We start from the raw sequence: 187,131 nt of genomic DNA on the forward strand, positions 1-187,131 counted from the left end.
GCTTGCGAATGGCTTCCGCGTGAGTCCTCCCCCTAACCCCCTCCATGAGGGGGACAAACAACATCTTGTGAATGGACTTTCTCTCCTTCTTACTTCTTGCTTTCTAACTCCTTTTGCTTCCGCGTGAGTCCTCCCCCTAACCCCCTCCATGAGCCTGCCTGCCGGCAAGGCAGGGGGGACAAACAACAGTTCACAAATGGAACGTTTCCCATCTGCCATCTGCCATCTTACATCTTACATTGGATATTACGCCTGCGCGGTAGGTCCGCCAAAGGAGAGAGGAATTGCACCCGGAGGCACTTCGGTATCCTTAATATTGCCATGAACCGCTTCATACTTTGAGATATTATCTTTCAGCGCTTTCATCAGGCGTTTTGCATGCTGCGGAGTAAGAATGATGCGCGCTTTCACTTTCGCCTTGGGCACGCCCGGCATCACCTTAATAAAATCAAGCGCAAACTCAGAGTGGGAGTGAGTGATGATGGCAAGGTTAGAATAAATTCCTTCCGCCACTTCTTCGCTCAGTTCAATGTTGAGTGCGTTGGGTTGATTGGTTGGGTTTTCTTTGTTGTCCATATTGAAAAATTTAGGATTAAGGATTTTGGATTAAGGATTTTAAATCCTAAATCGTAATTCCTTAATCCTTAATCTCTTTTTTATGCTTCCTGTTTCTCTGTTTCTGCGTTTTCTGTTTTCGATGCCATCAGCCGGTCGAATTCTTCTTTGGAGCCAACAATTATCTTTTCGTATTCGCGCAATCCGGTTCCTGCCGGAATCAAATGCCCGACAATGACGTTCTCTTTCAAACCGGAGAGGTCGTCCATTCTTCCTGCAATGGTTGCTTCGGAAAGAACTTTTGTTGTTTCCTGAAACGATGCCGCAGAAATGAAACTGTTTGTCTGCAGCGATGCGCGCGTGATACCTTGCAGTATCGGGCGTGCAGTTGCCAACACGCAGTCACGCGCTTCCACCACTTTCGCATCCTTGCGTTTGAGCGCTGAAATTTCATCGCGTAAATTGCGTGCTGAAACTATCATTCCTGCTTTCATGGTTTGTGAATCGCCTCCTTCGGTAATTATTTTTGCTCCGAACAAACGATCGTTTTCATCCATGAAGTCGGCTCGGTTTGCAAATTGCTTTGGAAGGAAGATGGTATCACCTGCATCATCAATTTCTACTTTGCGCATCATCTGCCTTACAATTACTTCAAAGTGCTTGTCATTTATTTTTACACCCTGAAGGCGGTAAACTTCCTGAACTTCGTTCACCAGATATTCCTGAACGGCAGTAGGTCCTTTAATGGCGAGAATATCAGCCGGAGCAGTGGAACCGTCTGTCAGTTGCTCGCCTGCTTTCACGAAATCATTTTCCTGAACAAGAATATGCTTTGAAAGCTGAACAAGATACTTTTTGATTTCCCCTGTTTTTGCTTCCACCTGCACTTCGCGGTTACCGCGTTTTATCTTTCCGAAGGTTACAATTCCGTCAATCTCAGCAACAACAGCAGGGCTGCTGGGGTTACGCGCCTCAAACAATTCTGTTACGCGCGGCAGACCACCGGTAATGTCGCCCGACTTTCCTGTAGTGCGCGGAATCTTAACAAGGATTTGTCCTGATTCAATTGCATCGCCTGCGTTCACCGAAATGTGAGCGCTTACGGGGATGTTGTATGATTTCAGTACTTCACCTTTTTTGTCAGTTACCTTGATGGTTGGGTTTTTTGTTTTGTCTTTGGTTTCTGTAATTACTTTTTCGCGGAAGCCCGTTTGTTCGTCAAACTCTTCACGGAAAGTAATTCCTTCTTCAATGTTTTCAAATTCAACTTTGCCCGGGAATTCAGAAATGATAACTGCATTGTATGGATCCCAGTCGCAGATAACGGTTCCTTTCTTCACCTTGTCGCCATTCTCAACATAGAGTTGAGCGCCATAAGGAATGTATCCGGTTGTGAGGGCTATTTTTGTGTGTGGATCAACAATTCTAAGTTCAGCTGAACGCACAATCACCACTTTCACTTTTTTACCGTCTGAATTTTTTCTGTCAACGGTTCTTAATTCATCAATCTCAACAAGACCATCGTATTTGGTTTCAATCTGTGAGGATGACATTACGCCCAGTCCGGCTACACCGCCCACGTGGAAGGTTCGGAGTGTTAACTGAGTGCCGGGTTCACCAATGGATTGTGCGGCAATAACGCCTACGGCTTCTCCCTTCTGAACCATTCTTCCGGAAGAAAGATTTCGTCCGTAACATTTTGCGCAAGCGCCTAATTTGGCTTCGCAGGTAAGCACGGAACGGATTTCAACAGATTCTATAGGGGAATTTTCAATTTCAGCAGCGTAATCTTCAGTGATTTCTTCACCGCCTTTGATAATGAGTTTTCCGGTGAGCGGATGAACTACATCTGCAAGTGTTACGCGCCCGAGTATGCGGTCATACAACGGCTCAACCACTTCTTCGTTCTTTTTCAAAGGAGTTGCCAAAAGACCGCGCAATGTTCCGCAATCTTCAACAGTGATTATAACATCCTGCGCAACGTCAACCAAACGCCTTGTGAGGTATCCTGCATCGGCTGTTTTCAGGGCAGTGTCGGCCAATCCTTTACGTGCACCGTGCGTTGAAATAAAGTATTCATGAATGGAAAGCCCTTCACGGAAGTTGGAGATAACGGGGTTCTCAATAATTTCTCCACCGCCACCGCTTGATTTGGAAGGACGCGCCATCAGTCCACGCATTCCGCTGAGCTGGCGAATCTGTTCTTTAGAACCTCTTGCGCCCGAATCCAGCATCATGTAAATGGAATTAAAGCCCTGCTTGTCGTTAGAGAGTTTATCCATTACTTTTTTAGTGAGCTTTGAATTGGTATGCGTCCAGATATCAATAACCTGATTGTAACGCTCGTTGTTGGTGATGAAACCCTGATTATAATTTTCCACCACTTCTGCCACTTCTTTATATGCTTCGGCAATTAGTTTTGGTTTGTCTTCAGAAACCATCACGTCATCCATGTTAAATGACAATCCGCCTTTGAATGCGTGCAGGTATCCGAGTTCTTTGATGTCATCAAGGAACTTGGCGGCTTTCGCTGTTCCGGCAACTTTCAAAACATCTCCGATAATATCACGCAGTATTTTTTTTGTCATGATGTCATTCAGGAAGCCCACTTCTTTCGGAGCCACCTGGTTAAACATCACTCTTCCAACAGTGGTTTCAATGATTTGCGTTACGAATTGTCCTTTTTCATTTTTCGCGTTGTCAACTTTTACTTTTATGTAAGCGTGCAAATCAACTTTGCCTTCGTTATAGGCAATGATTACTTCTTCAGGAGAGTAGAAAATGATTCCTTCTCCTTTCACTTTATGCTCTTTGCTGTTCTTTCTTCCTTTTGTCATGTAATACAATCCAAGCACCATGTCCTGTGAAGGAACGGCTACTGGAGCGCCATTGGCAGGGTTCAGAATGTTGTGAGAAGCGAGCATGAGAATTTGCGCTTCAAGAACAGCCGCATGGCTGAGCGGAACGTGCACTGCCATTTGGTCACCGTCAAAGTCGGCATTGAAGGCTGTACAAACCAGCGGATGCAATTGAATTGCTTTTCCTTCAATCAATTTTGGCTGGAATGCCTGAATGCCTAATCGGTGCAGGGTAGGAGCACGGTTGAGAAGAACGGGATGTCCTTTCATCATGTTTTCCAGAATATCCCATACAATTCCTTCTTTTCTATCTACAATTTTCTTTGCTGACTTAACTGTTTTCACCACTCCGCGCTCTAACAATTTGCGGATGATAAACGGTTTGAATAATTCCGCAGCCATATCTTTTGGAAGCCCGCACTCATGCAATTTTAATTCAGGTCCTACCACGATAACGGAACGACCGGAATAGTCAACGCGTTTTCCGAGTAAGTTCTGACGGAAGCGACCTTGTTTTCCTTTCAAAGAATCTGAAAGAGATTTCAGCGGGCGGTTTGCATCTGTTTTCACTGCGCTTGCCTTGCGTGAATTATCAAAGAGAGAGTCAACCGATTCCTGTAACATACGCTTCTCATTGCGCAGAATTACTTCAGGCGCTTTGATTTCCAAAAGGCGTTTCAAACGATTGTTGCGGATGATAACCCTGCGGTATAAATCATTCAAATCAGAAGTTGCAAAACGGCCGCCATCCAAAGGCACCAGCGGGCGAAGTTCCGGTGGAATAACAGGCAGCGTTTTAATCACTGTCCACTCCGGTTTATTTTCCACACGCTTGTTTGCCTGGCGGAATGCTTCCACTACCTGCAGTCGCTTGAGCGCTTCGTTTTTCTTCTGCTGCGAAAGTTCTGTGTTGGCGGTGTTGCGAAGTGTGTAGGATAGCGCATCAAGATCTAAACGGTTCATCAAATCAATAATCGCTTCTCCTCCCATCTTGGCAACAAATTTATTCGGGTCTTTGTCATCAAGGTGCTGATTGTCTTTCGGAAGCGAGTCAAGAACCTTGATGTATTCTTCTTCGCTGAGGAAGTCGAGGTATTTTACGGTATCGCTTGCTGCCGCGCCCGCATTTATCACCACATAACGCTCGTAATAAATAATCATCTCCAGTTTTTTAGTAGGAAGCCCAAGCAGCGCGCCAATTTTATTCGGAAGGGAGCGGAAATACCAGATATGAATGACAGGAACAACGAGGTTGATATGCCCCATGCGTTCTCTGCGAACTTTTTTTTCTGTTACCTCCACACCGCAGCGGTCGCAAACAATTCCTTTATAGCGGATGCGCTTGTATTTTCCGCAGTGGCATTCCCAATCCTTTACAGGACCAAAAATGCGTTCGCAAAACAGACCATCGCGCTCGGGCTTGTAAGTTCGGTAGTTGATTGTTTCCGGCTTTGTTACTTCACCGTGGCTCCACTCCAGAATCAGTTCCGGAGAAGCCAAAGAAATGGTAACCTTGGTGAAGTTGCTTTTGGGTTTGCTGCTTTTTTGCATATAGGTTATGTCAGTTGTTCGTTGTTAGTTGATAGTTGTTCGTCATTAATTGTTGAACAGATGCCTCATCTAAAGGAGAAGATGCCTTATCTAAAGGACAAGATGCCTCATCTAAAGGAGAAGATGCCTCATCTAAAGGACAAGATGTCACATCTTCTCCATCTATTGCCTGAATTTCATATAAAAATGCCATATCTTAATTTTTAATCCTTAATCATGCAGCGCAAGGTTCAACCCTAATCCGCGCAACTCATGCATCAATACGTTGAATGATTCAGGAATTCCGGGAATAGGGAGGTTATCTCCTTTCACAATTGCTTCGTATGTTTTTGTTCTTCCCGACACATCATCTGATTTCACAGTGAGGATTTCCTGCAGGATGTGCGCAGCGCCAAATGCTTCGAGCGCCCACACTTCCATCTCACCAAACCGTTGCCCGCCAAACTGCGCCTTACCTCCCAATGGTTGTTGTGTGATAAGTGAATAAGGTCCGATAGAACGCGCGTGCATTTTGTCATCCACCATGTGATGGAGTTTGAGAATATAAATCACGCCAACGGTTGCGGGCTGGTCAAAACGAATGCCTGATTGCCCGTCATGCAAATATGTTTTTCCATTGCGGGGCAATCCTGCCTGATCCGTGTAAGAATTTATTTCGTCAATAGAAGCTCCGTCAAAAATAGGCGTGGAGAACTTCATATCAAGTTTCTGCCCTGCCCATCCGAGCACGGTTTCGTAAATCTGCCCCAGATTCATACGCGAAGGCACGCCAAGCGGATTGAGCACCACATCAACAGGTGTTCCGTCTTCAAGGTAGGGCATATCTTCATCGCGCACAATTCTGGCAACAATGCCTTTATTACCGTGGCGCCCTGCCATTTTATCTCCTACTTTGAGTTTGCGCTTTTGTGTGATATAAACTTTTGCGAGCTGAATGATTCCGGCTGGTAATTCATCGCCCACCTGCACAGCAAATTTTCTGCGCTTGTGCTCGCCAAGGATTTCGTTGTACTTCACTCTGTAATTATGAAGAATCTCATATACCTGTTCATTCACTTCTTTGTTGGTTGTCCATTTATATGGATTAACTTCTGTGTAATCGTCAACCTTATTCAAAAGTTTTTCAGTGAACTTTGTTCCGCGGTCAATCAATTCTTCTTTCAGGTAATTGTAAACTCCCTGAGAAGATTTTCCTCCAACAAGTTTCATAAGTTTTCCTACCAGCATTAATTTCAACTCAGCAAACTTGTGGTTGAACTCCTTGTCAATCTTATCAAGCACATCTTTCTCGTCTGATTTCGCTTTTTTGTCTTTAACCAAACGGGAGAATAGTTTTGTTTCCATCACCATTCCGTAAGTGGACGAAGGCATTCTGAGTGAAGCGTCTTTCACATCTCCGGCTTTGTCGCCAAAGATGGCACGGAGAAGTTTTTCTTCGGGCGAAGGATCAGTTTCTCCCTTTGGAGTTATTTTTCCGATGAGGATATCGCCTTCTTTCACTTCGCAGCCCACGCGGATGATTCCGCGCTCGTCAAGATTTTTTGTGGCTTCTTCGCTCACGTTCGGAATATCAGAAGTGAGTTCTTCCATGCCGCGTTTTGTTTCGCGCACTTCCAGCGAATATTCATCCACATGAATGGAGGTGAAAATATCTTCGCGGACAATCCGTTCAGAAATTACAATGGCATCCTCAAAGTTATATCCTTTCCAGGGCATGAAAGCAACGGTGAGGTTTCTTCCGAGCGCAAGTTCTCCATCCTGGGTTCCGTAACCTTCGCTCAGTATTTGTCCTTTCTTCACCTTGTCTCCTAATCGGACAACAGGTCGGAGATTCACGCAAGTGCTTTGATTTGTTTTGCGGAACTTTATAATATTATATGTTCTGATATCGTCTTCGAAGCTCAACAGTTTTTCATCTTCATCACGTGTATAACGAATGGTGACTTCTTTCGCGTCAACATATTCTACCACGCCATCATATTCTGCGGTGAGGATTGAGCGCGAGTCCATTGCAACTTTTCTTTCGAGTCCTGTTCCGATAATCGGTGCCTCAGGGCGGAGAAGCGGAACTGCCTGGCGCATCATGTTAGAACCCATCAGCGCGCGGTTGGCGTCATCGTGCTCAAGAAACGGAATGAGTGAGGCAGCAATAGAAGCAATCTGGTTGGGCGCAACGTCCATCAGATTCACTTTGTCAGGATCAACAAGCGGATAGTTTCCTTCGAAACGGGTTTTTACTTTTCCTTCTTTGATTTTTCCTTTCTCGTCCATTTCGATCATGGACTGAGCAATTGCTTTTTCGTCTTCTTCTTCAGCAGTCAGATAAATAATCGGCTTGTTTAAATCAGCTCTTCCATCTGTAACTGTTCGGTATGGAGTTTCGATAAATCCAAGTTTGTTAATCTTCGCATAAACACAGAGAGAAGAAATCAAACCGATGTTCGGACCTTCTGGAGTTTCAATAGTGCAGAGGCGTCCATAGTGAGTATAGTGTACGTCACGAACCTCGAAGCCCGCGCGCTCTCTTGACAGACCTCCCGGACCAAGAGCCGATAATCTGCGCTTGTGTGTAATCTCAGCCAGCGGATTTGTCTGATCCATGAACTGAGAGAGCTGGTTTGTTCCGAAGAATGAATTGATAACTGACGAAAGTGTTTTCGCGTTAATCAAATCAATCGGTGTGAACACCTCGTTGTCGCGAACGTTCATCCGCTCGCGGATGGTACGCGCCATACGGGCAAGACCCACTCCAAACTGAGATGACAACTGCTCGCCAACTGTTCGTACTCGCCTGTTGCTCAGGTGGTCAATATCATCTACGTTTACTTTCAAATTGATAAGTTGAATCAAAAACTTGATGATTGCAACCATGTCTTCTTTTGTAAGCACGCGAACGGTTGGAGGAATTTCCAGATTCAATTTTTTGTTAAGGCGGTAACGACCTACTTCTCCTAAATCATAACGTTTGTCGGAGAAGAAGAGTCTTTCAATAACCGCTTTTGCTGTTTCTTCATCCGGTGGTTCTGCATTGCGGAGCAAGCGGTAAATATATTCTACCGCTTCTTTTTCAGAATTGGTCGGATCTTTCTGAAGCGTGTTGTAAATAATAGTGTAATCGCTGAACTCTTTGTCTTCTTTATGAAGAATAATTGTTTTCACATTGGCGTTGATAATCGTTTCAATGTGCTCTTCAGAAATAATAGTTTCGCGCTCAATTAATATTTCGTTACGCTCAATGGAAACAACTTCACCGGTATCTTCATCCACAAAATCTTCAACCCATGTTTTCAGAACACGTGCGGCTAATTTTCGTCCAACCGCTTTTTTGAGAGAAGGTTTGTTGACTGTGATTTCATCTGCGAGATTAAAGAGTTCAAGAATCTGCTTATCGTTTTCAAATCCTATCGCGCGAAGCATGGTGGTAACTGGGAGTTTTTTCTTTCTGTCAATGTACGCGTACATCACGTTATTAATGTCTGTGGCGAATTCAATCCACGCTCCTTTGAAAGGGATAACGCGGGCAGAGTAGAGGCGGCTTCCATTCGGGTGGCGGTTCTGTCCGAAGAAAACTCCGGGCGAACGATGAAGTTGTGATACAATAACACGCTCAGCACCGTTGACAATGAAACTTCCTTTCGGAGTCATGTACGGAATGGTTCCTAGATACACATCCTGAATAACTGTTTTGAAGTCTTCGTGTTCAGGATCGGTGCACGAAAGGCGGAGGCGCGCTTTCAGCGGAACATTATAGGTTAAACCTCTTTCAAGACATTCATCAATGGAATATCTTGTTGGGTCCACATAGTAATCAAGAAACTCTAACACGAAATTATTTCGTGCATCGGAGATTGGAAAGTTTTCGGAGAAAACTTTGAAGAGCCCTTCGTTTTTCCTGTTTTCAGGAGTGGTATCCACTTGCATGAATTCCTTGAAGGACTTTACCTGGATTTCGAGAAAGTCAGGATAATCAATCTGATGTTTTGAGCTGGCGAAATTTATGCGGGGGTTTTTCTTTGGTGCTGCCATAAAACGGATTTCAATTTACTGTTTACGGTTTTAAATTTGATTTTCTGAAGATAAAACCTCAGAAAAATAAATACAATATAAACACAAATGCCCCGTCCCGATTTATCGGGACGGGGTTTGCAAATATCTATAAGAACTTACTTAACTTCAACTTCTGCTCCTGCTTCGGTCAATTGTTTTTTCAATGACTCAGCATCTTCTTTCGAGATACCTTCTTTAAGAGGTTTTGGCGCAGCGTCAACAAGATCTTTTGCTTCTTTAAGTCCTAATCCTGTAAGTTCTTTTACAAGTTTTACAACTTGAAGTTTGGCTTGTCCTCCGCTTTTGAGAATAACATCAAAAGTTGTTTTTTCAGCAGCTACTGCTCCGGCAGCTACAGGTGCTGCAGCGGCAGCAGCAGGCTCAATACCATACTCGTCCTTAAGTATTTTCGCCAATTCATTTACGTCTTTTACAGTCAAGTTAACTAACTGTTCTGCAAGTTGCTTTAATTCGGCCATCGTGTGTGTGTATTATAGTTGATTTATTTATTGCTTTTCTTTCGTATTAATTTTGAGCAGGAGCAGTTTCTTCTCCTGATTTTTTATTGAGTAATCCGCCAATGATTGTTCTTATAGGAGACTGGAGCAATCCAATAATTTCTCCAATCATTTCATTCTTACTCTTGATGCCTGCAAGCGTTTCTAATTGGTTGTGTCCGATATAAACTGATTCTTCTACCCAAGCGGATTTAAGAGTTGGTTTATTTCCACCACCAATTCTAAACTCCTTCATAATCTTTGCAGGTGCATTTGCAACTGCAGAAAACATGATGGCAGTAGTTCCTTTCAATGTATCATGAAATGGTTCATAAATAGGATTGCCTGTTTTTTCCATGGCTTTGCTAAGAAGAGTATTCTTAACTACAAGAATCTTGACATCTTTTTCAAAACACATGCGTCTTAACTTGCTTGTCTTCTCCACAGTAAGTCCGGAAGTATCTGTGAGATAGAAGTGCGTGTTCTCTTTCAACATAGTGGAGAGAGAATCTATCATCTTATTTTTTTCTTGTTTGTTCATCTTTAAAATTATTAGCCGACAATTTTCGAATCAATCTTAACGCCAGGGCTCATCGTGCTGGACATTACGATACTCCTTATATATGTTCCTTTGGAAGCAGCCGGTTTTAATTTTGCAATTGTCTGAAGTAATTCGTTTGCGTTATCAGCAATTTTATCCGCATCAAACGAAACTTTTCCGATGGAAGCATGAACGATTCCCTGTTTGTCAGCTTTAAAATCAATCTTGCCTGCTTTCACTTCTTTTACCGCTTTTCCAACTTCCATGGTCACTGTTCCTGATTTTGGGTTAGGCATGAGTCCGCGGGGTCCGAGAACTTTTCCAAGCGCACCTACTTTTCCCATTACAGCGGGTGTGCAAACAATTACGTCAATGTCTGTCCATCCGTTTTTTATTTTTTCTACATATTCATCCAGTCCAACGTGATCAGCGCCTGCTGCTTTTGCTTCCGCATCTTTATCAGGAGTGCAAAGAACAAGCACGCGAACTGATTTTCCGATACCGTGAGGCATTGCCACTGTTCCGCGAACGATCTGCCCTTTTGCGGTGTCAATGCCTAAACGAACGCTGATGTCAACAGAAGCATCAAACTTGGTAGTGGTTACTTCTTTAACGATATTAGCCGCATCGCGAAGGTTATACACCTTTGTTGCATCAAACTTGTCGATAATCGCTTTTCTTTTTTTGGTCAACTTTGCCATTTTATTTTCAATTTTATTTCTTTCCTTCAACGTTGATTCCCATACTGCGCGCTTGTCCGGCTACCATGCTCATGGCAGATTCCAGCTTGAAACAATTCATGTCAACCATTTTATCTTCCGCAATTGCTTTGATCTGCGCTAAGGTAATGGTGCCCATCTTTTTTCTATTAGGTTCTCCGGAACCACTTTCAATTTTCATAGCCTCTTTTAACTGCGCTGCAACAGGAGGTCTTTTAAGGATGAACTCAAAAGTTTTATCTTTATAAACAGTAATAATCGCAGGGATCATTTTATTTCCCAGTTCTTTTGTGCGGGCATTGAACTGCTTACAGAACTCCATGATGTTAACACCCTTCGCACCGAGCGCAGGACCGATGGGAGGCGCAGGGTTTGCAGATCCTGCTTTAATTACCAGTTTTACTAATGCGCCAACTTCTTTTGCCATTGTTCAAAAAATAAATTATTGTTTTTCTACTTGCATGTAACTGAGTTCAAGTGGAGTTTTACGTCCGAAAATCTTAACAGTTACTTTTAGTTTTTTCTTTTCTTCTATTACTTCTTCAATTGTTCCGGTGAATGTGTTGAACGGGCCGTCAATTATTTTTACCGTATCACCCACATAAAACGGAATATTTATTTTTTCAGTTGTCTCAGCCAATTCATCCACTTTTCCGAGGATGCGGTTCACTTCCGAAAGGCGAAGCGGTGTGGCTTCCCCGTTTTTGCTTCCGAGAAAACCTAAAACACCAGGTACGTTTCTAATTGTATGCGGAACTTCTCCAGAAAGGGTTGCTTCTACCAGAATATATCCGGGAAAAAAATTTCTTTCTTTGCTTACCTTTTTTCCTGCGCGAATCTGAAATACTTTTTCTGTCGGAATCAAAACCTGAGAAACGAATTTGGTAAGTTTCATGCGCTTGATTTCCGCTTCAATGCTTTGCTTGATCTTTTTTTCCTTTCCGCTGATAGCGCGAACTACAAACCAACGCTTATCATCAGCAGGTTTAGGAGAATTTGTAATTTTCACTTCTTGATGTTCGGCAGTTGTTGTCATTGATTAACTAAAAAAATTATAAATCATTTCCATTATAAATTTAAAAGCAACATCCATCCCATATACAAGCAATGCAGTTATCAATGTTGCAATCATAACAATCACTGCACTGCCCTGAAGTTCTTTCCAAGCGGGCCAGGAAACTTTTGTAGCCAATTCGCTGTACGTATCATTTATATATGCTTTTACTTTATTCATCTTCCTTATTATATGCACAGGTGGAGAGGGTCGAACTCCCAGCCTGCGGTTTTGGAGACCGCTGCTCTACCAATTGAGCTACACCTGTTTCTCAGTTGGGAGTCAGTAGTCAGGAGTTTGGAGAGGTGAGATATGAAGTTTCTCCCAACTCCTAACTCCATACTCCAAACTATTTTATGATTTCAATTACTTGTCCGGCACCAACTGTTCTTCCGCCCTCGCGGATAGCAAAACGCAATCCTTTATCCATCGCAACGGGCTGAATCAATTCAACCTGAATAGTTACGTTGTCGCCAGGCATTACCATTTCGCGTCCTTCAGGAAGAGTACAGGTTCCTGTTACGTCAGTTGTTCGCATGTAAAACTGAGGACGGTAATTATTATGGAACGGAGTATGACGTCCGCCTTCTTCTTTTTTCAGAACATAAACTTCAGCTTTGAAAATAGTATGTGGAGTGATAGAGCCCGGCTTGGCAAGAACCATTCCTCTCCAAATATCTTTTTTATCTACACCGCGGAGAAGAAGTCCAGCGTTATCTCCGGCTTGTCCTGAATCAAGTTCTTTTCTGAACATTTCAACTCCGGTGATAACAGTTTTTACTTTTTCTGCACGCATTCCAACGATTTCGATTTCTTCGCCTACTTTGCAAACACCTTGTTCGATTCTGCCGGTAGCAACCGTTCCGCGACCAGTGATTGAAAAAATATCTTCAACAGGCATAAGGAATGGTTTGTCAATTATACGAACGGGCATAGGAATGTATGAGTCAACAGCATCCATGAGTTCCATAATTTTTGGAACCCATTTTGCATCTTTATTCATTGCTCCAAGAGCAGATCCCTTGATGATAGGTGTGTTTTTTCCATCGTAACCATAGAAAGTGAGCAGATCACGGATTTCGCCTTCAACAAGTTCGATAAGATCCGGATCGTCAACCATATCAACTTTATTCATGAACACAACAACTTGCGGAACACCCACCTGACGTGCAAGAAGAATATGTTCGCGGGTTTGTGGCATGGGTCCGTCAGTAGCTGCAACAACGAGAATCGCTCCGTCCATCTGCGCAGCTCCTGTAACCATGTTCTTAACATAGTCTGCGTGACCAGGGCAGTCAACGTGTGCATAGTGGCGTTTGTCAGTTGAGTATTCTACGTGCGCAGTGTTGATAGTGATACCGCGTTCTTTTTCTTCGGGAGCATTATCAATAGATGCAAAGTCGCGCACAGATGCAAGACCTTTATCTGCAAGCACCATAGTGATTGCGGCAGTGAGAGTAGTTTTTCCGTGGTCAACGTGACCGATTGTTCCGATGTTAACGTGTGGTTTGGAACGGTCGAATTTTTCTTTTGCCATAGTGAAAAGTGTTTAAAATATTAAACGGTTAATTCTGAATTAATAAATATTTTTTTAAGGGGTGCGAATATAGATATTATTTTCTCACACCCAATCAAAAAATACAATATTTTTTCCTGAAATTATCGGCTAAGGAAGGAAGCGTTCACGAGCCAAAATTCCGGAAGGATATAATCAACTTTACTGAGCCAATGACCAGGATCGAACTGGTGACCTCGTCCTTACCATGGACGTGCTCTACCAACTGAGCTACATTGGCAATTAACTCAGTTAATAGTTAATGGTTAATGGTTAATCGGGAGAACAATTAACTACTAACAGATAACAATTAACTTTTCAAAAGAACGAGAGCGGAAGACGGGACTCGAACCCGCAACATTCAGCTTGGAAGGCTGAAGCTCTACCAATTGAGCTACTTCCGCAGATTTTCTGTGGGGAGACAAGGATTTGAACCTTGGAACTCCGAAGAGGACAGATTTACAGTCTGTTGCCTTTGACCACTTGGCTATCTCCCCAACTTATGTTCCAAGTTGAAAGTTGAAAGTTTCAAGTTGACCAACATGGAACAACAAACAGAAAACAAAGAACAAAAAAGAGCCAGCGAAGGGAGTCGAACCCCCGACCTACTGATTACAAGTCAGTTGCTCTACCAACTGAGCTACGCTGGCGTATTTCATAGGGAAAACAATCATTTTTTCTCCCTACATTTTACGCATCAAAATTTTAATTTAACATACAATTTAACATACATTCAAATTTATATTATGTCAAGTATTTTATAACAAAGAACGTTTTTAAAAACAAGGGTGCGAAAGTAGAAAAATATTTTATATGTGCGTTTGCAATCAAAAGGTAATTAATTTCTTTTCCGTCTTCTCATAATCTCCAAGATATGTTCACTGTTAGCACCAATGCAAAAAGACAAACCTCATCCACAAACTGCAACTGCGGTTTCGCAGAAAGGTGGTGAAACAATTACTTGGGCATGAAATCGGCTAACCTTTTCATGCAGCATCCTGAATTACTTTTTCAATGCCAGAAAAAGTCACTTTATCTCCTTCAATCATAAAAGGTATGCGGATGCGGTCAATGTTTTCTGCAATCCAGACATCTTTCATTTTCCAATCTCTAAAATTGTCATTAGAGATGATGTAACATTTATCTGACTTAGCTTTTTTAATAAAAAACTCATCGGCTTCCGTGCGTGAAGGAGCTTCGTGAAAGATGATTTGCTTATCGGCTATCATCTTGCTTAAAATGGTTACATCGGCTGATTTTCTTTTCAGACCAGGGTCACCAATGATGATGATGTCTTTAAATTGCTGGCGATGCAATTCATCCACTACTAACTTAAGGTTGCTGCAATGGGGCTTATCATCTGCATTTTGGTTTTCTCTTTGTCTGTAATTTTCGTAAGCCACATTATTGCCGTCCACATAAATTTTCTGATTTGAAATCCTCCACACCTCAAAATATTCTCCGTCCGAATCAAAAATTCCGTATTGCTTGATTTCATTTCCTTGTGTTAAGAAAGAACGGATTTCATCTTCGGTGTTTAATTTTTTCGTGAACCAATCCGGGAAAGTGCGGGTACTGTCCTCTTTTGTGATAAACTTAAATTCTTCTTCCTTTTGATTCAGAAGTTCTTTCAATTTTTTAAGCGAAAGTTTTTTGCCGTTCTCCGCGCTCTTTAAAGCAATCATCATTACAACCTGGTCGGAACTGTACATTCCTTTTGCTGACTTTTTAAGACCGACATAATGGTCGTATTCGTATTTGCTATGTATTTTCAAATGCTTTGCTTCCTGATACTCTTTAATCTGCTCGAAGCCCATCTTAACAGCGTTGATGTAGTCCTCCGCGTAAGTAAATCCTTTGAGTTTCGCTTCGTCATAAGTTATCCTATCTGAAAATCCTAAGAAGAACGCTTTATCAAAGTCCCCGAAATCTTTAAACCCTTTTGCTGTGGCAAACTCGCATATCTTTATTGGCGTATCGTAGTCGCTCAAAATAAAATCCTGCGGTATCAACCCCTTGTTCTTTTCGCAACGCTCTTTGAACTTCTCATAAGAATCAAGGAATCCGAGTTTCTGCGCTTTGGCGTAAAGTGTTTTGTCCACAACTCCTGTCTTTTTACAATCCTGATATTCCTTGTAAGCGCTGATACCCGCTTTATGTGCGTCATAAAAACTTTCTGCATCGGGAAAGTCAGCTTTAACAGCATCCTCATAGTCCTCAAGCGATTTGAAATTATTGCTGTCAATGCGGTAAAGGACTTGGCTTTCGAGAAACAGAAATTCGGTTGGATGTTTTCCCTCTGAACTATTCTTTTCAGTTCGCAGAACAAATTTGACTTCATACTCCTGAAGCATCTTGATAAACCCTTTGATGTCTTTTACTCGTAAAGATTTGAAGTCAGGAGTATCTTCAATCTCCACATAGTTGTACCTGTTTGTGCGTGCCATAGTGATATTGTTTTTGGTTGATGTATTTTTAGTAACGGAATATTCTACGAATTATTTTCTGCTATTTTGCTTTCGTCTGTTTCTGGCAAGTTCATCTCAAAATAGAAAAACGGATATGTCATTTTCATATCAATGCGTCTTTTGAGTTGTTCTTTTATTTCGTTTGCAACATACGGAAAAATAATGTTAATTTTCTCATAATAGTTTACCAGATTTCCTGCCGATGTAATTCCCAGACATAGTTTTGTTCCTATGTTTTTTGGAAACTGATTTCTTGCCTGACTGATATACATGCTTTCCTCAATGGCTTTTTGGAGCTTGCGAATGTGCGGATTCAATTTATCAGCATATAATTTTTCAATGTGTGGGGAATTTTCAGCAGAGAAAGAAATCTTTGAAAGTTCATCTGAAAATTCCTTTATCTGCGCTTTGAATGGAAGAAGGACAGGTTTCAAATTATCCCTTGTGTATGTTTCATCTGGTTGTATGTCAAGTCAGCAAGCGGAGGAAAGTTCCAAAGAGGAATTTTGATGAAATCCGTTTCCATGTTTTCACGTGAATCAACTTGTCTGAACGAAAATATTTTTTCAACCTTCGTATCGAAAAGAAAAATGGTTGAGTTTGCAGCTACATAATCGGCAATCGAATTTATATACGGGTCTTCTCCTTTTGTTTCTTCGGAATAAAACCATCCTTCCTGCGCTTCAAAACCACCTTCCTCAATAAACGGCATCACCTCGTACATCTTTATTCCTTTCAGCGTATTTTCTGTGTATTCTTTTAGGTTACTTTTGAAAAGCCGGATAAGGTTTTTAAACTTCTGGATAGCCAAAAGGGTTCTTTTGTCTTTGCCTTTTATATGCTGGGCTTTTTTCATGACAGGAAAAAGTCCGTCTATTTGTTTGTGGAATTGAACTGCAAACTCATCATTTTTATAAGTTTCCTTGTGCGCTTAAATAATCAGTTCATCTGTCCACCCCTCAAGTCCTCTATAAGTTACAACGGTATGTGCAGTCATGGAAATATATTTTACCGCATCTGCAATCAGCACAAGCGGGCGAACATAGAGCGGCTCCGTGTAGTAATGGATTTTTGTATCGTTCCGATTGAAGAAAACAATTTTCATTGGGAGGAAACTTTAGGCGGGAGTTTGTGATAGATGAACGGCATGGAGGATTTGATGTCAATATTCTTGCCGAGTTTTTCAATTATCGCTTCTGCAACAAAGGGTAAAATCACTTCTTCCTTTTCCAGCAAACGTATTTGATTCTCTACACTTGTAATGCCCATCAAAATTTTTATGCGCTGCTCTGCTCCGTATCTGCTTTTTTGCTGCTGAACATAAATGTTTTCGTCAATCTTCTTTTGAATTTTTTCAAGATGCGGAGTAATGTTTAAATTCAAAATCGCCTGAACTTGAGTTAGTGAGTTCTCAAACGGAACGGCAGCAAGTTCTTTTTGAATTTTTTTATAATCCTGATGAAACGATTCAACAATTGGTTTCAGTTCATTCCGAACATTTTTCAGTTGGTCGTAATTAAGGTCGTGCAGGTGTGGAAACTCAAACAGTGGTGTTGAAAAGAAAAACGACTCTGCTGTGATTTCTCCTCCGTCTAATCTTGTGAAAGGGACTAACTGCTCAATCACGTCATCTAAAATCAAATTTTGGTCGTACTCAAAAAAACTATCTACTATTTCTTTTATCAGCGGATCTTCTCCAACTGTTTCTTCCTTGTATTCTTTATTATTCACCAGCATAAATGGAAATATTTCAAATTCATCCATCCCATCTCCTCGCGATACTTCTTCCTTTCTTGTCTTTACTGATTGCTCAAAGAACTGTAGAAGCGGGATGAGTTTATGTTGCTCCATAATATTTTCTAACCACTTTAGTACATCAGCCGCAACTTGTTTCATCAGCCGTTCCATTTTCTGATGAGCTACTATCTGTACTTTATTTTTATTCTTTGTATTTCTTACTTGCTTTAACTTATCGTGAAATTTCACCCATTCCCCATTCCGTTGCTTATTAATTGTCTCATACATAATGCAACAAAATATTTCGCCCAAGTCCTGTTTGCAATGCCACATAATCATATATTCTGATATAAAACTGCTAATGGATACTTGGTTGGTATACATCATTGCAATACGCAAATACACCGGCTCAGCAAAAGCATCGGCTTTTGTATTTGCTCGGTTGTAGATAACTAAATCCATTTGGCGGTTCTGATTTTTGCAGGTATTTGTCTCTATGGGAAAAGAAAAACAAAGCTCATCCAAAATACCTTTGCATCAAACTTTGAAACAAATTCTCCAACTCCCATTCACTTTCTTTGTGTTTGAGTTAAAGGGGTTATTCAGGTGCGTAATATTTTTTCAGCCACTTCGGATAGTTTGGAGCAGTGAAAATATTTTTTCCATTTCTCAGCTCTGCCATCGTTTCAAAATTCGTTGAGTTATCAATCAGGTAAGCGCTGGCTGATGCCTTTGCCGTTTTGGAAAAAAGTTTCAGCGATCTGAAATACCGCTGCTCAATCTTTTTATCATCCACATCGTGTCCGCCTTGCTTTACCCTCAGTTTAACCCGTTCAATGTTTAAATGCCAGTCGTTTGTAAATACAAAATAACAATAGGTTTTATATCCTTTCTTTCTTGCTTGTTCCAGTAATTTGAGTTTTGAAGGATGGGATAAAACCGTTTCATAGCAAAACGATTGTTTGCTTTCAATAAGTTTTTCCGAGAGATACGAAGCAATAAAAGAAGCGATGTATGAATTCAATTCACCTTTTCGGATGTTCATTTTCAAAACACCGCCTTGAATATTTATTTTTTTGAGAAAAGATTTATCCTGTATTTTTTTGAGAATACCCGATTGCCGGATGTGTTTTTTGAAGTCCTCATCCGAAACTTTTACCCGATAGGCATTAAAATGAAACCGAAGCGATTCAGAAAGTTTTTGTTCAATCTCATCCGCGTTCACATATATTTCGGTGTGAATGTAGGATTTGCTGCGTAGAAAATTAAAGAGATGGGTTTTTCCTGAGCCGTTAGGACCGGCAAACATTCTAAAACGCGGCTGCATGTTTTCAGGATGCTTTTTTGTACTGACGCGACCTGCGTAAAACTTTAACCTTCTTATTCGGATAAATCAATTTCACTTCTCCGTTTTCAGAAATGGCAATAGGAAGGTTTTTCCGTGATGCTTTCCGTCTTGCTGATTTTGCTGCGCCTTTCAGCAGCTTTTTGAATTTTTCGTTTTCGCTCATTGTAGTTATTTTTTACTAAGACAAATTTACAACAATATTTTCATCCAAAATACCTCTGCATCAAACTCTGAAACAAATTCTCCAACTCTCTTTCACTTTCTCTTTGCTTCTCACGCAGTTTTTCTACGCGCTCCACCAGCGAGGCGAATTTTTGTTGGAGTGAAAGAGGTGGAAGAATAATTTTTAAACTTCTTAAGGATTCTGTATTAATATTAAAATTACCAGCAGTAGTTTTTGCTCTTCGTAACATTTCCCCTCTGTATGAAGCGTATGAAAAATGGAATTGTAAAAAAACTGGAAGTACGATTGACAAACTTTGTAATCGCGCTCTTATTAAGTAAGACGCATAAATAAATTCTTCTTCTTTGCTAAATATTGCACATCTTCCAATATATTCTGGATTCCCATTTGACCTTACAAAGAGAATATCTCCATTTTTTAATTTTAATTTTTCAATTTCATTCGGTTCGGGTTTGCAATATTTCAAATCGTCTTCGTTAATACTTCCTCCGATAATGTTTGGAATTCGTAAAACTGGCAAGAACCCTTTTTGAAATTTTGTTGAGCACTGAAGCGAAGTTCCATATTTTAGTCCTTCCACTAATTCTCCAAATGTTTTTATGTCCCATTCTTTCTCATTCCTCACCGGGTCTCCAAACATTTCAAGAAAGGCAGATTGAAGAAATTGTTCTGTGAGTTGGTTTGCTTGTTTGCGCTTTTGCCGCGCTGCATCGGCTTGCTCAAGGATGCTGGCGATTTTTTGTTGGGTTTTTAAATCGGGAACAGGAATCTCAATTCGAGATAATCCATCTGTATTAATATTTTGTTGAACTCCGCCTTTCTTATTACTTAAAATTTGTTTCCAGTAAAAATTAGAATGGGTAAAAGCACCAAAATATTTCGGATAGATTTTCTTTGTATCAAATCTTAACCTGATAAGATATGAAGCGAAAACTTCTTTAGAATTTTTACCAAAATAAATATGGGCTTTCCCAACAGAACCACTTCTTGCAATAATACAATCTCCGTCTTGAAGCAAATATCGTGGAACTTCTTTTTCATTTATTAAAACTCCAGGGACTGTTGCATAATCAACTTTTCCATATTCATCAATATCAGTAACGCGAATAAACCCAACTCCGTTCCTTTCTGGAATTGCACTACCTGTAAATCCATAACGGATTTCGGATACTAATTCTCCTAATTTCATTTACAAACTTTTCTTTATTCCTTTCACATAATCTGCTATTTCTTCTTCCAGCATTAAAATCTTATCCATAATCTTTTCCGGCTTTTCGTATTCAACCACTTCATGCTTCACTTCCTTGTAGCGGGAAATGCTGAGGTCGTATTTATTTTTTCTGATTTCATCCTCTTTCACCAGCACCACATTCTTTCCTGTTTTGCGTTCAGGATATTTTTTCAGGATGTCAGAAATATCGTTTTCTGAAATCTTCTGGCGCTTATCGTCCAATGAAAAACCATCAGCACTCATATCGTAAAACCAAACTTTGTCGGTTATTCCGCCCTTGGTGAAAATCAAAACTGCGGTACTTACTCCTGCATACGGTTTGAAAACGCCCGATGGCATGGAAATAATTCCTTCTAATTTGCATTTATCCACAAGTATTTGCCTCACTCCCTGATGCGCGTTGCTTGTGCCGAACAAAACGCCATCGGGAACAATCACCACAGCGCGTCCGCCTGTTACCAGCAAGTCATAGATCAGTTCCACAAAAAGAAGTTCGGTCTTACTGGTTTTTGTGCTGAACCGTTCGTTCACATCGCTTTCATCAATGCTTCCCTTGAAAGGAGGGTTGGCGAGAATCACATCGTAACATTGTTTTTCTGAAAATTGTTTGGAGAGCGCATCGGCATATTTGAAATTTGGATTATCCACACCGTGAAGCATCAGGTTCATCGCACCCATACGCACCATCGTGGCATCAAAGTCAAATCCGGTAAGCGCACGGCTCTTTAGGAACTCATGCAATTTCGGGTTAGTGATCTTATCACCTATCAGATTATGCGCCTTGCCTTCTTCATCGTAAGTGAGAATATCGGGTGATGTGTTGCTCTCCAAAATATGTTCGTAAGCTGAGACCAGGAATCCGGCAGTACCCGCAGCAGGATCGCATATACGCTCGCCTATCTTCGGGTCAATGAGTTTGGTCATCATGCGGATGATGTGACGCGGGGTGCGGAACTGCCCGTTTTTTCCGGCAGTAGAAAGTTGTCCGAGCAGGTATTCGTAGAGGTCGCCCTGCACATCAATATTCTGCTCGCTGATGTGCATGTCGTCAATAATCTTGACAGCTTCCTGCAAGAGCGATGCTTTGGGTATGCTGAACATGGCATCTTCCATGTGCTGAGTGAAGGAACTGGTTTCACTTCCGAGATTGCGTAGGAACTCAAACACGGTGTCGCGCACATGCCGGAGCATTTCATCGCCCGGCAACTGGCTCCAGTAACTCCAACGGCATTTTTCTTTGTCAATTTTTCTTCCTCCAACATCCATTTTTCCGATGAACACGGATTTGAAATCGGTCTTCCTTCGCTTGGCAGCAGCAGCGCGCGCATTGTCCATATCTTCCAGCCGTTTAAGGAAAATCAAATAACTCATCTGCTCTATGGCAGTAAGCGGATTGCTGATACCTCCGCTCCAGAAACGGTTCCAGAGGGCATCTACTTGGGATTTGAGGGCGGGGTTGGTGAGCATATTATCTGGTCAATGGGATTTTCTTAAAATCACCTTCATCTAAAAAGGCGAATTTTCTTTCAAATAACCCTGCAAGTTTCTTGTTTGCCGTAGCAAAAATAATCTGACGATTCTCATTAATAACAATCTCTCTTAAATAATCCAAAAACGAAAGAATATTCATGTCATCCGTATAAGTTACCGGATCATCAAACAGTAGGATATTTGGAGCTTTGTTAATTTTTTTGTTCAGTGATAAAAATATTGAAAGGGCTAATGCAGATCTTTGACCAGAACTAATTTTTGTTATTGGTCTATCTGTTTCACCACTAAGCAAATTTAAATACACTTTACCGTCTCTAAAAACAACGTCTTTAAATTCATAAGGAGAATGAATATTTGAAAATACATCCTGAATCTCTGAAAGATTTTTAGCAATAAAATCAGTCAATACTTTTTCCTCCGAATCTTTTTCCAAGATTTCTCCGATTACATCTAATGCATTCTTTAATCTTATAGTTTTAGGAATTAATCCTTCATTGGCTTTTAACGCTACTGATTTTATTTGTTCAGCTAATTTATATTGAGTTAAAAGAGCTTGGTCATTTTTTATATTTAAAAGTAATGAAGAAATATTTTGAATTTTTAAACTAATTTCCATTATTTTTTCTTCAGGAGTCAATTCCAAATACTGCTTTATCTCGTTAAAACACTTTATAGCAAACTCAATAATTGACTTTCTTTCACTAAGGTGTAAATGGAATTCTGAATAATTAGGTCTGCTTTCAAGTGTGGTAACATAGCTCTTTAGTTTTTCATTCAGAGATTCAATCTTAGAAGTTAATATGGCAATCTCCTCATTTATTTTATTTGCATCATTTTCAAGTAGTATTTTATAATTGCTTTGCAGAGTAATATCTTCAGGAATAAATTTCATTTCTGGAAATATCTCCGTGATCCTATTTTTTAATTGCTTGAAACTATCTTCATTGACCCCGTCATTACTCATTACGGCTTTAAGATTAACTAAATTGTCATAATCATTTTTACATTTTTCAAGATTCTCTATATCGCTATTTATGTTTTTCATTATTATTTTTAATGAATCAGCCCCCCTGTTCGCTTTATATTGAAAGGCGGTAATTTTTTCAATCAGCAATACCTGATTTAATAAATATTCTGTCGATATTATTATCTGAGTAGTGTTAGTTAAACTTTGATTTAATTTTTCCAATTTCATTGAATCTGCAAGTTCTGAAACCGCTCTATTAATTCTTTGAAACAATTCATCATGTGAAGCAAAATGTGTCTCGCATAAAGGGCAATCTGTTAATTCATTATCATGATGAAGATAATCCCTACCTTTTGCTTTAATCTCAACAATAATATTCTGAATAAAATTCAATTTCTCCTTTGAAGAAATTATTTCCAATTCTATCTTAGCTTTATCCTCCTTGCACTTATTTAATTCGTTTAAATAATTCGCTTTATACTCTTGAAGTGTTCTCGCTTCATTTTCAAAAATGGATTTATCAATTTTTACTAATTGTTCAATTATCGCATTAAGAGTATTTATTTGTTTTGCGCGTTCATCTATCTTTACCCTAAGACCATCTACTTTAAAATATTCAGGATGAGCAAAATATTTTTCACTTTCAAGTAGTAACTGGTATTTTAAATCAATAGGCGCTTTTGTTTCAATTATTTTATTTTTCTCCTTAAGCATAATCTCAAAACTATTAAAAGCAGCGGAAAACTCTTGCTCTAAGAGCTCGATCCTTTCTTTTTCTACAATCCAATCCTTCAAACAAACCAATTTGTATGCTGGAAGGAGTTGTAGCAGGCTATTAAGTAAATTTTGCACTTCAACAATTTCCTTTTCAATTTCTGAAATATTTAATAGTGAAAATTTGGGAATCTCCTTATTCCATTTATAGTCTTTACAAACAGTAACAAATGTTTTGTAAGATTCTTCAATATTGAGATTTTGTTTTTCCTCGTTTATAGTTTTTTCTGCATTTTGTATTTGGAGTTTATTGTTTTCAATCTGAGCAAAATAATCCCTATGTATAGGATTAAGCCGATCTTTGAACCCATTTAATCTTCCCTTTATTCTGCCAAATTCAGAACCAAGAGCAATTCTTGAAAGATATTTTATTATGGCATTGCTGTCTGTATTATTTTGAAAATTAAATGCTGCATCAGAATAATAGAAATTGTATCTACCAAAAGACTCCTGAAGCTGGTTGCCTCTTGAATAGTCATTTTCATACCAAAGCAAATCCCTTTCCCGATATTTAGCATTATCGCTCGGAGAATACTCGTCTTCAACTCGTTCCAGATTGTAAAATCCTCTAATGCTTCCCGCAGTTTCATTATATGCAGGATTTCTAATGGATTTACCACACAACAACATTTCAATGGCTTCCAACAGCGAGGTCTTTCCAACACCATTTACACCATCTATCAAATTAACTTTTCCAAAAACATAGTTTCTTTCGCCAATTGGGTATTGCCGGTAGTTGTCGGTTAGCTTTATCTCATTTATATAGTTTAAATGTAATCCCTGTGAGTTTTGTTTTTCTGGCTGAACATATTCTTCCTCCTTTAAAACCTTTTCATTCACGAATCTATCGATGGCTTCTGTATACGGTTCGGCATTATATACTTCATTTAAATCTACTGAATTAAGTTTCTTTACCCAATCAACAACAATATTTTTCTGAACTTCCTTTTCTGTTTTTTTATACTCGAAAAATTTCTTGAATTCCTCCGGCTTAAATAAATACTTCCTTGTTAAAATATCATTTTGCTCGATTATTTTTTTAGAAACAGGGTCATATGCATCTCGTAAAAATATTAAATAGTAGTTCCATTGTAAATAACTTGGATTATTATAATAATCGGAAACTAAATATTTTTCTTGATACTCGTTTAAATCCTTAGGGAGTGTTTCATCGTAATCAAAATAGAAAACTGCTGCTGTTTTTTTGTCTGGCTGATATTCCGCCTTAAGTATCTTATGATGTGGCACTTCAATTATGTTTTTGAATTTATTGCCAATAATATTCTCAACTATATCTTTATTCATGATATTATCCTTCTTTATTAATTGAATTTGTCGAATAGGCTGATGTGTCCGAAATAGATGGGTAATGTGAGCTAACACACGAAAATGTGTTCTCGGTCATTGAAGTCTTTCGCCATACAACAATGCGAGAAAGTGATGGGTCTTGAAAAATATTTTTAATATCACTTAAAGCCTTATTTGCATACCCTTCACTTTTTTCACCTATATATGCTACGGTTGCTTTATCAATACCACAAATTAGATTATGTAAGTATGTAGGTGTGGCTTCAAACTTTACTTCATCAATGAGTTTGCCTTTGAATGTATTAAGAATGGGAGGAAAATCATCTCCCCTGTTGATAAGATGCGTATTTAAATACTCGATAGCCTTTAGCTGATTTAATCTTTCACTTTCGCCTTCTTCGTCTTCAATAAACGTTGCTCGTTTAATTATCCAGTTCTCGTCCTCTTCAAAAGAATATAAATTGATTATTAAGTGCCATTTGCTTCCGATTGAATCTATCTTTCCATTACATAAATTAATTAGCCTTTCCTTGTCCACAAAACAAACATTGCTGTCTCTCAAGTAGGCAGAAGTACAACTTTGTCTATTCAGTAATTCAGTAAATCCATCATTTACAGACTCAATGGGGATAATATCTAAATTATTCCAACCGAATAGTTTTCGTACCTCTGGTTCCGTTTTTCTTAATTGGGCATTTGGCAAGCCACTTAGTATTGGTTTTTGGCATTGAATCAAATAGATTAATTCTTTTGAGCTCAGATAGAGTGAGTGTTTTTCATTTTTATTATTTAAATAATACAGACCTTTTGCATGATTATTAATGAATTTAGCATCGGAGTTAAAATCTATATGGTGGGTTTTAATGTGAATTCCGCTTCTGCTGAATTTCGCTATCAAAGGAGATAGAGCCAAAGTCGTTCCTTTCGCCCAATTTAAACATATCAAATCCTTTAATGAATAGTCTAATATTTTTTCTCTAAATCGTTTGAATTCTGGGCTATTTGGTTTCGGATTAAGCTGTGGATTTAAGATAATATATGGATTATCTCTCCACTTATTCTCAAGTAAGCTATCTATATTTACATGGGTCGAAAAATTCATAGCTTCCGAGCATATTAGAGAGAAGAGATAAATAGAATTTTCATTATTTCTTAAAACATAAATTTCATTTCCTTTTATGTAATTATTTTTCTCCAAGTCATTTGTCCAAACACCCATGTGCTCAGTTTTAAATTGAATCAATACAAATAATTTATTATCGCATTTAAAAAGATAACATAAAGGGTCGAAGAAATTTCCATTTGCTGTTAGTAATGTTTCATCAAAATAGATGACAACTTCATCGCTTGTGTGTGTGCTTTTGAAACTCCTAAGCAAATCCTTGTTTATTGATTCGCATCCTATAGCGAATAATTTTCTGCTTGCAGGATGAAGCGTAGGTGTTGAAATAAGTTCAGATAGGACTGACCATGGGCAAGAATATTCTGGTGTCATAGCAACAGAAACATCATTATCCTTAGCTAATTTAAAAAAGGCTTTAAATTTATTTTGTACTTCTGTTTGATTTGAATTTTGGAAACATTGAGCAGTTGCCGTAAAATCTCCTTTATGTTGGTATAGTAGAATAGAATAGGGCGTTGTGCTATACTCTAATGCTTCTAAGTCTAAGTTATTAACTCCAATATTTAGTCTATCTATAAATTTGAAGATCATTAGGCTACCAATTTCCTTGTTAACTCAACAAGTTGTTTTATTTCTTCTTCTGTAAATAATTTTTCCACCGCATTCATTCCAAAATTTGTAAATGGTGCTTCATATAGATCAGCTTCTTCCAGTTTCCGTTTCTGATAAAACACAGTTTGCACAGTTCGCAAAAAGCGGGTTTGGTCGGCATTGTAATTATGTTCCAGTATAAACGCATCAAACGCCTTGCGTACAATCTGCTCGTAGCTCGGCAAGGTTTCTAATTTCAGCACATGCTTTAAAAAGTCAACCAAACTTCCAACGCGCACACCAAACGCTTTCAGCATGTTGTCTTCGTTCAAAGTAATTTCATCCGTTCCAAGTTCAATTTCCAGAGTGCTTTCCAAAGAAATTAAATCATCTAATGTAACGGCTTCACCTTTTTTCAGTTTTTGTATCGCAGTATTTTTGCTTGCCAAATGCTCAATCTTTTCTTCCACTTTCTTTTTGTATTCCTCCACCATCATTTTCTGTCCTTCCTTTCCTCCTTGTTTTACAATCACCCACTTGCGGGAATCAATCACATCATCCAAACCAAGTTCAACAATCAGAGAAGGTTTCTCACGCTTGTATTTCATCAGAGGGGAAAGGGCGGTCTTTGCTTCATCAATGTTTTTCAGTTGGGGCTGGGTCCAAAACTTTGTGGAGAGAACGGCTTCACGGTAAGTAATTTTTTCCTGCACTTGCGGTAAATTCGGTGGAAGCAAATCCACATCTTCACGAATGGAGTTGATGAGCGTGGCAGTATCTTTCTTTTGCAGCATGTAAAGCCCGCAGCGTTCCATCTTGCTGGTAAAAAATGCTTCCGCCATATTCACATCGGGGACAAAACGCAGGAGCGGAGCCGCTTTCATTCTCATCAGTTCAATTTTTTGAGGCGTAAGGAATTTCCAGAAATCATCTTCCCATGTTTCGCGCACATCTTTGATGTTTTTTTTCACAGTGAAAGAGTCAAGTGGAATCCGGGCAATGTAGGCACGGCACTCTTTCACGATGCGTTGAAAGTCCTCTCCGCTCTGGTCGCCAATTAAAATTTCCAACTTGCTCAGTCGCGTATTGAAAATGGAAACAAGAATCGGAATCTGCTTTATGCCGTTCTCATCTTTGGGCATCATGTTGAAATGCTCAAAGTTTTCCCAGAAGTCAACAATGAGAAAATTATCTTTTTTATTTTCAGGAAGCCATTCTAAATGCTTACACGCTTCCAAACTCCTTGTTCCGCGCCCGATCATCTGCCAGAATTTTATCTGCGAGCCAACAGGTTTCATAAATGCAAGGTTCATCACTTCGGGAACATCCACACCCGTATCGAGCATATCTACTGAGATCGCAATGCGGGGCATATCCTGTTTCTTGAATTTTGCCAGTAAATCACTTGCGCGCTCCACACCGGATGTAATCACACGCGCAAGCTGCCCTTTGTGTTCGGGATACATTTCATTGAAGGTTTCTTCCAAACGGATGGCGTGTTTCTGAGTAATAGCAAATATGATGGTCTTTGCAGGAAGCTGTCCTCCGGCATCCTTGTGGCAAACATCCATGAATTCTTCCCACTGCCGGACAAGGGTATCCTTATTCGTTACCTTTTTTTCCAAATCTGTCCCTTCAAAGTTGATGTCTTCGGGATTGATGCCTCGTTCTTTCAGCGATTCCTGATCTGCTTCGGATAAATCCACTCCTTTTATTCCCTTCCGCTGAAATTTTGTTTGAGCGGAATACACATTGTAATCGGCAAGGTATCCTTCCTTAACTGCATCATCATATTTATAAAGATAAGTTGGTGCAGTTCCATCACACTCAAAAAACCGGAAAGTATCTCGGTCAAGAAAATGCGCGGGGGTTGCCGTTAAGCCAATTTGAACCGCATCAAAGTAGGCAAGTACATCGGTGTATTTATTGTAAATGCTTCTATGGCACTCATCGGAAACAATCAAATCAAATTCGGCAGGATTAAATTTTTCATAGCATAACTCCAGCGTTTGCAATGTGCTTACATACACGCGGGTGGTTTTATCAATATTGAAAGTGCGGATGCGGGTCCTTGCTTCGTTTGGCAAATGAACTTTGAAACCATCGGTCAATGCCTGGTCAACCAAACTGTCTCTGTCAGCAAGAAATAAAACTTTTTGCGCCTGCCGTGCTTGCAGGAAAACATCTATCAGAGCCATTATTGTTCTTGTCTTTCCGGTTCCGGTTGCCATCACGAGCAATGCCTTTCGCTTTTTTCTTTTTTCAACGGCTTCGGAAATCCTTCTGATAGCTTCAATTTGGTAGGAACGATTAACAATATTGTCCTTGATCTTTATTTCGTTGAGCGGAAGTTTGTTTTGTTTGAGGTGAAGTAGTCGTTCAAGATTCTCTTTAGAAAAAAATCCGGCAACTAATCTTTCAGGATATTGTTCCGTGTCCCAGAAAAATATTTCTTCCCCATTCGCCATGAAAGCAAAAGGGCGGAAGGATTGTTTTTTGGCGATTTCGGTTACATAACGAAGCACTTGCTCTTTGCCTACTCTTGCATCGCGCCTTGTTTTCTTGGCTTCAATTACTGCCAATACTTCACCGTTGCTCCTGAATAAACAATAATCAGTAATCCCGCTTTGCGGAGAAGCATCGTAACCTTCAACCGGAATTTCAAAGCCAACCGATGTGCGGTCAGCCAGGTTCCATCCCGCCTTGACCAGATCAGGGTCAATGAGGTTGTAACGGGTTTGGGATTCGTTGAAGGTGGAAATACTCATCTTTAAAAAACATCTACATTTGTTACCATGAGGTGTTATTCAATAATCAAACAAAAACAAAAATAGCAATAATGATTTAAGAAAGTCAGTGTAAATAAAATATTGCGTTAGGATAATTCTCGCTTAGGAAACCACGAATTTTCAAGTTACACGAGGATAAATTCAAACGCTCACGTTAAGCGTGGGCTTTGGTTTGTCTGTGTAACGAGTGCTTCGTGGTACTCCTAAGCGGATGGGCTGAATGTCCCACGCTTTTAATTTTTATACAAATGAAAAACACGAACAACAAAACCAATGAACAAATTCTGGATGAACTTTATTCGTCCGGTCAAAAAGAAATTCGGCTGGATTGGCTGGAAGAAAAAGGATTTAACATATCGGTAATACAAAGTGAAACAACCTATGGAAGTTCCGTTTTACTTTCATCTACCAGATTTGAAAATCAAATCATCGGTGATTACGAATTAATTTTTTTGAATGAGAAAAGCACTCAATTAACAGTTTACTTCAGAATCGAAAAGATAAATTATTGGAGTGATTACAAAGAATTAGTTCAGCAGGCAAGAAAATTAATAAATAGAAAACTTGTAATAGTCAATACTCTTTGGGCATACAAGTTTGATAGTGATATTTCTGATCCAGAAGGCGCTGCTCATTATGAGGAAGAAAAAATAAAAGTAGAAAAAGAAATTAAAGAATTGATTTCAAAAATTGATGAGTTATCCAATGCTTTCAGTACTTCAATAGAATACATCAAACGAGAATTGCTCAAATGAAAACCGACAGAAAGAAGAAGAACAAAGTATTGCGGTTAATCAGACATTACTGGAAATGCTTTTGCTACATGGTTTTCATTCCTGATTATAGTAATCAGAAGAAAAGGTGAAATATTTTTTTTATACGTTTGTATTGACAATAGTTCGGTAGTTTTTTAGAAAATAAACTCATAGTTAGGATTTTTAACCAGTCGCAATCGTATCCCAACTACTATTTTACGTTATTTAACGAGTTCGCAACGATGCAATAACGATTTTTAGCGTTTCTTACAAGTGCGGATCGGCTTTGCAATGAACATGGAGCGTTGTATAAACGATGTTTTTGCGTTCTGCATTGGTGTTGTAGCGGTGTTGTGCTTGTTCAATCAGGATGTTTTATGTAAAAATTTAGAAAACTCCGCAAGATGTGTGTTCTGGAGAAATGACATAATTATTTTCTTAAACTTTCTCCAGTGAGTATTAGTTCATTGAACATCTCTTTAAATCTATCCTCAATGCGAGCTCCATATTCCTGTTCGATCAATTTCACATTAAAGTTGCTCGTAATGTAAGTCATCGAACCATTGTCCGTAAATTCTCTATATCGTCTTGTCATAATATCTTTCATTACATTTCTGGTTGTGCCGTAATGAAGTGCCTGCCTATTTTCATCTCCTATGTCATCAAAGAAAATATTTCCTTTGTAATAATTACTCAAACATTTCGCACCAGATGTTTCGTAATCTGCAACTATTTCATCGCAATTAAACATTCTGAATCCTTTGCCAGACAACAGTAAACGATTAGAAGCGAGGGCTCGGAATATTTTCAGAGCCAATGTTTTGCCTGTTCCCTTTCCCCCATGAATAAAAAGTCCCTTTCCTAAATCGCCTTTGAATTTATCATCATTGAAGAAATAATAAATGAGTTGTGTGTATAGATTTAACCTTTCTTCTTCTAATATAAATTTCTTTTCACCAGAACTGATCGGCATAAACTTTTGTCCTAAATACAAAATTGCTTCCATGACTTCATTAAAGTTGTAACGAACCTGCTTAATGGTTACGGGTTGATGGTTTATTATATTAAGCAGGTCTAAATTCATCGTGAAGTATGGTCAATTTTATCTATGTCTATTTTACAGGGTTTTTGTTTCACATTATTTTGAAAATTATTTTTTTCCCAAGTGCGAACTGAGGCGTGCCAGTCCTTCATTTTGTTTTTCCCTACCATCCAGCCGTTAGATTCATAATGATCCATCCATGCCTGAGCATCTACCTGATTATTTCGTTCTTTGCAATACGCCATAATTTCTTCTAAGGTTGGCTTTTGGAATGTTCCCCCTGCACCCTCTTTTAAATCTTTTATATTGTCTTTTTCAATTTCATGGTCATTGTCAATGTTTGCCTGAGCAAATTTTTTTTTAAAAGAAGATTTTTTTCCACCTTTAGAACCTGCTGCCGTTCTGACCTTTCGCAGATACTCGTCTCGAATCATCCGGCTGGAAAATATGTATCCGTCTGTATCAATTTTCACCACTTTTTTTTCTAAAAGTTCATTTAAAAGCGATGAGATTTCTTCCGGACCCCCACTCATCATGCGTGTCAGCGTCAAACAGATTTCAGATTTTGCTTGCACTTTTGGTTGAGCGGTTGCTTCAATTTTGCTCAAGCAAAATTTTCCGTAATCTTCCGAATCGTGCATCACGCAGAGTAAGTTAATCCACAACCCTTGTGCCGCCAGAGAACAACTACTGAGTTTTGTATCACTAAGCCAGTCGCCAGTATAGAATAAGATTGCCGGACGTTTCATTGGGCTGACGTTGGATTAAAGTATAAAGTGCTGCCAGTTTGCATTAATCTTCGTTCTCGTCCTCACTTTCTTCAATAAGGTCGTCAAGGAGGTCTTCCAGTGCATCCACATCACCGCTTTCGTTTTTGTCGTATTCGACCTCGATAATGACTTCTCCATCTTCGTTTGAGCCGATGATGGAATTGTTTAAGTTTCGGTTTACCAATTCTTCGGCAAACTCTACCATCACTTCGGATGGCACATTGAATTCTACTTTTCGCATGTTGATTTGTTTTAGTTGATGTTTATATTATTGATTTATTTATTTTTTTATTTGAGCTTCTTTCGCTTCCTCTTTAATTTGCTTACGAGTTTTTTGTTCGCCTTCGTTTAGCCAGGATAGCAGGGCAGCCCGACTGAAATAAATTTTTTTAACTCCTTTCCGCTTAATGTGAGGTATGGTCTTATCATGAATTTTGCCATATATGCCGTCTATACTAATGCCAAGCAAGTGGCTTGCACCTTTTATGTCGAGCAGGTCGGGGTCGTGGTGGTTGCTCGTTTCTTTTGGGGAATGCTTGAGGTCAAGAAGTAGATTCTCAATGCGGTTCAGCCGTCTATCTAAGACAGCGAAGGGATTGTCAATGATAGTATCCATAGTTTTGCTCTTTTATTTGAGCCAAAACTAAGGCAGGATGTTTTTGTTTTTTTTGCAAACCTTTTGCGTTTTTTGCAAACTTTTTGCTACAAAAATTTTTAATCAGAAGAATTCCCCGACTCTTTGGGTCGTGGCAGAATGTGTAAATTTATATGGTAAGTAAGCATAGGGCAACTGTATTTGTATTTCTGATACCTCGACCCTTGGGTCGAGGAGTTTCATTTGGAAGGGCTATTCAAAGGCAGAAGTAATGAAGTAATACGGAGTTTATCGGTTTTTATTTTTGCTTCATCTCCGCGCCTGTTTTTATTTTTTATAATATTTATTTGAGCATTTAATGATGCTCTTACTCCAATGTCGCCTAACTCATTTTTTAATGCTTCATATAATTCGGTTTGATTTATATTTTCAATTTTATCCGACAGTAAGGATTCACCATTAACACTCAATTCATTTAAAGCAAAAATTAAGTAAGCAAGGTTTTTGGGAGAGGCATTTGAATAATTTTTTATTATGAATGAAAATAAATTTCTATTTCTATTCAGAAAATCTAAAAGAGTTCTTTGTAATCCATCTCGCTTATTATCTATTCTTTCAGGTGATTCTTTTATTGCAGGTGCTTTTTTAAGTTTAGTTGACGAGGATTGTGTTTTATTTTTTACTTCAATCCATTCCATAACTGTTTCTGCTTTGTGAGAAGGAATTATTTTCCCCGCATGTTCTCGCACATTCACCCTAAGTGTATGCAGAAATTCTTTCTTGTTCGGATATGTGGAATATTGATGGGCAAGGATTTTTTTAACCGAATCATCACTGAAATTATTCAAGCAAATTGTTAGGAAAAGAAAATATGTTTGATGAGAATAGGGAATAATTTTTTTATTGTTATCGAAGAAGAAAATTCTATCTGTACGAGCATAACAAAAATCCATCTGGTTAATTAGTTGGTGCAGTTTTAAATTGCCAATTCCAGTTGAAAGGTCTATATTTTTTATCTCCTCGTCTGAAAGAATACGCCTTAAAGCATCTTTATCGTCTATACTTTTAAATATACCCTTTGCTTCCATTACATAAGTCAGAATATTGCGATAGTTTTGAAAAATACCTTCTCCAAATTTATCTTTTATTCTTAGTAAAGCGCAATAGCAGTGGTGGTAAGTAATATTTTCAATACTGTATGTTTTCTCCTTATGTGTTTTTTTGTCCTGCTTCATTTTGAAAATCGAAATTGCATAATATTTTTGTAAATTCTTTTTTATCTTAATTCCTAAACAAATGCTATTATTTTTCTCCTCCTCGAGTTGCTTGTTCCACTATTTCCGCCCACTTGCGTTTTTCTTTAATCTCAGGTGAACGTACGGACTTCAAAAAATATTGTTCGCTGAAGGGTCACGAAACTATAGTATAAAAAAATATTCAGAATCATTAAGAATGTATGATGAGGTCGGAACTGCCGATTTGCTTGCTTTGTTCAAAAATTTTACTCATAAAGTTCCGTATCGGCTCTGCAAGTTGCTCCTTGCTTTGCATAAACTTAATCCCGTTTTGAATAAATATTTTTCTAAGCAATTTAGTTTCCGAAACCGATATGCCCCTCATTGCAAAATGTCTTTCCGCGATGGCGATGGCTTGCTGTCCGACTGCTTTTTTGAATTCAGCACAATCGTTCTGGATTTCTTTATTGAATATCACGCCCAACGCCCTTGACAAAAGCACGCCCGAATATCTGCCCGTCCTGCCGAGAAGAATCAAATCTTCCTGAGTGAACCGAAATTCGGTTGATAAACTAACATCCTCTGTTTCTCTTATTCTCTCGATAAAAAATAATAATTCTTTTTCGTCTTCTGGAATCGGCTTTCGGTTTTTTGGCGGAACGATGGACAGGTATATGTGTGAAATTTTTTTAGGAAAGATAAACGAAAAGTCATTCAGAAAATTAGTTAGCCCTTCTTTGACTAAATCGCTGACCGTCCCCCAACTCAACTGCTCATTGCCATTCACAAAAGTTATGCCCGTAGTTCTGCTTAAAGAATCAATAAAAATATTTCCACTTTGATTATAGAAATGCAGTTTGGTTTTTCTTTCAAATATTCCGTTCAGGATGAAGCGGAATCTCTCCCGTTGAATTCCCCCTACATCTTCCGCCAGTTGTATTGTCGAATCCAGTTTTTTCAAGGTGAATTTCTCGTACCTTTTTGTGGGAGGTAAGCCGATTAGTTCTCCGCGCTTTTTAACAATAATGATATTTTGGTGAAATAAAATATAATCTGCATCATTAAAAAAATCTTGAGCAACTTCTCCCTCGAACAAAAAATACAGAACATTCAGTACATTTATGCACCCGATATTTGATAAATTTCCCCCAGTCATTATCTCATACAAAGGGTGGCTGTTCTTCGATGTTAATATATCCTGTCTTTCGCAGAATTCACATAACTCCTTGTTGGTTCTCAATAAATCTTTCCATTCTTCAGAATATTTATCCAACGCTTTTGCTTCTTCATCTACTTCTTTATTCAATTCTCTGAGACGAGATAAAATCAAATCTAATTTTGTTACATCAAGTTCTTCATAACTGATTTCATATTTTTTCCCTTCAGGAAAATATTCCATAGTTAGAAACTTTTCTCCCTTTTTGACTTTTATCAAGTCCTCATAGCCAACTGGAACAACAGTAACATTATCAGAATTTAATTTTATGATGATGTGCCTGATGATTTCCTTTCTCTTGCCCTCTATGTAGACAGTCGTCATTTTACTGGGATAAAACTTCGGGCTATACTGCTCAAGGATGTATTTAATTTCGGCAATCTTATTCTTCTTTTTTTCTTCTTTCCGACTTCCTGTAAACATTTGAACTTTGGGATAAAGAGATTTAAGCCACCTGTCAGATAATTGCTGATAAAATAATTTTTCATCGAAATCCTTTTCAATGATGTGCCAGTATTGGCTTTCTTTTAGGAATTTTACATATGAAGGGAGGATGTCGGCTAATCGTGGCTGTTCTATGTTTCGTGTCTTGAATTTTTCTAAATCTAAAATGCTAAGACATTCGCTGTATAGGAATGATGTCATATTTTTGAAAATCAGATTTCTCCTGATTCTATTTATGAGCAATACCAAATTGAAAAAACTATGTGTTTCTACACTTTTAATGCTAAAAGATTTATGTATTTCCAATTCATCATGAATTTTATTGATATTCAAGAGCCCTCTTTTTTTCACCGCGATGTTTACTTCTGCTTCTACTTTTATGTTCCTAAGTTTGAATTCGCGTTCCAGAAAATCGCAAATCTTCTGTGATGGGATATGGGAATAATTTCGGATGGTATCACCGTTGATTTCTTTCCCTTCCTTTATTAGTTTCCAAATTACATCTACAATTTTTTCTTGGGAGATTACTCCTTTTAACTGTCGCGTAAATGTTTGTCGGGTTTTTCTGACCGCATTCCTTATAGCACTTTTTTCCGCCTGTTCTTCCTGAAATTTTCTAAGTTCTTCAATTTCATATTTGCTTTGTATTTCGCATCCTCTCAGGAACTCGCAAACCTCCTCATGTATTTCATACGGAATAATTTTTCGGATGCTGTCATACTCAATTCCCTTTTCTTCTATCAATGCTATCGCAATTATTTCTTTGGTTTGTTCTTCCGAAAGCTTTGGGAAAATTGTATTCAGCACAATGGTTAATACCACCTCATTTTCATCCTTTTCGTTGCATTTTTTTTCTTCCCAATGCCTGACAAATTCTTTGCAAAATTCCGACTGAACTTCGTATGTTCTGAAGTTGGAAATTCTCTGATAATATTTTTTCTCTCTGTTGCAGAAGCAGGCGACCGCATCGTCTAAAATCAACTGGGGCTTCTTCGAGCTGATGAAATGTTTTATTCGTGTGTAAAAAGAATAATGAAAGGAGTGTATTTCTTTTCGGAAATCTTTTTCAAACTGTTTTATATTATTTACAATCCTTTTTGCGTAGATGGATGACTTTTCACTCTCTAATTTGATGTCTGGAAATAATTGTTGTTTTAGTAAATCGGTTATCTTCTCACGATATGCTATTTTTTTTACTCCTATTGCATTGTTAATCCGATTAGATGTCCTGATTAAAATCCCATCCAGTTCAAATTCTGGAACGAACCTAAAATCTGCATTTGGCGGTATCTCGTCAATCAAACTGAATGCAAAAAAGAATTCAGGTGAAACGGGCAAGTCTGAATTTGTATGCTTCCCGATAATCGCTTTTGCTTTTTCAATATTTATTTCCTGCTCAAGATGTTTTTCAAGATTTTCCCTGTTGAGCCGAACCGCTTCTTCAACCCCAGAAGACAGGTAATCAAAAAATTCCTGTTTTACCGATGCCTGCAATGCCGTTGTTGATTTCATCTGCTTAATATTTTTCGATAACGTCAAAAAAATTGCCGACTATATTTTTATGTCTGTCTAATCGCTTTAGTGTTTTTTGCCGTATGATAGGTCTGTCGGATTTTTCAAACGAAAAGTACTGGGTGAGATACTGTTTAAGGTTCGGCAGTGAAATGCCGTTTTTATATATGGGCATTATCGTTTTTTCCGATTCAAAATTAAAATAGATTGAGTTGATTATTTCGCAGGCGGTAACAACATAACTCTTGGATTGCAAATTATATCTTTTTGTAGTTATCGGAGAATCGTCAAAAGTGTGGTATATCTCCAGCATAGCGAGTTCGGTATTTTTTTCTGGTCTGTTCAACTCTTTTTCAAAAAAATTTCTTTCATCTGGACTCACAGCAAAAATCATTTCCAGCGACTTTGTGTATTCATCAATTATTCTTATCAGTAGCATCTGCTGTTTTATGCTTAACGGCTTGCCGCCTGAAATAAACTGATATAAAATGTTTTTTAATACCCTCAAATCATCTTTTATTTTATTAAACGTAGAGCCGAAAAAATCTTCCGCTCTGCGGTTTTCCATTTTGAGTTTGACCATCAGTTCCGCATGGCTCTGGATAAGAGATTCAAATTTTGCAGAAAAAGTGTCGGTTAATCTGCCTTTTCTTTTCGGATACATTTCTTTTTGCGCTTTCAACAGCATGAGCAGGAAATCTATCGGCTTGTCCTTGTAGTCGAACATCCTCGCCCTGAAATCAATGTTGAACCTGAACAGGTCTTTTTTTGCAAAAAGTATCTGCTGGCTTATATAACCGAGCCACTCCATTGTGGGCGCATAATTTTCTCCCTTGACATCAGCGTTCTGCATCCTCTTTTCAATTTCTTTCATCTTAGGAAATTTGTCAAACAGCGGAACTCTGAACACAAGGGAGAAATATGGCTTTATTATTTTCCAAATCTCATCTCTTGTCATTTTTTGCGCGACATCGGAATATTTTTGAAGTTCCCGAAGTTCTTGCTGCGTTATGTTTTCAAAATTTATTTTTGCTTTGTTTTCAGAGATATACCGCTCCGAAAGGTTTGAAATTATTTCTTCGTCTTCCTTTGTAAGCCCACCTTCAATCTTTATGTCGCTTATAGTCGGGAGTCGGGGCAGGTCAATCGGCTTGCGTATCGCCAAAAATTTTTCTTGTTGTTTAATAGCCAGAGTGAGTTCTTTGCCGTTTGTATCTGCGGAATATTGCACGCGATCTTCGGCTGTAATTATGAGGTCTATGTTTTCCATTTTAACTTTATGTCCAGAAACACGCTTTCATATTTTTTTCAGATTTTTATTTTTAACTCAACTTTGCATCATTGTATTTGGAAAATAAAAACGTACTATTAAGGGTTAGTTGTGTTGAAAAACCCGTTTTCCGTGTCTGTAATTTATTTACCTGCATATTTATTTTTTGATACTCGTTTTTGTAATTGAATGAGGTTTATTTTTATTTGACTTTGTAATTTCAAACTGCCAATAGAAGTTGAAGAAGTCATTGAAAGGAATAATATTAAAATCTGATTTAAATATTATTCCACATTCGCTTTACGAATAAATTTTGATTTTATTAATCCAACTGTCTTTGATTTATTTTCTCTTTTTTCATTATAAAAAACTGCATTAATATCTAAGCAATTTAGTTGTCGCCTCTTATCGCCTGTTCTACTACTGCTGCCCACTTGCGTTTTTCTTTAATTTCAAAATCGGCTAAATAACTTTCAGTGGTTTGTAAATTTGAATGTCCGAGCGATTCAGAAATAAACGCTGTACTTGCACCTCTGTATTTTAAGATAGTTGCAAACGAATGTCGCGCTGTGTAGGAAGTGATTCCGTTTTTTATTCCAACTGCTTTGCCGATTCTATCAGCGTATTTGTTTATCAGTTTTATTGTTTGGTGTGTCTTTTCAAGTTCCTGCTCCGCAGTCATTCCGCTTTTCAGAATGGGGAAAATATATTCTTCGGGCAATGCCGGTTTATCTCCCCATCGGTCAATAATTCGTCCCAATGCCTGTGAAATGACAACTTTCACGGCTCGCGGTTTCTTTCTTAATTTTCTTTTTGTTTTCTGTCTGTGGAAAACGATAACATCATCCTGTATGTTTTCGTATTTCAGTTTTGCAAAATCAGTAACATTTATTCCATTGCAAAGGAATAGGAATAACCAATAATCGCGGTAACGCTGTTCACTCGTTCCGTCTATGGTAGGATAAGAGGCAATTAAACCAATTTCATTTTCTGATATTGCTTTTTTAACATTGCTTCCGGCAGGTATTTCGTATTTATGGTCGTTCCTGTTTCGGCTGAAAGGGTACAATTCATTTTTTATCAGCCCCTCTCTTATTGCTTCATTAAAGCAGGTACGGATATTCCGCAAATAAACTCCGATGGTAGAGAGAGTATTTTTATTTTCTAACATCCATTTTTCATACTTATTCAGAAGATCTAAATTCACTTTTTCAAAAAATAAAATATTTTTTCCTGTGAATTTTTTAAATGAATTGAGGGAACACTCATATAGTTTTGCCGTTCCGATTCTGTTTTCACTTTTTAATCTGTCAGCAGAATTTTTCAGCGCGGTAAATAAATCTTGGTCGTCTCCGTGTCCACCGAAAAATCTTTTCTCAAAACCTTCAAAGGAAAAAACAGACAGCTCTTTTATTGTATCAATGGCAGCCGATTCAAGTTCGTTCAGGTAAACTGCTATTTCCTTATTTTCCCCTCGCGGTTTTTTTCCAGTTACGGATTCAAACTCGTCCTCAAGCATAGTAATTTTTTTTCCATGCTTATCGCGCAAAGAAAAATAACGCTGCACCCTACTATGAGTTACCCGGAGTTTCACTGGATACCTTCCGTCTTTTAACGGAAAGCGGGTTTCTAAAATTACTGCGGTGGTAGTGGTGGTGTTTTGCATAGTGATTTGTTTTGAGTAATGCTATCTGCCTAAAGTCAATTCCCAAATTTGACATACAATTTAGCATACATTAGACCCCTAAATTAGCATAAAATGACAAAACATAACAAAAATCTTTTCAACAGATTTTAGTAGGTTTCTCCTATGAAAAAGATATTAAAAAGGTAGTAAAACAAAAATGGAGGGAATTTTTTACAAGTCAGTTGCTCTACCAACTGAGCTACGCTGGCCGCTAAAATTCAAAAATCAAAAAAACGATTGCCCGACCGACCGAATAAACGGCCATTCGGGCGGGCAAAAGTAGAAAACATTTCTTACCTCAAGCAGGTTGAAAAAAATATTTAGAATAAAGTACTATGGTTTGTTTGCCAGATGAACTATGCAGATTCTCTCCTTCGAGCTAAACTTCTGCGGGATTTCTCCTTGCGTTTTTTTAATTGCTGCTTTAATGCATCGGTGCATTCATCGGTAGCTTCTTCAAATGTTACACACTGGCGTTTTACAAATAGGTCATTGCCCGGAACATGTAGTTTTATTTCCACCACTTTGTTTTCAGCATTATCGGATTTGTCAACTTTCAGGTACACCTCGCTTCCGATAATTGCATCGAAGAAGTGGCTGAGTTTTTCTACTTTTTTATTGATAAGAATAAGAAGTTTTGCGTCTGCATCAAAATGGATGGAGTGGATTTGAATATTCATAAGTATTAAGTTTAAATGATTATGCTTTAGGATGTGCTTTCGAATATACAGATTTTAGTTTCTCAATGGTGTTATGCGTGTAAATTTGTGTAGCGGCAAGGTTTGCATGACCAAGTAGTTCTTTGATTGCGTTCAGGTTTGCTCCGTTGTTTAACAGATGTGTTGCAAAGGTATGCCTTAGAACATGCGGACTTTTTTTTGATAGTGTTGTTACTTTGGTTAATGAATCCTTTACGGTTTTATATACGCACGAAGGGTTGATTTGGTTTCCTTTTTTTGTTACAAAAAGGAAATTATTTTTTGTCACAACGGTTTTATTCTTTTCAAGAAGATATTCTTTGATTAGTGCTTTTAATCCTGAAGTAACAGGAATCATACGCTCCTTATTTCTTTTTCCAAGCACCTTTAATGTACTATTATTGAAGTTGATGTCAATTTCTTTCAGGTTTATCAGTTCAGCGCGTCTCATGCCGGTGGAGTAGAGCATTTCTATTATTAAAAAGTTGCGTTTTCCTTCAAAGTTGTTTTTAAACATTATATCTTCAATAAAATTATTCATTTTGCTTTCTTCCACAAAAACGGGTAATCGTTTTGGGATTTTTGGCGACTGTATTTTATGCATCGGGTTTGTGTCCAAAATTTTTTCACGAAGAAGGAACCTGTAATACGATTTCAGTGTGCTTATCTTTCGATTGACCGAGCGGGCGGATATTTTATTTTCCATCAGCGATACCACCCATGAGCGGATGACGGAATGATTCACTTCCTTTATATCATCCAGTTGGTAAACATTTTTCAGATAGAGGTAAAACTGATCAAGGTCGGTGGAGTAGGAGAGAGCGGTGTGTGGAGACATCCGCTTTTCAAACTTCAGAAAATTGATGAACGATTTTTTATTCACTGGCTGATAATTATATGACAAACGTAGTCATAAAAAAAATATTGCGGACTGAACCTGAATTCAATCCGCAATCAATATAGGTAACGACAAGATTATTCTTCCGCTTCTATTAGGCGCTGCTTGTGTTTTGCGCGTTTGATAGTTTCTCTACGAGCGATTGACGGCTTGGTGAAAACCTGCCGTTTGCGGAGTTCACGGAGTGTACCTGTTTTTTCAAACTTCTTCTTGAGTTTCTTCAGCGCTTTTTCAACGCCTTCTCCTTCTTTCACCTGAACAATTAGCATTTTATTATTCTGTTTTATTAATTGGATCGCGAATATATGAATTTATTTAATTACAGCGGTTCATTCTTTTTTTATCAAATCCATACCGCACATTTTGCATTTGCCCGGCTCTTGACTAATACTTCCTTCGCATTTCATAGGGCATTCGTAGTAAGATTCACCGCTTTTTGGGATAACGCTTTTAGTAGTAAAAAATCTATAAGACAATCCAACTGTAAACTGTGTTTGGGCGGCAAGTTGTGTGCCATTTACATATTCATATAGTGGAATTTCAGTTAAGGCGAAAACAGTAAATGATTTATAACTAAAACTCACCTGCGGGCAAAAAATAATTTTCTTACTTCCTGTGAAAGATGTGTCAACATTGTAAGATGCAAGAAGGTCAACATTCTTTGCGGGTTTCAATTTTCCTATATGTTCTCCTTTTACCATCAATGTCACGCCAAGTTTTTTGAAAAAAGTTTTTCCTGCATATAATCCTAAGCTGGCATAGTCGCCAAATTTTTCTCCCAGGGAATTATATCCTTTTTTAATATATAGTGTGTTTGCAAAAAGCCGGAAATTATGCAGAGGAAATCCTCTGAAGAAAAAAGCGTAGAAAATAAAATCCTGAGACCCGTTTGTCGGTTGAACCAATGGAGGCATGGTAGTATAATGCGCAATCATTTTAGTGGAATCGAACCATGTTAATATGGAATCATTGTGTTTGCCGAGGGGAATTTTATATCCTAATCCTAGTGTAAGTTCTACACGTTTTCTTTCATCTGTCCGGTTAAGAACATCGTAGCGGGGAAATAGTATTAAGTCAGCAATTCCGGATGAGCGAATAGTGTCAAGAGTTGTATTAATAGTATCAAGCCCTATCTGTGTTTTGTTTAGAAAATATCCCGCCTCAACTGACAGAGTGAAATCTTTCGTAATTCCATAGGCGATTTTTGAATAAATATATTTACTGTTATAGTGATTGAACAATCTTGTTGTGTCCTTATCTCTCGTAAGAAATTTATTGCTGTTGATGTATTGAAAGTTAGAAGCGATTTCCATTTGTCTGTCGAGCAGAACTCCAGCGGATACGCCACCCGCAATAGGGCTTCCGCTTCCTCCGGAACAGCAACCCTGAGAAAAAACTTTAGTTGAGAAAAATAAAATAAAGAAAAGAAAAACTATCTGGCGCATAGAATTTAAAAAAGAACCTGCATTTTTTTATACAGGTTCTGTTTGAGGATGGATAAAAATAAATTAGTGTGAAACAGAAAGTGTAATGGTTTGTTCAGTTCTGTTTGCGATGAGTTTCACAAAATAAATTCCATTAGTAATATCGGTGCAATCTATAGTAATCTTATGCACGCCAGCGCTTTGGTTTCCGGAAGAAACAGATTTTAATTTTTCTCCCACAAGGTTGAAGAGTTCAGCTTTTACATCGGATGAAGATTGAAGCGAATAAGAAATTTCTGTGGAATTGCCTGTAGGATTTGGAAATACATTAAAAGAAGAAATATTTCCTGCTTCAGAAATTCCAGTTGATGCATTTAACGCATTGGTAATGGCAGTCTGTAAAGCAGAAGATGAAACAGTGCCATTCACATTATAAAAAATAGTATGGTTTGGTCCGCCAAGCACAACTGTTTTTGGCATTCCTGATGTGCCGTAATCGGTCATTTTAATTGGAGTGCCGCTATTTCCAAAAGCTGCATCCGTTGTTATGCCGTTTGTACTTGCCCAACCTGTAAGAGTGCTGCAAGAAGTATTTCCTACATCATCTACTAAATAAAATTTAACTCTTCCGGGATAAGATGATGCAAAACTTTGTACAGCTGCAGCATCGGCTGAGGCAGGAGGAATGCAGGTTGCACAGGGCATCACCCAGCACATGACAATTACTTTTCCCGCATCCAGCTCAGAAAAAAGAGTGTGAGAAACACTATTGCAGTCATTGCAGGTGAAATTAGTGGCGGTGGTTTGTGCGGCTAAAGTTGCTCCGATAAAAAGCGCGGAACAAAAGAGTAAAAGTTTTTTCATTGAAATTATTTTTATGAATGAAGTTTTAATACTGTTGCCAAATGTAGTGAAGAAATGTTGCTAGGCAAACATAATGCAGTAAATAATTTGCAACTTCCTAAAATCATACTTTTTTACAAAATTACTAATATCCAAACATATCTTTATCTGCTAATTTTTTTCGGGTGTACGACAAAAATCCGCTTTATAAAAATAAATCTTTCGTGGGCTTTCGTGTTTTAGTGTTTTTGTGGCAAAAAACCACTTGCCACTAAGACACAAAGGCACTAAAAATCACAAAACGGAAATTTGTCGTACGCCCATTTTTTTCTATAATGTCAGTTTTATCCCGCCATTCACAACAAATCCATCTACTGGCGCGTAGATGTCTCTAAAAACAGGATTTGTGATTGTTCCGGTATAAATGGTATCAAACTTTGTCTGCCGTGTGTCAATGAAATTTTCAAAGTTCACGAAGAGTGAAAAATGTTTCCATAATTTTTCTGCCATTAATCCGCAAATCCAATATTCATTTCCTGTTGCTCCGTCATTTAATTTTTGCGGACTGAAATAATATGCTTCCAAACCAATTTTTAATTTGCCTTCTATTTCATACATCAGAACATTATTCAACCGATGTTGCGCAACCAATGGAAATGTCGTTTCGTTTCCGTTGTAATGCTGCTTTACATCAGCTAATGTGTAGCCAATAAAAAGTTTGAAACCTCCATAAGCGAGTTTGATGTTTGTTTCAACTCCTTTTGTATCAATGAAGCCTTTGGGTTGCTGAAATTCATACGAGCCGGATGAATCACGAACAAGAACCAACGGATTTTTTACTTGTGTATAAAAGAACAATGTGTTAATCGTCAGAAATAATTTTTCTGAAAGTGTTGTTTTATAATTAATGTCAAAATTTCCTCCTATGGATTGTTCAGCTTTTGTTTTTGACACATCAATTGGTAATACATTTCTGAATTGTATGCGTTCCGCGTCTTCTGTGAAAACCGTTGGTGTTTTGTATCCCAAACCACCACCTAGCCGCGCAGTAAGTTTTTGATGGAATTTAACAAGCGCAGATATTCTCGGCAATGCAAAAAATCCATATTCGTTTTGATAATCTCCACGGAAACCGGTTTCAAGAGTTACTTTTTCTGTCGCGTCAAAGGAGTTTTGAATAAATGCGCCAAAGGTGGTATAGTCGTAGTCAACTGCTTTCGATGTGTCAAATTTGTTTTGTGAAAACTTGCCTGTCCATATATTTAATCCGGTTACCCATTCTGATTTTTCTTCTTTGTGATTATAATTTGCTTCGCTGAAGGAAGAAATCTGAATGCCGGAAAATTTGTAATTCGGAATCTCAATTCCTCTATCGTAATAACTCACGCTGTTCTTAAAAGAAAGTTTTGATCTGTCATTTGCTTTGTGATCAAGTCCTAATTGTGTGCTGAAGCGATTGGTTTTATTCTTTTCAAAATAAGAATGTATGCTGTCGCCTTTTCCTTCAATGAATTTTATGTCGCCACCAATGCGGTTTTCTGTTGTGCTGTTGAAGCCAATATTCATAGTTGTTTTATCATTGAAATAAAAAAATAATTTTGGATTTATTGTGTAGCGATTAAATTTGGGAATAGCAGTCAAGCCAATGTTCGCGGGATCGTAAGGTGTTCCCAAATTATAGGAAGCAAAAATTGTTGTGCCAATTTTTTTAAATTTCTGAGAATAAAATCCGCTTGCGTCTAAACCCAATGCAGATGTTCCGTTCAACATAAAATCTAATTCTCTTTTTTCCTTTGGTGTTTTAGAAATAAGATTTACCAAACCGGCAATGGCACCTTCTCCGTAAAGTGTGGATGATGCACCTTTAATTACTTCTACCTGTTTCAAATCAAGCGGAACAATTTGCAACAAACTTAATCCGCCCGAAAATCCTGAATACAATGGGAAACCATCTTTCAATATCTGCGTGTATTTTCCGTCAAGTCCTTGAATGCGGATGCTTGAGTTATAACTTGTCGCTGATGTTTGTTGGGTTTGAATGCCCGTGCTTTCATTTAACATCATTCGGATGTCGCCAGGTTTCATATTTCCTTTTTCGCCTAACTCTTCTCCGGAAATTGCTTCTACTCTTGTGGGAATATCAGCAATGGTTCTGCTGCTACGGGTTGTTGTAACAATTACTTCATCTATTTCTTCTGCTGATGAAACTAATAAAATTTCAAATGTTTCAGTTTGTTGCATAGGAAAATTAAAAGTGTCTGTCAGCTGTTGATAACCGACAAAACTGAAAACGATAATTTGTTTTCCGTCCAGAATATTTTTTATTTCAATTATTCCATTTACATCAGCACTTGCACTGTTGTGAGTTCCCTGGACAAGTGCAGTTGCTCCCGCTAATAATTCTTTTGTTTCAGCATTTTTTAGTATTGCCTTGAATGTGTTTTGACTATAAGAACCAGAAATAAGAAGAGATGATAGTGACAGTAAAAACAATTTCAACTTAACCATAGAGATTGCATTATTTGAATTAGAAAATATGTTCGCCAAAGGGGCAAACCTATCCTTTGGAGGATGCAATCTCAGCATAACCATGCATTATTTACCGTGCAATGATAAGTTTTTGAACTGAACTTGTTGAATGCTCAGCATTAATTTGTAGAAAATAAATTCCTTGCCCCAACTCTGAAGGGATAGTAATATTTATTTTCTTACTTTCTTTTTGGTGGGGACTTTCTTCATACACTTTTTCTCCCATGGTGTTGTAGATTTCAATGTTTGAAATCTGAAATCCGAAATCCGAAATCTGAAACTTTCCTGAATTTGGATTAGGATAAACTGTAAACAGTAAATCAGAAACCGTAGGCTCATTTACTCCAACCGCTTTTTCCCATTTTGCAATGTAGTTGACGATGTTTGTATCTGCTTGGGTGAAGAATCCTCCTGCATAAATTTCACCGTTGTAAGTTCCCAGTACACGCACAGTATTGTTCATTCCGCCAGCCATCGCAGACCAGTTGGTTCCATTCCAAACAGCAACATAATTAGCAGGATTTCCTCCTGCGTTTGTAAACCATCCGCCTGCATATAAATTTCCTGAAAAAGAAAGCAAAGCAATTACTGAATTGTTTGTTCCGCTTCCAACAGAAGTCCAATTGATTCCATCCCATACAGCAATATTGCTGACGGGGTTTGCGCCTGCCAGCGAGAATGTGCCGCCAGCATATAATTTCCCGTTATAAACTTCAAGTGAATATACGGAACCATTCGTTCCTCCGCCAACAGTTGACCAAGTGGTTCCATTCCACTTGGCAATATAACTTGCAGCCATTCCATCTGCTGTATCAAACTGCCCACCTACATAAAGTTCACTATTGTAAACTGCCATAGCATTTACCACATTATTTGTTCCGCTGAGAACAGAATCGAACAGCGTGCCATTGAATTGTGCGATGTTGTTCACTGTAATTCCTCCGGCAGTAGCGAAGCCACCGCCAATGTAAAGTTCTCCATTGTAAACAGTAAGGTTTTTTACATTGCAGTTACCGGTAGTAAATCCTATCGAATCCCAACTGGTGCCGTTCCATCTGGAAAAAAATTTTCTAATCTTGTTTCCTGCATTCGTAAATGAGCCGCCTGCGTAAAGTTGATTGTTATACATAGCAAGCGCACTCACATAACCGTTAGATAATCCTGTTCCTATTGTATCCCAAGTTGTTCCGTTCCATTGTGCGATACGGCTGCAAGGCGAGCCATTGGCTGTATCAAACTGCCCGCCTGCATATAAGCGATTATTTAATGGATCGCCTGCAAGAGAAAACACAGCAAAATCAAAACCATTGCCAACGGGCTGCCATGTTTGAGCGCACACATTAAAAGTTTCTACCACCTGTATAAATCCAAAAATTGCAATTAGAAAAGGTTTCATGTAAATATTTTTTACTATTGCTTAATGAATTTGCTCCCGAAATTTCCCTTGTCTGTCATGATTTGAATGAAATAGATTCCCGCGTTTAACTTTGATATTTCTATCTTATTGCTTTCTATTTTTCCGATACTGACTAAAAACCCCATGCTGTTAAATATCTTATATGAAACAGGAGTAAATAAGGATTTTTTCTCAATAAAAAGAAAATCAGTTGCCGGATTAGGATAAATTGAAAATGAGTTTTCGTATTTGATTTCATTTACAAAAGCAAAGACCGTTGTTTTCCATATACTGTCTGCCCATTGCGGATTATCAATATATGGATTTCTGTTATTTTGAAAAAGGTAATAAATGGAATCATTTCTGGCAATCTCTTTAGCGCTCACAGAATCCTGATGATGCCATTGCAATAAAACATTTACCTGCCAGGGCAATATATCAGATTTGTTGGTTGCGCCTGATGAAGACCATCCTGCATCTTCAGAATAGTAACGTGTGCTCATATAAAAATAAGTTCTTGCTAAATCTCCTTTATATTCGTCTATTGGTTCAAAAACGGTAAGACTGTATCCTGTGTCAGAGCAAGATCCTAATTTGCTGCCATTTAAACTTGTCCAACTTGCAATGCCAACATCGCCATAAGGATAATTGTTGCGTTGCCCGTTTACTTTTCCATCAGTAGGATAAACTTGAAACAAATCGGAGACAGGTCCGTTTACAGAATTAAACCAGCTTTGCGGCCAGCTATGCTCACGGTTATAACAATCGCCTTCATTGCTATAGCTTCCGCATTGATCAGTACCAAAAGTAAATTCGTAGGGTGGTGTGCCAGAAGGAACATCGCTGTATATATCCCATACTTTTCCATTTGGCATTTTATCTGTTTTCGTATAGACATTCCATAATGAATTATAAGAAATCACAGAATGATTCTTTATAATATTATGTAAAGCAATTTTTAAATTATTGCCTGTTAATCCCTGTGCTGAATTGTAATATCCCGGAGGAATCTGTGCGAAACAAAAACTACATGTAATAATACACAGAAGCGGAAGAAGTTTCATTATTTTTATTATTTTATTAAATTCCCCAACCATTTTCTAAAACGTAGTTAGGTCAGGCTGTTTGCCATTAACTCAGCCACATCCATTACTTTAACTTCCTGCTCTTTATTGAAATGCTTTACTCCATCCGTTATCATCGTCATACAAAACGGACAAGCAGTGGCAATTACATTTGGAGAATGTGAAAGCGCTTCTTCGGTGCGTTCAATATTCACATCCTTGTTTCCTTTCTCTGCATCCTTGAACATCTGTGCTCCGCCTGCTCCGCAGCAGAAACCGTTTTCTTTAGAGCGTTTCATTTCTTCAAGGTTCACTTCAAGATTTTTTATCACCGCACGGGGCGCTTCATACACATCGTTGGCTCTGCCAAGATAACAGGCATCGTGATAAATAATAGCCCCACCCCGACCCTCTCCATTGGGGAGGGAGGAAGAATCTTTCTTTATTTTCAATCTGCCGCTATCAATAAGTTGTTGAATGAGTTGCGTGTGATGAATCACTTCGTAATTTCCTCCCAGCGATGGATATTCATTCTTCAGCGTATTAAAACAATGCGGGCATCCCGTAACAATTTTTTTTACGGAATAATTATTCATCACTGTGATGTTATTCATTGCCTGCAGCTGGAAAAGAAATTCATTGCCGGCACGTTTTGCAGGATCGCCTGAGCAAGATTCTTCTGTTCCGAGCACAGCAAACTTCATCCCTACATGATTTAATATTTTTACAATGGCACGTGTTATTTTTTTTGCCCTGTCATCAAAAGAGCCAGCGCAGCCAACCCAAAAAAGAATTTCGGGCTGTTCGCCAAACGCTGTGTACTCTGCCATTGTTTTTACTTTCAGTTCGCTCATTCTTCAAAGACTTGTATTGTTGCATTTTTATTTTTCAACTCGGTAAACTTACCATTGTATTTTGTTGCGCGAACGATATGATTGTCTATCCAATGGTAATTTCCTCCTCTGGGCTTTCCCATCAGCAATCCGTGATATTTGAATCCGCATTTTTTCAGCCAGCGTTCAGTAACTTCTCTGTGTGTTTCTGTGCGTGAAGTGAAAAATGTAATGATGTGTCCTTCATTAAACCACTGATTAACTTTTATTAGTGCATCCGGATAAACTTCTGCATCTTCCATTCTTTCGGGTTCTTCATTAGGAATATCTTCTCCAACCGTTCCGTCTATATCAACCAGAAAGTTTTTTACGTGCGAAGGAAGAATAGGAGAAATCTTTTTTCCATTTTTTTCAGCTTGTATGAGTTTAAATTCTGTCATGTGATTATTTAATTTTCGTTCGCCCAGTTTAATCTGTCTGAAGGAGAATATTGCCATGGTGCACCGTTGTTTTCAATATTGGTGAATGTCATATTGAGCGCTTGAGGCGCTGCGCTTTGTTCCATCACTAAAAATCTGCGGATGTCAATAATAATGCTGAGCGGGTCAATGTTTACAGGACATTCCTGCACGCATGCATTGCAAGAAGTGCAAGCCCAGAGTTCTTCGGCTGAAATATAATTTCCGAAGAGAGATTTTCCGTCATCTGCAAATTTTTTATTTTTGTCAATATTTCTTCCCACTTCTTCCAATCTATCTCGTGTATCCATCATTATTTTTCTTGGCGATAAAAGTTTTCCTGTTTGATTTGCAGGGCAGGCAGATGTGCATCGTCCGCATTCAGTGCAGGTGTAAGCATCGAGCAATTGCTTCCATGATAAATCAAAAATATCTTTAGCGCCAAATCTCATCGGTTGATCAGAATTTACAGGAGGCGGAGTGAAGGAAGGATCAAGCATCGCTTTCACTTCATTGGTCACACTTTGAAGATTTGTGAGCTGACCTTTTGGATTAAGATTTGAATAAAATACATTCGGAAAAGAAAGTACGATGTGAAAATGTTTTGAGATGATGATGTAATTCAGAAATCCTAAAATGCCAAAGATGTGAAGCCACCAGCAGGAGCGTTCGATCAGTATTAAAGAGTTTTCTTGCATTCCGGATAATAGAGGAGCGATGAAACTGCTGATGGGAAAGTTTCCTGCAGAAAAATAATGTTCGCTGTACATCTGCTGAAGCGTTTGATCGGCAGCATTCATCAGGAATAAAGCGCTCATTAAAATAATTTCAGAACATAAAATCAGATTGGCATCTGTTCGGGGCCATCCATTCAGATCTTTCATGGCGAATCGTTTGAGCCGTAATATATTTCTGCGAATGAGAAAAACTGCACAGCCAAAAGTAACAAGAAATGCAAGCACTTCAAAAAATGCAATAAGGAAATCGTACAGATGGAATCCATTAAAGTTCAGGAAAGAAAGAAAACGGTGCGTTCCGAAACTGCCGTCAATAATCATTTCTACCACTTCAATATTTATCAGAACAAAACCAACATAGACCAGCAGATGAAGCAGTGCAGGAATCGGGCGCTGAAACATTTTTTTCTGACCGATTGCAACGAGCAACATGATTTTCCATCGCTCGTATTTTCTGTCGCTTCGGTCACTATCTTTCCCCAAAAAAATATTTCTTCGTATTTTTCTTGCGTTAAAAATAAATAAACTCACTCCTGCAATCAGCAACAGGAGAAATATGGTATTAGAAATTGCCAATGGGAAATTATTTTTTCTTTTTCTTTCCTTTATCCCTTCCGAAGACAGAGAAATATCTTTTCGGATGCTCATCCATATCCTTCAGCAAACTATCCAGACTGCCAGACGCGGAGGTTAAATTTTTGTATAGCTTATCATCATGCACCAGCATTCCTGCCGAACCCTCCCCTTTATTAATTTTTTCCATAACACCTGAAACCTGGCTCAGTGCCTTGTTGGCATTCTCGATGGTGCGTGAAATATTTGCTTTCGCAAGTGTGTCGCTGATGGCGGAAAAGTTTTTTATCGCTGTGGAAATATTGTCATTGTTCGCAGCAAGGTTGGAAGAAATGGATTCAACTTTCGAAAATATAATTGAAAGTTTATACCGCTCGGAAGCAATCATCGTATCCAGGCGCATGGCAGTTCGGTCAAATGTTTCGAGAGCGTGCTTGATGCTTTCAAAACTTTTGTTCAGATTTTCCCGTGTGCCTTTATCAAGAACTGCCTGAACAACAAGCATGATAGAATCAATAGAAGCAATTAATTTTTCCGCTTTGTCTTTTAAAGGTTTAATTGTTGCATTTACTGATTCCTGAAGCGATGGGTCAATTTCTGACAAGAGCGTATCTCCATCTTTTACATAGCCATTACTTTTTCCGAGAACCAGTTCAATTGCTTTTGCACCTAATAAATCTGAACTAACAATTTTTGCAACTGTTCCTTTTGTGATGTGAAGTTTCTGGTCGGAGATTGCCATCGTTACAAGAAGCCGCCCGGTTGTATCCAGCAGTTCAATCTTTTTTATTCTTCCCACTTTGAATCCGTTCACCTGAACGGGATTTGATTCAACAATTCCGCTCACCTGAGGATAAATTGCGTAGTAAATATCGCGACTGGAAAAAACATCTTTCCCTTTCAGAAAATTAAATCCGTAAACAAAAATGGCAAGGGAAATGACAACAAGGATACCTGTTTTTATTTCTTTGGAGATTTTCATACTACTGAAAACGCAATGCTTAGAATTTAGTTCACAAATATACAAAGAAAAAAATGAGCGGAATTCACTAATACGGATTTTGTAAACTGGCTGTTGAAATGGTAATTGACAGCAGTTCACCAATTATAAAAAGCATAACTTAGCATAGAAAATTATTGTTTAATGATTTCAGAAAAGAATCCTAAACTTCTTCAGAAAGAGCTAAGAAAAAAAATTCTCGATTTGCATTTTTCTGCAAATGCAGGACATATTGGTTGTTCTCTGAGTTGCATAGATATATTAATTGCCACATTGGTTCTTCAAAAGAAAGAAGATGATATTTTTATTTTGTCGAAAGGACACGCAGCTTCAGCCTTATATGTTTGTTTGAATCATCTTGGTGAAATTTCAAATGAACAATTAAAAACTTTTTATAAAAATGGCACTGCACTTCCTGCGCATCCTGCTCCGCAAAAATTTAAAAGCATTCCATTTGGTATTGGTTCGCTGGGACATGGATTTTCATTGGGAGCAGGTGTTGCAAAAGCAAAAAAAATATCTGAAGAAACTGGATTTGTATTTGTCGTAATGTCAGATGGGGAAACAAATGAAGGAACAACCTGGGAGGCAGGACATTTTGCGCGTCAACATAAGCTGGATAATCTTTTACTTTTTGTGGATAAAAATAAATTGCAGGGCTTTGGAGAAACTAAAGATGTTCTCGGAGATACATGCAAAGAAGAAAGCTGGACAGCTCTTGGTTTTGATGTTTATACTGTTGATGGACATAACATTGAAGAGATAATAAATAAGATGGAGATTATTAAACAATCAAAAAATGACAGTCCTAAAATCATCATTGCGGAAACTATAAAAGGGAAGGGAGTTTCATTTATGGAAAATAAATTAGATTGGCATTATTTGCCTATGTCAGCAGAATTATATCAAAGAGCATTAAAAGAGATTTTGGAAAAATATTCCTTATAATTTTTATAAATGTTGCTCTGTCGTGCAATGAAAAATGAGTGACATCTTGCACCTTTGCAGATTTTTATGTATAATTTTGTCCAAGCCAGATGTTCTAATTGATGCTTAAACACTCATTGGTATAAACCCTCATGAATATACTACAAAGAAATAAAAAAAATGTTATTATTTTTTTGCTCCTGCTTTTTATTTCCATCCTTGCTTATAGAAATGTTTTTGGCATATTAATTTCTACAGATTTTTATCCTATGCTATACTTTTTTGAAAAGTATGGGCTTGATGCAATATCAAATAATTTTTATGAACCAGGGATACAGCATTTTTTTGTACATCTTGTATTTTTTTTTCTATATCATATTTTTGGAATCAGCAACACAGGATGGATTGGGTTTTTTGTTCTAGTTCATTGCTTAAATGCATTCTTGCTCTATAAAATCACAAATGAATTATGCAATATTTTTTTGGTTGTTAAAAAAACGTTGTTGTCATTTTTCGCCTCCTTGATTTTTTTATTGTCTCCTTATCAAGTCGAAGCCGTGCTTTGGTCGTTTGCTTATCCCTTTGCTGTTTTCCTGATGTTGCTTGGATTGCTTTTAACCATTTATTATTTAAAAGAAAATAAAATTTATTTTCTAGTCGCAGTACAAATTTGTTTTGCTTTAGCGCTATTGTCGTTTGAATCTACAATAATACTTCCTGTTATCTGTTTCCTTTTTTATTTTCTTTTTAAAAATACACCTTACAGGATTAATTCCTTTTATAACTATATTTTCATAGTAATCTTCCCTCAGATAATAATTATTTTTCTTTATTTTTCCATGTCCAAATTATATACTGGAGATTGGATCGGGCACTATGGTGCGGCTGTTCATTTGAAATTTTCACCTATTCTTATCGCTACTAATCTGATAAAATATTTTGTAAAATTTTTTTTATTCTATCGTTTTTTGCCTTTAGAAAGGCAAAGTATTATCCACGATTACCTTCATATTAATATACATAATACTTTTACTGTTTTGATATTAATTATTTTTTGTGCATTTATTTTTTCAATATTTTTTTGGAGAATAATCAAACAAAGAGATTCACTGGGAAAACTTATAGTATTTACTTTTTTTACTTTCATCATCTCTTTGATTCCGGTAATAAATTTAGATACTACTTTTATAGGCGCAATTGCTTCGGATAGATATGGATATCTGCCTTCGGTATTTTTTTATTCTTTTTTCTCTTTCAGTATTTATTATTTGTTAAAAAGATTTTGGATTATCATTTTAACGGGTTTGTCAGCACTTTGTTTCACCCTGCTTTCAAATATATTGTGTGTTTGGATTGATGCCAGCAATTATTCTAAAAACCTGATTAAGAATTTTGAGCCGTGGTTGTCAAAAACAAATATTTATATGCTCAATATGCCTGATAATTATAATTGGGTATTTACTTTCAGTGGCGGTTTTAAGGAAGCAATCTATTTTAAGTATCACAAAGAAATCCCCCCGTTAAATATTATATCTGCCTATTGCATGACCAGCGTCAGTGACTCTATATTGATTGACAGAATTGATTCAAATACCCTTTTTGTTTCATCTCATAATGCTCAAAGAGCATTTTTGTTTGGCGGCAGATGGCTGCAGTCATTTAAAGCTAAAATGTATGATGTGGATATTAATGAAGCTTCTTCTTCTTTTACCATAAGGTTTAATAAATTACCTGACGATGCAACTATTTTGTATGTTGCCGGTGATAAGTGGAGGGAACTAAAACTCTAAATAATTATGAAATTAGACAAACAAATTAATAATGCTGGTGTTCAAAATACACTTGCATTTTTTCTATTTGCTGTCAGTGTTAGTTCCTCTGTTTCTTGTTTGCTATATTTATTGTTTTATCATTACTCATCCTATTTTTGGTCATTTAATGAAAAAATCCCTTACTCAGAAGCACTTCCATATATTCGATTACATTTCAAGGAGCATGATGGTATTGAAGGATACGTTCTTTATGTTATGATGTTTGTGAATATTATTATTTCGTTTTTATCAGTCAGCTTTTTTTTATACTTGAAAAATAAATTTGTTAAATCAATTCTGATTCTATTATTGATATTTATTTCTTCCTTTTTTTTTATTAAAATAGGTTTTTATCCACCCATGAGTGCTACATCAAACAGTGCATTTATTTTATTAATAGTTCCTATTCTTGTTTGCCTGCTTTTCTTCATTGCTTTGAAAATATTCGAACGGATGTCCACATTATTTAATTGCATCTTTATTGTTCTTCTTATTCCTATTTGTTTCATTGCAATTTCTCCTATAGTTGTTTATGATTATTCATTTCTGTTCTTTCCAGCTATTAGAATATTGAATGGATTTGGTATTTCTGAAATATATTTCAGGTATGATGTATTATTATCACTTATTGCTTTTCTCTGGATGAAATTACATATTAATATAAATTACTTTCAAATAGTTGGACAGGTTTCCTATTTCCTTTTTTTTATAGGACTTTTTTTCTTTTCGAAGTCTCTTTTTATAAATAAAAAATTATCTGTTTCCTTGCTTGTGTTGGTAGTGATTATTAAATATTTCGCTTTAGGAAGTGATCCAATATCAGTTTTTGAAATAACCCCATTAAGGTTAGACTTATGGATACTCATTCTTTTTTTTATTTATGAAAAAGGTGTTTATCATTGGACCGTTGGGTTTATAACAGGTCTCCTCGTGCTTCTTCATAAAAACTTTGGGATAATATATCTCGCTTCATACATTGAGTTATGCGGAATTCTTTTTTTAGCAGACATTTTAAAAAAACCATTTATGAGTACGAATTTTTATGCATTAATGAAAATAATAGTTAAAAAACATTTTATTTTAAATAGTAAAAACTTTTTAATATTAGTTGCATTTGCGCTTTTTTCAATTTATTTATTTAACGGATTAATTTTGGGGAGTGCCCTTGATTTTCAAAAAATTGGAATCGGATTTCTTCCTATTGCGCCAAATTCTTTCTATTGGTATTTTCCAATAATTTCAAGTATGACAGTTTTGTTTTTATATAAAAACAAACCTCTGCTATCGGAGAGGTATTTTTCTACATCTCTTTTTATTGTCTTGCTGGCAATAGGAAATTCAATGTATTTTTTTGGAAGAAGCCACGAGAATAATATAATAAACATATCTGGTATTTTACTTTTGAATTTATTTTTGCTGTTTGATCTTTTGAACATAAGTGCAAAACATTTTTTTATCGACTCCCTTGTGAGAAAAGAACGAGATAGTCAAAAAATATCTAACAATAGAATGCGTAGATTAATGATTCCTAATATATCAGTTTGCTTGCCTGTAATAATGATTCTTCTTTCTTCATTCTATTATTCCAATGCAATACTAACAGAGTTAAAAGACAAAGCACATTATTTAAAAGAGATGAAATTTATTCAACCCATAAATGGGATTCCTTCGTGTAATGATTTTGCTGTAATAAAAAAAATAACCAACAATAGTTTAAAGGTTTATTTTCTTGAATATGATAATTTTGTTTATTACTATTATGGAAACTATACGCCTATCGGGTATTATAATCCATCTGGTGCCTGGATTTTCAAAAAAGATTTTGTGGCTTTTCTCCAGAACCTTCTGAAAAATAATTATTACCTTGTAATTTCGAATCCGCTGGATGCTTCAGAACTACTACCATATTTAAAGTATACTAGAACAATCACTGAGAATAAATACACAGCGATAAAATTGTAGGGAATTAATATTCCAATACGGCTGCAAAATTAGATTTGTCTATTGCAGACGAAGAATATCAAAAAGTGCTAATTTCTTTCAGAAAAATATTCGTAATAACACATCTAAATTTTGATTGATTTCTCCAAGATATTGCCTCTGTTTTCAATCTTGATTCTATCAGGTTATTTTTTTTTAAAGAAGAAAAATTTTTCTGACCCTTTATCATTTCATGGATTTAATAGATTTTCCACAGCTGAACTAATAGTTATTTGCTCTTCAGTTACTGCTATCCTATACTTTCTGTTTAATAAATACTCTACTTTTTTTTGGTCATTCCATCAAAAAATCCCAAGTACAGATGTAATGCCTTTTTGGCGTGATTCAATTAATCAATATGACGGCATTGAAGGATATGTGTTATATATTCTGATGTTTTTGAATATCATCTTTGCGTTCGTTTTTATTCACATAATTTCATATTTGAAAAATAATTTTCAAAGAACTATTCTGTTTTCTGTATTAATTCTTATAACTTCTTTTTTATATCTGAGCGTGGGTTTTAATCCACCCCTAAATGAACCATCTGAAAAAATTAACATTGCAGTTGGTGTTCCCTTAGTTACTTCTTTGATATTATTTATTTCATTATGGATTTATGGAAAAAGCTCCCAAACATTTAATTTCATTTTTATTATTTGCCTAATACCAGTTTGTTTTGTTGCAATCAGTCCAATAAGTATTTGGGATTATTCACTTATACTTTCCCCATCTCTTCGGATGCTGAATGGAGCCCGCCTTTCTGACATATATTGTCCTTATGATTTATTTTTATCTTTTATTGGAGTTTTATGGATGAAATTAAAATTTGACATTAATTATCTTCAAATTCTGGCGCAGGCATCTTTTTTTATTTTTTTCATAAGCACATTTTTCTTCTTCAAAAAATTATTCATTAATAAAACACTTTCTGTTTTTCTTTTGCTTCTTTATGTAATTATCAAGTATTACGTAATTTGTCATGATCCATCAATTTTATTGGCAGTTACCCCATTGCGATTAGATTTATGGATAATTATTTTAGTGCTTCTTTTTTGGAAAGGAGTTTATCATTGGGCGGTTGGATGTGCCCTTGGTTTATTAATATTAATTCACAGAAATTTTGGAATTATTTATTTGTTCTCCTATATTGAACTTTGTGCAATTCTATTTTTTATAGATATATGGGGAATATTTTTGATAAAGAAAAATGTTTTATTAAGTATTAATGAAACAATAAAAAAACATTTTTTTTCTAATATCATTAATATTTTGATAATACTTGGATTTGCATCTTATACCGCTTATTTGCTAAATGGACTATCTCCGAAAAGTGCGCTCTTATTTCAAAAAACAGGAATAGGTATGCTGCCTATTTCAATTAATTCTTTTTATTGGTTTTTCCCAATTATTTCAAGTATGTCAGCTTGTTTGTTATTTAAACAAAAAAATAAATTGTCGAAACAATATTTTTCTTCATCACTTTTTATAATTCTGCTTGCAATAGGTAATTCACTTTATTTTTTTGGAAGAAGCCATGAAAATAACATTATCAATATTTCAGGAATTCTGCTTTTGAATTTATTTTTGCTTTTTGATTTGCCCGTACAAAATGAAAAAAAATATGCATTTATGTTTGGATGGGGTATAAAATTTAATTTGATTTTTGGAATCAAAACTTTTTTATTGCCATTTATCCTTCTTTTGCTTTCTTCTTCTTATTATTCAGACAGGATAATTTGGAGAATAAAAGATCAGGCGCATAATATTAAGCAGTGGACAATTATTCCGCATTTTAGCGGTGTTCCTGCTGAGAAGGACTTTTTTGCAATAAAAAAGATTTCCAATAATAGTTCACTGGTTTATTTCTTAGATTATCAAAATGATTTTGTTTATTATTATTACGGAAATTATGCTCCAGTTGGCTACTTCAATCCCTGCTCCTCTTGGCTTTTAAAAAAAGATTTTATAATTTTTATAAATAATCTTTTAGCAAATGGATATTATGTTGTTACAACTAATTCAGAAGACATTTCTGAATTATTGCCATATTTAGACTTTAATAAAAAACAAGAAGATGGCGTATACACTTCTTATAAGAAAGATAAAATTCCTGCTTTTGAGTTAATTCACTAACATGTGATAATGGCTGCATCAAATAATGTCATTGAAGAAAAGATTAATTTCCTGAAAGGACCCATTTTTATTTTTGGTTCCAGCGGATTTATTGGCGCTAATCTATTAGATGTGATCTTAAAATACCGAAAGGATTGCTATGCAATCACTCATGATGTGAGACACGCATGGCGTCTTAAGCTTCTGAATATTCCTCCTGAAAATATTTTATATTGTGATTTACTTATTAAAAATTCTGTTATTGAACTTTTAGAAAGAAATAAGCCGCAAACTATTTTTAATCTTGCAGCGTACGGTAGCTATTCAAAAGAGAACGAAGTCGGCTTGATTTATGAAACTAACCTGATTGGAACATTAAATATCTTACAGCATCTCGGGCAGATTGCTGCCTATGTTCATGCAGGAAGTAGTTCAGAATACGGATTGAATTCTGAAAGCCCTTTTGAGAATGATGAGATGATCCCCAACAGCCATTATGCAGTTTCAAAAGTTTCAACTGGATATTTATTAAAACATTACGGCAAAATTCATCAGTTGCCGGTTGTCAATTTGAGATTGTATTCTGTGTATGGACCATGGGAAGAACCAGATCGATTTATTCCACAACTCATAGAAAATGCAAAGCAAAAAAAACTGCCCGTTTTGGTTTCTCCTTACATAAGCCGGGATTTTTTATTCATTGATGATTGTATTGTTGCTTTTATAAATGCAGCTTACTATATGAATTCCTCTTTATATGGGGAGTCGATTAATATAGGTACGGGAAAAAAAAATACTATCAAAGAAACTGTAGATTATGTGATTGAATTATTTGGGCTGAACATTCAGGCGAATTGGGGAAGTATGCCTGATAGGAAATGGGATTTGAAAAACTGGTACGGCAATTATGAGAAAGCAAATCGCTTACTATTCTGGCATCCAACAGTTGAATTAAAAGAAGGATTGTTAAAAACGAGCCAGTGGCAGGATTCGCAAAATTATTCTTCAACAATACTTCCGGCATTTCAAGAACCGAAACAGGTTAATAAAATTTCCTGCGTGATTGCCTGCTATAAAGATGAACCGGCAATCACTATTATGTATGAGCGGCTTAAAAAGGTATTTTCAGAACTGAAAATCAGGTATGAAATAATTTTTGTCAACGATGCTTCTCCAGACAATTCCCAGCAAGTGTTATCGGAAATTTGTAATAACGATTCAGATGTTGTTGCAATTACTCATTCCAGAAATTTTGGTTCTCAATCAGCATTTTTAAGCGGAATGGAAATATCAACCGGTGATGCAGTAGTTCTTATGGATGGCGATTTGCAAGACCCGCCTGAAATTATTCCCCGCATGTATGAAAAATGGATTGCTGGCAATGAAGTAGTGTATGGAAGGCGTGTAAAAAGAGAAGCATCGGCATTCATGAACGCATCTTATAAATTATTTTATAAAATTTTCAGTCGCTTATCTTATGTAGATATTCCATCAGATGCCGGAGATTTTTCAATGATAGACAGGAAGGTAGTAAATGAGTTGCTGAAACTTCCGGAGAAAGATCAATTCCTGCGCGGGCTCAGAGCATGGGTTGGATTCTCGCAAACGGGAGTTGACTATGTTCGACCAGAAAGAATGTTTGGTAAAAGCACTAACAATTGGAGAAAAAATATTTGGTGGGCAAAAAAAGCAATGTTCTCTTTCAGTTTCATCCCGCTTGAAATTTTAAGTTATATGGGATTTATTTTAACAGGGATTTCTTTTTTGGCGCTTATTGCTCAGATAATAATTAGATTTCTTTATCCTGACATACCTCATGGAGTAACTACAATTATTGTTCTGATATTATTTTTTGGCGGAGTGCAGCTTTTAGCCATATCTATATTGGGAGAATATCTATCCAAGGTTTTTGAAGAAACGAAAGGACGCCCAAAGTTCATCAGAAGATCAGTCATTTACAAAGGGAAAAAATTGGAAACCCCTTCTGAAATTCAAAGTTTAGTTAATGTGGTGAAGTAAACAGCACAACCTGAAAAATTCATGACTACCTATATTGAAAAAATATGTTTGTTATGTGGGAATAATAAAAATGTAAAAATAAAATTTGAACAAAACTTTAAAACGGAAAATATAAACTCGAAAACATTTTCTGCACGAAGAGTTTCTGAGCATTACCATTACCGTATTCTTGAATGCAGTGTATGCGGTTTAGTATTTTCTTCCCCCATTCTTCCATTTGATGAAATAAGCAAGCTGTATAAAGAAAGCCGTCAAACCTACGATGAAGAAACAAATGATATTGCATATTCATATATGTTATATATAAATCAAAACAGCAATTTATTTAAACGTGGCAGAGTTTTGGAAGTAGGATGCGGCAATGGTTTTTTTCTGAATTCGTTAAAAAAAAATGGATTCAAAGAAGTGCATGGCGTTGAACCATCTGAGGAAGCGGTTGCAAAAGCTGGAGAATTTCGCTCATTGATTTTAAATAGTATGATAGAAACTGAAAATTACCCGGAAAACTATTTTGATTTAATTTGTTGTTTTCAAACTCTTGATCATTTAGCGAACCCATTTGAGATGCTGAAAAGATTTTATCGTTTGCTTTTGCCTGGAGGCATGGTTTATATCATTGTTCACAATCAAAAAGGAATGCAGGCAAAAGTTTTTGGAGAAAAATCTCCTATATATGATGTTGAGCACATTTATCTTTTCAATAAAAATACTTTATCGCATCTTTGTATGTTGGCTGGATTTCAGGTTGTGAAAATATTTAGTATTAAAAATATTTATTCATTATCTTATTGGATTAAAATGACTCCGCTTCCATTCAAAACGATTTTGTCTAAACTTGTTTCTTTAATCGGAATGGCAAATTTTAAAGTCGGAATTCATCCCGGAAACATTGGAATATTCATTCAAAAACCAGAACTGTAATAAATTTATTTAGTGAGAAAAGAGTTTTCAGCTGCAATCGAGAAAATTTCTGCTAAAGATGAATCTATCATTTTCATTACTGGCGATTTGGGTTATAATGCTTTTGAGTGTCTTCAACAATCATTAGGCAACCGCTTTATTAACGCTGGCGTTGCTGAACAGAACATGGTTAGCGTGGCTGCGGGAATGGCATCTCATGGCTATAAAGTTTTTTGCTACAGTATTGCTCCATTTATTGTTTACCGCTGCTTGGAACAGTTTCGAAATGATGTTTGCATGCACAATCTTCCTGTCTTTTTAGTTGGCAATGGCGGTGGATACGGTTATGGAATAATGGGTCCTACTCATCACGCACTTGAAGACATTGGATGTATGAGCAGTATGCAAAACGTGAAATGCTGGGTGCCTTCATTTAATGATGAAGTTGAAATTGTTCTAAAAAAAATAATAACAGAAAAAAAACCAACTTATTTAAGATTAAATAATAGCCAGAACGCACCTGCCGGTTTTTCTTCAGCGAACTGTATTAATTCTGTTATAAAATCATCTAACCCCAAAGCAACTATTATTTCTACGGGCCCGGTAATTAATAATGTGATTAAATCTTTAGCAAATAAAAATATATCAGGCAAGTGTAACCTGTTTTCTGCATCCTATTTTCCTCTTGAATTGTCAGATGAATTTATTCTGTCCGTAAACTCAACCAACAACTTACTTGTCGTGGAAGAGCATGTTTCTGCAGGAGGTTTAGCGCAACAGCTATCATTGAAACTGCTGGAGAACAGACTGAAGATTAATAAATTTGTTTCATTGCATGCAAGAGGATATCCGAATGGTTTATTTGGAGATCAGCATTATCATCAGGAACAGTCGGGGATAGATGCTGATAATATTTCGAAAGTGTTAACAGAAATGTTTTGAGAAAAATTATCGGACTAAAGAAACATTTCCTTTTTTCAAAAAAACCTTTCCTGAACTATATGCACCTTCAATGTAGTAAGTATAAACAGCTGAGATTTCTTTTTTCCCATTAAATGTTCCATCCCAGCTTTTTGAAACATCAATTGTTTCAAAAACTTTTTCTCCCCAGCGGTTGTAAATGATAAGCGAAAAGGTTTTCACACATTTTGTTCCCAATGGCAGAAGAATATCGTTTTCGTTATCTTCATTAGGAGAAAAAGCATTGGGAAGATACATTTCTTCTGTACAATCAACTGTCTTTACTGTAACTGTATCACATGAAGAATCTGAACAGCCATTTGAATCAATAACTGTTACGCAATAAACGGATGTGATAGGAGGCGAAACGATAATAGAGGATGTGGTTTCTCCATTGCTCCATGAATAAATTGTTCCCCCGCTTGCGCTTAGCGTGGTGGTGCTTCCTGCAGTGATGGTTACGTTTGTTCCGGCATTAGCTATTGGATTTGGATTAACAATTATTGAAGCCGAAGCACTGTCTGCACAACTGCCAATTGAAACTACTACTGAATAAGTGCCGGAATTATTTACGACAATAGAAGATGTAGTTGCTCCGGTACTCCAACTATAATTTCCCCCACCTGATGCGCAAAGTGTTGTCATTTGACCCTGACAAAAATTTGTAATGCCGGAAATACTTGTTGTGGGAGCAGGGAAAACTGAAACTGTATCTGAAGTTGAACTTGTGCATCCGTTGGCACTTGTAACAGTTACAGAATAACTGGTGGTTGAAGAAGGTGAAACGGTAATCATTGCTCCTGTTGTGCCGTTATTCCATTGATAAATTCCTCCACCCGATGCAGAGAGGGTTGTATTATCACCGATGCAAAGCGTATTGTTTCCGGAGATGGTTGTAGCCGGATTAGGATAAACGGTTACACTTACAGAATTTGTTCCCGTGCACCCCTTGGTATTTGAAACTAAAACGGAATAAGAAGAAGTTGACGAAGGATTTAAAACAACTGACGTGGCAGTGCTTCCATTGCTCCATAGATAAGTTGTTCCGCCAGAAACTGTAAGTGTTGTTGAATCGTCAGAACAAATAGAAGTGTTGCCTGATATGAAAACTAAAGGAGATGGATTAACCAATACGGTAATTTTTGCAGTATCAGTTCCACATGCATTTGTTTCAATCACAGTGTAGGAAGTTGTTGTAGTAGGAGAAACCGTTATTGCGCTTGAGGTAGAACCGGTGGTCCAAGAATAATTAGTTCCGCCACTTGCCAGTAAAGTCGAATTTTGTCCCATGCAAATAGTTGCATTACCTGAAACAGTTGCGATTGGTTGCTGAGTAATTGTAATGAGGATAGAAGCAGTATCGCTCCCGCATGAATTACTTGCAATTACTGAATAGGTAGAAGAAGTAGTTGGAGTAATAACAATTGGATTGGTGGTAGAACCATTGCTCCATGAATAATTTGTTCCTCCGCTTGCGGTGAGAGTTACTGACTGTCCGTTACAAATAGACACATTTGTACTGTTGATTATAATAACCGGAATGCCACCGCTTGGAGGAATAAATTCCCAGAAATCATTTTTTATCGTAGCGGGAATATCATTTGTCCAGCCAGTACCAATGTAACCATAGCAACCGATTGAAAAACCTACTGAAACTTCTCGTGCTCCTCCAGGAAAACTTGTCATCTGCGTCCAAATATTTGTAGATGGATCGTATTGCCAAAAATCAGTCAGGCATGGACCTGTTCCCACATTGATAGTTCCTGTTCCTACATATAAATAATTTCCTATGGAAAATCCTACACATTCTGCTCGTAGCGTACTTGTAAAATTTGCTTTTTGCGTCCAGGTATTAGTTGCCTGATCCCATTCCCAAAAATCATTATAGTGTTGTCCACTGTTCCACCCAGTGCCAATATATCCTTTGGTTCCAATTGAATATCCAAATGCAACACATCGTATAGCACCTGCAAAGTTGGATTTTTGTGTCCATGTATTCGTTGCCTGATCCCATTCCCAGAAATCATTTGTATTTCCGCCATCGAATCCCGTACCAACATATCCTTTTGTTCCGATAGAAAAACCAATAGCAAACGATCTGGCTGTTCCGGTAAAATTTGCTTTCTGAGTCCATACGTTTGTGGAAGGATCATATTCCCAAAAATCAACATAACATGCGCAGGATGGATTTAATTGTGTTGAACCGGTACCAATGTATCCTTTATTGCCTATGGAAAATCCGATGGCAGCTCCCTTTGCAATTCCACCATAGTTTGCTTTCTGAGTCCATACATTCGTTGCCTGATCCCATTCCCAGAAATCATTATAGAACGGACCCAGCCAATGAGCAGCCCCTGTTCCTATATAACCTTTTGTGCCGATTGAAAATCCTGCAGCGGCATATCTTGGTGCACCGCCAAAGTTTGCTTTTTGAGTCCAGATTCCCTGAGAAAATACACAATAGCATTCTCCTAACACTGACACCATGAAAAAAATAATTCGCAAAAACATGTTACTATGTGTGAGAGCAAATGTATAAAATCTATTGCCAATGTGAAAATATATTAAGATATTGGAATTTAAAGTACTTTCGGATTCGCTTTTTGCGATTAAAAATGTATAAAGAAATTATAAAATGCAGAATCTGCGGAAACAAAAATTTGGTTCCGCTTATAAATCTTGGGGTGCAAGCACTAACAGGTGTATTTCCTAAAAGCAAGTCTGATAAAATTACTTCTGGTCCTTTGGAATTAGTGAAGTGCCATCCTGAAAATGCAAATGATGATGTTTGCCATTTGGTGCAGCTTCGCCATTCCTATAGCAGCAGCGAGATGTATGGAATGAATTACGGCTATCGTTCGGGATTGAATCAATCTATGGTAAAACATTTGACATCTATTGTTAATGAGATTATTTCTACAGTTGATTTGAGAAAAAATGATTTAATAGTTGACATTGGAAGCAATGATAGTACATTGTTGCAGCAATATCCAAACGATAAAGGATTACTGCTGGCAGGCATTGATCCAACAGGAACAAAGTTTCAAAAATATTATCCTTCTCATATTGATTTGATTCCCGACTTTTTTTCTTTTGATAATATTAATAATAAATTTCCTGGAAAAAAAGCAAAAGTTATAACTTCCATAGCCATGTTTTATGATTTGGAAGATCCCATTTCTTTCGTGAAACAGATCCGCGATACACTTGCGGATGACGGTATCTGGGTTTTTGAACAAAGTTATTTGCCCGCCATGCTTGAAACAAATTCATATGATACTATTTGTCATGAACATGTTGAATATTATTCGTTGAGGCAAATAAAATACATGCTGGACAAAGTTGGTTTTAAGATAATTGATGTGGTGCTTAACGATGTGAATGGCGGAAGTTTCAGAATCACTGCCGCAAAAAATAATTCTTCGCATAATCCCAAGCAAAGCGTAGCGAAATATGAATCGGCAGAAAATGAATTAATGCTTGATACATTAAACCCTTATGAAATTTTCAAACAAAATATTGAACAGCATAGGCAGGAACTAATTGCTTTGATTCGCAGAATTCAAATGGAAGGAAAAAAAATATTTGGTTACGGAGCATCTACAAAAGGAAATGTGATTTTACAATATTGCGGGCTTACTCTAAATGATGTTCCTTTTATTGCGGAAGTGAACGAGGATAAATTCGGCTCTTATGCACCGTTTACACTTATTCCGATTATCTCTGAAAAAGAAGCATGGCAGATGAAACCGGATTATTTTCTGGTTCTTCCTTGGCATTTCAGAAAAGGAATCCTTGAAAAAGAAAATGAATTTTTAAAATCGGGAGGGAAGTTTATTTTCCCGCTTCCAAAAATTGAAATTGTTGATAAATGAAGAAAGCCATTGTTGTCGGACATACTGGCCAGGATGGCACCTATCTTTCTTCTCTGCTTCGTGAAAAAAAGTATGAGGTAGTAGGTATTGATATCAAAGAGGTATCAGAAAATAAATTTGGAATCAAGCATGTGGATGTGCTGCAAATGCCTCATGTGGAGAATCTTCTTCAGAAAACTCAACCGGATGAAATTTACTTTCTGGCTGCAGTTCATCAGTCTTCTTCAGAGAAGCCGGTAGAAGACGGTGAGCTTTTTCAGATGAGTTTGAATTTGAATGTAAAGGCACTGATAAATTTTCTGGAAGGCATCAGAAAGCATTCCAAGCATAGTAGAATATTTTATGCCGGTTCATCACATGTTTTTGGAAGCCCGGTTCTATCTCCTCAGGATGAACGAACCCCATTTCAACCCGATTGTATTTATGGCATAACAAAAACTGCTGGGATAAGAGCCTGTCATTTTTACAGGGAAAATCATGAGATATTCGCAAGTGTCGGGATATTTTATAATCATGAATCATCCTTGCGCGAATCAAAATATGTTTCAAAAAAAATTGTTGAAACTGCTGTGTCAATAAAGTACGGGAAGAAAAACGAACTTATCCTTGGAAATCTTGAATCTCAGATTGACTGGGGATATGCACCTGATTACATGCGGGCTGTTCACTCGATGATGCAGTTATCCTGTGCCGATGACTTTGTTATTTCAAGCGGAACCATTCATACAATAAATGATTTTGTTACGGTGGTATTTGTTTATTTAGGACTTGATTGGACTAAATTTGTAAAAGTAAACCCCTCACTTATTACAAAGAAGCAAAAACTAAATCTTTTTGGAAACAACCAAAAAATAAGAAAAGCGACAGGATGGTCTCCAAGTATTGATTTTAATGAACTCACAAAAATTCTGGTTGACGAAGAATTAAAAAAGCATGGCTCAAAGTAATACACTCATATTTATTCCCACTTATAACGAAGTGGAAAACGTTGAACGGATTTTTCGCGAGATAAAATCTTTTAATCTTGGTGCAGATATTTTATTTTTGGATGATAATTCCCCGGATGGAACCGGAAAGCTGATTGATGAGTTGGTTGAAAAAAACAAAGATACATTTGTAATTCACCGTGCAGGAAAATTTGGAATCGGAAGCGCGCATCAGGAAGGGATAAAATTGGCGTATGATAAAAATTATGAAATATTAATTACGATGGATTGTGACTTTACCCATTCGCCATCTTATATTATTAATTTTATCAGGCATAGCGATAGTGCGGATATTGTCGTAGGTTCAAGATATATGAAGAAACACAGTCTGGCAACATGGAATGTTTTTAGAAAATTTCTTACCAATCTAGGTCATTTCCTGACTGTTAATTTATTGGACATGCCCTATGATGCAAGCGGTGCTTTCCGATTGTATTGCTTAAAAAGAATCGACAGAAAACTTTTTTCTCTTATTCAGTCAAACGGTTATTCTTTCTTTTTTGAAAGTCTTTTCATATTGCATTTTAACAGGAAAAAGGTAGCTGAAATTCCTATCGAACTTCCTGCGAGAACATACGGAACATCCAAAATGAACTATAAGGATGTTTGGAAGAGTTTTGTGTTTCTTTCGCAGTTATTTTTTAGAAAATCATTTGATAAAAAATCTCTATACACTCCATGACAACACACGCAGGAAAAGAAAAAGAAATAGAGCAAGACTGGGATATTTACTGGGCGGATAAAGACAAGCCGGGAAATGCTGTTTATGATTTTCTTGCTGGAATATACCGCAGACTCATTGTCAAAAATATTTTAAATCATTTTATTAAAAAATATTTTTCAAAAGGAATTAATGTTCTGCATGCTGGCTGCGGAAGCGGGCAGGTGGATGCTGATATTGCCGGGTATATTAACATTACTGCTTTGGATATTTCCGCAAACGCGTTGAAAATTTATAAGAGCATTCATGGAACTGATTGTAAAACAGTGCAGGGCAATATTTTCTCTTTGCCATTTGAAAATGATTCTTTTGACGGCTTGTATAATTTAGGTGTGCTTGAGCATTTTACGCAAGAAGAGATAAAACAGATTTTAATAGAATGCAAGCGCGTGATAAAACCCGGAGGTAAAATAATTATTCTATGGCCTCCCACATTTGGCTTTACCGTATTTATACTGGACAGTGCGCATTTTATTCTGAATAAGATTTTCAGAATGAATATTAAACTCCATCCTGACGAAATTACACGTGTGAGATCGCGCAAGCATGCAATACAAACTTTTGAAAGCGCTGGTTTTAAAATGCTTGAATATTATTTTGGAATAAGAGATATTTTCACGCAGGCAGTTGTTGTAGCTAAAAAATAGTTTTTACTTTCGATATATGATACTCGTAACAGGCGCAACCGGATTTATCGGAAGGGAATTTATTCGGCAACTGTCAGAAAAAACAAATAAGAAAAATATTCTATGTCTTGTATATGATATTTGTGACAGTGAACTTGAGCGCGCAGGTAGAAAAAATCTAGATGATTTAGGAATTACTTATTTGCCGATTGATCTGGTGTCTGGAAGAGGAATGGAAAAAATACCGAAATCGCCCGACACGATATTTCATCTGGCATCCGTCACCATCACTGCGTCAAGAGATCACAGGGTAAATGATGTGGGCACTAAAAATCTGATTGATGCGATTCAGCCTATAAAACCCGCTATGAATTTTATTTATACGAGCACGATTTGTGTAAATGACATGCGAAAAGATTTTTCTGCTCCTGTTACAGAGTCAATGGAAACGCCTGTTCATCCGGCAAATCTTTATGGTAGAAAAAAACTGATAGCGGAAAATTTTCTCAGGAAGTCTGCTTCTGAAAACAAATTTTCATTATCCATTATCCGTGTAACCGGAGTTTATGGTGTTGGTGCAAGAAAGAACGGATTGTTTGATAGTGTGGAACAGTTGGTTAAAAAAAAATCTTTGCTTATGAGGGTAAATTGGCCTGGTAAAATCAGTATCATTCATGTAAATGACATGGCTGCATTTATTTATGGTGTATCTGAAAAGCAGCCGACACCTTCCTCCTGCGAAGTATACATTCCTTCCATAGAAGCAATAACTTTGCAAGAAATGAGCAAAATAGTGCATAGTGTTTTGTGTATTGATTACAAAGAATTTCGTTTACCGAATTTTTTCTGGAGCATCTGCCGTTTCTTTGCCCGAAATAAAAATGTAATTGAATACATTATGCCGCATAAATTGTATGATCGCTTCTGGCAAGCATGTTTGCTTGTAAATAATGAATTCTGGAATCAATCCGAAAAAATATATTCCGTTATTGATGGTTGGAAGCCGATGAAATATGCTGAATACTTTAATCAAAAGAATAAAAAATAATGTTCAAGGAACTTTTTGCATTTATAAGGAGGAACGGAATGAAAAGCATCTTCGTACATTTTTTTGAATTATACATAGGAGGTTTTTTGAGACTGATGCCAGGTGTTGGCGGATTGTTTTTCCGCGGATTGTTTTACAAGATGCTTTTTTCTGCTTCCGGAAAAAAACTCATCATCTATCCGAATGTCTATATTATTTTTTCTCATAAAATTTCTGTGGGAGACAGAGTGGCGATTAATGTGGGAACATATCTTGAGGGCAGAGGAGGAATCAAAATGGGAAATAATATATTGATAGGACCGAATGTGGTTTTTGCAACGGCTGGTCACGGGAATTCCCGAACAGATATTCCGATGTTTCAGCAGCCGGTAACGCTTGGTGAGATTGTGATTGAAGACGATGTTTGGATAGGTGCCAATGTGGTAATCAACATGGGAGTGACCATTCATAAAGGATGTATCATTGCAGCAGGTTCGGTGGTTACGAAAGATGTTCCTCCTTATTCTGTATATGGCGGTGTGCCGGCAAAATTTATTTCTAACAGAAAGGATAACCCGGAATTAAAAAATGAAAGCGAAGGAAAACTCTCCTGAACTGCACAAAACTTCTTCTGCTTCCCCCGCGCTTAATTTTATTTTAGGTGCGCTGATAATTCTTTTCTGTTTCAGTCTGTTTAAAAATATTTCCTATCCTCTTGTCTGGAACGATGAATCGGAAGGCATAATGGCGGGTCAACGCATTCTTGAATACGGTTACCCGAAAGTGCATGACGGAAAAAATACAGTTATCTCATCGCTTGCGCCAGGTATTAATGTTGGCTACAAAGAAAAATACGATGCTAACATCATTATCACCTGGGGAAATTATTACTGGTGTGCGATTGGAGTTTTTCTGGCGAAGTTTACAAACGATATTTATACGAAAACCGCTATGCTTCGGCTTCCGTTCACTGTCATGGGGCTGTTCGGATTATTGATTTTTGTTTTCTCTGCCCGGAAACTCTTTTCAAGCAAAGAGCATTTTAAGATTTTTGCTGCGCTGTTTGTTTTTGTAGAGCTGTTTTCAATTGCGCTTATCCTTCACATGCGCGAAGCAAGATATTTCTCCCTTGTGATTTTCCTGAGTGCTTGTTTTTTTTACATCTATTCTAATTATTTTTTCTTTCGGAAGATGAATAACCTCAAGTACTGGATTGGAATGACGCTTCTCCTCTTCTTTACTTTTCATGTGAACTTCATTGCCTTTGCAATACTTGCAGCAACGCTGACGTTTAACAGGGGAATTATTTTTCTTTTTTCTTTTTTCAAAAATTCAAAGAACTTCAAGCAGGATTTTATTTCTGTTCTCCGGGAATCAGTTCCTCTTTTTGTTTCTGTTGTACTGATTTATCCTTTCGTGATTTTCTTTGAAATGTCAAAAACTTCTGCAGCCATGTCTGAGTTTGTGAAATTTACTTTTGATAGTTATAAAACAAATATCCAAATGATTTATAATTATCTCACCAACCTTGAGTTTGCATATACTTTTATTATTGTGAAAGCTATCTGGCTGTTTCTTAGATGGTATTTACCATCTGGTTCAAAAAGCAATAAGAATAAAAAAACTGACCCGATTGAGTTGTTTCAAAAGCTTTCTCTTTTTGCTACATCATTTTTTATTATTTACGCTCTGATTATTGCCCGTACTCCATGGCTTTTCGTACGCCATTACATTGTCATGCAGCCTGTAATGGTTTTAATAATGATTACTGATATTTTTATTGTTTTTTATCAAATAAGTTCTTTGCAAAAAAAATCTATTCCTATAGCGAAATTTTCCTGTGCGGCATTATTACTTATTTCTTTTTCTTTGAACGCAAAAAATAAAATTGAATATATAAAAGGGCATATTTATGAGATGACTCATCAATACAAAGGTGATCTGGATTATATCATTCCTTACATTCAGCAGAACTTTAAGAATACAGATAGCCTTATTATTGCAACCAATTATGAAGAATTTTCCTATATGTATTATCTTCATAGCAAAGTAACTATTGGTTATGTGTATAATAATATTGAGGACGATTTAAAATATATTCCCGATATTATTCTATACAGAAAATCATGGGGAACTGATCCGAAATATTTTAATGAATTTATGCAAAAAGCAAAATATCAAAAAGTTACCTTGCCGGTAGCGGATTATTTTGTGAATAATATTCCTGAATTCGGTTCTAATTTTGTAACACAGCACCAGTTTAAAACAAAACTTGCCAAAAATGAAAAGGAAATGATTGATATCTTTGTGCGCGTGAAAGAGTAGTTGTTTTTCTACAGCAATCACGGCTACATACTTCTTTTCTTTTCTTTTTTTGCTTTCCGTTTCTTTTTTCCTACATTTGTCGAACATATTCAACCCGTTGGACGAATGTCCAACGGGTTAAACCAAACAAATTTGCATGAATAAATTTTTTACCTCCGCATTTATGCTGGTTTCATTTTGCTTTTTTGCAAATGCACAGCAGTACCTCAATCAACCCATTCTTCAGAATCGTCCTGCGGAAAAGAAAGTTACTTTCTGGGATGTGGAAAAAGCATTCAATGAATACTGGAAAGACAAACAGCGCGGAGAAACCGAAGGAGAAAACGCTTCGGAAGGCGGTTATGAGCAATTCAAGCGGTGGGAAGCATTTATGAAGCAGCGAACTTTCCCCAGCGGAAATTTTCCAAGCCCTGAAATTCTTTTCAACGAACATTTGAAATTCAAAAACTCAGACGGATATAGAAAAGGAATTAATACCGCTGCGGCAAACTGGTCATTTCTGGGTCCGCATGTGATTCCGGGAAGCGGTGGCGGTTCGGGAAGAATTAACTGCATTGCATTTGACCCGAACAATTCAAACATCATTTGGATTGGAGCCGCTTGCGGTGGATTATGGAAATCAACCGATGGCGGAGTGACCTGGGCAACATCCAATACTGATTTGCTTCCTTCCATCAGCATCTCTGATATTGCCATTGACCCTTCCAATCCGCAAATAATGTATCTCGCCACAGGAGATAAATACGGAGTGTATTATCAGTATGAAGTTTGGGGGCATTACAGCGCGGGCGTTTTGAAATCTACCGATGGTGGCGCAACATGGAACAGCACCGGAATGAATTATACTATTTCAAACGGAGCCCTCATTCAGCGGCTGATTCTTGATTCGCTCAACACAACTATTTTATATGCCGCAACCAATACCGGAATTTTCAAAACCACTAACAGCGGCACATCATGGGTCAACGTGAAGGCAGGAAAATTTTATGACATTGAAATGCATCCTACCAACAACCAGATTCTTTATGCAGGCGACAGCGCTCTCGTATATCGTTCCACCAATGGCGGCACATCATGGACATCCATGGGACTCACTTCCAACGGAAGAAATTCAATTGCTGTAACAAGAGCAGTTCCGAATGCGGTGTATGTTTGGTCATCTGCCGGCTTGTCCTATTCAAGCAATTCTGGTGTCTCATTCACCAATCGCACCGATCCCACATCCTACTGCACTCCCTACGGGTATTACGATATGGTTATAGATGTTTCTCCCGTGAATCAAAATGTGCTGGTGGCCGGAGGTTTGTTAGTGGCTCTTTCCACTAATGGAGGAACCACATGGACAACCGTTTCCGACTGGAACAGTTTTCCTGCACCCGATTATGTGCATGCCGACCATCACGCGCTTTCATTCGTGCCCGGAAGCAGCACAAAGATTCTTGCCTGCAACGATGGAGGAATTTTTCAAACCCTTGACCAGTGTTCCACCTGGACTGACCTCAGCAATGGCATTGACATCAAACAGTATTACAGATTTACCAACTCATTTCTTACTCCCACCTTAATGTTTGCAGGGGCGCAGGATAACGGAACGGATAAAATTACCGGACTCAATACCGCCACACGGGTTTATGGAGCCGATGGCGAAGACTGCCTTGTTGATTTTACAAATGATAATATTGTTTTTGTTTCATCACAGGGAGGAAATTTTCAGCGTTCAACTGACGGAGGACTTTCATTTTCCGGTATGGGTGCGAGCGGCTGCGACTGGACTTCCCCTATTGCCATGGATCTATCCAATCATAACACCATGTATGTGGGCGGGTCTTCCATATCCAAATCACTCGATAACGGAGTTACATGGAATACTCTTCCGGGAGCTTTTGACGGAAGCTGCATGTACTCGCTTGAAGTTTCTCCATCCAATGGAAATTACGTGTATGCCGCAACCTTCGGAAATATTTACCGCACCACCAACGGTGGAACAATCTGGAACAGCATTACCGGAACTCTTCCTGTAGGAAGCGCGGCTATTTCCGGGATTGCGATAAATGGTTCAAACCCCGATGCGGTATGGGTTACGCTTTCAGGATTCTCTGCCGGCAATAAAGTTTACTACACCGGTAATGGCGGTGCCTCATGGTCAAATATTTCAGGCACGCTGCCAAACATTCCGGTTAACTGCGTGGAGTATCAGAACGGAAGCAACGACATTGTTTACATCGGAACCGACCTGGGAGTTTTTTATACCGATGCAACGCTCAACAACTGGTTTTCTTACAATACCGGTTTGCCCAACGTGATTATTGACGAACTCGAAGTGTATTATCCGTCAAGCAAATTGCGTGCGGCAACTTTCGGGCGCGGAATATGGGAAAGCGATTTGCAGATTTCAACGCTGCAAAATGTGGATGCAAGCGCCATGACCATGGCGTATCCTCCCACACAAACCTGCGATACATCCATAGCGCCTGTGGTAACCATTCGCAATGCAGGAGTCAACACCCTTACATCGGTTGATTTGAAATATAAAATGGATGCGCAGCCCCTGCAAACCTATAGCTGGTCGGGCTCGCTTGCTTCATTGGCAACTGCAAGCATCACACTGCCTGTTTATGTGCTCCTTAGCGGAACGCATACGCTCACTGCGTATACTACCAATCCGAATGCTACCACTGACCAGAATAATCTGAACGATACCATCGTGCGAACGTTCACTATTCTCGCAAACCCTGTGGCGTTGCAGGCGCCTGTGCAGGAAGGATTTGTATCCGCAGCTTTTCCTCCAACAAACTGGACGATTGAAAACTCAAGCTCGCTTTTGTCGCGTTCAACGGCTGCTGGCGGTTTTGGTAATTCTGCTGAATCCATGATATCGAATTTTTACAGCATCTCTTCAGGAACGGATATGCTCATTTCTTCATTCCTCGATTTTCAGAACATTAATCCGCCCATCCGTTTATATTTTGATGTAGCTTATGCCACTTACAGCCCATCGTATAACGATACGCTTGCGGTAGATTTATTTGACGATTGCCTCGCATCCTCAAACATCGTTTATAAGAAAGGAACAACAACGCTGGCAACAGCGCCTCCCACCACCAGCGTATTCGTTCCCTTACCCACTCAGTGGAGAACCGATACGGTGAATCTTGATACCATGGCAGGAAAACCCGCTATGCGTGTGCGCTTTCTGGCGATAAGCGGTTACGGCAACCAGCTTTACATTGATAACATCAACCTGTCGGGAACTCCGGTGGGAGTTGCTCCAATCTCCAATCTCACTTCCCAAATCTCTGTTTATCCAAACCCATCAAGCGGAAAGGCAAATGTGATAATTAGCCAATTTGAAAATTTGAAAATGAAAGGCATTGAAATTTATAATGTGTATGGAGAAAAAATTTATTCGGCTGTTAATTTTCAAATCAACTCATCTTCAAATTTTCAAATTGATTTGTCCTCCCAGCCGGAAGGTGTTTATTTCCTCAAAGTTATTTCTGAGCAGAATACGGTTGTCAAAAAAATTGTCATTAGCCGATAATGCAGTTGCGTGTTTTTTTTAACATACTCTCGCTGGCGCTCTTTTTCTTTATCGGAATAATAGGGCACTCGCAGGAAGAAGACGAACCCGCAGTAAATAAAAAAAGCGGAAAAGGTTTTCATGCCGGGGTTTATCTCGGCTCTTTCTTCGCCAACAAATACACCACAGCGCTTTATGACGGCTATGGTTATGATGTGGATGGAAAGAAAAATGATTTCCCCAACAGTTTTATGTACCGCAGAATTGTGATTGATTACGGTGGCGGCAACGGGCAAACCGATGTGGTGATGCAGGCGCTCAACGTAAGTCATAACGACTGGGCTTTTGATGCCACCGATATGCCCTCCAACCTCAAATACAATCCTGCCGTGATGGTGGGAATGAATTTTTTTTACGGCTTCACAAAAAAAGATGCGCTCCTGCTCAACGCCACCAGTTCAAAACTCACGCTCAACGGAAATTTCACCATCGTAATCACCGATCCTCTTATCGGTCCGCAGCAGCCGGGTTACCAGAACATAAAAACATTTTCCATCACAGGCGCTGAACAGCGTTATATGTTTCAGTTGGGCTACCGGAAAATTCTGGGCGATAACGATGTGTTTAATTTTTTTGTTGAAGCGGGTCCATCGCTTAACATTGCCAAATACGCCCGCAATCAGATTGCCATAAATAATCTTCAGATAGATTTGACTGCCTATTACAGCCAGCCCTACTATGCCACTTACCGCGCAAGGTATCTTAACGGAGCCGGCTTGGGCGCTTTTGCCGGGTTAGGATTTGAATTCAGGGCAAATGCCAAATGGATTTTGCAGGCGCTGTATGCTCCCTCTTATGAAAAAATTAACATAGGCGAAAATCCCAAATCAACATTGCAGAACGCGCTTGGCTTGAGGGCTTGTTACAGGTGGTAATTATTCTCCTGCTTCTTTCAGCGCCAGTTTTTCAATTTCAACTGCAAGGCGGAAGTTTGTATTCCTGATTTTTGAAAGAATGGGTTTGATGGACGGAATAATCCCTTTTAGTTTTGCTTTTACAATTACACCTATCGTGCCTGTGATTTCCAGCCCCAGTTTTTCAGCAATGCTCCTTGCCTTATAATCGTCAAGTATCAAAGTGCTGCCGGGGGTTTCAATGGCGAGAGCTATGGCGCTGGCTTCGCCTTTGTCTAATTGTATTTCCAGATTTTGCTGTCGCGATTTATCAACCGGAGATTTTATTTCAATCCAGTCAGGCAGGGGCTGACCGAATTCAGATGCCACTTCAAGCGTGGTGAGAATTTGCCCGTATGTTTTTCTTAAAAGGTCCAGTTCGCCAATGCTTGCTAAAACAATAAAGCAGCTGGTGTCAGAAATAATTGTTTTAGGCATTCTTCACATCTCTGGAAATATCAGAGGCGGGGTAGTTGAAAAGAGAGACACCGTATTTGCCGAGCAGTTCAGAAAAAACACGCTTGGTGAGCCCCACCAGTTCAGCCGCCTGTCCCAAAGAAAGTTTTCCCTGCTCATAGAGTTTTGCGGCAAGCATCTGCGCTGCTTCGTTTTCATCAATATTATCAGGCAGATTGAGCTTTAGTGTTTTCATAATGTAAAGTTACAAATTATTATGGATTCTGCAATTGCTCTGCGTCCTTCTTATGAAAAAATTAACATAGGCGAAAATCCCAAATCAACATTGCAGAACGCGCTTGGCTTGAGGGTTTGTTACAGGTGGTGAGGGCATAAAAACCAAGCGAAGAGTAGAAAGTTGAAAGCATGCTGGCGCTTGTACCAATGAAATTTCTTATCTCTATGGTGGCAAATAATTTCCCACAGGTGACAAACAATTTCCCATAGGTGACAAATAACTTGCCACTGGTGACAAATCAAATCCCGTAAGAGCGAGCCGTTCCGCTTCGTCACTGAACAATTCCGCTTCGTCACAAAGGCATTTAGTTCTGTCATTAAACAATTTAGTCCCGTCACTAAACAATTTAGTCCCGTCACTAAATATTTAGTCCCGTCACTGAATCATTCAGTCCCGTCACTGAATCATTTAGTCCTTTGGCTGAATCACTGCGCCTCGTCACTAAAACATTTAGTCCCGTCACTAAATCAATAAAACATCAATTTTAAATCAAAAACGCATAATCCTAAACCTTAAACCTTAACCTTAACCTTTATAGGACTTACGCACTCTTTTGGCTAAAGCCGATTTTTCGGCTGTTTCAATAGCCACGACCTTAAGGTCGTGGCAAATAATGGAACAACAAAAGGACTTTAGTCCAAACTGCGTAAGTCCTGCTTTAATCTTTTTTTCCATGCCAAAAAACAAAATTTTCCGCACAAAAGACACTTCAACTGTTTACTGTTTTTTATCATTGCCAATACCCGTTAAGTTTTGTTCCTTTGGAAAAGTTATTTGCAGAAGCAACTGATTGGAGGATTATTGCATCTATAACATAAAACCACTTTACATGAAAACCAAAACTTTAAGCCCCCTCCCTGACGCTTCGGTCAGGGCTGATAGAATCGTCAGCCTGACCTCTCCCGTTAGGGGAGGAATCATTCTCCTCACCGTACTATGTTTCATTTTTCACCCTTATGGGGGGATTAAGGGGGGCTTAGTGGCTTCCTGCTCCGCTCAGGGCATGTGGACGCAGAAAGCAAACTTTGGTGGTGGGGCAAGAATTGCTGCTGTCGGCTTTTCCATTGGTACAAAAGGATATATTGGATCTGGAAGGGATGGCTCGACTCTCTATCAGGATTTCTGGGAATGGGATCAGGCAACAAATGTCTGGACGCAAAAAGCCAACTTTGGCGGCACACCAAGAGAATATGCTGTGGGTTTTTCAATAGGCACTAAAGGATACATAGGTACTGGAAGTGATGGAATTACTGGTAGCAAACAAGATTTCTGGGAATGGGATCAGGCAACGAATGTATGGACACAGAAAGCAAACTTTGGCGGAACAGCAAGATATGGGGCTGTTGGATTTTCAATTGGAACAAAAGGATATATTGGCACGGGAGAAGACTCTTATTTTGGTCCGATCCGTGATGATTTCTGGGAATGGGATCAGGCAACGAATGTATGGACTCAGAAAGCAAACTTTAGCGGAGGGGCAAGATATGTAGCTGTTGGTTTTTCTATTGGCACAAAAGGATATATTGGTTTGGATACGATGAAGAATGATTTCTGGGAATGGGATCAGGCAGGCAATACATGGACACAGAAAGCAAACTTTGGCGGGGGAGCAAGAAACAATGCGGTTGGATTTTCTATCGGAACTAAAGGATACATAGGAACTGGGCAGGATAATTCTTATAGTGTTACAAAAGACTTCTGGGAGTGGAATCAGGCAACTAATTTGTGGACTCAGAAAGCAAACTTTGGCGGAACAGCAAGACACTTTGCGGTTGGTTTTTCTATTGGCAACAAAGGATATATCGGAACAGGAGGCTATCAGTTTGTGGGTGACACAGTTTTTTGGGAATTCTATGACATTAATATATCACCGGGGGCTGGTAATCCAATTTGCAGCAATCAATGTAATGGTACTGCAAACGCAAGCGCATCAGGCGGCACTCCGCCTTATTCTTATTCGTGGAGCACATCGCCCATTCAAACCACTTCAACAGCCACAGGGCTTTGCGTAGGCACCTACTCAGTTACTGTTTCTGATTCAATAGGAATTGCAACCAATACAGTCGCTATCAGCGATCTTCCTCCTCCATCCGCTCCGCCCATCTGCATGGTAACGGTAGATTCTCTTTCTCAAAACAATATTATTATATGGGATAAAACTTCTTTTGCATCTGCCGACAGCTTTATCATTTACCGGGAAATCGGCACCAACAATTATCAGCGCTTAGGAGCTGTGCCGTATGATTCGCTGAGTTTATTTGTTGATACCGTGCGCGCAAAATATTTTCCCAACACGGGCGACCCCAACGCAGGCACGTATCGCTATAAACTTAAAATGCGTGATAGCTGCGGCATCCTCAGCACCGCACTCAGCCCGTATCACAATACCATCTATATGCTTAACAACAGCGGAGCATTTTCATGGTTGCAGCTTTACACTGTAGAAGGAAGTTCTAATCCTGTTATCAGTTATATTCTGATGCGCGATGACAACAGCACTGGTGCCTGGCATGCAGTTAACAGTGTATCGGGCACACAGCAAACGGTAATTGATCCTTCTTATCTCACTTACCAGACTACCGGCTCATGGAGGATAGAAACGCAGTGGAGCATCGCTTGCACGCCAACAATAAAAAATCCTATAGCAGAAACTTTTATTTCATCGCGCTCAAATGTCTATAAAGTAGCGGGAGCAGGTGTAAATTCTATAGAGAATGATTTGCAAATAACTATTTCTCCCAATCCCACCAGCGGGCTGTTTAATGTGCAGATGAGCGGGTTTGCAGATGTGAAGATGAACAACATAGAAGTTTACAATATATATGGTGAATGTATTCATCCGCACATCCGCACATTTTCTAATCAGCAAATTGATTTGAGTTCTCAGCCGAACGGAATTTATTTTCTTCAACTAAAAACTGCGGAAGGAATGGTTGCAAAAAAGATTGTGGTGCAGCGGTAATAATCCTCATGCAAACCGCATCGCCTTCACAGGCGTGATGTACGTGATGATGTAAGAGGGGAGGAGCAGCATGATGAAACAAACCACAAACGTGCCCGCGTTCAGCAGCAGAACGTGAATCAGGTTAAAGTTAATGGGAATGGAAGAAAGGTAATACGTTCTTTCGTCAAGCGCGATCAGGTGAAATTGTTTCTGCAAAAGGCAAAGAGAGATTCCCAAAAGGTTTCCAAAGAGCAATCCTCTCCCAATTAAATACACCGCGTTGTAAAGAAATATTTTTCGCACGCCCCAATTATTCATTCCAAGCGCTTTGAGCGCGCCAATCATGTTGGTGCGTTCCAGTATCAGCACCAGCAATGCCGAAATCATGTTGATGGCTGCCACCAGCGCCATGAGCGCAATCACCACCACCGCGTTGATGTCCTGTGCATCCAGCCATGAAAAGATCTGGCGGTTCAGTTCCTTAATGCTCTGAGCCAGAAAACTAAAACCGATGATTTCATTCACGGAGGCAGTAACTTCATCTAACTTCTCATAATCATTGAGCAGCACCTCAAATCCTCCTATGGAATCTTTGTTCCATCCGTTCAGCTTTTGAATGTGAGCGATGTCGGCAATCACATACACCTGGTCAAATAGATCGCCCAGCCCGGTTGAATAAATGCCGCACACCGCAAATCTTCTTGCCCGCTGCTGCTGGTTCTCAATAAAGTAAATGATAATGGTGTCGTTCAGTTTCAGTCTCAGTTTCTCCGCGTGAAATTTTGAAATAAGAATTTTATCTGACTTAACGGAATCTGAAACCATGAATGGCTCTCCCTCCACAATGTTCTTTTTGAAAAACTCCCAGTCAAAATCGCTGCCCACGCCTTTCACCACCACGCCTTGCAGTTCATCTTTAGTTTTTATGATTCCTGCCTTCGTAGAAAAACTTTGTATGTGGCGGATGGAAGGATTCTTCTCCAGTTCGGCAAGAAAGGATGGATGTCGGTCAATGGGCGTTCCTTCATAGGATTCATTGTTATCGTAGTTGGTGATTTGAATGTGCGAGCCAAAGCCAATTACTTTATTGCGGATTTCTTTTTGAAACCCTGTAACAATCGCCAGCGTCAGAATCATGATGGCAAGCCCAAGCGTAATTCCGAGAATAGCTATATTTACAATGGGTTTTGAAAAACCTTTGTTGTTGGATATTATTTTTTTAGATATGAAAAACTCTGTGTTCATCTACTAAATACTAATCAGTACGAATGTACTAATTTCACTTATGTTCAGTTTCTTCAGGATTTGTTTGTTGTCTATTGTTTTCTGTCTATTTTCTACTGTTTGCTGTTTTTCTCAATTTGCCACTCCTCTCAAACTTCAGGACAAAACTTCTGCTGACCTGAAAGTTGGCGCACAGCAAACCGAAAAATATTTCCCGCTGCTCAAGGATAAGCGCATTGCGGTGGTGGCGCACCCGGCATCCATGGTGAAGAACACTCATCTTGTTGATACGCTCGTCAGATCAGGATTTAAAGTGAAAAAGATTTTCGCGCCCGAGCACGGATTCAGGGGTGATGCCGAAGCGGGAGAAAAAATAAAAAACAATATGGATGCGAAGACAGGGCTTCCCGTGATTTCTCTCTATGGGAAAAACTTCAAGCCGAAACCCGAAGAACTAAAAGATGTGGATGTAGTGCTCTTTGATTTACAGGATGTGGGCGCAAGATTCTATACCTATCTCTCCACGCTTCATTACGTGATGGAGGCATGCGCGGAAAATAAAAAGCAACTCATCATTCTTGACCGCCCTAACCCTAACGGATATTTTGTTGACGGACCTGTTCTTGAACCAAAGTTCAAATCATTTTCAGGCATGCATCCCGTTCCCATCGTTTACGGAATGACGATTGGAGAATACGCACGCATGATTAACGGAGAGAAATGGCTGGCGAATGGCGTGCAGTGCAAACTGGAAGTTATTTCAGTAGACGGGTATACGCACAACGATTTGTACCAGCTTCCTGTCAAGCCATCTCCCAATCTTCCGAACATGTCATCTGTTTATTTATATCCTACTCTTTGTTTGTTTGAAGGAACGATTGTCAGCGTTGGCAGAGGAACCGACAAGCCCTTTCAGCAATTTGGTTATCCTGAACTGAAGGCAGGGAACGATGCCTTTACTCCTCATCCTGTTAATGGAGCCAGCGAAAACCCTATGTACAACGGGCAACTGTGCTGGGGATTTGATGTTTCTGCTTTCGGAGAAATGTATGTGAAGTATTATGAAAAAATAAATCTTTTCTGGATGCTGAACCTTTACAAGACTTCTCCATTGAAAGAAAAATTCTTCAATAACTATTTTAATTCCCTTGCGGGAAACGAAACGCTTCAAAAGCAAATCAAGGAAGACAAAACAGAAGAGGAAATCCGAAATTCATGGGAAGAAGGGCTAACAAAGTTCAAACAGATAAGAAAGAAATATATCATTTACCCTGATTTTGAATAAATCATGAAACTTTTTTCAAAACAGAACGTACTAACTCTCAAATCCATTCACATGAAAAAAATATTCTCTTTACTATTAGTTCTTTTTGCATCAACCGGATTGTTTGCAAAAAACACTACCGAAGTTATTGCTGATTCAACATCACGCGATACTTCCAAATCAGGAAACAGTTTTTTCAGACATGAACTGAGTTTAGGCGCAACAAATTTATCAGACCGCATGTTTCCCTTTTTGTACTGGGATTATTTTTATATTGATTATTACGATTTCAGTGATTACTTTTTTATTATGACAAATAATATGACTGTTCCTACGTATGGGCTTTCCTATAAATTTCATTTCAGAAAAATTGCATTGCGTGCCGGTTTGGATTTTAATACTGACAGGAGTAATCTTAAGAAAACTAAGTCTTACTCTTCAACATCACTTACAAGCAAGGAAGAATATTGGTTTTCCCGCTTTGGCGGAAGGATTGGTATGGAAGTGAAGAAAGATGCAGGCAAAACCCAATGGTATGCCGGTGGAGATTTATTCTTTGAATACTTTAGTTCAAAATACCAATTTACAGATTTAGGTATTATAGATGATTACAAATTTACCCGTATCACATTCGGAATGAGTCCTCTTATAGGAGTTCGGTATTATTTAAGCAAAATAATTTCTCTCTCTGCTGAATCCAAATTCAATATTTATTATAATACATACAAAATTGATTATATGAATACAGATCCCTCTCCTTATTGGTATATATATATTGGTTCAGGATTAAGCACCAAAATAAGTCCCATCGGTCAAATTGGAGTGAACATTCATTTTTAATTTCATCGGTTCAGGATCAATAGTTGTTTCAGAACTTATGATTACGAAGCATCCCTGCCACCTTCTTGTCAATAGGGAAAGTAAAATCGTTTTCATTTATTTCTGCAATTGAAATCCATCGGAAAGATTGGGAAGAAGCCCCTCCTACCTGCCCGCCCGGCAGGCGGGAATCCTCCCCATCGGGGAAGGCTTGCTGTCTCTTATCTCCCTCCCCAATGGGGAGGGCAGGGGTGGGGCTTGAGTTTTTGGTCTTCACTAAATAATAAATGCTGATTATCTGCTGGTCGTGATGAAAGGCGGAGAGTTGAAAAAAATCTGTGGTGTAAAAATGTTTCAATATTTCGATTTCGCAGCCGAGCTCTTCTTTAAATTCTCTTTTTAGGCAGTCCAAAGTCCCTTCGCCCCACTGTAATCCGCCTCCGGGAAATTTTGTCATCTCTTTTCCGAAACGGAATTCATCCGTTACAAGCACTTCATTATTGTCGTTTATCAGCAAACCATAAACGCGTATATTGAAAATGGACATACCTTTGGATTAGTAACTCACTTTACGCAAAATGTTCAATATTCAATGTTCAATTCTCAATTCTCAAATAAAAAAACACAGTGCAATTCATTGAACATTGCGTATTGAATATTGAATATTTTTTTTAAAATGACTTGTGCGTAACATCAGTTAGTAAAACAAAAGTATTAAAAACATCTACTATGATTTTCAAATCGAAAAAGGAAATGCTTTATGTGATTCTTGCCATGTTTTTTGTCACCAACGCCATTGTGGCAGAAATGATAGGAGGAAAGCTAATTGACATACATCTTTTCGGTTTCAGTTTTAAATTCAGTATTGGCATTCTTCCCTGGCCCATTGTTTTTCTTTCCACCGATTTGATAAATGAATATTTCGGCAAAACAGGAGTGAGAAAATTATCCATCATCACTGCCTGCCTGATTGGGTATGCGTTCCTTCTTCTTTTTGGGAGCATGAAAGTTCCTGCCGCGTCTTTTTCGCCTGTGCAGGATGATGCCTTCACCAACGTGTTCGGGCAATCCATGTGGATTATTGCAGGAAGCATCACCGCATTTTTAGTTTCGCAGATGATTGATGTTTTTCTTTTCTGGTTTTTCCGAAACAGGACTGGCGGAAAACTTCTCTGGCTTCGTTCAACGGGGTCAACGGTGGTTTCGCAACTGATAGATTCATTTATCGTTCTTGGGATAGGGTTTCTTCTTCCCGGAAAAATTTCCATTTCTGATTTTGTAAATGTGGGGCTGACTAATTATTCCGGAAAACTGATAATAGCTATTGCGCTCACGCCATTAATTTATCTGGGGCATTTCCTGATAAATAAATACATCGGAGAAAATGAATCACACACAATGATTGAAGAAGTTGTGAAAGAAGAAAAAAAATAATCAGAACTTTGAGCGTGAACGCTTTCGATACATCACCTTGTAGCCAACCGTAAATACACCAAACATGTAAGCATCCTTATCTGTGTGGTCGCCCCGCTGTTCTCCGATGCATGGGTAGCAGACGTCCGGTCTGTTTTGATCTGCGGGGTTAGCAAAATAAATTGCCTTCGGATTTCCATTAAAAATGGCAGGGTCAGCGTAATTAGAACTGACATCATCCATATAATCTGTAAAAGTTTTTCTCATGCCGAGTTCAAAGCCAACTCCCCAGTAACGGTTAATCGCAAAACGGGCTCCCCCGCCTAAAGAAATTAAACCTGTTAACCTGGAATAAGTGACTCCTTCTGTCTTCAGCGGCTGCAACGCATACCATGCCTTGTTTGTATACCTGCCTTTGGGATTAAAATAAACGGCACCTCCGCCTCCGAATAAATAAATCTGCCGGTCCTTATGTGACATTCCGCGCACGCCTTTGATTTTATAAATATGACCCTTCTGCTCCTTGATAAAATTAAATTCTACTTGTCCGGAAAGTTCAAAAATATTTGACTTGAAGTTGATGTTTCTTCTGTTGCGGAAATATTCTTTGGTTAGTTTGTCATCCCCTCTTAGAATTCCCCAATAAATATTTCCTTTTACTGAAAAGTATTGCTGTACTTTAAATCGGATGCCCGCACCAAGTGCCGGGCGGGTTAAAACAAGCTCAAGATCCTTCAATCCATTTGTTCCAACCTGATTTGCTCCCCCCAAGTCACCGAGAAAATTAGAAGCGCCCAAAGAACCAATCAACTCATAACGGTAAGGGGGCTTTTTTCTGCCAAAAGTACTGCGTCTGCGCTTGTGCTGTGCATCTGCTTCTGAAGCAATAATAGAAAACAATAATATGAACAATAATATCTTACGCATTATATTTACAACTTTGTATGCAAAAGTAGAGAAAAAATTCTTTTAAGAGAATAATAAATTTTAACAAAAAATCTATAGTGCGAGAGAGAGAATTTGAACCTCTGCAGATTACTCCATCCCGCAATTCTGCGGGATGCGCCATTTGTGCCCGGGAGAGGACTTGAACCTCCATGCCTTACGGCATACGCTTCTGAGACGTACGTGTCTGCCAATTCCACCACCCGGGCAAGGAACTGCAAATGTCGGAGTTTTTTGAAAACAGAGATGAGCAATTAGGCATTCACCGTAACCTTCGGAGCCGCAGAAAGAATCTCATCATTTGCCGCACTTGCATACTGCTGAAAGTTTTTCACAAACGATTTTGCAAGTTCATTTGCTTTTGCATCGTATGCATCTTTATCCTTCCAAGTATTTCTTGGGTTAAGCATTTCGGTAGGAATGTTCGGACAAACTGTTGGCATGCTGAGATTGAAAACAGGAAGGGTTTCAAACTTCACCTTTTCAAGTTCTCCGTTTAGGGCTGCAGTAATGAGTGCCCTTGTGTAGGAAAGTTTGATTCTGTTTCCTATTCCATAAGAACCGCCAGTCCATCCGGTATTTACCAGCCAAACATTTATGTTTTTATTTTCTTTCAGTTTTTTTCCGAGAAGCTCTGCATATTTTGTAGGGTGAAGCGGAAGAAATGCCTTTCCGAAACAGGCAGAAAAAGTCAGAGTAGGTTCTGTGATTCCCATTTCTGTTCCGGCCACTTTTGCCGTATAGCCTGAAATGAAATGATACATTGCCTGTCCTGTTGTGAGTTTTGAAATAGGAGGAATCACTCCAAACGCATCGCAGGTGAGGAAGAAAATATTTTTCGGGATTCCGCCAACAGAAGGTTCCAGCGCGTTGTCAATGAAATGTATGGGGTAAGCAACACGGGTATTTTCAGTTACGGAAATATCTTCGTAGTTCACTTTTTTTGTTCCGGGAAAGAAACGTGTGTTTTCTAAAAGCGCTCCTTCGTGTATTGCCCTGAAGATCTGTGGCTCTTTTTCTTCGGTGAGGTTCACGCATTTGGCATAACATCCTCCTTCGAAATTGAAAATTGTTTTCTCTGCCCATCCGTGCTCATCGTCTCCGATTAGTCCACGGTTCGGATCAGCAGATAAAGTTGTTTTTCCTGTTCCACTCAGTCCAAAGAAAATAGCGGTATCGCCTTTCTCCCCCACATTTGCGGAACAATGCATGGAGAGTACTCCTTTTTCATGCGGAAGAATATAATTGAGCAGGGTGAAAATGCCTTTTTTTATTTCGCCTGTGTAAGCGCTTCCACCTATGAGAATAATTTTTTTTGTGAGATTTAGAATAGTAAAATTGTGCTGGCGTGTTCCGTCAGCAGAAGCATCGGCACGGAAGTTTGGCGCGTTAAGAATGGTCCATTCTGGATTAAAAGAAGTTAATTCATCTTTTGCCGGTCGCAAGAAAAGGTTATTTGCAAATAAATTTGACCAGGGAAGTTCAGTTACCACGCGCACAGCTAAGCGATAATTCTTATCTGCGCAGGCGTAGGAATCGCGCACGTAAATTTCTTTTCCTGAAAGATAACCGACTACTTTATTATAAAGCGCATCGAACTTCTGCGAATCAAATTTAAAATTCACATCGCCCCACCAGATGGTATCTTTCGAAATGCTGTCCAGCACAGTGAATTTATCTTTAGGAGAACGTCCTGTGAATTCTCCGGTATCAACCGCGAGGGCTTTGGTATCGGTGAGTACGCCTTGTTTGAGGCGCAGTGTTTCTTCGGTGAGTTGTGCGGGGGTTAAGTTCCAGTGAGCATTTGCTTTGTTAATGCCGATTGACTGGAGCCATTGCTGTCCGTTATTTGTTGCGTTCATGGTAATTTTTTTTTAGAAGGCGAATCTAAAAAAATCACTTAATGAAGAATATGATATGGCTCAATGTTTATGAACACAGGCAGTATTTTCATTGATATGAACAAGAGCAGATTTGCTGAGCACTTCTTTTGCTTTTTTTACGAAATCTGTCTGTTCAGCTGTGGATAACTCTGAGAGTTTTAAACAATAATCCACTTCTCCTTCGCGCCCCCAATGGGTGGGTTCATAAACTATTTTTTTAGAATAAGAAGTCAGGAATTTTTCAAACTCACCGTTCACTTTGCTGTCAATTCCTCCGCCTTTGCTGTAAAAAGAAATAACGAGTGGATACGTTTCTTCTTGTGCAGTATTGGGAAGAGGAGGCCAGTTGCTGTGATCACATTTTGCGTTTTCTTTTGTGTGAACTAATTTTGACTTTGCAAGAAGCTCAGTTGCTTTTTTTACAAATTCAGTTTGCTCAGCAGGCGTTAGCTCTTTCAGCGTGAGGCAATAATCTACTTCTCCTTCGCGTCCCCAGTGAGAAGGGGAATAGTTTATTTTTTTAGGATTAGGATAAGTATCAAGAAACTTTACAAACTCCTCATTTACTTTACTGTCAATTCCTTGTCCGATACTGTAAAAAGAAACTACGAAACGCTCGTTCTCCTCTTTAGGATTTGCAGGTCCGTTTATGGGTTGAGGAATTATAGTTTGTGTTGGAGCAGAAGTGGTAGTTGTCTGCTGCTGCGGAGTTGTATATGCAGAAGAATCGGTTGGTGCGCTCTTTTTATTCTGGCATGAATCGACAGAAAGAAGAACTGAACTGATGATAATTAAGTGAGTGTGGAGAATTGTTTTCATATTTTTATTTTTAATTATTGTTCGGTTTCAACGCAGCAAAAGTAAGCATTAACCATGCCATGATAAAACTCAGTCCTCCAAAGGGAGTAATGGCTCCAATCCATTTCATTTCTTCATTGCCGATTCCTATCAGCGGGCGAAGCGCTAGAAAATAAAGCGAAAAAGAAAAAAGAATTATTCCAGCAATAAACAGAGTGGAGGTGTGGCTGAGAAATTTAGATTGAAATTTTTCTGAAAGAATTGCAACAAGTATCAAAGCAAGCGTATGATAGAACTGATATCTTACCGCTGTTTCAAATGTCTGAAGGTTTTCTGCCGGAATTTTATCTTTCAATGCATGAGCACCCATCGCCCCAAGCGCCACACACAGCGCACCTGAAATTCCTGAGATGATGAGGAGATTTTTTTGATTTATCATTTAGGAGCAAATGTAAAAAAATCCTGTTTCCTAACTAACCATTACATTTGCATCCGATGTTAAAGAATCTTTTCATATCATTTCTGCGTCAATATCTTTTCTGGCTGGCTTTCTTTTTCATTTGCCGGACCATCTTCCTGCTCTATAATGCTGGCGAACTGAAAGGAATCGGTTTTGGAGAAATTATTTCTACTTACTGGAACGCGCTGTATCTTGACACTTCCATGGCTTCCTACCTGCTTGCGTTTTCTGTTTTGATAATACCCGTGTACAGTTTCTTTCCTAAAAAAATAATTTTCAATATCCATAAAGGGTATGTCATTATTATTCTTGCCATCTTTTCTCTCATCACGATTGCTGAACTTGAAACATATGACGAATGGGGAACAAAACTTAATATTAAAGGGCTTCGGTTTCTGGAGCATCCGTCAGAAGTGGTTAATTCAACTTCTACAACGTTTCTGATTATTGGATTTTTATCTGTGGGAATTCTGACCTGGCTTGGAATGTTTCTCTGCAAAAAGATTGCTCCGCTTCGCGATTTTAGTTCTAAAAGAGATTTCACTATGCTTCAGAACATTTTTAGTGCTTCTGTTTTCATTCTTATAACTCCCGTTCTCATTACTCTCGGCATCCGTGGTGGCTGGCAGCAGATTCCCATTCAGCAAAGCGATGCGTATTTTTCCAAGCATAACATTCTGAATCTTGCATCAGTGAATTCTGGGTGGAATCTCGGACAGAGCATTTGGGAGAATAAAAAAAACATGAAAGGCAATCCGTACGTTTATTTTTCTGCCGATGAAGCAAAAAAAAATGTAGTGGAGCTTTTTAAAACAGAAAAAGACACCACGATTAGTTTTCTCAAAACAAATCGCCCGAATGTTGTTCTCGTAATTCTTGAAAGCTGGTCTGCCGACATGCTCAAATCTTTGGGCGGATTCGACAGTGCTGCCACTCATTTTGATGAACTCGCCACCACAGGAATTATGTTTGACAGCATTTACTCCAGTGGAGATCTATCCGATCAGGGAATGACCGCCATCTTCAGTGGCTTTCCCGCGTTGCCTGCAGCCACTTCCATAATCGGTCAGCCGGGCAAATACAATCATCTTCCCTGCCTGAACAATGAATTTCATCAGATGGGCTACAGCACTTCCTATTTATTTGGAGGGCAGTTGAGTTATGGAAATATAAAAGCATACATGTATTACAATAACTTCGACAGAATACTTGAAGGAAAAGATTTTGTCAGCGATATTCCGCGCGGAAAACTTGGAGTGCATGATGAATTTTTATATGCGCGCCAGTTGCAGGAACTTAAAAATGAAAAAGAACCTTTTTTTGCCGGCATGTTTACCTCAAGCAGCCATTCTCCTTATGATATGCCGATGGACGAAAAAGATAAAGTGAAATGGGGGGATGATGAAAATGAGTATGTGAATTCCATACGCTATGCGGATGAAAAACTTTTTGAATTCATTCAGAGCGCCCAAAAAGAAAAATGGTTTGATAACACGCTTTTTATTTTTGTTTCTGACCACAGCCACCGCTCGCCAAAGCATTGGGCGCAGCAGCAGCCTGAGTACAGAAAAATTGCCATGATGTTCTGGGGAAATGTCATCAAAGACGAATTCAAAGGCTACCGCTATAAAAAAATCTGCTCTCAGTTAGATATGGCATCCACGCTTTTGAATCAGCTCGGAGTTTCTTCTGAAAAATATCAATGGAGTAAAAATCTTTTCAATCCGCAAGCTCCTGAGTTTGCTTTTTATGAAACATATGATGGCTTTGGCTTTGTCCGCCCCAATCAATACATTGTTTATTCTCATCTGCTGAATCAGTATTATTATGAGAAAACAATTTCTCCTGAAGAAAAATCCCGCCTCACGAAAGAAGGAAAAAGTTTTCTGCAGGTGATGTTTCAGGAGTACACTGATTACTAGAGCATGCCCCCTGCCCTAAAGGGAGCCAAACAGCTATGAAAAAACAAACCAACTTTACTAACACTTCTTCCTTGGCTTCCCCCTTTAGGGAAGGGGCATGGCGTTCTCATTTTCGCAAAACCATTCTTCTTGCCTGGCCGGTGTGTCTGAGCAATGTAGGTCATGTAATGGTGGGTGTGGTGGATATTGCCATGGTAGGCGGAATAAAGGAAGATGTTTTCGGATATAGCGGAACCACTGCGCAGGCAGCCGTATCGCTCGCCAATGGATTTTATTTTCTTGTCCTTGTTTTCGGGTTTGGTGTTTCGTACGGAGTAACGCCTCTGGCGGCTGAGGCAGACAGTTCCGGAAATATTAATGAGAACAAGCATCTGCTCAGTCATGCGCTTATTGTAAATGTGGTCACTAATGGAATATTGTTTCTCTTTCTTCTTGCCATGTCTCCAGTGCTTCGCGTTCTTCACCAGCCGCAGGATGTGGTGGCTCTTGCCATTCCGTTTCTGAATGTGATGATGCTTGGAATGATTCCGCTGGCAGTGTTCACAGCGTTCAAGCAATTTGCAGAAGGACTTTCCTTCACGCGCTTTGCCATGTTCATCACCATCGGCACCAATCTTCTGAATGTTCTGTTCAACTGGATTCTCATCTACGGAAAATTTGGTTTCACGGCAATGGGTGTTCAAGGTTCGTGCTGGGCGAGTTTTTTTGCACGGATGCTCATGGCGCTTGCCATGTTTTTGTATTTGTATTACAGCAAGCATTTCAGAAAATACCGCGAAGCATTTGCCTTCAAAGACCTTTCTCTTCAGCGCATGAAAAAGATTTTCAGCATTGGCGCCACCTCCGGTTTACAATGGGTTTTTGAAGTGAGCGCCTTTGCCATTGCACTGGTGATGATCGGGTGGATTGGAAAAAAAGAACAGGCAGCGCATCAGATTGCTTTGCAGCTGGCTGCCATGACCTATCTGATTGCAAGCGGCATCAGTTCAGCAGCAAGCGTGCGCGTGGGCAATCAGCTCGGCATGAAAAACATTTCCACGCTGCGCGAAGTGGCATTCAGCGCGTTTGCCATGGTGATTATCTCTCAGGCATTTTTTGCAATACTGTTTATTGCATTTCGCTTTCTCCTTCCTTCAATTTTCAACCATGAACCCGATGTGCAGGCAATTGTTTCTTCCTTATTATTAATAGCCGCCCTCTTTCAGGTTTCTGACGGCATTCAGATTGTCGGGCTGGGTGTTCTCCGCGTAGTAAAAGACATAACGCTTCCTACCTGGATCACGTTTATCTGCTACTGGCTCATCGGGCTGCCCTGTTGTTACTTGCTTGCTTTCACTTTTGGTTTTGGAGTGCAGGGAATCTGGTACGGGCTCACCATTGCTCTCACGCTGGCAGCAATTTTTCTTTTCCTGAGATTTAATTATGTGACGAGGAGGCTGCAGTTCTGAAATAACATTTTATCTTTGGCGAGTAAAGTCGTATATAATTTTGTATATTTGGATGGGAAAATTATTAATACTTGCACGATATGTCTTTCTGATTTATGGAGTTGATATTAACGAAACACGAAAGCATGTTCATGTTACATTTTCTCATAGAGGGTTTAAGCGTGCCTGCAAATTCTGGCTTGAACCAAAAGTTGAGCTTGATGAAAATAAAAAGGGAAATTTTTCGGAAGTGGAATTAAATGAGATTAAAAAATTAGTTACAGAGCATAAAACTATTTTGTTGGAACAGTTGGAACTTTTTTATAATCAAAAACCTGTAAAAGCAATAAGAAAATGATGACAACTACCACGCATATGCCCGCTATCCGAAATATAGAGTTTATTAACAGCAGCATTATGTTTATCTATTTAGATAATGACAGAACATTCATTGTCCCGCTCGATAAATTTCCTGCCATTCAAAACCTGACTGCCGAGCAAAAAAAGGATTACGAAATAATTGATGAACATAATTTATCTTTCATTGCCATTGATGATGTGTACAGCATTAATGATTTAATTGGAATTAATCACAATACCTCCATTGCTGCCGAACCACAAGCACCCTACGGCAAAAAGAAATAACCATCGCTGCAATTCTTCTTTTCCTGAGATTTAATTATGTAACGAGGAGGATGAATGTTGCCGGTTGGATTTTAAATCCATTCTATCAATCCGTAATTACCAATTTCTCTGTTGCAATTACCTCAACCCTCTCTCCCTTCTCCCTAAGGAGAAGGGACGGGGATGTTAGATTACCTCCCCAGCAAAAAAACAGTCGGCTGTTTGTCAAGGTGTGGCAGTTCACTTTTTTTCCAATCAGCAATTGATCTGGTAATTATTTTCTCTGAACTGCCTGTTATATTTACGGCAATGCAAAGCAATGTTTCAGGAGAACAAGTAGAAAGAATATCTTCAAGAAGGTGGTTGTTTCTATAGGGAGTTTCAATGAAGATGTGGGTGCACGATGCTCCAACCCTAATGGGAGAAGAACACAACTCTTTTAATTTTTTCTTCCTTTCATTCTGAGATTTCGGAAGATAGCCATAAAAGCAAAAGTTTTGCCCGTTCAATCCAGATGCGGCAAGAGCTAGAAAAATGGAGGATTGTCCGTAAAGAGGAATAACTTTTATGTTTTTTTGGTGAGCCAATCTTACAATATCACTTCCAGGGTCAGCAATGCAAGGCATCCCTGCTTCGCTCATCAGTCCGATTGATTTTCCTTTTTCAGCAGATGAAAGAAATTTTTCAATTCCTTTTAAATCGGTATGCTCATTCAAAATATGAAAAATACATTTATCAAACTCGCCTTTGAATCCAATCTTTCTCAGTGCGCGCCTTGCGGTTTTTAAATCTTCAACAATAAATTCCTCGAGAGAGTCGATGGTTTTTTTAAGTAAAGGATAAACTAAATCCGGATTATCATCCTCGGCAATTGGAACTGGAATTAAGTATAAAATTCCTTTCACTTTGTTTTGATTTTTGAAATAATCGCATCGCATGCTTTATCCAGCATGTTAAACACATTTTCAAATCCTTCCGCTCCGCCAAAATACGGATCAGGCACTGGCTGGTTCAAATCAGGATGAACGAGGTTCATGATATAATCCACTTTCAGTTTATGTTCGCGATTCAGGGCAATGTTCACTACGCCATCATACACTTCAGTATCGGCAACATAAATCATGTCAAACTTTTCAAAATCATCTTCGGTCATTTGTCGCGCTACCAAACTGGAAATATCTAAGCCATGGTCTTTTGCAGCTTTGGTTGCTCTTTTGTCAGGATGTTCTCCCACATGCCAGTTGCCTGTTCCGGCTGAATCAATATTGAGTTTGATTCCTTGATGCTCTGCCTTGTGGCGAAGAATTCCTTCCGCCATGGGAGAACGACAAATGTTGCCAAGACAAACAAATAAGATTCGGTTCATCGGTTATCGGTAATAGGTCTAAAACAAAAATAGGAATTAGTTTTTCAACTAATTCCTATTATACTTTCCCCGCTACCTTTGTTTATGACAGATTTATCTTTTTATCCAGTTCCTGAATATAATGTCTGAATTTTTTGTCGGTATCCATCAGGTTATTCACCGTGCGGCAGGCGTGAAGAACCGTTGCGTGATCTTTTCCTCCGCAATGCATTCCGATAGTTGCGAGTGATGATTTTGTAAGTTGCTTGGCAAAATACATCGCAATCTGTCTTGCCTGAACCACTTCGCGCTTGCGTGTTTTTGATTTCAACAAATCAATTCCCATGTTAAAATAATCGCAAACAACTTTTTGTATGTAGTCAATAGAAACTTCTTTAGCGGTGTTGCGCACAAACTTGTCAATCATTTGGCGCGCAAGGTCAATGTTGAGTGTTTTTTTGTTAAGCGATGCCTGAGCGAGAAGAGAAATCAATGCTCCTTCAAGTTCGCGAATATTTGATGTAATGCTGTATCCGATATATTCCATCACATCTCTTGGCAAATCAATTCCGTCAGCGTATGCTTTCTTTTCAAGTATGGCGATTCTTGTTTCCAAATCGGGCGGCTGAAGGTCAGCGGCTAATCCCCACTTGAAGCGGGAAAGCAACCGCTGTTCTATTCCCTGTAAATCAACTGGAGCACGGTCTGATGTCATCACAATCTGCTTTTTATTCTGCTGAAGGTGATTGAATACATGGAAAAACACATCCTGAGTTTTTTCTTTTCCGGAAAAGAAATGTACATCATCAATAAGAAGCACATCTATCATCTGGTAAAAATTCACAAAGTCATTTGTGTTATTATTCTGAATCGCGTCAATAAACTGGTTGGTGAATCTTTCAGAAGGAACATAAAGAACCGTTTTGGCAGGATTCTTTTTCTTGATTTCAATTCCGATGGCGTGAGCGAGATGGGTTTTCCCCAGACCAACACCACCATATACAAGGAGTGGATTGAAAGATGTTTCACCCGGCTTGTTCGATACCGCGTAAGCGGCAGAGCGGGCAAGGCGATTGCAATCTCCTTCAATAAAATTCTCAAATGAATAATCGGGATTAAGATTGGATTCAACAGTAACTCTTTTTAAACCGGGAATGATAAAGGGATTTCTGATTCCACCCTCTTTCATGTCGAGAGGCATGTTCATAGAAGGATTTCTTACTTCCTTCTTGTTGGTTGCAGGGATACGAACCGTATAGGGCTTCACGCCATATATGTTCTCCATTACAATGCTGTATTCCAAACGACCATCAGTTCCTAATTCCTTTCTGATTACTTTTTTGAGCAATGCCACATAATGTTCTTCAAGCCATTCATAAAAGAACTGGCTCGGAACCTGAATAGTGAGAGCGTTTGCATGTAACCGGATTGGCTTTATCGGCTCAAACCACGTTTTGAAACTTTGCGCATTAACGTTGTCTTTTATTATTTCAAGACACTTTTCCCAAACTTTGTCATACTCTTTTTTCATTTACCCGTTAAATATTTTTGGAGATTATATTTTATTTTTCTCTAGTAAAATTAATGTATCAACGAACACGCTTCAAAAGTAGAAAAGTATTTCAATTGACAGCACCACATAAAAAAAATATTTCTGAAAATAATTTTCATTTAATGTATTGTCAGTTCGGAGAAATTATTAACGTAGAGCCGGAAGTTGATTTTTTCTGTTTTCCCCTATGAAAATAGTAATCCACCTTACCGAGTTTGATTCCTCCGAAACCTGCTTGCACAAGTAAAACTTCATTTCCATCGCTGTTTCTGAGAGCAAGGGGTTTATCAAAAAACCGATGTGTGTGTCCGCCAATAAAAATATCAATGTTCTTTGACTGCTTCGCGATGACGGAATCGCTCACCTTGTTATCCTTGTAGCCGTCTCCGAGATGCGAAAGGCAAATTACTAAATCGCACTTCAATTCTTTCTTCAGCAGGTGCGCGTGTTCTGCCGCTTTCTGAATCGGGTCAAGATAAATTGTTTTGCCGAAGTTTTTTTTGTCTACCAAACCTTTGAGTTCAATCCCAAGTCCAAACACACCAATCTTTAAAGCTTCCTTCTCAAATATTTTATACGGAATAGTTTTTCCGTTCATTTCCGTATCCGAAAAATCATAATTGCAGTTGATGAAAGGAAACTTTGCATGAGGTAATTGCTTCACCAGTCCTTCTATGCCATTATCCAAATCATGGTTGCCGATTGTTGCACCATCGTAATTCATTTCGCTCATCAGTTTGAATTCAAGTTCTCCGCCATACATATTAAAGTAAGGAGTGCCCTGCCAGATGTCGCCTGCGTCAAAGAGGAGAACATTTTTTTCCTCGTTCCTGATTTTTTTGAGGAGTGAAGCTCTGCGCGCAAAACCTCCGAGGTTAGGATATTTCGGATCATTGGCAGGAAAAGGGTCTATGTGGCTGTGCTGGTCATTGGTGTGAAGAATCGTAAGTTTGATTAAATCATCTTTGAAAGCGGCAAAAAGATTTTCAGGAAGAGAGCTGAAAGCAACTAAGGCTCCTCCTCCGAGAATTGTTCTTCTGAGAAACTCTCTTCTATTGAACAAATTGAATTCTTCCATCCTTTTTTACTTTAATTGTATTTCTTTTTTTGTTTTCATCCTGAAGGTATTCAATGATGGCATCACGAAGTTTTTTTCCAAGTATAATTTTTCTGCTTGCTTTTTCAAAGAAAGTCATGTTATCGCCTCCGCCAGCCAGATAATCTGACGTAACAACTGTATAGGATTTTGTTATATCAAATGGCTTTCCTCCAATCATTACTTCATCTGCCATATTATTTTTTATTTTCATTGTCATTCCTGCAACCGGCATTCCGCCTTTGTTCGCAATGAAGTCGAACAGATCTTTCACATCTCCACCGTTCATCGTGAGAAAAATCATTTCATTCTCAAAAGGCATGAGTTGAAAAACATTTCCGCGCGTAATATTTCCTTTCGGAAGAGGATTGCGTAAACCGCCATTATTCAGCACGCATAAATCTACAGAACAAGAATCGTTGCAATACTCTTTTGCTTTACTCAGAACAACATCTGCCGTAAAGTTTCCAAGCAAACCTTCCGGCTGATCTTTCAATAAAACTTGTTCAGAAATTGCAAGCATTTCATTCATGGTTGCGTCAAGCTTTATTTTGTATGGTGCAATTTCGGTAAGCATCAAACTGTCATCCTTATACGTGCTGTCAATTGAAATGAACCGGTCTTCGCATTTTGCAACAGAATGCGTAGTTGTGCAGGAAGCAAGCAATAAATAACAGGAAGCAAGAAACGAAATAAACAACGGGTGTAATCTATTCTTCATCGGTGTAATCTGAAAACAATAACTTTGGAAAATAAATATACAATAAAAGCATGTTCACTTCGGAAGTAAAATTACGAGTCCGCTATGGAGAAACCGACCGGATGGGTTATGCTTACTATGGAAATTACGCTGAATACTTTGAAGTTGCCCGTGTGGAAACCCTGCGCGAACTCGGAATGAATTACAAAGACATGGAGGATAACGGCATTATGCTTCCTGTATATACTTTCTCGGTGAAATATTTCAAGCCTGCTTTTTATGATGACCTGCTGACCATCAAATGCTCCATCAAAGAAATGCCGAAAGCAAGAATCACTTTTTTTTACGAAACATTTAATGAAAAGAATGAACTCCTGAACACAGGAGAAGTCACACTTGTTTTTATTGACAGAGAAAAAAACAAGCCGATGGGAGCACCTGCAGAATTTATTGAGAAGATTAAGAAATATTTCTGAATACTTTTATCGAATCGTTTTCAATTTCTTTGCTTCCTGTTATTCCTGAAATCTTTGGCGCTTCTATTCCGTTCTTCTTTTTTGTCAATTCATTTAGTTTCCTTTTGCTGGTTATTACTCTTGCCTCATCCCAAAGATTTTGTTCAATGAATGAATTCAGAAGCTTTGCTCCTCCTTCTACGATTAGAGATTGGATATTCCTTTTGTATAATTCATTCATAACTTGCTTCAGAACAGATTGCTTGTCCGAAGGGTTCCTTTCGGAAAAATCAATTGAAATGAACTCAAGGTTTTTTTTTGAAGATTTTTTCTTTTCTGTAAAAACAATTGTAGGCACAGAACCATCGAGCAAATGAAAGGAAGGAGGAATTGTTAAATCTCTATCTATTACAAGCCGAAGAGGATTTTTACCTTTTGTTTTTCGTACAGTAAGTTTAGGATTATCAGTCAGTGTAGTATTTGTTCCCACCATAATCGCCTGCTCCTCGCTTCTCCACTTGTGAACTAATGTATTTGCTTTTGAATCTGTAATCTGTAGTCTGTAACCCACAACCCCTACGTATTTATCTGAAGTTTCTGCCCATTTCAAGATTGTATAAGGATGCTTCTTTGCATAGAAAGTAAAAAACCTTTTGTTCAGTTCTTTACATTCTTCTTCCATCACTCCCAATTTCACATCGCAGCCAGATGAAGCGAGTTTGTGGATTCCTTTTCCGCTTACCAAAGGATTAGGATCCATACTTCCAATAACGACATACTTTATCTTATACCTTATTATAAGGTCAGCGCAGGGTGGCGTTTTACCGTAGTGAGAACAGGGTTCAAGGTTTACATATAATATAGAATCCTTCAGCAAACTTTTATTCTTAACAGAATTTATCGCGTTCACTTCAGCGTGTGCACTTCCAAAGCCTTGATGGTATCCTTCACCGATTACCTTATAATCATGTACAACCACACAGCCCACCATTGGATTGGGCGCTACTTTTCCAAAACCATTCTCTGCCATTAAAAGGCATCGCTTCATATATTTTGTATGGACAGACATAATAAACAAATATACACAATGTCATTTCGACCGATGGGAGAAAACTCATGAAGGAGATTCCTCAGACCTATGGTCGCAAGCAATGCTTGTGTTCGGAATGACAATTTAGTTTCTATTTTCGTACTGTGAAAATCAAAGATACCATACAACTCTTCCGAGATGAACTGAAGAATCTTTATTCAGAAGAAGAAATAGAGAATTTTATTTTCTTTTCAATGAATGAATATCTTGGATTCACCAGAAGGCATCTTCAGCTAAAGGCAAATCAATCTCTCGGAGCAAAAGAAACCGAAAGATTTAAAACCATTCTTTCTCAATTAAAGAATCACAAACCTATTCAATATATTCTCGGACACACAGAGTTTTATGGATTGAAAATAAGAGTCAACAAGCATGTTTTAATTCCAAGACCTGAGACAGAAGAACTAGTTGAAGAGATTATTGAGAATACAGATGATAAGAAGCTGGAATTAAATATACTGGATATAGGAACTGGAAGTGGATGTATTGCCATCGCTTTGAAAAAAAATCTTCCTGAATCCACTGTTTCCGCGATTGATATTTCTGACGAAGCTTTGTTGGTTGCAAAAGAAAATTCAATTCTGAATCATACGCTGATAAATTTTCTGCAGGCAGACATTCTTGGAGTCAATAACACATCAACTCATCAGCTCAACAACTTTGATATTATCGTTTCCAATCCTCCTTACATCCGGATTTCAGAAAAAGAAAAGATGAGCAATAATGTTCTGGGCTACGAGCCGCACCTCGCTTTGTTTGTGAATGATAATGACCCTTTGATCTTTTATACAGCGATTGTTGATTTCGCTTTGCAGAATCTTTCACCTGATGGAAAACTTTATTTTGAAATTAACGAAGCACTTGGTGGTGAAGTGAAAAAACTTCTGGAAGGAAAGGGTTTTAAGAATGTTAAAGTAAAAAAAGATATGAGTGGAAAGGATAGGCTTGCGATCGGCAGTAAATAAAAATTACAATTTGTATATTCGTAACGGATGATAAAAGACCAGGCAAAGAAAAAAATAGAACAACTCTCCAAAGAACTGGAAGAGCACAACTATAAATATTATGTGCTTGCCAAGCCAAGCATCAGCGATTATGATTTCGATATGAAACTGGAGGAGCTTGTGAAACTTGAGAAAGAGTTCCCCGAGTTGCTGCTGTCTGACTCTCCTTCACAAAGAGTTGGCGGAATGATTACCAAAGAATTCAAAGCGATAAAACATGAGTATGCTTTTCTCTCACTAAGCAACTCTTATTCAAAAGATGATCTGAAAGATTTTGATGAACGAGTTCGCAAAGGAGTGGCAGGACAAATTGAATACGTGTGCGAATTGAAATACGATGGAGTTGCTATCGGCTTGAAATATGAGAATGGAAAATTAGTTCAGGCAGTTACGCGAGGTGACGGTGAACAGGGCGATGAAATCACTACGAATGCAAAAACAATTCGTGCAGTTCCGCTGCGGCTTTCTCCCCCTTCGAAAGGGGGGCAGGGGGGATTTTCTTTTCCTGACAAATTTGAAATTCGCGGAGAAGTTTTCATGACACGAAAAACATTTGACGCTATTAATAAAGAAAAAGCAGAAGCCGGTGATGCGCTGCTTGCCAATCCGCGCAACTCAACAGCCGGCACTCTTAAAATGCAGGACTCTGCCGAAGTAGCGCGCAGAAAACTGGATTGCTTCATGTATATGCTTTATGGAAAAGAACTGCCGTTTAAAAATCATTATGAGAGTTTGAAAGAAGCGAAGAAGTGGGGATTCAAGGTGCCGGATTATATTTCCAAATGCAAAACGCTGGATGATGTTTTTGAGTTCATTGATATCTGGGATAAAGACCGACACAAACTTCCGTTTGACATTGACGGAGTCGTCATCAAAGTTAATTCTTACGAACAACAAAAAGTGCTGGGCTTCACGGCAAAATCTCCGCGATGGGCGATTGCATACAAGTTCAAGACAGAAACAGCATCCACTATTCTGGAAGAAATCACTTATCAGGTGGGAAGAACAGGAGCCATCACGCCTGTTGCAAATCTGAAACCTGTTAAGTTGGGTGGAACAACCGTGAAGCGCGCTTCCTTGCACAATGCGGATATCATAGAGAAACTAGATGTGCGCGTGGGCGATACAGTGTATGTGGAAAAAGGCGGAGAAATAATTCCGAAAATAGTTGGAGTTGATTTGAAGAAGCGCCCATCGAATGCACATAAGACAAAATATATTTCTGAATGCCCCGAATGCGGAACTGAATTAGTAAGAGGAGAAGATGAAGCAAATCATTACTGCCCGAATGAATGGGGATGTCCGCCACAGATAAAAGGAAAGATGAGTCACTTTACTTCGCGCAAGGCGATGAACATTGATTCGCTTGGAGAAGAGACGATTGAAATGCTCTATGAGAAAGGGTTTGTGAAGAACATTGCCGATATCTACGAACTGAAGAAGTATAAAGAAGAACTGATGAACATAGAGCGCATGGGAGAAAAATCTGTGAGCAATCTGCTGGCAGGAATAGAGGAATCAAAACAGGTTCCGTTTGAGAGAGTGTTGTATGCGCTGGGAATACGACATGTGGGGGAAACGCTTGCGAAGAAACTAGCGCGACAGTTAAGAGATATTGATTCTATCATGGACGCAACCGAAGAACAACTCACCGCGACAAATGATGTGGGAGGACAAGTGGCAAAGAGCTTAATAGATTTTTTTAGCGAAAAGAAAAATATTGAACTTGTACAGAGATTAAAAAAATACGGACTCCAATTTGAATCTCAGACAACCCAATTAACTCAATCAACCAAATTAACCGGTCTTACTTTTGTGGTTTCAGGCGTGTTCACCAAATTCTCGCGCGATGATCTGAAAGCCGCGATTGAACAGAACGGAGGAAAAGTGGCTGGTTCTGTATCGGGAAAGACAAGCTACCTTCTAGCAGGAGAAAACATGGGACCGGAAAAACTCAAGAAAGCGGAGAAACTCGGAGTGAAGATTATTGATGAGAATGAGTTTGGAGAAATGATAAAGTAAAAATGTTGCCCCGGCCCTAAAGGGAGAGATATCACAAAGAGATAATGTGATATCTTTTTGCATCAATTTAATCTCACAAAGAGACAATGTGATGTCTTTTTGCAACAATGTTGTCTCACAAAGAGACAATGTGATGTCTTTTTGCAACAATGTGATCTCACAAAGAGACAATATGATGTCTTTTTGCAACAATGTGATCTCACAAAGAGACAATGTGATGTCTTTTTGCAACAATGTTGTCTCACAAAGAGACAATATGATGTCTTCTTGCAACAATGTGATGTCACAAAGAGACAATGTGATGTCTTTTTGCAACAATGTTGTCTCACAAAGAGACAATATGATCTCTTCTTGCAACAATGTGATGTCACATTGTGGCGGTATAATGTAAAAAAATGGAGAAATTGCCGGACAAAGAGAAAATTTCTTTGAATTTCATAGCTGAGTGAAGAGCCAGCTTTGTCCCAATAGCTATCGGAATGGGTTGTAAGCATAACTTACAAATTACTCACCCACGAAGTGCAACTTCGCGGGTACAGTAAGCTTAGCGCGTACTGGGGAATAATTTCACCTAATTAAGGTCGAGAAACAAAAAAATTTAATATCATACCAACAGAAAGCCCATGTTTTTTCAATTCCGGATTCTCAGATAATAAATCATCTACAGAAACTCCTAACTTATTAGCAATAGAATCAATAGTATCTCCTTCTTCCGCTTTATACTGCGCCCAACCACTTTCTGACCCGACAACTATTGGTATCCCATCATCTGTGGTAAGAATATTACCGTCCTCATTTAATAAAAAATGACCTGTGCGCTTTAGAATATTTTTCCGTGATAAAGATTTCATCGCAACATCAAGTTGTTTTTTATAAAACAATAATAGTCCATCTTTTGTTTTTATTGTATCCACAGCTATTTTGATTCGCTTTTGATAATCTTCCATATTTCTGTTACTAATTTCGAATGCTGTTTGCATTTTTTTTAAAGTATCAAGAGTACAACGTAAGACTCGACCTGTGCTATCTAAATCCTTGGACAATTTCTGTTCTTTTATTTCAAAAGATTTTATTTTCAAAAACGCACTAATATTTGTATTAAAAGCGGTTATTAGGATAATTAAAAGTCCTACTATGGATAAAAATGGCTGTACCCACCATCTTTTTAGATTTTTAATTTCACCTTGTAGTTTTTCCTTTTCAAGGTCTTCTTTAGTTCTTTCCATTGTATATTCTACTTTTTTTACACTAAGTTGGAGTTTAGCGTCTACTGTGTGTATGTGCGGAATTAAAAAAATTTATTTAAATTAATGAATCGAACTTTATTTTTTCGCAATACAAATCGAATAGATTTAATTGATAATGATAATAAATCTTTTTCCATCTTATCCTCTAGTTTATTAGGAAGTACAATATATATAGCGGGATTGCTTTTAATAGAGGAGGAATGAAGCATTAGCTGACCAATTGCTGTATAAATCGATTGGGTATTAATGGATGGTTTAATTTCAAAAATTGCAACAGCTTTATTATTCTTTGTTATACCCAAATCGATGTATTTATTTTTTACAAGTTGATTCTTGTTGACTCCATATTCTTTATGCATTATTTTCTCTAAACCATCTACAATAAACCCATGCTTACTATTTGATGAAATTTTCTTTTTTATAAAATAAGATTTTCTTTTACCCCAAAACTCAGGGCTATAAATCTTAAATGCTTTATTAATTTTTCTTTTTCCTAAAGATGAAACCGCAGTGTTAGACTTTAGAATACATTTTATTCTGTCAACCTCGTTGACAAAATCAACTACTTGTTGATAAGCTTGCTTTGAATGCAATTCGCAGACTGTGAAATAATCATAAGAAACATCATTATATAATAGTGTGCTTCGTGCGCCTGAATATAAATCATCAATGTTTTCAAAATTAATTCCCTTTACTCCACCTCCCATTCTACCACTATGTAATAAATATACTTTGCCTTTTGAATCATTAGCCCAAAAACAGGCTTCTTTGAAATTTTCAAATCCAATTTGATAATTGCATTGCACGACAATACCATTGATTGCTTTTGGGTCTGGATCAACGCCAAGTAAAATATAAAAATTATCTTTTTTATTCTCATGTGGCTCAACAACCGACCAGATATTATTTGATGGATTATACTGTGCAGTCGTATGCCATGTTCCCGTCCCTGGTGTTGTCAATCTAAAATTGTTTATTTTTTTTCGTGAATTTTTATTTAACAGCCTAACAAAATCGTTATGTAATTTTAGAATTTCTTGTTTATCTTTAATTAATGTTAGAAGCATGTAATAAATTGTTTAATTAAAAAAAATAATTCAAGAGTTTCATTAAAAAAATTGCTCTATGAAAAGCACAGCCTTGCAGGTACTCAACTTCTAAATACAGTTTAGCGTGTACTGGAGTATTACTTAGACATCTCCCTGTTTCGCAAAGCCGAAACTTTCCCCCTTCATGAAGGGGGAATCCGAGGGAAGCGCCTCCCAAGAAATAGTTATTGATGTTATTACAACCCACTTTTCTGAATAAAAGCATTCAACTTGTTCATTTTATCTGCGTTGTTCAATACCTGTTCCTGCGCGGCTTTAATAAGATACTGTGTGGTTTCTTTGCTTGAGTTGCTCATATCGGCATGCTCTTCGTTATCAATATTAATGGAGAGCCGGAGGTAATTGCCGTCTTCCATTATTTCGTTCATTTCATAATCGGTGGTTTTGTTCACACCGCGCATCATTACATCGCTTATCGTTTTTGCCCAGTAGAGTTCGCCTTTGGTGGCGCTTGCATTATCTTTTATTGGCGCGGCATAGGTGCCGGTGCCAACGGAGAGCACAAAAATATTTTTGAAGTCTACATCTTCTTTTCTGGCAATGCTTTTATCATAAAAGGCATAGTTTTTTACAAACTCTGCGAGTGCCGCCATGGAGGGGTTGTTTACATACACGCCACCGTCAATGCAATTGCGGTGGGGTTTTTCTGTATCTGGGTTCTTGGGATAGTTAAATATGTAGGTAGGCAGGTAGGTGGGTCCCGCAGAGGTGGCGCGGCAGATATCATAAAGCAGTGCATCGAGGTTTTTGTTCACCGCGTTATCGAGCGACTTGAAGAACAACGGCACATTGTTGTTGAGGTCATACGTGCTTACCATAATATTGGTGAGGCAATCTGAAATGCGGTGTTCGCCCAGCACATCCTTAAATACTTTTGCAATGCCTTCTTCCCCAAAGGTGGGACGGAAGATATCTTTGAGCGCATGCCATTTATTGCCGAGCCAGCCGCGCTGCGGAAAAATATCTTTTCCGTGATCGATGTACACATTTAAAATATCATTAATGGTGTATTTGGCTTTCTTCTCCGCTGCATTTTTATCGCGCAGTGTAATGGCTGAGGTGATGAGTCCGCCTGTGGAGGTTCCTGCAATGAGGTCAAAGCATTCCCAGATTTCTTTTCCTGCATAGAGTTTCAGCCGGGTTTTGAATTCATTCAGTATGGTAAGGGGCACCACGCCTCGTAGTCCGCCTCCGTCAATGCTGAGTATGCGTATGGTTTTCATTCAGCTAATTTATTTATTTCCTCTTTGCATTCAGTATGGGATGCATTTCAATAAAGTTGCGTGTGCGCAGGGGACTGGACTTGCCGTGTTTTTGGTCTTGAAATAACACACCTGTAAAGGTAACTTTATCTCCCACTTTTAAAGTTTTAACCACCTTGCGCGCTTTTATAAAATTATTCTTGTATAGAGATTTTTTTGCTTTGGTATCTTTTGGATTCACGCATTCGCATACAAAGGTGCTGTCCATGCTTGCATCGGTAACTTCTATGTGGTAATCGCCATCGCCTTTTTTCCCTTTTTCTTCCTTTATCACTTTTATAGTGCCTGTGATTTGCACCACTTGCTTTTCGGTTTCCATGCGTGCGTCCTGGTCGCCCACAGGTATTAGTTTTTTCTTTTGTATGTCTTTTACGGTAACGGTTGTTACCGTATTGGTGTCGGGCTTAAAGCCATCGGTAAGTGTTTTTACGGACCAACGCTCGCGCTGGGCGAATCCTTCGACTGAGCTCAGGACAAGTGCGGCTGTGCTGAAAAAGAGGAGGAGGAGGAAAAGTTTTTTCATTTTTATTTTCTAATTAATATTTACAAATAAAAAAGGCAGAATCTATAGTTAACTACAATTGCATTTACCCCTTTCGGAGAGAATGCAATCAACTATAAATAATGCCCGCTTGAAAGCGAAAGTATTATAATAATTTGAATTGGGAAAATATTTTTTTAAAACATCATGCCTTCTCTCTGTCTTCTGCCAGCAGAGAGACACCCAAATAAAAATTCTAACTTTGCTTTACATTTCTTATGACTTGTCCGATGGACTCCTTCGGAGTGAATTAATGATTTTTGACTTAGAACTATGTTTGAGAATTTATCCGATAAAATAGACCGCGCCTTTAAAATCCTCAAAGGGCAGGGCAAGATCACGGAAGTGAACGTGAGCGAAACGCTCAAGGAAATCCGCAAAGCGTTGCTGGATGCGGATGTGAATTTCAAAGTTGCAAAAACTTTTACGGATAATGTAAAACAGAAAGCGCTGGGACAGAATGTGCTCACAAGTATTTCGCCTGGGCAATTGATGACTAAGATCACCCGCGATGAACTGGCGGAACTCATGGGTGGGAAGAACGAGGAGATCAGACTTTCCGGAAATCCAACTGTAATTCTGATGAGCGGATTGCAGGGTTCAGGTAAAACAACTTTCTCAGGCAAGCTTGCCAACTATTTAAAAACAAAACGCGGAAAAAATCCTTTGCTCGTTGCCTGCGATATTTATCGCCCTGCCGCCATTGACCAGCTGAAAGTTTTGGGAGAACAGATCGGTGTTGCTGTTTTTGCAGAGCCGGAAAATAATAATGCGGTTGACATCGCCAAGAAAGGAGTTCAGTTCGCAAAAGATAACGGACACACGATTGTGATTATTGATACTGCCGGTCGTCTGGCAATTGACGAGCAGATGATGAATGAAATTGCTGCTGTGAAAAAAGCGGCTGATCCGCAGGAGATTTTATTTGTAGTGGATGCGATGACCGGGCAAGATGCTGTGAATACCGCTAAAGCATTTAACGAGCGTTTGGATTTTAGCGGAGTTGTTCTTACAAAATTAGATGGCGATACACGTGGCGGTGCTGCGCTTTCCATCAAAAGCGTGGTGAACAAGCCCATTAAGTTTGTCGGAACAGGCGAGAAGATGGATGCGATAGATGTCTTTCATCCCGATAGAATGGCGGATAGGATTTTGGGAATGGGTGATATTGTTACGCTGGTAGAAAAAGCACAAGAAAATTTTGATGTGGAGGAAGGAAAAAAACTTCAGAAGAAACTTTCGCAGAATAAATTTGACTTTAATGATTTTATCGGGCAGCTTCAGCAGATAAAAAAAATGGGCAATATGAAAGACCTCATGGGAATGATTCCCGGAGTTGGCAAAGCAATAAAAGATGTGGATATAAATGATGATGCATTCAAAGGAATTGAAGCCATTATTCAATCGATGACTCCGAAAGAAAGAAGCAACCCCGATTTGATTAACGGAAGCCGAAGGCAAAGGATTTCAAAAGGTAGCGGACGGGAAATCCAGGAAGTGAATCGTTTGATGAAACAGTTTGAAGATATGCGCAAGATGATGCGTATGGTTGGGAATAAAGATCAGATGAAAAAGATGATGCAGAATATGCCGCGACCAAGATGATGTATTGACGACTTTTATCCCCCCTTAGCAAAGGGGGATAAAGGGGGTTGTTGAAAATGTTTTTTGAAAATGAAAATATATTACAATCAAAAATTAAAACAATATTCAAGAGATTTAAGAAACAATAGTACTCTTTCAGAAGTTTTATTATGGAAGCAATTGAAAGGAAGAAAAATGAAAGGCTATCAGTTCATGCGACAAAAGCCTATTGAGAAATATATTGTTGATTTCTATTGCAGTAAATTAAAACTTGCAATTGAAGTGGATGGAAGCAGTCATAATGAAAAAGCAGAGAAGGATTTGAAAAGACAGACTGAACTGGAAAAATTGGGAATAATTTTTTTGAGACTGGATGATAATTTAATTAAAACTCAAATCCATCATATCATAAGAGTTATTGAGGATTTTATTGAAGAGTTAGAAAAACAAAACCAACTACAGACAACCCCCTGACCCCCTTTACTAAGGGGGAAACGTATGACAATAATAGACGGAAAAAAAATAAGCGAAGAAATCCAAAGCGAAATTGCTGAGGAAGTAAAGAAGATAAAATCTTCAGGAGGAAAAACTCCGCATCTGGCTGCAATACTTGTAGGCAATGATGGCGCGAGCGAAACGTATGTTGGCGGGAAAGTAAAAGCGTGTGAGAGAGTCGGGTTCAAATCAACGCTGGTCAGATTGCCTGATACAATTTCCGAAACTGATTTGGTGAAAAAGATTTCAGAACTGAATAATGACAAGGATATTGACGGATTCATTGTTCAACTTCCGCTTCCTAAACATATTTCAGAAAGAAAAGTTATTGAAGCCATTGCTCCTGAAAAAGATGTGGACGGTTTTCATCCTGCCAATGTGGGGAGGATGGCATTGAGCTTACCCACTTATCTTCCTGCAACTCCATATGGAATTCTTCAACTGATAGAGCGCTACAAAATAGAAACCGTGGGAAAAAATTGTGTTGTGATCGGAAGAAGCCATATCGTAGGTTCACCGATGAGCATTCTGATGGCGCGGAATACTTATCCCGGAAATTGTACCGTTACCATCACCCACAGCAAAACAAAAAACTTAAAAGAAATTTGTTTGAGTGCGGATATTTTAATTGCCGCGCTCGGCAAAGCAGAATTTCTTACCGCTGATCATGTAAAACAAGGAGCAGTAGTAATTGATGTTGGCATAACAAGAGTGAAATCGGATAAAACAAAATCCGGCTGGAAACTTTTAGGCGATGTGAAATTTGATGAAGTAGCCCCGAAATGTTCTTTCATCACTCCTGTTCCGGGCGGAGTGGGACCGATGACGATAACTTCTCTGATGATGAATACGCTGAAAGCGAACAAAAAAGAAATTTACAAGTGATAACAACAGAGAAAAGAAACCCAGAATCCAGAATCCAGAATCCAGAATCATGTACATCCTTTCCTGTTATGGAAATGTTTTATTCCATTCAGGGCGAGGGATTCAATACCGGAAAGCCCGCCTGGTTCATCCGCATTGGCGGGTGTGATGTGGGCTGTCACTGGTGCGATGTGAAAGAAAGCTGGGATGCAAGCATTCATCCGCTGACAGAAACAGATATAATTATTAAAAATGCGTCCATGCATTCTGCAAAAGCAGTAGTTGTAACCGGTGGTGAGCCCTGCATGTATGATTTGAATTATCTCACAGAACAATTGAAGCAAAAAGGAATACAGACATTTCTTGAAACTTCCGGAGCTTATGAAATAACGGGTACATGGAACTGGGTTTGCCTGTCTCCAAAAAAGACAATGCCTGTGCTGGAAGAAAATTTTACAAAAGCCCATGAGCTGAAGATCATCATTCATAATAAAAATGATTTCAGATTTGCTGAAATAAATTCAGAAAAGATGGATAATGAAAATCTGTTTCTCCAGCCAGAATGGAGTAAACGCAGTGAAATGCTGCCGCTCATCGTTGAATATGTTCAGCAAAACCCCAAGTGGAGAATCTCGTTGCAAACACATAAATACATTGGAATTCCTTAGGAATGATAATTGCTAATCAACCAGTATGAAATTGTTTCTCAGAATATTTTTTATCATCGGCATCTTCCCTCTGTCATCCGTTATCTGCCAAGCCCAGCAGAATTATTCCACTAAAAGTAAAAAAGCAATTAAATATTATGAAGAAGCGACTAAGTTTTATGATGGAAAAAATTTTGAAGCAGCAACTGAAGATTTGAAGAAAGCAATTAAAGAAGATGATTCATTTATTGAAGCTCACATGCTGCTGGGATATATTTACAGCGATTTGAATCAAAACCAGAAAGCAATCGTGGAAATAAAAAAAGCTCTTGGGATTAATCCCGATTTTTATCCGGGAAATTATTTTTCCCTTGCCCGCCTGCAGTTCTGCACAGGTCAATATAAGGATGCGAAAGAAAATTATGTAAAGTTTTTAGATAAACCTTCTGCCAATGCTGAAATGAATAAGATGGCAGAGCGGGATATAAAAAGCTGCGACTTTGCTGTTACCGCAATTGACAATCCGGTTCCGTTCAAGCCAATCAATGCGGGCGATGGATTGAATTCGCAGCACGATGAATATTACCCTTCCATCACGGCAGATGAGCAAACGTTTTTGTTTACACGAAAACTTCCTACAACTAAAAGTCAATACGGCTTTCAGGAAGATTTTTATGTGAGCGATAAAACAGTTGATGGTAAGTGGGGAAAGGCATACGGCATTGGTCCGAAAATTAATTCTGAGAGCAATGAGGGAGCTCCTTGCCTTTCTGCTGACGGGCAGATGTTATTTTTTGTAGCCTGCGAAACTGATTTTGGATACGGAGTTGACAGAACAGGTTTCGGAAGTTGTGATATTTTTTATTCTTATAAAAACGGAAATGACTGGTCGAAGCCAAAAAATGTTGGTCCGCCAGTCTGCACCAAGTGGTGGGAAACTCAGCCAAGTTTCTCTTCCGATGGAAAAACATTGTATTTCATTCGCGGCACTATTGATGCGAGCGGAAAAAGAAGCCAGGATATTTATACTGCTGTTTTGAAAGATGACGGTAAGTGGAGCGGTGCCACAAAGCTGAGCAACAAGATAAATACTCCCTACAACGAAGAATCTGTTTTCATTCACCCTGATAATCAAACATTGTATTTTTCATCTGACGGACATCCCGGAATGGGTGGGCTGGATATTTTCATGTCGCGCAGACAGGCGAACGGTGAATGGGGAGAACCGGTGAATTTAGGTTGCCCGATAAATACGTTTAATGATGAAAACAGTTTGCTTGTTTCCCGCGATGGAAAAACTGCATGGTTTGCTTCTGACAGAGTGGGTGGTTACGGTGGATTGGATATTTATTCCTTTGATTTGTATGAGCAGGCACGTCCCGGAAAAACTATTTATGTGAAAGGAAAAGTTTTTGACGCGGTAACAAAAGCTCCTCTTGAAGCAGATATTGATGTGGTGGATTTGCAAACGGGAATTTCTTTGGTGAAGTGGGTTTCAAAAAAATCGAACGGAGAATTTTTGATTTGTCTCCCCGTGAATAAGAATTACGCATTCAATACTTCCAGGACTGGTTATCTTTTTCATTCAGAAAATTTTTCTCTTCTTGAAAATAAAGATTACCAGCCGATTGCCATAAACATTCCTCTTTCTCCCATTACAAAAGATTCAACAGTGATTTTGAGAAATGTTTTTTTTGATACCGATAAGTTTGATTTGAAGGACGAATCGAAAGTCGAGTTAAATAAACTGGTGGATTTTCTGAATAAGAACCCAACACTGAAAATTGAACTGAGCGGGCACACAGATAATGTTGGCGATAAAAAACACAATCAGATTCTTTCAGAAAACAGGGCAAAGTCAGTGCTTGAATATCTATCAGCTAATGGAATTGCAAAAGACAGACTAACTTCAAAGGGATATGGCGATACAAAACCCGTTATTGCAAATGATACGGATGAGCATCGGCAAATGAATCGAAGAACTGAATTTAAAGTTGTTTCCAAGTAATTTCCATCTTTACCTGATATATGCGAAGGTTTTTCCTGTTTTATTATTTTTTCATTGTTCTTTGCCCTTTGGCAATTGCCTATGCACCACAAAACAATCAGCAAACATTACAGATTCATCTCTTTGCCAGTAATACCATTTCTTCGGTAAATTTTTTTCACGTTTCTGGCGAGTATATTGTGTATGGCGACAGCGCAAAACTTTTTGACGCGGATAAAATTTCTTTCATAACAGTTTCGCTTGCCGGTGATTCAGTGCTTCTTCAGAAAATAAATTACCGGAAAAAATTCCGCTCGGTATGGTTTGTTCCTAAAGCCGATGCGTCAAGTTTTAAAATAAAATCTCTTCAGCCGGATTATAAGCCAAGAACGTATGATGATGAACTGCAAATCACTTCTGGTAACAGCACGTTGCGCTTGATCAATAAAGTTGACATTGAAAAGTATGTGGCTGGAGTGGTGCAATGGGAAGTAGGAACAAAAAATCCGCAGGAGTTCAACAAAGTAAAAACAATTGTGATCCGAACCTATGCATTGGGCAACTGGCGCAGGCATGAAGACGAAGGATTTCAATTATGCGATGAGGTGCATTGTCAGGTTTTTCGCGGAAAAACTTTCAGTCAGAATATTCACGATGCGGCTTTAGAAACGTCTGAATATATTCTGGTGGATGACAGCGTGCGCATCATCCCAGCAGCATTTCACTCTAACTGTGGCGGCCAGACCATGAACTCAGAAGATGTGTGGTCAAAAGCAGTTTCGGGGCTGCGTTCGGTGAGTGATACATTTTGTTTAAAGAAAGCAAATGCCGTATGGCAAAAAAAAATTCCAAAGGATTTGTGGCTTGATTATGTTAAAACAAAATATGGTTTTCCTATAAGCGATTCTAATGAAGTCAGAAAAATTTTGAATTTCGACCAACCCAACCGCCTTGTTTATTTAGTGAACAATGATTTTTTTATCCCTTTGAAATTTGTTCGCGAAGACATGAAACTGAAATCAACTTTCTTTTCAATAAAAGAAGAAGGTGAAAATGTTGTATTTACCGGAAAAGGATTTGGACATGGAGTTGGCCTATGTCAGGAAGGCGCTATGCGAATGGCAGAAAAAGGATATTCCTACACAAAAATTTTGAACTATTATTATACGAACATTCATCTGATAAGGTTTTCTCAGCTTGATTTCTTTAAAGCTGAGTAATCGGTAGTGTCTCAGTTTAATTTTAAAATCCCTTTGCGTTCTCTGCGGGCTGATTCTCCGTGCCCTTTGCGGTAAATGACTGTTTAAAAAAAATAGAAACCGCAAAGTGCGCAAAGAAAATACACGCAAAGAACAAAGAGAACAACCAAACTGATACACTACCGAGTAATCTGTTCGTTTTCTGTGCGTTGTAATAAAATTTTACCTTTGTCAGCATTAGAAATAACCCAATGAAAATCCTCAGAGCATTATCTTTGTTGTTATCTTTTTTTCTCATTTATTCTTTTTCCTATGGTCAGGGGCAAAGAGCCTATGGCGATTTTTCCAGTTCCTCCAATAAAAAAACAGAAAAGACAATTCTGAAATCAGCGCGCAAACAGTTTGATTTAGGAAATTATGCCGAAGCGCAGCAGAAGTATTGGGACCTCTTGAAATTAGATTCTGCCAATCCAATGTATAACCTTGAGCAGGCGCAGTCACTCTTCAATAATTTTCGCCAGCCAGCCTCCATTCCTTACTTCGAGAAAGCAATCAACTATTCAAAAGATACGTTGGGTGAAGCGTATTATTTTCTTGCCAGCGCTTATCACCTTGACGGAAAATTTGATTTAGCGAAGAAGAATTACAAAACCTATTTGTCAATTCTTGATGAGTTTGGCACAGATTTATTGGAAGAAGAAGAGGCGGATTTGAAAAACGACATAAAACACAAAATAGAAATGTGCGACAACGGAAAAATACTTGCACAATCTCCTGTAAGTAAAATAACCATCAACGGAAAAACTCATTCATTTGAAATTACGAATGTTGGCAATGATGTAAACAGCGAGTATGATGATTATGATGCCGTTTTATCAGCCAATGACTCCGTCATGTATTTCACTTCAAGAAGAGACAGCACTACAGGAGGAAAATTGGATTGGGACGATAAATATTTTGAAGACATTTATGTGTCTGGATTAGGAAAGAAAGGTTGGGGGAAAAGTTTTGGTATTGGCGATCCGGTTAATACGGACAAGCACGAAGCCATGATCAGCATTTCGGCTGACGGAAAGACAATTTATTTTTACCGTGGTGTCAAGCAAGGAACTTTTTATTCCAGCAACCTCCTTGGTGGTGCATGGTCAAAGCCAACTATCCTGTATGAAAAATCTGACGTAAATACAAAAGCATGGGAAACAAGTTTCTTCGGTTTTTTAGTTTCCGGAAATGAATTATATGTGGTGAGCGACCGGGAAGGAGGAGCAGGAGGAAGGGATATTTTTGTTTCTCTAAAACAACCTGACGGCACATGGGGTCCATTGAATGATATGGGTGCACCCATTAATACTGAATACGATGAAGATGCTCCGTACATTACTGCAGACGGAAAGACTATGTATTTTTCTTCCACCGGACATAACAGCATGGGCGGATTTGATATTTTCAAATCAGAAAAAGCAGGTGATAAATGGTCAGAGCCCGTAAATCTTGGCGTTCCGATTAATACACCCGGTGATGATATTTATTTTCTCTTGGCAAACAAAAGCGACCGCGCGTTTTATTCTTCTTCTTCGCAGGCAGCAGACGGAACAAAGGATATGGATGTGTACATGATTGATTTATGCGATGACATTCCAACCACCACCATCAACGGGCTAGCCATGGGAGTTTCAAAAGGAACAATTCTGATTTCAGAAAAAGAATCTGGAAAAGAAGTCGGCTCATGTGAAATAAAAAATGGAAAATATTCGGTTAAGATTGAGCACGGAAAAAATTATTTATTTACACTCAGGACAAGCGGACTAGAACCTGTTTCTGCTGAAGTACGTGTTCCGAAACAATGCAGGCAATATGATTTATACCAGGAACTTAATTTCACTCAGCCCGGTCAGCCATTGGTTTTCAAGAATGCCTTCTTCGATATTAAAAACATAGCCGGTTCAATGAACTATTCTGAGTTTCTGGCAAAAGCAGATAAAAGCAAATTGCCGGGATACAATGAAGTCAGCGTAACTACCAACGCAGTAATGGTGGTAATGGTTGACACCATTAAAAAAGTAACCACAACTGCCGATACTTCCGGAAAAACAAAAACAGATACTACTACAACTATCAAAACAACAATTTCATTTAACAATGTCCTTTTTGATTTCAATAAATCAAATCTCAAAAAAGAATTTTTGCCTGAACTCGATAAAGCAGTTGCGTTGCTGAAAAAAGATTATCCGAAAGTTAAGTTTGAAGTCGCAGGTCATACTGATTCAAAAGGAAAAGATTCTTACAATATGAATCTCTCCAATCTCAGGGCAAGCGCGGTGGCAAACTATCTTGTGTCAAAAGGAATCAAGCGCAGCAGGATGAAAGTTGTCGGCTATGGCGCTTCAAAACCAATTGCGCCTAACACAAATGCCGATGGTTCAGATAATGAAGATGGAAGAGCCAAAAACCGCAGAACCGAGATTGTGATTATCCGGTAAGTATTTCTCCGACCGGAATAGTATTAATTTTCGACAATTTTTCTAAATTTACATTTCTTTTTTTATTAATTAAAAGTATAGATTTATTTTCTTCCGATGCCAGTAAAAATAATCATTGTAGAAGATGAAGCCATTCTTGCCGAAAGCTGCAAGCGAATGCTCACAGGTTTTGGATACGATGTAACCGGAATTGCATTGAATAAAAATGCTGCTGAACAATTATTTCGCAAAACGGAATTTGACCTTGCCATTCTTGACATTAACATGGGCGCCCGATACGATGGCATTGAACTGGCGCATTTACTCAACACTGATTACAAAAAACCTTTCATCTTTCTTACTTCTTATGTTGATCAGGTAACCATTGAAAAAGCCAAAATAACACAACCCCTGGCTTATCTGCTGAAACCGTTTACAAAAGACGATTTGTACACAGGCATCGAAATTGCATTGGCGGCAAGAACCAAAAAGGAAGAAGAATATGTTCTGATTAAAGACGGGCATCTGCTGATAAAAGTTTTTCTTAACGATATTCTTTTCATGAAGTCAGATAATATTTATGTAGAAGTGTTTACCAGCGATAAAACATATCTGCAACGCACAAGTTTAGACCAGTTTCTTTCTCAACTGCCGCAGAATAAATTTCTGCGAACACACCGTTCCTATGCGGTTAACATTTCAAAAGTAAAGGCCCTCAACGGTCAATATCTGGTAATCGGCAAGGAACTTATTCCCGTTTCCCGCAATCATATAGACCTTGTCAGGAAGCATTTTGGCTCGTAAAGCTGTCATTCTCATACAAACTTCTGTCGTACTCAACATTTCCCTTTCATGGTGGAAATTTATTGTGGATATTCACCCAAACAACAAATGTCTTTAATCTTTTCAAAACCTGATGAATATGAAAAAAACAAACAGGCGTACCAGTTGGAAAAAACTGACAGTAAGAACGAAAAGAAAAATTGTGAATGATTTTAATGCAGGCGAGGTTCGAAATCAAATCCTTCGCCAGTATCAGATTGTAGAAGGGCAATTTTATAATATCATCAGAAACGCATTTTCTGAGAACAACGAAACGTTTACTCCTGTTACATCTTAACCCATTCATACATGAAAAAAAATCTAACTTTTTCCGACCGAAGAAATTCCCCTTCGCGAAAGCTGAAGCATGATGCGATGGATGAAGTGAAACGTGCGATGCTTCGGAAAGTAAAAAAAAGCAAGCCGGTAATAGTGATTGCCCATCCGGGCTTATTTTCCTGGCAGGAATAAATCAAAATGCACATCTCGATGTGATGTGCGTCAGTTCGGGTGCTGACGCTTTGGTTAGCATCAAGACCGAAAAGCGTCTTGATAATTCTGCGCTCTCGCAGAACGTATCGAAAACTGAGATTGTAATGCCCGGTAAATATTCTTAATAAAAATAACATACCAAACCTGTTCCGAAGGAATGCCTTCGGCATAAGCCGGATTCTGTTTCATCCTGAACAACTTTCAGGATATATCTATCATTTATCTATGCTGCCTACCAATGAACTTACCTTTTCCTTCGCCCCTCTCCTTTGGAGAGGGGTTGGGGTGAGGCTGACGAGCAGTCATTCATTATTCGGCATTGCAACTCCTGAGGTTTGCCTTCAATCCCGTCATTGCTGGCGGAGAAGCGTGAGATCTTACCTCACGATTTCACCCTTGCCTTTGCGGTAAACCCCGTTGGATATGGTTTTTATCCTACGGGGTAAACGCCAGGCGGTTTAGTTTCTGCGGCACTTTCTGTATGGAAAATTACTTTTCCATTCTCCCGAAAATAAATCGGGACAGGATGCTCTCTGTTGTCCGGACTTTCCTCCCCGCACATAATTAATGTACGAAGCGATAGAGCGGTCTGGTATGTTAAAGAACTTCATCCTGACGCATGTCAGGATATTGAACAAAGATAAACATAATAATTAACTGATTTCTACAGTGATTGCGCCAAAGCCGTACTTTTTGTGTGGAGCATCGTAATGGCGGGTGCGCTCATAACTTTTCAGCGCATGAATAATTTCCTGCTTGAGTGTTCCTTTTCCCACTCCGTGAATGAAAATTATTTTTTTTATTCTGTACACGATAGCTGCGTCCATACATTTTCTGAAATATTTTAGCTGTGCGAGAAGTTTCTCATGGTCGCTAATTTCTCTTCCTGTATCAAGAATTTCCCTCAGGTGTAAATCAACTTCCCAGATTTCATCGGGAGAAAGTTTCGGAGGTTTTACATCTTTTTCTTCTTTTGCATCAATCATCTTGGAATCCATTTTGTATTTTGATGTATCAGTGACAGGAACAATTTCATCAACAGAAACTGACACTTCAAAACCATCTTCATTGGTGACAAGAACTCTGAAGTTGCTAAGGATATTTGTAATAACCCCGCTTCCTTGTTCATTCAGAAATGAAACTTTATCACCTATGTTGAAATTAGTTTTCACAAAGTATTTGCGAAGATATTTAATAAAACTATCTTTGTTGAAGATTAAAATGAAAAACCAAGCCCCACCTAAATCCTCCCCGTTAGGGAGGACTTTCAACTCTTTTTCTTTCTCCCCTTCTAATGGGAGGGGTCGTGGGTGGGCTTTTTTTCTCCTTCTTCTTTTCCTCTTCTCCTGCCAGCATGACGTTCCATTGCCCAATCCTCCCGTGTATAAAACGAAAAATGTTTTTATTGTTGTGATGGACGGGGCGCGTTATTCTGAAACATGGGGAGAATCCACACAAATAAATATTCCAAGAATTAAAAATCTTGCTTCACAGGGAGTAATGTGCGCAAGTTTTTACAATGACGGGCAAACAGTTACCGTTCCGGGACATACTGCAATCACTACAGGAAATTATGAAGTAATCAATAATGGCGGATTTGAAATTCCTTCTTCCCCTTCTATCTTTCAGTATTACCGCGCCCAGTTTTCAAAACCTGCAGAAGATGCCTGGGTGATTACTTCAAAAGATAAATTAGAAGTGCTTTCTGATTGTATTGATTCAAACTGGGAAGGGAAATTCCGTCCGCGGACTGATTGCGGAGTGAATGGAAATTTTAGCGGATACAGGGAAGATTCTGTAACCTATCAGCATGTGATTGATACGGTGAAAAAATATCACCCTCATCTGGTGCTTGTAAATTTCAAGCACCCCGATGCGGCAGGGCACGCAAATAATTGGTTAGATTATATTAATCAAACCGAGAACGTAGATAAATATGCCGGTCTGTTGTGGAATTATTTACAAAGTGATGATACGTATGCTGGAACTACAACCCTGTTTGTGACGAACGATCATGGAAGGCATTTGGATGCTGTGGCAGATGGATTTGTTTCGCATGGAGATAATTGCAATGGATGCAGGCATATATTCTTGCTCGGGATTGGACCTGATTTTAAAACAAATTGCATAGATGAAAATAAATATTCGCTTATTGATATTCCTGCAACAGTTTCTAAGCTGATGGGAATTAATTTGCCTGGCGGGCAAGGAAAGGTGATGACAACGATTTTAAAGTAGTTCTTCCACATACGCTCCCGAATCAATCACCGAGTAGAAATCAATTTTTAAATCTTCACATTCTTTTTTCCATTTCTCATTTCTCCATTCTTGGTTTGACGAATCAATAATTATTTTTCTGAAGTTGTAACATTTTTTCAAATCAGCAATTCTGATTTTTGAATTTTTTGAAAGAATGATTAAATCTACTTCCAGTTTATTCGAAAGAGGAGATTTTGTTTTTGGAAGCGAGTCCGCAAGTATTATTTTTTTATTATCAAACTCAATAAAATTATTTTTCATTATAAAATCTTCATCCTTGTAATTTCGTTTCTTTTCTTTCTCGATGAAAGAGAGTGAGTTTATTCCCATGTCAGCCCAATTATGTTTTATGTGAAATATCATGCTGCTTGGATTATTTAGCAGTGCCAGATTCGCCACGAAAATTGTTTTCTTTCCGCTGATAAAATCGTATGCAGAAATTTTCGGAATGCTGTAAACAATAAGTATATTTTGTTTTCTCTCGCGATAATTTTCATAAACCTGTAGCGATAGAATTAACAGCAAAATCCCAAGTGCAGGAAAAATAAATCTTACTCTCTGTTGAAAAAGATAAATCATAAAGCAGATAATTACAAGATAAATCATCCATGTTTCGGAAATTTTTATTGAAATTCCTTGTATGAGTGCTCCTGGCATTTGCTCCGTAACGAGAGCAGATTCATTCAAAAACCAAACAAGCCATGTAAATATTTTTCCGCAAACGATTCCTATTGCAGAAATTTTTCCAAGAGCAAACATCAGAATTCCATAACCGAGAATCAAAGTTGAAACAGGAATTACAATTAAATTAGAGAAAAGAAAATAATTCGGAAACTGATGAAAATACAAAAGCCCAAGCGGAAAAGTCGCCATCTGCGCTGCAATGGAAACAGAAATTATTCCCCAGATTTGATTCATCAGCCAGTTGTTTGGCTGCCACTTTTCATATAGCCACGGCTGAATCGATACAATGCCAAGCACAGCGAGATAGGAAAGTTGAAACCCAACTTCCATAATTAAATAGGGATTGTAAACCAAAAGCGCAAAACATGAAACGCAAAGCGTGTTGAAAATATTTGTGTTGTACTTCCATGTTTTCGCTACAATAATAAAAGTGAACATGGCTGCAGAGCGAAGCACGGATGGTGAAAGTCCGGTCAGCGTTGCATAAAACCAAAGAATGAAAAGAAGCGAAATGCATTTTATTAATTTTCCATGTTTGAATCTGTCGAGAAAGAATAAAAGATAATTGAAGATGATGTAAATAATTCCTACATGCAAACCAGAAACCGAAAGCACATGCAATGCCCCGCTTGATGCGTATGCCTGAATAATATCCTGATCGAGTTTGTCTGTATATCCTAACACGAGAGCTGAGCCAACAGCATATTCATCTCCTGAAATATTATTTTCACGATAAATGTTCAGGAGATATTCTCTAAGATTATAGGAAGCACTGAGAATTTTATTACCTGAATTTATTCCAAGCGATTTCCAATTTTCAGAAGGAATATAGGCAGAATGATAAATATTATGAAACGAAAGAAATCGTTTGTAATTAAACTCTCCCGGATTCTGAGGTGGTTTTACTTCATTAAATTTTGTTTTCACGATCATACAATCTCCATAGCGCAATTGTTTTGACAAAGAATCTTTTTTGAAATAGCACATTGCGCTTCCGCTTGTTTCTATCCATTTATTTTTTTGCTTTACAGCGAGAACTTGAACCACAATTTTGTACGACTTTTCTTTTTCAAGAGATGTGCCATTTGTTTTTACATAAAATAATTCCGTGTCATCAAGAAATCTGCTGAAATGATTTGTTTTGAATTTATCCGTATTCAAAAACGTAATCTGAAATCCTGAAAGGAAAAGTGTAATGGCAATGAATGCTCCGAATACCCATGAGTAAGCATAAGAAACATTCAGCCGTTTGATAAAAACAAAAAGTGCGATGACAAGAAACAAAGAAGGAATTACATAATTCAGAAAATCAAACTGCCATTCAGAATAAACTGCAGTGAGAATTCCTGCGATAAAGGGAAGAAGTAAACGAAGAAATGGGATTTGACTCCAGATATTCATTTAGGAAAGATTCATACGGATTAAAACGGATTCAGACTGATAAATCCGTTTGCATCCGAAGTTTATTTATCCGTTTGCATCAGCGTTGTTGTCTGCTTCCAAATATCAAACTACCTACTCGTATCAAAGTGCTTCCTTCTTCAATCGCAATTTTATAATCGCTGCTCATACCCATTGAAAGAGTAGGGAGTAGGGAGTAGGGAGTAGTGAGTTTATCAAAAAATGTTTTTAGAGAACGAAACTCTTTGCTTATTTGAGATTCATTATCTGTCAAGGTTGCCATTCCCATTAAGCCGGCAATGCGGATGTTTTTCATCTGCGATAATTCTTTTGAGGAAAGAATTTCTTCCGCTTCTTCGAAACGTAAGCCAAATTTTGTTTCTTCTTTCGCAATGTAGATTTGCAAAAGACAATCAATCACTCGATTTTCTTTTTCAGCGCACTTATTTATCTCTTGCAAGAGTTTCATGCTGTCAACGGAATGAATCAAACTCACAAATGGCGCAATCAATTTTACTTTATTCGTTTGCAGGTGACCGATGAGATGCCATTCAATATCTTTCGGAAGCGCTTCGTATTTCTTTGTGAGTTCCTGTGCGCGGTTCTCTCCGAAAATTTTGTGACTGGCATTGTATGCCTGCATAATCACCTCCACAGGGTAGGTTTTTGTAACCGCAACGAGTTTTACCTGCGCAGGAATTTCTGCTTTTATTTTTTTTATGTTTTCTTCAATACTCATTGTCACAACTTGTCATTTCGAATCCCTATAATTCGGGATGAGAAATCTCCTAAACCTGTTACTACTTTCAATGAAGGGATTTCTCCCGTTGGTCGAAATGACAGTAACATTTATTTTGTATTCAATTCACTCAAAGAATACATTACCAATCCACTTCTCATCTTGGGCTCCACCCAGGTGGATTTCGGAGGCATGGTTCCGCCTGAATCGGCAACGTTGATTATATCACGCACGGTTACTGGAAATAATCCGAAGCCGGCCATTGCTTTCCCATTGTCAATTATTTTTTTTAGTTCGCCAATTCCTTTTGTTCCGCTGATAAAGAAAATTCTTTTATCCGTTCGCAAATCGTGAATGTTGAGCAGGGGAGAGAGGATGAGTTCTGTAAGAAGTTCTGCGTCTAATTTTTCTTTGTGCGGGTTTTTCAGGGTAAGCGAGTACCATTTTTCTTCAACATACATGCTGAAATTTCCCTGCCTGTTCGGATAGTAAGGAGCAGCTCCTTTTTCTTCAATGAAAAAGTTTGCGGAAAGTTTTCTCAGGAAAATATCTTTGCTCAGAAAGTTCAGGTCTTTTACAATACGGTTGTAATCGTATATCTTCAGGTTGCTTTCTGAAAAAAATGCCGCCATAAAAAAATTGCAGGGCTCATTGCCTGTGTAGTTTTTATTTTTTTCCTTGCATGATTTTCCGAGCAGGGCAGAGGAGGCGATGCGGTGATGCCCGTCAGCAATATAAACGGAAGGTATTTTACTGAAGGCAGAAACAATTTCATCAATCGTTTTCTTATCGCTTACTTTCCAGAGTTTGTGTTCAATTCTGTCGTTGGTGGTGAAATCACAGGCAGGTTCTTTTGCCAGAGCCCCGGAAATAATTTTGCTGATGGTTTCGTTATCGGGATAGCAGAGACAAACCGGCTCTGCGTTGAAGTCACACACTTCCAGATAGTGTTTTAGTTTTTCTTCCTTGTCTGAAATAGTTTGCTCGTGCTTTTTAATTACGTTGTTGAAATAATCACGGATAGAAGCGCAGGCAATGATGCCCGTGAACGCATGACCGTCTTTAATCTGTTCATAGATGTAAAAACTCTCTTCCGCATCGCTTGATAAAATTTCATCCTGCATGAACTGCAAAAACTTTTTCTTTATTTTCTGCAACTGCTCAGGCGAGCCGGGTTTTGATTTGGTGGTTTCTCTGAACTCAGGTTTTATCACGTGCAAAAAAGTGTAGGGGTTTTCGGCAAGTTTGCTGCTCAACTGCGCGTTACTGTAGCCGCTCACCGGGCGCGATGCCACCAGATGCACTTTGTCTTTTGCAGGGCGGATGCCTTTGAAGGGTTTTATTACAGCCATACTATCAGCGAATACTAATCTGTACGAATGTACGAATAAGGAATAAAAGCAATATTACTCAATGATTGCTTTGCCTCCGGCAGGCAGCCTGCGTAAGCCCCGAAACTATGATGCCGAACAGGGAAAATATTTCTCTAAATAATTTTGCCCGTTCACTAATCTTGTTTACATTTGCTTTGTAATCAAAAAGAACATACCCCGCCTCAGTTAAAAAAAGATAATGTATGTAATACATTCCCAATCGCTCCCGCAGCCCATTATTGAGAAGTTAACTCTCTCTCTCTCTCTCTCTCTCTCTCATATTTATTAGAAGCAAAAAAAAATTTCGCTGCACGGCTTTGCGGGCGCGAAATTTTTTTTCATCCATTGTCGCTTTGCACCGGCAGTCCCCCGTTTGCAGGTTGCTACCCCTTCGGGAGAAGTCTTTTTTCTGCGAATGCAGGAAAGGGCTTTTGTTTTATCAACGAGGTACGAAGTACGAATTACGAGGTACGAGGTACGAATTACGAGGTGAGAGGTGGGAGACGTTGTAATTGAAAATTGAGAATGGATAATTGAGGAGAAAAATACCGCATAAGAGGAGGCAGAAATGAAATAAGAGGAGCAAGTTGCCGCATAAGAGGAGGCAGAAATGAAATATGAGGAGGCAGATACCGCATAAGAGATGGCAGAAATGAAATAAGAGGAGGCAGATACCGCATAAGAGGAGGCAGAAATGAAATATGAGGAGGCAGATACCGTGTAAGAGGTCAAAAAAACGCTAAAAACATACCCCTTCCCCTAAAGGGGTAAAAAAACAATAAAAACAACTGCTCCATATAGGACTGGGGCAAAAATTAAAAATTAAAATCATGAAAGAAGTAAAACCGACCTACATGTGTACGGAATTAGAGTTGTATGCCATTGCGGAGCTTGGCTATAACAATCTGGCAACGGATTTGGCTGTATTTGCGGCAAAGAAAGCAAAGTACACGGCTGCATTTTTGACGGCATTGCGCGCTACGCGCAGCGCTGCGATGGCATTGCCGGATGAGGAGGCGCGGAATGTGGAGCATCAGATTCTCCGGAATGTTCTGATCAGCGACTTTTTGCCGCCAGTGCTTGATAATTTTAATGTGCTGAAGGGGTATATAAAGGATGCGTGGCCGAATGAAAAACCTGAGCCGCGCTATGAGGCAGCGGGAGGAAAAAAGTATGCGAAGGCGGCTGGAAAGAACTGGGAGAATGTGGCGGGGCTGAATACTTCGATGCAACAATTTATTGCGGCACACAGCGCGAAACTTACCACACCGGGCGGTATGACCGGAGCTTTTGTTACGAAGGTAAATGATGACGCGACTAACTTTAACAGTAAGTATGAATTGTTTGTTCAGGCACGGGAAACGGGTGTGGCGCGGGGAGAAAAAATAACCGCGAATAATTTGCTGCACAAAGAGCTGATGGCAGTTTTGGAGGATGGGGCGGAACGGGTGTGGAGGAATTTTCCGGATAAGCGGAAGAATTATGTTTTTGCCACGCTGAAAAATATTGTGAGCCCTCCGGGGAGCGCGAGTTTGAAAGTGATTGTGATACGGGGTGATGATACGGTGGTGCCCAATGTGCCTGTGACGATAAAACAAGAGGGGGCTACGCTGGCTACGCGGAGCGCGGGAATTACGTTGAGTACGGATAAGGAAGGGGTGGCATTATTTGAAAGCGCTGACCCTGGGAGGTATGCGGGGGTGGTGGTGGTGGATGGGGTGAAGATAAATTTTACGAAGGAGATTGATACGGGTGTGAAGGCGCGGATAACGGTGGAGGTAGCCCCCTAAATCCCCCGAAGGGGGACTTCCATCGAAGTACGAACAAAATACGAACTTACGAATTACGAATGACGAATTACAAATGACTAATGGATAATGGAAACAACAATAACCGTAAACTGAAAACTGTAAACCGTAAACCCTATAGCCGGAGAGTATTAACGTGAGTTGCCACCTATAGTAATGTTTGGTGTGTATTTTTTGGTGACTTAGTGTTTTAGTGGCGAAAAAAAAATATAGCCACCAAATCACCAAAACACTAAATCCCACTAAACATAAAAATATAAGTAGCAACTTACGTTATTAATTTACTTTTTAAAATGCTTCTGGTACATAGTGTGGAAATGAAAACTTTTTTAAACAAACAACAATAAAAACCAAAAATGAAAATGAAAACAATTAATTTTACAAAAGCAATACTGCTGGGAGTGGCGGTTTGCTTAACAACAATCACCATGAATGCTCAGGTGTTTAAATGGGCAGCGCCATACAATGATTCGCAAAATATGGATGACATAAGTATGGCGGTCACTACAGATGCATCTGGCAACGTATATGTAACTGGAAGATCTAAAAGTTGTTTGCAAAGCGGAGATGAAGAAATTGTAACCAGAAAATATAATGCATCCGGTGGATTAATATGGTCTCAGCCATATAATGGTGGATTCTTTAATTGTAATTATGGAGATTTTGAACAGGGAAATGCAATTGCAGTGGATGCACAAGGCAATGTTTGGGTGACCGGAAGAACGTATCAGGGAACAACTTATAATGAAGATCTTTTTCTACTTAAATATAATGCTGCAGGCACACAGCAATGGATAAAGTTTTACCATGATGTTGCCTCTTATGGAGTATCCATGGCAGAGGGAACGTGTATTGCAATTTATAACACTGCCGGAAACGGAACAGATGTGTATGTTGGGGGAAAAACTGTTAGCACAGCTAATGGTGCACGCGGAATTGTATTGAAATCCGACCAGAACTATAACAGCGGGCAATGGGGATGGAGCAATACACCGTATATTTTTTCAGGGAATTATCCGAGTTATTCTTATGGACAAACTGCATTCGATATTAAGGTGGACGCTAGTAATACCTATGTATATGTAACAGGATGGGTGAGCAATACAAGCACTTTGCATGATTGTTTTACTGCCAAACTCAGCGCCTCAACAGGAGCGGTGCAAGGCGGCTGGCCTCAAACCTATAATTACTCCCCTACAAATGATTGGGAACGCAGCTTTGCAATGATTCTTGACGGTGGCGGAAATGTTTATATTGCCGGTTACAGAACTACTTCTACAAATAGGGATGCCATTGTTATTAAATACAGCACTAACGGAGGTCCTTTTGTATGGATATCTCCATGGAATAATAACTCCTTTAATGGATCTGATGAATACTGGGATATTGCTGGGTTTGGTCCAGGTGGGGGTGGTGCAGGAACTGTGGTATATGCCGGGGGTTATACAGGGCAAAGCGGAGGCAATGATTACCTGCTTGCTGCCATCAATATATCAAATGGTTCATTTCTTTCTAGCTGGAACTCGCCTACAAACCCGCAAACTTATGATGGTTATGCTACCGGAACTGAACCTGCAGGAACAGACAAATGTAAAGCCATAGATTATGAGCCAACAACTAATCGTGTATATATGACAGGCTTTGCGAATGAAACCATACCTGCACCTAGTAGCATTAATATTACCAACCTCGGATACAATGCCAACAATGGGGCACTGGTGTGGAGAACCACTTATGACTATAACTCTGACCAAATAAATCAAGATGATAATGTTTACGGTAAATATTCCTTGACAGCACAATATAATGCCTGCTATGGCGTGGATGATATTTATGTTACAGGAGCAAGTAGGATTGACCATAGCGGTAATCTAAATTTTGATTACATCACTCTTAAATACGGTTGCGGCAGCAACTGTTTTCCTTGCTCATGTCCTCAAGGAGGCGGAAGAATGATGAATGCGGAGCAACAGCAGGAGGCAGAGGCAGGAGCAGTTGCAGTTTATCCAAACCCTTTTACTGCAAGCGCTGTGATAAGATTATCTCCTGAAACAAAAATCAGCAATGCTGTTTTATCGGTGTATGATATTACAGGCAGGTTGGTTTCGAGCGTCAACAACATTGCCTCAACTACTATTGTTATAGACAGAGGTGATTTGCCTGATGGAATGTATTTTTACAAATTAATAGATAACGGAAACATGATAAGCAACGGAAAATTTGTAATTACAGAATAATAAAACAAAAAGCAGGGAGTTGCTTTTTCGCTCTCTGCTTTTCTTAATACCTTTGTAAAATGAAAAGGATTTGTTTACTGTTTACTGTTTACTGTTTCCTGTTTACTGTTTCCTATTCCCAATTAGCATGGGAGCCAGTAATGCAAACTACCGGTACTAACGGATGGAAAACCTATATTGACGGAGGATCTGTCCGGGCAATGCATGTCAGTTACACAAATTTTCCTCCTCTTTTATTTTATGGAGGAGAGTTTGATACAATCAGATGGGACTCTGCCTCTGTGCATTTAGCAGGAGAATTGACACCCTTTTTGGCATTGAATATCTGGGGTAATTTCATCGGGGGCGGTGGCTCTGATTGCAATATTGGGGATTACACAAGACCAAATCCATCTGTATATGCTATAACTAATATTTTTGATACTATAGGTTTTTTGGACATGGTTGCTGCTGCGGGGTGGTTTGGATACGAAGCATGCCCGTTTGGTACCGATGAATTTCCAAAGAATATTGCATTATGGAGTGGCAGTCAGTCTGCTAATTATAGTTATCTTTTTTCCGAAAATTTTTCAGCCATGGATACGGTGTTTGCCATTGCAATGGCGCCTGATAAATATACCATACCTAAGTATTACGGCAACTTTGAAACCTATGTGGCTGCCCGTTGTGTTTTTTGCAACGGAACATCGCAGACAGATAGTTCAAAATATATTGGCTATTACGATCAGTTTAATGGCAATTCTATGTACAACTACATGCAAGGCGGCACTAACGGTCCGGTGTACGCATTACAAGCAGTTGATAGTGCAAATGTTTTCGCAGGTGGAGTATTTGATTCAGCAGGAACAATAAAAGCAATGAACATTGCAAAATGGAATGGCGCAAGTTGGGATTCGCTTGGCAGCGGAGTTAATGGAACAGTAAAAGCATTGCTTGCTTACAATGGCAAACTTTATGCAGGAGGTAATTTTACAATGGCAGGAGGAGCAAGCGCAAACAACATTGCGGTGTGGGATGGAACAAACTGGTCAGCAATAGGAACAGGAACAGACGGAACAGTGTATGCCCTCACCATTCATAACGGAGAGTTGTATGCAGGCGGTTCATTCACACAGGCAGGAGGCAACACAGTAAACAATATTGCCAGATGGGACGGCATAAATTGGTCTGCGCTTGATGGAGGAAGAAACAATGAAGTGTATGCGCTGGCATCTTTTCAGGGAGATTTATATGCAGGAGGAAATTTTTTAGGAGGAGCGAACGATACAGCAAGATACATTGCGAGATATACAGATACAACACTTGTAAGTATCAATTCTCAATTCTCATCTCTTGATTTTCAATTCTCAATTTACCCCAATCCCACGAGCGGGCTGTTTAATGTGCAGATGAGCAAATTTGAAGATGTGCAGATGAAAATATATAATGTATACGGAGAATGTATTTATCAGCATATCTGCACATCCGCACATCAGCAAATTGATTTGTCTTCACAGCCTGATGGAATTTATTTTGTGCAACTAAAAACTGCGGAGGGAGTTGCAAATAAGAAAATAGTAATCAGTCATTAGTTGTTTTGTTGTTTGCCCCGTTGGATATTTATCCTACGGGGTTTGCGCGAAGGATTGAGCCAATTGTTTGAGCTCTTTTTGCGTTTCGCAAAAAAGCGAGTGGCGAAAGCCTGACAGCGCGCTTCGCGGTGACGCGCCCAAGACATCCCCCCAATTTCTGAAGCAGAAATTTTCCCCCTTCATCAAGGGGGAATTAATCCACCTTCAGCGAGTGCCCCATTTTATCGCGCTTGGTCTGGAGGTATTTTTTGTTGTGTGCGTTGGATTGAATTTCGATGCTCAGGTTTTCAACTATTTCTAATCCGTAGCCGAGCAAGCCCGCGCGCTTTTTAGGGTTGTTGGTCATGAGGCGGAGTTTGTGCACGCCAAGGTCGCGCAGGATTTGCGCGCCCACTCCGTAATCGCGCGCGTCCATAGGGAAACCGAGCGCGTGGTTGGCTTCCACCGTATCTTTTCCTTCTTCCTGCAGTTTGTATGCCTTTAGTTTGTTGAGCAGCCCTATTCCTCTGCCTTCCTGATTCATGTACACAATAACGCCTTTGCCTTCGCGCTCAATCATCTCCATGGCGCGGTGCAGCTGCGGTCCGCAATCGCATCGGAGCGAACCAAAAATATCTCCGGTGAGGCAGCACGAGTGCACGCGCACCATCACGGGTTCATCTTTTTTCCAGGTTCCTTTTACAATGGCAAGATGGTCTTGTTTTGTGGTGGTCTGGCTATAGGCAATCATGTCAAACGTTCCGAAGGGAGTGGGGAGTTTCACTTTCACTTCGCGTTTCACGATGGTTTCTTTATTGAGGCGGTAAGCGATGAGGTCTTTGATGGAAATTATTTTCAGCTTAAACTTTTTTGCTATCTCGAAAAGCTGCGGAAGGCGAGCCATTGTTCCGTCTTCATTCATTATTTCTACCAGCACACCTGCGGGTTCAAATCCCGCAAAGCAGGAAAGATCTACCGATGCTTCCGTATGCCCTGCACGCTTGAGCACTCCGCCATTCTGCGCGCGGATGGGAAAAATATGTCCGGGTCTGCCAAAGTTTTCAGGTTTCATTTTTGGATTGATGAGCGCCTGAATTGTTTTGGAACGGTCGCTGGCAGAAATTCCGGTTGTGCAGCCCTGCCCGAGTAAATCTATAGAAACAGTAAAAGCAGTTTCGTGCTGAGAAGTATTTTGAGAAACCATTAAATTCAAACCAAGTTCTTTGCAGCGCTGCTGAGTGAGCGGTGCGCAGATGAGTCCGCGCCCGTGCGTTGCCATGAAATTTATCACTTCGGGAGTTGCATTGCGCGCGGCAGTTACAAAGTCGCCTTCGTTCTCGCGGTCTTCGTCATCCACCACAATAATTACTTTCCCGTTTTTGATTTCGGAAATGGCTTCTTCAATAGTATTGAGCGTGTATTTCATAGGAGATAAAGGTACGAATAATTGGTGTCCCCCTTTTTAAAGGGGGAATGTTCCGCTTTGGGAACAAGGGGGATTTTTTTTGCGCGCCACCCCCGATAAGAATCGGGGCTGTCGGGCTTTTCGTTTCAAGTCCTCGTCCCGATAATTATCGGGACTGCGGGCTTTCCACTGCAATCCCTCGCGCAAAAAAACTCAACCTTGAGACACACTCCCGTCCTCAATGGGTGATGGAAATAAATTCTCCCTTCCCTTTGGGAAGGGTTGGGGATGGGCTTCTTATCTTTTTGTCGGAGTCCACACGCTAGACTTTACACCGCCAAGAAATTTGAAAAAGCCAATCAGCAAGGCAAGGTTGGTGGTGAAAAAATGTGTGACAAGTCGGGTAGGGGAAGAAATTTTAAGTGCGGCAAGAAGTAAGTCAAAAGCTAAAAGAAGAAGCAAAAGGTTTTGGAGAAGAAAAAAGATTTCAAAAAAACTTATTCGTAGTTCGTATGTTCGTACAAATTCGTACTTCGATGGAATAAGAATGAAGTTAGTAATGTAAAGAGCGATCATCAGAAATGGACCTTTCCATCTCAGCAATTTATGAGATAGAAAACAAAAAGACAGCGCATTAAACCTGAATAGGAGATGGAGAAATGCAAAATAATTCTGATAACTTCCAGTGGCAATTCTGATTTTTCGTTTGAATTCTATTTTCCAGTCGCTCGGAACTTCCTCGTAAACTTTTGCATTCAGTTCGCTGATGGCTTTGCCACCTTTCTCCAGAACTTTCATGTTGATGTAGAAATCATCCACGAGAAAATTCTCAGGAACCGGAGAGTAAAAACTTTTTCTTACAGCATAGCAGCCGCCAAACGGTCCCATCATCATCCCGAAAATTTTTCCTTCGTTGCTTTTGATTCCAGATTCCCCACGTATGTAAGTGCTTTCAGCTTTTGAAATTCCTCCTTGCAGATTAATATTCTGCATGTGTGAATCCACTAAGCCTATTTCAGAATTTGAAAAATGTTTTGCGAGTTCACGAATTGTGTCTTTGTCGAAGAGTACGTTTGCATCTGTGAGAATGAGAATTTCATTCTTTGCCAGCGTAACAAGTTTGTTTATGATTTTTGGTTTGCCGTTTCTCCCAGAAAATTCCACGAGCTGAACTTGCGGAAATGATTTTACAATATCATTGGTTTTGTCTGAAGAATTATCGGAGCCGACAATCACTTCAATTTTTTCTCTCGGATAATCAGAATTGAAAATGCTTTCTAGTTTTTGCTTTATTATTTTTTCTTCGTTGTAGGCGGGAATAAGAATGGAAATTTTGCCCTCTCCCTCGCTCCCTCTCCCACGGGGAGAGGGAAGTTTTGTAGATGCAAGAACTTTAAGAAGCAAGGGATAAATTATATATGTATGTGCCAGCGCAGCAAATGAAACCCAGAATATGATTTGTAAATAAATCATGCTGAGGCAAGATGTTGTTTGTCCGAAGGACTCCTTTCGGATAAGAATTCTAAAAGTTTACTTGTAACTTCATGACTGCTGAATTGTCTTTTTGCAAACTGATAAGCATTGTCCCCTATAAGAGTAAAAAATATTTTTTCATTTATACATTTAGCAATTTTCTCTGCAAATGCTTCAGGAGTATCTGCAATCAGAATGTTTTGTCCGTCCTTGCAGGGAATTCCTTCCGCGCCAAGAGAGGTAGAGACGATTGTTTTTCCGAGTGCCATTCCTTCAATGATCTTCACTCTTATTCCGCTTCCCGAAAATAAAGGGACAATCATTATTCCTTTTGAGTTCATGAAATCATAGGCGTTTTCAACTTCGCCCACCACTACCAGATTTTTTGCTTCCGGTAATTTAATTTGGATTGCGTTTCTGCCTGCAATGTAGAATTTCAAATCGGGAAACTGAGAACTGATTTTTTGCCAGGTAGTTTTCAAAAACCATTCAAGGCCTTCCACATTCGGCATCCAATCCAAAGCGCCAATGAAAAATACAGAAGGGAATTCCATTTTGCTTTTATCTGACTTTAGGATTGTTTCATCATAAGGAGCAGGACAAACATGAATTGGCAGTTCACATCCGAACGATTTCAGCATTTGCGCATCACGCTCCGTAACAGAAGTCATCAAATCATATTTGTTCACGCGTTCGATTTCATATTTCTTCAATTGCTTCGCGAGAATTTTCAGATAAGTTCTTTTGACAAAGCTTTTTTCGTTATCAGCAACCCGCTTCCAGATTTCATGTTCAATGTTGTGCGAGCGCATAGAAATTCTGGCTTCAGAAAATGTCCGGATGGTTTCCACATAAGGAGAAAGATAAAGTCCTTCGAGCTGAATGACATCAAATTCTTTCTGATGAAGGAGTTCAATCAGTTTATCATTATAAGCAGCGGAAATGAATCTTTCAATGTTGTAGGAGCGATTCTGCAAAAGGGTTATCAACGCTGAAAACGGTTTCACTTCATTGTCCACATCCACAGCAATCCAGTCAGCCAGCTTTTTTATTTCTTCGGGAAGATATTTTATATCGTAGGGATGCTTGGTAGTATTCATCGCCAGCAAGGTCACTTCATTTCCCAATACTGAAAATGCTTTTGTGTAATTGAAAATACCAATCGCACCTCCATCCTTTGGCGGATAGACAAACTTGTTGCACAGCTGAAGTATTCTCATTTTCTTTTCCGGAAGAGTTTTTGAAATGGCCTCAGGTAGGAATCAGTATCAAATAAAGCGGAATCAGAAGTTGCTTTCCGGGTAAGAAAAATTCCGAGGGGAAGCGTGACAACAGTGGCAATCCACATTCCAAGATATGGAGGAAGAGCACCTTCTTCGGACATTTTTTCTCCGGTAATAGTCACCACCCAGAATAAAATAAATATAATAACAGAAACCACCACAGGCATTCCTAATCCTCCCTTGCGGATAATAGCTCCAAGTGGTGCGCCAACAAAAAATAAAATCAGACAGGCAATCGAGAGAGTAAACTTTTTATGCCACTCAACCTTCAGCTTTATGATAGGTCTGTCATAATTTTCCATTTCACCAAGCAAGCTTTCTATATAATATTTTTTACTTCTTGCCATAGTCAATGCCATGTCAATCAAACGCTCTTTGCTCATTTTTTCCTCAGAAGTATTTTGGGTAATTAATGGAACATTCGGTGAGCGGTGCATCCCGAAGCGGCTATTGCTGAAATGTCTGCTTGTGTCTGACGGATTTGTTGTTGAAACCTGCGAAGTGGAGGTCTTGAATATTTTATTTTCAGAAAGCATTTCACCGAAGTTTTTTTTGAAATCAGAAATTCTTTTTTCTTTATCTGTTATTGTGGAGTCAATCATTTCTTCGATCTGCTGTAGGTTCAGCATCTCGTAGCTTGATTTGAATAATTCTTCTTCGCTGCGCACAAGGCGTAATCCTGATAAATCAAACCGCACTGTTTGTTCCTTGAATTTGCTTCGCACAAGAGGATAATTGTTTTCACCTTTTGAATCCGTCATTTCCTCATAACTGGTTCCGTTGAAAAGCTGAATGATTAAAAATTCTTTACCAGGAGTCATTTCAAGGTTGCCTGATTCGGCTGTAATTACTTTATTGTTTCCTGCATTTTGAGTATGGTCATAAATCATAATGTCATGACAGGTTGTTCCGTCATCATCTTTTTTCTCCACGCGAATCGTGTAACCGTCAATGCCATTATAAAAAACGCCCTCCTTGATATTAAGCGCAGGTTTTTTCTGCTGAATGTCATAAATAAGGGAGCGCATTTTCAAGTTGATGAACGGAAGCATATTGTTGGAAAAGAAAAAAGCTCCTACGCTTGTGAGGAACGCAACCAGTATCAGCGGAAACATGATTTTTTGAAGCGATATGCCCGAAGATTTCAGGGCAACTAATTCAAACTGCTCGCCAAGATTTCCAAACGTCATTAGCGAAGAAAGAAGAATTGCCAGGGGAAGAGCCAGCGGGAACATGGAAAGTGCTGCATAGAAAAAAAGTTCGACCAGCGTGCGAGTTTCCAGTCCTTTGCCGATTAAATCATCCACATATTTCCAGAGGAACTGGAGGAAAAGAACGAATACAGCAATGAAAAAGGTCATCAGGAATGGACCGATGTATGAGAAAATAATATACCTGTTCAGTGTTCGCATGGTACGGATAACGAATGTTTACGAATTTACGAATATAGTTTCATTCGTATATTCGCCAACGAATCCTGCATAAGGAAATTATGAAGAAAGGAAAAAAAATAGTTGTGGTACTTCCTGCCTACAATGCTGAACTTACTTTAAAGCAGACCTATGATGAAATTCCTTTTGACATTGTTGATGATGTGGTGCTGGTAGATGATTGCAGCAGCGATAAAACAGTGGAAGTGGCAAAGCAGATTGGGATCAAGCATGTGATTCGCCACGAAAAGAACAAGGGGTATGGTGGTAATCAGAAAACCTGCTATGATAAAGCACTTTCTCTCGGTGCGGATATTGTCATTATGCTTCATCCCGATTACCAGTACACGCCCATGCTTATTCCTTCCATGGCGAATATTATTGTGAATGATTTGTATGAAGTGGTGCTGGGTTCACGGATTTTGGGGAAGGGCGCGCTGCAAGGTGGAATGCCGATTTATAAATATATCTTCAACCGCTTTCTCACTTTTGCCGAAAATATTTTGCTGAATCAAAAGCTTTCCGAATATCATACCGGCTATCGAGCATTTTCAAAAAAGATATTAGAGAAAATAAATTACCACGCAAATTCAGATGATTTCGTTTTCGATAACCAGATGCTTTCCCAGATTATTTTTGCCGGCTATGAAATTGCGGAAGTTACCTGCCCGACAAAATATTTTAAAGATGCATCTTCCATCAACTTCAGCAGAAGTATGAAGTACGGTATGGGAGTGATGGGAGTTTCCTTCCTGCATTTCTTCTGCAAAATGGGTTTGATGAAATCGGAGATGTATAAGTTGAGGAGTTAGCCCCAACCCGAAAGGGGGAAAAACAAATTATCTTATCAGAATAAGTTTCTTTGTTCTGCTGAATTTTTCTCCGGTTACTTTGCAAAAATATATTCCATTGGGTTGAGAAGAAAGGTCAATGGTAATTGGTAATCGGTAATCAGTAATTGGTGAAGTGTAAACTTTTTCTCCAAGCATATTATGAATTTCAATACCAATTACCGAATACTGATTACTGATTACTTGTATTTGTCCGTTAGTAGGATTCGGGTAGATTGAAAAATCAAAAGTAGGTGAATTTATTTCAGCAATAGATGTTGTGGTTGTATCTCCCAGATAAAAGGCAACTCCTCCGCAGTAATTTCCTATTACTAAATCCATCAGTCCGTCTCCTGTAATGTCTTTGCCGGTAACTGTCATTCGCATGCCCTCCCAGATGCTCATATACATGGAATCAACATAAGTAAAGTTTCCATTTAGATTTCCATCAATGTTTTTATAATACCAGAGCCAGCCCTGTAGAGGATAATTTCTGTTTGCTTCGCTGCCGATAATCATCCTGTAACTTCCTGCGCTGTCATACATGAACGGAACGCTGTAGCCCGTGCAGCAGGGTTTCAACACATCCACTCCGCCAAAGGAAGTTGTAACAAGCGAGTAGGAGGGTGTGGTAGAAGTTCCTATGTTTTTATAGTAATTAATATTTCCTGTGCGCTCTCCAATAATTAAATCCAGATCTCCATCGCGGTCGGCATCTATCAGCTGAGGTGTTGCGTTACTGCCTATGTCAATTGGCGTGCCTGTGTTATCAGGATAGTTAAGAACGGGAAGAGTTGTAAAAACTGCGGGACCGGTGTTTCCTGTGTTTTGAAAATAATGAATCTTGCCATCGTAATCCCCGATAAACATATCAGCATCTCCATCGCCATCAACATCTCCGAACGTAAGATGTTTGCTTGAAGAAGCGGGAAGAAGTGAGGACAGGTTTGCATAATCAGCAGTGACAAAATTAAATTCAGGAGAAGACAGTGTTCCGTTATTTTTATAAGCGGTCACATTGTATTTATAGGAAAAAGGACAACTATCGCGCATCACATCATAGTTGGAGATAAGCAAGTCGGTAAGTCCGTCATTATCGAAATCAAAAAACACGGGGTCTGCTCCTTCGCCCACATCAATCATTTCATCCTGAAAAAGTTTTCTGTTTTTGCGAATGAATACGGGGGCATTGTCTGTGCCTGTATTTTCATAGTACCAAATACTTTCGTTGTTTATGGAACCGCTTGGCGAACTCGGAGAAACAATGAGGTCGCGCTTGTTATCATTATTCACATCAACAAAATAGGCGCAGGGAAAAGAAGTAATGTTGATGGGAGTTGAACCGGCAGGAAAATTATTTGTAACAGAGGTCATGTTTGCAGCAGACGGAGTGCCGCCATTGGTGAGAAAGGAGGGCGTGCAGCATCCGAGCTGACCGAGGTAAAATTCTTTATCGCCATCGGCATCCATATCTAAACATAAAAGGCAGGAGCCGCCATTATCCAAAGCAGTTCGGTTGTCATTCGGTTGTTTGTATGGCGATTGAATTACTATTGGATTACTATTGTCTGGCTGCAGTTGGTTTCCCATTCGGCAGGAACTCAACACTGCGGTGCAGGAGGCGCTGCTTTCTGTGAAATTTCCCCAGCATCCGTTTGTGTCTAGCTGAAAAATCAAACTGTCGCAGCCGTAGCCCATCTCTTGGGATTTGTTGATATGATAATCAACCGTCCAGCCGCCAATTAAAAAAACAAGAACGTCTAAATCGCCATCACCATCAATATCGTCAATAGCAGGCAATCCCTGCGGGCTGGTATAGATGTTTGCAACCAGTGGACCGAAGTCAGAAAGGTTGGTTTTTACAAGAGAGAATTGCAGGTTGGGAGACGTTGAAACATTTTTATACACGCGTATGCCGCTGGGGAAAGCATAGTTATAAGTGAAAATATCTTTCAGCCCATCGCAGTTGTAATCAATCAGGAGTACCCAGCTTTCAAGGTGAGGGAATTGCGATTGATATTGCTGGGCATGAGTGTAATCAACTTTGTTTGGCGTGCCGCCATTGAGGTAGGTGGTGATTTTGTTTCCTGTTCGGTCAAAAACAAAAAGGTCTTTGATACCGTCAAAGTTCAAGTCAATATCGGAGAACTGGCAGAAGTTATGCCCGCCCACCCAGGGAAATTTAAGTGTGTCGGTTCCGTTGTAAACAGGAATGGTGTCTGTGCGGATGTAATAGGGTTGTGAGAATGAAAATGTGCTGATGAACAAATGAGCCGATAGGCTGATGCAATAGCAATTTAGAATTAGAGATTTATGATACTGGGTTTTCATTGGCTAATTTGCTAATCTTCAAATCGGCTAATTGATTTTCTTCATTGAACGAAGATACGGGAATTTGATTTAACTTTTTATTCCAAGGTAACACAGATTCCCTTTGTTTCGGATTTATATAAAAAAAATAAACTGGTAAAATATATTCATAAAATATCTCCAAATAAAATTTAAACAGGTACTAAATATTATTATAAATAATTATTACAAATTTAAAGACAATAATGCAAAAGCAAGTATTCAGCTACTTCAGCTTGAACTCAACCTTCATTTCGTAGCGCAGTTTTATTTTCTGAAAATTAGGTCCTGAAGAATTATCACCTTCCATATTCATTGCAGTCTGGCTCACCACATTGCTGTTGCTATATGCGTTTGAATAATAACCGGTATAACTATTTTCAATTTCCTGAATAAGCAATGCCTCGCCTATTTCTTCGCCAATGCTTTTTGCCAGGTATTCAGCTTTTGCTTTGCTGGCAATAAGCGCTTTGGTTTTTACATCTTTGCGAAATTGCTCAATGTCGCTATGCGAAGTTTTACTGATGTTGAAATTATCTATTGCATTTTCATTTAAACCCGATACTATTTTATCCAGCTTGTCAGTTGAACTTACTTTTACAGCATACGAAATAGAACCCATAAAATCAGGTTCAGACTTGCGCCTTTTGTACCAGTAATAATCCCATCGCTCATTTCCGGTATAGCTGGATATGCTGATGTTGCTGTCCGCCACGCCTGCTTCTTTGCAGAGTGCAAGAAAATCTGTTTTAATGGTTTCAAGTTTTATTTTTTTCTTTGAAGCATCCAGGTATTCTTTCAGGGTGAAGGTCATATAAATCTCATTGGGAACAAATTCCATTTCAGCACTGCCTGTAACATCAATTTTCTTGGGCGATTCTGATTTGTTATCACAGCAATTGCAGGAAATTAAAACGGCAGACAAAAAGGCGGTGAGCATTAAAATGAATGATTTGTTTTTCATGGCGATAGTTTATTTTAAAATGTTAATGAAGCAAATGTAAAATTAATCAGTTAATGCTGGGAGGAGATAGAAGCTGAGATTGTGGTGGTAGAAGATATAGCCCCAAAGAGGGTGCCGTAGATTAAAGTTCCCCCAGATTATACCCAATCGTAAAATGGAATTGTGATTTTTGCATACCGGGGCGGAAGGGCACATCGTCAAACCTCCAGCCATAATCAAAGCCCAGCATTCCGAACATAGGCAAAAAGAACCGGATGCCGATTCCGGCAGATCGTTTCACATCAAAGGGTTTGAAATCACGCACGGATGCCCATGAGTTGCCCGCTTCGGCAAAAGCAAGCCCGTAAATGGTGGCGCTGGGGTTGAGCGAAATAGGATAGCGCAGTTCAGCCGTGTATTTTACAATGGAGGCGGCTCCCACGTTGCTCGTTGGTTTTTTGTAATCGAAAACTTCACCGTCATCGTATCCGCGCAGGGCAATGATTTCTCTTCCGTCTAACGGATTGTAGCCCGTGAGTCCGCTTCCTCCCAGAAAGAATCTTTCAAAAGGAGTTATTCCTAAATCTTTATTGTAATAGCCCAGCCAGCCATAGCCGAAACGTGTGTATAATACCAGTTTGTCTACAATTCTGGTATACCATGCTGAAGTGAATTTGAATTTGTAATATTCAATCCATTTGTATTTTTTGCTGTCGGCAAGATCGGCATAATTAATATCTTTTCCCTGCACATCGCGCTTCCAGATGGAGTAGGGTAAGGTTGCCTGCCCTGAGAATAACAGTTGCGAGCCGCTCTTCGGATAGATCAGATCATCCACCGAGTTGCGCGAAAGGGTGTATTTAAAATTCAGATTGTTGGAGAAGCCATCGGTGAAAGTAAAAACGCTGCGATAATTCTTGAGCGCATAATACTGGTAGTTGATTTCATACTGCGCCTGAAAAAAATCATCCGGAACTTTTTTTCTTCTTCCAAGCCCTGCCGACATTCCCCATATATCCAGTTCGCCAAACTGCGTATCTGATTTTGTTCTTCCGTTGGTGATGCGGTTCACGTAAGGCGTTAAGCTGAGCGAGTTTGGTTTTTTTCCTCCCCACCATGGCTCGGTGAACGACATGTTGAGCGACTGGTAATATGCACCGTTTGATTGGGCGCGTATGCTCAAACGCTGTCCATCGCCCGTAGGAAGCGGCTGCCATGCTCCTTTCTTAAAAAAGTTTCGTGCCGAAAAATTTCCAAACGTTACCCCGAGCGAGCCCACCACCCTGTTCTGCCCAAAACCGCCTGAGAGTTCCAACTGGTCAGATGATTTTTCTTCCACCACATATTCAATGTCCACCGTTCCGTTTTCAGGATGAGGAGTGGGGTTGACACCCATTTTTTCCGTGTCGAAATATCCGAGTATGGAAAGTTCGCGCTGCGAGCGTATGACATCGCTCCTGCGGAACAATTGTCCCGGGCGGGTGTGGAGTTCCCGCATAATCACATGGTCATTCGTTTTTGTATTTCCTTTTATGGTTATCTTATTAATGGTTGCCTGTTTGCCTTCGTAAATCCGTATTTCCATGTCAATGGAATCGCCTTCCACCAGAACTTCTACGGGTGTTACCTGAAAAAACAAATAGCCGTCATCCATGTACAAAGAACTGACATCGGTTCCGTTTGGATTTCCGAACAAACGCGATTCAAGCAATGACTGGTTGAACACATCGCCTTTTTTAACGCCCAGATTTTTGTCCAGCTCTTTGGATGAATATTTTGAATTGCCCACCCAGGTGATGTTGCGGAAATAATATTTTTTGCCTTCGTTCACAAAAAGGTCGATGCCGATGAAGCGGCTGCCAATTTTGTAAATGGTGTCTTTGGTAATTGTCGCATCACGATAACCTTTACCCAGATATTTCTCAATCACTTTTTTCTTGTCTTCTTCGTATTTTGATTCAAGGAGCGTGTGTGAATTGAAAATGGCGTACCAGCGTTTGCGCCTTGTTTCTTTCATGGCTCTTCTCAGCTTTCCGCTCTTAATGCTTGTGTTGCCGTGAAATTCCACTTCCCTGATTCTGACTTTCTGCCCTTTGTTCACTTTGATGTAAAGAATCACACTGTTCGCAAGAGCGCTGTCTTTTTCCTGAGCAACCACCACGGTGGCGTTCATGTATCCTTTATCCACCAGGTGATCGAGCGTTATTTGTTTTGTGGTTACCACCAGGTTTTCAGTTACCACCTTTCCGCGGTTGAGGTTGAGTTTTTCTTTCAGGTCATCCGCTTCTCCCTTCTTCAAACCTTTGAAAGAAAACTTGGAAAGGCGCGGACGCTCCTTTACCTGTATTTCGATAAAAATATTTTTGCCCTGAATCTTTGTCGCAACAATTTTCACATCCTCAAAAAAACCTTCTTTCCATAAGTTTTTGATGGCGGTGGAGGTAGCATCTCCCGGAATTTTTATTTTATCTCCCACGTATAATCCCGCCATGGAAAGAAGCACGCTGTTGTCGAGCGAGCCGGCTCCTGAAATAGTTACGCCTGCAATTTCATATTCTACGGGCTTTGAGTAATCAACAGAAATAGTGTCGGAAGAAATCAGTTGCTGAGCATGGCAAGTGTTGAGTATTGAGTAGTGAGTATTGAGAAGAAGGAAAAAGAAAAGGACTTTTTTCACGGTAGATTTTCTATTTAAATGCAATTGTAACGACATAAACAAAATAATATTTTCTGCGCGTACCCAATACCCTATACCCTCACTTGCTCGCTTGTTTTTCCAAATCGTCTTTCCCTGTTCTGATAATCAAGAATGGCTTCATAAAAATCTTCTTTGCTGAAATCGGGCCAGAGCTTTTCTGTGAAGTAAAGTTCTGAATACGCTATCTGCCATAGTAAAAAATTGCTGATGCGCTGTTCTCCGCTGGTGCGTATCAGAAGCTCAGGATCCGGAATTTCTTTTGTGCAGAGGCATGAAGAGAAAAGTGTTTCGTCTATTTTATCAACCGGAATTTCATTCTTCTTTGCTTTCTCTGCAATTTGTTTCACCGCCTCCATGATTTCCCATTTTGAACTGTAACTCAGCGCGAGCACAAGCGTCATGCGGTCATTTTGAGAGGTTTGTTTAATAGCGTCTGCAAGTTCTGTCTGGCAGTTTTTCGGAAGCGATTTGATATTTCCAATTGTCATCAAACGGATTTTATTTTTGTTCAGGGTCTTTACTTCTTTATGAATAGTGCCAACGAGGAGTTCCATCAAAGCGTCAACTTCCATCTTGGGGCGATTCCAGTTTTCTGTAGAGAAGGCGTAAAGAGTGAGGTATTGAATGCCGAGTTCAGCTGCTGCCTCCGTTACGTTTCTTACGGAAGCTACTCCATGCTGATGCCCGAAAATCCTCAGTTTCCCTTTTTGCTTTGCCCACCTGCCGTTGCCATCCATAATGACGGCTACATGCTTTGGGAGTTTTAATTTATCTATATCTGAAATAACCGCCATCGTGTTTGTTGTATTGTTTTATTGTTGTATTGCGGGGTTTTGCATAAAAGGACAATATGACAATAAAACAATATGCTTTAATTGAAGTCGCAAAAGTAATGTAAAATGCTTGTCAGCAAGCGAATCGAGGACTCTCGGAATGTTGTTTATATTTTTTTAACATTTTGACGATGTATTTTTATATATTTGTTCCACAATTTGAAATCATTATGCTGAAAAAAATTCTTCCATTACTGTTTTTCTCCGCCTTATTCTTTTTTTTCGCTATTGACCTTCATGCCGCTATGGGTCCTCCGGGTCCGCCCATGGGTCCTCCGCCTTGCTGGCCTCCTCCTTGTTCAATTCCTCTTGATGGTGGAATTTCTTTACTGATTGCTGCCGGTGCAGCGCTGGGCGGGAAAAAGATTTTTGACCGTAGAAAGAAACAGTAATCGGTAATCGGTGATCAGTAATCAGTAACCGATGGCTGACCTCATGAAAACTTTTTTCCGCGAACCAATTGTAAAATTTCTTGCGCTCGGATTAATTCTTTATCTCGGCTGGCTTGCGCTTTACGAATGGTGGATTCATCCTTTAGGATGGGTTGATACAGCAGTGATTGATAATACGCTTTTCATCAGCCAGAAGGTTTTAGGATGGATGGGCTACGCAACAGAAATGAGAGGCGACCGGGTAATGCGTATTGCCGGAACACCGGGTTTGTTTATTGGTGATAGCTGTAATGGGATTTCTCTTTTTGCTTTATACAGTATTTTTATCATTGCCTTTCCCGGAAAAATCATTTCGAAAATTATTTTTATTCCTGCCGGAATACTGATTATTCATCTTCTCAATGTTCTTCGCGTCATCCTGCTTGCCATCATAGAAACATATTCATACGAGTGGACAGAATTTAATCATTCCTATACGTTCACCATTATTATTTACGCCTGCATTTTTGGCATGTGGCTTTTCTGGATAAACAAATTTTCTGGCATGAAGAAAAACAAATAAAACGAATTACCTAATTGTCATATTGTTTTATTGCTGTATTGCAATAAGAGGCGGATAACAATAAAACAATGGTTCTACTATGTTTGTTGTGGGTAAACTAAAAAATGAACAATAGAACAATAGAACATTTGAATAACGAAGTCAGAAGTAAAATACATTCACTTCGAATGTTCTCAGTTCAAATGTTCAAATGTTCGTTATTCAATTTACAGTTCTACTATAAATCTCTACCAACAGGAAACCTTGTAGAACCAAAACAATAGAACAATAAAACAATCCGCCTGTTCAAAAATAGGTTCATGAAAAAGAAAATAATTATCATAGGATTGATTGTCGTTGTTATTGCACTGGGATTTCTACGTGATTATCTTTTTGTTTCCATGAACCATATCATTGAATCAGGTGGAGATGTGCATGGAAACCTATCTATGCAGAAATGGATACTCACTTTTGTATTCAGTCTGCTTTATCTCGGCATTTGCTGCACGGTTCTTTATCTGATTTTTTATTCTTTTAAATATGTGCTGCTCGCATTTGCCGCCTATTCCCTTCTTTTTTTGGTTTCGTTTTTTGTTGCGCTTGCCGGATACTTCATTTCTTCTTTTGAAAGCGTTTATCCTTTCATCCGCACAGTTATGGGCATTGCGCAATCGCCTGTTGTTCTTATTGTTCTCATTCCTGCTTGTTTTCTCAATGAGCTGAAAATTCGTAGTAAAAAAACCTGATTATCTTTTGGCTTACTGAAAGAAACACATAACTTTATACCCTGATTAAAAAATTATATGCGAAGCAGCTGTTTTTTAATCGCCATTTTATTTGTTTCTTCTTTTGCTTCTGCGGTAGATCATTGGAGCGTTGGTACTGGCAACTGGGCAACAGGAGGCATTTGGAATACGGGTACCGCTCCTGCAGCAGGAGATAATGTTACCATTTCTAATGGAAACACTATTACTATGAATGCTAACCCGGGCGCTTGTAATAATCTTACTCTTAACGGCACCGGCACTTTAACATGGACGCAGGCAAGAACATTGAATGTTGGCGGCAATCTTGTTATCAACGGCACGGGCTCTATTGGTCCGGGTGCCGTAACAGGCACGCTGAATGTTGCCGGCACCATGAGCGTTCCTGCAGGAGTTTCAGCCACCATAGGAAGAGTTACATGCGCTGTTACAGGCGCCACAACTATTGACGGCACAGTTGCTTTCAACAGTATATCCGGAGTAAAAACTTTTACAGGCAATGTTACCATCAGCAGCACAGGAATCTGGAATGCGACAGCAGCAGAAAGTTTTATACTGAACGGAAGTTTTCAGAATGATGGAACCTTCACCGCCAATACCGGAACCTATACATTTGGCGGTGCGGGCAAAACTTTCAGCGGAACCAGCACAAGTATTTTTGATGCCACCAGCATAGGCGGTTCATACACTAACAACGGCACCGTGCAGGTGAATACCAGTTTTGCAGGAGCAGGCGCTTTAACACAGGGAGTCAGTTCCACACTTATCATTGGAGATTTAACTCCCGCCAACATCCTCACAGCCACCGCGGCAGGCAACACGGTGAGGTATCTTGTCGGGGCAGGCAATCAATCCGTTCTTGCTGTTAACTATACGAATCTGATTTTTGATAATCTCGGAACAGGAACAACAAATGCCACCGGCACCTACACCGTGAGCGGCACTTGTGATGCTCTCAACGGAATTACAAATTTTGGAAGTGTTACTGTAACCGGAAATCTTACCGTTGCCAATACTGCTACACTTTCTATTGGCGGTGTTTCTCCCGTTATTAATGGAAATACAATCGTTAACGGAACAGTGAGTATTACCAGCATTACAGGAACAAAGACATTTTCTTCTATACAAATAAACAGTGGCGGAACCTGGACTTCATCAGTTAATGAAGCAGTTACTGTAAACGGTAATCTCACCAGTGCCGGAACATTTGTATCAGGTTCAGGCGCCTATGCAGTAAGCGGCAATTGCTCCATCACAGCCGGCACTGCCGATTTTGAAGGAACCATTGCCGGCACTCTTTCTGTCAGCAGCGGTGCCACCATGAATGCCTCCACTGGCAACTGCAGGGTTACAGGCGCCACAACTATTAACGGCTCTCTCAATTTTTCTACCATAACCGGAGCAAAAGTATTTGGCGATGTTACTGTTAGCAGCACGGGTACCTGGAATAGCGCTGTTGTAGAAAATTTCACCATCAACGGAAACCTTGCCAACAGCGGAACCTTTACTTCTAATACAGGCACTTATACTCTTGCAGGATTCGCCAACACTATTTCCGGAATTCTGTCAATTGACCGGATAACAGATTTAGGCGCCTACACGAACAATGGAACGCTTTCAGTTCCCACTGCATTGGCAGGAGCAGGCAGTTTAACTCAAGGAGCAAGTTCAATTCTTAACATTGGCGGAATTTCAAGCATAACCACCCTGAATGCTTCCACCAATACGCCCAATCTGGTAAACTATAACGGAGCAGCGGCACAAACAATCAAAGCAACCCCTACTACTTATTATAATCTTCAAGTTTCAAAAACCGGAGGAAGCACCGGCACGTTTGGAGGAAACACAATAGTGAATAATGATTTCACCGTCACCAGCGGAATTGCGAGTTTGGGTGCTTTTAATCTCACCGTGAGCGGAATGACCTCCATCACAGGAACATTTACAGTCACGAGTATTACGGGAACAAAAACTTTTAACAATGTTACCATGAACACGGGCGGATTGTGGAACGGAACTGCTGCCGAAACATTTACAATCAATGGAAATGTAACCATGGCGGGTGGAACTATCAATGCCACCACTGCAGGAATTTTTAATGTGGCGGGAACCATGACCTCTACAGCCGCCACCACAAGTTCTATAGGCATTGCTGTTATCAATATGACAGGCGGCACAACGGTTAACGGAACATTGCAAATCACCAGCGCTACCGGAACAAAAACATTCAACGACCTCACGATTGCATCCACCGGAACATGGAACAGCACTGTTGCAGTGCCTTTCACCATCAACGGAAACCTTTCCAACAGCGGAACATTCACTGCCAACACAGGAATTTATACGCTGGCTGGAGCCGGCAAAACAATTTCAGGAACAATCTCTATTCCCAACACAACGGTTACTGGCTCTTACACCAACAACGGAATTTTTTCATCCACAACTTCATTAATCGGTGCCGGAACTTTCGCCCAGGGAATAACCGGAACACTTAATGTGGGAATAACATCAGCGAATTTCACCGTTACAACTTTTAATGCATCCGCTTCTGGCAACACAGTGAATTACAATCTTGCTGGCGTGCAAAATGTCAGAGTGCCTTCTGATGGTTCTTATCATCACCTCACGCTTTCAGGTTCAGGAATAAAAACACTTTTGGGAACAACTGATATCAACGGCAATCTTACCATCAGCAGTGCACTAACCGCCAGTAATTTCAACATCACACTGGCAGGAAACTGGTCAAGCACCGGCTCGGCATTTGTTCCGGGCACCAACACAACAACGCTCGATGGCGCTGCGCAAACCATCAGCAGAACTGGTGGCGAAACTTTTAATCATCTGACCGTAGCAGGAAGCGGAACAAAATCTCTCGGAAGTGATATAACCACAAACGGCAATCTCACCATCAGTTCAACGCTCGATGTCACTGCGTCTGATTACGCTGTGGCGGTGAAAGGAAACTGGACGAACAACGGAACTTTTGTTCAGAACACAGGCACGGTAACTTTCAGCGGAGCGGCAGCGCAAACTATTGGCGGAACAACCACTACCAATTTCAATAACATAACGCAAAGCAATGCCGCTGGAGTTTCGCTGACTCAGAATCAAAATCTTATTGATGCGCTCACCATCAGCGTGGGAACTTTTACAACCACAGGATTTAATTTCACTCTCAAATCAACTTCTTCCAAAACCGCGCGCATTGCCACAATTCCTGCAGGTGCAAATTTTGCCGGCAATATTATTATTGAACGCTATACCGGAACGGGTCCAACTGACTGGAGATTTCTTTGCTCGGCAGTGAGCGGAAGAACTCTTGCTGATTGGTATGATGATTTCTTCATGAGTGGATTTACCGGTGTTCTTGATCCTACCAATACAGCGGATTTTATTTCTGTCTATTCCTATGATGAAACTCAGCTTGGTGATTTAGATACATTCGGATATGTGCCGGCAACCAATGTGACAAATCCCATTGTAAATGGAAGAGGTTATTGGGTTTATCTTGGTCCCACGCCTGTTACGTTTGCAGTTACGGGTACACCCTATACTTTCAGTCAATCGCCAACAATTACCTATACAAACAGCGGAAACATTAACAATGACGGATGGAATCTCATTGCCAATCCCTATCCATCCGCCATTGACTGGGACAACGCAAGCTGGACAAAATCAAATCTTGATAACGCAATTTACATTTACAATTCTTACACCGGAAGTTTTGCAAGTTATGTGGGCGGACTGGGAGTGAATGGCGGTTCGCCTTACATCGCTTCTCAGCAGGCATTTTGGGTAAAAGCGAATGCCGCAGGTCCTGGAATCACGGCTGTGGAAGCGGTGAAAACAGCTTCGGTAAATCCAACGTACCAATATTTGAAAAATGTCAATTCAGCAAACACCAGCCATTACCCCATGGCGTTTAGCGATTTTCCGATTCCACAAAACACCAACAACACGCCTAACAGTATAAAACTTACCGGTTCAAACATGAGCGGAAAAGAAGATGAAACATTCGTCCGGTTCATGCAGGGAGCAACCAATGATTTTGACCCAAGTTATGACGCATGGAAAATGTTTAACCTCGATACCACACTGCCGAATATCTCTTCTGTCATTCATGATTCATCAGACCTTTCTATTAATTCTCTTCCCGAACTTATTTCAAACACGGATATAAAAATCCGTTTCACCGTTTCTGTTTCCGGCACCTATTCCATCCGCAGAGACAGCATCCTCATGCTCCCGATGAGTTCCTGCATTTTTCTTGAAGACCTTGCCAACGGAAACATGATAGATCTGCGCACAAATAGTTCGTATTCATTCACCATTTCAGATACAACCTCAACGCCACGGTTTATTCTTCATATTAATGCGCCCGTCTCAAAAGAAACTGTGAATGCCGGCTGCACTAACGATAGTTCAGGAATTGCCATTGCCACAGGAACAGGAACGGGTCCCTGGAATTATTTGTGGACAAATTCAAACGGAGATACGTTGCAGGTTACTCCCAACTCCACAACTTCTGATTCTCTTTTCAATCTTCCTCCGGGAATTTACACCGTTGAAGTTTCCCCAAGCGCTTGCGGCACCGTGAGCGATACGATTGAAATAAAATCTTCTTCCACACTTGCTTTCACTATGACTTTTTCTGATGCAAGTTGCAACGGATTGAGTGACGGCTCTGCATTTGCATACGTGATAGATGGAATCAGCCCTTATACTTATCAATGGAGCAATGGGGAAACTTCTGCAATGGCAAATAATCTGTCAGCGGGAACATATACAATTACAGTAATTGAAACGGGCGGATGTTCGCAAATGCAAACAGTAACTATTTCCCAGCCCGCCATGCTCACAGCAGGATTCATGGCAAGCGCTGATACCGTTGACATTTCAATTAACAACAGCGCATCCTTTACAAATACTTCCACGGGCGCCACCTCTTATTACTGGGATTTTGGAGATGGTTCACCCGCTGACACTGCACCCAATCCAATTCATTTTTATTCTTTAAGCGGTACTTATTTGACAATGCTCGTTGCTTACAGCGGAGTTTGTTCCGACACAACTTACAAGATGATGGAAGTGATAAACTCTCTGAGCACAGGCATTGCCGGTATCTCATCTTCTTCTTCTGTGAATGTGCTTTATGAGAACGGAGAAGTTTTCCTCGCATTTGATTTGCCCCAGGCAACCGATATTACTATCAGCGTTTACAGCATGCTTGGCGAAAAAATATTCAGCCAGAATGTTTTTCATATTCAGAAAAACAGAAGCAAACTCCCCTTGTCAACTATTTCTTCCGGCATATATGTTGCTGTCGCAAGCATGGCAGATGCTATAATCTCAAAAAAGATTCTCATTACAGGCAGATAAGAATAAAGATTCAACAGGGCTTGCACAGGTAAAATAATTTGCGTTACTTTGTTGTATCCTTTGCTCAACCGCCCTTTTATGGATGAATAACTTTACTCCAAAATATTTCCGCTCTCGTTTTTCTTTACTTCTTTCTTCTTTTTTCTTTTTCGTATTTTTCGTACTCTTTCGCTTTTCGGTGATTGCCCAAAACCCCGATATAAAAAGAACTTACCATTGGTATTTCGGAAAAAGTGGTGGCATAGATTGGATAAGTGGTAACCCCGTACTTGATTATTCTTCAAATGGAGAATTATGCGAGGGACCTTCTTCTATTTCAGATTTAAATGGCAATTTACTTTTCTACACAGATGGCGATACAGTATGGAATCGTAATCATCAAATAATGCCCAATGGAGTTGGATTGCTTGGATGCACTTCAAGTATGCAAGCATCACTTATTATTCCTCAACCGGGAAACGATTCTCTTTACTATATATTTACCACTGATGGCATATTTGGTTCTCCTTGTGGCAATGGATCTCTAGGCATGAATTATTCAATTGTAAACATTAAAATGGGTGGTGGATTAGGAGATGTTGTAATAAAAAACATTTTATTATTTGATACATGTTCAGAAAAACTAACTGCTGTGCATCATGCAAATAATTGTGATGTGTGGGTACTTGGACAAAATAAATATAATAGCGATTATCGTATATACTTACTCACTGATACGGGAATTAGCAATGCTATTGTTCAACAATCTTCTATTATTAATGGTGGAATAGCACAAGATGGTTCTGGGCAAATGCGTTTTTCTAATGATGGTAAAAAACTTGCTAATAACATTTCAATTTGGGGAGCAGACACATTGGAAATATGGGATTTTGATAATGCAACAGGAGTATTTTCTAACCCATTTAAAATTAGTTTAGAAAATACTCCTACAAGTTCTAATACATGGCTTGGTTTATGTTTTTCTCCCGACAACTCAAAACTGTATATAAATAATTTTTCTTTTGATACTTTAGTAGAGATTGATCAGTTTGACCTATCAAGCGGAATACCTTCTCAAATAATATCTTCCAGAACAACTATAGCCCAAGTGGATAGCACTATATTTTTAAATCCGCAAATAGGTCCTGATGGAAAAATATATCTTACAAAATATAATTTAAGAACCTACTCTGTTGATTCTTTGAGCGGCATCATGAATCCAAACGCAGCAGGGCTTGCTTGCAACTTTCAATATAATGCACTTAAACACAATGCTCAACTTCCTTATGATAATGTGGGTTATTGGAGTTTGCCTGATTTTGTAGAGAGTTATCTTAATCCAATGTTTACCGGTTCTGTGTGCGAATCTGGCATTGAAGAAAATTCATTTGCAGATATATTCTCTATTTATCCGAATCCTGCACCAGATTATATATGGATTAAAATCACAAGCGAAAAACCCAAAAACTCATATGATGTTTTAATTTATAATATTCTTGGAAAAGAAATTTTTGAAAAGAAAGAAATTAATAACAAAGAAGAAAAGATTTCATTAAAAAATATTACTGATAATATTCTGCTCTTGCAGATTTATTATAATAACCAAATTATTCATTACAAACTAATCAAAACTTAACACATCATGAAAAAGAAAATTTACATCTTGGCGGCAGTTGTAATCATTCAACTGCTTGTTCCTATTGTGCAGATTAAAGCGCAAAACGGAATGGATTTTTTTACTATTATTCCAACTCAAAATGCTGACCGCCTTCGTGCGGGTACAGGTCTATTTAGTAATCTTTTTAACTCTAAAGGTCTTGGTGTTTATCAATTAAATATCATGCCTGCTTCAGCTTTAGAGGTCAATACCGATTTTACACATTTTCCCGCTACGCAAACAACTCCATATCTCAAAGGCGAAGTCTTCCGCACAGATTGTCCATTATTGCAAACATCTTTTTGGCGTATGTTCAGAGGTGGGCTTGAGCACGGACGGCTTTACAATCCGGCTGTTGGGCAGATAAATGATTTTGTAATTGAGAATGCCCAAATAGGCGGCAACCTTTTGTTCAGCACACAGGGATTTCCTGGACCATTACCCGGCATGAGTGGCGCGGTGCGCATGTGCATCATTGATGGTGTTATTGCTTCCGGCACAACAGGCGCAGTAGGCATTGGCGCAAACTTTCTGTCACCTCAATCACTGCTGCATATTAATGACGGCAACTTTGCTACTTATTTGCAGATTACAAATAATTTCACAGGCGCAGGCACACCCAATGACGGAGCTCGTTTTGGAACAAATCCGGTAAACGTTGGAACTACATTTCTCAATGTTCCGTTTGCAGAAGTAAGACAAGAAGAAAATGCTCCCTTGCGTTTTTTAACCAACGGTGCTGAGCGCATGCGCATTATGGGAAACACAAACCAAAATATAGTTACCCCTGCAATTGCTGCCAATAATGTTAATCCTGGTTTTGTCGGAATCGGATGCACGAATCCCATGAGCCGTCTGCATATAGGAGGTAATTCCTTATTCTTTCCTAACGGAAATCCGGCAGACGGCTACAGACCATGGATGGTAGAAGGTTTGTTCACCTATCAGAATAGCGACAATATGTATTTCGGGCATCACGATGTCACAGGAAATGCTATTATAAACTGGGGAAATGATCCGGTAAGTAGCGCTGTAGGAGGAGGCGATAGATTATTATTCGTTTTCACAGCGGCTGTAAATATTAATCCGCCTCAGCCATTTGCATGCGGACCAAACGGGCTTGAAGCCGCCCGTATGGTTTCAAACGGAAATATTGTTTTAACAGGTTTTGGTGGTGACCCGGTGAATAATGTTTATTCTGTTCCTTTATCCCTCCCTACTTCAGACCCCGGAAACACGGTTGAAATAAATTCTCCTCTTCCTACTAATGTTCCTGTTGTTCCTGCCAATAATACTACAGGATCTGTAGCTCCAAGCCCTGTTGCTGGTTATACTCCCGCAACAGGATGGAGCGGATTAAGATTCACTGACCTGACTTCAAATTCAATTCCTGTACCCACAGGAACTACAGGTACAACAGTAAATATGTTGAGTGTTAACAGTGATGGTGATGTGATTTTGGTGCCGGGTGGCGGTACTTTTGGTCAGGTATGCAACGCTGCGGGTAACCCCGGATCCCTCACAAACTATACAGAAGTTCCCACCAGCGGGTTTAATTTTGTTTTTACAAATAATCAAACACAAGCTTCAAGCCGCAATAATGTTGGCATTGGATTAACTCCCGGCAATTGTTCTCCACAAGCAAGATTAGATGTTTTGAATACAACCGCCAATCAAGGAACAAAAGGAATACAAGTTGTGAATACAGATGCAGCAAATGCCACATCAAGTTCAATTGGTATTTATTCAAGAGTATCGGGTAACCCATCTCTTAGTTGTCGGAATATTCCTGGCTGGTTTGAATCAACTGTTGCTTTGGGAGCAGGACAAATGGCAATAGTTGTTCCAAGAAACGGAGGATCAGTGAGCATTGGTTTTGCAAATCCTTTTCCTAATACATGTGCAAATATAAATGCAAACGCCCTTTTGGAAGTAGGTGGAAACGCATATAAAACAGGTGGTGGAAATGTTTGGTCTGTTCCATCAGACAGCATATTAAAAACAGATATACATTCTTTTTCAGATGGTCTTGCAGTACTTAGACAAATACATCCTGTTACATATAAATATAACGGCATTGGAGGATTGCCCACCAATAATGAAGAAATTGGTGTGATTGCTGAACAGATAGTATCTTTTGCACCATATACAATTGATACAAGTATTATCGTTCTTGATACTATGGGAACACAGCAAGAAATATTAACTTTTAATTCGGGACCGCTTACATTCGCCTCCATCAACGCCATCAAACAATTAGACAGCGCCCTCACAAAATCCACCTCACTCCCCGATGCGCCCATTTTAATTTCACCAGCCAATGCAGCGGTAGGAGATTTCGGCAGAGGAGCGGCAGCGTTCACCTATCATTCGGTTTCAGCCGGTGTTATTTTATATCATGCGCAAATAGCAAAAGATAATTCATTCAGCAACATAGTGCTTGACCAAAGCGGAATAACCGACACCACCTTTTCTGCCGGCTTCTGCGATACTATTCCCGCCACTTACTACTGGCGTGTGAGCGCAAAAAACAATGCAGGCGCAGGAGCATGGTCGCAAATATTTTCATTCACCGATACCGCCAAGTGCATTGGCATTGGTCCTAAACCAGTTGATACTATCCGCCAAAAAACAGCCGTCAGTTTCAATTCCAGTTCCGACATCCGCTTTAAAACCAATGTAGCCCCCGTAACTTCCGCCCTCGATAAAGTTTCCGCCCTCAACGCAGTTTATTACAACTGGATTCCAACCCCCGGCTATGAATTTGACAGCGCAAGGCAAATCGGCTTCATCGCGCAAGATGTGCAGCAAGTAGTTCCCCAAGTGGTACACACCGATGCAAACGGTTTCCTTACGCTCGATTACGGCAGAGTGGTTCCGGTGCTGGTAGAAGCAATTAAAACCCTGAAAGCCGAAGTGGATTCATTGAAGAACACCACCGCGCGCACAACAGGAAATAATTCAGCCACATCTCAAATAGATGTAAACCTCGCTTCCAAAAAAATTGTGCTCGACCAGAACAACCCCAATCCATTCAAAGAGCAGACAACCATTCCTTACTTCATTCCCAAAGACGCAAATGATGTGATGATAATTTTCACCGACATGGATGGAGACATTATCAAAGAAGTAAAGATTAATGAAAAAGGAAAAGGACAGTTGAATGTATACGCTTCCGATTTGTCAAGCGGAATTTATACGTATAGCATTGTTGCCGATGGCATAACGCTTGATACAAAAAAGATGATTAAAACAAAATAACTGCCCCCTCCTCTCCCTCCCTAACGGGGAGGGTTGGCTTGCCCCAATCGGAGCATCGGGGGGAGGGGCTTTCCTTTTCTTGCTTTTTCCCCTCCCTAATGGGGAGGGGCAGGGGGTAGGGCTGGGCGGGAGAAAATTCTTCCCGCCTTTTTTATTTTATTGTTTACTATCTATTGTCTACTGCCTTTTGTATTCCCCCTTTAGGTCAGGGGCACCTCCACTGTAATCCGCGCATTCACACCCGTATCAATCTCCTTCGTAAAAGATATTTTCACACCATCCACAACCACCACTCCCGCATACCTTCCCGGGTCAGCGCTTTCAAACAATGCCACCCCTTCCTTATTTGTAGTCACACTGATTCCCGCGCTCCTCGTAGCCAGCGTAGCCCCCTCTTGTTTTATCGTAACAGGCACATTCGCAACAACCGTATCATCCCCCTTTATCACAAGCACCTTCAAACTCGCGCTCCCCGGAGGGCTCACAATATTCTTCAGCGTATCAAAAATATAATTCTTCCTCTTCTCCGCATTCGCTCTCCATACCCGCTCCGCCCCATCCTCCAAAACCCCCATCAGTTCTTTGTGCAGCAAATTATTCGCGCTTATTTTTTCTCCCCGCGCCACTCCCGTTTCCCGCGCCTTCATAAACAATTTATAAGTATCATCAAAGTTCGTCTCATCATCATTCACCTTCGTAACAAAAGCCCCCGTCATCCCGCCCGGATTAATAAGTTTCGCGCTGTGAGCCGCAATAAATTGTTGCATCGAAGCATTCAATCCCTCCACGCTTTCCCAATCCTTTGCCGCTGCCTTTGCATACTTTTTTCCGCCCGCTGCCTCATACCTCGGCTCAGGTTTTTCATTCGGCCACGCATCTTTTATATAACCCTTCAAATCATTAAAGTTGTCAAGCACAGGCGGTAGATAATCGCTCACCAAAAGATTTCTTAACGTCTGATGCCCCTCCTCCCTCGCCTCCTCATCCGGCAAATCCATCGCTGCCTTTCGCACAGCCCTCAGTGCCGCCAAAAATGCAGCCGTATACTTCGCCTTCTTCACGGCAAACACCGCCAAATCCGTTTCCAGATTATTATAGCCAAGCTCCGCAATAGCATACAACTCCAACTCCGTGCATTTGTACGCTCCTTCTACTTCTTGTGTCATGTTCTTTTTTATTTGTATTGATTTATACCAATAAAACAATTACCATACCAAACAACTCTATTCAGCTTTGTCTATTAAAATCTATAGGACTTTCGCAACTATTGTACAGATAACAGATATTTTGCAGATTTACAGATTACAGATGGCTGTTTATCTGAAAATCCGTATGAATCTGTTATCTGTACCACCTTTTGCGTAAGTCCTGATCTACATAAACCTGCTTAATATCAGCATATAATCGGCATTTCCCTCCTCATAATCGTTATCTCCCACCTCATAATCGTTATCTCCCACCTCATAATCGTTATCTCCCACCTCATAATCGTTATTTCCCTTCTCATAATCGTTATTTCCCTTCTCATAATCGTTATCTCCCACCTCGTAATTCATACCTCCCACCTCGTAATTCGTACCTCGTACCTCGTACCTCATACCTCCCTCCTCAAATCCAATAGTCAACACCTCATTATTCATTATTTGGGTCTCCATCCCTTCAGGACATTATTCATTTCTCTCACCTCTCAATCCTCCCTTCCCCTACCGATTTCCTGAATTATGTATGTTTGTGCCATGCACTAAATATCCTCTATGAAACCAGACAATATAGTTTTTGAATTCATCAAAGAAGAGCGCAACCGCCAACTGCACGGGCTTGAACTCATCGCATCCGAAAATTTTGTGAGTGATCAAGTGATGCGCGCATTGGGTTCTGTTCTCACAAACAAATATGCAGAAGGACTTCCCGGTAAAAGATATTATGGCGGATGCCAAGTGGTGGATAAAGTGGAGCAACTCGCCATTGACCGCGCCAAAACGCTGTACAACGCTGCCTGGGTGAATGTTCAGCCGCACTCAGGCGCGCAGGCAAACGCTTCGGTGATGCTCGGTGTACTAAAACCAGGAGATAAAATACTCGGCTTCAATCTTGCTCACGGTGGGCATCTCACTCACGGCTCACCGGTAAACTTTTCAGGGAAATTATATGTTCCATGTTTCTACAATGTGAATCGCGAAACAGGAAGAGTTGATTATGACGAAGTAGAGAAGAAGGCGCAGATTGAAAAACCAAAACTTATTATCTGCGGTGCATCGGCTTACTCACGCGATTGGGATTACGCACGGCTCAGAAAAATTGCCGATTCAATTGAAGTCCCCCTTAATAAAGGGGGGCAGGGGGGTTGTTTGCTCATGGCGGATATCGCTCACCCTGCCGGATTGATCGCCCGTGGGTTGCTCAGCGATCCGCTTCCGCATTGCCACATCGTAACCACCACCACCCACAAAACATTGCGCGGTCCACGCGGAGGAATGATCATGATGGGAAAAGATTTTCCAAATCCATGTGGACTTACCACTCCCAAAGGAGAAATTAAAATGATGTCGGCAGTTTTAGATGGCGCTGTTTTCCCCGGCACACAAGGCGGTCCCCTGGAGCATGCCATTGCGGCAAAGGCAATCGCCTTCGGTGAAGCAATGGAAGAATCATTCCTCAAATATGCTACGCAAGTGGTGAAGAACGCACGCACGATGGCAAAAACATTTATGGAAAAAGGATACAGCATCAGTTCCGGTGGAACCGATAATCACTGCATGTTAATTGACCTTAGGAATAAAAACCTGACAGGAAAAAAAGCGGAGGAATCGCTTATCAAAGCAGATATTACCGTGAACAAAAACATGGTTCCCTTTGATGATAAATCCCCTTTCGTTACTTCAGGAATCAGAATCGGAACTGCCGCGGTTACAACCAGAGGGCTGAAAGAAAAAGATATGCTGAAAATTGTTGAACTGATTGATGACGTGCTGATGCATACTGATAATGAAACAAGAATTGCTGAAGTGAAGAAAGAAGTGAATAAGTGGATGAAGAAGTATCCTCTTTTTAATTGGTAATACCAATGCCTCTTGTTTTATTGTTGTATTGTCGTATTGATCTTTTAGCAATAAAACAATAAGACAGTACAACAATTCTGCAATCGCCTATGATGAAATTAGACTTCACAAAATTCAAACCTGAACAAGGCAAACTGCTCATCTCCGAGCCGTTCATGAACGACCCGAATTTCAAGCGCTCGGTCATTCTGCTGGCGAATCATAATGATGAGGGCAGCGTTGGTTTTGTCCTCAACCGCCCTATGGATTTAAAGCTTCATCAGATTGTGGAAGAGTTTGAAGGAAATGATTTTCCCGTTTGGGATGGAGGACCCGTGCAGCGAGATAGTTTGTTTTACATTCATACGCTGGGTGATGCGATTCCAGAAAGCATTAACATCATGGGAGATTTATACTGGGGAGGCAATTTCGAAACAGTGAAAGCTCTTCTGCACGGAAAAAAGATTTCTCAGAATGAAATCCGCCTGTTCATCGGCTACTCCGGCTGGAGCGATGGACAATTGAAAGAGGAGATAAAGCGAAACTCATGGCTGGTGGCACCCGCTTCCATTGACATCGTTATGACCAACGACTGGAACAAACTCTGGAAAGATGTTCTTAAAGGAATGGGACAAGAATATGGCATCCTTGCCAACTTCCCTGAAAATCCTTTGTGGAATTAAATTCGCTTTTTGCTCAACTTATTAAATCACTACTTTTGTATTAAATACAATACTAACTAAAATCTTTTTTATATGAATATTCACGCGGAAAAAATTAGTTTAATAGAAAGAATTACTCATATTAATGATGAAACAATTCTACAGCAGGTTAAACAGTTGTTAGGGATTGCACAAAATCCTATAATTGGTTATGATATTCATGGAACCCCCATCACCCAATCAGTTTTCAACAAAAGTTTGAAGAGTGCCAAGAAGAGATATAAATCCGGGAAGCATACTTCTCAAGAGGATTTGGAAAAGCAAATGAAGAAATGGTAAATGAAAAGATTTAGAGTTATCTGGGATTCGGTTGCAATTTCTGAACTGAAAGATATTTATGATTGCCTCCATCGCGATTCTCCGCAATCAGCATTAATTGTCAGGGATGAATTGGTAAAAACAGTTGGCGGATTAAGTACAATACCCCGAAAATTCCAAGTATATGAATATGCCAATCCGTTACTTGGCGAATACTGTTCTGTTGTTCGCTGGAGTTATAGAATTGTTTATGAGATTATAGATTCAGACGTGCATATTGTCAGAATCATTCACACCAGCAGAGAATCAGGGAAAATTATTTTATAAAGTTTAAAAAGTATGGGCAAAGATTATTCTATCATTGCCAACTTCCCGGAAAACCCGCAGATGAATTGATAGTGCTGTTTTTGAATTGCTTGAAGTGTACTATATTTGCCGAAGAAAACTTCTGCCATGAAAAAAATAATCCTCACCGTCATCACCACTTTGGTTATTATCGTTGCAATATTTACTGCCTACATGTATTCAGGCATGTATGATGTAAGCCAGTTAACACCGCACAATGCGCTCACCAAATGGATGATCAGAACCACTCTGCATAATTCCATCAACGCGAGATTGAAAGACATACAAGTTTCTCCGATGAACGATACGGCAAATTTCGTTGATGGATTCGGGCATTACAACGAGATGTGTGTCAGCTGCCATGGCGCTCCCGGTATTGATCCGGGTGAAATGGCTAAAGGACTTTATCCCAAGCCCCCCAAGTTCTATAAGTCAGATGATATGCCGGATCCTGATGAATCATTCTGGATTATTAAAAATGGTATCAAGATGACAAGCATGCCTGCGTACGGTCCCACGCATAACGACAAAGCGATATGGGCGATGACGGATTTCTTATTGAATAAAATGAACAAGATGTCTCCTGAAGAATATCAGGCATGGATAAAAAAATATTCCGAACAGGAAGAGAAGGGCGAAACTAAAGGTACAGAAGAGCAGGAAAAAGGAGACGATGATTAATTCACTTTTTTCTCATCTGTTGCATTCATTACATAAGTTCCTTTCAGATCTTTCATATTGGTAACGGGAGCAGGAGCAGCAATTGTTACAGCATTATTTTCTATAGGAGAAGTCGGTGCTGCATTGTGAATGGCAATCAGCGGAGCAATGGTCAATCCTACCAGTGAAGAAAGTTTGATAAGAATATTCATCGAAGGACCTGAAGTATCTTTGAACGGATCACCCACCGTATCACCCACCACAGCCGCTTTGTGCGGTTCAGATTTTTTATAGAAGGTTTCTTTCTTTCCGTTCACTACAATTTCAACACCTTTCTCAAAAGATTTTTTTGCATTATCCCACGCACCGCCTGCATTGTTTTGAAAGATAGCCCAAAGAACTCCGCTCACAGTCACGCCCGCCATGTAAGCGCCTAATGCTTCAGCGCCCATTGCCAGACCGATGATGATTGGAGTAACAATGGTGATAACACCGGGAGCTAACATTTCTCTAAGAGCAGCTTTTGTAGATATCTCCACACATTTTCCGTATTCAGGTTTTCCGGTTCCTTCCAGTATGCCGGGAATTTCGCGGAACTGCCTGCGCACTTCATTCACCATATCCATGGCAGCTTTACCTACGGAATTCATTGCAAGAGCGGAGAACACAACGGGAATCATTCCGCCAACAAATAAAGCGGCAAGCACTTTCGCGTCAAAAATATTTATGCCTTTTATTCCGGTAAGCGTTACATACGCAGCAAAAAGAGCGAGGGCAGTCAGCGCAGCCGAAGCAATTGCAAAACCTTTTCCAACAGCAGCGGTAGTATTACCAACGGAATCAAGCACATCAGTTTTCTCCCTCACTTCTTTCGGCAATTGACTCATTTCAGCAATGCCGCCTGCGTTATCTGAAATAGGACCGAAGGCATCAATTGCCAATTGCATGGCGGTGGTTGCCATCATTGCCGAAGCAGCGATACCCACTCCGTAAAAACCGGCCAGCGCATAAGCGCCCCAGATGGCGCCTGCGAAAATTATTACAGGGAAAGCAGTGGAAAGCATTCCGGTTCCCAGTCCGGCAATAATATTGGTGGCGGCTCCTGTTGCGGATTTCTCCACGATGGCGCGAACAGGTTTTCCGATCAGTCCGGTGTAATATTCCGTGATGAAGGAAATTAAATAGCCAACCGCCATCCCGATGCAAACGGCAAAGAATACATTCAGAGATGAAGTAGTGATAGATGTGAATTCTCCTGCACTGAATGCGCTCATCAGAATTGTTTCGGGCAGCATTATTTTAATCAGACCGAAAGAAGCAACAAGCGCCAGCAGCATGGAAATATTATTTCCCATATTCAATGCGCGTTGAACGGTATTGGTGTTTGCTTCTGCTTTGTCAGAAACATTTACAAAAAAAGTTCCGATGATGGAGGCGATGATTCCTGCGCCTGCAATTGCCATAGGAAGAAGTATCGGACCAATTCCACCGAAAACATCCGCAATGCTTCCGCCATTATCACGAATAATATAATTTCCTAAAACCATGGAGGCAAGAACAGTGGCTACGTAAGAACCAAACAAGTCAGCGCCCATTCCTGCCACATCGCCCACGTTATCTCCTACGTTATCGGCAATCGTTGCCGGGTTGCGCGGATCGTCCTCAGGAATTCCGGCTTCCACTTTTCCTACTAAGTCAGCGCCAACGTCAGCGGCTTTTGTATAAATGCCGCCACCCACACGGGCGAACAAGGCGATGGATTCAGCGCCCAAAGAAAATCCGGCTAACACTTCCAGCACTCTGGTCATGCCGTCATAGCCACCGCCTGTTGCAAAATTTCCTCCCATGAACTGAAAGAAAAAGATAATGAACAAAGAACTTAAACCTAAAACTGCAAGACCTGCAACTCCCAATCCCATCACCGTTCCTCCTCGGAAAGAAACTTTCAACGCTTTTGCTAAAGATGTTTTAGCTGCCTGAGTAGTACGAACATTTGCTTTTGTTGCTATTCTCATTCCAAGAAATCCCGCAAGTGCGGAGAAAAAACATCCTACCACAAAAGCAACAATGATCAATAAACTTGAGTGAGCCGCTACTTTTGGAATCTGAGAAAGAATTCCTAATCCGATTCCGGCAAGCACTACATAAATTCCAAGTATGCGGTATTCGGCTTTCAAAAATGCCATGGCGCCTTCGGCAATATTTTGAGCAATGCCATTCATCTTGGCATCTCCCGCATCTTGTTTAACCACCCAGCGGGCAATGATTGTTCTGTAGGCAAGCGCAACAAGTCCGAAAACGGGAAGTAAATAAATAAGGTTCTCCATATAAAGAATGGTTAATGGTTACAGGTTACAAGTTGAAGGTTAATTATTTTGCTGTTTTTGATGGTTTGTTGCCGTTCCTGCCGCGTTTGTTTCAGTTGCGGTGGCATTTGTCATGGTTGCGGTGGCGTTTGTTTCAGTTGCGGTGGCATTTGTCATGGTTGCGGTGGCGTTTGTTACAGTTGCGGTGGCGTTTGTTACAGTTGCGGTGGCGTTTGTCATGGTTGCGGTGGCGTTTGTTACAGTTGCGGTGGCATTTGTCATGGTTGCGGTGGCGTTTGTTTCAGTTGCGGTGGCATTTGTTACAGATGGGATGCCTTTTGTCACAGTTGGGATGCCTTTTGTCTCAGTCGGGATGCCTTTTGTCTCAGTCGGGATGCCTTTTGTCGCGGAAGGGATGCCTTTTGTCACGGAAGGGATGCCTTTTGTTACAGATGGGATGCCTTTTGTCACAGTCGGGATGCCTTTTGTCTCAGTTGGTACTCCGGTTATTTGAGTTTCCTTTTAAAAGAACTTCGCGCGGTCATCTTTAATCTCTGCCTTTTTCTTAATGGCTTCAACGGCTTCAATGTCGGCACGGTAAGAAAAATTATTTGCCGCCTGTGTTTTGGCGCTGGAATAATCAGTGGTGGCAGGCGCTTCGGTTATTTTATCAATCTTCACAACATAAACGCCCGATTCTCCGGCAACCGGTTTTGAGAGTTCATTTTGTTTCATGGTAAATAAAGGTCCGTAGAGATTCGCTTCTCTTCCCACATTAGGAATGGAATAAGAAGAAAACGTGGCGCCTTCTGCGGGATTCACCTGCACATTCAGCTTTGAAGCATACTCTTCAATGGTCTTTGCGTTCAGTTTGTTCATGTCTTCAATAAATTTTTCCGCCTTCTTTGCTTTCTTCGCGCCCATTTCCACTTCTTCTTTTTTCTGTTCGAGCGGAGCAATTCCTTCTTCGCGTATTTCAGAAAGATGCGCCACTACATATTTATCGGGAAAGCTGAACGGCTCGGTGCTTATTGCTCCCTTTTCTTCTTTGAAAGCCCATCGGATAATTTCGCGGGGGTTTTCAATTCCTGCAATGGCTTTGTCATTTTCCTTTAACGGGTCGGCAAGGCGCTTTATAACATGCGATTCTTCAACGCCTTTATCAAAAGTTTCAGAAGTGTGGTATTTTGTGATGAAATCGGTGGCGATGTTGTAAATATCCTGCCGGGTTTTAGTTCCGGGCTCAACGGTTCTGTCAATGGTGGCAACCGAAGTTTTTTCGGTAAGAACGCTTTGATCAAGAATTTCGATAAGGTGATATCCGAACTGTGAAAAAGCGATTGGCAGTTCGCCCTTCTTTCCGTTAAAGCATGCGTTTTGGAATTCCGGAACCATTTTTCCGGGACCAAACCAGCCCAGCACTCCGCCCGTATCTTTGCTTCCTCCATCATCAGAAAACTTTTTTGCCATCTCTTCAAAGTTGTGTTTCTTCAGAATCACAGATTTAATGCTGTCAATTTTCACTTTCGCTTTTGCCTTTGCCAGCGTATCTCCCTTCGGAACTTTAATGAGGATGTGGCGCGCTTTCACCGAGTCGGGTGTCAGGTAGTGGTCCATCACTTTTGAAAGCTTGTATTGATTGTTTTCTAAGAACAAAGGAAGAACGGTTCCTTTTTCAGAAGCGTGTGCAAGCGAATCAATCTGAAGGGGCAATTGTCCTTTTGCGTAGCGGGTAGTGTCAAACGTTCTGCTTTCCGCTTCACGAACAACCAGAAAAGAATCCTCTTTCACTGATTTGATTAATTTCCATTCTTCCGAGAGTTTGTTCAAATCATTTTTTACATCGTCAAAATCCGGCTGGGTGGGTTTTACATCAAAGATTACATATTCCAGTTTTCTGGATGCATCTTGTTTATACTTATAGCTGTTCTCATTGTAATATTTCAGCATATCCTGATCGCTCACCTTCACGAGAGAATCTGCCAGAGAAGAGTAGGGCTTTACAATATAGTTGAAATTCACTGAGCGGTTCAGGTTGGCATAATCCTGTTTTGCCTGTTCGGTGGTAACGTACAGTCCTTTTTTAATAAGCGTTAAATATTTGTTTTGCGCCCTCGTGTCGCGAAGCAGGTCTTCAAATTCCGCCCAGCGCGGTTTTTCTTCTGCCGGAAGAGAATCTACATATGTTTTTACGCTGGAGGGTTTAAGTTTTCCGGTCATCGGATCGCGGAAGTATTGAATGATCTGATTGCTGTTCGGATCGGTAAAGTACTGCACCACCATGGGGTCGGCATCATTTCCTAAAATAAGTTCTTTCACTTCGCCATCGCTGACAGAAATTCCTGCCGATTGAAATTCAGGTTTCAGGGCAAGTTCGTTCACAAATTTTTCCCACACGCGGTCGCGAATGGAGTTCATGGTTTCTTCATCGAGGGCGGTTTGCCTTCTTCGCTCTTTCTGAACATCGGCAATGCGCTGCACTTCATTTTCAAAAGCAATTGCGCTGATTGAATTGCCTGCAATCTTTCCGGCATTTTGTTCAGAACCGAACATGCTCTGCCCTTTATAAAGAAAGTCGCCCAATACAAATGCAAGAAGAGCGATGCCTATTACGGCTGCGATGAGCCCGCCTCGTTTACGGATACTGCCGATTACTGCCATAATTTAATTTTATTATTTGAAAATTTGAAAATGAACAAATGAATTCATCTTCAAATTTCAAATCAGTTAATTTTCAAATTGACTTTTCTTCCTTCTATTATTGTTATTACAATCAGTGAAAACAAAAGAGCAGCGCAAGATGCAATAGTGACAATCAGCCATCTGACAGGATATGCTTTCTTGTCTGACGGAAATGGTTTCACCACCACGTTTGTATAAGTAATATGTTTTTCAGAATCATTTACCACCGCATTATATTTCTCCAGAATCCTTGCATATTCGCTGGTTGCCTGATTGAGATGCTGTTCCAGTTCATGAACTTTTCCGCCCCGCTCCTCAAGGTTTCTCAATGAATTGGTGAGGGCTTCAATTTTCTTTTCGTTTCCGGAGGCAATAGAACGATAATATTCTTTTGAAAGTTCGCGTGACTGGGCATAGTAATCAGTAATTCCGAATTTCACGGCAATCTCTTTCAGCGAAACATTTATCGAATCTATCTGTTCTTGTTTCTTTTTCATCTGCTCAGAATAAATGGTTACCATCTCTCTCGATTTTTCCTGATTTATTTTCAAGGTATACGCGTTAAAGGCATTTATCATTTCATTAATCATGTCGCAGGCAATTTTCGGATCCTGATCAAGCACTTCAATTTTTACCGCTTCATATTCCGTTTTTTTGATAGAAACATTTTCATTAAATGTTCCCAGAAGCTGGTTGTGAATGGAGGGGCTGGCAGAATCCAGATTGTAATGATTAATGAGATGAAAATAATCTACCACATGATTGAAAATGCTGTCAGACTGAAAAAGCTGAAGCATTTGTTCGGTGGTAGATTCCTGACTGTAAGGTGTGAGGTTGGAAGGATAAATTATCGCATTTGATTTGTACTTTGGTTTGATAAAGTAAGCAGAGGAAAATATGGAGGAAAAAATAACAGCGAGAACAACCACTATTGCCAAAGTGATTTTCCATTTCCAGATAATATTTAACAAATCAAAATTTTTCATCTATGCTTTTCTGAATGTTTGTTGAATCTTTTTGAAATTTTCTAAAAGCGCAATGGCAAGCAACGCAATTATCAATGACGATAATGTTGACACGGCAACAATTATCCAGCGAATAGGATACGATTTTTTTTCGGCAGGGAATCCCTTATCAACCACAAATTTTTCGGAAATACTCTGCTGGGCATCCACCTTTGCCTGCTCAAATTTTTCTTTAAGAAGATTTGACTGCTCGCGCATGCGATACAGGTCATCACGGAGCGCCATATAAGCAGTTCCGTAGGTGGAAAGCGTTTTTATTTTTTGTTCCAGTTCAGCGGCAGCTCCCGTTTTTCCTTCCACAATTGCTTTGCCCAGCGCTTCGTTTAACCGCTCTGCCTGCGATTCATAATCGTTCACTCCCAGTTGCATGAGTTTGTGAAGCGAATCTTCTTTTGACTTTATTTCGTTTTGAAGCAGCACATATTCTCGTTCAACAATTTTATAGGCATCAAAGGAGCGTTCGTGTTTCATGCGAACCATAGCAGAATCATACAGAGAGGCAATGTCATTCGCAATGTTGGATGCCACTTGTGGGTCGCGGTCAAGCACTTCAATTTTAACAGACATGTATTCTGTTTTCTTGAACTGAATATTGTCATCGTATTCCTGACGTAAAAGTGTTCTCCTGTATTTATCGTCATTTTCAATTCCGTAATGTTCGCTCAGTTTGTATTTATTCACAATTCTTTCCCGGATTTCTTCGGAGTTAAGAACCTGAAGCATTCTTTCCATATCATCTTCCTCTCCATACCGCAAAAGATCGGATTGAGGAGAAGCATTCTGGCTCATCAGTGATTTTGAAATTGATATGGACGGAGCAGGAAAAAGAATCACAGTTGACTTGAATTTTTCAGGAATCATCCAGGAAATTACGGAAGAAGAAACTGCAGATAAAAGAAAGACAGAAAAAATTGCCTTGCGCCATTTATAAAAAAACGCAAGCAAATAAGTAGAGTTAACATTGCTCTTATGCTCAGAAGGAAAATCCGACATTCTAAAGGGTATTCAATGGGTTATTTAAAGGAGGGCAAAAATAGAAAAATTAATCATCCCGATAGCTATCGGGACTCATGACTTTTTAGTGTATGCAATGCGTGGGTCAACCAGTGCATAAAGGATATCTGAAACCAGGTTGCCGAGCATGGTTAAAATGGCTGTGAACATCATTACTGTAAAGATGATTGGATAATCTCTTGCATACAACGCATCCAGTCCAAGTTTTCCCATTCCGGGAATATTAAAAATAGTTTCTATCACGAAGGAACCGGAAATGGCAAGAGGAAAAATACTTGCAAACAATGTGATAAGAGGAAGAAGAGAGTTTTTCATAGCGTGTTTCCAGATGACTTGTTTTTCATCTAATCCTTTTGCCCGGGCGGTTTGAATGTAATCCTGTGTGATGCTGGCAAGAATTCCACCTCGCATTTGCCGGGAAATAAACGCAAGAGATCCGTATGTCCAGCAGAAGAGAGGAAGTAGTAAACGGTAAACTCCTTCAGAAAATTTATACCAAAGAGGTGCGTCATCCGGAATAGCAGGCGAACCCGGAGCAGGAAACCACGAAAGATAATCGCCTCCGCAGAGAAAAACAACCAGCATGGTAGCAATCCAGAAATTTGGCAGTGAATATAAAATGAAAAGGGTAGTGCTGATTGTTTTTTCATTTCGCGTTCCTTTTTTTACAGATGAATGAACACCCAGCGGAATGGCAATGCAATAAGCCAGAAGAATGGAAGTCAGACTTATACCCAGAGTTTTTCCAAGTGCATCATACAGGGAATTCTCAACCGGACGTTTATCCTGATAAGAAATTCCGAAATCTCCTGTTATGAAATTCATTACCCAATGATGATACTGGTTGTTGAATCCAAACCAATGAAGGACAGGAATATATTTCCTGTAAGGATTTTTTTCTGAAATCATTCTTTCAAAACAGTCAGACAAATGATTGCGTTCATTTTCCAGTGTGTCCGAAATCTGATTTGAAATTTTTTCAAGCGTATTTTTGATGGTTGACTTTTCATAGTTTCTGTAAAGCTCATCAATCAGATTTTTAGTTTCAGAAACGCGGGAAGCATTGTGGTCTGTTTTTGCTATAGAAAACAATCTTAATTCTAGTTGCTGTACAGATAAATAATATTCGGAAACATTTTCCCAGATTCCAAAATCATTTGAAAGGCGTTTAAGGGTTTCGCGGTGAGAAGGATTTGAAATCCTATACAGTGTATCCGAAATAGTTGCATCGGTGAGAGAGAAATAAAATACTGGCAGATCAAAACCGAGTTTATTCCTCAATGCAGCATAGTCTTTGTCACCGGCAGAATTTTTTGCGTTCTGCCCTTCGCTTCCGTTTGACCTGTTGAGCATTATTTCAACCGGATCGCCTGGCGCATTAATGGAAATAAAAAAAGTGAGAAGCGAAATAGCGATCAGAGTGGGAATGAAAAACAGAATCCGCTTGAAAATGTATTTTACCATCAGCCAAATATACAATAAGAGAAATTACTACTCTGGCGAAGCAGTTTTGATTTGAAATCCTTCCACCCAGTAGCCGGGCCGCACCTCGCTCGGATAGGCATTATCAAATTTTTTACTGATGACGATTTTTTCGGCAGGAGCAAACAGGAAAATTATTGGTACCTCATCGTGAAAAATAAGTTGTATGCGTTTATACATTCCGTTTCGTTTCTCTTCATCAATTTCTGAACGGATAGAATCAATCAACGCGTCAGCGCCAGCATTTGAAAAGTTATAATAGTTGGAGCCCTCGCCCGTTGCCGCAGTGCTGTGAAAGATTTGTTTCAAGTCATCAGGTCCCGGACCGCCAAGCCATTTCCCAATCATAAGATCAAACTTGTGATTGCGGCATCTGTCAAGATAGACTGCCCAGTCAACAGATACAATATTTATCGCTATGCCAACTTTTTTAGCTTCTGCCTGAAGCATGAGCCCGATGGCTTTGCGTTCATAGTTGCCTGCATTGACAATAAAATCAATAATAAACTCAGTTCGTTTTCCGTCAATCATCTTGTCAAGAGTTTCATCGCTATTTGTATTTTTCCATCCTGCCTGTGATAATAATTCTTTAGCTTTTTCAAGATTGTAATCGTAAGGATGAATATCGGAGTTATATGATTTTTTCTTTGAAGGATGAACGGGTCCAATTGTCTGCTCTGCCTGCCCGTACTTAATCGTTTTTATCATGCTCTGAATATCTGTAACATGTGCGAGTGCCTGTCTTGTAAATTTATCTTTCAGCAGTGGATTTTTTGTATTCAGTCCGATATATACATATGAATATTCCATGGGTGTGTATGAGCTGAAATTCTTTGTGAATTTTTCTGATTTAGGCAGCTCATTAAAATCTTTCGATTTAATTCCGTCCATCACATCAATGTTTCCTGCCTTTAGTGAAACAATGGCGGTTACCTGATCAGAAATTACTTTGAAAATAAGTTTGTCTGGGAATGACTCAAAGAAGCAGTTTTCTTTTTGAAGAGCATCGCCCCACCAGTTGTCTTTTCTGGTGAGAACAATGTTGTCGTTAGTGATCCATTCCGTGAATTTGTAAGCACCGCTTCCGCCTATGAATTTCGGATCGCGCATTCTTTTTTCGGAATTAAAGTCATCAGCAAATTCTTTCATCTGTGCATCTGAATTCAGCGAGTCAGGCTTTTCAGCAATCAACTTAACAGAAAATTTTTTCATCAACCCTTTCGGGTCGTATAAATATTCAGGAAGTATGGAGATGTCAGTAAAAGTTGCTTCCGCCATGAAATAAAGCGTATCAGATACGATGGTGAATTTTTTCGGGTCATCATCGTAAAATTTAAAATCTACCATGAAGTCAAAATATGATTTTGAATTCGGATTATTTACCAGCGGGCATTTGAAAGTTTTTATGGTAAACTCAGCATCTTTTGCGGTCACATCGCTTCCGTTGTCCCATTGCGCTTCCTTCCTGATTCTGAAAGTAAGTTTCATTTTTCCTTCAGGCGTTTTTTCTATTACCGGACGGCTTTCTGCAAGAATGGGAACCAGTTCAGATGGATTTCGGAAATCTGCATCAATCAGTTTTTGAAAAATATGGCTTGTGATATAGGCTGCCTGTGCATCGGTGAAGTTGACAGGATTGATCATCTCAGGGTCGGCAAGCTGATGAATGATTACTTCGTTCTTTACAGGAAAATTTCCTGAGCAGGAAAAAAGTATTAACGAAATGAGGATAAGAAATATTGATAATAATTTTCGAACACACTTCATTTAAATTAATTTTTAATAATTCAAATGTAGGAGATGAGCGATACAACAGAACAAGGATTTATCAATGAAGGCGAATAACTTTTTTCCTACATTTGCCACCCTTTGTAAAAAAGGAGAGGTGGGTGAGTGGTTTAAACCAGTAGTTTGCTAAACTGCCGTACTTCGAAAGAGGTACCGCGGGTTCAAATCCCGCCCTCTCCGCACAGTTCATTGAAAAAATAATCGGGGTGTAGCGCAGTCCGGCTAGCGCATGGCGCCTTGGCGCCAGAGTTGTAGGTTCATTGAAAATGTATAAAGTGTATATTTTACATAGTAAAAAGATAAATAAGTATTACGTTGGTAGTACTCAAGATCTGAATGACAGATTAAAGAGGCACAATGAAGGACGAAGCGTGTATACAAAAAAGGGTTTACCTTGGGAATTGATGCAACATTTTGATTGTATGACAAAAAGCGAAGCGGTTCAATTGGAAAACAAAATTAAGAAACGCGGCATGAAAAGATATTTGGAAGATATTAATCGGGGTGTAGCGCAGTCCGGCTAGCGCATCTGCTTTGGGAGCAGAGGCAGAACAGCCAATTCTCATAGTAGTTACCATCATACCATCATTCTATTTGCATGTCATTTGCAGGTGGAAGCTTGGTTAATATTGTTTTTTATTTTTATAAGGGGTTAAAGAACCTATTACGTGAGTTTTCAGAGGACGTGATCGTTATCCCTCTACGATGATTTAATCAGCAGGGAAGCCCATGAATGATGCTCCAGCACCTAATTAATCCCTTTATCATTCTCATGAATGAAAACTTCAATAGCTTTTGTGTTATCTAATCTTATAAGTCCTCTTGTATCGGGTTTTAGATTTAGTATACGTATTCAGGATTCCGGCTACTTTTAAAAATGAATACTCAGTTGATTATATCGGGTTGCTACCAGATAGTCCATGAAAGGAATAAGACGTTCCTCTGTATGGAATTCTGGGAATGTCTTTTCCCACACAGCTTTATTCAGGTATAACACATCCATATCCCAGAAATTGTTGAATTGAATCACTAGATCAATATTCCATTTCCCATTCCCAAACATTGAGATCGGAAATTTATCTAACCTATTCCGAAATGTGGAAAGAATATCAGAATCCCATTCAATACTCATGTTATAACTAATGCTCCTGCCTGTTGTAGCGGTTTTTCCTTTTGCATCCGGAAAATCCATTGTCCAATCAATTTTATGTTCAAACTTTTTGAGCAATTCCAAATCCCATGGAATACTTTCATTTCTTCCTAATGCTGTCCAATTCCATTGATCAATATATTTTTCAATGAGGGCTGCAGACCATGGAAGCAGAATGTTATGACTCAACCAGTACCAGTTTGTATCCTGAGCATTTAAAATTTCTTTAGGATACTGAAATTGCAACTCCTTATGTTTGCTGAACTCTTGCGCATCTCTTTCAACTTCATCACTGAATTTTTGATTTTCCGCACTTACATTATTAAAATCTTTGGAGCACCTATCGAGATAGTCCTCAAAATATGGATATAGTCTGCTGTAATAATATTTTCTTATGGTTGGATTGCACATTACACATGTGTTCTGAGCCAGCAATTCCCATGACCATAAGTTTTCATAGCGTTGCAAGAATTCTATAGTCCATGGAAGAGATTCATTACAACAGAGTTCAAAAATATTTTCCTCTCGAAATAAGAATTCTTTAAATTCTTTCACAATTTCTATGCTCCATTCTATGCTTTCGTTGGAAACAATCTTATCCCACTTCAGTATGGTTTTATATTGTCTTAATTGCGAATGTTTGAAGCCATACCGGAAGCTTACTATATCCCAAAAGAAGTTTTCATTTTTCAGGAAAAAATGTTTTTTCTTTTGTAAATCAGATGTGGACATTGCAGGAGGTGAAAGATTGGTTGACATAAATTTTTCTTTCACATATAGGGTTAAGTGTACTGTTACTCTCTTACAGGTTCGGGATTATTATCATCACCATCTCCACAAACTCCGCAACTGTGATCTTTATCACTACAGTATTCACATCGGGAACAATCAGTGCACACTGAGCAATCTTTTTCTCCTGTGCATTTATTGCTCCTGTGACTATTACATGAAATGAATCCTATAAAAAGAATCATAGAGAACAGCATAAATAATTTTATTTTCATTTGCTTGCTGCTTTGTTTCATTATTAACGTAACAGTTGAGGATTAATGCTAATCAATGTTCCAAATATTATCGCTATCTCCTTCTAAAAAATCATCACAGAAACTGTCACGATAAAATTTCTCAGAATCAATTTCATACTGTCTTTCAGATGGATCGTAATGTTCAATATTTTTTCTTTCTTCTTTTAGAATTGTTTCGTTTTTTTCAGCAATCAACCAATTCTCATCTTTTGTTTCATTGTATTTTTTCTTGAAAAAACTTCCAAATACAGATGGAGCCTGCTCACATAATGATCTTTCTTTGTCCAAATTAGCACCTTTTAAGATTAAGGAAAATAAAGCAGATTACAAAAAAGCATTTATAACAGCACACAATACGATTGTTGATATACAAAAAAGAAGAATATCTACAAATGAAATATTAAAAAGAACAAATAGATATTTTAAAAGATTGTCTAAAATAAATGTGCATTAATATACATATACCCAAATGGTATTAGTACCACCGCCACCGCCACCTTTCATTTTTTTAGCAAGGAAATATTTTTCTATTGCTCTTGCAATAACCGCATTGCTGGTTTTCCATGCTCTCCATTTTTCTGGATGCCTATGTGCCTGTTTTCTTTTATTCGGAGTTTTAGTAACACCAATATACCAATTCTCATATCCCCAAAAATATTTCAAAAATGATTTTCTTCGGATATGGGATTCTATGCTTTTAATAATTTGTTGCTTCGTCATAAAAATAGTTTTTCACAAATATACATATTTCCTTAATCTTAAAAGGTGCTTCCAAATTTTCATCAAAGGCAAAATAATTCCCTTTCATGGACTTTTTCAGCCTGATTACTTTCCCGCAGTAGTAGTATGTTGGAAATAAGGGGATGTCATTTTTCCCGTCAGGATCAACTGTGAGATAATCTCCTCTTGATGCTTTGTAATCACGCAATAAAGCGTAAGAGCCTTTTATCCAATAGATAAAAAGGGTTTTACCATTCTTTTTTGTACAAGAACGTTTGAATTCCCCAGTTAAAATTTCCGTTGCCATTACTGTCTCAGCTATTCATCTTCTGAGGTTAATTCCTAATCCAGTTCCTGAACAGCTATCTCCCGTGCAATTGCTTCTTTGATAATCTTGTTTGAGGATGTGATGAAATAGTTCAACTCTTTATAGAACCGGATCATTTCTTTATCTTTATTCTCAGATTTTTCAAACTCCGCATATAAATCATCTAGATAATATTCATTAGTTTGTGCTCCATCTTTAATACTATTTGTCGTTACAGTCATCTGAAATCCTTTTATCTTTAATTGATATTGATTTTTATTTATCAATATAAGTTCCAATCTACATTTTAACTGTTGAGATAGAGTTTGTTTTTTAAAAGCATTAATAAGATTTGGGTAGAGAACTTTTGGAGGAATTGTTATCATTATTTGTCCAGTCAAAGTATCATTACCATTGGGCTGACAACATGATTTGAATACTGGCGATTTGCATATTGGAGATGTCGATGAAAATGATTGATTCACTACAGCACCTAAAGAATATCCTAGCCTTGCCCAAGGATTATTTTTTTGTTGACTTAATTCATGGCATTTAGCCCCGATTTGTTTCATAATTGGATAATAGTCAGAAGTAGTACTTGTCATTGATAAATATTCGCATAATTCTTTCTTTTTATTATTTAATGTCTCATCAAAGACATAATAAATAAAACCATTTTTTGTTGGTAGCTTCCATTCTGAATCGCTTTCTTCTGTAGTAATACCGGTGGTTTTGTCACTCTTAAAAGATGTGCTGAAGATCATTCCGGACAAACATAATAGGTAGATTATTTTTTCCATTCTTAAAAGGTTTAGTGATTAAGATTGAACAAAAGTAAGTTTTATTTCAACAGTTACCATTAATGGTAACCAATTTCTTCTTGTAATACCTCTCTTTGTATTGTTATAATAATTAGCAATGACTGAAAAAGAGGAAAGACTACGGAAGGAAAATATCCGGAAGAAATTTGGCAAGCACATTAGAAAACTGCGTCAGGATAGGAAGATTTCTGCTGTGGAGTTGGCAAGTAGTAGTAATATGGAAAAATCCCATTTTTCTAGACTGGAAAACGGTGGAACTATGCCTACTCTGTATACTCTGATTAAAATATCTGAAGCTCTTGAGATTCCATTTGATCAGCTGCTAAAGGAGTTCAAGATTTGAAACAAGTTTTTAGTTCTGGTCAACTTGAAAAAACAACAGTTGGATTACTCCTGACCTGTTGTGTTGAGGAATAGCCGGAGGTTGTCCTAAGCTTTAACATGATGTGGTGATGACCGCCTGCACCCTCTGAGGGCACCATGCTTCCTCTTTTATTTTTTTTATGGGTTAACAGACTTATTGGAAAACTGATTCTTAATTCTTAAACTTCATTTCTAAACTTTTTAAGTTTACTCTTCATAAAGATTCTGGTATCTTTCCTTTGGCTGTTGTGTGCCCTTCTGCGTGAGGGGAAAATTATGGGAGCTTTAGAGCCATTGCAAATGGCGGAAGCGACCTACCTATGGCAAGGAGATATTCAGTTATCATAGAATAAAAACTATATCTCCTTGTAATTTTACCCCACAGGGCACGCAAGACTGGACAAGCAGTTTTACCGGAAACATGCTGACTGAATGAAGCTGTAAGCATGTCCAGCAAAGCGGACAAACTGGAAGTGAAATGTAGGAGGCTTGTTGAGGATAAAACAAAGCTTGTCAGGAGCTTCCAATAGGAGAGTGAAAATCATGCCAAGATGCATAGCACCCGAAGGGCATTACATGTGTTGGTTGCTCAAACATGAACACACAGAAATAACAACCAACTCTTGTAATGTCTTGGCAATGATTTTTGTTCTCTCCTATTTAGAAGCGGATACCATATTCCACCTGCTTTATAAATCTTCCTGTAATGAACAGTACCCTACATGGAGAAGAATCTTCCGGCTGAGTTTATCCAATTCTGTTCCTGTAGAAGATTTATAAAACCGAGAAAAGGATTCTACTGCCTTATGAACTGTTATCTCTGGTTGAGTCTGCGGTTCTCCGTCCTGACCTGAGGCTACATAGTAGAAACCATCCATTGGATGATGTTGCCCCATGTCAACTTTGCAGATAATTACTTCCGTTGGAATCATAGTAAAGTTTTATAGTTCACTAAATTTGTGGGTTAATTAGGAAGAATTACTCTCAGGATATAACGGATGGCAGGGGGAACAAGGAAGACTTTTTATACCCCGCTGGATGACTGGGGGGGAGGTGTCAGAATCTGGAATACACTATGTGGGGGTATTCTTATAGCCATAACTGTATATTATATACGGCATATAAAAACTGAATTATGGAGGTTACGATAAAAAGCTTATGAGTAGGATCACTCCACAGACTCTGGCACTCACATTGTCAATAAAATTCTAAATCTTTTATTTGGAAATTCACAGACACTGTATACCTTTGTGCTAATGAGAATAAGTTTCTTTCTAAGCATAAAGAGTAGGTTCTTCCTGCTCCAATCATCTGACCGGATTTTCCGGTACTAAGTATCCAAAGTAAGTTCTCCTACTAAGATTCCTCTTATAAGTATTAACCTATGGAATAACTAAGTTCTTACTATTAATCCCATATAGAATCAATCTCTATAGAAAAATCTATCTCGTACCAAAAAGAATAGTACTACTGAGTTAATAACTCATCTAGGTCTACTATACTACTACTATTAAGAGTAATAATAAGACTCAGTCACAACCCAAGGTTTTAAATTTCACATTTTTTGTGAGATTTTCATAGTATAATAATAAGTAAAACATATACCCACGGTACAACATAGTTGTACAAATAACAACAACTAATTATGACCATAAGCACGAAAAAAATCAGAACAACTTTTTCAAAACCCAAAACTAAAATGTCAGTATCCTATCTTGCAGGACAATTTATAGATGCCGAGGGGATTATTTCTCAAAAATTTACATGGACGTGGGTCAGCAGGGGTTATGTAAAACGGTATTTTAACCACATGCAAATTACCTCTAAGCTAAGACCTAGAACAAGATTACTTTTAGATTTTATAACTGAAAAAATGGATAAGTTTAATGCAATACAGAACTCCAAAATTCTTCAAAATAATTTTATCACGTTACTAGAAAAGTCCTGTGGGATAAAACCTAAATCAAAATCTTTTATACACAAAGGGTTTCAGGAATTAAAAAAGTCCGGGATTCTTCTGTATGATGATTCGCCTGAAATGAAAGGAATTTACATTGTAAACCCAAAATATTATTATAGGGGTTCTGATAAATCAAGAAAAGTTTTAATTACTAATCTTTCGAGTAAATTATGGAAAATGAAAAATGATAATAATTACAATCACCTTATTGATAAAAAGTAGCAGGACTTCTTTCATCAAGAAAAATAAAGCAAGAGACAATCAAATCTCTTGCTTTATTTTCATAACCTGATTACAGATATGCTCATTCATACTGTCAATTACTTCGGAGTTATAATCACTCAAATATCCATCTGTAACACTGTTTCTGCTATGTCCAAGAGCCTGCCCGATTTTTTCTGTAGAATAATCTAACTGCTTTGCAATATTCGCCCATGAGTATCTGAAAACATATCCTCTCAGTCTTTCTTTGCAGCCAATTATCCTTCCGATTTTGGATAGATGCTCATTAAAGAGTTTATTTTTCTGCTTAACTACCAGTGGGAACCGGATTTTATCTTCTATCTCGGCTTTGGAAACTCTGCTGAGCAAGGTGGTATCGCTCCTACCATGGAAGTGTTTTATTATTTCTAATGCTTCCGGTAATAACTTAATCGAATAGATTCTTCCGGTTTTACATCTGCTAAATATCAATCTCCCTGTAGAAATGTCGAATTCTTTCATTAGGATCATGTCTTTAAAGTTTATTCCGATGAGCATGAACATTAATTTTCCCATCAGCCATGAATCATAAAGGCATGAATCTTTTTCTATCTGTAAGTAAAAATATTTCTGCAACTCCTCCAAACTTATTGGATGCGGAACTGTTTGTTCCTTTCTTATTCTGAATCTTCGGAATGGATAGTTCTCATAAGATACCACCTCAGTATTCACAGCTTTGTTATAAACTGCTCTCAGAGTTCGGAGATATAAACTAATGCTATTTATTTTTACACCACTGCTGATTAATTCCGCTTCAATCTCCTTTAGAAATTTGTAATCAATCCTCTCAAATGGCACATTTAGATTCTGGATTTTCTGAAGAGCTACTAAGGATTCCATATAAATTCTTGCTCCTCCATTCCGGTCTGCCTTCTGAATAAGATTTATTTCTTCCTGCCAGAAATCATATACTGTGATAGAAGTTTTATGATCTGATAGGATATAATCCCGCAGTTCCTGAGCATTCAGCCTAGTCCGGTTTTTCTCATACTCCCATATCTTACCTAGATACCTGAGTTCAATCTCTTTTATCTTACCTGAGATTACATCATGTGCAGGGAAGGATCTTTTTATTGAGCCGGATTTCCAGTTCCAGCAGCTTTCTGGAATGGAGTGTCCTGTTTTTATGTCCCGGGATTCTCCATTCACTGAGAGCCGGAATATTAATGGATAGGTTTTGTTTTGCTTTTCTCTTCTTGTATCAAGAGTAAGTTTTAGAGTTGACATTTGCTACTTGGATTGTAGCTTTCTCCTTCAAAGTGATTTGCAGGTAATTTGCAGGTAGGAATTGGTAAACTCACTTCATGAAAAGATTATATTTGCACCTTTTCTTTGATAAATTGTTCAGTTTCATTGAAAAAATAATCGGGGTGTAGCGCAGTCCGGCTAGCGCATCTGCTTTGGGAGCAGAGGGTCGTAGGTTCGAATCCTGCCACCCCGACTTTTTTTAACCATATCGTATCAACGGTTTTCATTCCTCCTATGGAAACCGTTTTTTTATTCTCCTTTACTTTCATTTGTTACCGTAAGCATCTGTTACTTCATTGGGGAAAGTAAAAGCCAACTACAGAAATAATTGTTATTGCACTATTGTATTTGCAGTAATTGCAGTACCAACCGCATCAGTTACTGTTACTGAATATGTTCCCGCACAAAGTCCAGTAACTGATTGTGTGGTTTTCCCGATATTCCACAGGTAAGTATAAGGCGTGGTGCCTCCTGAAGTATTTGCGGTAGCTTTTCCATTGCAGGGATTTGTGCAAGATGAATTAACATGGCTCAAATACAACGTGAGCGGAGAAAAAGGATTGTATTCCCAAAATGTTTGAAGGTTACCGGTGCTGTTAGAACCTGCTACCAAATAACCTTTGTTGCCTATTGTAAATCCAACGGAACCGTATCGTTGCACGTCTGGTATATCGGCTTTTTGTAACCATGAGTTTGTTGCCGGGTCGTATTCCCATAAATCTCTTTTGTATTGTGAACTCCCGTAGTTTCCTGCGGCAACATATCCTTTGCTTCCTATAGAAAAAGCGGTTGCGCCCCAGCGCGCTGCCTGCGAGGGCGATCCGGGTATGTCTGCCATTTGGGTCCATGCCCCTGTTCCCGGATCATATTGCCATAAATCCTGATAATAAGTGGGGTTGGATGAACCCGTGCCAACATATCCTTTTCCTCCTACAGAAAAACCTACTGCCGCGCTTCGTATGCCGGTGCCCATTGCTGCGATCTGCGTCCATGTATTGCTGAGCGTATCATATTCCCAAAAATCATTTTGTGTGGGGCCTTTTGTGCCGATGTATCCTTTTCCACTTGCAGAAAATCCTGTTGCAAAACCTCTTGCCGATCCGCCAAAGTTTGCTTTCTGTGTCCATGAGTTGGTTACAGGATTATATGCCCAGAAATCATTATACGTTGTGCTTCCGGAACCTGTTCCAACATATCCTTTGCTGCCTATGGCAAAGCCCACAGCATAACCGCGAGCCGCTCCCGGAAAAGATGCTTTTGATGTCCACATATTTGAAAGGGTATCGTAACACCACATATCATTGTAATAAGAACCGCTGTAGCCGGTGGTGATGTAGCCTTTTGATCCGAGAGAAAAACCAACACCGAATCCCCTTCCCGTTCCGGGTAAATCCGGTTTTTGTGTCCACACTCCTTGCGCGCTTGAAAAAAAGCAAAAAATATTCATCAGTAAAGCAAATCCAATAGTTAAAAATGTTCTCATGTTAATGTGTTACAGAAATTTTATACGTTTTGCTTTTTGTTTCATCGCTGAACTTTACAAAATAAATTCCTGAAGAAGTAAGAGGAAGAATAAGGTTTCCTTTTTTCTCTCCGTTATTATAATCACGCTGTGCTATCAGTTGTCCGTACATATCAAAAACGGTTGCGCGATACGCATCGGTGAAATCATTTTGGTTAAAAGATATTATATGCGCTGTGTTGTCAAAATAAAACTGCATGGCTCCTGCATCTGTTTCATTTATTCCTGTGCAAGCATTCACAATAAATATCATGCTGTCAGAATTTGAGCATGTGGTTAACGGATCAGTGTAGGTATATACAAGCGTATAGGTTCCCACTCCAACTATATTCATATTAAATGATCCAGCTGAAACTCCGGGACCGGAATAAACTCCACCTGAAGGATTGCCGCCAGAAAGAACTATCGGAGAAGAACCAAGGCAGGTGTTCACCGGACCGCCCGTCCAGCTAACAACTGGAATCTGGCTTATCTGAAAAATCATATTGCCTGATGCATTACTACATCCTCCCTGCATTCCGGCAAAGGTATAGGTGAGCGTATAAGTTCCAACTCCAACGCTATCCGGATAAAAATAGCCGCAGTAAACTCCGGGACCAGAATAAATTCCTCCGGCAGGAGTTGCTCCTGAAAGCAGAACAGAAGAAAAGGAAGAATCCATGCAGATGTTCACCAGACCGCCCGTCCAGTTGATGGTGCGGAGCGTATCTATATAAAATCTTACCGACTGCGAATAAGCGCTGTAATTGCATCCCGCATAGGAGATTCTACATTTGTAAACACTGTTGTTGTTGGTGAGATAAAGCGGTGTTATTAATAGTTTGCTTGTATTAATTCCGCTGTATTGCGCACTGGGTGTTATCGGAGCATAATTCTGATACCATTTGAAAGTATACTGACTTGAATTAGTGTAAACCATCAAACTGTCGTTTTGCATTTCGCACAATGTGTCGCCCATGCTTTGAGAAATAATTACGGGCTGTGAAATCACTCGTATAAGTGCGCTGTCTGAATAAATATCTGATGCGGGAATGCATCCGTTAATCCTGCACCGCGCCCATGTGCTGTCCACCGAAGTTTGAGCATTGATAACTTTTAAAAATCTTCCGTTGGCGGTCATCACTCCAGGCTGATTTACAAAAGGAACCCACACGCCTCCTAGTTTTATCTCCCAATTATAATTTGCTCCTGCTGAACTTGTGTTCACATTAATAGAGTCCGTCACTCCGGCACAAAGATTTTTATTCTGGGGCTGCGCTGAAATTTTAGGGGCAATGATGATAGTGCACACATTGCTGTAATTTCTCGGAGAACAGTAATCATATACATAACACCTGTACTTATAACCATTCATTTGCGATTTAACATTCAGAATTCTCAGGTAGCTGTAAAAACTAGAAGTGGGGCTTCCCACGCTGAAATCAAAAATATCGAAATCACTATTCCAATAATTTATGTCGTGCCATCCATTGCCGTCAAGCGAATCTTCCTGCCACCCTGCATACCAGCCATACTGAAAATTATATGTAAGGGAATTAGTAATATATAACGGAATTTGCAAACTGTCACCGATGCATGCGCTTCGCGGAGAAGCAACAGTGCCCTGAATAGGTGGTGCGGACTGATTGTTATGCACGGAAACATAAACGCTGTCTTTTTTTATGCATCCATAAGGACTCATCGCAGTCACTCTGAGCATTCCGGAAGTGTTTCCTAATACATCCACCAGATTGTTGTTCACATTTGCAACCATGGATAACGGGCTTACTGTATAACTGTTGGAAGGATCTCCCATGTTCAGGTGAAGCGTATCTGCGCTGCAAAGGTGCGTATACCAGTAGGGGTTTATGTAATTCTGTTTGTTAAGAAATATGTAAGGTTTTGCTCTTGAATAAATTTTTACCGTGTCATACGCTTTGCAGTTATTGTAAGTGGCAGTTACTGCGTAATCAGTAGTGAAAGGTGGTTTTGCATAGGGATTAGCAGAGGATGAAGTGTTTAGATATTGAGTGGGCGACCAGCTATAAGTTGCCGTTGGCTGATTGCAGGTGGTGAAAATATGTGCGCTGTCTCCTCCGCAAAAATTCAAATCAACTCCTGCACTTACTGTAACTGCAGCATTCGAATAACTAACATTGACCGTATCTGAATTCACGCATCCCTGATAAGAGCCAAAGAGAATATAATTGGTGCTGATGCCCGGATTGACAGTAGGCGTTTTAGTTCCGTTGTTAAAAAATCCAAGGTCAGGAGACCAACCGAATGAAATGCCAGAAGGGTTGGTGCTTCCGCTGAGCTGCACTGAAGTTCCGCAGGTACTTATTTTATCAGGTCCTGCCGATACAGTGAATGAGGAAGCGGGAGAAAACGGAATAAACTTCGTAAGAAAGAGTTTGAAATTAGAACCTCCGTTGGTTAAAGAATTCGGGTACCATGTTTGCGTGGATTTAAAATTTCCCCAAAGTAATTGATTCCCTGCATTGTCAATCAGAGGGTGACTGTTATAATACGTGGAACTCGTGCTGTTGGTATTGACGCGCGCCCAAATTAATTTTCCGTTTGTTTGATATTGCGCGTTGAAGCCCATGAATGTGCCGGCTCCGTTCACTACAGAATTCAAAGGAAACTTTCCAAGATACGGATAACTGCTCATGCTGTTTCCGCAAACCGCCACCATGCCGTTGTAATAACTTACCGCACCCATGTTTTCTGTCCAACTGGAACCGCCACCGTCAGATTCCATCCATAAATTATTTCCGTTCGAATCTATCTTGGCGATAAAACCATTGTCTGTGTTCGAATACGTGTTGGGATAAAAATTCACAACACCATTCGTAGTTCCGCAAATAAAGAAGCCGTTATTCTCACCGGCACATGCATCGGAAACAGACATTGATCCGCCAACGATTTTTCCCCAGATGCAATGCCCGTCACTCCCGGCATATTTACCGATGGCGGTTTGGAAAGTGCTGTTTGTTCCTATGGAAACACCTGTCTGCTGATCGAACAAATAGGTTGTGTTTGAGGCACCAGTGTAACTTGCGATAATCACGTTTCCGGAACTGTCGGCAGTAATTGTTCTGCCTCCTCCATCCGAGGCGGCAGTTCCGAAACTATTTACATACTTCACGTTACCGGAAGAATCTACTTTGAAAAAAAATCCTTCGCCCGTCCATCCGTCCCACGGCCCGCTGTTATCTGCGGCAATTCCATCTACAATAAATGCATTGTGTGAAAACGAACCTGTCACATACACATTTTTATTTTCATCTGAAGTAATTCCATATGCATACGCATCGGCAGGCTGCCATTCATTATGTTTTTCCCATTGAAACGCAAGAGAGGAATCAAATTTTGCTGCGAAGACAACTTTCCGGGATACCGTAGGAAGAAGAGATGTTCCTATGTGAATAGTACTTCCCTGATAATAGCCCGTGATATAAACAGAACCGTCAACGCCCACATTCATGCGGGTGAGAGTTAACTGGTCACCTGCAGATGTATAGTACGCAGCCACTGCAGCACTCGAAAATATTCCGCCTGAATCATGCACAGCGATATAAATATTATAGGTGCCTGAGGAAGTAACAGAAACGGGAGTGAGCGTGAGCGTGGCATTTCCAAAACCACCGGCAATAACAAACTTTCCGTCAAACCTCCTTGACGCATCAATCATTCCGTCATAAGGAGAAGTGCCGCCAAAAGCTTTTGCCCACGATGATTTATAACATTCCTGCGCCAGTAAAGGAAGAAAACAAAGTGAAAGAAAAATTATAGAAAGGATTAAAATTCTTTTCATGCAGTGATAGTGATTTAATCAATAGAACTTTCAAATATAGGAATACTAAAAATAATGAAGAAAGGATTTTTCTTTTTGTTTCTTTTATTGATTTTTGGTTAAGAAGCACATAAAAGTAAGTGTTTAATCCTAACTACGGTAACAAGTAGAAGTAAAATTTGTGTAAAGTTTTTTCACTATATTTTATTTATTAATAATGATTTTCTTCACAAGAGTTCCTTTATCGGTAATGATGCGGATAAAATAAATTCCATTTTGATCTTTACTTAAATCGACCCCGATAGTTGTCGGGACTGATTTATATGAATTTACCCGCGAAGTATAAATTTTTTCTCCAAGCAGATCTGTGATTTCAATAGTTGAAATATTAATTTCTGAGTTCACTGAAAAAATTCCGCTGCTTGGATTGGGGAAAATATTTACTGACTTATCTAATGCAAGTTCTTCTGTTCCCACTTGCGAAGGAGTAACTCTATTTACGCTTCTATAAATTCCCACACTGCCCGGACCGGCAAACATGTACCCATCAGTAGCGATCACTAGGTATCGGTTAGTGCCCATAGAAGGGTTTGGACCAAATCCGACATTACAGGTGCTCCAATTCAGACATCCGTTAGTAGAATAATAAAGTCCGTAAGGTGAACTCATGTCACTTAGATAAACAGTATCACCCGGAGCTTTAATAAATGCACCCGGAAATACTGTAGCGGGAAGTCCTGTAGTGGTAACCGGGGACCAGGTAACGCCATTGTCTGTTGATTTTGCAATACCGTTAAACATGGTTCCATAAAATGTTCCGGAAGAGAGAATGACCATATTGGAAAGTCCCGGAGAAGAAATTAATGACCAACTCGCTCCGTTATTTGTTGATTTCAGCAAATCATTATTCACGTTCAAATAGGCCTCGGTTGCTGAACGTACCATAACAGATGAAATAGTATAAGAAACATTTTGCACAAATGTCCATGTATTGCCATTATCAGTAGACCGATATAATTTATAAGAAGAAGCTTTTTCGGTGTACGCCAATATAGCTCCATTGGCAAGCGGATTTAGAAAGACTACATTCGTATCAGATCCTAGTCCATTGCATTTTCTCACCCAGGTTATACCGAAATCTGAAGTCATATAAATGCCCCTGCCGTCATAGTTTATCATATCAAAATCGCATAGGAAAAGAAGATTCCCCTTTCCCATAATTTGATGATGATTAGTAGAACTGTATGGAAATCCCGTTATCGCATTCCATGTAAAAGAAGCGCCATCGGCAGTTGACTTATATAGAAACTGGCCGGTAGTCGCAAAGACATATCCATTATCTGTTGAAGCGAATGAAAAAATATTAACCTGGCTAAGTGTTTGCTGCCAAGTCGGTTGTGCCAGCAATGCGCCAACTGAAAGAATTTGTGTTGATGCGAGGAGTAGGGTTTTTTTCATTGTTTAATAATTAGATTATTCTATAATTATTTTTTTATTTAATGTTTCATCATCTGTAATGATTTGCATCTGGTAAATTCCTTTTGCTGTTTTAGGAATTTTTATTTCAGTTTTCTTTCCGTTAACGGATGATTGATAAACTAATTCACCCAGCGTGTTATAGATTTTGATTTGAGATTGCTTCGCTTCGCTCGCAATGACGGTGAAACTTCCGTGATTGGGATTAGGGTAAATGCTGATTAAATTATTTGGTGATATTTCAGAAACAAAAGTCCCCATAACTCTATCAGAAGTATTTGACTTGGAAGATTTGATAGAAGAAGTAAAAGCATCCGGATTTTTTATTGAAACATTGCAGGGCTGAGCGGGAGCTGCTTCTACAATGTAACGCGCGCTGTCAGTCGGAGCAGGATGAGTTCCGGCTATATCTGTATATTGGTTGGGCAGAGAAAAGGGAACTGAATCTATTTTCACCCAACTGCCGTTGTTATTGTTATCGCGCAAAATAATATATTGTGGAAAAGCGAATCCCTGGTAATCTGTCCAGGATAAATCAAAAGTAGCAGGAGGAGTGAATTGAGGTGTTGCCTGGTGAATGGTAATGTGAGAAGAACTCTTTGCGCTTTCAAATCCGCAGGTATCAATCACTGAAATTGCATATTCATACGCTTGTATTTTCGGATTGATGCCGCTCGAAGTATCTGTATACATGGAAAGCGAATCGTATGACACCGATGCGATGTGCGTGAGCACCGAAGCAATGTTTCTGTAAATCCTGAAGCTATCAATGTTTCCTGCTACTGGTTTTTCCCAGACGATTACATTTTTTGTAGAAGTAGAAGTATCAACCGTTACAAGGCAAATGGGAACAGGATTTGTGATGTTACCTACATTTGCAGAATTTGAAACTGCACATCCGTAACTATCCAATATCGTAACAGAATAAGTTCCGGAAACAAGTCCTGTGATGGATGTAGTGGTTCCGCCAGAAGACCAGAGATAAGTATAGGGTGTTGTTCCTCCCGTTGCTGAAACAGTTGCTTTGCCTTTTCCCTTGCAGGTATCGGGTGTAGCGGTTATTGTTGTTGACATGGCAGCGCAGGGATCCCATTCATAGAAATCACGGAGTGCTCCTGAACTGCCGGAACCTGTTCCTGCATATCCTTTTGATCCAATTGAAAAAGCAACTCCTTGCCATCTGCCGGGTCCGCTCAAGTTTGCTATTGGCACCCAGCCGTCAAATGATGGGTGATATTCCCAAAATTCCTGTTTGTATGTTCCTGAATAACTTCCTAATCCAATATATCCGAAACTCCCTAATGAAAAACCGGAAGCACTTGTTACCCCAGTTCCACCAATGTTTGTCTTTGATGTCCAGCTGTTTGTGACAGAATTATATTCAAAAAAATATACATCTCCATTATTTCCTGTTCCGATATATCCTTTTGTACCTATGGAGAAACCTGCTGCATTGGCAGTTGCCATGAGGTAGGATGCTTTTTGTGTCCATGTATCAGTAGCAGGATTGTATTCCCAGAAATCCTGCTTGGTTACACCATCATCTCCGGTTCCGATATATCCTTTTGCTCCGATAGCAAATCCTACGGCACGAAGTCTTGCCGTTCCGCCAAAGTTTGCTTTTTGTGTCCACACATTTGTGGACGGATCGTATTCATAGAATTCCTTCTGTTTAACTGAAGCGCTGCTTCCTGTTCCTACATATCCTTTTGTTCCTATAGAGAACCCAACGCAGCCATATCTGCCGCCCGGAGGGTAATCTGCCATTTGTGTCCAGACATCTGTAGAAGGATCATATTCCCAAAAGTCCTTATAGATAGAGGCAGCATTAGCCCCTGTTCCGATATATCCTTTGGTACCTATTGAAAATCCGACCGCCCGATTCCGTGACGCTCCGCCAAAGTTTGCTTTTTGAGTCCACACGCCTTGTGCATTAACAAGAAAAGCGGAAAATAAAATGGCTGTAATTAGAATGTAGATTTTTTTCATAAGTTTTGTTTTAATGGTTTATGATTATTTTTTTGTTTGTTATTCCGTTTTCTGATACTACTTGCAACTGATAAATTCCTTGTTTTATTTCAGGAATTTTTATTTCTGTTTTCTTTTCTTTAACGGATGTTTGATAAACCAATTCACCCAGCGTGTTATAGATTTTGATTTGAGATTGCTTCGCTTCGCTCGCAATGACGGTGAAACTTCCGTGATTGGGATTGGGATAAACGCTGATTAAATTATTCAGTGATGTTTCAGCAACCGATATGGGTCCCCCCAGCCGGTCAGAAGTATTTGATTTGGATGATTTGATGGAGGAAGCCAACGCATCCGGATTCTTTATGGAAACATTGCAGGGCTGAGCAGGTGCGGCTTCTACAATATAACGGGCGCTGTCGGTAGGGGCATTGATATCTGTA

152 protein-coding genes, 8 tRNA genes and 1 other RNA gene are annotated in these 187,131 nt (G+C 39.3%); 59 read left to right on the forward strand and 102 right to left on the reverse strand.

Annotated elements, in window-relative coordinates; all coding sequences use genetic code 11:
- Positions 1–246: 246 nt before the first annotated feature.
- From HY841_13695 to HY841_13830, 28 genes are all read right to left on the reverse strand, one after another.
- Positions 247–576 carry a DUF3467 domain-containing protein gene (locus tag HY841_13695; GenBank protein MBI4931815.1) on the reverse strand — a complete coding sequence of 110 codons (330 nt, stop codon included), beginning with the start codon at positions 574–576 and terminating at the stop codon, positions 247–249.
- Positions 577–656: 80 nt separating this feature from the next.
- Positions 657–4,973, reverse strand: coding sequence for a DNA-directed RNA polymerase subunit beta' (gene rpoC, locus HY841_13700; GenBank protein ID MBI4931816.1), 4,317 nt, complete (start codon positions 4,971–4,973; stop codon positions 657–659).
- A gap of 1 nt (position 4,974) precedes the next feature.
- Complete coding sequence (locus HY841_13705) at positions 4,975–5,157, reverse strand: hypothetical protein (protein ID MBI4931817.1); 183 nt, start codon at positions 5,155–5,157, stop codon at positions 4,975–4,977.
- Positions 5,158–5,174: 17 nt separating this feature from the next.
- The gene (gene rpoB, locus HY841_13710) at positions 5,175–8,990 is read right to left on the reverse strand and encodes a DNA-directed RNA polymerase subunit beta (protein ID MBI4931818.1); all 3,816 of its coding nucleotides are present in this window, start codon (positions 8,988–8,990) and stop codon (positions 5,175–5,177) included.
- 137 nt (positions 8,991–9,127) lie between these two features.
- A complete protein-coding gene (gene rplL, locus HY841_13715; protein ID MBI4931819.1) occupies positions 9,128–9,490 on the reverse strand; it encodes a 50S ribosomal protein L7/L12 in 363 nt (120 codons plus the stop codon).
- A 46-nt stretch (positions 9,491–9,536) separates the two neighbouring features.
- A complete protein-coding gene (locus HY841_13720) occupies positions 9,537–10,049 on the reverse strand; it encodes a 50S ribosomal protein L10 (protein ID MBI4931820.1) in 513 nt (170 codons plus the stop codon).
- Between the two features lie 11 nt (positions 10,050–10,060).
- Positions 10,061–10,750 carry a 50S ribosomal protein L1 gene (locus tag HY841_13725; GenBank protein ID MBI4931821.1) on the reverse strand — a complete coding sequence of 230 codons (690 nt, stop codon included), beginning with the start codon at positions 10,748–10,750 and terminating at the stop codon, positions 10,061–10,063.
- Between the two features lie 13 nt (positions 10,751–10,763).
- Positions 10,764–11,195: a 50S ribosomal protein L11 gene (gene rplK / locus HY841_13730; protein MBI4931822.1), complete on the reverse strand. Its 432-nt coding sequence runs from the start codon at positions 11,193–11,195 to the stop codon at positions 10,764–10,766.
- A 15-nt stretch (positions 11,196–11,210) separates the two neighbouring features.
- On the reverse strand, positions 11,211–11,804 hold the full coding sequence (gene nusG, locus HY841_13735) for a transcription termination/antitermination factor NusG (protein MBI4931823.1): 594 nt from the start codon (positions 11,802–11,804) through the stop codon (positions 11,211–11,213).
- A 3-nt stretch (positions 11,805–11,807) separates the two neighbouring features.
- Entirely contained in the window at positions 11,808–12,002 is a 195-nt protein-coding gene (secE, locus tag HY841_13740; GenBank protein MBI4931824.1) for a preprotein translocase subunit SecE, read from the reverse strand.
- A 15-nt stretch (positions 12,003–12,017) separates the two neighbouring features.
- Positions 12,018–12,090: transfer RNA gene (locus HY841_13745), tRNA-Trp, on the reverse strand.
- Between the two features lie 81 nt (positions 12,091–12,171).
- A complete protein-coding gene (gene tuf, locus HY841_13750) occupies positions 12,172–13,359 on the reverse strand; it encodes an elongation factor Tu (protein MBI4931825.1) in 1,188 nt (395 codons plus the stop codon).
- A gap of 186 nt (positions 13,360–13,545) precedes the next feature.
- Positions 13,546–13,618, reverse strand: a tRNA-Thr gene (locus HY841_13755).
- Positions 13,619–13,708: 90 nt separating this feature from the next.
- A tRNA-Gly gene (locus HY841_13760) sits at positions 13,709–13,781 on the reverse strand.
- A gap of 10 nt (positions 13,782–13,791) precedes the next feature.
- Positions 13,792–13,874 (reverse strand) — tRNA-Tyr (locus HY841_13765).
- 80 nt (positions 13,875–13,954) lie between these two features.
- Positions 13,955–14,027, reverse strand: a tRNA-Thr gene (locus HY841_13770).
- A gap of 336 nt (positions 14,028–14,363) precedes the next feature.
- Positions 14,364–15,824, reverse strand: coding sequence for a hypothetical protein (locus tag HY841_13775; GenBank protein ID MBI4931826.1), 1,461 nt, complete (start codon positions 15,822–15,824; stop codon positions 14,364–14,366).
- Positions 15,825–15,868: 44 nt separating this feature from the next.
- A complete protein-coding gene (locus HY841_13780; GenBank protein MBI4931827.1) occupies positions 15,869–16,279 on the reverse strand; it encodes a hypothetical protein in 411 nt (136 codons plus the stop codon).
- A complete protein-coding gene (locus tag HY841_13785) occupies positions 16,276–16,701 on the reverse strand; it encodes a hypothetical protein (GenBank protein ID MBI4931828.1) in 426 nt (141 codons plus the stop codon). The genes HY841_13780 and HY841_13785 overlap by 4 nt, the downstream gene beginning before the upstream one ends.
- A 75-nt stretch (positions 16,702–16,776) precedes the next feature.
- Positions 16,777–16,950 (reverse strand): hypothetical protein, encoded by a 174-nt coding sequence (locus tag HY841_13790; GenBank protein ID MBI4931829.1) that lies wholly within the window; start codon positions 16,948–16,950, stop codon positions 16,777–16,779.
- On the reverse strand, positions 16,947–18,044 hold the full coding sequence (locus tag HY841_13795) for a hypothetical protein (GenBank protein MBI4931830.1): 1,098 nt from the start codon (positions 18,042–18,044) through the stop codon (positions 16,947–16,949). The genes HY841_13790 and HY841_13795 overlap by 4 nt, the downstream gene beginning before the upstream one ends.
- A gap of 136 nt (positions 18,045–18,180) precedes the next feature.
- A complete protein-coding gene (locus HY841_13800) occupies positions 18,181–18,909 on the reverse strand; it encodes a zeta toxin family protein (protein MBI4931831.1) in 729 nt (242 codons plus the stop codon).
- A gap of 4 nt (positions 18,910–18,913) precedes the next feature.
- Entirely contained in the window at positions 18,914–19,093 is a 180-nt protein-coding gene (locus HY841_13805) for a hypothetical protein (GenBank protein ID MBI4931832.1), read from the reverse strand.
- Between the two features lie 40 nt (positions 19,094–19,133).
- Positions 19,134–20,303, reverse strand: a complete 1,170-nt coding sequence (locus tag HY841_13810) for a restriction endonuclease subunit S (GenBank protein MBI4931833.1) — start codon at positions 20,301–20,303, stop codon at positions 19,134–19,136.
- Complete coding sequence (locus HY841_13815; GenBank protein ID MBI4931834.1) at positions 20,304–21,812, reverse strand: SAM-dependent DNA methyltransferase; 1,509 nt, start codon at positions 21,810–21,812, stop codon at positions 20,304–20,306. It abuts the gene before it with no gap.
- 1 nt (position 21,813) lies between these two features.
- Positions 21,814–24,882 carry a hypothetical protein gene (locus HY841_13820; protein MBI4931835.1) on the reverse strand — a complete coding sequence of 1,023 codons (3,069 nt, stop codon included), beginning with the start codon at positions 24,880–24,882 and terminating at the stop codon, positions 21,814–21,816.
- A gap of 4 nt (positions 24,883–24,886) precedes the next feature.
- Positions 24,887–26,599 carry a hypothetical protein gene (locus tag HY841_13825; protein ID MBI4931836.1) on the reverse strand — a complete coding sequence of 571 codons (1,713 nt, stop codon included), beginning with the start codon at positions 26,597–26,599 and terminating at the stop codon, positions 24,887–24,889.
- Entirely contained in the window at positions 26,599–29,367 is a 2,769-nt protein-coding gene (locus tag HY841_13830; GenBank protein ID MBI4931837.1) for a DEAD/DEAH box helicase family protein, read from the reverse strand. Before HY841_13830 ends, HY841_13825 begins: the two co-directional genes overlap by 1 nt.
- 269 nt (positions 29,368–29,636) lie before the next feature.
- Between HY841_13830 and HY841_13835 the strand changes: the two genes are divergently transcribed.
- Positions 29,637–30,143: a hypothetical protein gene (locus tag HY841_13835; GenBank protein ID MBI4931838.1), complete on the forward strand. Its 507-nt coding sequence runs from the start codon at positions 29,637–29,639 to the stop codon at positions 30,141–30,143.
- Between the two features lie 430 nt (positions 30,144–30,573).
- Here HY841_13835 and HY841_13840 read toward each other — a convergent pair whose 3' ends face one another.
- From HY841_13840 to HY841_13935, 20 genes are all read right to left on the reverse strand, one after another.
- Positions 30,574–31,227, reverse strand: coding sequence for a hypothetical protein (locus HY841_13840; protein ID MBI4931839.1), 654 nt, complete (start codon positions 31,225–31,227; stop codon positions 30,574–30,576).
- Positions 31,224–31,934, reverse strand: coding sequence for a hypothetical protein (locus HY841_13845; GenBank protein ID MBI4931840.1), 711 nt, complete (start codon positions 31,932–31,934; stop codon positions 31,224–31,226). Before HY841_13845 ends, HY841_13840 begins: the two co-directional genes overlap by 4 nt.
- Before the next feature lie 43 nt (positions 31,935–31,977).
- Complete coding sequence (locus tag HY841_13850) at positions 31,978–32,196, reverse strand: hypothetical protein (protein ID MBI4931841.1); 219 nt, start codon at positions 32,194–32,196, stop codon at positions 31,978–31,980.
- A gap of 39 nt (positions 32,197–32,235) precedes the next feature.
- A complete protein-coding gene (locus tag HY841_13855; GenBank protein MBI4931842.1) occupies positions 32,236–32,571 on the reverse strand; it encodes a helix-turn-helix domain-containing protein in 336 nt (111 codons plus the stop codon).
- A 218-nt stretch (positions 32,572–32,789) separates the two neighbouring features.
- Positions 32,790–33,785, reverse strand: a complete 996-nt coding sequence (locus HY841_13860; GenBank protein MBI4931843.1) for a hypothetical protein — start codon at positions 33,783–33,785, stop codon at positions 32,790–32,792.
- A 211-nt stretch (positions 33,786–33,996) separates the two neighbouring features.
- Complete coding sequence (locus HY841_13865) at positions 33,997–36,957, reverse strand: hypothetical protein (protein MBI4931844.1); 2,961 nt, start codon at positions 36,955–36,957, stop codon at positions 33,997–33,999.
- Between the two features lie 4 nt (positions 36,958–36,961).
- Positions 36,962–38,227 carry a hypothetical protein gene (locus HY841_13870; GenBank protein MBI4931845.1) on the reverse strand — a complete coding sequence of 422 codons (1,266 nt, stop codon included), beginning with the start codon at positions 38,225–38,227 and terminating at the stop codon, positions 36,962–36,964.
- Between the two features lie 391 nt (positions 38,228–38,618).
- On the reverse strand, positions 38,619–39,893 hold the full coding sequence (locus tag HY841_13875) for a site-specific integrase (protein ID MBI4931846.1): 1,275 nt from the start codon (positions 39,891–39,893) through the stop codon (positions 38,619–38,621).
- A 377-nt stretch (positions 39,894–40,270) separates the two neighbouring features.
- The gene (raiA, locus tag HY841_13880; GenBank protein ID MBI4931847.1) at positions 40,271–40,594 is read right to left on the reverse strand and encodes a ribosome-associated translation inhibitor RaiA; all 324 of its coding nucleotides are present in this window, start codon (positions 40,592–40,594) and stop codon (positions 40,271–40,273) included.
- 19 nt (positions 40,595–40,613) lie between these two features.
- On the reverse strand, positions 40,614–41,495 hold the full coding sequence (locus HY841_13885; protein ID MBI4931848.1) for a tyrosine-type recombinase/integrase: 882 nt from the start codon (positions 41,493–41,495) through the stop codon (positions 40,614–40,616).
- Between the two features lie 92 nt (positions 41,496–41,587).
- The gene (locus HY841_13890) at positions 41,588–41,779 is read right to left on the reverse strand and encodes a 30S ribosomal protein S21 (GenBank protein ID MBI4931849.1); all 192 of its coding nucleotides are present in this window, start codon (positions 41,777–41,779) and stop codon (positions 41,588–41,590) included.
- A 60-nt stretch (positions 41,780–41,839) separates the two neighbouring features.
- The gene (locus HY841_13895) at positions 41,840–42,955 is read right to left on the reverse strand and encodes a hypothetical protein (protein ID MBI4931850.1); all 1,116 of its coding nucleotides are present in this window, start codon (positions 42,953–42,955) and stop codon (positions 41,840–41,842) included.
- Positions 42,956–43,018: 63 nt separating this feature from the next.
- Positions 43,019–43,798, reverse strand: a complete 780-nt coding sequence (locus HY841_13900; GenBank protein ID MBI4931851.1) for a T9SS type A sorting domain-containing protein — start codon at positions 43,796–43,798, stop codon at positions 43,019–43,021.
- Positions 43,799–44,107: 309 nt separating this feature from the next.
- Positions 44,108–46,285, reverse strand: coding sequence for a TonB-dependent receptor (locus HY841_13905; protein ID MBI4931852.1), 2,178 nt, complete (start codon positions 46,283–46,285; stop codon positions 44,108–44,110).
- A gap of 91 nt (positions 46,286–46,376) precedes the next feature.
- Complete coding sequence (locus tag HY841_13910; protein MBI4931853.1) at positions 46,377–47,702, reverse strand: T9SS type A sorting domain-containing protein; 1,326 nt, start codon at positions 47,700–47,702, stop codon at positions 46,377–46,379.
- A gap of 14 nt (positions 47,703–47,716) precedes the next feature.
- Entirely contained in the window at positions 47,717–48,799 is a 1,083-nt protein-coding gene (locus HY841_13915; protein MBI4931854.1) for an endonuclease, read from the reverse strand.
- Between the two features lie 14 nt (positions 48,800–48,813).
- Positions 48,814–49,620 (reverse strand): (Fe-S)-binding protein, encoded by an 807-nt coding sequence (locus tag HY841_13920; protein ID MBI4931855.1) that lies wholly within the window; start codon positions 49,618–49,620, stop codon positions 48,814–48,816.
- Positions 49,617–50,039, reverse strand: coding sequence for a phosphoheptose isomerase (locus tag HY841_13925; GenBank protein MBI4931856.1), 423 nt, complete (start codon positions 50,037–50,039; stop codon positions 49,617–49,619). Before HY841_13925 ends, HY841_13920 begins: the two co-directional genes overlap by 4 nt.
- Positions 50,040–50,047: 8 nt before the next feature.
- Positions 50,048–51,442 (reverse strand): (Fe-S)-binding protein, encoded by a 1,395-nt coding sequence (locus HY841_13930; GenBank protein MBI4931857.1) that lies wholly within the window; start codon positions 51,440–51,442, stop codon positions 50,048–50,050.
- On the reverse strand, positions 51,378–52,349 hold the full coding sequence (locus HY841_13935) for an MCE family protein (protein MBI4931858.1): 972 nt from the start codon (positions 52,347–52,349) through the stop codon (positions 51,378–51,380). Before HY841_13935 ends, HY841_13930 begins: the two co-directional genes overlap by 65 nt.
- A 162-nt stretch (positions 52,350–52,511) precedes the next feature.
- On the opposite strand from HY841_13935, the gene HY841_13940 reads away from it, so the two are divergent.
- The 7 genes from HY841_13940 to HY841_13970 all read left to right on the forward strand — a co-directional run bounded on the left by HY841_13940 (position 52,512) and on the right by HY841_13970 (position 63,061).
- Positions 52,512–53,315: a transketolase gene (locus HY841_13940; GenBank protein ID MBI4931859.1), complete on the forward strand. Its 804-nt coding sequence runs from the start codon at positions 52,512–52,514 to the stop codon at positions 53,313–53,315.
- Between the two features lie 131 nt (positions 53,316–53,446).
- Positions 53,447–55,084, forward strand: a complete 1,638-nt coding sequence (locus HY841_13945; GenBank protein ID MBI4931860.1) for a hypothetical protein — start codon at positions 53,447–53,449, stop codon at positions 55,082–55,084.
- Positions 55,085–55,090: 6 nt separating this feature from the next.
- Positions 55,091–57,067 (forward strand): hypothetical protein, encoded by a 1,977-nt coding sequence (locus tag HY841_13950; GenBank protein ID MBI4931861.1) that lies wholly within the window; start codon positions 55,091–55,093, stop codon positions 57,065–57,067.
- 111 nt (positions 57,068–57,178) lie between these two features.
- The gene (locus HY841_13955) at positions 57,179–59,221 is read left to right on the forward strand and encodes a hypothetical protein (protein ID MBI4931862.1); all 2,043 of its coding nucleotides are present in this window, start codon (positions 57,179–57,181) and stop codon (positions 59,219–59,221) included.
- Between the two features lie 9 nt (positions 59,222–59,230).
- A complete protein-coding gene (locus tag HY841_13960) occupies positions 59,231–61,219 on the forward strand; it encodes an NAD-dependent epimerase/dehydratase family protein (protein ID MBI4931863.1) in 1,989 nt (662 codons plus the stop codon).
- Between the two features lie 21 nt (positions 61,220–61,240).
- Complete coding sequence (locus HY841_13965) at positions 61,241–62,140, forward strand: class I SAM-dependent methyltransferase (GenBank protein MBI4931864.1); 900 nt, start codon at positions 61,241–61,243, stop codon at positions 62,138–62,140.
- A gap of 12 nt (positions 62,141–62,152) precedes the next feature.
- Complete coding sequence (locus tag HY841_13970) at positions 62,153–63,061, forward strand: transketolase (protein ID MBI4931865.1); 909 nt, start codon at positions 62,153–62,155, stop codon at positions 63,059–63,061.
- A gap of 6 nt (positions 63,062–63,067) precedes the next feature.
- On the opposite strand, the gene HY841_13975 is transcribed toward HY841_13970, so the two are convergent.
- Positions 63,068–65,566 carry a gliding motility-associated C-terminal domain-containing protein gene (locus HY841_13975; protein MBI4931866.1) on the reverse strand — a complete coding sequence of 833 codons (2,499 nt, stop codon included), beginning with the start codon at positions 65,564–65,566 and terminating at the stop codon, positions 63,068–63,070.
- A 128-nt stretch (positions 65,567–65,694) separates the two neighbouring features.
- Here HY841_13975 and HY841_13980 point away from each other — a divergent pair, with 128 nt between their 5' ends.
- The 9 genes from HY841_13980 to HY841_14020 all read left to right on the forward strand — a co-directional run bounded on the left by HY841_13980 (position 65,695) and on the right by HY841_14020 (position 77,094).
- Positions 65,695–66,954: a class I SAM-dependent methyltransferase gene (locus tag HY841_13980; protein MBI4931867.1), complete on the forward strand. Its 1,260-nt coding sequence runs from the start codon at positions 65,695–65,697 to the stop codon at positions 66,952–66,954.
- Positions 66,951–67,901 (forward strand): GDP-mannose 4,6-dehydratase, encoded by a 951-nt coding sequence (locus tag HY841_13985; protein MBI4931868.1) that lies wholly within the window; start codon positions 66,951–66,953, stop codon positions 67,899–67,901. Before HY841_13980 ends, HY841_13985 begins: the two co-directional genes overlap by 4 nt.
- Positions 67,888–68,622: a glycosyltransferase gene (locus tag HY841_13990; protein MBI4931869.1), complete on the forward strand. Its 735-nt coding sequence runs from the start codon at positions 67,888–67,890 to the stop codon at positions 68,620–68,622. The genes HY841_13985 and HY841_13990 overlap by 14 nt, the downstream gene beginning before the upstream one ends.
- Positions 68,619–69,308, forward strand: a complete 690-nt coding sequence (locus HY841_13995) for a class I SAM-dependent methyltransferase (GenBank protein ID MBI4931870.1) — start codon at positions 68,619–68,621, stop codon at positions 69,306–69,308. The genes HY841_13990 and HY841_13995 overlap by 4 nt, the downstream gene beginning before the upstream one ends.
- Before the next feature lie 16 nt (positions 69,309–69,324).
- Positions 69,325–70,335: an NAD(P)-dependent oxidoreductase gene (locus tag HY841_14000; protein MBI4931871.1), complete on the forward strand. Its 1,011-nt coding sequence runs from the start codon at positions 69,325–69,327 to the stop codon at positions 70,333–70,335.
- 38 nt (positions 70,336–70,373) lie between these two features.
- Positions 70,374–70,928, forward strand: coding sequence for an acyltransferase (locus HY841_14005; GenBank protein MBI4931872.1), 555 nt, complete (start codon positions 70,374–70,376; stop codon positions 70,926–70,928).
- Positions 70,903–72,639 carry a hypothetical protein gene (locus HY841_14010; protein MBI4931873.1) on the forward strand — a complete coding sequence of 579 codons (1,737 nt, stop codon included), beginning with the start codon at positions 70,903–70,905 and terminating at the stop codon, positions 72,637–72,639. Before HY841_14005 ends, HY841_14010 begins: the two co-directional genes overlap by 26 nt.
- 136 nt (positions 72,640–72,775) lie before the next feature.
- Complete coding sequence (locus HY841_14015) at positions 72,776–76,180, forward strand: T9SS type A sorting domain-containing protein (protein MBI4931874.1); 3,405 nt, start codon at positions 72,776–72,778, stop codon at positions 76,178–76,180.
- Positions 76,180–77,094, forward strand: a complete 915-nt coding sequence (locus HY841_14020) for a hypothetical protein (protein ID MBI4931875.1) — start codon at positions 76,180–76,182, stop codon at positions 77,092–77,094. The genes HY841_14015 and HY841_14020 overlap by 1 nt, the downstream gene beginning before the upstream one ends.
- On the opposite strand, the gene HY841_14025 is transcribed toward HY841_14020, so the two are convergent.
- Together HY841_14025 and HY841_14030 are read right to left on the reverse strand one after the other, a co-directional pair.
- Positions 77,095–77,550 (reverse strand): DUF3368 domain-containing protein, encoded by a 456-nt coding sequence (locus HY841_14025; protein ID MBI4931876.1) that lies wholly within the window; start codon positions 77,548–77,550, stop codon positions 77,095–77,097.
- Entirely contained in the window at positions 77,543–77,764 is a 222-nt protein-coding gene (locus HY841_14030) for a UPF0175 family protein (GenBank protein MBI4931877.1), read from the reverse strand. Before HY841_14030 ends, HY841_14025 begins: the two co-directional genes overlap by 8 nt.
- A gap of 871 nt (positions 77,765–78,635) precedes the next feature.
- Here HY841_14030 and HY841_14035 point away from each other — a divergent pair.
- Complete coding sequence (locus HY841_14035) at positions 78,636–80,768, forward strand: T9SS type A sorting domain-containing protein (GenBank protein ID MBI4931878.1); 2,133 nt, start codon at positions 78,636–78,638, stop codon at positions 80,766–80,768.
- Positions 80,769–80,774: 6 nt separating this feature from the next.
- On the opposite strand, the gene HY841_14040 is transcribed toward HY841_14035, so the two are convergent.
- On the reverse strand, positions 80,775–81,995 hold the full coding sequence (locus HY841_14040) for an ABC transporter permease (GenBank protein ID MBI4931879.1): 1,221 nt from the start codon (positions 81,993–81,995) through the stop codon (positions 80,775–80,777).
- Positions 81,996–82,035: 40 nt separating this feature from the next.
- Here HY841_14040 and HY841_14045 point away from each other — a divergent pair, with 40 nt between their 5' ends.
- Positions 82,036–83,259, forward strand: coding sequence for a DUF1343 domain-containing protein (locus tag HY841_14045; GenBank protein ID MBI4931880.1), 1,224 nt, complete (start codon positions 82,036–82,038; stop codon positions 83,257–83,259).
- 51 nt (positions 83,260–83,310) lie between these two features.
- On the forward strand, positions 83,311–84,078 hold the full coding sequence (locus HY841_14050; GenBank protein ID MBI4931881.1) for a hypothetical protein: 768 nt from the start codon (positions 83,311–83,313) through the stop codon (positions 84,076–84,078).
- Between the two features lie 28 nt (positions 84,079–84,106).
- Here the strand turns inward: HY841_14050 and HY841_14055 are convergent, their stop codons facing one another.
- Positions 84,107–84,604 (reverse strand): NUDIX domain-containing protein, encoded by a 498-nt coding sequence (locus tag HY841_14055; GenBank protein ID MBI4931882.1) that lies wholly within the window; start codon positions 84,602–84,604, stop codon positions 84,107–84,109.
- 185 nt (positions 84,605–84,789) lie between these two features.
- Between HY841_14055 and HY841_14060 the strand changes: the two genes are divergently transcribed.
- Positions 84,790–85,491, forward strand: a complete 702-nt coding sequence (locus HY841_14060) for a queuosine precursor transporter (GenBank protein ID MBI4931883.1) — start codon at positions 84,790–84,792, stop codon at positions 85,489–85,491.
- Here HY841_14060 and HY841_14065 read toward each other — a convergent pair whose 3' ends face one another.
- The 5 genes from HY841_14065 to HY841_14085 form a co-directional block, all read right to left on the reverse strand.
- Positions 85,492–86,397 carry a hypothetical protein gene (locus HY841_14065; protein MBI4931884.1) on the reverse strand — a complete coding sequence of 302 codons (906 nt, stop codon included), beginning with the start codon at positions 86,395–86,397 and terminating at the stop codon, positions 85,492–85,494.
- A 145-nt stretch (positions 86,398–86,542) separates the two neighbouring features.
- Positions 86,543–86,624: transfer RNA gene (locus HY841_14070), tRNA-Leu, on the reverse strand.
- 45 nt (positions 86,625–86,669) lie between these two features.
- The gene (gene pckA, locus HY841_14075) at positions 86,670–88,277 is read right to left on the reverse strand and encodes a phosphoenolpyruvate carboxykinase (ATP) (protein MBI4931885.1); all 1,608 of its coding nucleotides are present in this window, start codon (positions 88,275–88,277) and stop codon (positions 86,670–86,672) included.
- Positions 88,278–88,337: 60 nt separating this feature from the next.
- Positions 88,338–89,117, reverse strand: a complete 780-nt coding sequence (locus tag HY841_14080; protein MBI4931886.1) for a hypothetical protein — start codon at positions 89,115–89,117, stop codon at positions 88,338–88,340.
- A gap of 10 nt (positions 89,118–89,127) precedes the next feature.
- On the reverse strand, positions 89,128–89,535 hold the full coding sequence (locus HY841_14085; protein MBI4931887.1) for a DUF423 domain-containing protein: 408 nt from the start codon (positions 89,533–89,535) through the stop codon (positions 89,128–89,130).
- A 56-nt stretch (positions 89,536–89,591) separates the two neighbouring features.
- On the opposite strand from HY841_14085, the gene HY841_14090 reads away from it, so the two are divergent.
- Genes HY841_14090 through HY841_14105 form a run of 4 tightly spaced genes read left to right on the forward strand, consistent with a single transcriptional unit; the run spans position 89,592 to position 93,550 of the window.
- Complete coding sequence (locus HY841_14090; protein MBI4931888.1) at positions 89,592–91,478, forward strand: sulfatase-like hydrolase/transferase; 1,887 nt, start codon at positions 89,592–89,594, stop codon at positions 91,476–91,478.
- 35 nt (positions 91,479–91,513) lie between these two features.
- Positions 91,514–92,926: an MATE family efflux transporter gene (locus HY841_14095; GenBank protein MBI4931889.1), complete on the forward strand. Its 1,413-nt coding sequence runs from the start codon at positions 91,514–91,516 to the stop codon at positions 92,924–92,926.
- A 52-nt stretch (positions 92,927–92,978) separates the two neighbouring features.
- Entirely contained in the window at positions 92,979–93,263 is a 285-nt protein-coding gene (locus HY841_14100; protein ID MBI4931890.1) for a DUF4160 domain-containing protein, read from the forward strand.
- Entirely contained in the window at positions 93,260–93,550 is a 291-nt protein-coding gene (locus HY841_14105; GenBank protein MBI4931891.1) for a hypothetical protein, read from the forward strand. The genes HY841_14100 and HY841_14105 overlap by 4 nt, the downstream gene beginning before the upstream one ends.
- Positions 93,551–93,720: 170 nt before the next feature.
- Here HY841_14105 and HY841_14110 read toward each other — a convergent pair whose 3' ends face one another.
- The 5 genes from HY841_14110 to HY841_14130 all read right to left on the reverse strand — a co-directional run bounded on the left by HY841_14110 (position 93,721) and on the right by HY841_14130 (position 98,243).
- Positions 93,721–94,467: an SAM-dependent methyltransferase gene (locus tag HY841_14110; GenBank protein MBI4931892.1), complete on the reverse strand. Its 747-nt coding sequence runs from the start codon at positions 94,465–94,467 to the stop codon at positions 93,721–93,723.
- Complete coding sequence (locus HY841_14115) at positions 94,431–94,895, reverse strand: low molecular weight phosphotyrosine protein phosphatase (protein ID MBI4931893.1); 465 nt, start codon at positions 94,893–94,895, stop codon at positions 94,431–94,433. The genes HY841_14110 and HY841_14115 overlap by 37 nt, the downstream gene beginning before the upstream one ends.
- A gap of 82 nt (positions 94,896–94,977) precedes the next feature.
- A complete protein-coding gene (gene dnaA, locus HY841_14120; protein ID MBI4931894.1) occupies positions 94,978–96,405 on the reverse strand; it encodes a chromosomal replication initiator protein DnaA in 1,428 nt (475 codons plus the stop codon).
- 151 nt (positions 96,406–96,556) lie between these two features.
- Complete coding sequence (locus HY841_14125; protein ID MBI4931895.1) at positions 96,557–97,504, reverse strand: metallophosphatase; 948 nt, start codon at positions 97,502–97,504, stop codon at positions 96,557–96,559.
- Entirely contained in the window at positions 97,479–98,243 is a 765-nt protein-coding gene (locus HY841_14130; GenBank protein ID MBI4931896.1) for a 5'-nucleotidase C-terminal domain-containing protein, read from the reverse strand. Before HY841_14130 ends, HY841_14125 begins: the two co-directional genes overlap by 26 nt.
- 50 nt (positions 98,244–98,293) lie before the next feature.
- Between HY841_14130 and HY841_14135 the strand changes: the two genes are divergently transcribed.
- Entirely contained in the window at positions 98,294–98,698 is a 405-nt protein-coding gene (locus HY841_14135) for an acyl-CoA thioesterase (protein MBI4931897.1), read from the forward strand.
- Here HY841_14135 and ribD read toward each other — a convergent pair.
- A complete protein-coding gene (gene ribD, locus HY841_14140; protein MBI4931898.1) occupies positions 98,682–99,746 on the reverse strand; it encodes a bifunctional diaminohydroxyphosphoribosylaminopyrimidine deaminase/5-amino-6-(5-phosphoribosylamino)uracil reductase RibD in 1,065 nt (354 codons plus the stop codon). The two genes, HY841_14135 and ribD, sit on opposite strands and share 17 nt — an antisense overlap.
- Before the next feature lie 215 nt (positions 99,747–99,961).
- Here ribD and prmC point away from each other — a divergent pair, with 215 nt between their 5' ends.
- Positions 99,962–100,732, forward strand: coding sequence for a peptide chain release factor N(5)-glutamine methyltransferase (gene prmC / locus HY841_14145; GenBank protein ID MBI4931899.1), 771 nt, complete (start codon positions 99,962–99,964; stop codon positions 100,730–100,732).
- A 27-nt stretch (positions 100,733–100,759) separates the two neighbouring features.
- Positions 100,760–102,793 (forward strand): NAD-dependent DNA ligase LigA, encoded by a 2,034-nt coding sequence (gene ligA / locus HY841_14150; GenBank protein ID MBI4931900.1) that lies wholly within the window; start codon positions 100,760–100,762, stop codon positions 102,791–102,793.
- A 575-nt stretch (positions 102,794–103,368) separates the two neighbouring features.
- On the opposite strand, the gene HY841_14155 is transcribed toward ligA, so the two are convergent.
- The 4 genes from HY841_14155 to HY841_14170 all read right to left on the reverse strand — a co-directional run bounded on the left by HY841_14155 (position 103,369) and on the right by HY841_14170 (position 106,934).
- On the reverse strand, positions 103,369–104,019 hold the full coding sequence (locus HY841_14155; protein ID MBI4931901.1) for a LysM peptidoglycan-binding domain-containing protein: 651 nt from the start codon (positions 104,017–104,019) through the stop codon (positions 103,369–103,371).
- Positions 104,020–104,081: 62 nt separating this feature from the next.
- Positions 104,082–105,107: a hypothetical protein gene (locus HY841_14160; protein ID MBI4931902.1), complete on the reverse strand. Its 1,026-nt coding sequence runs from the start codon at positions 105,105–105,107 to the stop codon at positions 104,082–104,084.
- A gap of 218 nt (positions 105,108–105,325) precedes the next feature.
- Positions 105,326–106,372 (reverse strand): patatin-like phospholipase family protein, encoded by a 1,047-nt coding sequence (locus HY841_14165; GenBank protein ID MBI4931903.1) that lies wholly within the window; start codon positions 106,370–106,372, stop codon positions 105,326–105,328.
- A 13-nt stretch (positions 106,373–106,385) separates the two neighbouring features.
- Positions 106,386–106,934: a hypothetical protein gene (locus HY841_14170; protein ID MBI4931904.1), complete on the reverse strand. Its 549-nt coding sequence runs from the start codon at positions 106,932–106,934 to the stop codon at positions 106,386–106,388.
- A 291-nt stretch (positions 106,935–107,225) separates the two neighbouring features.
- On the opposite strand from HY841_14170, the gene ffh reads away from it, so the two are divergent.
- The 10 genes from ffh to HY841_14220 all read left to right on the forward strand — a co-directional run bounded on the left by ffh (position 107,226) and on the right by HY841_14220 (position 117,480).
- The gene (ffh, locus tag HY841_14175) at positions 107,226–108,557 is read left to right on the forward strand and encodes a signal recognition particle protein (protein MBI4931905.1); all 1,332 of its coding nucleotides are present in this window, start codon (positions 107,226–107,228) and stop codon (positions 108,555–108,557) included.
- Between the two features lie 69 nt (positions 108,558–108,626).
- Positions 108,627–109,010: an endonuclease domain-containing protein gene (locus HY841_14180; GenBank protein MBI4931906.1), complete on the forward strand. Its 384-nt coding sequence runs from the start codon at positions 108,627–108,629 to the stop codon at positions 109,008–109,010.
- Between the two features lie 24 nt (positions 109,011–109,034).
- Positions 109,035–109,916, forward strand: a complete 882-nt coding sequence (locus tag HY841_14185; protein MBI4931907.1) for a bifunctional 5,10-methylene-tetrahydrofolate dehydrogenase/5,10-methylene-tetrahydrofolate cyclohydrolase — start codon at positions 109,035–109,037, stop codon at positions 109,914–109,916.
- Between the two features lie 68 nt (positions 109,917–109,984).
- On the forward strand, positions 109,985–110,563 hold the full coding sequence (locus HY841_14190) for a radical SAM protein (protein ID MBI4931908.1): 579 nt from the start codon (positions 109,985–109,987) through the stop codon (positions 110,561–110,563).
- Between the two features lie 25 nt (positions 110,564–110,588).
- Entirely contained in the window at positions 110,589–112,550 is a 1,962-nt protein-coding gene (locus tag HY841_14195) for a PD40 domain-containing protein (GenBank protein ID MBI4931909.1), read from the forward strand.
- A gap of 20 nt (positions 112,551–112,570) precedes the next feature.
- Positions 112,571–113,749: a SpoIID/LytB domain-containing protein gene (locus HY841_14200; GenBank protein ID MBI4931910.1), complete on the forward strand. Its 1,179-nt coding sequence runs from the start codon at positions 112,571–112,573 to the stop codon at positions 113,747–113,749.
- Positions 113,750–113,979: 230 nt separating this feature from the next.
- Positions 113,980–116,208 (forward strand): OmpA family protein, encoded by a 2,229-nt coding sequence (locus tag HY841_14205; GenBank protein MBI4931911.1) that lies wholly within the window; start codon positions 113,980–113,982, stop codon positions 116,206–116,208.
- Between the two features lie 96 nt (positions 116,209–116,304).
- A complete protein-coding gene (locus tag HY841_14210) occupies positions 116,305–116,991 on the forward strand; it encodes a LytTR family transcriptional regulator DNA-binding domain-containing protein (protein MBI4931912.1) in 687 nt (228 codons plus the stop codon).
- Positions 116,992–117,109: 118 nt separating this feature from the next.
- The gene (locus tag HY841_14215; protein ID MBI4931913.1) at positions 117,110–117,307 is read left to right on the forward strand and encodes a hypothetical protein; all 198 of its coding nucleotides are present in this window, start codon (positions 117,110–117,112) and stop codon (positions 117,305–117,307) included.
- An 11-nt stretch (positions 117,308–117,318) separates the two neighbouring features.
- Positions 117,319–117,480: a hypothetical protein gene (locus HY841_14220; GenBank protein ID MBI4931914.1), complete on the forward strand. Its 162-nt coding sequence runs from the start codon at positions 117,319–117,321 to the stop codon at positions 117,478–117,480.
- A gap of 174 nt (positions 117,481–117,654) precedes the next feature.
- Here the strand turns inward: HY841_14220 and rnpB are convergent.
- Both rnpB and HY841_14230 read right to left on the reverse strand, forming a co-directional pair.
- An RNA gene (gene rnpB, locus HY841_14225) (RNase P RNA component class A) lies at positions 117,655–118,097 on the reverse strand.
- Between the two features lie 57 nt (positions 118,098–118,154).
- A complete protein-coding gene (locus HY841_14230) occupies positions 118,155–118,673 on the reverse strand; it encodes a hypothetical protein (protein MBI4931915.1) in 519 nt (172 codons plus the stop codon).
- Positions 118,674–118,722: 49 nt separating this feature from the next.
- Between HY841_14230 and HY841_14235 the strand changes: the two genes are divergently transcribed.
- On the forward strand, positions 118,723–119,739 hold the full coding sequence (locus HY841_14235) for an alkaline phosphatase family protein (protein MBI4931916.1): 1,017 nt from the start codon (positions 118,723–118,725) through the stop codon (positions 119,737–119,739).
- On the opposite strand, the gene HY841_14240 is transcribed toward HY841_14235, so the two are convergent.
- The 3 genes from HY841_14240 to HY841_14250 form a co-directional block, all read right to left on the reverse strand.
- A complete protein-coding gene (locus tag HY841_14240) occupies positions 119,731–121,845 on the reverse strand; it encodes a ComEC family competence protein (protein ID MBI4931917.1) in 2,115 nt (704 codons plus the stop codon). The genes HY841_14235 and HY841_14240 overlap by 9 nt on opposite strands.
- Positions 121,846–121,924: 79 nt before the next feature.
- Positions 121,925–122,584, reverse strand: coding sequence for a YggS family pyridoxal phosphate-dependent enzyme (locus HY841_14245; protein MBI4931918.1), 660 nt, complete (start codon positions 122,582–122,584; stop codon positions 121,925–121,927).
- Between the two features lie 110 nt (positions 122,585–122,694).
- Positions 122,695–123,936 carry a DUF1015 domain-containing protein gene (locus tag HY841_14250; protein ID MBI4931919.1) on the reverse strand — a complete coding sequence of 414 codons (1,242 nt, stop codon included), beginning with the start codon at positions 123,934–123,936 and terminating at the stop codon, positions 122,695–122,697.
- An 851-nt stretch (positions 123,937–124,787) separates the two neighbouring features.
- On the opposite strand from HY841_14250, the gene HY841_14255 reads away from it, so the two are divergent.
- The 3 genes from HY841_14255 (at position 124,788) to HY841_14265 (ending at position 129,573) form a co-directional block, all read left to right on the forward strand.
- Complete coding sequence (locus HY841_14255; GenBank protein ID MBI4931920.1) at positions 124,788–125,747, forward strand: hypothetical protein; 960 nt, start codon at positions 124,788–124,790, stop codon at positions 125,745–125,747.
- A gap of 380 nt (positions 125,748–126,127) precedes the next feature.
- Entirely contained in the window at positions 126,128–128,002 is a 1,875-nt protein-coding gene (locus HY841_14260; protein ID MBI4931921.1) for a T9SS type A sorting domain-containing protein, read from the forward strand.
- Between the two features lie 59 nt (positions 128,003–128,061).
- Positions 128,062–129,573, forward strand: coding sequence for a T9SS type A sorting domain-containing protein (locus tag HY841_14265; protein MBI4931922.1), 1,512 nt, complete (start codon positions 128,062–128,064; stop codon positions 129,571–129,573).
- A gap of 193 nt (positions 129,574–129,766) precedes the next feature.
- Here the strand turns inward: HY841_14265 and HY841_14270 are convergent, their stop codons facing one another.
- The 4 genes from HY841_14270 to HY841_14285 all read right to left on the reverse strand — a co-directional run bounded on the left by HY841_14270 (position 129,767) and on the right by HY841_14285 (position 135,125).
- Positions 129,767–130,978, reverse strand: coding sequence for a bifunctional 3,4-dihydroxy-2-butanone-4-phosphate synthase/GTP cyclohydrolase II (locus tag HY841_14270; GenBank protein ID MBI4931923.1), 1,212 nt, complete (start codon positions 130,976–130,978; stop codon positions 129,767–129,769).
- A gap of 276 nt (positions 130,979–131,254) precedes the next feature.
- Positions 131,255–132,430, reverse strand: coding sequence for a glycosyltransferase family 2 protein (locus tag HY841_14275; GenBank protein MBI4931924.1), 1,176 nt, complete (start codon positions 132,428–132,430; stop codon positions 131,255–131,257).
- On the reverse strand, positions 132,427–133,650 hold the full coding sequence (locus tag HY841_14280) for a glycosyltransferase (protein MBI4931925.1): 1,224 nt from the start codon (positions 133,648–133,650) through the stop codon (positions 132,427–132,429). The genes HY841_14275 and HY841_14280 overlap by 4 nt, the downstream gene beginning before the upstream one ends.
- Positions 133,647–135,125, reverse strand: coding sequence for an LptF/LptG family permease (locus tag HY841_14285; protein MBI4931926.1), 1,479 nt, complete (start codon positions 135,123–135,125; stop codon positions 133,647–133,649). Before HY841_14285 ends, HY841_14280 begins: the two co-directional genes overlap by 4 nt.
- Positions 135,126–135,205: 80 nt before the next feature.
- Here HY841_14285 and HY841_14290 point away from each other — a divergent pair, with 80 nt between their 5' ends.
- Positions 135,206–135,955, forward strand: coding sequence for a glycosyltransferase family 2 protein (locus HY841_14290; protein ID MBI4931927.1), 750 nt, complete (start codon positions 135,206–135,208; stop codon positions 135,953–135,955).
- 27 nt (positions 135,956–135,982) lie between these two features.
- On the opposite strand, the gene HY841_14295 is transcribed toward HY841_14290, so the two are convergent.
- The 4 genes from HY841_14295 to HY841_14310 form a co-directional block, all read right to left on the reverse strand.
- A complete protein-coding gene (locus tag HY841_14295) occupies positions 135,983–138,304 on the reverse strand; it encodes a T9SS type A sorting domain-containing protein (GenBank protein MBI4931928.1) in 2,322 nt (773 codons plus the stop codon).
- 244 nt (positions 138,305–138,548) lie between these two features.
- Positions 138,549–139,286, reverse strand: coding sequence for an SIMPL domain-containing protein (locus tag HY841_14300; protein MBI4931929.1), 738 nt, complete (start codon positions 139,284–139,286; stop codon positions 138,549–138,551).
- A gap of 121 nt (positions 139,287–139,407) precedes the next feature.
- On the reverse strand, positions 139,408–141,942 hold the full coding sequence (gene bamA / locus HY841_14305; protein MBI4931930.1) for an outer membrane protein assembly factor BamA: 2,535 nt from the start codon (positions 141,940–141,942) through the stop codon (positions 139,408–139,410).
- A 71-nt stretch (positions 141,943–142,013) separates the two neighbouring features.
- Positions 142,014–142,757, reverse strand: coding sequence for an isoprenyl transferase (locus HY841_14310; GenBank protein ID MBI4931931.1), 744 nt, complete (start codon positions 142,755–142,757; stop codon positions 142,014–142,016).
- 209 nt (positions 142,758–142,966) lie between these two features.
- Between HY841_14310 and HY841_14315 the strand changes: the two genes are divergently transcribed.
- From HY841_14315 to HY841_14340, 6 genes are all read left to right on the forward strand, one after another.
- Entirely contained in the window at positions 142,967–143,188 is a 222-nt protein-coding gene (locus tag HY841_14315) for a hypothetical protein (protein ID MBI4931932.1), read from the forward strand.
- Between the two features lie 43 nt (positions 143,189–143,231).
- On the forward strand, positions 143,232–143,750 hold the full coding sequence (locus tag HY841_14320; protein MBI4931933.1) for an archaeosortase/exosortase family protein: 519 nt from the start codon (positions 143,232–143,234) through the stop codon (positions 143,748–143,750).
- Between the two features lie 299 nt (positions 143,751–144,049).
- Positions 144,050–144,475, forward strand: coding sequence for a hypothetical protein (locus HY841_14325; protein MBI4931934.1), 426 nt, complete (start codon positions 144,050–144,052; stop codon positions 144,473–144,475).
- 57 nt (positions 144,476–144,532) lie between these two features.
- Positions 144,533–149,872: a T9SS type A sorting domain-containing protein gene (locus HY841_14330; GenBank protein ID MBI4931935.1), complete on the forward strand. Its 5,340-nt coding sequence runs from the start codon at positions 144,533–144,535 to the stop codon at positions 149,870–149,872.
- Between the two features lie 82 nt (positions 149,873–149,954).
- On the forward strand, positions 149,955–151,487 hold the full coding sequence (locus HY841_14335) for a T9SS type A sorting domain-containing protein (GenBank protein ID MBI4931936.1): 1,533 nt from the start codon (positions 149,955–149,957) through the stop codon (positions 151,485–151,487).
- Between the two features lie 6 nt (positions 151,488–151,493).
- Entirely contained in the window at positions 151,494–154,769 is a 3,276-nt protein-coding gene (locus HY841_14340) for a tail fiber domain-containing protein (protein MBI4931937.1), read from the forward strand.
- Between the two features lie 200 nt (positions 154,770–154,969).
- Here the strand turns inward: HY841_14340 and HY841_14345 are convergent, their stop codons facing one another.
- The gene (locus HY841_14345; protein MBI4931938.1) at positions 154,970–155,935 is read right to left on the reverse strand and encodes a hypothetical protein; all 966 of its coding nucleotides are present in this window, start codon (positions 155,933–155,935) and stop codon (positions 154,970–154,972) included.
- Positions 155,936–156,142: 207 nt separating this feature from the next.
- A complete protein-coding gene (locus HY841_14350; protein ID MBI4931939.1) occupies positions 156,143–156,325 on the reverse strand; it encodes a hypothetical protein in 183 nt (60 codons plus the stop codon).
- Between the two features lie 198 nt (positions 156,326–156,523).
- Between HY841_14350 and HY841_14355 the strand changes: the two genes are divergently transcribed.
- The 5 genes from HY841_14355 (at position 156,524) to HY841_14375 (ending at position 159,813) form a co-directional block, all read left to right on the forward strand.
- Positions 156,524–157,828, forward strand: coding sequence for a serine hydroxymethyltransferase (locus tag HY841_14355; GenBank protein MBI4931940.1), 1,305 nt, complete (start codon positions 156,524–156,526; stop codon positions 157,826–157,828).
- Between the two features lie 89 nt (positions 157,829–157,917).
- Positions 157,918–158,490, forward strand: coding sequence for a YqgE/AlgH family protein (locus HY841_14360; GenBank protein ID MBI4931941.1), 573 nt, complete (start codon positions 157,918–157,920; stop codon positions 158,488–158,490).
- Between the two features lie 72 nt (positions 158,491–158,562).
- Complete coding sequence (locus HY841_14365; GenBank protein MBI4931942.1) at positions 158,563–158,808, forward strand: hypothetical protein; 246 nt, start codon at positions 158,563–158,565, stop codon at positions 158,806–158,808.
- On the forward strand, positions 158,809–159,114 hold the full coding sequence (locus HY841_14370) for a type II toxin-antitoxin system RelE/ParE family toxin (GenBank protein ID MBI4931943.1): 306 nt from the start codon (positions 158,809–158,811) through the stop codon (positions 159,112–159,114).
- 126 nt (positions 159,115–159,240) lie between these two features.
- Positions 159,241–159,813 (forward strand): cytochrome c, encoded by a 573-nt coding sequence (locus HY841_14375; protein ID MBI4931944.1) that lies wholly within the window; start codon positions 159,241–159,243, stop codon positions 159,811–159,813.
- On the opposite strand, the gene HY841_14380 is transcribed toward HY841_14375, so the two are convergent.
- The 7 genes from HY841_14380 to HY841_14410 form a co-directional block, all read right to left on the reverse strand.
- A complete protein-coding gene (locus HY841_14380; protein ID MBI4931945.1) occupies positions 159,810–162,119 on the reverse strand; it encodes a sodium-translocating pyrophosphatase in 2,310 nt (769 codons plus the stop codon). The two genes, HY841_14375 and HY841_14380, sit on opposite strands and share 4 nt — an antisense overlap.
- A 39-nt stretch (positions 162,120–162,158) precedes the next feature.
- The gene (locus HY841_14385) at positions 162,159–162,569 is read right to left on the reverse strand and encodes a hypothetical protein (GenBank protein MBI4931946.1); all 411 of its coding nucleotides are present in this window, start codon (positions 162,567–162,569) and stop codon (positions 162,159–162,161) included.
- 51 nt (positions 162,570–162,620) lie between these two features.
- A complete protein-coding gene (locus HY841_14390; GenBank protein MBI4931947.1) occupies positions 162,621–164,759 on the reverse strand; it encodes a peptidylprolyl isomerase in 2,139 nt (712 codons plus the stop codon).
- 62 nt (positions 164,760–164,821) lie between these two features.
- A complete protein-coding gene (locus tag HY841_14395) occupies positions 164,822–165,766 on the reverse strand; it encodes a hypothetical protein (GenBank protein MBI4931948.1) in 945 nt (314 codons plus the stop codon).
- Positions 165,767–166,798 carry a hypothetical protein gene (locus HY841_14400; GenBank protein ID MBI4931949.1) on the reverse strand — a complete coding sequence of 344 codons (1,032 nt, stop codon included), beginning with the start codon at positions 166,796–166,798 and terminating at the stop codon, positions 165,767–165,769.
- A gap of 75 nt (positions 166,799–166,873) precedes the next feature.
- Positions 166,874–168,283 carry an ABC transporter permease gene (locus HY841_14405; GenBank protein MBI4931950.1) on the reverse strand — a complete coding sequence of 470 codons (1,410 nt, stop codon included), beginning with the start codon at positions 168,281–168,283 and terminating at the stop codon, positions 166,874–166,876.
- Positions 168,284–168,310: 27 nt separating this feature from the next.
- Positions 168,311–170,068 carry an ABC transporter substrate-binding protein gene (locus HY841_14410; protein MBI4931951.1) on the reverse strand — a complete coding sequence of 586 codons (1,758 nt, stop codon included), beginning with the start codon at positions 170,066–170,068 and terminating at the stop codon, positions 168,311–168,313.
- A gap of 112 nt (positions 170,069–170,180) precedes the next feature.
- Here HY841_14410 and HY841_14415 point away from each other — a divergent pair.
- A tRNA-Ser gene (locus HY841_14415) sits at positions 170,181–170,269 on the forward strand.
- An 86-nt stretch (positions 170,270–170,355) separates the two neighbouring features.
- Positions 170,356–170,613 carry a GIY-YIG nuclease family protein gene (locus HY841_14420; protein ID MBI4931952.1) on the forward strand — a complete coding sequence of 86 codons (258 nt, stop codon included), beginning with the start codon at positions 170,356–170,358 and terminating at the stop codon, positions 170,611–170,613.
- A 347-nt stretch (positions 170,614–170,960) separates the two neighbouring features.
- Here HY841_14420 and HY841_14425 read toward each other — a convergent pair whose 3' ends face one another.
- The 5 genes from HY841_14425 to HY841_14445 all read right to left on the reverse strand — a co-directional run bounded on the left by HY841_14425 (position 170,961) and on the right by HY841_14445 (position 174,091).
- Positions 170,961–171,998, reverse strand: coding sequence for a hypothetical protein (locus tag HY841_14425; protein MBI4931953.1), 1,038 nt, complete (start codon positions 171,996–171,998; stop codon positions 170,961–170,963).
- Positions 171,999–172,291: 293 nt separating this feature from the next.
- Positions 172,292–172,552 carry a hypothetical protein gene (locus tag HY841_14430; protein MBI4931954.1) on the reverse strand — a complete coding sequence of 87 codons (261 nt, stop codon included), beginning with the start codon at positions 172,550–172,552 and terminating at the stop codon, positions 172,292–172,294.
- Between the two features lie 162 nt (positions 172,553–172,714).
- Complete coding sequence (locus HY841_14435) at positions 172,715–172,984, reverse strand: hypothetical protein (GenBank protein MBI4931955.1); 270 nt, start codon at positions 172,982–172,984, stop codon at positions 172,715–172,717.
- A complete protein-coding gene (locus HY841_14440; protein ID MBI4931956.1) occupies positions 172,962–173,291 on the reverse strand; it encodes a hypothetical protein in 330 nt (109 codons plus the stop codon). The genes HY841_14435 and HY841_14440 overlap by 23 nt, the downstream gene beginning before the upstream one ends.
- 35 nt (positions 173,292–173,326) lie before the next feature.
- On the reverse strand, positions 173,327–174,091 hold the full coding sequence (locus HY841_14445; GenBank protein ID MBI4931957.1) for a hypothetical protein: 765 nt from the start codon (positions 174,089–174,091) through the stop codon (positions 173,327–173,329).
- Between the two features lie 118 nt (positions 174,092–174,209).
- Between HY841_14445 and HY841_14450 the strand changes: the two genes are divergently transcribed.
- Positions 174,210–174,455 carry a helix-turn-helix transcriptional regulator gene (locus HY841_14450; protein ID MBI4931958.1) on the forward strand — a complete coding sequence of 82 codons (246 nt, stop codon included), beginning with the start codon at positions 174,210–174,212 and terminating at the stop codon, positions 174,453–174,455.
- 709 nt (positions 174,456–175,164) lie between these two features.
- Here HY841_14450 and HY841_14455 read toward each other — a convergent pair.
- The gene (locus HY841_14455; GenBank protein ID MBI4931959.1) at positions 175,165–175,407 is read right to left on the reverse strand and encodes a hypothetical protein; all 243 of its coding nucleotides are present in this window, start codon (positions 175,405–175,407) and stop codon (positions 175,165–175,167) included.
- A 713-nt stretch (positions 175,408–176,120) separates the two neighbouring features.
- Here HY841_14455 and HY841_14460 point away from each other — a divergent pair.
- Positions 176,121–176,657, forward strand: coding sequence for a hypothetical protein (locus HY841_14460; GenBank protein MBI4931960.1), 537 nt, complete (start codon positions 176,121–176,123; stop codon positions 176,655–176,657).
- A 39-nt stretch (positions 176,658–176,696) separates the two neighbouring features.
- On the opposite strand, the gene HY841_14465 is transcribed toward HY841_14460, so the two are convergent.
- Entirely contained in the window at positions 176,697–177,923 is a 1,227-nt protein-coding gene (locus HY841_14465; protein MBI4931961.1) for a phage integrase SAM-like domain-containing protein, read from the reverse strand.
- A gap of 139 nt (positions 177,924–178,062) precedes the next feature.
- On the opposite strand from HY841_14465, the gene HY841_14470 reads away from it, so the two are divergent.
- A tRNA-Pro gene (locus tag HY841_14470) sits at positions 178,063–178,137 on the forward strand.
- A 138-nt stretch (positions 178,138–178,275) separates the two neighbouring features.
- Here HY841_14470 and HY841_14475 read toward each other — a convergent pair.
- The 5 genes from HY841_14475 to HY841_14495 form a co-directional block, all read right to left on the reverse strand.
- Positions 178,276–179,427, reverse strand: coding sequence for a galactose oxidase (locus tag HY841_14475; GenBank protein ID MBI4931962.1), 1,152 nt, complete (start codon positions 179,425–179,427; stop codon positions 178,276–178,278).
- Between the two features lies 1 nt (position 179,428).
- Positions 179,429–183,265, reverse strand: coding sequence for a T9SS type A sorting domain-containing protein (locus HY841_14480; protein ID MBI4931963.1), 3,837 nt, complete (start codon positions 183,263–183,265; stop codon positions 179,429–179,431).
- 183 nt (positions 183,266–183,448) lie between these two features.
- Entirely contained in the window at positions 183,449–184,702 is a 1,254-nt protein-coding gene (locus HY841_14485; GenBank protein MBI4931964.1) for a T9SS type A sorting domain-containing protein, read from the reverse strand.
- A 15-nt stretch (positions 184,703–184,717) separates the two neighbouring features.
- A complete protein-coding gene (locus tag HY841_14490; protein MBI4931965.1) occupies positions 184,718–186,709 on the reverse strand; it encodes a T9SS type A sorting domain-containing protein in 1,992 nt (663 codons plus the stop codon).
- A 10-nt stretch (positions 186,710–186,719) separates the two neighbouring features.
- A partial coding sequence (locus tag HY841_14495; GenBank protein ID MBI4931966.1) for a T9SS type A sorting domain-containing protein occupies positions 186,720–187,131 on the reverse strand: 412 nt, incomplete at its 5' end.

This window comes from Bacteroidota bacterium, assembly GCA_016213405.1.
Classification (GTDB): Bacteria; Bacteroidota; Bacteroidia; order Palsa-948; family Palsa-948; genus Palsa-948.

Bases quoted from the DNA above. Each gene is read 5' to 3' on its own strand.
- HY841_14100 (MBI4931890.1), top strand. From the start codon at position 92,979: ATGGGAAAATTATTAATACTTGCACGATATGTCTTTCTGATTTATGGA.
- HY841_14090 (MBI4931888.1), top strand. From the start codon at position 89,592: ATGTTAAAGAATCTTTTCATATCATTTCTGCGTCAATATCTTTTCTGG.
- dnaA (MBI4931894.1), bottom strand. From the start codon at position 96,405: ATGAAAAAAGAGTATGACAAAGTTTGGGAAAAGTGTCTTGAAATAATA.
- HY841_14010 (MBI4931873.1), top strand. From the start codon at position 70,903: ATGAAAGCGAAGGAAAACTCTCCTGAACTGCACAAAACTTCTTCTGCT.
- HY841_14110 (MBI4931892.1), bottom strand. From the start codon at position 94,467: ATGCGATGCGATTATTTCAAAAATCAAAACAAAGTGAAAGGAATTTTA.
- HY841_14275 (MBI4931924.1), bottom strand. From the start codon at position 132,430: ATGATTTATTTACAAATCATATTCTGGGTTTCATTTGCTGCGCTGGCA.
- HY841_14270 (MBI4931923.1), bottom strand. From the start codon at position 130,978: ATGAAATACACGCTCAATACTATTGAAGAAGCCATTTCCGAAATCAAA.
- HY841_14330 (MBI4931935.1), top strand. From the start codon at position 144,533: ATGCGAAGCAGCTGTTTTTTAATCGCCATTTTATTTGTTTCTTCTTTT.
- HY841_14335 (MBI4931936.1), top strand. From the start codon at position 149,955: ATGAATAACTTTACTCCAAAATATTTCCGCTCTCGTTTTTCTTTACTT.
- HY841_14210 (MBI4931912.1), top strand. From the start codon at position 116,305: ATGCCAGTAAAAATAATCATTGTAGAAGATGAAGCCATTCTTGCCGAA.
- HY841_13840 (MBI4931839.1), bottom strand. From the start codon at position 31,227: ATGAATTTAGACCTGCTTAATATAATAAACCATCAACCCGTAACCATT.
- HY841_14030 (MBI4931877.1), bottom strand. From the start codon at position 77,764: ATGAAAACACTAAAGCTCAATCTGCCTGATAATATTGATGAAAACGAA.
- HY841_14290 (MBI4931927.1), top strand. From the start codon at position 135,206: ATGAAGAAAGGAAAAAAAATAGTTGTGGTACTTCCTGCCTACAATGCT.
- HY841_14025 (MBI4931876.1), bottom strand. From the start codon at position 77,550: ATGCCTAAAACAATTATTTCTGACACCAGCTGCTTTATTGTTTTAGCA.
- HY841_14285 (MBI4931926.1), bottom strand. From the start codon at position 135,125: ATGCGAACACTGAACAGGTATATTATTTTCTCATACATCGGTCCATTC.
- HY841_14000 (MBI4931871.1), top strand. From the start codon at position 69,325: ATGATACTCGTAACAGGCGCAACCGGATTTATCGGAAGGGAATTTATT.
- prmC (MBI4931899.1), top strand. From the start codon at position 99,962: ATGAATGAATATCTTGGATTCACCAGAAGGCATCTTCAGCTAAAGGCA.
- nusG (MBI4931823.1), bottom strand. From the start codon at position 11,804: ATGACAACAACTGCCGAACATCAAGAAGTGAAAATTACAAATTCTCCT.
- HY841_14455 (MBI4931959.1), bottom strand. From the start codon at position 175,407: ATGATTCCAACGGAAGTAATTATCTGCAAAGTTGACATGGGGCAACAT.
- HY841_14300 (MBI4931929.1), bottom strand. From the start codon at position 139,286: ATGAAAAACAAATCATTCATTTTAATGCTCACCGCCTTTTTGTCTGCC.
- HY841_14295 (MBI4931928.1), bottom strand. From the start codon at position 138,304: ATGAAAACCCAGTATCATAAATCTCTAATTCTAAATTGCTATTGCATC.
- HY841_14390 (MBI4931947.1), bottom strand. From the start codon at position 164,759: ATGGCAGTAATCGGCAGTATCCGTAAACGAGGCGGGCTCATCGCAGCC.
- HY841_14320 (MBI4931933.1), top strand. From the start codon at position 143,232: ATGAAAACTTTTTTCCGCGAACCAATTGTAAAATTTCTTGCGCTCGGA.
- HY841_14380 (MBI4931945.1), bottom strand. From the start codon at position 162,119: ATGGAGAACCTTATTTATTTACTTCCCGTTTTCGGACTTGTTGCGCTT.
- HY841_13950 (MBI4931861.1), top strand. From the start codon at position 55,091: ATGAAATTAGACAAACAAATTAATAATGCTGGTGTTCAAAATACACTT.
- HY841_13935 (MBI4931858.1), bottom strand. From the start codon at position 52,349: ATGAAAATCTCCAAAGAAATAAAAACAGGTATCCTTGTTGTCATTTCC.
- HY841_13890 (MBI4931849.1), bottom strand. From the start codon at position 41,779: ATGCTAATTGTTCAGGTGAAAGAAGGAGAAGGCGTTGAAAAAGCGCTG.
- tuf (MBI4931825.1), bottom strand. From the start codon at position 13,359: ATGGCAAAAGAAAAATTCGACCGTTCCAAACCACACGTTAACATCGGA.
- HY841_14340 (MBI4931937.1), top strand. From the start codon at position 151,494: ATGAAAAAGAAAATTTACATCTTGGCGGCAGTTGTAATCATTCAACTG.
- HY841_14205 (MBI4931911.1), top strand. From the start codon at position 113,980: ATGAAAATCCTCAGAGCATTATCTTTGTTGTTATCTTTTTTTCTCATT.
- HY841_14005 (MBI4931872.1), top strand. From the start codon at position 70,374: ATGAAAAGCATCTTCGTACATTTTTTTGAATTATACATAGGAGGTTTT.
- HY841_13695 (MBI4931815.1), bottom strand. From the start codon at position 576: ATGGACAACAAAGAAAACCCAACCAATCAACCCAACGCACTCAACATT.
- HY841_14265 (MBI4931922.1), top strand. From the start codon at position 128,062: ATGAAAAGGATTTGTTTACTGTTTACTGTTTACTGTTTCCTGTTTACT.
- HY841_14490 (MBI4931965.1), bottom strand. From the start codon at position 186,709: ATGAAAAAAATCTACATTCTAATTACAGCCATTTTATTTTCCGCTTTT.
- HY841_13785 (MBI4931828.1), bottom strand. From the start codon at position 16,701: ATGAAAAAAGCCCAGCATATAAAAGGCAAAGACAAAAGAACCCTTTTG.
- HY841_14400 (MBI4931949.1), bottom strand. From the start codon at position 166,798: ATGTCGGATTTTCCTTCTGAGCATAAGAGCAATGTTAACTCTACTTAT.
- HY841_14190 (MBI4931908.1), top strand. From the start codon at position 109,985: ATGGAAATGTTTTATTCCATTCAGGGCGAGGGATTCAATACCGGAAAG.
- HY841_14255 (MBI4931920.1), top strand. From the start codon at position 124,788: ATGAAAGAAGTAAAACCGACCTACATGTGTACGGAATTAGAGTTGTAT.
- HY841_13985 (MBI4931868.1), top strand. From the start codon at position 66,951: ATGAAGAAAGCCATTGTTGTCGGACATACTGGCCAGGATGGCACCTAT.
- HY841_13975 (MBI4931866.1), bottom strand. From the start codon at position 65,566: ATGGTGTCAGTGTTAGGAGAATGCTATTGTGTATTTTCTCAGGGAATC.
- HY841_13845 (MBI4931840.1), bottom strand. From the start codon at position 31,934: ATGAAACGTCCGGCAATCTTATTCTATACTGGCGACTGGCTTAGTGAT.
- ligA (MBI4931900.1), top strand. From the start codon at position 100,760: ATGATAAAAGACCAGGCAAAGAAAAAAATAGAACAACTCTCCAAAGAA.
- HY841_14405 (MBI4931950.1), bottom strand. From the start codon at position 168,283: ATGGTAAAATACATTTTCAAGCGGATTCTGTTTTTCATTCCCACTCTG.
- HY841_14355 (MBI4931940.1), top strand. From the start codon at position 156,524: ATGAAACCAGACAATATAGTTTTTGAATTCATCAAAGAAGAGCGCAAC.
- HY841_14460 (MBI4931960.1), top strand. From the start codon at position 176,121: ATGACCATAAGCACGAAAAAAATCAGAACAACTTTTTCAAAACCCAAA.
- HY841_14420 (MBI4931952.1), top strand. From the start codon at position 170,356: ATGTATAAAGTGTATATTTTACATAGTAAAAAGATAAATAAGTATTAC.
- HY841_14015 (MBI4931874.1), top strand. From the start codon at position 72,776: ATGAATAAATTTTTTACCTCCGCATTTATGCTGGTTTCATTTTGCTTT.
- HY841_13980 (MBI4931867.1), top strand. From the start codon at position 65,695: ATGTATAAAGAAATTATAAAATGCAGAATCTGCGGAAACAAAAATTTG.
- HY841_13790 (MBI4931829.1), bottom strand. From the start codon at position 16,950: ATGAAAATTGTTTTCTTCAATCGGAACGATACAAAAATCCATTACTAC.
- HY841_13820 (MBI4931835.1), bottom strand. From the start codon at position 24,882: ATGAATAAAGATATAGTTGAGAATATTATTGGCAATAAATTCAAAAAC.
- HY841_14185 (MBI4931907.1), top strand. From the start codon at position 109,035: ATGACAATAATAGACGGAAAAAAAATAAGCGAAGAAATCCAAAGCGAA.
- HY841_13915 (MBI4931854.1), bottom strand. From the start codon at position 48,799: ATGGTTGGGGAATTTAATAAAATAATAAAAATAATGAAACTTCTTCCG.
- HY841_14095 (MBI4931889.1), top strand. From the start codon at position 91,514: ATGAAAAAACAAACCAACTTTACTAACACTTCTTCCTTGGCTTCCCCC.
- HY841_14375 (MBI4931944.1), top strand. From the start codon at position 159,241: ATGAAAAAAATAATCCTCACCGTCATCACCACTTTGGTTATTATCGTT.
- HY841_14280 (MBI4931925.1), bottom strand. From the start codon at position 133,650: ATGAGAATACTTCAGCTGTGCAACAAGTTTGTCTATCCGCCAAAGGAT.
- HY841_14165 (MBI4931903.1), bottom strand. From the start codon at position 106,372: ATGAAAACCATACGCATACTCAGCATTGACGGAGGCGGACTACGAGGC.
- HY841_13960 (MBI4931863.1), top strand. From the start codon at position 59,231: ATGGCTGCATCAAATAATGTCATTGAAGAAAAGATTAATTTCCTGAAA.
- HY841_14135 (MBI4931897.1), top strand. From the start codon at position 98,294: ATGTTCACTTCGGAAGTAAAATTACGAGTCCGCTATGGAGAAACCGAC.
- ffh (MBI4931905.1), top strand. From the start codon at position 107,226: ATGTTTGAGAATTTATCCGATAAAATAGACCGCGCCTTTAAAATCCTC.
- HY841_14450 (MBI4931958.1), top strand. From the start codon at position 174,210: ATGACTGAAAAAGAGGAAAGACTACGGAAGGAAAATATCCGGAAGAAA.
- HY841_14020 (MBI4931875.1), top strand. From the start codon at position 76,180: ATGCAGTTGCGTGTTTTTTTTAACATACTCTCGCTGGCGCTCTTTTTC.
- HY841_13860 (MBI4931843.1), bottom strand. From the start codon at position 33,785: ATGAAGCAGGACAAAAAAACACATAAGGAGAAAACATACAGTATTGAA.
- HY841_14180 (MBI4931906.1), top strand. From the start codon at position 108,627: ATGAAAATATATTACAATCAAAAATTAAAACAATATTCAAGAGATTTA.
- HY841_14065 (MBI4931884.1), bottom strand. From the start codon at position 86,397: ATGCGTAAGATATTATTGTTCATATTATTGTTTTCTATTATTGCTTCA.
- HY841_13830 (MBI4931837.1), bottom strand. From the start codon at position 29,367: ATGAGTATTTCCACCTTCAACGAATCCCAAACCCGTTACAACCTCATT.
- HY841_14395 (MBI4931948.1), bottom strand. From the start codon at position 165,766: ATGAAAAATTTTGATTTGTTAAATATTATCTGGAAATGGAAAATCACT.
- HY841_14245 (MBI4931918.1), bottom strand. From the start codon at position 122,584: ATGAGTATTGAAGAAAACATAAAAAAAATAAAAGCAGAAATTCCTGCG.
- HY841_13855 (MBI4931842.1), bottom strand. From the start codon at position 32,571: ATGGATACTATCATTGACAATCCCTTCGCTGTCTTAGATAGACGGCTG.
- rplK (MBI4931822.1), bottom strand. From the start codon at position 11,195: ATGGCAAAAGAAGTTGGCGCATTAGTAAAACTGGTAATTAAAGCAGGA.
- HY841_14365 (MBI4931942.1), top strand. From the start codon at position 158,563: ATGAATATTCACGCGGAAAAAATTAGTTTAATAGAAAGAATTACTCAT.
- HY841_14080 (MBI4931886.1), bottom strand. From the start codon at position 89,117: ATGAAAACAATTCTCCACACTCACTTAATTATCATCAGTTCAGTTCTT.
- HY841_14055 (MBI4931882.1), bottom strand. From the start codon at position 84,604: ATGTCCATTTTCAATATACGCGTTTATGGTTTGCTGATAAACGACAAT.
- HY841_13870 (MBI4931845.1), bottom strand. From the start codon at position 38,227: ATGGAAAACATAGACCTCATAATTACAGCCGAAGATCGCGTGCAATAT.
- HY841_14370 (MBI4931943.1), top strand. From the start codon at position 158,809: ATGAAAAGATTTAGAGTTATCTGGGATTCGGTTGCAATTTCTGAACTG.
- HY841_14250 (MBI4931919.1), bottom strand. From the start codon at position 123,936: ATGGCTGTAATAAAACCCTTCAAAGGCATCCGCCCTGCAAAAGACAAA.
- raiA (MBI4931847.1), bottom strand. From the start codon at position 40,594: ATGAATATTCAAATCCACTCCATCCATTTTGATGCAGACGCAAAACTT.
- HY841_14105 (MBI4931891.1), top strand. From the start codon at position 93,260: ATGATGACAACTACCACGCATATGCCCGCTATCCGAAATATAGAGTTT.
- HY841_13795 (MBI4931830.1), bottom strand. From the start codon at position 18,044: ATGGATTTAGTTATCTACAACCGAGCAAATACAAAAGCCGATGCTTTT.
- HY841_14350 (MBI4931939.1), bottom strand. From the start codon at position 156,325: ATGAATTACGAGGTGGGAGATAACGATTATGAGAAGGGAAATAACGAT.
- HY841_14085 (MBI4931887.1), bottom strand. From the start codon at position 89,535: ATGATAAATCAAAAAAATCTCCTCATCATCTCAGGAATTTCAGGTGCG.
- HY841_14480 (MBI4931963.1), bottom strand. From the start codon at position 183,265: ATGAAAAGAATTTTAATCCTTTCTATAATTTTTCTTTCACTTTGTTTT.
- HY841_14345 (MBI4931938.1), bottom strand. From the start codon at position 155,935: ATGACACAAGAAGTAGAAGGAGCGTACAAATGCACGGAGTTGGAGTTG.
- HY841_14170 (MBI4931904.1), bottom strand. From the start codon at position 106,934: ATGAAAAAACTTTTCCTCCTCCTCCTCTTTTTCAGCACAGCCGCACTT.
- HY841_14325 (MBI4931934.1), top strand. From the start codon at position 144,050: ATGAAAAAGAAAATAATTATCATAGGATTGATTGTCGTTGTTATTGCA.
- HY841_14200 (MBI4931910.1), top strand. From the start codon at position 112,571: ATGCGAAGGTTTTTCCTGTTTTATTATTTTTTCATTGTTCTTTGCCCT.
- HY841_13850 (MBI4931841.1), bottom strand. From the start codon at position 32,196: ATGCGAAAAGTAGAATTCAATGTGCCATCCGAAGTGATGGTAGAGTTT.
- rpoB (MBI4931818.1), bottom strand. From the start codon at position 8,990: ATGGCAGCACCAAAGAAAAACCCCCGCATAAATTTCGCCAGCTCAAAA.
- HY841_14310 (MBI4931931.1), bottom strand. From the start codon at position 142,757: ATGGCGGTTATTTCAGATATAGATAAATTAAAACTCCCAAAGCATGTA.
- HY841_14240 (MBI4931917.1), bottom strand. From the start codon at position 121,845: ATGAATATCTGGAGTCAAATCCCATTTCTTCGTTTACTTCTTCCCTTT.
- HY841_13990 (MBI4931869.1), top strand. From the start codon at position 67,888: ATGGCTCAAAGTAATACACTCATATTTATTCCCACTTATAACGAAGTG.
- HY841_14235 (MBI4931916.1), top strand. From the start codon at position 118,723: ATGAAAAACCAAGCCCCACCTAAATCCTCCCCGTTAGGGAGGACTTTC.
- HY841_14445 (MBI4931957.1), bottom strand. From the start codon at position 174,091: ATGGAAAAAATAATCTACCTATTATGTTTGTCCGGAATGATCTTCAGC.
- HY841_13995 (MBI4931870.1), top strand. From the start codon at position 68,619: ATGACAACACACGCAGGAAAAGAAAAAGAAATAGAGCAAGACTGGGAT.
- HY841_13925 (MBI4931856.1), bottom strand. From the start codon at position 50,039: ATGACAGAATTTAAACTCATACAAGCTGAAAAAAATGGAAAAAAGATT.
- HY841_13900 (MBI4931851.1), bottom strand. From the start codon at position 43,798: ATGAAAAAACTTTTACTCTTTTGTTCCGCGCTTTTTATCGGAGCAACT.
- HY841_14485 (MBI4931964.1), bottom strand. From the start codon at position 184,702: ATGAAAAAAACCCTACTCCTCGCATCAACACAAATTCTTTCAGTTGGC.
- pckA (MBI4931885.1), bottom strand. From the start codon at position 88,277: ATGAACGCAACAAATAACGGACAGCAATGGCTCCAGTCAATCGGCATT.
- ribD (MBI4931898.1), bottom strand. From the start codon at position 99,746: ATGTCTGTCCATACAAAATATATGAAGCGATGCCTTTTAATGGCAGAG.
- HY841_14160 (MBI4931902.1), bottom strand. From the start codon at position 105,107: ATGCTTCTAACATTAATTAAAGATAAACAAGAAATTCTAAAATTACAT.
- HY841_13725 (MBI4931821.1), bottom strand. From the start codon at position 10,750: ATGGCAAAGTTGACCAAAAAAAGAAAAGCGATTATCGACAAGTTTGAT.
- HY841_14215 (MBI4931913.1), top strand. From the start codon at position 117,110: ATGAAAAAAACAAACAGGCGTACCAGTTGGAAAAAACTGACAGTAAGA.
- HY841_13940 (MBI4931859.1), top strand. From the start codon at position 52,512: ATGATTTCAGAAAAGAATCCTAAACTTCTTCAGAAAGAGCTAAGAAAA.
- HY841_14220 (MBI4931914.1), top strand. From the start codon at position 117,319: ATGAAAAAAAATCTAACTTTTTCCGACCGAAGAAATTCCCCTTCGCGA.
- HY841_14195 (MBI4931909.1), top strand. From the start codon at position 110,589: ATGAAATTGTTTCTCAGAATATTTTTTATCATCGGCATCTTCCCTCTG.
- HY841_14360 (MBI4931941.1), top strand. From the start codon at position 157,918: ATGATGAAATTAGACTTCACAAAATTCAAACCTGAACAAGGCAAACTG.
- HY841_13815 (MBI4931834.1), bottom strand. From the start codon at position 21,812: ATGCTCACCAACCCCGCCCTCAAATCCCAAGTAGATGCCCTCTGGAAC.
- HY841_13805 (MBI4931832.1), bottom strand. From the start codon at position 19,093: ATGAGCGAAAACGAAAAATTCAAAAAGCTGCTGAAAGGCGCAGCAAAA.
- HY841_14040 (MBI4931879.1), bottom strand. From the start codon at position 81,995: ATGAACACAGAGTTTTTCATATCTAAAAAAATAATATCCAACAACAAA.
- HY841_13775 (MBI4931826.1), bottom strand. From the start codon at position 15,824: ATGGCACGCACAAACAGGTACAACTATGTGGAGATTGAAGATACTCCT.
- HY841_13800 (MBI4931831.1), bottom strand. From the start codon at position 18,909: ATGCAGCCGCGTTTTAGAATGTTTGCCGGTCCTAACGGCTCAGGAAAA.
- HY841_13705 (MBI4931817.1), bottom strand. From the start codon at position 5,157: ATGGCATTTTTATATGAAATTCAGGCAATAGATGGAGAAGATGTGACA.
- HY841_13810 (MBI4931833.1), bottom strand. From the start codon at position 20,303: ATGAAATTAGGAGAATTAGTATCCGAAATCCGTTATGGATTTACAGGT.
- HY841_14315 (MBI4931932.1), top strand. From the start codon at position 142,967: ATGCTGAAAAAAATTCTTCCATTACTGTTTTTCTCCGCCTTATTCTTT.
- HY841_14435 (MBI4931955.1), bottom strand. From the start codon at position 172,984: ATGACGAAGCAACAAATTATTAAAAGCATAGAATCCCATATCCGAAGA.
- HY841_13720 (MBI4931820.1), bottom strand. From the start codon at position 10,049: ATGAACAAACAAGAAAAAAATAAGATGATAGATTCTCTCTCCACTATG.
- HY841_14440 (MBI4931956.1), bottom strand. From the start codon at position 173,291: ATGGCAACGGAAATTTTAACTGGGGAATTCAAACGTTCTTGTACAAAA.
- HY841_13835 (MBI4931838.1), top strand. From the start codon at position 29,637: ATGAAAAACACGAACAACAAAACCAATGAACAAATTCTGGATGAACTT.
- rplL (MBI4931819.1), bottom strand. From the start codon at position 9,490: ATGGCCGAATTAAAGCAACTTGCAGAACAGTTAGTTAACTTGACTGTA.
- HY841_14410 (MBI4931951.1), bottom strand. From the start codon at position 170,068: ATGAAGTGTGTTCGAAAATTATTATCAATATTTCTTATCCTCATTTCG.
- HY841_13965 (MBI4931864.1), top strand. From the start codon at position 61,241: ATGACTACCTATATTGAAAAAATATGTTTGTTATGTGGGAATAATAAA.
- HY841_13865 (MBI4931844.1), bottom strand. From the start codon at position 36,957: ATGAAATCAACAACGGCATTGCAGGCATCGGTAAAACAGGAATTTTTT.
- HY841_13875 (MBI4931846.1), bottom strand. From the start codon at position 39,893: ATGCAAAACACCACCACTACCACCGCAGTAATTTTAGAAACCCGCTTT.
- HY841_14155 (MBI4931901.1), bottom strand. From the start codon at position 104,019: ATGGAAAGAACTAAAGAAGACCTTGAAAAGGAAAAACTACAAGGTGAA.
- HY841_14115 (MBI4931893.1), bottom strand. From the start codon at position 94,895: ATGAACCGAATCTTATTTGTTTGTCTTGGCAACATTTGTCGTTCTCCC.
- secE (MBI4931824.1), bottom strand. From the start codon at position 12,002: ATGAATAAAGTAAAAGCATATATAAATGATACGTACAGCGAATTGGCT.
- HY841_14125 (MBI4931895.1), bottom strand. From the start codon at position 97,504: ATGGAAGAATTCAATTTGTTCAATAGAAGAGAGTTTCTCAGAAGAACA.
- HY841_13895 (MBI4931850.1), bottom strand. From the start codon at position 42,955: ATGCGCCAGATAGTTTTTCTTTTCTTTATTTTATTTTTCTCAACTAAA.
- HY841_14465 (MBI4931961.1), bottom strand. From the start codon at position 177,923: ATGTCAACTCTAAAACTTACTCTTGATACAAGAAGAGAAAAGCAAAAC.
- HY841_14260 (MBI4931921.1), top strand. From the start codon at position 126,128: ATGAAAACAATTAATTTTACAAAAGCAATACTGCTGGGAGTGGCGGTT.
- HY841_14425 (MBI4931953.1), bottom strand. From the start codon at position 171,998: ATGTCAACCAATCTTTCACCTCCTGCAATGTCCACATCTGATTTACAA.
- HY841_14475 (MBI4931962.1), bottom strand. From the start codon at position 179,427: ATGAGAACATTTTTAACTATTGGATTTGCTTTACTGATGAATATTTTT.
- HY841_14050 (MBI4931881.1), top strand. From the start codon at position 83,311: ATGAAAAAAATATTCTCTTTACTATTAGTTCTTTTTGCATCAACCGGA.
- HY841_14045 (MBI4931880.1), top strand. From the start codon at position 82,036: ATGTTCAGTTTCTTCAGGATTTGTTTGTTGTCTATTGTTTTCTGTCTA.
- HY841_13920 (MBI4931855.1), bottom strand. From the start codon at position 49,620: ATGAGCGAACTGAAAGTAAAAACAATGGCAGAGTACACAGCGTTTGGC.
- HY841_13825 (MBI4931836.1), bottom strand. From the start codon at position 26,599: ATGATCTTCAAATTTATAGATAGACTAAATATTGGAGTTAATAACTTA.
- HY841_13945 (MBI4931860.1), top strand. From the start codon at position 53,447: ATGAATATACTACAAAGAAATAAAAAAAATGTTATTATTTTTTTGCTC.
- HY841_14035 (MBI4931878.1), top strand. From the start codon at position 78,636: ATGAAAACCAAAACTTTAAGCCCCCTCCCTGACGCTTCGGTCAGGGCT.
- HY841_13910 (MBI4931853.1), bottom strand. From the start codon at position 47,702: ATGAAACCTTTTCTAATTGCAATTTTTGGATTTATACAGGTGGTAGAA.
- HY841_14130 (MBI4931896.1), bottom strand. From the start codon at position 98,243: ATGAAGAATAGATTACACCCGTTGTTTATTTCGTTTCTTGCTTCCTGT.
- HY841_13930 (MBI4931857.1), bottom strand. From the start codon at position 51,442: ATGAGCATCCGAAAAGATATTTCTCTGTCTTCGGAAGGGATAAAGGAA.
- HY841_13905 (MBI4931852.1), bottom strand. From the start codon at position 46,285: ATGGTTAAGTTGAAATTGTTTTTACTGTCACTATCATCTCTTCTTATT.